Genomic DNA, 230686 nt, shown 5'->3' with positions numbered 1-230686 from the left:
CAACGCCGTTCCATCTGCAACACTATGTTTACTTTTTACACCCAATAGGTTCAAACCATAAAATGCAATTCCGGGACTATATTGCAGATAGTTGTCCAGGTGCATTGCAAAGCGGGGATGATCCTCCTGCAACTCCGCTCTTGTACTATAATCAAGGCTGCGGATGGGATTGTTCCCCAGCGATAGCAAGCCATATCCAATTAAAACCCCCGGAACAATAAATGATTTAAATGCGGGGAGATTTTGACTACGCAAGATCATTGATCCACTTTTAGTAGCGGTATCCGTATTTAAAGGTTTTACCTCCTGTGCAAAAACTACTGCGGGAAGGCATAGTGCTAAAAAAAAACTAAAACGTTTCATAATTGATCCAAAACAATAAAGACAAATGCTTAATAGGATCAAAGAAAAAGGGCAATCTTGTAGAAAATTTGAATTGAGCAGCAGACATGAAATTTGTATTGCTGCTACTGATGCAAACCACCGCTTTTAAAAAGATCATAAGCCGTCTGGTAGTTGGCCATGGCTTGCTGAACCACCATTTTGGATAACTTATCTGGTTTTTCAGTATCCTTCAATTTATCATACAAAAAGGTTTCCACTTTCTGCTGAGGGCCCAGGATAACCAGGCTATCATTTTTAAGATAAGCAAGCTTTTGGTAGGTCCCTAAAATGGCCCTGGGCTCAAATGTTGGCTCAAGTACATTTTTACCGTACAAGTTGCTTTCATAACTCCAGCCCAGGAGGCCAAACAGCGTTGGATAAAGATCAATTTGGGAGCACATCTTCTCCACTCTTGCCTTGTTTTTTTGCGGCAGGTTTAAGACAATGCAGGGAATATGATATTTACTGATCTGGACTTCATTTTTACCCGCACTTTCAGCACAATGGTCGGCAACAATAATAACTACTGTATTTTTATACCATGGTTTCTGCTGAATTTCATGAATAAATTTTCCAATGGCATAGTCTGTATAACATACGGCAGCCTCCCGGCAACCCGGTTTCAAATCAATCTTGCCCTCCGGAAAAGTAAAAGGCCTGTGATTAGAGGTGGTCATCACAAAATCGTAAAAAGGCCTTCCGCTCCGGCTATCTTTGTCGGCTCCCTCTACCACCGCTTCAAACAAATCCCCGTCACTGATGCCCCAGGCATTTTCAAAATGTACCTTAGCGTCAGGGATAAGCGTCCTTTTGGTTAAGTAACTGTCATTGATCTTTAGGTTCCGGCCACGGTCTGTAATGTTAAAGCCATTGCTGCCAAAGTATTCATTCATATTGTCGAAATAACCATCTCCACCATAGTAAAATGATCTGGTATACCCTTCCTTCTCAAATAGATGTCCAACGGTAGTTAGATTCTGATTGTACTGTCGCCTTACAATACTGCTCCCCGGTGTAGGCGGAAGTGACAATGTCAGGGCTTCCATTCCCCTAACGGTACGGGTTCCAGTGGCATACATATTTGTAAACAGTAAGTTTTGGTCAGCTAATGAATCCAATACCGGCATTAAATGCTCCCTGTTACCAAAATGTGCCATAAAATCAGCACTCAAGCTTTCTACAGTAATCATGATCACATTAGGCTTATATAATTTCCCTTTACCTTTAATGCTTCTTCTAATTGACCTTCCTCCCTTAAGAAACTCGCTTTGCGGCTCTTTAAGTTCTGCTCTGATTAACCTATAGGCCTCTCCTTCGGGCAGCAAGGCATAGAAATCATTATAATTCAGTTCGTTGTTTTTAAAAGCAGCAAAGAAGGCGTAAATACCGGCTTTGGAAAGTTCGTTTTGATAACGGTTGGTGCTTGATTCTGCATAAGAATTTGGAAGCATAACTGAGTAAGAAATTGTTGCAAAGAACAAAAGCCCGGAAATCAAAGCCCTGATTTTAAAAGGGGCCGGAGAACTAAAGGATTTTTGAAATATTCCGGTTTTACTAAACAGCCACATCACCAGCAACACCAGCACTATAACACCACCAATAAGTAAGGGTAATGGATAAGACTCATTGATGTTGTTTACAACTTCATAAGTATAAATGAGGTAATCGACCGCAATGAAATTAAACCTGCTCTCAAATTCCTGCCAAAAGGTAAGCTCGGCAAAAAAGGAAAAGAAAGAAATCAGTAAAACGAGAACCAATCCGGAATAGGTTATCAACTTATTGGCAGTGGAATTTATCCAGCTATTCGGCATAAACAGCAGGTACAAATTGTATAAAGAAGTTAAAAACAAAGCCACTCCGATATCATAATCTAACCCCAGGAAAAAGATCCTGAGTATGCCGCTTGCCGTAAAATCAGTTTTTGATAAAGAAAATACTAATAACGCCGTTCTGATCAGGAACGACGTTAAAATAAAAAATATAATAAATGAAACCAGGACGTAATACCTGCCAGTAAAGGTACGCTTGAGCATGTTTAATCTTTGCGCTCAAACGTCGGATTGAATTCTGTAGAAATTTTGAATTGCGCCCCATCAGGTTCTCAAACCATTTAAGGTAAGCCTCCTAAATTCACCACAAACTAATCTATTATACTTCGAGGATTAGTATAGCAAATCAAAAATCATTCCTCCGGGCTACAATCTTAGTTCAACAATAGGTCTGTAATGTTATCAATTAACGAAACCAATAGTTCTACCTTTTTATCGTCTTTATCAAATTGCTTTTGAAATTCATCATACTTACATCCAAAGTAATCATTCAGAAAATCGTGCCCTCTTTTATCATTTACAAAGTCATAACCGCCCTCCATCACTACAATTGCCACCACATACCACAAGTTTATGGTGCATGGCACCAGAAAATAAACGTCCTCCATCGATTCTTCCCCTATTTCCTCCGAAGGCATAAATTCACTGAGCAGTTTACTCGCCAAATCGATAGCTTCATCATCCACATAAGCTGCTTCCCTGTCTACAGCATACAGCAACAACAAAGTTTCCAGATATTCATGCGTAATATAAATAATGTCTAAAAGCATATTTACATGGTCGTCCTCCAGCTCATCCAAAATGTCCAGCTCATCATAAGTGATGTTATGCATAGTAACCGGACTGGTATAAGCCTTTAAATAAGCCAATTCCTTTTTTAAGGCTAAGCTCCAGGCACATGCTGCATAAGTTGCCGTCATCCAGTCTACAAGATTTACAATGGCGTAGTTAATGGTTTTGGTAGTATATTTACAGGTTGGGTTCATCGTATTATTTTAAAAATTCTATAAACAACAAACATTACAATCAGCAATAAAGCCGCAAGCACGTACCATTTCAAATTTGCACTGCGCTTTACCTCCAAAGTCTTATCCAGCTGCTTATCTACAGTAACCCGCTCGGAAGTAGCTTTCAACTCCATTTTTTCTTTAGCCTCTGCGCTACTTTCCATCTTCTGATTCAAAAAGGTATTGGAAAGCTGCGAAGCCCTGCCGCGATAAGTGATTTTTTGTGCCGTCCCTGCAAAACCTTTTTGAGGCGAAAAATCAAAAGAACCAATTGGCCAAATTTCCACTGTAAAGGCCATGTCTGCTGAATCCTGTTTTAAAAACAAGCTTTTTACAGTCTTGCTTTCCTGCCATTTTTTATCAGTTTTACTTTCAGTAGCATATTTCGCAGCGTTCCTCGATTCCGTTTCTGACCTGGTTTTATTTTTCAGGGAACTACAGGCCGCCATCAGGACGATCGTACCATACATCATCAAGCTCCAATATCTTTTCCTCATTTTATCATGTTATCAACTGTCCAATCTGCAATTTTTCTAATGCCTCTTTTATGCCTTGTTCTCCGGTATACGCCATCTCCTTCCCGGCTTCCGGCCGGGTTTGTATTGCCCTCGATCGAAAAAACCCAATCGTTGTGTAGCTTTTCAATCAGGCCACAATGCGCTATCCTCCCCAATGACGAAAAGTAAATGCCAATCACATCTCCGGGCTTTCCTTCTTTTTTACAGCGTTTAGCGGGGAAGAGGTCTGGCGACCAGCCCGTTCGTGGTGCCTCATAACCAGCTTGTTTAAATAGCCAGGTGATCCAGGCCGCACACCAGGGATTTCCTCTTTTTAAAGCTACCGCGCGTAGGTATTCCTCCACACGTTTCCCGTCATTATGGCCAGTCAATTCACGTACGCCAACCTCTTTTTGGGCAATGCTGATCAACAAATTGCGATCAGGCACCCTACGGCTGCCAGCAACAGCAAGGCAAAGGACAAAAAATAGAAGCTTAACTGTACCCATATTTCCATAGTTTTAAAATTTACCACTAAACTTTTCAGTGTCGGTAATCCAAAAGCAGCCCAAAAGCAAGCCAATAACCACCAGCACAATCCCAACAAACCAAAAAAGCAAATTACACTTAGTAAAATACACAGATAAATATTAGGATCTAAACCTCCCGCCATGTCATCATCTCCTAAAACTATTCTTTGTGCCAATGGCCAAATCAATACCAGCAAACCCAAAACCAACCATACTTCCGGCAGCTTCGGCATCCGCCACACCGTCAAAAACGGTCTTTTTAAATTCAATATCTTCATCTCTATAAATTTTAAATTATGTTTAATTGGTACCGGAATCGGCACCATATCGGCTCTTTTTCTAAAGTTGCAACCTATGCGCTATGCCTGGTTCAACATCAAGAAAAAGTAGCGTCTCAGTTGAGGCCTGGCGTTGTCTGCCGAAGGCCTGACAAATGCAGACTCAAATGAGATCGCTACTTTTTCAAACTTAAATCACCGTCACTACACCCAAATACTCACTGTCACTCACGTTCTTCTTATCCGCACTGGCAAAGAAGATGTAACAATGCACTATTTTACCAATAAAGGCAGAAGGCAAGTGAAACTCAAACGACAGGGCGGTTCGTGCTGCCGCATTCAGCCCCACTACAAAGCGCTCCAACTGCTCGTTGTACACAATGAGGGTGGCATTGTCTGTTGGCGCGTCCCCAGAAGCTTCCGGGCTAGCCCAAGTGAATTTCACCACGTGACCAGTCAAGGCCTCTACAGAAGTACCAGTAGATGGGTTCAAAATACCCCGACTAAAGATCGCCATTTCAGGATCAATCGCTAAGTCAGGGTATGAGCCTGTCACTAAATTTTTAAGGTGATAAGACATCGCTTCATTGTAAGCGCTTCTTTTCTGTTTATGGCTCTGGTAACCCAGGCGCATTACCGCAGTCACTTTTCTAACAAAAGACTGCACCAACTTAAACACCATTTGCTGTTCCAGCTGTGAAGGTGTAAAAGGCACATTTGAAGGGTTGTGCAAACCCGTAATCACGTTTTGGCCATTGATTTTCATTCCAATCAATTTGGCGGTTTTGTTCCTGAAACCGTCAAAGGCACCTTTGTCTTGTATACCCAAATAGATAAGGTTGAAGGGTTAAGGCTGGCACCATTACCAGCCCTTGTTCAACACTACAAACATACAGCGCAAAAACATAACTAACTATAGTACAGATCATTATGTCGGTAATTTGTCAGTTTCAGGCTTGTTTCTGTCAGTTTCAGGATCAAATTTGTCAGTTTCAAAAACCGCTTACAAAGAAGATTGAAGATAATACCAGGTATGTCCCTCTTTTTTACGCTTCCATTTTTCTTTATTCGCTTTTTGTTCGCGGTAAAACTTACGTTCTGTCCAAAATTTAGCGGCGATGACTTCTTCTCTATTCAGCCATGCTTGATTAATTAAAGTAATGTCCAGCAAAGGCAGATGCCCTGCTATGGCGGCCATCATCATTTGCAGTTCCTGCTGCATAGCCAGCATTTCATTCAGTTTACTTAGAAATTCATTTTCATTGTTTTGGTTCATTTTAGTTGATTTTATTAGTCTAAAACCAAAATCGGGATTAAAAAAATTCCCACCAATACGTAAAATGTTTAGATGCCCCTACAATACAATTGCGTCCTGATTTAAAACATAAATCATTTCTACCCTATTATGCACATTTAGTTTTTCGTAAATATTTCTGATGTGCGTTCTCAATGTATCATCAGCCACGCCAAGTTGTTTCGCTATTTGTTTATCCGTTTTTCTATGCCCTATGTGCAAGGCAATTTCAGCTTCCCTGGGCGTCAAAGCGTAAATACCCGAATTTCGCTTAAACACAGCCTTATTGATTTCTAAAGAAAGGAATTGCTTTTCTGTTGGACTTCTTCTCGCAGCAAGGTTGTTCAGTTCCGTTGTAATCTTTCTCAGTAGTTTTTCTTTAATCGAGGGGCGATGCTCTTGTGCAGAACAAACATCCATTTGTTCTACAGCATTCTTATGCTGCATTAAACATCTTTCTTTTTCTGTCAAATCAGGGATTTCCTGTACATCGTTGTAGATGTATGCCCAGCAATGCTCTACAAATCCCCTGCAATTGTAATTCATGTAAAACATAGCAAGAGCCAGGTCCATGTTCCAGTTACCAACGTCCAATAAATTTCTTTTTATGGCGGCATCCCCAAAAACAGCTATTAAACTTGTCAACAACTTTTCCCTGTATGCCAGCTCTTCATAACTACAAGAGGCGGCTGAACAAAAGGCGTTCATATCCCGTAAAATCAATTGCTGTAAAGGCTGCTCTATACCCTGCTTAGCCATGCAGCCTGCTAAATATAATACCTGTTGCTGTAACTGACATATATATCTTTTAGCATAAACACGAGGCACCGGTAGCGTGGTGTCAAAATACTTAGATCGGGTAGATTTTATAAATTTATAGACCTGGCCAAGTTCTTCTATCAATACCCTGCAAACCCTAATTATCCTTTTCTCCGGGAGTTTCTCTCCCTGGCTTTCCAAATAGCATTCAATTTTATCCAGAAGCAGCCTGGCAACCTGCTGATGGGTGTGGGTATGTTCCTTCATTTGCAAATTAGAGGAACTTACACTTGCCATATGGGCCAGCGCATCATTAACGCGGGCACATTCATTGACAATTAAGTCGTGGTATTGGGTAACAGATTTTTTTTCGAAAAAAGCATCAGCTTGTTCTGGGGTCACTTTCAACAAATCACAAACTAAATGCCGGGAAATCCGGAGTTCGCAAGTAGTTTTTTCGGGCATGAATTATGAGTTAAGTCAATTTTTTGGGATTAAATATAGTCGTAAAAATTCTTTTAAGGAAATTTAGGAGTAAGATAAAGCTAATCACGATACCATAAAAGCTGATCGTATTCATCAGATTTGGAAGCACCGACCATAGAATAGAAATAATTGGAGGGGAAATTTAAAACACCAAACCACTTCTATCGAAACCCAGCAATTGCTTGATTTTATTAGCTTATTGTTTGAATAGCTTAATATTATAATCAAAATTAGTGCGACTTTTACTATATTCAACCATCTGGTATAATTGTAAAGTGAAAAAAATTAAAGGTGAAAAATTCAAAGACGTCGAAACCGTACTCTCAGCAGGATATTTTTGGAAACAGACTGCCTAATGTGGGAAGCCAGTTTAACATTTATGAATGTGACGATTTCAGGGCTAAGCCTGTCCCGTATAACAGAAGAGATTTTTATAAAATCACTCTTTTGTTTGGCAGCAGTAAATTGGAATACGCAAACAAAGCCATTATGATCGATAAACCTGCACTCCTTTTCACCACTCCACTTATTCCATATTCATGGGAGCCTATCTCAGAAGAGCAGAAAGGATACTTTGTGCTGTTCACGGAAGATTTCCTGCAGGTTACCAATTCAGACCATGCGCTAGAGCATTCACCTCTTTTTCGACTAGGGGCAGATCCGGTGTATTATATTGATCCTGATCAGGTGCATTATATTCTACAAATATTTAAGAACATGCATAAGGAATTTCATTCCGAATACGTCCACAAATATGACTTGCTGCGCAATCACTTAAACGTACTGATGCACGAGGCGCTGAAAATGCAGCCAATGACCGACCACTTCGAACCACACAATGCTTCTATGAGGATTGCTTCACTTTTCATGGAACTTTTAGACCGGCAATTCCCCGTGGATATGCAAAGGCCACTGGAACTTAGGAGCCCAAATCAATATGCCGACAGACTTTCCGTTCACGTAAATCATTTGAACCGTGCGGTTCGTGAGTCGACCGGAAAAACAACCACAGAACATTTGAACGAGCGCATCATAGGTGAAGCAAAAGCTTTGATCATGAACACAGACTGGAATGTTTCCGAAATTTCCCACAGCCTGGGCTATGAATACCCTACTTATTTTAACAACTTCTTTAAAAAACAAACTGGCAAAACGCCTACTGCGTTACGAGGGGAAATTGCGTAATGCTGTAAGCGACGTTGGCCAACAAGGCATGATTTATATACCTTAACAAAAATCGAAGTATCGCTCAAATACAACAACATACTGTTTGAATACATTAACAATATGTTTGAAAGTCTTTAACATTGCGCCCCGTTTCTACCATAATTTTGTATTGCAATTAATTACTTACGCAATACAGATTAACATGGAAAATCAAAAAAATAAACCCACATCATCTGGTATTAAAAATCCTGATGTAAGCCGGCGGGCCTTCGTGACTAAAACATTCCTGGCAGGTGCCGCACTAACAATTGCCCCCCTGGCCTTTGTTCATGCTGGAGAACCTATTGCTAATCTCAAAAATCAAGCTAACAACTTCGTTTACAACAGAAACGATGAAACAAAAACTGTACTCATTATCAATACCCACCTTACTTATCCTGGCTGGTCTGAAGGAAAACTTAATAAATCATTTGTTGACCTGGCTAGAAAATTTTTTATTGAACAGGGATACAAGGTCATTGAGACTAAAGTAGAAGCAGGTTATGATGCAGCTGAAGAAGTTGAAAAGCATTTACAGGCAGACCTGGTTATTTTGCAAACACCGGTCAATTGGATCAGTACACCATGGATCTATAAAAAATATGTTGACGAGGTTTTTAATAGCGGCCTTCAAAGCAAAAAGTTACTTTCTGGAGATGGACGTGTTGCCGGCGACCCCAGCAAACAATACGGTACAGGCGGAAACATGAAAGGAAAAAAGTTTATGATATGTGCAACCTGGAACGCAGCAGAAAAAGATTTCAATGATCCTTCACAATACCTCTACCAGGGTAAGGGTCCGGCAGATGTATTTTACAACATCACAACCAATTACCGGTTTTCAGGGTACGAAATTCTGGAAGGTTACAATTGTTTCGACATCTTTCACAACACGCAGATCAAGGAAGATTTGGAAAAATACCCTGCGCACCTAAAGAAAATCATCAAATAAACTGATAAATACCACACACCAGCGTTAATGAACGAGGTGAATGAGAAATTTATAGCAACATTAATAAAAATGGAAAACAATAAAAAAGTCCTCTTAATCAATACACATCTTAAGTATCCCAATTGGTCAGAAGGCACACTAAATGATGCATTTCATCAAATTGCGAAGGACTTCTTCACTAACAAGGGGTACCATGTGCTCGAAACTAAGGTAGAGGAGGGATACAAGGCAGAAGAGGAAGTAGAAAAACATTTACAAGCAGAGATTATCATATTGCAGACACCAATTAATTGGTTTGGCGCACCCTGGATCTATAAAAAATATGTAGACGAAGTATTTAACAGTGGGCTACAAAGCAAAAAATTCCTCACAGACGACGGAAGGACCAAATCCGATCCATCGCGGCAATACGGAACCGGTGGCCATTTACAAGGCAAAAAGTTCATGGTATGCGCAACATGGAATGCTCCTGAAGCCGCATTTGCTGATGCCTCCCAGATCTTATTCCGTGGCCTTAGCACAGCTGACTTTTTTGTTCAGATTACCAGCAATTATCGTTTTTGCGGAGTGGAAGTTGTTACAGACTATAACAGTTTCGACATTTTTAAGAATGGCGACCCTGACAAAGATCTAAAAAACTATCCTATACACTTGAGCAATGTATTCCTGAACCACCCATAATTTGGCAGCAGTTTACACTGCCGCCAAATCTAAATAAGGAATTAATACTACTTAAGTATCTCTGCCAGTTTCGCTTGCAGATCTTCACCTCGTAAATCTTTTCCGATAATTTTTCCTGTTGGGTCTAGCAGAAAGTTGGCAGGAATAGCCTTTACATGATAAAGCTGGGCAACGTAGCTCCCCCAACCACGAAGATCAGAAACATGCGCCCAGGCCAAGCCATCTTTTGCTATGGCATTTACCCAATTCTTTTTGCCATCTTCCCCACCATCCAGAGATACACCAAGTACGGTAAATTTCTTGTCTTTGAACTTTTCAAAAGCTTTAACCACATTGGGGTTTTCCTGCCTGCATGGAACACACCAGCTGGCCCAAAAATCGATCAGCACATATTTACCTTTAAAAGAAGCCAGACTCACATCTTCCCCTTTTACATTCTTTAAGGTGAAATCAGGAGCCTGATCTCCTATAGCAAACGCCCTGGCCTTACCGATTAAAGACATAAAAGACTGCCCCGCTTTGGAAGCTTTAAGTTCAGGATTTAAGCTACTAAACAATGTATTGGCCTTTTCCGCATCCCTTTCCTTTGTAAATAAGCCACGTAAAACATCCAGGCTGACCAGTGACTTTGGATGATTTTTTATAAACATTTCCTCAGTCGTATTTTTTGAGGCCATCATGCTCAGCATTTCTTGCTGATCCTTATTTAATGGCGTACCACCAATTTTCCCCTTCAACATCGAACCATCCGGAGAAGAAAAAGATATTGTGCCCTCTTCTAAATAAACACCGATCTGATCAGCACTTGGCCTGGAAAACAACCGTTCTCCGTTTCGGGCAACCATCATATATCCTTTCATCGGTACAGATACCTTACCTTTGATGCTGAACTTACCATTAGCCTGCACAGTAGCAGAGTCAAATTGCATCTTCCCGGATTCCTGATAAACCACATAAGCCGTAGCAGGCAATTTCACGTTACCCATTGTGCCATTAATGGTGTATTGTTGTTGAGCTAAAGCCGCAAAAGGTAATGCAGCCAGCAGCATGATCATTGCATTTTTCATCATCATCTTTAGTTTTTAGTCACTAATAATTCCTTAAGTTTTTTGTCCAGCAGTATGCCCCTTAAATCCCTGGCCACAATATTTCCATTCGGGTCAATCAATAAAGAACTTGGAATACCTTTCAATCCGTAATAAACCGGTAATTCTCCCTTCCAGGCTTTTAAATCGCACACTTGTGCCCAGGGCATTTTCATATCTACTATAGCTTCTTTCCACCTGGCATCACTATCATCCAATGAAATACTCAACACTTTGAAATTATAGTTTTTGTACTCGTTATAGGCCCTGATGATATTAGGGATTTCGGTACGGCAGGGTGCGCACCAACTGGCCCAGAAATCAATCAATACATACTTACCCTTAAAATCCGAAAGACTTATAGGCTTACCTTTGTCGTCGTTTTGCGTAAAAGCCAACATCTTTTCACCTATAGCACTGCGCTTCAGAATCAGCAGCCGTTCAGCAATACGTTTACCTTCTGAAGTTGATTTCATCTTTTTACTCAACAGTTCAAACATCCTGTTTACCTCTTCAAAGGTGCCCAATCTTGAATATTCACTAACTAAGCTTAAACTGAACGCACTTTGCCTGTGACTGGCAACATGACTACAGGCCAGCTCATATTTTCTCCTGATGAGGTCAGCAACTTTCGCTTCTAACTCCAATTCAGCAGCTCCTTCTAACTTACCATATTTTGGGAAAAGTGGTTTTTCTTCTTCCGCCAAAGGTTTCAATAGTTGTGCGTAGACCAAGGCCTCATCATTTGTTTTAGAACCTGTAACCCTAAGCGTTTCCAGAGAATCCCTGCTCCCGGTTATGGTCATCCTGCCTGGCTCTACAAAGATCCAGGTGGCCCTTCCCGGAAAAATCATCATGACCTTCTGCGCTTCAGTTACCGGTGCTTCCCAGATAAATTTCCCTTCCTTAACTTTTACAGTAACAGTTTTGGAAACTTCCCCTTCATAGTATTGGATAATTACCTGCGAATTGCCGAGTTTCTTTAGATCCCCGCTAACATGGACCTGGCCAAAAGAAACGCCTGTAAAGCAAATCAATGAAATTAGTACCAAAGCTAAAAAATGTCTCATATACGTTTGTGTTTAAAATAATTGTCAGTACCTTATTGAAGCTGGATTAAACTGCGAATTGACCGCACGGGTATAGTTGTTTTTATGACCATCTGTAAATTACCCTGTGGTTGGTTTTGGGCATAAATAGAATGCGTGGTAGATACCATTCCAACCATATTTCCCCGGTCGTCCAGGATAGGTCCTCCGCTAGAACCCTTTGCATAGTCAGCCGTAATTTCCATCCGGTCGCCCATCGGCCCTATTTTATGATCAGCAGTATTCCGTGCCACAACACCTTTGCTGTAATAATATAGATAATTCTCGGGATTGGTAATCGTATGAACACTTTCACCTACCTCAAGATCCGATCCCAGGGGAATGGGTTTTAATTCATCATTTCCCGTGTTTATTTTAAATACGGCAGCATCAGCATTTTGATTGTAGGCCAAAATCTTTTCAATCGGATAAATATCACCTTTTAAATTCACCACAAAAGTAAGACTGTCAGCAGGTGGCAAATTTGCCTTAAAGCTGATAAAATTCATAAAAACATGCCAGTTAGACACACATACGCCATCTGCAGTGATAGCCGTAGCGGTAGCATATAGCTGAATTCTTTCTGGTTTCCCTTCCTCAGCCTTGAAATATTTACAAATCATTAATACCCCGTCTTTTCTGGCTTTAAAAAGCTGTGACCCTTTAAGCTCTTTTTTACCAGGCTTCGGCAATGATTTTATAGCAGCCTTCGAATCAGGGGCTAGAGCGAGTGTTTGGTTCCTCAATTCTGCAGATCCAACAAAAGCTTTTTCTGATTGCGTTTTCTTGAGATTTATCAACACACGATCAAGCAGTTCGTTGTAATCAACATAAGTATCCTCCTTCACCGTTTGTGCAGAAACGGCGAATTGTAAAGAAAAGAGCACTGCCAGAAGCAGATAAACGTATTTCATCATCCCTTATTTAAGTATAGCGGCAAGTTTTGCATTAAGCTCGTCGCCACGTAAATTCTTTCCGATAATTTTTCCGGTCGGATCCAACAGAAAGTTAGTCGGCACTGCATTAACATGATAGAGTTGCGCGGCAACGTTCCCCCAGCCTTTCAAATCACAAACTTGTTCCCAGGTAAGGCCATCTTTTGCAATCGCATCCATCCAGTTCTTTTTACCATTTTCTCCGCTATCTAATGAAACACCGAGGATAGTAAACTTGCTGGCTTTATATTTTTCGTATGCCTTAACTACAGTTGGGTTCTCTTGCCTGCAGGGACCGCACCAGCTCGCCCAAAAATCAAGGAGTACATATTTTCCTTTAAAGGAGGCTAAACTTACATCCTCGCCTTTTACATTCTTCATCACAAAATCCGGCCCAATATTCCCTATCATTAAAGCACCTGCCTTTTCTATTGCAGACAAGTAAGATTTACCCTCTTTAGAATCCTTAAGTTCAGCACTTAAACCATTAAATAAACTCTTGGCCTTTTCAGAGTCCTGCTCTGGATTAAAAGACATTCGTAACAAACCAAGACTAACTATAGAACCGGTATGGCTTCTAATAAACTGTTCCTGAATCCCTTTCTGAGAAGCAGCAACACTTTCGTACAATTTCTGAATCTTTGCCTTTTCTTCAACATGACCTTCGGCTTTCTTTGAGGCAAGCTCAAGTTCCTTTCCTCTTTTGGTAAAAGGTGCTAGCATATCCCTCAGTTCCTGCTGATCGTTATTCAGGGGAGTCCCTCCAATCTTTGCTTTGAACATTGAATCTGGAGTTGCAAATTCAATTGTCCCCTTCTCAAGGTAAATGCCAATCTGATCAGGTGCCGGCTTTGAAAATAATTTCTCGCCGCTTTGGGCAACCATTACAAATGCTTTAGTAGGCACCTTAACAGTGCCTTTAATATTAAACCGGCCATCATGTTGTACTGTGGCAGAATCATAGTGCATCTTTGCAGATTGCTGATAAACTACATAGGCTGTGGCCGGAAGTTTCACGTTACCGATGCTTCCGCTAATGGTAAATTCTTGTTGTGCCAGGGCCGCAAAAGGAAGTCCTGCAATTATTGTAAAAATAATTTTTTTCATTGTATTTGGTTTAACTAAGCATTCTTATAAAAGTATCGCCTCAAGTTTGGCTTCAAGTTCCTTACCGTATAAGTTTTTGCCTATAATGTTTCCTGTAGGATCTAACAAAAAATTTGCAGGGATCGCTTCAATATGGTAAAGCCTTGCAGCATAATTATCCCAACCTCTTAGGTCAGATACTTGTTCCCAAACCAGGCCATCTTTATTAATCGCTTCCATCCATTTTTCTTTTGCATCATCACCTGTATCTAATGAGACACCAAGGATAGTAAAGTTTTTAGCTTTATATTTTTCATATGCTTTTACCACATTCGGATTTTCTCTCCTGCAAGGGCCACACCAGCTGGCCCAAAAATCAACCAGAACATATCTGCCCCTGAACGAAGTCAGGCTGACATCCTCATCTTTGGTATTTTTCAGCGTAAAATCAGGTGCAATATGCCCAACAGTCAAAGCGTTCGCCTTATCGATCAAGCCCGAATAAATTTTTCCTTCTGCAGTAGCACGAAGCGTTGGACTTAGACTATTAAACAAAGCCGCTGCTTTTTCAGAATCCTGATCTGGATTGAAGGAAGATTGTAGTAGGTTAATACTTACCAAAGAAGTAGAATGACTCTTGATAAAGTCTTCCTGAACCTTTATCCGGGATTTTCGCATAGTCTGAAATTGATCTTCCAGCCGCAACTGTTCCTCCATATTGCCTTGCGCTTTTTTAAAATCCGCAAATAATTGCAGCTCTGTTTTCTTAAAAGGAGCTAATAATGAGACCAATTCCTGCTGAATCTTGTTTAAAGGTGTACCATCCAATTTTGCCCTGAACAACGAATCGGGTGTAGATATTATGGTGTTTCCGCTTTCAAGATAAACATCCATTTTGTCCTGAGAAGGCCCTGTATTTACATGTTTACCATTTTGTCCAAGCATAACCACTGCTTTCATCGGCCTGGACACAGTGCCTTTTAGCACAAATTTTCCGTTTGGCTGCACCACCGCGGAGTCAAACTGCATTTTATCATTCTCCTTATAAGCAACAAAAGCGATAGCCGGTAACTTTACATTTGCAACTGTACCGTTAATGGTGTATTGTTGTTGCGCCGCAGCAAAACAAGGTATTGTCGCCATCAATGCAATTATTGCTTTTTTCATATTCATCATGATCTGTTTCTATTTGTATGTATCAGTAAAAATGCCTCCCTATGCAAGAATATAAGCAGGCATATGTTATTACAAAATGTCCTTCAATTGCTCTGTAAGCGCATCGCCATCTATGTCGCGTGCAATGATTTTACCTGTAGGGTCAATTAAAAAATTAGCGGGGATGGCATTGACTTTATAAAGCCGGGCCACCGCACTCTGCCAGGCTTGCAATTCAGAAACCTGCTCCCATTTCAGGCCATCTTTAGCAATCGCTTCCATCCATTGTTTTTTACCATCCTTCCCTCCATCAAGAGATACGCCCAAAATGGTAAAGTTCTTGTCCTTAAAAGTTTCAAAACATGCCACCAAACCAGGATTTAGTTTTCGGCAGGGAATGCACCAGCTTGCCCAAAAGTCTACAAGGACATATTTCCCTCTGTAGGAAGCCAGTGAAATGTTCTCGTCCCTGGTATTTTTCAATGTGAAGTCTGGGGCCAGGCTACCTAATTCAATAGATTTGGCTTCTGTAAGCGCATCCTTGTAAACCAGCCCATTTTTAGAATTCTGTAATTCTGCGGTTAAACTAGCAAAAAGGCTCCGCGCGTTAACCATATCCTTTATAGGATCAACTGCTGTAAGCAGCAGGTTCAAGCTCACTAAGGAATTAGAATGGCTTTTAACAAAAAAAACAATCGCTTCCTTGTTCTTCTTTTCCAGCGCTAAATATTCAGTTTTGATTTTTGTCTGCTCACTTGGATTGCCCTTAGCATTGTCATAATCAGCTACCATTAATTTAGTTGAGACTTTAAAAGGCTCCAAAAGATTGACAAGCTGCTGCTGCTCATCATTAAGTTTCGTCCCTCCTACAGTAGCATGCGTCAATGAATCTGTCCCCTTAACGGTTACCGTTCCATTTTCAAGGTAAACCGCTACCTTATCCTGCCCATCCAGACTTTTAATTGGTGCACCAGTGGGGCTCAACAATACATAGGCCTTCATCTGCTCCGCCTGGGTACCTTTAAAAGTAAATGTTTTACCAACCAAAGTTGCCGAATCCTGTCTGATCTCCTTATTTAGCATATAATTTAGATAGGCTTTAGCTTGTGGACTAACGTTTTTCAGGTAGACTTTAATTGTATAATTTTGCTGTGCTATCCCTAAAAATGGCAATGCTGCCAGCATACACGTTATAATTTTTTTCATGCTTTCATCGTGTTCTATTTGTATTTAAAAAGATAAAATCTGTCAGGATCCTACCAGCCTCCAACTTCATAAAATCCAGGTCATCCGTTTTAGTCCGGATTTCCCCTGCCTTTAAAACTGGCAGTCCAATGGCCGTCCGAAGTTTGTTGCTTTGCGCTAATGTTGCCGCAGCATTCTGATCACGCATCAATTTAAATTCCTTCACATTTAGTGGCACAGTGGTTATAAATTCGTGTTCCTGGTAAAAGCCGATCATCTCACCATACGCCTTGTAAGCCTGGCTTCGCTGGTTACGTGTCTTATACATATTGGTTAGTACAGGCATAATCATATCCAATGAACCCAATTTAACATATTCACTTTTTCTGATGGTATCCCAGGGCAGGGCTGATGGTTCATTGTCTTCACCATATTTTGAAGTTGCAATAAATGACTGCATTTCTATATCCGGACTAACGCCCTTATGTTGGGTTGAACTACCGGTAATGCGGTAGAACTTGCCCGTTGTAACATTAAGCTGGCCAAGTTTGTCCTGTGTTTTTGCCACACCGGGAGCACTAACCCGTAATCCTGTTAATCCCGGTAAATCACGGTCCAGGTTTACCTGCGCCTGCACAGTGCCTTTACCATACGTTTGCGAACCTAAAATAAGCCCACGTCCATAATCTTGTATTGCAGCCGCAAAAATCTCCGATGCCGATGCGCTCCTTCGGTCTACCAACACCGCCAAAGGGCCATTGTAATAAACTGAAGTGTCTCTGTCTTCATAAACCTGAATTTTCTGGCTCAAATCCTTTACCTGTACCACCGGGCCTGAATGGATAAAAAGTCCTGTCAGGGAAATCACTTCATTCAATGATCCGCCGCCATTGCCGCGCAAGTCTATCATAATTCCGTCCACCATTTTCTGTTTTAAAGTATCCAATAATAGCTTTACATCTCTTGTAGTGCTTTTATAATTACTTTCCCTCCTTTGCGCAGCGGCATAATCCATATAAAAACCTGGTATACTGATCACGCCAATTTTAAGGTCCCTGCCATTTACTTTATAGCTGCGGACCTCTTGCTTAGCCGACTGGTCTTCTAATATGATCTTATCTCTCAGCACCTCAACAATCTGCGCTGCATCAGCAGTGGTTTTCCCTTTCGCCAGCAGCTTCAACTTTACAGTGGTTCCTTTAGGCCCGCGGATCAAGGCAATCGCATCATCTAATCTCCATCCAAAAATGTCCTGGAATTCACCATCCTTTCCCTGTGCAATCGCAAGTATCCGATCGTCAGGATTGATCATCCTTGTTTTATAAGCTGGCCCACCCGCAGTAATGGTCTTAATGGTTACAAATTCATTCTCCAATGCCAGTGCTGCACCAATTCCCTCTAAAGCCCTGGATGCCTCAATACTAAATTGAGCACTGTTAAAGGGTGTAAAATAGGCCACATGCGGATCAACAGAGGCGGTAAAGGCAGTCATAAATAACTGGAAAACATCCTGGCTTGAGGTTCTAGCAGATTGATTTAAGAGGGCTTGGTATCTTTTTCTAAGGATTTCTTTATTCTTCAGCAAATCCGGTTTCGCCAGCTGAAGCTCCAACAGGTCATATTTAACCCGCTGGCGCCAAAGCTTGTCCATTTCAGCCTGTGTCCGTATAAAAGGCAGTTTCCTGTGGTCAGGTGTATAAATCTCCCTCACACTAAAATTGAAATTGTTCAACAATTGTTTTATGGCATACTGAAACCTTTCTTCATACCGTATCTTATAAGTATTGTACATCGCAAATGCAGCACTGAGATTACCATCCCTAAGGTCTTCATCAAAATGGGTTTTGTACGGAATGAAACCGGCAACATCACTTGCCATCAGATAACTCCGATTCTGATCCATGCCTTTCAGGTATCTTTCAAAAACCAACACAGATAAAGAGTCATCCAATGCAACTTTTTTATAGTTATCGGTGCCTAGCATTTTCACCACCAATCTGCAAGCGGCCTGTTCACTCTCCGTTGGATGGAGCTCAGCCGTTTTATCATTCGGCTTACTAACTGCCCGCGCTGGAACATACACCACAGTAGCAAAAGCAACAGCGGTCATCAGGGCTTTTATTTGGGAAACTAATGTCATATGTTATATGCCCTTTAATTTATTGAGTTGTACTTCCAACTGGGGATCCTGAGGCTTAACTAATCTCAAATCAACAATACGGCTCTGTTTGTCCAGCAAAATATACCTTGGAATTCCTCTGACATCAAATCTGTAGTTAAATACCAGATCTTTCAATATCCATTGGTGTCCTTTCATCTTTGCCCCTTGCATGGCACCTTTCCATCTAAAATCATAGGTATCGGTTGAAATGCCGACAAAGGTGATCGCCTTGCCCTTCATTTTTTCTTCCAGGGCGGCCAGATAAGGCTGCTGCGCCCGACACGGGGCACACCAGGATGCCCATACATCAATAAAAACATATTTGCCTTTTAAATCGGTCAGACGGACATCCTTTCCACTGGTATCCCTAAAAACAAGATCATCCGGACATTTGTCACCTACCTTTAGCAAACTGCTGTCTCTTCTATTTTCAACTGCATGCGATACATTTGAAACAACCGGCTGCGCACAGCTGCCAAGCCAAAATGCTCCGGCGATCATACACCCAGTTAACAGATTAGTTGTCATCATCATTTTATTTATCGTAACTATTGAACCAAAATCCTCACCAATACCTTAGCCGTATCTGCTGCCAAAGGCGCTACACCATAATCGGAACCAGTGTGTTGTATCAGCTTAAGCCCCATAAAATTATACGAACCACTTACGAGCAGCGCTTTATTAGGATACGAGACCACCAAACTATCCCTACTCAACATAGAGGTTACAGGAACCTTAACCAGGTTTTTTGTTAATGCGTAAACCTGTCGTGACATTCGCACACCAAAATATCTATTGGCAGTCATTATCGCATCAACTTCTGCGTCCGTCATCAGCGCTGCCTCAACATCCGTTTCATGAACAGGGAAAATCGTATTTAAGCTCACGCGGAATTTCAATTGATCCGGGCAAGTATTGGTACAAAATACATTCATCATCCCTCCCGGAACTACACCAATGGTCATATAAGGAAAGCGCGAAATACCCTGAATGCGGGCATTGAGTTGCGCAATTGTAAAGAAGTATTTTATATAAACTACCTCAGAGCTTAGCTTAGCATTTCCTTTGGTGGATAAACGTACCGGAACCAGGTAAACGGTCCTGTCCACCAATACAGTACCATTTACTAAGGTAACATGCAGGGAATCCTTTAACTGGCTTTCGCCCGCAGCAACAGGAAATTTACCATTGTTTGATACCGTAAAAGCACCCACAGGGACAACGGGATTGCGCTCGTTATGCAAACTATTGTAGGTAGCAACCAGCGAAGGATCTATCGTTGCGGTTACAGTATCCTGCGAACCGGCAGACTGACTTAACATAATGGGCATTCCCATGAAATTCCGGTCCAAACTGTATCCATTACCATTCAGGTAAACCAGGTTGCCGGTTTGAACGAAAGATGTAGTGCCGCCACCATTTAACGACAGTAAATCACGGTCCAGCTGCTTCTCTTTTGAACAAGAGCAGACAAACAATACCAAAAGGCTAAAAAGAATATTTTTGTGCAAACCTGCCGCAATAGCATTGCCGGTTAACAGGTTTTTATCATACCAGTTGTTTACTGCTGATCTCATAATACTTTATTTATAATTATAATTGACTACCTCGGATTTTGAACAATATTGGGATTGGCTGCCAGCACAGCGCTTGAAAAAGGTACTAAATAGCGAGGTGAACCTACAGGCAGGGTGGCAAGGGTTGCCCCTGCAGCATTTAACCTCACCAGAACCTTGCTACGTGAGGGTTCCTTATTTAATCGCTTCAGGTCAAACAAACGCAGTCCACCTTTAAAACACAATTCCCTTCTTCGCTCTCCAAGTACATAACTCAGGATATTCGATGCCGTATAGTTACGTGAAGTAGTTGAAAAACCACTAATTCTGTTGGTCCTGATTTGGTTGATTAGCAATCCAGCTGCCTGAAAGTTGCCACTGCGGGCTAAACATTCAGCTTTGATCAACATCATCTCCGGAACACTGATACTGGCATCAAATGCCATAACCTGTGGGTTCTGTGTATTCCCATTATAATTCCTGGTCGAATACCTTCCGGCACTAAACCTGGTGTTGAAACGCCGGTCTGCAGTTAAAGTACCGCCCAGACTATCCAGTAATGACTGTCCAATAATAAAGGTGGTGGCAAATGAGGAAACAAAACCTACATCAGTACTGATCCTGCCCAGTAAAACTTCCGGATTTAGGCTGAGGTCCTGGATCTGAACCGGGAAGAAAGTCTGGGTGGTCAAATTCAATAACCTGCTTTCCAGGATCAGTGAAGAATCTGCGTAAAGCAAAGCGTTTGTATAGTCATTGCGATACAAATATGCCCTGGCCAGCAAGCCATAACCTGCCGCCTTACCCGGATGGATCACATCTCTTCCTTTTGCAGGCAGAGCAGTATTAGCCACTGCCCTCTTTAAATCACCGATGATATTCTGATAAATATCTTCCACCCTGGCCCTTTCGGGACTTGCATATGAGTCGGGAGTAAGTACCAGCGGTACCCCAAGATCAGTAGCCGCGGTATTGGCATCGTAAGCAGGCCCGTAGGCATTTACCAATTGCAAGTAATAGGAGGCCCGGTTAATCAATGCCTGTGAGATGACTGTATTTTTTGCTTCAAGGGTATTCTGCCCATCAATAACCGCACTTTCTACACGGCTCAGGATCACATTCATTTGCAAAATCCTGGAATACGTATAATTGTACATCACGTCCAGTTGCGCGGGATACCACATCTCCGGCCCCCACAAATAGGTACGGCGGTAAAAGTTCTCCGCTACCAACAGTTGTGGAGCCGAGAAATCCACATCATCCGTCATAAGGTCCAGTGTAAAAAACTGGCTCCTGCTTAGGGAATCACTGTTCAAAACCTCCTGAAAATCTCTGATGGTAGTTGGGTTCACTGTTTGACTTGAAGGGAGCACATCCAGAAACTTTTTGCAGGAAATAAAGCTGCTTGTCACGATCAACATCAGTAAACCATAGGTAATATTTTTCATGCTATTGGTATTAAAAATTGACATTTATATTTAGTGAATATTGTTTTGGGATGGGTAAACCTAAAACACCCCTTCCGTCTACAACCGTAGGATCTATGTGATACTTGTTCATGTTCCAGGAAGTCAGGTTTTGGCCCGAGAGCGCAATGGTACAACCTTCTATGCCCAACCTTTTTACAAGGGTAGCTGGCAGGTTACAACCTATCATCAGTTCCTGCAGGCGCATGCTGTTTGCTGAAAGAATACTGTTCGTTCCATTTTGGGTAACTAAAGATCTGAAACCTAAATTACTACCATTACCTCCATCCATTCGCGGCACATCGGTGAAGTTTTCATCTCCAGGTTTACGCCATCTGTCTTTGATTAAGATGCTGGTTTCTGCAGCACCATTGGTAGGGTATGGAATATAGGTACGCATCACCGCACCAAAGTTAAACGTGATGGCTGTACGCATAAAGAAAGCTTTATACCTTAAATCATGGATAAAACCACCCGTCCAGGGTGCCCTGGCTTTTCCACTGTATACCATTGCACCAGCCACTGTGGCGGTATCCAGGACTGCTGTAGCCACGCCATTGGCGTTATAAATCTGCGGATTACCCTGGTTATTTAAGCCCGCCCAGTTCACACTCCAGATATTGGAGATGTCATAACCACTTCTGTACATTGTTGTAAATCCTGAAGATCCGTCGAAAACCGGATCTGGCACATTTTTGGCAATATTTTCATTGTAAGCTCCGTTCAGCGTAACCTGGTACGTTACATCCTTTGTATTTACTACCCTCACCCTAAAAAAAGCTTCCACACCTTTATTTGAAATTGTACTGTAGGTTGTCCTGCTGTTTAAGCCGGTAGATGGGTCTACAAGGGATGGTGTATTGTTATTAAGACCAGAGGTAATGCGGTTATAATAACGGAGGTCTATGGTATAAGTATCATTAACCATGGCCATTGTGGTATACAGTTCGTAACTTTTATTTCTTGGGGGTAGTAGCGAATAATTGCTGTTAACGGCCTGACTGTAGGAGCCATTTGATGCGACATTCGTGTTCATCACAATATTTAGGCCCTGATATGAACTGATGTCGTCCATTTTAAAACCAACATTGAACAGGTTGATCGATTTTGAACGAAAATACCTTTCGTGTGCAATGTCATATGTAAATCCACCATTCAACTGGGATTGACCCTCAGGAGACCTTGAATAGTTCAACTGCATGCGCAATAACGATTTACGCAACAAAGCGTTCAACCCGGCAGATAAATAACGTACGGTTACGATATTTGCGCCCGCAGCACTCAACGCACTCGGTGTTGTACTAAGTGTTTGCAGATTGCCGTTCCTGCGTTGGGTGTTGTAAGCAACATTAGCAGTTAAAGCACTATCCAGCAAACCAAAAGTCAGTTTTTGATAAATTGTAGTAGAAGACTGTCCTTGCTGTTGCAGGGGCTGAGCGCCATTGATCCAGATCGCATAGTTACCCCATACAGGCTGCTGGCTCCTGGTGTTGTTATAAACCGCAGGTGCATCGGGCATCTTTACACGGCTTAAACCTACAGAAAGCGATACATTTTTTACATATCTGGTGATTTTTTTAAAGATCAAACCTGTAACATCAGCAGTCTGGTTGGTTAATTGCGAGTAGTCTGCCGTTGGGCTTGCCAGCGAATTTAAAATAGTATTATAAGTTCCACTAATAGTTAAGCGGTCTGTAAACTTGTATATCAGCCCTGCGTTTCCATTAAGGTTGCGGCTCTGTGTAGTGTCGCCATTCAATGGTATAGTTAGGTTGTATGGATACACGGTTGGCGAGGAAACCGCTGACAAAAGTGAATAATAGTTTTGTATCGGCCCTCTATTATTTGGGGTAGGTAAAAATATTGGGCTTCCAACCCCAGTTTCCTCATTGTAGCCATAAATAGTGGCGTTATTTGGCCGTGAATTATCCAAACTCGATGCTGCCCCTCCCACAGTCATACTGATTTGATGTTTACCAAATTTTTTCTCATACGAAAATCCTGAACGAATATTCAACTGTGTAGCTGACCTATCATTCATTTGCAGTACATCCCCATAAGGAACGTAGAAATTTACACCCGTAGGAAAATACTGCCCATAAGAATTCACCAATTGTCTGGTGAAACTGGATTCCTTTCCATTTACCTGGTTGGTTTTGTTACTTAAGCCGTCATAAAAAACGGAAGAAGACCAGGTTAAACCAGGTAAAAAGTTCCAGTTGGAGGTAAAGTTGGTTTTCTTTCTGTTCATCCTTGAAAGATTTCTGTTTACTCTTGCATCTTCCAGGATATTAACCCCATGATTGAAATATCCATTTCTTAAGAGAATATCATTATAGGCGGGAGAAAAGTTATCCGTGTAGTCATATACATAATTACCTGCATCATTGGTCAACATCTGGTAAGGCTCTATACGCGGATTTGCCGGCAAACTGGTCCCAGTTCTTGCCAGTTCATTAGAATAATTGATTAACCAGCTTATATTGAGCTTATTCTTGAAAAGACTGAATTCATTGTTTAAATTAACGTTTAAGGTTTTACTGTATGCCTTTACATCATGAGATTGCTCTGTAATATAGTTGCCAAGGAGGTTGAAGCGATAAATACTACCCCCTCCAGAGAGCCCAAGCGTGTGGTTTTGACCCCAGCGATCTTGCTGCATAGACTGGAGCTGGGCCTCATTGTCTAAACCTTTAAGCGAATCCAGGGTTTTTTCATATTGTGCCGGAGTAATCAATCCCTGCCTTCTTTGGGCGAAAAGCCGCTGTGCCGGTGTGAATCCCACACTGGTAGGGGTGTAAGGGACTTGAAAAACAGAATCCGCCTCCTTCAGATAGTCCAGATATTCGGGCGTAGAGGCGAGGCGAAGCTTTTGCCGGTCAAATTTTTGAGCGGGTTCGTAATTGAAATTGCCACTGTAGTTCACGGTGATCTTACCTTTTTTTGCAACCTTCGTTTTGATCAGGATCAAGCCGGCAGTAGCCCTTGTTCCCCATTTGATCAATTCCCGGGGATCTTTAATGACTTCCACAGACTCTACATTGCTCATGGGATAATTGGCCGGAAAACCTTCCTGCGGAAAACCGTCAATCACCACCAGCATTCCATCAGTTGAACCGGTAAAGCCATTGGCACCCCTTACCTGAGGTATAAGTACGGTAGAAGTCCTTGTAGTGGTATTGAGAATATAGCCGTCTAGTCGCCGGCCAGCCAGGAGTTGGTTGATGATGCGTTGCGCCTCTTCGGCACCTCTAAGGGCTGTAAACTCAGCCAAAGACATTCTAACAAACCGTTGGTATACCTGATTGTTTAATCTGGTAAAAAAAACATCAACACTGGTTACTACCCTGTTTGTTGAGGTTGCGGTTTGCAAAGTCAAGCCCGGCACTGTACCCTGCAAAACCTGCGAAAGGTTCATGTAACTCCTGTTGGTCAGGTCTACAAATTTATTGGGATTGGTAATCGCATTGTTAGCAGACTGGATGCTCACTTCTGCCAATTGATTGACACCTCCTTCCTTATCCCTCTTTAAGGATACCCTTAAAGCAGTAGAGTCCGTAAAACGGACAGACTGGTCAAAAAAACCAGGTTTAGATACGGTTACTGTTCCTGGCAGTGTTATGCCCAGAAATTCAAAATCTCCATTTTTATTGGTATAGGTCGTTCTGGCAGTAGTATCCAATGCCACGAAGGCATCCTCCATCGGCAGCTGATTTTCATCCAAAACCTGACCCCGAATGTTTCCAGTTCCTGTAATGATTACCTTTTTTCCTTTTTCCGTGGTGCCATTTTTAGCAGTGGGAATTTTTTTAATCCCTATGGTCTTCCCAAATATGGTAGATTCCAACCCCTTTCCGGCCAATAATATATTTAAAGCCTTTGCCAAGGAAACATTCGTCAGGTCAACAGTTACCTTTATATTTTCAATATCGGGCTTGTTGTTAAAAAATACGTATTTGGTTTGACGTTCAATTTCTGTAAAAACAGTTTGAAGTGGTGCATTTTCGTATTTCAGCGTAACCTCTTGTGCTTTTACAGAAGAGATCCCAAAAAAAAGGATAAAAAAAGCAAGGATTCGCCATGAATTATTCATAGTAGTATTTATTCGCCTCAATTTGAAGACGCGATTCAAATATAAAATCATTAATTTTGTCTGGTTTAGGTGTACATTGACATTGTTAGGTTCTTTGTAAGGTACTTAGATCATATCAGACCGGGGCGGTGCAGCGAACACTGGCCCGGTTATGATGAAGCCCTTTTGTGTTTAGTTGAGTAGTTGTTTAGGTCATAGGATAATTAGCTTAAGTTTTCCATTTTTATTTTTAAGTACTTGTGCCTGGATGCCGGTATAGTTGAGAATGTTGAGCAGTTCTCCCAGGCTTACCTCAGTCGGGATTTTTCCAATATACTCTACTAAGTTTCCGTTATGCTCATTCTCCACTTCCAGGTTATACCAGGAACCAATCTGGCCCAATACCTCCAGGGTGTTCTTTCCATTGAAAACAAAATAGCCGTCCTTCCAGCTCATTACTGCTGGTGCGTCCACTTTTAATACCTGCGTACCATCTCCTTTTAGTACAAGTTGCTGATTGGGCTTTATAATCACTTCCTTAAAGGCCTTATCTTTTGGTGTTACACTTACAGAACCCTCCACCAGTGTCGTCTTGGTGATCGGCGAAGCACCAATCGCACTTACATTGAATTTTGTGCCCAGTACTTTGATGGTTTGGTCTTTTGTTTTTACATAAAACCTGGAATGCTGCGCTGTCTTAAATACCTCAAAATACGCTTCGCCTTTCAAGGCTACAACACGATCATCCTTACCAAATGCCGCAGGGAAGGTGAAGCGGGAATTTGCGTTCACGTATACTTCTGTTCCATCTGAAAGTACCACCCCAAAATGCGTAGCTCCCGAAGTTTGAATGGTACTGCTCACTTGCCTTCCAGAATAGTTGGCTTGAGCAATGAATTGTATTTTTCCTGATTTTGTTTTCTGCATCTCCAGGCCTTTTTCAATCGGGAAAAATTTGCCTTCAACTATTGTATCCGGATTTACAATTTTACCGTTGGAAAACCTGATGAGCACATGTTGAGGCGAAGGCATCAAGGCCACCAATTCCGATTTTTCCAAAGGATGATAGGCAACCTCTATTATATAATAGGTATAAGAAAGTACACCTAAGAATAAGGCAGCTGCCGCAGCACCAAAATATTGGAACAACCGTCTTCTCTTAAATTGAATCCGGTTTTTCTTAATGGATTGCATTAAGCGGTTTTCCATTCTGGCCTTTACCTTTTCCAGTTCTGCCGGATTAAAATCTGTGGTCCCTGAGTCCAACAGTTTTTTATACCACTGTGCAATTACCAGCTCCTCCTGGGGGCTGCTTTGATCATTTAAATATTTCTTAAGAAGCCGCTTCGCCTTTTCTGTACTCATTTGTTTCCCTGCCAGCATTTTTCTGCCGGATTTATATACATGTCCGGTAACTGCGGGCAAGGGGGTAAATAAAATTGTTATTTTTTAAATAAAATTGAAATCAGCACTGCCGTTAGTGGCACATTTGCACCAACAATGGCCTCACGGAGTTGCTGGAGCGCATGTTGAATGTGTTTTTTTACTGTTTCTGTAGAAATACCAAGCTGATCTGCGATTTCTTTGTGTGTTAAATGCTCATCACGACTTAAAGTATACACTTTGTGCATTTTTGCCGGCATATTCTTAAGTGTTTTATCTATTAAAGCCTGCAATTCCTTCACATATATATTAGTTTCTGCCACTGCAGGGCTACTTGCCGTTAAAACATCCGTCAAAAGTTCCAGATAATCTCTTCTGGTAATATTCTTTTCAATGTAATGAATTGACTTGTATTTTACACTCGTCATCAGATAAGCCTTTAAAGATGTTGAAATTTTCACTTCTTTTCTTCGGTTCCAAAAAGAAAGAAATACATCCTGAACCACATCTTCTGCTTCTTCCTGAGAACGCAACACCTTAGCCGCTGTCAAGTAAAGCGGCTGCCAATAAATCGCATACAGCCTTGCAAAAGACTTTTCGTCGTCATTTGCAATTGCTTTTAGTAATCTATTGTCATCCTCTTCAGATTGATTCTGCATGAAAAAAGGGCCTGATTAAGAATTTTTATGAATTAATACTTGGCTAATATAATGATTAAATCGAATTAAGATAGCTAAGCAATAAGCAAAACGAACTGGTCTATATTTTATTACCGCCCTTCACTTCCCCATCGATCCACCCAGCCATCAAGTGATCAGGAAAAATCATAACGAAACAAGCCGCAGATGTTCTGCGGCTTGTAATCAATATGAATGATCTTTCTGTTAAAATGTATAATCAATCGAACTCATGTGCGCTTCACCCATGCGATCTCCGTAGACAGGGTATTTAGAAAAGCAGGTTTCTATTTCCTGAACATCTTCTTTGCTAAGCTGAATATTTTGCGCAGCCAGGTTTTCCATTAGATGTGTTTGATAACGGGTGCCCGGTATCGGAACGATGCTTGGGCTTTTTGCTAATAACCATGCAAGTGCGATTTGTGAAGGTGTAGCATTCTTTTTAATAGCATAACCTTTGAGCCATTCGATGATAGGCATATTTAATGGAAGGAATTCTTTGGAATACCGTGGGAACCCAGCTCTAAAATCCGATTTTTCGTCAAATTTAGTTTTAGTATCATACTTACCTGTTAAAAATCCTGCCCCTAAAGGCGACCAAGGTACAAATCCGACACCCAACTCTTCACAAGTGTCCAATACTCCATTCAATTCGACATTCCGTGTCCATAACGAATACTCAGACTGTACCGCTGTAAGGGGTTGTACAGCATGCGCACGACGAATAGTTTTAGCGCTCGCTTCAGAAAGTCCAAAATGTAGCAATTTACCTTGCTGGATCAGTTCCTTTATGGCACCAGCTACCTCTTCAACAGGAACATTAGGATCAACACGATGTTGATAGTAAAGATCGATATGGTCTGTGCGAAGACGCTTTAAAGATTCTTCCACAACTTTTTTGATTCGTTCCGGACGGCTGTCCAAACCCACCGTTCCGTCAATGGCAAAGCCGAATTTAGTAGCTATTTTGACCTGGTTACGAAAAGGCTCCAGCGCTTCGCCGACAAGTTTTTCATCTATATAGGGTCCGTATACCTCTGCTGTATCAAAAAATGTTACGCCACTTTCAAATGCTTTACGGATGGTCTGTATAGACTCCTGATGATTAGCCGGCGGGTTATAATTCCCAGTCATGTTCATGCACCCGAGTCCGATTTCAGAAACTTCCAGGTTTCCCAGTTTTCTTGTATTCATTTTGTTTTCTCCTTTTTTAGGTTTTTCAGATCTTGCGGGCGCTCCCATAGATAACAATGGCGCAGCCATTAAACTTACACCTGCCATAGTAGTGAGTGATAAAAAGTCGCGACGGTTTATCCCCTGCGGCGCCCCGGAGCCTTCTTGACTGACTACAACTTTGCTCTTAATGTTTGCCATACCCCAATAATTTAAATACAAAGTTCAGGTAAAACAAAAACTAAAAATTAAGCTTTTCAAATGAAAAAGTACAACATTCAAATAGCGTGGCATTAAAGAAACATCTTTCTTCAAATAAAGCAAACTGCGGGGAAACCTGAATGGCTGGAACCTGTGGATGACGAAATCTATTCAACTTTGTAGATACAGCTGACGCGCCTCAGTTAACTGCTTATTTAAATATATTCAGGAGTTGCTGCCTAATTCCAGGAAGCTTGTTGTAATCAAACAGGTATAGAACTCGTATAGACCTCGTGTAAAGCTCGTATAAGACAGCTAAACTTTACCTGTTTTACACGTTTTTTATACGGCTCAGTTTCGGCCTTTAAAACCGTTTTGTGCGAAGAACCTCCCTGTAAACCCTATATTTTTGACATTTAAACAACTAAACACAAAGCACTTACAACATAAATATTTTATAACTTGGCCTAAAACCAGCGCAAAACAAGCTTTAGAAACTGGTTAAAACGAGATATGGGTAAATTAAATAATGGTCTTTTTGGTCCCTTCACAGGGAAGATTGGGAAACTGGTAGGCAGCTCAAGAAATGGCTTATTTTATGTAAAATCAGCTCCGGTTAGAACCAAACCATTCACCGCAGGAGAACTTGCCAATCAGCATAGGTTTAGGGTTGCCGAAGCCTGGCTTAAACCACTTTTATCTTTTGTAAAAGTTGGGTTTAATAATGACAGTCCTAAGCGTGGAAGATCTGCGGCAAAATCTTACTTTCTTAAAAATGCCATAAAAAGTGAAGGGATGGCAGTTACGGTCTTTCCTGAACTCATGAAGGTGAGCATGGGCAACTTGTCCTTATCTGAAAACATGCACGTAGCTATTGAGGAAGAATTAAATTTGCGTTTTAGCTGGGATAAAAACTATGTGGCCAATGGTAAAGTGCGCGACCAGATCATGATGCTGGCATACGATGTAACTGCCAACAGAGCTTATTCCATTACCGCCGGTGCTTTTAGGTATATGGGAACAGACCTGCTTGCTATAGATCCAAAATCACGGGGTAATACTTTGCATATTTATGCAGCCTTCAATGCAGAGAACAGAAAGGATCAATCGGAAAGTGTTTACCTGGGTAGCTTAGTAATATAACGAACCTTAGCCTTAACCCGCAGTGGTGCTAGAAAAAATAAGCTTGCCGGATGTAGTAATATAACATTATATTAAAAGGTTAAATTTGGCCGCATATATCTATATTTAGCGATGAATAAACCTTCTTATAAAATTAACGGCAGGGTGTGGATTGAATTTTCGGATGAGAAGATTTTCGGGCCTGGACGGGTGGAACTGCTGGAACGGATTCAGGCCTCAGGTTCTATACGACAAGCCGCATTACAAATGAAAATGTCTTACAAACAGGCCTGGGACATGATTAATCACATGAATACCCACTTTAGTTCAGCCGTGGTCATCACTAGCCGAGGGGGTAAAGGTGGTGGTAACGCAGAAGTTACCGAACATGCCCTCAATGCAATAAAACAGTTTTATGAGCTGCAAACAAGGTTTAAAGATTTTTTAAAAAGCCTTGATCAAATTGTTTTATAGCACCCCAGGTTAAAACTATAGTTCAAAGAACATTTTTTCAATACCTTCGTTATATATTCAAAAATATAACGAATTCATCTATGCGAATAGCTTTACAATCTACGCTCGTCTTTTGCTCCCTTTTTCTCTCGATAAACCTTCATGCACAACAATCCGACACCTCTAAAAGGATATTTCAATTGGGGCAGGTCAATATCAATGGCATTCGTGACAGCAGAAAACCCCTAAAACCAGGTGCTTTCAACCTTACCAGTATTAAAGCCAACCTGATGCTTCCAAAAGGATTCACTGTTGAGGCTGGAGCAAATAACCTTTTTGACAGGAATTATACCCTGGCACAGGGCTATCCAGAACAAGGCAGGAACTTCTTTGCCAACCTGATTTTTAATTACTAATTAACTAATGGGCAAGCCGGAATGCGAGAGTAAAAAGCATACCTATCCTTTTAGGGGAATGGGGCTTTTACTCCTGTTTTCTTTCTTCATCTTCGCACTCTCTTCCTGGAATGCAGCGCAAAAGTTTCAGCAAACACCCTATGTACTCAAATATCCCCTATACTTTGGAAACCGAATCCACATCCCTGAAGACAACCCCTTAACGGAAGAAGGTGTAGCGCTTGGAAGAAAGCTTTTTTACGAAACCCGGCTTTCTGCCAACAATTCACTCTCTTGTGGAAGCTGCCACATGCAGGAAAAGGCCTTTACGGATGGAAAGAAATTAAGCAAAGGTGTTGACGGCGCATTTTCCGAACGCAATGCTATGTCGCTGGCCAACTTGCTCTGGGCACGGAAATTTTTCTGGGACGGACGCTCTGCTTCCCTGGAAGAGCAGGCGAGCGTTCCAATGATCAATCCCCATGAAATGGGCCAGTCGCTGGTTATTTCTGTTCGAAAGTTACAGAACACAACTGCCTACCCGAAGCTTTTTAAAAATGTATTTGGGGACGGGCAAGTCACGGAAAAAAGAATAGTTATGGCGCTTGCACAGTTTGAACGTACATTGATTTCCGCAAACTCAAGGTACGACAAATATCTCCAGCATACAGCCCAGCTATCAACTGAAGAGATGCTAGGCCTCAACTTATTTAACACCGCACCAAATCCCGAAAAAGGAATCCGGGGTGCCAATTGCGCGCGCTGTCATGGCGGGCCCAAAAATTACCAGGAACTGTTTCATAATAACGGGCTTGACCTGGTTTCTGCAGACCCCGGAATTGAAAGGATTAGCGGGCAAAAAACTGACCACGGCAGGTTTAAAGTTCCTACACTCCGTAACATTGCTTTAACGGCACCCTACATGCACGATGGACGCTTTAACACCCTGGAGGAAGTAATTGAACATTACAGTGAGCATATTCAGCAATCTGAATCTTTAAGCGCATTTTTACAACATGAATCCAATGTTAAAGAAGGAACTGCGCTAAAATTAGTTCCTAAAGAAAAAAAAGCTTTACTTGCATTTTTAAATACCCTAACTGATTCTACTTTTATTACTGATCCCAAATTTTCAAATCCATTTTTAAGCCAAAACCATAAAATCAGATGAAACTAATCCTATTTTCAATTTTTGCAGCCTTGCTCCTCAGTTCCTTTAACCCGGCAATGCTTCATGCTCAAACACCAGGAGAAGCAGGCATAAAGATAAGCGGTGAAGTAAGCCACCCTTTTGTTTTTAAGGCTTCAGATCTGCAGCAGTTGAACAGGACCGAGGTAACGAGAAAAGACAAGGACAATAAAGACCATATATATTCAGGAGTAAGCCTATCCACCCTGCTCGCCAAAGCGGGTGTTACCCTGGGGGCGGCACTCCGCGGAGAAAACCTCACAAAATATGTATTGGCAGAAGCAAGTGATGGCTATCAGGTGGCTTTTTCACTGGCAGAACTGGATCCTGAATTTACAGAAAGACTGGTTATTGTAGCCGATAAAATGGACGGCAAAGCCTTAGCAGCTGCAGACGGCCCTTTCCGGATTATTGTACAGGACGAAAAAAAGCCTGCCCGTTGCATGAAACAAGTTATTTCCATTATAATTGCGTTTGCAAAATAATCTTCAGGCTGCTGATAAATTAATAAAATTGACGATTGCCAGGGTCTATGAATAAATACAGTGCATATAGTGATCAGGAACTTGCCGAATTACTGTGGCAAGGTGATGCGGCTTCCTTCAAAACTGCATATAATAAATACTGACCTTAATCAGCAGTTCCATTTTAGCTTATCCAAAAAAAATTCTGATATTGCCCATGGTTATAAAAATTAAATGGAGCCTAAAGGCAAAGAAAATGAACAATATTGGTTAAATGAATTTATAGCTGGTAATAACCAGGCCTTAGGGTATTTCTATAAACTACATTATAAACCTATATGTTACTTTGCCACCCGTTTAACCCAGCATGAACCAGAAGCGAAGGATATTGTTACAGACACCTTTGTAAAGCTTTGGGAAAAACATGCGGAGTTTGAAACCGCAGCGAATATAAAATCGTTTCTATACCTCAGTGTGAGGGGAGCTTGTTTAAACTACCTGAGAGACCTGAAGAAAAGAACTGCTGCACAGCAACTATATTTTGAGCAGATTGATCAAAACGGAAACTCAGTTTTACACGAAATTATAGAGGCTGAATTCTTAAAAATCCTTGACAGGGAAATTAACTTATTGCCGGAAAAATGCAAAGAGGTTTTTACCATGCTTTATTTTGAAGGTAAAAAAACGGATGAAATTGCAGCTGAGCTTGAAATTTCTGTGCAGACTGTCAGAAACCATAAAACCAGGGCCGTAGAATTACTCAAATCATCTTTTCTGAAAAAGGGAGTTTCAGGACCATTTTTCGCCGCTTTTTTGATTATTATTCAAAAACTGTAAAAATAATCCATTTTCTTTTGGTTGTTTTTAACTTGTTATGGTTTATATACACAGCTACGCAAGATTACCTTAAAATACGTACTATGTTTGAAGAAGAATTCCATATTTCTCACCTAATTGCAGAACATTTGAATGATCAGCTTGATGAAAATCAGGAAGAGGAGTTGAAGCGCTGGGTAGCCTCATCGCCGGACAACATGGCGTATTTTGAGCGATTGAATCAAGACAATACTGTTCATTCAAAACTTAAAAATTACAGGAAAGTTGCCGGATCTGAATTAGAGGTATGGAATACCATTGCGAAACAACTGGAATTACCTATTGACTTACCAAACTATGATCTGGTACCTCAAACAAAAGTAAAGGCACTTTGGTACCGCATAACCGCAGCGGCCGCCATACTCATAACCATTAGTACTATTCTTGTTTTCCAAAATCTCAGAACTGACCCTGTAAGCGTTATAGCTCATAACGATATCCCAGCTGGTGTCAATAAAGCCTATATTACTTTATCAAACGGAAAAACCATCCCCTTAAGCAGTTCAAAAACTGGTGTCATAGTAAGCGACTCCAAACTAACTTACAATGATGGCTCTACAGTTGAAGCTGAACGCAGCCCCGAAGGGCTAGCCATTACCACTCCACGTGGCGGCCAATATCAAATAACCCTAAGCGATGGAACGATAGTATATTTGAATGCAGAATCCTCTTTGCAGTACCCAATGGCATTTAAGGGCGGCAACCGTACCGTGGTTTTAAAAGGCGAAGCGTACTTTGAGGTTACCAAAGACAAAACCCATCCGTTTATTGTAAAAACCAGTAGCCAAAATATCCAGGTACTCGGAACACATTTTAATGTAAATGCTTATGAGGATGAGCCAAATACTAAAACTACTTTATTAGAAGGCAGCGTTAAGGTTAGCCCCTTCAACCAGTCTTCAGATAAAGCCAACGTATTTTTAATTCCCGGGCAGCAAGCCATAAGCACGCCAGCTGTTAATACCACCAGGGTTATACAAGCCAATCTTCAGGAAGCAGTTGCCTGGAAAGAAGGTTATTTCAGGTTCAATGAAGAACCATTGGAAAGTATCATGAGAAAAATATCCAGGTGGTATAATGTTAAAATCATCTATGCCGCCGATGCTCCGCGGGACATCACGTTTGCAGGGGTAATTTCCAGAGCTAAAAACATTTCAGCTGTACTTGAGATGATGACCTTGACAGAAAATGTTAGCTTTAAAATTGAGGGTGCACGAATCACAGTAATGAAGTACAACAAATAATCAACAACCAACCTAAAAAACCAACCTAAAAATGAAGAAACAGCTACGACAGAAAAGTTAACTTAACAGCAGGCTGCTGGATAAACAGTACTTTCTGTTATTTGAAACAGAGAATGACTAAGAAAAGCGCAGAAGTGTTTGCACCACAACTGCGCCAAAAGTCTAAAGCCAGCCCAATCCATTTGTGTAAAATCACTTCTGGATCACAATGTCAATCGTATAAAGTGTTAACTCTAAACCAAACCAAAAGTATGAAATTAAATACTTTAAATTGCGGTATGCCAAAATTATGGCTGCCATCTAAACTATTATTGATTATGAAACTCATCATAATTATACTTTTCACCTGTTTTATGCAGGTAAGCGCCAATTCTTTTGCGCAGCGTATTACGCTGGTAGAAAAACACGCATCTTTAGAAACCTTACTCAATAAAATCAGCCTTCAAACCGGATATGATTTTTTCACCAATGCAAAACTAATTAAGGCTGCCCGTCGTGTTGATGTGAACCTAAACAATGCCACACTTGAAGAGGCCCTTGAAATGTGCTTTAGAGGACAGGATTTGGAATATACCATCAATAACAAATCTGTAATTGTTAAAAAGAAAACAGCCTCTTTTCTGGATAAAGTACTATCTACCTTTGCTAATATTGATGTGCGCGGGCGTGTGGTGGATGAAAATGGCCGGCCGTTGGCAGGTGCAAATATTTTGGTGCTTAAAGGTGAAACCACTTTAACAGGTGCTTCAACAAACGCCAACGGAGAATTCTTCATTCGCGGCATTGATGATCAGTCCAGAATATCGATCTCCTTTATCGGCTACAGGACCCGGATTCTTAGTCCTGCAACAGATATGGGCACCATAAGCCTGGTCTCCGGAGCAGAAGACCTGCAGACGGTAACCATTGTAAACACAGGTTACCAAACGTTGTCTAAAGAGAGAAGTGCGGGGTCTTTTGGTAAGCCAGACATGAAGGTTATTGCAAACAGGACCACAAGCCAAAATCTTTTACAACGACTGGAAGGTCAGGTACCTGGTCTGGCAATTAATAATACAATTGTTGACGGACGGCCTTCTACACGGGTGCTGATAAGAGGTCTGACCTCTGTTAACAGCGCCTCAAGCCCTCTATATGTAGTTGATGGTATCCCTATTGCCGATTTTTCAACTATCAATCCGCAGGATATAGCTGATGTTAGCGTATTGAAGGACGCAACGGCTGCTTCGATCTGGGGTGCCAGGGCAGCTAATGGCGTAATCGTAGTAACGACCAAAAAAGGAGAGCGAAATTCAAAAGTTAATGTTACTTACAACGGCTATGTAAATTTTATGGGTAAGCCAGATCTAGGTTATTCGCCATATCTAAGTAGTCGTGAGTACATTCAAACTGCTGAAGAGCTATTTAACTCTCCCGGTTACCAGACCCTATATTCATACGCGCAGGCTACAAATGCAACTGCTGGAGGAATGGCACCACACGATGTGATCCTGTACAATCAAGCCAATCTTACCGCCGCTCAACAAAGAGCGGCTTTAGAGAATTTAGCCAATACTGATAATAGGGAACATATCCTGGACACCTGGTATCGAAATGCTGCGACTATAAATAATACCTTTTCTTTGCAGGGAGGGGCAGAGCGCTATGCTTTTTACGCTTCCGGCGCTTATACTAAAACAATCAGCAGCATCCCCGGTGAAAAAAACAGCGCTTACCAATTGACGCTCAATCAAGACTTTAAAGTGAACAATTTTATTGACTTAAGTTTGCGTTCCAATGTGAATTATAATGTTACCAGCGCAAAGAACCCATTATCCGTAAACTTCAGCTTTTTACCATATCAGTATTTTAGGGATGCATCAGGCAATGGCCTTTCCTTGCCCTGGATGGCCTCCCCCTCCTATCCTGAGGCCCGTAGGTTAGATTTTCAAAACCGGAGTAGGATCAATTTGGATTATAATCCAATTGATGAATTTGAGCGTTCAAACAGAACCGGGAACGACCTGGTAACCAGAAACCAATTTATAGCCAGGGTAAAACTTTTCAAAGGATTAAGGTTTGAAGGAACGTACGGTTTTACCCGGGGCTCAAACAGATCAAGTATTTTTGAAGACCAGGCCAACTACGCTGTTCGTGCTGAACTTTTGGGAGCTACCCAGGATCTCGCCTCATCTGGATTACCTTTCCGCTCTTATTTTCCAACTTCAGGAGGCAGGTTGACCTCTACGAATGGCTATACACAGAACTGGACCATTAGAAATGTACTGAATTACGAAAATAGCTGGAAAAATGGGTTACATATGCTTAACCTTTTAGCGGGGCAAGAAGCTCAGGAACAAAAATTTAAAACCTATAGAACACGGGTAAGGGGATGGAATCCACAATTGCTAACAACCAGCTCTCCTATAGACTGGTACACCGTATCTACTTCGGGGGTCTATAGCATCAATGGTATCGGCGGGTATTTATTTGATGACTCTTATTATGAAGATCCGGCATCTTTAAGTCGATTCACTTCTTATTTTGGAAATTTTGCTTACACTTTTAAGAGAAATTACAGCCTTAATGGAAGCATACGTAATGATCAAAGCAATCTATTCGGCTTAGACAAGGGGGCACAAAATAAACCTTCCTGGAGTATCGGTGCAAGGTGGGCTGTAAGTAACGAAAAGTTCATGGATCAGGCAGATTGGTTATCTACACTTGCTTTAAGACTGACTTATGGTATTGGTGGTAATTCTCCCGGACCCGGACTTGCGGCGTCTGACGATATTTTACAATCGATAACGACTACCTTTGCACCGGGACAACAATCCTTACAGATAGCCACACCTGCTAATCGTAGGTTAACCTGGGAAAGAACCTCAACAGCGAATTTAGGAGCTGATTTCGGAATTTTAAAAAATAGAATTACCGGCTCAATAGATGCTTACCACCGGATAACTACTGATATGCTTGGCGATGTTACAACCAACATACTTACTGGGGTGAATACCTTATATGGCAATAGTGGTAAATTAGACAATAAGGGGATAGAAATAAGCTTAAATACACTTAACCTTGAATCCGGCAATTTTACCTGGAGTAGTAATTTAAGTTTTGCCTACAACAAAAATAAAATTGTCTCGCTAACCCCTTTTCAGCCAATTACCTCAGCCGCGGGCAGGATAGGTCAGCAATTTGTGGAGGGATACGGTGCCTATGCATTGTGGGCTTATGATTTTATTGGGCTTGACAATGTAGGTGATCCACAAATAAGAAAGGCCGATGGCTCTACTACTAAAGCATCAAGTGGAAATAGTATCCCCTTGGCAAATGATGTTTTGTACATGGGAACAACGCAACCAAAATGGACGGGTGGCTTTGGTAATACATTTACTTACAAACAGTTCACTTTAAGCGCCCAGACTATCTTTAATTTTGGCCATGTAATGCGCAATGACGTGAACACCTTTTACGCTGGAAGATTATATGGTCAGGGCTCCGGAGCTTTTGGAAACATACATCCTGACTTTCTACTGCGCTGGAGACAGCCGGGAGATGAAGCACGGACAAACATTCCGTCTTATATCGTGAACAGTGCAACAAGTGCCAGCCAGAGAAACACGGACTATTATACACAAGGCAATCTTAATGTACTCGATGCTTCATACATCAAACTGAGGGATATCAGCTTACAGTATAGCTTGCCTAATGCTCTAGTTAAACGATTAAGTGTACAACAGATTACATTGCGTTCAAACCTGAATAATATTTTGCTGTGGGCAGCCAATGATGAAGGGATTGATCCGGATTATTATGGCTTAAGCAACAGCCCGCTTACCCGCCCGATCAGACCAAATCAGGCAACAATATCATTTGGATTGGATGTTAGATTTTAAAAAATAATGGATATGAAATTATTAGAAAAAAAATATACCGTATTACTTTGCCTGCTGCTAATCTTAACCTGTTTGTCTTCATGCAAAAAGTCATTCTTAGAGGTTGTGCCTGAAGGGAGGCTCATCGCTCAAAAAACTAGCGAGTATTCTGCTTTATTAAACTCCTCTGTAATAATTTTAAGTGCCAATGGTTACGAAGCTCCTATTGTGATGGGCGATGACGTATCTGCCATTGAGCCTTATTTTGCAGGAACTACCTTAAAATCACAGCGGATGTTTAGATGGGATGCAACGATTTATCAACCGGATGAAAACCCCAGCGAGCTTACAGTTTATAGTGAGGCAGCCAGAACAACAACAGGCTTACTTCGGTCAATTTACACCTATAATAGTGTAATTAATGAAACACCACAATCTATTGGTGGAACAGAAGCTGAAAAAGCATCTATCATTGCCGAAGCAAGGGCAATGCGCGCGCTGATGAATTTCCTGATCATCCAGATCTATGCTAAGCCTTATAACCGGGCAACTGCGGCTACAGATCCAGGCTTCCCTATTATAACCTTAGCAGATGCCACACAAACCACATTCAGCAGAGCAACTGTGCAGGAATTTTATGACTTCATCCTGGCTGACCTTAATGCTGCAATTCCGAACCTTCCAACTACCATTCCATTTAATGGAAGAATGTCCAGGGCTGCCGCACAAGGACTTCTTGGTAAAGTGCGTGTGTTTATGCGGGATTTTGATTTGGCATTGCCGTTATTAAACTCATGCATTAGCGATATTGGCACAGTGGGTACGTCTGTATCGCTTTACGATTACAATACAACCTTTGGCGGGACTCCTCCAAGCTGGACAGTTGGGATCTTTGGGGTGAGTTATCCTATTCTTCCAAACAATAGGGAATTACTCATCAGCCGTGTTGGCGTTAACCCGTATGCGAGTTATCTTGGACCTCTTTTTGGCAGTGGCCCGGGCGCTGAGCTGATCATTAGTAAAAAAGCCATGGACCTTTATCAATCAACAGATTATCGTTTGCGCTTCTTTTCCGACAGCTTTTATGGCGGAACACCCTATCCAAACGGCTTTAAAAGGAGGAACTCTCCTCAACATACGTTTTGGTTAAATTTGCCAGACATGTATCTTTTACGTGCTGAATGTAAAGCCCGGGCAAATGACCTGGCCGGAGCCCGTCAGGATGTTGTGTTTTTAAGGTCAAGAAGAATGCCTGATGGTGCCATTCCTGCAAGTGTGAACGGAGCTGACCAAAATCAGCTGATCAGGTTTATTGTTGATGAACGCATCCGTGAATTTGCCGGAATGGGCCATCGATGGTTAGACATGAGAAGGCTGTCAATAGATCCGATTTTTGAGAACGATGCGTACACACATATTTTGTATCCTGCAACTGGATTAACCACGGGAGCTACGACCTTTACACTAACTAAAACCCGTTTAACACTACGTATACCACCAAAAATTTTAGGTCAAAATCCAGAAATGTCTGACAATCCTTAGAATCAGATTTTCAACTATTGTGAAAGTACATGGCTAACAATTTTACCCATGTACTTTGCATAGTTACACGGTTTAAAAAGGAATAAACATAAATCATCAATATCCTAAAACAAGTCATTGACACATATGAAAAGGTTAATAATTATTGCACTCCTACTATTTTCCTGCGGAGTGTACGCACAAGACGGTATTCAATTTTACCAAGGTACCTGGAAGGAAACACTTGCAAAGGCCAAAGCTGAGAAGAAATTAATTTTTATCGACATCTACACCAGCTGGTGCGGCCCGTGTAAGATGATGGCAAAAGACATATTTCCATTGAAATCAATTGGTGATAAGTTTAACACCAATTTCATCAACTATAAAATAGACGCAGAGAAAGGCGAAGGCATAACCATCGCCAAAACTTATAAGGTAAACGCCTATCCTACTTACCTTTTTGTGAATGGTGATGGAACCCTGTATTATACCACTTTAGGTGCAATGCCGGAACAGGCATTTATTAAAGAAGCAGAAAACGCAATTATTGAATTTGGAGATCCTAAGCCTTTGCCTGTATGGCAAGCCGAATATTCTACAAAAAAAAATGATAAGGAGTTTTTGATGGCATACATGAAAAAACGAGCAAAATTACGCCTGGCAGATGATTACCTTATCGACCAGTACGTCTCCCTGGCTTCAAAAGAGGAACTATTATCAAAGGAAACATTGACCTTCCTGCTGCAGCAGCAGGGCGCAACCGTAGATGGCCCCTTCTTCAGCTTTTTAACTGCGAATAAAGCTGAGGTTGCCAAATTAATGGGCCAGCCAGAAACCTCCGTAAACAGAATGCTTTCTCAGTATGCCGCTGGAGATCTGAAGAGAGCAGTTGCAGGAAAAGACACTAAACTACTGGAAAAAATTATTGCAGTAAGGACAACCCTATCTCCTGGAAGCAATGCTGCTATAGATGCAGATGAAACCAGGATGAGCTATTATGCACAAACCAGAAATGAGCCGGAACTCATTAAAGCGCTCTACAAATACAGCAAGTCACTACTTGCCTTTGATAAAAATAGCATTAAAGAAGCAGATGCCCAACAGTTAAAAAGTTTTAACGAAAGCGTAGCTGCCGGACAAATGAAAGATGCCAGCCCGGAACAAATTGAAATGTCGAGAAAGTATGTTGGTAGTATTGCAGCAACCAATTACGCTTACAGGGTTCGTGATATGGCTACTGCGGCATACAAAAGGGTAAATGATAAAGCTGTTTTGAACGAAGCACTAAGCTGGATGAGCGTAGCAGCAGCATATAGCGATAATTTTACCATCCCGGAAGTAACGGCTGGCCTTCTTTACAAACTCGGTAGAAAGGACGAAGCATTGAAAAGTCAACAGAAAGCCATAGACGATTTTGCCGCTATAAAAATGGACAATGAAATTATTACCATGAGGCTGAAAAACCGCCTTCGGGATATGTTAGATAATAAACCAGTATGGATAGATAATGAAGCTGCAACAGTAGCAGCGAAATAAAATAATACGCAAACACTACATCATGAAATTGAAATTACTGCTGATTGCGGCATCTTCCGGACTTTTCCTACAGACCACAGCACAACACGTAAAGTTTACAGAATATGACCTTGACAACGGCTTACATGTGATACTCCATCAGGATAAAACAGCACCTGTTGTAGCGATATCGGTCATGTACCATGTAGGATCTAAAGATGAAATCCCTGGCCGTACGGGCTTTGCCCATTTCTTTGAACACCTCTTGTTTGAAGGTACTGAAAATATGAAACGGGGAGATTTCATGAAGATCGTGAGCAGTAACGGCGGAAATAACAATGCCAACACCACACAAGACCGTACCTTTTACTATGAGACCTTCCCCTCAAACCAGTTAGAACTGGGCTTGTGGCTGGAAAGCGAACGCATGTTACACCCTAAAATTGAAGAAGCAGGAGTAAGAACTCAAAATGAGGTGGTAAAAGAAGAGAAACGAATGCGGGTAGACAATAGCCCATATTCGAGATACATTGAGGCCATTTCCGCTCATCTGTTTGAAGGACATCCTTACCGCTGGCAGCCTATTGGTGCAATGGCTGACTTAGATGCCGCAAAACTTGAAGAGTTCCAGGCTTTTTTTAAAAAGTATTACGTCCCCTCAAATGCGGTACTCACGATAGCTGGTGATATCAACATTGAAAACACTAAAGAATTGGTCAGCAAATATTTTTCAGAAGTTCCGAAAGGTACCCCGATTGTGAAACCCAACTATTTTTTAAAACCAATTTCGGGAGAGATCATTGATACTGCTTATGATGCAAATATCCAAATCCCCGCAATCTTCGCCGCTTATCGTGCACCGGGCATGAAAAGCCGGGATAATAAGGTATTGGGCATGTTAAGTACACTCTTGTCTGGAAGCGGAAGTTCCCGCCTAAGTATAAGGATGGTTGATGCCCAAAAAACTGCGTTGCAAGTAAGTGCTTTTAACTTTACACTAGAGGATTATGGCATGTACATTACACTGGCACTGCCCGCAAATAACACCCCGTTAAAGGATCTACTTGCAGATATTGACGAAGAAGTAACCAGGGTGCAAAATGAACTCATTACCGAAAAGGAATTTAAAAAGCTGCAAAATCAGTTTGAAAATGCGTTTGTAAGCACAAACAGTTCCATGATTGGACTGGCTGAAAACCTGGCCAACGGTTATACTTTTGAAAACAAAAACACCAATGCCGTAAATGAACAGCTCAAAGAAATTCAATCGATAACACGGGAGGAAATTCGTGAGGTAGCCCGTAAATACCTCCAAAAAGATAGTCGTGTTGTGCTGTATTACCTACCCAAGAAATAAACATGAATAAGCTTTATATCATCGCCTTAACTGGATTACTAATCCAGTCTGCAAGTGCACAAAAACTTGACAGAAGCAAACTACCAAAAGCCGGCCCGGCCCCTGTTCTGGCCTTTGAAGATCCGCTTTCTTTTAAATTACCCAATGGTATAACTGTATTTGTTGTTGAAAACCATAAGTTGCCAAAGGTTAGTGCTACGCTCAGCATTGATGCAGGTCCACGGACTGAGGGACCAAAGGCGGGTACCCTGGATATATTAGGAAGCATGCTGCTGGAAGGCACCACTACGAAAACGAAAGTTCAGTTTGATGAGGCGGTAGACCAAATGGGAGCTGTTGTTAAAGTAGCATCTTCAGGTGGATCCGTAGCTGCCTTGACGCGCTATTTTGAACCTGCTTTTTTGCTGATGGCGGATGCTTTGCGTAACCCGTCTTTTCCGCAGGCATCTTTTGATAAAATAAAATCTCAGGCACTGTCAAATCTCAAGTCAAATGAAGTTAACCCATCGGCTGTTTCGCGCAAAATGGTAACGGCGCTTTCTTATGGATTGTCTCACCCAATGGGTGAATTTGCAACAGAAAAAACGATCAACTCCATCACATTAACAGACGTTAAAAATGCATACAAAGCCAACATCACACCCTCCAGGACATTCATAACATTTGTGGGTGACATCAAACCTGATGCCGCAAAAGCCATAACAATGAAAGCATTCAGCGATTGGACTGGCATTGAACTTGAATTTCCCAAAATTGCTAAGGTTAGCAACCCTTTAAAAACTGAAATTGACATAGTAGATATGCCCAACGCGGTGCAGTCTGAAATCAACATTACAAATTTAATGGATTTGCCGCTGAGCAATCCAGATTACCACGCAGTATTACTTGCAAATGAAATTTTAGGTGGTGGTGCCGACTCAAAATTGTTTAGAAATTTAAGGGAGAAGCACGGTTTTACTTATGGCGCTTATTCAACAGTGGGATCTGGCCGCTTCCAGTCAGCATTTTCGGCAAATGCAGCGGTACGGAATGAAAAGGTAGATAGTGCGATCGTTGAATTTCTCCGCGAGATCAGGATCATGCGTACGGAAATCGTAAACACTGAAGTACTTCAAGGTGCGAAAAACTTGTATAACGGCAGTTTCGCTTTGAGTTTAGAAGACCCGGCCCGTACAGCTGGTTTTGCACGCAGCATTGTACTGAACAATTTACCCAAAGATTTTTACCGAAACTACCTCAAGAAAATAAATGCCGTTACCCCTTCCGATATTCTGAGGGTAAGTCAGAAATATTTTAGCGCAGAAAATACGCGGATTGTTGTGGTTGGTAAAAAGGACATTTTTATTTCTGGCTTAAGTAAATTAGGCTATAGTATAAAAATATTTGATACCAATGGCCAGCCAGTAGGAGCTAAATAATAGCTCTTGACCAAAACAAATGAATTAAAATTACTTAACCAAAATGAAAATGAAAAAATATGTGTTCTGCTTCGGACTGTTGTTGGTTTTTTCCAGTGCCTTTTCACAAACTGGATTTACCCTTAAGGTAAGCCTTAAAGATTTTGACAATTATGTCCCTTTTTTATATTATCAAAATGAAAACCATCAACCCGTTATTGAGCGTACCTATAAAGTAGAAAATGGTCAAATGGTTTTCCAGGGTAAGGTGGATGCCGTTTCGTTTGCCTCCTTTGGTTTGAGGTTTAAGGACCAGTCTTTAGCAACGAATGCAAATAATGGTATGCCTTCAGCTCCGCGCAGCCTCATTTTAACAAACACCGATATTACGTTAACTACTGATGGTGCAGACAAAGTTAATGCAGCCAAAGTGAACGGAGGAAGTTTAAACCTGGAATACGACATTGCCCAGGCAAAAATGGATCAGTACGCTAAGGAAGAAAATGCAAAAGCAGCGGCTTCTTCTGCGCCAGTTAACCAGATGAGTGTGATGATGAATGAACCGGCAAAATTGCGGTTTATTAAAGAGCATCCAGAATCAATTGCAAGTGTTTATTATTTATCGACATTAAGAACCATGTTGAGCTTGGATATGCTGAAGGCGGCTTATGCTAAACTTAATCAGCAATATAAAAATATACCCGATGGCAAAGCTGTAGGAGATTTGATTGCAAATTTGGAGGCAACGTCTACAGGAAAAACAGCTATAGAAATCAACAAAAAGGACATCAATGGAAATCCCGTGAATTTAAATACGCTTAAAGGTAGGTATGTATTACTTGACTTTTGGGGAAGCTGGTGTGGTCCTTGCAGGGCAAGTCACCCACATTTAAAGGCAATATACAGTAAGTATAAAAGTAAAGGGCTTGAAATTCTGGGTATCGCAGAAGAGCATGGAAAAACACTAGAGGACAATAAAAAAAGCTGGAAGAAAGCTGTAGAAGAAGATGGAATGAACTGGCTTCAGGTGTTGAATAACGAAGATCAGCAGGTTTTTGATGCCGTGAAATCGTATGGAGTTAGCGTGTTTCCTACTAAGGTTCTTTTAGACAAAGAAGGTAAAGTTTTGGCAAGATATACCGGAGATTCAAAGGAGATAGACACAAAGCTAGCAGAGATCTTTGGCCTATAAATTTTAAATATTGCAACCCTTCCCTATTGTAGCGATCAAAATTGCTGTAATTTTAGTTACCTTTAGGGACGGGATAATGAAAGAGTTGAACACATATACCGATTCGGAATTGGTTGCCATGATAAGTGAAGGCAATGAGCTTGCATTTCGTGAAGTTTATAATCGCTATAACGGACTTCTGTATGCATATGCTTTTAGGCGGTTACAAGTCAAAGAGGAAGCTAAGGATGTTGTACAGGAGGTGTTCATCTCTTTATGGGAAAAACGCTCAGGTTTTATACTTAAAACCTATTTATCAGGATTTTTGTACAAATCAGTACTCAATAAAATTCTGGACATCTGGAAGCACAATAAGATAGTGAGAAAACATGTGTTAAGTCAACCGTTTCAAATAGCAGCAGACTCGGTAGAGACAGACTTTCTGATCCGGGAAAAAGATGTAACAGCAATGATTGAGCGTGAAATTGCGGCTATGCCAGCCAGAATGCGGGAGGTTTATGAGCTTAGGTTCAAACAACATTATAGCGTGAAACAGATTGCCTCAGAAATGGAAATTTCCGAAAATACAGTGGCTACCCAGCTTCAGCGAGCTTCGGCACACCTAAAAAACAAGCTGGGACTGGTGGTATTTATCATGCACCTGCTCAATAGATAATCCAGCATTATATTTTTTTCCTGCTTTGTGGTTGATTCGGCATTCTGAATCGTCTTTGCCATATAATTAGGATAAAAATCATTCAAATATGATCATGGATAATAAACAGGTCGACATATTATTGGATAAATTAGCCTCCGGGCAATTTACTGCCAGAGAAGAGCAGCAGGTTCGTCTATTTATCCATCACTACAGGGAAAACGGAGATTCCGGATTGACCGGGAATGATTTTTTAGCGGCCGAGAATGAGATGTGGGAAGTTATACAGGGCCGTTTGCCGAAAAAAAGAAATTATACCGTCTGGAACATTTCTATAGCAGCAGCTTTAGCTATTATGATGTTTGGCGCAGGCCTGTTTTATTTTAAAAACCCTCTCGTACAGCCAAAGCAAAACATTGTTTATAACCATGACATCCCGGCCGGCGGCAGCAAAGCAACATTAAAATTGAGTAATGGCAAAACTATCCAGCTAAGCAGTAACAAAACGGCAATAGTAATTGATGTTTCCAGCCTAAAGTATAGTGACGGCAGTGTTGTTTCTACAGGAGCAGCCAGAGAGAAACCCAGCGGCACCCAGACAGATACTTATAACACCATAACTACCCCGCGTGGGGGTAGTTATCAAGTAATTTTACCTGATCATTCTAAAATATGGCTTAATGCAGCCTCCAGTATAACTTTCCCCACAACATTTGCTGGTTCGGACAAAAGGAAAATTGAACTTTCAGGAGAAGCCTATTTTGAAATTAAAAAAGACAGAGCACATCCTTTTATCGTAAAAACTCAGAACCAAACTGTTACCGTATTGGGCACGCACTTCAACATCAACTGCTACCCCGATGAGCCAGTTACAAAAACAACGCTCCTGGAAGGAAGTGTAATGGTATCTGTATTGCAGAACGGACGTTCAAAGTTGCCATTGCAAACTGCAATCTTAAAACCTGGACAACAATCGGAAATGCAAAATAACAGCATCGACATTTCTCTGGCAAGTGAAGATGCAACGGCATGGAAAGATGGGAAATTTAGATTTAACCATACCAGTCTTGAATCTTCTTTAAGACAGTTGTCGCGATGGTATAATATGGACATTAAATACGTTGGCGGCATCCCTGACCGTAAATTTACAGGTGGGATAAATAGGAATATATCACTGGTGGAAGCCTTAGAGATCTTCAATTACATGGATGTAAAATTTAAAATTGATAAGAACACCATCATCGTATCACATTAATAATTAACCCGGATATTTTACTTAAACCAAAATACTATGATAAAAAGCTAACCAATAATTACTTCAGCTAATTCAATAAAAAACCGGAAAGTGGGTCGAAGCACAATCCGGCAGTTTGATGAGTTAAGCCTGCTTTTCAGACGAGTCTGAAAAGCAAAATAATTGAACAACTATTTACTTTCAACTCAACCAAACCAAAAGTATGAAATATAATACTTTAAAACTAGGTATGCCGAATTTACGGCTTCCTCAGAACATATTGTTAATTATGAAATTAACCACTTTCATATTAATTGTGGCCTTAGCGCAAGTAAGCGCGAAAGGTTACGCACAAAAAATTACTTTAAACGGGCGCAATATACCCCTGGAAAACATCCTGAAATCCATTCGCCAGCAATCGGGATATGAGTTTATTTATGATGTAAATGAGCTCAAAAATCAGCGGATTACTGTTGTGCTATCTGGTGTATCTGTGGAAGAAGCAATAAAGGAAGCCATTAAGGATTTGCCCCTTTCTTATAAAATCATTAACAAAAATATTGTACTCACTAAAAACAAACCATCGTTAATTGAAAAGATTGTAAATGTGATGTCTGCGATAAATATCCATGGTATAGTAGTAGATGATAAAGGCCGGCCATTGAGTGGTGCCACCATTGTGGTTAACTTGGGTGAAAATATTCTTGCCAGATCAATTACTGATGCTAAAGGAGAATTTTATGCACGTAGCGTGCAAGAGGAATCTAAAGTCAGTATTTCCTATATCGGCTATAAAACGCAAGTTTTAGATGCTAAAACAGAGATGGGCAGAATCACCCTCCAGCCAGGGCAGGAAACATTAAATGAAGTAAGTGTAGTTTTAAATAATGGATATGTTACACTTTCCAAAGAACGAAGTGCCGGTTCTTTTGCCAAAGCCGACATGAAAATTGTAGCAGACCGTACGACAAGTACAAATCTTTTACAACGTTTAGAAGGTCAACTCCCTGGTTTGGTAATCAACAATTCTGGTGGCGGTGCACCGGTATTGGTAAGAGGCCTAACTACGATTCCCACAGGCGCACGCACCAATACAGCGCCGTTATATATTGTAGATAATGTGCCTGTCGCCGACCTCTCGAACATTAATCCGGAAGATGTCGCCGACGTTACGTTGTTGAGAGACGCTACCGCAGCTTCAATCTGGGGCGCCAGGGCGGCTAATGGGGTAATTGTAGTTACTACTAAACGGGGGGAACGGAACAATAGAGTTACAGCGAGTTATAGAGGATCTGTGAACTTCCCCAACAAACCTGATTTTGGTTATGTACCTTATTTAAACAGTCGCCAATACGTGCAGGTTGCTGAAGAATTATATAACATACCTCAAACGGCTTATTCTCCTTCCTATCTCAGTGTTTATCCACTCAATACGGTTTCCACAACAAATGCCGGAGGCATGGCCCCACATGATGCGATCTTATACAGTTCTATGACTGTAGCTCAAAAGAGAGCCGCACTAGATAGTTTGGGCAGTGTTAACAACAGGGATCAAATTCTGGACCTTTGGTACAGGGATCAAATGAACCTAAGCCATACGGTAAATATTCAGGGTGGTGGTAACAGGTATAATTTTTACGCATCGGGTGCTTTTACCAATAATATAAGTTCAGTAATAGGCACTAAGGACAACATGTACCAAACCACGATAAATCAAGACTTTACTGTAAACAACTTTATTAGTTTGAGTTTAAATTCCAGAATAAATTATGGGTTAACGAGTTCCAAACGTGCTCCTGCATCGATCGGGGCAGCCTTTCTACCATATCAAATATTTAGAGACGCATCTGGAAATAACATTAATATGCCCTGGATACAATCGTATCCTGAAGCTATTAGGTTAGACTTTCAAAACCGAAGCCGGATTGATTTAAACTACAATCCCCTTGATGAAATTGAACGTGGATCAACTAGTGGTAATAATCTTTCTGTTAGCAACCAGCTTGGAACGAGGATCAATCTTTTTAAAGGCCTGAGATTTGATGGAACATATAGTTTTGCAAGGACAACAGTCAAAAGCGAAAGCTTTGATGCCCAAAACAGCTATAGAACCAGAACCGATCTGCTTTCGACTACCCAGAATCCAGCTACTCCGGGCGGTGTGCCGGTGTATAATTATCCAACTTTAGGCGGGATCTACGAAACTGGCAATAATTACGTACAAAACTGGACCATTAGAAATTCACTCAGCTATGAAAACAGCTGGACCAATGGATTACACAGGCTGAATGCATTAGCAGGGCAGGAAGCCAATGAAACAAAATCAAATGGCCTTTCTACCAGGGTTAGAGGCTGGGATAGAGACCTCTTACGATCAACTCAGGCGATAGACTGGTATAGGCTGGGCAATGCGGGTATTGGAAACCGGATAGTCTCTAACACAACTACAATAATTTCTGATGGTTCCTTTAACGATACAGGTTTAGCAATAACGCGTTTCACCTCCTATTTCGGTAATCTGGCTTATACTTTTAACAATAAATACAGCCTAAATGCAAGTATCCGTGCCGATCAAAGTAATTTGTTTGGACTGGACAAATCAGCACAAAACAGGCCAGTATGGAGCATTGGTGGTAGATGGACGGTAAGCGACGAGAAATTTATGGCACAAGCTGAGTGGTTGTCATCGTTAGCCTTGCGCCTTACCTACGGTATTGCGGGTAATGCTCCTTCGCCGGGGACGGCTGCTTCCGACGATATCCTTGCCAGGTCAACCAGCAATTTCTCACCCGGATCAACGGCTTTAGAGATTGCTACCCCAGCCAACCGTACACTTACATGGGAAAGAACAGCTACAAAAAATTTGGGCCTTGATTTTGGATTTTTAAGGGGTAGAATTACAGGAACCATAGATGCCTACTACAGAAAAACCGAAGATTTACTTGGGAGTGTAATTACACATTCGCTTACTGGATATCCTAGTGTAACAGGTAATATAGGCACGCTGGAAAACAAAGGGGTAGAATTCAGTTTGAGTACGCGCAACGTTGAAAGCGCTGCATTTAGATGGGGTACAAACTTTAATTTTGCATTTAATAAGAATCAGATTACTTCTGTCAATCCAGCAACACCAGTAACTTCGGCATCTGGCAGAATCGCTCAGCAATTTGTTAATGGCTATGAGGCCTTTGCAATGTGGGCTTACAGGTTTGCCGGACTTGATCATGATTTCGGAGATCCCCTGGTCAGAAAAGCAGATGGAACCATTATCAAAGCACCGAGTGGAAATACCATACCCCGAGCAGAAGATGTAATGTTTATGGGAACAACGCAACCCAAATGGAGTGGAGGTTTGACTAACACATTTAATTATAAACAATTTAGCTTGTCTGCAAATGCCATCTTTAATTTTGGGCATGTGATGCGGAATGACATCAATACATTTTACAGTGGAAGATTATATGCAGGAAGTGCCTCCAATTTTGCAGGAAATATACATCCTGATTTTCTGCAGCGCTGGAAACAACCCGGTGACGAAGCTTTCACAAATATCCCCTCCTATGTGCCGGGAACAACAAGTCTTTCGCGGAGAAATACCGATTATTACACACAGGGAGACATCAATGTACTGGATGCTTCTTATGTGAAGTTAAGAGACATTTCGATTGCATATAGCTTACCAACTTCGATAATTAGAAGATTGGCTCTTCAACAGGTAACAATTCGGTCAAACATTAATAATCTCCCGGTAATTTGGGCAGCAAACCATGAAGGCATAGATCCAGACTATGGTGGTGGCTTTACCCGATCTTCAAGACCCAAGCAAGGAACACTATCATTTGGCTTAGATGTTAGATTTTAATTATAAACATATGAAACTAGTAGAAAAAAAATATGCTTTAGGACTTTGCCTGTTGTTGGTTCTTATGTCCTTATTTTCATGTAAAAAGTCTTTTTTGGAAATTATCCCGCCCGGAAGATTGATTGCCAAAAATACAAGTGACTATGCAGCCTTATTAATTGCGGGTAGGCAAATGGCTTTAATGAGCGGATACGATGCCCCTATGACAATGGGCGATGATGTATCGGCCATTGAACCTAACTTTGGAGGCGCCTCTTTGAGAATTCAACGGTTATTTAGATGGGATGCAAATATTTATCAACCTGATGAAGCCCCATCTGATCTATCCGGGCTATTATCTTCATTGTATGTAATCAACAAAGTGATCTCCGAAACCCCGAGTTCTATTGGAACGGATGCAGAAAAGGCTCAAGTTATGGCAGAGGCTCGTGCTATGCGTTCATTTGCCTTTTTCATGGCAATCCAATTATATGGCAAACCCTACGATGCTGCAACGGCGGCTACAGATCCGGGCTTTCCGTTGGTGACCCAGGCAGACGCTACACAAACAGCGTTTACGAGGGCATCTGTTAAGGAAGTATATGATTTTATTATTGCTGATCTGACTGCTGCGATTCCAAACTTGCCAACTACTATTCCCTACGGGACAAGGATGTGCAAGCCAACGGGACAAGGGCTTCTCGCAAAAGTGTATATCGCCATGCGTGAGTACAGTTTAGCCCTGCCTCTTCTAAACTCCTGCATCACTGATATCGGCTCTGTTGGTACTTCTGTAACACTCTATGATTACAACCAAACTTTAGGTACTAATGGCATCTGGACACCTATAGGCCCCTCGGGAATTAATTTTCCTTTAATTCAGAACAACAGAGAGGCATTATTCAGCAGGGTCACCATTAATCCTTTCACTGCAGGAAGCGCTTATGACATTATCCTTAGCGATAAAGCCCGTGCCTTATACCAGGCTTCTGACCTTCGTTTGTTATTTTTTGAAAACTCTTATCCGGGCGGACCCGTAGCCGGATTTCCGGGGAATCATATAAGGAGAAATTCACCAGCCCATACAACATGGCTAACCTTAGCAGACATGTATCTTTTACGTGCCGAATGTAAAGCCCGAGCCAATGATTTTGCTGGTGCCATTGCTGATGTTGTATACCTTAGGGCGAGAAGAATGCCTAACGGGGCCATTCCCCCCAGCGTTAATACAAATGACAAAGATCAATTGATCAGATTTATTGTAGAGGAGCGTATAAGGGAATTTGCGATGATGGGATTTAGGTGGTTTGACATGAGGAGACTCTCTTTAGATCCACTTTTTCAAAATGACACCTATACGCATGTTGTATTTCCGGCATCGGGAAATGCTCTTGATGGGGTGACAACTTTTACGCTTAACCCTACACGGTTAACCATGAGCATGCCTCCCCTAATCCTGACCCAAAGCCCCGATATGCCTGATAACCCATAACACAACTAAACAACTAAAAAGTCCTTCCAAAAATTATTGGAAGGCTTTTAATTATTTATCATAAGACAATCTAACCATGTTAAAATCATTTATTTTCACGCTGAGCTGTTTAATAGCGGCTTATGCGAGCGCACAAAACAATTTTAAGATTATTGGAAAAATCAGTCCCAGATACAGCGAAAGCAGCGTATCCCTGAGCTACCTTGATGAAAATGGCTTTAAAAGAGATACCGTTAAAGTTAAGAATGGCATGTTTTTAATTCAGGGCCATATTAAATCCCCCTCAAAAGCCAAACTTGCGATGGTAAATAATTCTACAGCCCAATCGCAGTCCCTGGCCGCCCAAATCAGGACACGCAATGAGCAGGATTTTTATCTGGAAAATGCAGAATTTAATGTATTGGGCGACTCCCTTGAAAATGCAATGATAAAAGGCGGGGCTTTACAGGAAGATTACTTAAAACTCCAGTCAAGTACAAGCACATATAGAAAAGAGATGAGCGCTATCCAAAGTCTCTTGCTAAAAGATTTGGAAGCAGGCAATACAAATATTAATCCTGAAACCACCGCTAAGCTTCGGCAACTTCGCAGAAAAATACAGGATACCAGTATGGATTTCGCAGCGGCAAACCCTGATTCTTACGTAAGTGTTAATATCATCTCTGAAATAGGTGGAGCAAGCAACCTGATGTATATAGCTGCGCATTATGAGGGACTTACTGAAAAGATGAAAAATACGGCTATGGCCAAAGAATTAAGGGGGCGTTTGGAAATTGCCAAAAAATCTTCTACAGGTAAAAAAGCTATTGATTTTATACAAAATGACGTAGATGGCATGCCTTTTAAGTTAAGCTCGATGCAAGGAAAATATGTACTTATAGACTTCTGGGCAAGTTGGTGCGGGCCATGCAGAGCTGAAAATCCGAACGTATTAAAAGCGTACCAAAAATTTAAAGACAAAAATTTCGAAGTATTGGGTGTATCTCTTGACAGTGATAAGGCAGCATGGTTAAAAGCAATTAAAGAAGATGGCATGCCCTGGAAACAGGTAAGTGATTTAAAAGCTCAGGAAAATGCAGCCGCTTTATTATATGGTGTTCGCGCTATTCCACAGAATTTTCTGCTCAACCCGGCAGGAATCATTGTTGCCACCAATCTTCGTGGTGAAGAATTAGAGAAAAAACTAGTGGATATAATCAAGTAAAACGATCAATTAAAATAACAACAAATTTATGCAGCTAAAAAACCTATCATTTGTAATCCTGCTGTTTAGTACCTTGCATAGCCTGGCTCAGCAACAAATTAATCCCCTTCTGGATTCTTTGCAAAAAGAAAAAGACCCCAGCGCATTTAATAAACTCGTCAAACAGCTTGAAGCAGGGACTGAAGATCAAATGGAAGTCCTTGTTCGGTTCTATGGTCGAAATGAAACAAAAGCAGACTCTTTACAAGCGGTGTTGATCAAACGTTTTCCACGAGGAAGAAATGCATCTAATGCCGCTCAGAATCAAATTGTTGAGGCAGCTCCAGAAAAACAGGAAGCCTTGTTTGCAAGGTATGTTAAAGATTTCCCTAACGCAAATGCAGATAACCTCAGTTTTAATGTTGCAAACAATATTGTAAATATTAACAGGGATATCCCCAAAGCACTAACATATACCAAGTATATGAAAGACATTATTAATAAAATAACGTTGGGCGAATCAATCCTTAAATACGATCCAACGGCAGCGGAACAATTTATTAAGCCTGAATTGGAATTGGCAAAACAAGCATTAATCAAATCTGATGCTAAGTTTGAGTATTATGCAGTGGCCTACACCTACAGTAAAATCTTAGCAGTGATGGGCAAAAACAAAGAAGCATTAAGCTATGCAAAAGAGGTATACGCTAATTTACCAAGAAAAAACAATGCACTTATCTCGCATTATGCGAATCTTTTAAGCTTAAACGGCGGATATCAAGAAGCATTTCCATTATTGGAGAAATTAGTTCTGGACGGAAAGAGTGACGACGAAACCAGGAAGCAACTGGAAGTGTCCTATAAGAAACTTAATCCTGGAACAGAAACTGCAAGCTATTTTGCCGCTTTGGATGAGAAACTTAAGGCGAGTACGATGGAGAGAGTAGCGCGCAGCAGAATAAACCGGGCTTCACCAAATTTCCGCTTACAGGATGAAACCGGAAAAATGGTTTCTCTGGCGGATTTTAAAGGTAAAACCATTGTTCTGGATTTTTGGGCCACCTGGTGCGGGCCATGTGTAAAATCTTTTCCTGCGATGCAAATGGCTGTGGATAAATACAAAGACGACCCAAATGTAAAGTTTCTATTTGTCCATACACTGGAGCGTGTTGCGGATCCGATAGCCGATGCGAAAAGGTTTCTTACGAACAACAATTACAACTTCAATTTGTATATGGATATAAAAAATCCTGTTACAAAGAAAAACGACACTGCAAATTCGTTTGGAATTGCCGGAATCCCTACCAAAATAATAGTGGACGGGGATGGGATGATCAGATTTACAACCTCCGGCTTTTCGGGCGGGAACGATGTTGTCGTTGCAGAGTTATCTGCTATGATTGACCAGGCTAAATCACCAATCTCAAACAACCGAAATATAAAACCATGATAAGAACACTAATCACCGCCATGCTGGGTATGTTTGCATTCACCGCAAGCGCCCAAGATGGATTTGTAGTCCAGGGAAAATTATATGAGGCCCAGGAGGGACAGAAAGTATTGCTGAACTACACACTTGAACGAAAATTGGTTCGGGACACGGCAGTACTGAAAAACGGGACATTTCAGTTTACAGGTAAGGTAGACTATCCGACAAGGGCGAACATCATAATGCCCCTAACCAGTATGGGTATCACTACGGGATCATTGAACAGCAAGGAATTTATGCTCGAAAATACGAGAATTACGATTACAGGAAAAGATTTGCAAAACGCTACGGTCACCGGTGGAAAAACACAATCCGATTACTTAAAACTGAGGGCTATGTTAAAACCAGTCCAGGAAGAGATGAACCCAATATCTGCAAAGCTAAGGGAGCTTTATAAGGCCGGGGATATAAAAGCTGCAGACCCTTTTGCCGCTCAGATGGAAGCTTTGCGAAAAAAAGCTACGGCTATAGAAGAAGAATTTGTGCTGAAAAACCCAGACTCTTATATCTCATTAAACCTCGTCTTAAGCCGTATGACTAATATAGACGAAACAAAACTAGGCCCATTGTATGAGGCTTTAAGCCCTGGGATGAAAGCCAGCCCAAATGGAAAATACATCGGAGAACGATTAGCATTGGCCAATAATGTAGGAATTGGCAAGACTGCCCTTGATTTTGTCCAAAAAGACCTGAATGGTAAAAGCATTTCACTTTCATCATTTAAGGGGAAATACGTGCTGATTGATTTTTGGGCAAGCTGGTGCGGACCTTGCAGACAGGAAAATCCTAACCTGCTTAAAGCATACGATAAATTCAAGGATAAAAAGTTCGAAATTTTAAGTATATCGATGGACAACAACAAGGAGGCCTGGGCAAAAGCAATTAAAGAAGATGGCTTACCATGGATCCATTTGTGTGACTTTAAGGGACCAACCAATGCTGTAGCAGTTTTATATGATGTAAAAGTTATACCGCAGAATTTCCTTGTTGGACCTGATGGTAAGATCCTGGCGAAAGACCTTCACGGTAAGGATTTGGATAAAATGCTGACAGAACTTATCCGGTAGAACTTCTTAAGACCATTAGCGGGCCGGTTATTCAAAAAAGTTAGGGGTCATTTAAAACCCGGCCCCTAAAATTATCCATCAGTAATAATGGTAGTAAATACCGTAATCTGTATCCTATTTACCTGAAAGTATGGACAGATATTTGTAGATATTATTGCATATGTATACTACGTGATATGCAAAAATTGAAAAAATAATGATACAGAAATGCAAACAGTTAAATTAAATAATGGTATTGAAATGCCGGTTCTGGGATTCGGTGTATTTCAGGTAACAGACCTGGCAGAATGTGAAAGAAGTGTGGTGGATGCGATTGAAACTGGATACAGGTTAATTGACACAGCGCAATCTTACATGAATGAAGAAGCAGTAGGAACAGCGATTAAAAAAAGCGGAGTAGCCCGGGAGGAACTTTTTGTAACCACGAAGCTTTGGATAAAAGCGCAAGGATACGAAGGTACAAAGAAGGCATTTGAAGCCTCCCTTAAGAAACTACAGCTTGAGTATTTGGACTTGTATCTGATCCATCAACCTTTTGGAGACGTTTATGGTGAGTGGCGGGCAATGGAGGAATTGTACAAAGCCGGGAAGGTTAGGGCAATTGGTGTGAGCAATTTTCAGCCGGACAGACTAATTGACCTGATCGTAAATAATGAGATAGTTCCGGCAGTGAACCAGGTTGAAACACATCCCTTTCACCAGCAACTGGAAGCACAGCAGTTTATGCTGGACAATAATGTTCAAATAGAATCCTGGGGACCGTTTGCAGAGGGCAAAAATGATTTGTTCAGCAATGCTCTTCTTAAATCTATTGGGGATAAATACAATAAATCAATTGCCCAGATAGTGTTACGCTGGCTAACTCAAAGAGGTGTTGTAGCCATACCAAAGTCGGTACGTAAAGAGCGCATGGCAGAAAACCTGAATATTTTTGATTTTGAACTTACGGAACAGGATATACTTGACATTAAAACCCTGGACACAAATACCAGCAGCTTTTTTGATCACCGCGACCCGGCAATGGTGAAATGGCTTGGAGAGCGAAAACTTTAAGTGTTAAAGTACACCTCAGACAAAAAGAAGGTGGCTATTGGTTCACTGATAAATAACAATCATGGAAAACTTAGAAAATAAAAATGCTGCTTCCAGCTTTAACCGTCGCAGTTTGCTCAAAGGCGGGCTTGCGCTTGCAGGCGCATCGCTATTACCTGACATCAGTACTGCTGCTCCCGGGCAATTGACAACAGCACCGGAAAAAGATTTAAAAGGACGCCGGAAACTTGGCCATTTGGAGGTTTCCAGTATTGGACTTGGTGTACAGAATATGCACAGAACCTATCAAACAACGATCCCATCCCGACCCGAAATGATCAACATCATCCGAAAGGCCTACGAGAAAGGTGTTACCTTGTTTGATACTGCAGAAGCCTACGGGCCTTTTGAATGTGAAAAGATTCTTGGAGAAGCGACTGCATCATTTAGAAATAAGATTGTAATTGAAACAAAATTTGGTTGGAACATTGATCAAAACACGGGGCAACGACTTCCAGGCTTAAACAGCAGGCCGGCGCATATAAAGGAAGTGGTTGAAGGTATGCTTAAACGTTTGCGCACAGACCGGATTGACCTGTTATACCAACATAGGGTAGATCCGGCGGTGCCCATTGAAGACGTGGCAGGGGCTATAAAAGACCTCATTACCGAGGGTAAAGTATTACACTACGGGTTATCGGAACCGGGGCCACAAACGGTAAGGCGGGCACATGCAGTTCATCCGGTAACAGCTATTCAAAATGAATATTCGCTTTTATGGCGTGGCCCGGAGGAGACCATCATTCCATTGTGTGAAGAACTCGGTATTGGTTTTGTTTGCTGGAGCCCGCTTGGCGTAGGCTTTACCACTGGGGCCATTGACGAAAATACACGCTTTGCTGCTGGCGACATCCGTGGTGGAGAGTCAAGGTTTTCGCCGGAGAACCTGGGCAATAATATGGCGCTGGTTAAATTATTAAAAAACTGGGGCGTAAAGAAAGGGGCCACGCCTGGTCAAATCTCGCTTGCCTGGCTTCTGGCACAAAAACCATGGATTGTACCAATTCCCGGTACAACACAAATGCAACACATGCTGGAGAATATTGGAGCAGATGAGGTAAAATTTACTACAGAAGATTTAAAACAGTTTAATCTGGACTTAGCGGCCATCTCCATTAAGGGTATGCGATTGCCTCAGGCTGTTTTAAACTTTTCAAATGTTGAGGCGCCTGCCAAAGGATAGTAGCCTGGCAGCTTAAAATAAGTACAAACAAATGAACAAGAACATTAAATCTATTGCGTTGATGACGGCGCTGCTTTTGAACATTCTTTGTGGTTGTTCAAAAGCACAAAGTACCGCATCTGAAAAGGGGGAAATGTTGAAAGATAAAAATGTATTGATCGTTTACTTGTCCCGTACTAAAAATACGAAGGCGATAGCAGAGATGATCCATAAAAATGTTGGTGGAACTTTGGCCTCTTTGGAGCTTAAAACCCCCTATCCTGAAGATTATAAAGCTATTGTAGACCAAGTGGCCAAAGAAAATGAAACCGGCTACTTGCCACCGCTTGCAACACAGATTGACAATATGGAGAAATATGACATTATATTTCTTGGCTTTCCGACCTGGGGAATGCAATTGCCGCCACCTGTTAAAAGCTTCCTGAAGCAATATAATTTTAAAGGAAAAACCCTGGTTCCTTTTAACACCAATGCTGGCTACGGAATTGGAAGCTCTTTTGATACGGTAAGGGATTTAAGCCCCGGAGGTCATATACTGGAAGGCTATACTACAAAAGGGGGTATAGAAAGGGATGGCGTATTATTTGTGATACAGGGAACAAAAGAAAAACAGGTACAGGTGGAAATAACGACCTGGTTAAAGAAACTAAAAATGATTATTTAAAAGTGTTTTATGAAACTAACTCAAAAAGCAGCCGTGCTGCTGATATTATGTATGATGGCATTGAGTGTAAAATCACAACAACATAAACCAATGAACACTACTTTAACCTCAAAGGAAAAGGGACTGGTTACCCTGGCTTCTTATGCTGCAAAAGGGGATTTGCTTAAATTGAAAGTTGCCTGCATTACCGCACTTGATTCGGGAATTACGGTTAATGAAATTAGGGAAGGCTTGGTGCATATTTATGCTTACTGCGGTTTTCCACGAAGTTTAAGGGGCTTAATGACCTTTATGGATGTTTTAAAAGAACGCAAAGCTAAAGGCATTAATGACACACAAGGCCGCGAAGCATCACCAGTTAAAGATTCCAGAAGTAAATATGAACGCGGAAAGGAAACATTGGAGAAGCTTTCCGGAGTTAAGGAAGGTGGTACAAAGACCGGTTACGCTGCTTTTGCACCTGAAATAGAGGCATTCCTTAAGGAGCATTTGTTTGCGGATATTTTTGACCGAGACATTTTAACGTATCAGGAACGGGAATTGGTAACGGTAGCTGTGCTTAGCAGTATAGGGGGTGTTGAGCCCATGCTGCGATCACATTTAGGCCTTTGTTTAAATGTTGGTATAAAGCCTGGACAGTTACGAGAGTTTATGTCAATTATAAAAAACACCGTTGCCCCGGCTGACGCTGCATCAGCGGAAGCTGTTTTAAATGAAGTCCTAAAAGAAAAAGCATAAGAAACTTTATCCTTATTTTTACCTGTATAACATAAACTAACTTACATCCACACAGAACGAGATTTATAAATATTTCTCTGGAACAAAGGACTTCTTTTTGAGTTGAAGCTAAGCTTTGAAAATTATTTGGCTTCATTGGCTAGAAGAGGAAATAAATAACAATACCAAACCTACCGGAAAAATGTAAGCTGGTATGTATAAAACCACTAGAATTTAAAGTATGAAAACAACAATCCTTATCGTATTATTGGTATTATTCGGTTTAAAATGGTCGTTTGCACAGAGTACAACGCAAACACCCTCATCAAATACTACAATTCCTACAAAAGCTGAGCAGGAAATCCTTGATCTTTCCAGGGCAAAATGGCTGTGGATGGCAGACAAAAAATTAGATACCTTAGATGACCTCTTTGTTGAGCGCGCGGTCTTTGTTCACATGAGCGGAAGCTCAAATAAAGCCAGGGAAATGGAAGTGATTAAAAGCGGTATGATTTGGTATAAGAAAGCCGAAATTTACAGTGCTACGGTAAATATTTTCGGAAACACCGCAATACTCCTGAACGATATTGACTTGCAGGCCGTTGTTGGCGGAAATGAAGTGGTTAACCCCTTTATGGTAACCGAAGTATATCTGAAAGAAAAAGGAAAGTGGAGAATGGGGTCATTGACCTTCTCGCATTTGAGAAGACCTGTTAAAATGGTTATCAATAAATAGCATGATACGTATTACTGATATGCCTACCATTTTTACTGATTTTTAAACATATTGTCAGTTCAATGTATTTAAATAGTAAATTTGAGTAACCACTAGATCATCTACATATGATTACATTAAAAATTAATCAGCAGCCGCATACCATAGATGCAGATCCTGAGATGCCTTTATTATGGGCGATCCGTGATCTTGTTGGCCTAACGGGCACTAAGTTTGGCTGCGGCGTTGCACAATGCGGCGCTTGCGTTGTACACCTTAACGGTGAAGCCGTAAGATCTTGCGTAACCAAAGTAAAGCGGGCTGTTGGGCAGGAAATTACAACAATTGAAGGTTTATCAGCAAACAATGACCATCCTTTACAGCGGGCCTGGAATGAAGCGGATGTTCCGCAATGCGGTTATTGCCATTCTGGTCAGCTGATGTCTGCCGCAGTTTTGTTGAAAGAAAAACCCAACCCAACTGATCAGGAGATTGATGATGCCATGGCCGGCAACATCTGCAGGTGCGGCACCTATCTGCGTATCCGCAAAGCCATACATTTAGCTGCAGAAATGCAAAAGAAGGAAGGTGGTGTAAGATGAAAGCGGTAATTGTAATGGCCATTGTGCTTTCCATGATTGCGATCATGGCTTTTGGATTGAATGGCGATAGCGAGCCAAAAACTGCCGCCCCTGCCCCACTAAAGATTAAAAAAGACAGTATTGCCTCTGTAGCTGCATTTAAACAAGTATATCGGGTATTGATGAGTCCGCGCTGCATGAACTGCCACCCCTCAGGTGACGTTCCTTTGCAGGGAGATGACAGTCATTTACATACCATGTTGCCTAAAAGAGGCCTGGACGGCAAAGGTGTATTGGCGATGAAATGTGCCAATTGTCACCAGCCAGAAAATACGCCTGGTTTGCATACCCCCCCGGGCAATCCAAACTGGCATTTGCCACCTGCCGACATGAAAATGGTATTTCAGGGCAGAACTCCCCGTCAGCTGGCCAAACAAATGGTAGACCCAAAACAGAATGGCCATAAAAACATGCAGCAGTTAATTGAACACGCAGACGATGGTTTAGTATTGGCTGGCTGGAATATGGGCGAAGGCCGCACTAAACCGCCAATGAGCCATGCTGCATTTAAAAAAGCATGGATTACCTGGATTACCACAGGCGCTTATGCCCCGAAAAAATAAATTGACTCTTTAATCTTAGCATATGTCAGTATCAGAAGAAGTTGAGCACCTGTCCAGAAGGAATTTCCTTAAGATTGCAGGTATAGGAAGTACGGCCCTTTGCCTTGGACTATATATGTCTGGCGAGGCTGAAGCAAAAGTAATCAATGCAGTGCCAAATCCTCTTGGCAATGCAGGTGTAGAATTGGCCGCCTGGATCATCATTAATACCAATGGTAAGGTGACGCTGATTTGTCACCGGGCAGAAATGGGCCAGGGTGTTTACCATTCCATTGCCCAGATTATTGCGGAAGAACTGGAAGTTGATTTGTATGGGGTAGATATTCAGCTTACGCAGGGCGATGAGAAAAAATACGGCAGCCAGCTAACGGGCGGCAGCTCTACTGTACGAGGAAGTTACAAAAACCTCCTCAAGTTGAGTGCAACTGCACGTGAAGTACTAATTATGGCCGCGGCATCCCGCTGGAAAGTACCTGCTGAGGATTGCTATGCTGAATTGGGGCATGTAATCCATAGGTCTTCAGGCAAAAAATTCCATTATGGTGAACTGGTAGAAGAAGCCAGCAAACTAAGCGCACCCGCAACAGTAAAATTAAAGGAAAGAAAAGACTATAAGGTGATCGGCAAAGCATCGCACCGCCGTGACTCACCCATGAAAACCAATGGTGAAGCCATTTTTGGAATTGACAAAAGAATTCCGGGTTTAAAATTTGCTGCCGTTGAACGGAACCCGCGTATGCGGGGAAAAGTGAAAAGCTTTGATGCTTCTGCTGCGTTAAAGGTTCCCGGCGTAAGCCATGTATTTAAAGTAGTGATGGGTGTATGGGACACGGATCGCGAGGGCGTAGCTGTGGTAGCCAACTCTACCTGGGCGGCCATGCAAGGCAAAAAAGCGCTACGAATAGAATGGGATGACACTGGCTTTGAACACGTTAGTACACCAGAAATCTACAAACGCCATCGCGAATTGCTACAAAGCAGCGAAGGCTTGCCTTTAAAGACGCAGGGCGACCCAACAGGAGTTATTGCCCAGGCAAAAGACAAGCTGGATGTAGTTTATGAAACACCTTACCAGTCTCACAGTTGCATGGAACCGGTAAACTGCATTGCTCATTTTCAGGGCGATAAAGTAGAAATTTGGGGACCTGTACAGGCACCCAACTGGATCCAGGATTATGTGAGTAAAAAATTGGGCCTGGCAAGGGAGAAGGTTATTGTGAACATGACCTTTTTGGGTGGAGGATTTGGAAGAAAGGCAATGCCGGACTATCCATATGAAGCGGTTATGGTTTCAAAAGAGATTGGAGCACCGGTACAGGTGGTTTGGACCAGGGAAGATGATGCCACACAGGGGCCTTACCGTCCGGGGGTCTCTTACCGTTGCGAAGGGGCTGTGGAGAAAGGTGAAATTACTGCGCTCAAATTCCGGATGGCGGGTCAAAATAACGACCACTGGCGGGGTGGTGACAATGGAAAGCCAAACAGAAGTACCTCAGAGGGATTTTTAAAACCTTATTATGACAGTATAAAAAACATCAGTTTTGCGGATGTACCTTTTAAAACACCGATACCCACCAGTTTCTGGCGTTCGGTATACGCATCTACCAACGGCTTTGCCTATGAAAGCTTTTTAGACGAAATTGCCCAAAAAGCCATGCAAGATCCGCTTGAACTGAGAAGGAAATACCTGAAGGATGAAAGAAGCCAGCTCCTGATCGATAAAATGGAAGCGGTTTCGGGTTGGAAAAGCAGAAAAAAGAACGAGGGCTATGGCGTAGCCATTACGGAATGTTTTGCCAGTACCGTTGGCCATATAGTTAAGGTGTCTAAAGCGAAAACCGGCGGCATCCACATTGACAAAGTTTGGGTAGTGGTGGACTGCGGCTGGTACGTGAACCCTGACATCATCAAAGCCCAGGTGGAAGGTAGTGTGGTGATGGCTATAGGCGCGGCAACTACTCATGAGATTACCTTTAAGGATGGTATGGTAGAGCAACGAAATTTCTATGATTACAAAATGCCGAGGATCACGGACATTCCGCCGACCGAAGTATACATTATGGAAAACGATGCTGATGCGGGCGGTATGGGCGAACCTGGATTCCCCCCCTTTGCCCCTGCCTTAACGAATGCCATTTTCGACTTAACAGGCAAAAGGATCAGAAAACTTCCGTTTGACCTGGCAGCAGTTTAAATAAAAAATTAAGGCAGCACCTCTTCCAGATGCTGCCATAATCGTTAAAAACCAGTTGAAGTTGTCAATTCCTTCCAGTTTTCCAGATCTGCTTTCACCAGTTCCATTTTCTGATAAGCAAGGTCATAAGCATCCTGGCCAAGAAACAAATGAAGCGGGGGATGTTCAGCTTCTGCTGCCGCAATAATTACAGCTACACCTTTTTCCGGATCTCCTGGCTGGTTGCCGTTGATGCTGTTTTGATGGGCATCCTGTGAGTCGCGTACTTCTTTATAAGCTTCAATAGGATTTTTGGGGACATTTAAAGATTCGGCGGTAAGGAAATTAGTCCTGAAATAACCTGGAGACACGATACTGGCATGAATTCCAAAAGCCTTTACTTCTGTAGCCAGTGATTCTGTGAAGCCCTGCATCGCAAATTTAGTGGCGCAATAGATGCCAAAGCCTGGAAACATTCCTGTAAAACCGCCTATAGACGAAACGTTAATGATGTGACCCGATTGTTGTTTCCTTAGATGAGGCAAGACCTGGCGAATAACGTTCAAAGCACCAAATACATTGACGTCAAAGTTTTCACGCGCTTCTTCATCACTCAATTCTTCTAGTCCACCACTTAAGCCATAGCCAGCATTGTTTACCACCACATCAATTTTGCCAAAAGTGCTGATGGATTTTTCGATGGCTTGCTGTACGCTGGCTTCAGATTTTAAATTCATCTCCAGGGGTAGGAAGCTGTCAGCAGCTTCCGTTACAGCAGCCCTTAAATCTTCGATACTTCTGGAGGTCGCCACTACTTTGTAGCCATCTTTTAATAATTTTTTAACAAGGGTTAAGCCCAGTCCTTTGGAGGCACCGGTAACAAACCAAATTTTTTCTGTGTTCATAATTGTCGTTTTGATGTTTCAAAGGTACAGCGCTTTGGGAGCTGCCGTTTGCGTAAATCAAGCCGATTGTTACGAAATTCAAACCGCTATTTAGGCCATCCTGTAGCGGCTAGGTGTAAGTTGTGTTTGCTTCTTAAAAAAATTATTAAAATGTGCAGGTTCCTCAAACCCCAGACTGTAACCAATTTCAGATACATTCCAGTCTGTATGCTTCAGCAGGGATTTCGCCTCGCTCAGCAACCTTTCCGCAATTAAATCTGTCGTTGTCCTGCCGGTAGTTTCTTTAATTGCCCTGTTCAGATGGTTCACATGTACAGAAAGTTGTTCAGCAAAATTCTTGGCAGAACGCATACTAAACCTTTGTGATGGGCTTTCGATAGGAAATTGTCTTTCCAGCAATTCAGTAAAAATAGAGGTAATGCGCGATTTCGCATCAGGATGCCGGTATAAGCTTTCCGAAGGCCTGGATTTCAGGGCAATGTGTGTCAGTTCCGTAATGTAATTCCTGATCAGGTCATACTTAAAAGTATAGTCAGATGCAATCTCTTCAAACATTCTTTTAAAAATTCCGGCAATCTGCTCATCTTCCTGCTCGCTAAGGATATAGGCAGGCTTCCCGTCTGTGCGGTACATGGGCAGGTCATTTAAGCCAAGACCTATGTTTTCAGTAAAAAAGGATTTTGTGAAGATACAGAAAAAGCCCGTGGTTTCGCTGGTTAAAGGCTCCCAGGTATAAGGTACATGCGGATTAAAAAATACCAGGGTACTGCCGTCAATTTCAATGCTCTTGTCGGCATAGTGGTACCTGTTTTTACCGCGGATTAAGGTAATCTTAAAAAAATCCCTGCGGTTATAGGTAATCGGTTTGGCATTAACACCCGTGCAATCTTCCAGTCTAAAAACATTAAAATGCCCGAGGTCCTTATGCAGGTCAACGGGCAGATAATTTAATTTGTGCTTGTAAAAGTCTTCCAGTGATTCAGCTTTTGTCATGATAAACAGGTTTAATCGTTACTCCTTCCCCAGACAAAGATAGGGGTATGATGGGCTGGATAGATTATATCAATCAAATCATTTATTGCAAAATTCAAACACTACTTACTTAGCCCTCAAGGTTTTTCTGTAGCAAAGGCAGCACTACGTATTTAACAATCGTGTGCGCTACCAGTGATAATGCCATTGTAAATACAAGGATCATCGCCTTCTTTGTTGGGGTATCAAAATAATCCAGGAAGTTAGATTGCCCGGTACCACTGTAAAGCAAGGCCAATATAAAAATAAAAAGGCCGGTAAACCATAAGGTCAGGTGCGAGTAGAAATACCTTTTTCCGGCAAGTTTGGACTGCGGAAAGGCAGTCAACAAAAGAATTAGGTGCGCTAAAAAAAAGATGATAGCGGCTGAGATTAAAGCGTAGAACATAAATTAAAATTTTCACTAATATACTATTATACTAGAAAGATACAAATTTTACACCCAGGCTTAACCAGCGTGAAGGAAGCGGAATGGCTCCAATCTCAAAATATTGCGTGTCAAAAATATTCTGCGCATCAGCATATAGTGTAAGTTTTTTAATGGTCTGACTGATCCTGAAATCGTTGATCCAGTAAGACGGGCCCATAATTCTTTGGTTAAGGCGTGTAGCAAACAACACAGAGAAATTGGCATATTTATAATCAATGGTGTTGGTTACCTGGTGTTTTAAGGAAGAAAGCTGGTACTTGTAGGCAAGACCTTGATCCATGTCTTCAAAATCTGAGTTTAGATAAGAATAGGCCATTTCAAAGTTGAATTTTGAAACTCCGCTAAGCTCCAGGCCATAGCCAGAACGTACGTTAAAGCCTTTGGTAACCATAGTTCCCACGTTATTGGCCTGCCATGGATCTGTGACTACTGCACGTGTCCAGTCTATAAACCGATTGATTTTCCTATATAAAACATTAGCATTGAAAGTAAAATTCCCTTTCAGCGCCTTTAACCCTCCTTCGGTTTGGAAGGCACTTTCCGGGCTCACATCAGGGTTTCCGATATTTCCAGGACGTTGGTTTAAATACAAATCTGTAAAGGAAGGCAAACGCTGACTTGTTCCAATATTTCCAACAATTTTAAAAATATCGTTCAGCGCATAACTGGCATCAAGTCCCGGGTATACCTGCCACTTGTAGGCCGAATTATAATTGATGTAAGTGCCCAGGTTCACATTCAGGTTTTTCAGCAAGTCAGTTCGGTATTGGGTGTAAATGCCCACGTTTTCACGGTTGTGTTTGCCAATATTTGAAGAGTTGATGTTTTCGCTTCTAAGCTCGGCACCAAAGCCCAATTCTCCGCGCTCCAATTTGTACGAGCTGGTTAATTCTGCGGCAAAGGAATTTGTATTGTGTTTACTTACACCTGCATTTGGATTTACCTTGCCAAAATAACGATAATCATCAAAATTATACCGGTAACTCAGTCTGGGTATCAGCACCCAGCGGTCTGATAAGGTATGTTTTGATTGCAGCGCTGCAATTGTAGTTTGTACCGTCTCCGTAGAATTCCTATCTGCCGGAGCGGCGTAAAAGCCATTAGCACCGAAGGTATTTTTTGTGTAACCAAAAGAAGTCATGATCTCATTTGCACTGTCAATTTGAATGTGCCCCTGGTACATCAATCTGGTATTTTCAAACTGCGTATTGAACCTGTAACCATTGCTTTTATCGTGCGATCCAAAAACCGAATGCTGATGCTTTTGTTTGCTGAGTACTGCACCAAGTTGTAGTCCCTGGTTATAAAATGTTTTTCCAGTACCTTCTGTATCTTTTTCAAAATTCGAACCTCCATGGGCATCTACGAGAAAGCCAGATTTGCTGGGCTTTTTAGTAATGATGTTAATTGCCCCTGTTAAGCTGTTGATGCCATAAATCCTAGCAGCAGGTCCTCTGACCACTTCAATTCTTTCGATAGCTTCTACCGGGATGGGCAGGTTCAGCATGTTGTGGGCAGTGTGAGCATCTATAATCTTGGTGCCGTTTAAAAGTACTACTGTCTGTTCAAAACTTCCCCCATCAATACTCACATCAGCCTGACCACCCATTGGTCCCCTTTGTCTCAGGTCTACCCCGTTGGCATATTGTAAGACCTCTTGTAGCGTACGCGCCGGTAATTTAGCAATCATGGCCTTGTCAATGACGTATACGTTCCTGTTCTGTTTAGATATTGGGGTATTGAACCCATTTTCAGTAATCACTACTTCGTTAATGGTAATTACGGTGTCTTTTTTGGGGCGCTGTGCGTATAAGTTTGCACTCCATAATAACATCGCAACAAAATAAATTGGTTTCATTTGATTTATAATTTTTGCCAAATGTAAGCGCTACCCGGACTATTGTCTGGTGCCGGTTTTGAGAAATTAGCTAGTCCGGATGAGGGCTGTTGGCAAACATTTATGAATGATGCTGATGCAGGTTTCCATTTCTTCCTTGCTTAAGTTGCCAAAACCCAGCCTCATGGCCGATGTGTGTTTATCCTGGTAAAGTAAAGTCTTAGGGATAAAGAGGTTGTTTTTTTCGCAGCTTTTACTCAACTGGAACAAATTGATCTGCTTTTTCCATTTCAGCCAAACTGCGAGTCCGCCGCTGGGGAGCTCAAATTCCACTTCATCAGCCAGGTATTGGGATAGCAAAGCAGCCAAATGATCGCGTCTTTCCTGGTAAACTTTTAAAGATTTGCGCATATAGCGGTGAATTTCTCCATCCTCAATCATCTCGCCCAGCACCTGTTCCATCAAAATATCACCCTGCCGGTCTATAATGCCGAGGTATTTGCGCATTTCGGCCATCAGGTTTTCAGGCGCCACAATAAAGCCCGTGCGGAATCCCGGTGCCAGAGATTTTCCGAGTGCGCCAATGTAAACGACCATCCCTTTGTGATCTGCACTGCAGAGGGGAAGAACAGGACTTTTATTGTAATGGAAATCGTAATCATAATCGTCTTCCAAAATCACAAAGCCGTATTCAGCGGCCAAATTCAGGAGCTGCATTCTCCGCTGCGGACTCAGAGTTACCGTGGTAGGATAATGGTGGTGCGGCGTAATGTATACCATTCTTACCTGCTGTTTTTCGCAAATGCGTTGGATATAATCCACATCAATACCATCATTGTCAATGGGAACCGTCTGGATCCTGGCGCCATTTTTTTGCAAAATCATGTTTACAGAGAAATATCCAAGCGTTCCAACAAGTACCAGATCGCCTTGGGCAAGCAGGATCCTGGAGGTGATGTATACACTCATTTCTGTGCTGCGGGTAATCAGCAGGTTCTTGCCGGAAATGTGCAATCCCCTGGAAAGATTGAGGTAGTTACAAAGGTTGGCTTTAAAATATTCACTTCCTTCCTGGTTATAGCCGCTCAGCTTTTTACGGTTCGATTTTCTTTTGAGGTTTGCGCTATAACGTTGTGACAGGTCACTGATTTGGATCAGGCGAATATCGGGGCTGCCATCATTTAAAACATAGTCGCAGTCAGACAGCTCAAAAGGATTGTCGAGGATATTAGTTTGGCTAAAAGTAAAACCCGCGGCATTGGGGTAGGATGCAGTTGAAGTAGCCTTATCGGTACGTATTTTGACCGGGCTTTTGTGCATGCCATGCAGCAGTACTGTCCCTTTATTTGGAATGGTTTCTACCCATTCCTGTTTTTCCAGTTCTTCATAAGCCGCCACAATGGTATTGCGGTGCAGGCCTAGTATTTTGGCCAAAATGCGTGTGCCCGGGAGCCGGAGGCCGGCACTCAAATAACCACGCTGTACCGAATCAATAATCCTTTCTGCAATTTGTCTGTAAACCGGCAAAGTTGAATTGTTATTGATTTGAATAAGGCTCCTGTAAGGGATTTCAGCTGGGCTACTCATGATCTTAAAACTGACTCAGTATCTTGGCCCGCTAAGCTACAGATTTTGCAGGTTAATTGTTTAAGCCCTGTCTTAGCTTTTATTAACTTATCCAGATGAGCCTGATTTAAATGAAGAGAAGTTGCTTTTATATAACAACAATTCTGCTAATGCTTACCGAAGTATTCTTCATCTGTAACAGGCTTTAGCCATACAGCCCCTCCGATATTGGTGTTAGTACCGATAGCTACATGGGTCATTGCTTCTGTAGGTGAGGCACCATGCCAATGCGCTATATTAGGGGGACACTTCAGTACATCACCCTTTTTGATAACCTCTACAGGTTTTCCTTTTTCCTGATAAAGGCCCTTACCTTCTGATACCAACAGGATTTGGCCACCTTTGTGAAAATGCCAGTTGGTTCTGGCTCCGGGTTCAAAAGTCACAGAACCGATGTTTACATTATGAACGGTATCGGTTTGCAGCAGATAATTGAGCCAAACCCTTCCGGTAAAATTATCATTTGCAACTTTCTCTCCCTTAGGAAATATTGCTTTGCTTGTACTGCATGAATACAATCCCATTATTGCAATGGCAAAAACCATATGCATACGTTTGAATAATTTTGCTTCTTTCATTGTATTACAGATTTTTATTAAAGAAAGTATTCAATTTGGCCAGGGCAACATTGACGTACTCTGGCTTCCAATAGCTTTGTATATGGGTAGCACCATCAATGATAAAAAGCTCTTTACTTTTGGCATTAGTAGCTTTTGGGAAGGCTTCGTCAGTCATATATTTCGTATCGGCTTTACTTCCAGCCATCATAAGGAGCGGCTGGTTGATTAGATCCATTCGCTCAGCGGCGTCCCAGGTCATCAAATCGAGCATACTGCTCATGGTATACAGAAAGGTAGAATTTGGATGTGCGTGGCTTCTGTAATAATACTGGTATCCTTCACGGTATAAATCAGTAGGGATTTTTTCAATTTCTTCATCGGTGATGCTGGCCACGCCTGCATAGGTAATTTTACCACCAGCGGCTTCCTGAGCCCGGGCATCTGAAGCTTTTTTTAAACGTTCCTGGATGGTAGACATTTGAGCATTTTGAAAGCCATTACGCCTTACCTCACCTGAATTGAACATACTTAGGGTGGCCACAGCTTTGAACCGCTTATCCGATTGGGCCGCTTTCAAAGTATAACCACCGCCGCCACAAATACCTAACACACCGAGACGGCCAGCATCAACTCCTGCATATTGGCTTATAAAGTCGGCCATGCCACGTATATCTTCAGTTCTGTAAAAGGGTTTATCTGTATGGCGCGGCTCGCCCCCACTTGCACCCTGATATGCAGCATCTGCAACTATAGTGATATATCCCAAACCTGCCAGGCCCTGTGCATATAGTCCGGCAGTCTGCTCTTTAATACCCCCATTAGGGTGGGCAACCACTACCGCCGGATATTTTTGAGCAGCATTATAACCTGCAGGTGTATAAACATTGGCTGCAATATTAATCCCGTTTAATTTATATGTTACAGGATAAATATTCACTTTTCCCGTTATATTTTCTGTAATGGCATTACCATACACCAGACCAAAGGGATTTTTTAACTTTGTTTGAGCGCCAGACAGGCCACTTGCAGCCATCAATATTACGATTAGAACCAATTTTATCTTCTTCATTTCTTGTTTTATTTCATGTACACCTTAATCAAGCTTCTTCTCTTTCAGCCAATTGGACATCATATCGGCTATTTGAATATTATTTAAATCTGAAAAAGGGAAATGCGTATTCCCTTTGAGTCCTGTTTCAGGAAGGTGAATCACTGTAACATCCCCTCCCTTTTTATTTACGGCATCCCGCCATAATTTTGCCATCTCCAAACGTGCCCGCCAACCGTCTGCACCTGAGTTTTTTGATGGCTTATCCGGAATATTATCTCCGTAATAAATTACAATGGGAATTTTAGTTAATAGCAGAAAATCCTTTAAAGGCACACTTGCAGCCTCCAGTGCTCCTGCTGAACTTAGTATTGGCGAAGGAACCTCGCCTTCAGGAAACAAAAACCCACTTCCTGGCTCATAACACACAATTGCTTTTATATTTTGATTTTTAATTGCGGTAACCCAACCCATACCTCCAGAATGGGAATGCGTAACAAGAATTGCAGGACCAATTTTATTAACAAGTGCAGCAGCGGCATCAGTAGTAACTTTTACATCAATTGTTCCTAAATTTGGCGTCATGGAACGAAAGTATTGATTAAGTGTTTCCTTATCGCGTGCAAATTGGACACCATCAAAATAGTTGGGCCATATTCCCACACGAAAAACACCAAACCATTGCTGTTCATCTGGAACTGGTTTAATTGAAGCTGTATCCATACTTCTACCTGCATTGCCCCTCCTTGGCTGATCTATCAAATAAACGGGAAATCTTCTGCGCAAAAAGATGTTTTGAAAACCCTCTCGTCCGTCAGGAGTAGTCTCCCAGGTTTTAGAAAATTGACCAATACCATGCCACATGACTAGGGGATATTTACGGGCATTAGCAGGTACCTGATAAAAAACATAAGCATGATCTCCGCTAAATGTCTGTCCTGCCGGAGAAATATTAAAGGGATCGAACGTACCAGCGTTTGTAGTGATGGTCCCTCCTATTGCAAAACTACCCTGTTCTTCAATGACCATAGGTGATTGCTTTTTAGAACGCTGTGCATGTGTAAACGTAATATTGGAAAGAAAAACTGAAACCAATAAGAATTTTGCTATCTTCATATACTTCAATCTAATGTTACAAATCTCTGGTTTGATTGCTAGTGCATCGGTATACCAATTACGGATATTTCTACCAATATCACTTATTGGTAACACCGCCTCATCACTAGTAAGCTATAATGTCTATTTTTGTATAAGATAACAAGCGGATAATGGAACAGTTATATAATTTTGATACAATTAGTGAGTACAATGCTTTCAATAATCATGAAACATTACATCCTCTGGTTAGTATTGTAGATTTCTCAAAGGCCAATAGGAGAACTGGTTCCCGAATGACATTTGGGCTGTACTGTATTTTCCTAAAAGAAGTGCATTGTGGCGATTTGAAGTATGGATGCAATTATTACGACTATGAAAAAGGCACGCTGGTTTTTATTTCTCCCGGACAGGTTATTGATGTAGAAAATAAGGTGGATTATTATCAGCCGATGGGGCATGGCCTGGTTTTTCATCCAGACTTAATAAAGGGTACCCCACTGGCGAAACTGCTAAACGAATATAGCTTTTTTAGTTACAACACCAATGAAGCGTTGCATTTATCTCCGAAAGAGAGAAAGATCGTATTCGATTGTTTTTCTAAGATTAAAGAAGAGATAAGCCAGTCTGTAGATAAGCATAGCAAAAAACTGATTGCTTCCAATATTGAACTATTCCTCAATTATTGTGAGCGGTTCTATGACCGCCAGTTTATTACACGTGAGCACGTAAACAAGGGAATATTGGAAAAATTTGAAGAACAGCTCAACGATTATTTTTATTCAGAAAAACCCTATAATATTGGTTTGCCTTCAGTTGCTTATTTTGCTGAAGTATTGCATCTGTCTCCAAATTATTTTGGGGACCTCATCAAGAAAGAAACCGGAAAATCTGCGCAAGATTACATTCAGAACAAAATAATAGACATTGCCAAGAATAAAATTTATGGTGGAGAGAAGACTATAAATGAGATTGCCTATGAACTTGGATTTAAATATCCGCAGCACTTTACCCGTCTGTTTAAAAATCGTGTAGGCTTTACACCTAATGAGTACAGGCATTTGAATTAAAACACACTAAAGCAGCCAGTATGTTATACTGGCTGCCCGTTATAACTATTGTTTTATTTACCTACCCTATTCATCAAATGTTCCGGATACCTGGCACCAACAATTTCGATCGTATCTAATGACTGCTTGATTTCATTAAGATCATTTGCAGACAGTTCAAGGGATGCACCTCCTATATTCTCCTGCAAACGATGCAATTTGGTTGTTCCTGGAATAGGAGCGATAAAAGGTTTTTGGTACAGCAACCATGCCAGTGCAATTTGAGCTGGTGTAGCGCCCTTTTCAGCGGCAATAGCTTGCAATAAATCAACCAATGCCTGATTGGCTTTTCTATTTTCTTCTGAAAACCTGGGCACGATATTCCTGAAATCTGTTGGGTCGAATTTGGTTTGCTCGTTAATTGCTCCGGTTAAAAAACCTTTACCTAAGGGACTAAAAGGTACAAAACCAATCTCCAGTTCTTCCAACAATGGAATAATTTCCTTTTCAGCATCACGGAAAAACATGGAATACTCACTTTGCAATGCGGCAACAGGTGTTACGGCATGGGCCCTACGGATGGTATCTGCCCCGGCTTCTGATAGTCCCCAGTGTTTGATTTTTCCTTCATTGATCAAATCCTGAATGGTTCCGGCAACCTCTTCAATAGGCACATTTGTATCTACTCGGTGCTGATAAAAAAGATCGATATAATCGGTACCCAAAAATCTTAATGAATTTTCTGCAACCTGGCGAATTCTTTCCGGGCGACTGTCCTGACCTTTAGAAGCATCGCCATCTGTAAAACCAAATTTTGTTGCAATAACTACTTTATCTCTAAAAGGCTTAACTGCTTTTCCAAGGAGAACTTCATTACCACCCTGGCTATAGGCCTCGGCAGTATCAAAAAAAGTAATGCCAGATTCGTATGCTGTTCTGATTAATGTTATGGCTTCATTTTCAGGCGTTGCAGTTCCGTAACCAAAGGTTAAACCCATGCAACCTAAACCCAGGGCGGATACTTCCAAACCGCCGCTGCCTAATTTCCTTGTTTTCATCTGTTTAAATTTGTTTTTTAGCTGTTATGAAGCTATCAGATTTATTCATCCCAAGTGTGGTTGATAAATCATGATGGTTTCATAGTTGTTCTTTAACAAGACAAATATCGGTTCTGTTTACCTTCCAATTGTTATACCAATTACTGGATTACATACCATTATTACTGATTGCTAAACCATGGTAAGGCAAATACTACAAATGTATCCTCTTAAAGACGAGAAAGGAAACAGGAGACGGAAAATGTACTCATGATCGATTCTGTTGTAAATTATAGTATTTTGAACAACAATGAAAAGCTGCATCCCCTGGCAAATTAATGTAAAAATATGTTAAAGATCCTGTGACGTTTGCCTATTGAGGCAGTAAATGAATATATTAGCCCTTTATTGGAACCAATATATTTTCATGAAGTACTTAAAATTTGTATCTACCCTTTTCCTGCTTTCTATATGCCTTAGTTTTAGCGCATTTTCTCAGCAAGACACTACGATTTTAAACAACATCATTACCAAGACTAAACGATTGGCAGAGTTATACCCAATTGAAAAAGTATATCTTCATTTTGATAAACCGTATTATACTGTAGCAGACACCATTTGGTTTAAGGCCTACCTTACCGCCGAGCAAAACCTGCCATCTAATGTAAGTAAGGTAGTTTATGTTGATGTGATCAACAGCAAAGACTCTTTGGTGCAATCGCTAAAATTCCCGGTAAAAAACAGCGTTGCCTATGGTAATTTACCCATAGACCCTGTAAACTTTAAACAGGGAAACTATTACATTAAAGCCTACACACTTTGGATGCTGAACTTTAACCAGGATTACTTTTTTACCAAAACCATTCCGATTGGCCAGGCGATAGATAAAGAGCTGTTTACCCATTATACATACACCACTACCATGACTGAAAAGGGCCAGGTGATTAATGCCCGCATCCAGTACAAAAACATAGACAAAAAACCTTATGCCAATAAAACCGTAAACTGGAGAATAGAATCGGGATACGACATTATAGGCAAAGGAAGAGGAACTACAGATGCTAACGGGGTATTGAATGTTACTTTTAGTCCTAAAAAGAACGAGCAAATTACCTCGGGTAACCTGATCACGGATATTAATACCGCAGATAAGAATATAGCCTCGGCAAGTTTTGCCATTAAGCCTAAAGCAGGCGACAATGACTTTCAGTTTTTCCCGGAGGGGGGCGAACTGCTGAAAGGCATTCCTACACAAATTGCATTTAAGGCGCTAACACCTAAAGGCCTTGGTATAGACCTGACGGGAACGGTTACGGATGGAGAGGGCAATCAAATTACCACATTTACCTCCAGCCACCTGGGCATGGGTGCCTTTTTCCTGAATGCGGAAAACGGAAAAAGCTACAAAGCCAATGTAAAATTTAAGGATGGTACCAGTAAAACTTTTGATTTACCGAAAGCAGCCGAGAGCGGCATCAGTGTGCAGGTAAACAACACCAGCGCAGAAGACATTGGCCTTAAAATAGTAGCCAACGACGCTTATTTTGCTGCCAATAAAAGTAAAACGCATTTTATCGTTGCACAGAGTGGCAACATTATCTATTACGCCGCTCAGACTGCTTTGCAGAACCAGGTAACAGCGACAAAAATTCCAAAGAATAAATTCCCCTCAGGAATTGTACAAATTACCCTTTTTAACACCGCAGGTGAGCCGGTAAGTGAGCGCCTGGCGTTTGTGTTACAACCGCAAGCCATGAATGTTAACATTCAAACTGATTTACCAAGCTATAAGCCGCGTCAGAAAGTTAAAATGACGGTTTCGGCAATAGCCGGGGCGCAGAAAATAGCCGGAGATTTTTCGGTGGCTGTAACGGATGACCAGAAAGTGCCCATAGCTGAAGATGCTGAAACTACAATTGTGAGCTCATTATTACTGAGTTCTGATTTGCAGGGCTACCTGGAAAAACCGAATTACTACTTCAATAAAACCAATGATAAAAAACTGGCCGACCTGGACATCTTGATGCTGACACAGGGATACCGCCGTTTTACTTATAAAGAGGTACTTGCCGGGCAATATCCTAAAGTGAGTTACATGCCGGAACAAGGCATGAATATTACAGGGACATTGCGCGACCGCACAGGAATGCCGGTTAGAAAGGCACCGCTGCGCCTGACCATCCCTGGTAGAACCTACTCTGCGGAAGCCCTAACCAGTCCGTCAGGGATTTTCAATTTCCAAAACTTAAATTTTCCTGACTCTTCTCAGGTGGTGATTAGCGCTAAATATGGTTCTAACGGGAGCAACTTGATGATTATGGTGGATCCTGAGCCTGCACCTGTTATTTCTGGAAATGTGAACGTACCGGACGAGGTGCAAAACATAGACAGTGCGATGTCGAGCTACCTCAACAATAGCGCTAAACAATACAGCTACCTGCGCCAATTGAAAGAGGTGGTCATTAAAGCCGCCCCTGTAAAAAAAGTAAGCCACTCTGATTATTCGGCCCTATCTGGTTTAAGTATGATTGCAGACCGTACCATTGATGGCACACAGCTAACAGGTTATAACGATTTGTTAACGGCCTTAAAAATGATGGCAACAGGCTTGACCTATGATGAGAATGAACGCCAGTTTTATGTTACCCGCGATTACAATGCAGGGAAGAAAATACCTGTAGGTATATTTTTAGCCGGCTCGCCAGTTGACCTTTTTTCTATTTCTGGTGTAAACATGAATGAAATTGAATCTATTGAGGTGTTTTTAAAAGATGACCTTGGTACTGTAAACCGCATGTACAATACCAATGGGGTAATCTCCATTAACATGAAAGTAGTTAAGAAGGTAAAAATGAGTATAGAAGACCTGAAAAAACTACTGCCACAAAATAATATTGTAACCATTAATCCGAAAGGGTACAGCAAGCAACGCGAATTTTATTCGCCACGGTACGTAAATGCACCTGCTACTTACACCAACAAAGATTTACGGACCACCATTTTCTGGAACCCAAGGGTAACTACTGATTTGCTTACCGGAACGACAAGCTTTGAGTTTTACAATGCCGCAGACAGGGGCACTTTCAGAGCAGTTGTTGAAGGCTTAGACAAAAATGGAAATCCTGCACGTTTTGTTTATAAGTACACTGTTAAATAGCAGGATACCCTACAGCCAGCGTTGTATAAACTGTACAATGTAAATTTCAAAATCCCCTAAAAGAAACAATTTAAAAGTTTTTTCAGGGGATTTTGCATTTATAACTAACAACAAAGAGAAAGTTATTAACATTTCAACAGTGATTCAAGGGTTTGGCGCAAGCTTTGTATATGTTTTAGTACATCTACTTATTAAAAACATCTACCTATGTTAATTAAATTAAGCCCATTTTTCCCAGCTTATGCAAGGCATAAAGAAGAAAGAATAGAGAAAGCAATAACCAAAGCACAATGGATTGCTGCTGACCGTCTGGTGATGATGATCTTATTGATCACTGTGATTGTTGCCACGGCATTATTTTCGTAGGGCTTAATTGCGATTAATTAATTTTTTTATCCTGGTGTACACCTTACACTGGGATTTTTTATGCCCTTTAATTTGCCGGTTACAACAAAAGTGTATCGATACGGTGTGCCTGAATTCTATTTTGTAATTCAGACCAGGTATAAATGGTAAAATGACCATCCTGAGAAGCTACCAATGCAATGGCATCCCTTTGATCACTGATAAACTGTGCGGCAGACAAATGCCGGGTACCACCAACTTTAGCGGCATGCATAATTACAGCCTCGCCACCTAAAATAGGTTCGCTGAAAGCCAGTTCTTCTACCATATCTTTTCCTTTGGCCCGTCCAATTTTAGCGCCGAAGGCCATCAACTCATATTTATCGCTCACAATGGTTGCACCATCTACTGCTGTTAAGCCAGCCAAATGATCCACTTCGCGCCTCAATGCCGTCTGCCAGAAAATCTGACTAGCCTCCTTCCTATCCTGACTCAGTAACTTAGCCAATCCATTGAAGGAAGGCTGTACACTGTACTGAATGGGTTTTATGATAGATTGTAACCATGAACTTTTACCGCTTTCGCAAGGGACTACCAATAATGTACCTCCCCGCTGATGTGCACGCATGGAAACCGCAAGTTGAATGAGTACATTTATAGAGTCATTCCAATAAGAAGGAGCAGTAAGGTCTAGCAGGGACAATAAAATTGGTGGCACATCGGGTTGGTTGATGGTGGCTACATCTACAATTTTAATCTGTTCGCCTTTGAGGACAGCGATATTGGTAAACTTACCGAAACCATAAATCCGCCTGTGTTTGATCACCAGCAGACCGGGCTCTGAAACATCCAGTACGAAACAAAAATTAGGGATGCTTAGGGTAGTACCCCAAATGTACAGCTGATCATCTTCATGCCAGATGCCAATATGGATGCCGGCGCGTTCTACCCCCGGTGCAATTTTGGTTAAGGTTGCCGGGTTTAATGGCATACGCTGCTTAAACAACAAAGGATTACCAGCTTGTTGCGGAGGCAAAAAGGCCAGGGAAATTTTAGGTGAATGCCCCTCCTCTTTGCGTAAACTGGCCCAAAAAGTAGCGTCAATAATGTTTTCAACCAATTTAGCAACAGGTAAAGGAGCCAGATCTTCTTCACCGCTTTCCTGTGCCGCAGCCAGGTGCCGGGCAAAAATTGCTTCTACTTGAGGGGCCACAATGCGGGCAGCCTGATAGGTTGATTGGTAAAACATGGTTAAAGTTAAGGTATTGGATTTATTTTATGGTAAACCTAATGCCAAAAAAACCACGGATATTTTGATTTGGCCCATACACATAGTTGGGATCAAATGTTAGCGCATAAGGATTATCTTCTGTAGCGGCAACTTGCATCTCAGTACTGCCCGCTGGCCTCCCTGCTTTAGGCTCGTATACCACATTTTTATCAAAAGGGTCATTAGCGCGGGCAATGATAAAAGGATTTCCTTTATTTGGCGTCCAGTTGAGCAGGTTTTTAACTCCCCCGTATATTTCTATATTTTTAAATCCATCATAGGTAAACTGGATGTTCTGGATGCTCCAGGTACTGGAATAAGGCTGCCTTGGGTCTTTATCGCCTAAGAGGGGCAGGCGCATGGGGCCGTAAATATTTCCGGTATAGTCAATTCCTAAATGTGCCTTTTTAATTTTATAGGAAACGGCCCAGGTGCCAGAAATTTTCTCTGTAAGGATTTGCTGCGCTTTAATACCCTCCTCAACCGTAGCCACATCCTGATAGGTAAAACCGCCAATAAGTTTTAGTCCACTGGCAAAAGTAAGGTCTACATTGGCACTTAGACCTTTGGAAACGGCATAACCATCCAGGTTGCTGTAAATGATTTTATTTGGGTCCTGATCAAAATCACCAATGATCCGGTTGTTGAAATGGGTGTAGAAAGCTGAAGCTTCTATGCCGATAAAAGTATGGTTTGGGGTATAAATCTTTGTCAGGAAATTGAGGTTTACGTTATAGGTTTTCTCCGGCTTTAATTCGTCCGTAATTACGACATCCCTGGCACCTGTTAGGGCAGCATGATCTTCAGTAAAGATGTTGACCACCCTAAAGCCAGTACCCGCATTTAAGCGAATGATATTTTGATCGTTGAGGTTCCATTTGTAAGCAAAGCGGGGCGTAACAATATTGCCGTGTACAGAATTGTAATCGTACCGGAAGCCGGCAAGCAGTTTATGTTTTGGAGCCAGTTTAATTTCATCCTGAACAAATATGCCGGGCAAAAAAACTTTATCGGCCAATGCGGTAGCAGGTGTATTGTCGTCATAATAAGTATATCTGGCTGCAGTACCGAGCAAAAGATCATGGTTCTTGAGCTGTTTATCCCAAAAAAGCTGCACAAAGCCGATCCGTTGTTGTGCGATATAGGAGGTAGTGCCATAACGGCTGTCCTGGTCATGATCTGTATAGGAAAAGGAAAGCATTACCTTTTCTTTGGTGGTTAGCCATTCCGGGAGCTGGTAATTGCCCAACAGCTCCCAACGGCGGGTATAAATGCTTTCGCCATACACCTGATCGCCTCCGCGGTAAGATTTATTCCAGTTGGTTTCCCCGCCCCAGCGGTCTTCGTACATATACCTTGCAGCCAGACTAAAAGCCTTCCCCTCTTTACGCTGGAAAGCATACTTCTGGAATACAGAAATGCGGTCTTGTAGGGTTACATCTGTAAAGTTATCATGGTTGTGGTCTACAACGTTCCAGAATTTGAAGTAATTGACACCGCTGAGTAAGGTTGTTTTGCTGCCAAGCCGCTGCTTTAGGGAGAGGTCGGCATTGAGCTCTTTATAACTTGTGCTCATGACATCGGCACTGACTAACGGAGCTGAAGCGGGCTTTTTGGTGATGATGTTGATGAGTCCGCCAACCGCCTCACTCCCATATATGGAGGAAGCAGGCCCTTTAACAATTTCTACCTGTTCTATTAAAGACATCGGAATTCCTGACAGACCGTAAACGGTAGAGAGGCTGCTTACAATGGGCATTCCGTCTATCAAGACCATGGTATAAGGCCCTTCCAGGCCATTAATGTGAATGTCTCCGGTATTACAAATATTGCAGTTGAGCTGTGGACGTACGCCATTGACATTCTGCAGCGCATCAAAAATAGATGGACTGGGATTTTTCTTAAAATAAGCTGGCGTATATACCTCTACAGGCACAGGGCTTTCCAGACGTTTTACAGGCTTTAATGTGCCGCTAACCACCACTTCATTTAAGTCGCTTTCTGTTTGTGCCATTGAAGGCAAGCATATGATTAACAATGGGAGTAATGGTAGTAAAAAATATAGTTTCATATCATCTAATTAAAATAAAAACAATGCAAAACTATAAAAGTTAGGTTCATCTAACAAATATAATTTGAGATATATTATTTACCTTTGAATATGTTATCCTATACTGAAGAAAACTACCTGAAGGGCTTGCTTAAACTTTGCCACCAAAACGGAGAAAAGAATGAAGCAGGAACGAATGAAATAGCCGCTTATTTGGGTGTTAAACCCGCCACAGCCACGGATATGTTTAAAAAGCTGAAAGAAAAAAAGCTGGTAGATTATGAGCGTTATGGCAAGATTTCACTTACAGAAATGGGTACACAAAAAGCAATGGTTGTAGTACGCAAACACCGTTTGTGGGAAACATTTTTGTACGAAAAGCTGGATTTTAGCTGGGATGAAGTACATGAAGTAGCCGAACAATTGGAGCATATCCAATCGGCCAAACTGGTGGACAAGCTGGATGCTTTTTTAAATTTCCCTGAATTTGACCCACATGGCGACCCGATTCCTACGGCAAACGGGGAAATGCCGGAGTTGTTTACCACAACGCTGGCTGAACTTAATACCGGGGAGTCTGGCCTGGTGATGGCGGTTAAAGATACCTCTACGTCTTTTCTGCAATACCTCCAAAAACTGGGTGTAAACATAGGCACCAGGATAAATGTATTGGAAATTATTGACTTTGACGGTTCATTAAGTATCCGCATTGAAGATGGCGATGCAAGATCGGTATCTACTAAGTTTGCGGAGAGCTTATTTGTCCGCAAATAACCTTAAATTTGTGTATGTCTACTGAAATTAAGTGCCCAAACTGCTCGCATACCTTCCCGATTGAAGAAGTAATGGCGGAGGAATATAAAAAAGACCTCCGCGACAAAATGGTGTCTTTTACCAGGCAAAAGGAGGAAGAATTCAGCAAAAAACTTAGCGAGTTTTCGCAGCAGCAAAAGCAGCAGGAGCAGGTTTTTGAACTGCAGAAGAAAAAACAGGCTGAACTTTTTGAGCAGAAATTGCTGGCGGAGAAAAAGGAATTACAATTGGTTTTAGAGCAAAACCTGCGCAAAAGCATCTCCTCTGACTATGAACATAAAATGCAGCTGCTGGATAATGCCAATAAAGAAGGTGAAGAGAAGCTGAAACTTGCCCGAGCCAAGGAACTGGACTTTATGAAAAAAGAACAGGCCATGAAGGAAAAGGAAGCGGAAATGGAGCTGCAAATTGCACGTAAACTACAGGAACAGCGGGCAGAAATGATAGAGCTGGTCCGCAAGCAGGAAGCAGAAAAAAGTAATTTAAAGGACACCGAACACCAGTTGCGGGTAAAGGAGCTGGAAAAACAACTGGACGACCAGAAAAAGCTGGCGGAAGAAATGAAGCGTAAAGCGGAACAGGGCTCTATGCAATTGCAGGGTGAAGTTCAGGAGCTGATTTTAGAGGAACTATTGCGCAATACTTTTCCATTTGACCTGATTACCGAAGTTGGCAAGGGTGTTAGGGGTGCAGATTGTGTACACCATGTACGTAACCAGTTTGGGCAGGAATGCGGCAAAATTATTTATGAGAGCAAGCGCACCAAAGATTTTTCGATGGAGTGGATTGAGAAGCTCAAAAAAGACATGCGCAGTATGGGCGTGGATGTAGCGGTGATTGTGACCCAGAGTTATCCTAAGGGTATGGATTGTTTTGGCGAAAGGGATGGGGTATGGATTTGCTCTTTTGATGAGGTTAAGGCAGTTGCGTACATTTTGAGGGATGGAATTGTTAAGTTGTCTGGTGCGATAAAATCACAGGAAAACCGTGGCGACAAAATGCATATGTTGTACGATTACCTGACCAGTACGGAGTTTTCTGAACAATGGAAAGCGATAAGGGAAGGCTTTATGAGCATGAAATTATCTATCCAGCGGGAACGTGATGCCATGGAAAAGCTATGGAAAGCCAGGGAAAAGCAATTGGAAAAGGTGATGTTGAACGCAGCACACATTAGGGGATCGATAGAGGGTATTGCAGGTACGGACTCCATACAGCTGAGCTTAACGGATGATGAGGATGACCCTTTGTTACTGGGCTAACATTTAAAAAACAATGATCTGTCGCAGTCTGGCATTTATTAGGCGCTAATCGCGCAAATAACGCCCAGGCCTGCTCGTAGATCATTATTTTTTTGAAAGGGAACAACTGTTGTTACACCTCAAATGCCCAGGCCACAAACCTGCTGATCTTTTGGCCTTGTGCCATCTCCACTGTTTTTACACGTGTTGCCCCGGCTTTTTCCAATGCACGATAGATCATAGGCAGATTTGAACTTTTGGAAACGAGTGTGCTAAAGCATTTACATTGCGCTGCGTAATGAGTGCTTTCCTGGATCATTTTATAGATGAAAGACAGTTCCCCACCTTCGCACCAGAGTTCTACATGTTGCCCGCCAAAATTGAGCACATCTTTTTGCTTACCAAGATTTTTAAGCTTGCGCTGTGAACCCGCGGCAGCTTCTGCAGCGGAAGCATGAAAGGGAGGATTGCATAAACTCAGGTCAAACACTTCTCCTTTTCTGATGATGTCTTTAAAAAATTGCTGAGGATTGGGCTGCAGGCGGATTTGCACTGCGCCTTTAAGCTCAGGATTGGCTTCTATGATATTTTTAGCCGACGCTACAGCTTTTTGATCTACATCTGAACCAACAAAACTCCATCCATATTCCTGATGCCCTACAATGGGATAAATGCAGTTTGCACCCACACCAATATCCAGTACTTTAATTGTTTTGCCAGTAGGGATTTTTCCGTTGTGAAAAGTGGTCAGGATATCTGCCAGGTAGTGGATATAGTCTGCACGCCCTGGAATTGGCGGACAAAGGTAACCCGCTGGAATATCCCAGTTGGTAATTTTATAAAAATGCTTAAGCAATGATTTATTGAGCATTTTAACGGCGTCAGGATTGGAAAAATCTACAGACTCCTCGCCATAAGGTGTTAAAATGATAAAATCCCGGAGTTCAGGAGAGCTCTTGAGCAGTTCTGGGAAGTTGTACCGGGAACGGTGCTTATTTCGGGGATGGAGGATTTGTTTTTCAACGGACATACAATAACGCTTACCTCAAAGGTAAGCGTTAAATATTCTTTGGGCAATTATTGTGCTAAATAACCGCCGTCTGCGGCATAATACGCGCCGGTTACAAAAGATGCTTTTTCAGATGCAAGCCATAAAACAAGTTCAGCAATCTCCTGCGATTCGCCCAACCTGCCCATTGGATGTAGGCTAACCAGTCCTTCCATTTGTTCTGCAGTAAGGTGCTCTTCTAATAATGGCGTTTTGATGTAACCAGGGCCTACGGAATTGATCCTGATCTTTTGATCTGCATATTCCAATGCTGCAGCTTTGGTTAAACCTACCACACCATGCTTTGCCGCTACGTATGCAGGTGAAAGCTTTGTTCCTGCCTGACCTAGAATAGAAGCCATATTGATGATGCTACCACCCCCACTGCTTAAGATGGCTGGGATTTGATAGCGCAGACCATAAAATACACCAGACAAATTGATGCCAATTACCTTATCCCAGCTTTCAATTTCATACGCGCCTGTTGGCGCTGCAGGACCACCAATACCCGCATTGTTTACGGTGATGTGTAATGCACCATATTGTGCTATGGTATCAGCAACCAATTTTTCGTTATCTGCTGCACTGGCGGTATCTGCTTTGATAAAAAAAGCATCACCACCTTTTTCCTTAATTTCGCTTACCACCGCATTACCATGTTCTACATTAATATCAGAAACAATTACTTTAGCACCTTCTGTTGCAAAAGTAAGGGCAACGGCTTTACCTATGCCTGATCCGGCACCTGTAACAATGGCAACTTTATCTTTAAGACTACTCATTTTATAAAATTTACATGTTTAAACATTAATAACGCCATAATTGCACCTAATGTTTACTTCGCCCGTCATAATTATGCCATTAATGGCTAAGGAATACATTGGTTAAATTTGTTAGATTTGAGTGTTAATGAATTATGCGTAGATTGATAAAAAGTTTTGGTTATGCTTTTAAAGGCATAACATGGGCCTTTAAAACTCAGCCCAACTTTAAATTTCATTGTGCCGCAGCGGCATTGGTATTGCTTGCGGGCTATGGTCTTAAACTGAGCAGTTCGGAATGGATTTGGATTGCCACGGCCATTGGCATGGTATTGAGTGCTGAATTGTTAAATACCGCCATAGAGGTACTGGTAGATTTGGTTTCTCCGCAATACAATATTAAAGCGGGTCAGGTTAAAGATTTGGCTGCAGCGGCGGTATTGCTTGTGGCCCTGATTGCAGCAACAATTGGACTGATTATTTTTATTCCCAAACTACTGCCCTATGTTGCATAAAACGAGGGGGATTGTTTTAAAGACTACATTGTATGGTGAAAGTAGCGTAGTGGTACAGATTTTTACAGAAAAATTTGGCATCCAAAGCTACATGATCAATGGGGTAAAGAAACCCAGGGCAAAAATAAGGATGAATATGCTGCAGCCTTTGCACTTGGTAGACATGATTGTTTATCATAAAGCCAACAGCAGCATCCAGCGTGTTTCTGAATTGAGGCCCTCCCCTGTTTTTAAAAGCATCCCTTATGATATTATTAAAAGTACCATAGTGATGTTCTTAAACGAAGTGCTGTATAAAAGTATTCGCCAGCAGCATACAGATGAAAATATTTTTGACTTTATTTTTAATGCCATCTGCTGGTTTGATGAATGCGGAGAGACTACCGTTAGCTTTCATTTGGCATTTTTATTAAAACTATCCCGCTTTTTAGGTTTTGCACCCAACACAGAAAGTAAATCGGATCAAAATTACTTCGATTTACAGGAGGGGGAATTTAAATCCCGCATCCCTGTTCATCCGCATTATATAGAAAAAACAGAGGCTGCGCTTTTTATTTCTTTATTTTCTACTCCATTTGAAAAAATATTTGAAATAAAAATGAGCAATCGCAACAGAAGAGAAATTCTGGATAAAATACTGATTTTCTACACCTTGCACACCGCGTCTTTTGGAGAAATTAAGTCTCACCAGATCCTTGAAGATGTTTTATCTTAAAAAAAGTAAAAAAACTTTTGCAAAACTGATTAATGGGTGTATATTTGCACTCCCAACAACGAAGAAAGCTTCTTAAAAAAGCCAAAACGTTTAAAGGAAACCAAAAGGGAAATTAGCTCAGCTGGTTCAGAGCACCTCGTTTACACCGAGGGGGTCGGGGGTTCGAACCCCTCATTTCCCACCAAACAAAGCCTTTCAGTTCACACTGGAAGGCTTTGTTGTTTTTACAGCAAAATTTATTTACACACTCATTTCGTTTATTTCGTTTATTTCGTTTATTTCGTTTATTTCGTTTATTTTTGTGTAAACTTAATTGACATGGAAATATTAGATCAAATACGGAGACCATCAAAATTAGAGCAGAAAGTAGCTATTAAGTCCTATCCTGCACTATTCTCGGTACTTTCGCATATCACTTCTGAGGAAACTGAAATTGAGATTGAAGAAACTAAGGAGCGGATCAAAATCCCATTCAGGGCTTTGGAACTTTTAACAGATATTCTCAAGGCAATGAGCGAAGGAAAGCCAATTTCAATTGTTCCGATAGCTACCGAAGTAACTACACAGAAAGCAGCAGAAATACTTGGATGCTCAAGACCTTACCTGGTAAAGCTTTTAGAAGATGGTAAGATCGATTTTGTAAAAATTGGTAAGCATCGAAGGATTAAGTTTGAGGATGTAGTGGCCTATAAACAGCAAATGAAAAAGGATCAAAAAAGAGATATCATTGACATCATGGGCTTTGATGAAGAAATAGGATTGTATGATTCATAGTGTTACGTTCAAAGCTGTTTTGGACACCAATGTGATTTTCCCTGTAGTTATCCGTGATCTACTTTTCTGGTTTGCCTATTACGAGCTCTATACGCCGAAATGGAGCAAGAACATTTTTGAAGAGTGGAAAATCGTAATGATCAGAAAAGGAGTAGCTGAAGCCGAGGCAGAAAAACGCGTACAAAAAGCTAATATTGCTTTCCCAGATGCACTGGTAAAGAACTACGAAGGCCTAATTGCGGATTTGAAACTACCCGATGAAGATGACCGTCATGTACTTGCAGCAGCTATAAGGACAAATGCAAACGTGATCGTGACCAATAACTTGAGGGACTTCCCTGGCGAATACTTGGATTCGTTTGGATTGAAGGCAAAAAGTGCCGATGATTTTTTAACAGACATTATAGATCTGAACCAGGAAAATGCAATTGAGGCATTCAAAGAGATGGTGCTTAACAGGAAAAATCCAGCGATGGACGAGTATCAGGTTCTTGAAAGTCTTCGGAAAAATGGGCTCAAGGATACTGCAGACTATCTACATGCGCTTTTGTAATATTACAAAGCAGGCAAAAATTAGTGCTAGTACCCGCTAGCACTATTAACTCAAACATCTAAAGGCACAACTGAAAGGATACATGTACCCGCAACTGACCTATCCTGAACTTTGCTGAAAATCAGCACCGCCAATACGGCTCCGATTAATGCGGTAAGCATATCAGATTGTGTGTCCCATATATCGCCTTGCGTACCTAAAAAAGCATCCCCGGATTCGCCTGTGTTAATGGATACAAACCATTCTATCAATTCATAAAAAGCACTTATGGCAAGTGCGATGCTGATAATGATAAATGAAAGCCAGCGCTTGCCATTTACGACTTGTTTACGAACGAAGATTTCTCTAACAATTAATGCAGGAACAAAACCCTGAGCAAAATGCCCAACTTTATCGTAGTTATTCCGGGACTGATGGAAGACTGTTTTAACCCAATCAAACAAAGGAACTTCTGCATAAGTATAATGCCCACCTACAATTAATATGATGCAGTGGATAAAGATCATGAAATAAGTAAAATTACTGAACCTGAATTTCTTGTAAGTAAGCAACAACACCAAAACGCCTAAAAAAGCGGGAATACACTCCAGAAACCAGGTAAAGACTTCTTTACAGCCAATAAAAGAAAAAACAGAACTGAGCAGAAAAAGCAGGAGCAACAAAAAAGGAATTCTCATATACTTGGTTTGAAGGCCAAGATAGAGAATTCCTTTGATTTTAAGTAGTTATAAGGGGAAAGCCTCTATTAGTTGGCTTTTAATTCTACCCTTCTGTTTAAGGCTCTTCCGGCCTCGTTATCATTTGTAGCAATTGGTACGGTAGCACCATAGCCTTTAATGGCAAGATTGGCTGCAGGGATCCCGGCATTTACAAGATAAGATTTAACAGCATTTGCACGGTCTACAGATAAAGACATATTGTGCGCTGCACTACCTTCAATTGAAGAGTGCCCATTTAATGTAAATTTAGCTGAAGGGTCTTTTTTCAATTCTCTTACCGCTTCGTCTAAAATGGAGAAGGAAGCTGTTTTCAACACATCAGAGTTAAATTCAAACTGTACGTTGCTAAAATTAAAATCAGGCTTTTCTACTACCGGAGCTGGTTTTTCTTCAGCAGGAGCTGGAGGTGGCACAGGCGCTTTCTCCTCTACTGGTGCTGGGGTAACAACAGCAGTTGCCGGCTTGGTAGCAACTTTTTTAGTCTTACACGCTTGCAATGAAACGGCAAATAATACAATAGTAACGAGCAGTAAATTGGTTTCTAAAATTTTCATATCCATTTGTTTGTGTGCTGCAATATCCGATTTTAAATTAAAATGGCGGAAGCAAACTGTAAAATAATAAAACGCAACATTTGTATAAATAGTGTTACAACAGTCGTTAAGATGGATTAGCCTGATCATTCTCCTGCAAATCAGTTTCTATTGTCGGAGGGATAAGTTCATAAATAATTGGTGTTACGATCCTTGATAATAGTGTGGAACTGATCAATCCACCAATCAACACAATTGCCAGTGGCGAGATCAGGGGATTGGTAGATATGGCAATTGGAATTAATCCCCCGATGGCTGTTAGCGATGTTAATACGATAGGCAGGAACCGAACTTCGCCCGCTTCGCGGATGGCCTGCTGTAAGCCCATTCCTTTTATTCTGAGCTGGTTGGTAAAATCTACCAGTAAAATGGTGTTTTTGACTTCAATACCTGCTAAAGCAATCAGCCCTATTATGGCAATAAAAGAGAGTGAGTTGCCAGTAATCCAAAGCGCTACCGCAGCGCCTACAATACCCAGCGGTATAACCGACAGTATGATCAAGGTACTTTTAAATGTTTTAAACAATAAAATCAGCACCGCAATAAATAGAAATACCGTAACCAAAATAATGCTCATAAAGCCTCCAAAAGAATTGTTCCGGGATTCTACCTCCCCACCCAACTCATAGCTATAACCGGCAGGGAGTTTTAATTTGCTCATCCTGAGCTCTACATCCTCAATTACCCGGCTTACCAGAAAGCTTTTTTGCACATTGGCCTGTACCGATACCACCCTTTTCTTTTCCTGATGGTTGATGACTGCTGGCGAAGCTTCAAGTTTAAGCGTGGCTACCTGATTAAGTGGCAGGGCATTTCCCTCTGCGTTGTTTACATATAAATTTCTAAAAGCATCCAGGTTAGGGCGACCGTCTTTTAGGCGCGTAAGCAATACCTGGTAACCATATTTATTATCGTTGTTATAATAGGTACCCATATTTAAACCCGTTACAGCCAACCTGGCGATCTGGTCTACATTAACTGTTGATACCCCCAGCTGCTGTGCTTTTTCTTTATCCAATGCTACCCTGATATCGCTTTTTAGCAAGCTCACTGGATTGTTGATATACATGGTACCAGGTATTTGATGCAAAAGCTGCTCTACTTTTACGGAAAGGGCACGAATGGTGTCGAGGTTATCGCCAAATATACGCACCTCTACAGGCGCAATTACAGGTGGCCCCTGTTCAAAGTTTTTTACTTCTACCTTTGCACCGGGATACTGTGCCCAGCGCCGCTGTAATTTCTGTATCAGTGCCAATTTGGTATCTGGCCGTGTATCTTCCTGCAGCTGTATAAACAATTGTGCATAGTCACCACGGCTATTTTCTGGAATTACATTATAATAAATACGTGGATTTCCCTTGCCCACATTGGTAGCATAATACTTAATTAGCGGCTCCTTTTTTAACTGTTTTTCTATTTCCCGTGTAACCGTATCGGTATAGGGCAAATTGGACTGATTAGGCGTGGTAATATTAATCAGGAATTGTGGCTTTTCGGAATCTGGGAACAGGCTAAAACCGATCTGTCCAAACAGATAAATGGATGCTCCAAAAAGCAGGGCTGCCACACCTATGGTTAACCAGGGCTTTTGCAAAGCTTTGTCCAGCAAACGCGCATAGCTGCCATGGATTAATTTTTTTAGGCCTCTCATCAGGAAATTCCCTTCAGGATTACCGACATGATTTTTTAACAAGCGACTGGATAAAAATGGAATAATGGTGAGCGACACCAACATAGAAGCCAGTACACAGAAAATAACCGCTAAAGGCAAACTACGGATAAAATCGCCGGAACCTTCAGGTAAAAATACCAGCGGCATAAACGCAATGATTAACACCACGGTACATCCCACTACTGCCATACCAATTTGTCCGGTAGCTTTTAGGGTGGCTTCCATCCTGCTATGGCCTTCCAGCATCCAGCGTTCTATATTTTCTACCACCACAATACTATCGTCAACCAGTAAACCCAGGGCTACAACCAACCCCACAATGCTCAATTGGTTAAGGTTAAAACCAAACAGCTGCAACAATACAATGCCTATGGCCAGCGAAAGCGGGATGGAGATCATTACAATTACCGCAGGTCTTAAACCCAAGGGCAGCAAGGTTACTGCCACCAATAAAATTGCGATAATAAAATCATGCCCCAAACTTGTTAAACGACGGTTTACATTATCTGCCTGATCAAAATTTTGTACCAGGTCTATGTTAGCCGGCAGTGTTTTTTTGAATTGAGCTATTGCCTCCAGGTATTGCATTTGCGTTTTACTGATATTTTCTCCTTCCTTTTGCGCAGCTACTACAAATACGCTGCGGTGCCCGTTTAGCCTGGTAATGTGTTGCTCTTCTGCATAGCCGTAATAAACCCTGGCAATGTTCTTTAGCAGAATGTTTTTTCCGCCGGCGCCCGAAACAATGGTATTGCTTACTGCATCCAAAGTACGGTAGTCGTTGGTTTTGATGTTAAAAGTTTGATGAGCAGCGTCTACACTACCACCGGGAATACTGGTCATTTCGCTCTTCAGACTATTGGAAACCGCAGTTAACGGAAGGTGCATCTGTGCCATTTTTTCCAGGTCCAGCTCTATGCGGACCTGCTGCGCAGGTAACCCGGCAATGGTTACTTGTTTTAAAGCCTGTAGTTTCTCCAGCTCATCTTGTAGTTTTTCTGCATAATACTGCATCTTGCTTTTAGCAGCATTTTCTGATACCAGCGCTACCTGCAAAACATTTACATCAGAAGGCTGCACTTTCTGGATCTCAATGCCGGCAATATCAGCAGGCAGTTCTGCACGTTTGCTGTTTACCTCCCGCACAATCTCCTGGTATTTGGAGTCTATATTACTATTGTATTTATATTCTACACGCAGCACAGCTACCCCATTGGCAATACTGGTACGTAAACGTTTGATGTCATCAAGTCCTGAAATTGTTTTTTCCAGGGGCGTAACTACACGATCTTCTATATCCCTGGGACTTGTTCCCGGATAATTTACAATCACCGTGTAAAATGGTGCGTGCATTTCAGGATCTTCTGACCGCGACATGTTAAGCATAGTCGTTAAACCCAGCACAATGATCATCAGAAAGATCACGAGGGTAAACTGACCATTTTTTACAGCATATTCAGAGATTTTCATAAGTATGTATTTTTAAGGCTACGACACTTGCATCGGCATGATTGCAATTGATAACAGGCAATCTGATGCAGGTTTCATTTAGCAGGGTTTACAGTTGATTGAATGGTAATGGCACTGTTGTGGGTTAGATATGCAGAGCCGGAAATGACTAATGCCTTGGCCTTTTCCAGTCCCTGAGTTACCGTAACGGCATTTTTATCTATTCTACCAAGGGTAACTTTTACTTTTTGGGCCGTTTTATTGTCGTTGGTAATAAACACGTAACCACTGCTGCCATCACCATCTAATAAAGCCTCATAAGGAATTTGCCAGTTAGCGGCAGTCTGTGTGTTTTGCTGAGGGCTAATCGTAGCTTTACCAAACATTCCTGCGGCAATAGCTTTTGGTCTTGGTCCGGTTAAGGTTATATCAGCCGTAAATGTTCCTGTGGCAGGATCTACCCCTTCTGCTTTCCTGCTCAGTATTCCATTAAACTGTTGGCCGGGTAAGGCGGTGGTTTCAATGACAGCTTCGTCTTTTAAGCGCAACATTGACCACTCATTATCACTCAAACTTACCCTTAGCATCCAATGATCTGCCTGGGCACCGTTAGCTTGTAAGGCTGGTGTGCCCGCAGCGATTTGCTGACCTGCATTGGCCATCTTTTTTAAAATATACCCATTTTTTGGCGCACGGATCTCTGCATATTGACGGTTAAAACTGGCCATACTCAATTGCTGTTGCGCCTGTTGTAAAGCTGTTTTACCGTTCTGCAATTGTTCTAGCGTAGCTACACTATCTTTGTACAAATTCTGCGTACGTTGGTAATCACGCCTGGCTTTCTCTACAGAAAGCTTTGCCTGTTGTACCTGTGCATTGATCTCTACAGGGTTTAAGGTGGCCAGCAGCTGGCCCTTTTTTACGGCATCTCCTTCTTTCACGAAAAGACCGTTGATAATGCCTCCTATTTTAAAAGAAAGCATTACTTCATCATCTGTAGTAAACTGACCGGACACTGCTACAGTGAACTTGCTGTTTTCTTTTCGCAGCGACATCACCTTTACAGGAATGGTATCTGTACTGATCTGGCTGGTAACTGCAGGCTTAGAAGAGCAAGCCGCTAAAATTGACATGTACAGTAAAAGACTAAAGTAGTGGATAGGTTTCATATGGATATGAGTTTAAATTAATGCTGAGGATAATAAGGATTGGTTTGATCTATTGGATAGCTAGCCTGTTCACGCTCCAGCTCTGCCAGGGCAATTTGTAAACCTGCCTGTGCTGCTGCCAGTTGCAAGCCTGCGCCGGTGAGTTCATTCTGGGCATCTACCAACTCCAGAAACAAGAGCTGCCCCGCCCGGTAGGCCTTTAGCTGATCTTTATAGTATTTTTTGGCCAAAGCCAATTGTGCAACTGTACTTTTAAAATCTGCTTTGGCAGATTCATAATTATTATAAGATTGGTTCAACTGTAGCTGTAGTGATTGCTGAGTTTGATCAAGCTGTGCGGTGGTTGCATTTAAACTGGCGCGTGATTGGGCTGCCTTGTATTTACGCTGTCCTCCGGTAAAAATATCCCACTGCAGGTTTAGGCCAAAGAGATAATACCTCGTTTTGTCGTTCACATTGAAATCGAAACCCTGCGAACCCAAATCTACAAACGTATTTAGCTTTGGAATGATGCCTGCTTTTTGCATTTTATAATCCAGCGTATGTACTTTTTTTAAGGTTTGCAGTTGTTGGAGCTCTTCTCTTCTGCTTGTTCCTGCGTCTGTATTGGGCAGGGCTACTACTGTTGTTATGCTGGTGCTATCTAAAAGAATGGAATCTTTTAGCGGACGGTTTAGCAGAAAGTTGAAATAATCTCTGGCATTATAACTGGTATGCCTTGCCTGTACCAATAGTGAAGTTGTCTTCTGCTGCTCTGTCCTGGCACGCAGCAAAGCCGTACCATTACGAACTCCATTGCGTAAAAGGCTCTCGTTCTCTCTAATGTTCTCCGCAATCAGCAGTAACGCACTTTGATAAACTTCAATACTTTTCAAGGCCTGGAAGTAACGATAATAAGCAGTTTTAATATCCTTTACCAAGGTACGCTTGTATACATTTACCGCAGCCTGCTGGCTACTGATCAACTGCTGTTTGATCAACTTGTTATAATGGATTTCCGCATTTACCAGCGACAGGGAGGTACGCATTTTTACATCGTAAAAGTTATCAGGGTTTAGCAGAACGGATTGGTTTTGCAGCTGCGGATATCTGGTAGATGAGGTCAGCTCATTCAGTGCGGTGTAAATTGGATTGACCAAATCGCCCACCGGAACATCTATTGTACGGCCACCCCCGGCTTTTGTGTAAGCGCCGATCATACTTACCGTAGGAAGGAACATGGATTGTGCTTCCTTTAATGCGTATAAGGATTTATCCAGGTTAAATTGCTGCTGCTTTAAACCCTCGTTTTGTGCAAAAGCAGTAGCAATATAGTGTTCCAGTGTTGGAGACTGATGCTGTGCCCACACATTATTACCGAGAACCAGTAAGGCCCCGAACCACAATAGCTTTTTTCTTTTAAATAGTGTATACATAATAAACAGTGTTTAGTAATGATGCTAAAAAAACATATTCTCCTGAATATGCCGGTATTGTTATTTGTCATAGCGCACTCTTTAAATGATACCTGTATTTATTATAAACAGCGTTCATCAACAGAGCAAATTTTTTTAAACTTTTATGGACTGGATATAATCCTCTACTGCTGCATATAAAATATCATTTACATTACCCCCCTGATGCGATAGCACTTTTAATCTGCAACGGAGATCAAGAGAAACCAAGCCATGAACCATTGACCAAAGTTCTAAACTGGCAAGCTCTACGTTCGTCATACGGATTAGCTTGTTTTCGATACAATCTCTTAAACAATCTACGAGGTAATTAAAACATGAATCCCCATTGTCTTTATGCGTTTCTTCATCCACATTTGTAGGAGCACGAATGATAAACATCAGGTCATATAACTCTGGGTTTTCCAATCCAAATTTGATATAGGTTTTACCCAGCTGCTCCAACCTTTTTAAAGGATCTTTGCTATTTACCTTGGCCTTAAAAGTATTGAACAATTGCTGAAAAGCATGAGCCTGAACTTCATACAACAACTCATCCTTATCTTTATAGTATAAATAAATGGTGCCTGGACTGTATTCTATCGCATCAGCTATGTTACGAATAGAGGTTTTTGCATAACCATCTTCCAAAAACATTTTCAATGCAGCAGCCCTGATCAGATCTTTCTTTTCAGCCTTTTCTCTTTCTTTCCGCTCAGATACGCCCATTATTCAAATTAATTACACTGCAAATTTACTGAACACCATTCAGTAAAACAAATATATTTTAACTTTTCACCATTTCCTGTTCAAAAATCCCTTCGATCAGCTCAATTTGAGCGCTATAAACAGATCCTTTCCTTTTTCCAAAAAACAAGGTATTCTCGATACGCTTGTTCCCTTCCCATAGCACATGGATGTTTCCCGCATCAAGTTCCTTTTTAGACAAGAAATCCGGGATCACGGCTACGCCTTTTCCACTACTGATACATCTTAAGATAGAACTCATATTGGGTACTATAAAATTAGGTTTAAAATCGGGCCGCTTGCCAAAATTAAGATGCCAAAATTTTCTAAGATGCTCCATATCGCCAGCTGTGCCGTACCAGGTTTGCTGTTTAAGCCAATCTTGTGCAGCCATAAGGTCATGATCTTTTACGAGTGTTTTAAATTCTGCGGCTGGCAACTGCGAACCGGCTACAATAACAATTTTTTCCTTAAAAAATGGTTTAAACACCAGCCCTTTATAATCTCCTTTTTGTGGAGTAATGATGAGGTCCAGTATGCCGTTATCGAGATCACTAAGCATTTGCGGATAATCTCCAAACTTGATGATTACGTTAAAAGGTAGCGTAGGCAGGTAAGATTCCAGGGTGAACTGAAAGGTTTCAAAACACATACCTATACTAATGGTGGGCACGTCCTTCTCTGTACTCTTATGAAAATGCCGTTCTGCTTCTTCTAGTTTACCTATTGATTCCTGGATGTAATTGTAAAGTACCTGGCCCCTTTCTGTAGACACCATTTTACGCGAAGTACGGTCAAAGAGTTTATAGCCTACATAGGCTTCAAGCGAACCAAGATGCAAACTTACGCCAGGTTGCGAAATGAAAAGTAACTCTGCTGCGCCCGTGAGCGATCCCGTTTCATATATCGCCTTAAAAGTCCTGAACCATTCTAAATTTACCATAACACATCATCATAATTCTGATACAAAGTTATGATTTATATTATTTTAATGAGAGAAATGCAGGACTTAGTTTTGTGCTATACAATTACATAAACACAGACATGAAGAATATATTTGTAATTAACGGTGGGCAAACCTTTGGGCACTCTGGTGGACGTTTTAATAAATCTGTTACCGATACCACGCTAAAGTTTTTTAAAGACAATGCCGGTTTTGAAGTACGCGCTACCGACATCAATAGCATTTATGACCCGAAGCAGGAGGTGGAAAACTATAAATGGGCCGACATTGTAATTTATCATACACCGGTATGGTGGTTTCAATTGCCACATGACTTTAAAAAATACATTGACGTTGTATTTACGGAAGGGCATCAAAATGGCATTTACCATAGTGATGGCCGTTCTTCTGCCAATCCAAAAATAAACTATGGTACCGGCGGTTTAATGCAGGGAAAACAGTATATGTTAACTACTTCGTGGAATGCCCCTGAAGAGGCCTTTACCTTACCGGGAGAATTTTTCAATGAAAAAAGTGTAGATGAAGGGCCTATGTTTGGATTTCACAGGATGAATGCCTTTACAGGTATGAAGCCATTAAAAGGCATGCATTTTCATGATGTGGAGAAAAACGCGGATATTGTTAGAGACCTTGAACGTTATGAGCAACATTTGAAAGAGACCTTTGTAGAAGCAGGACATAATACTGCCAGTTGCAGGCAGTATTAATAGACTTAAATATCGCTTAGGCTTCAGGATTTAAAATTAATTTTGGAAGCAATATCGAGGCTACTTGTACTAGCCGCAGGGTGAGGTTATGAAAACACTCACTGAGTACTTTTTAAAAGTGCATACAACAATATCAGGAAACAAAAAATACAGGAGGGAAAAGGATTTACACTACAAATCCTTTTTGCCCTGAATTAAGCCGCGCAAAAATTCAATCTCTTTGTCTTTATCTGCGATCACTTTATTGAACAATTCACGTTCTGATTCAGAAACATTTTGATGTATCGTAACCTCCTTATTATAGATGTTGTCATTATTGACGATTTCCTGATGTACATACATGCCTTCTTCTGAATTGATAAAATCAATCACTGAGGTTTCCAGAATTTCAGCGATTTGGTTCAAACGATCCAAATCAATTTTTGTGATCCCGTTTTCAATATTTTGCCATGCTTTTACAGATAAATGGATCCTTTCGGCCATTTGTTCTTGAGTTAAACCAATATTTGACCGTAAACGCTTGATTTTTAATGCAACAGGACTCATATTTTTAAAATTTAAAGTAGCAATTCTACCTGTAAAGGTAGCAAAACTAACTACATCACAACAACGCGTCTGTTTATATTTGGAAGAATGGTTTTGCACCGCAAGTTTGAATACCATTTAGATCAAATAATGAACGCAACTCATTTAAACCCTAAACAAGCAAAATATTTCCTGAAACGGCTCAATGATGGAGAACAACAGGGGCTTTCTTATTTTTACAAAATCTTATACCCGAGGCTCTCCTCCATGGCCTACAAAAGGCTTGGAGACGATGTTGCAGCAAATAGCATTGCACAAGAAGCATTTTTAAGACTGTGGCTGCTGCACGAAAAAATAGATGACCCTGTTAAGCTCAAAGACTTTTTACTGAACCAGATGAAACTGGGATGTGAAAGCTTCCGCCAAAAATCATCGCTCAGCTTTCACCGCAACCTGATCAAACTAGACGATATAGAGAATTACCTTGAGTTTACTGCCGGATACTGGCCAGAAGAGCAGCTTGATTTACCGAACCCTGCCGTACTGCGGGAAAAGGAACAGCAATGGAATGAGGTAAATGCCATCTTGCCGGGATTGCCTTTAAACCAGCAATTATTCATTAAACTATGTTTGCAATATTCATTTAGTTATGAGCAGATTGCAGACCATCTGGGAAACATCTCTGACCGGGAAGTGGCAAGAAAAGTTAAACAGAGCATAGAAAATTTGAGAGAAAAGGTTAGGAACATCAGGAAACTAACCTTGATTACAAATGCCAATTAGGTTTTTCGACAAATCATGAAACCAAAAAAAATCATCTTAACCCGTAAAATACAGCTTTTGATTGACACCGATGAACTGGAGATAAAGAACGGAGCATTTAAAAAGTTATATCAATGGCAGTGGATTTGTTTTAGAGCTGCCAATTACATTTTCTCACATCAATACATACAGGAACAACTTAAGGAACTGATTTATCTTACAGATGATTTAAAAATAAAACTGGCCAATATCAAAAAAGATAAAGACGGGATCCTCACTACTTCCAGGGAAAACACCACCTATCAGCTATTATCTAAACATTTTAAGGGAGAAATCCCTATGGAAATCATTGCTGCGTTAAACCATACGCTTGTAGCACATTTTAACAGCGACAGGCAGGCTTATTGGAAAGGCGAAAAATCACTGCGTAACTACAAGAATAATATCCCCGTTCCTTTTTATGCGCAAAGTTTACAACTAAAACAGAAAGACATTAGCAGAGACTTCTACTTTAACTGGTTTAACATTCCATTTAAAACCTATCTTGGTAAAGACAGGTCTGACAAAGCGGTACTCCTGAAAAAAGCAATGGAGGGGAAACTAAAAATATGCAATTGTGCAATGCAACCAGAAAAAGGCAAAATCTTTTTGCTTGCATCTTTTGAAGTGGAAAAGGAGCACAATTTTCTTGATGATACCATTGTTGCGGAAATATCCTTATCCATGGAATATCCAATTACTCTAAAAGTAGGAAAAGCAGTGTACCAGATTGGCAATAGGGAAGAGTTTTTATACCGTAGAATTGCAATACAGCATGCCAGAAGCAGATTGCAGTCTGGCACTGTACACAATAAAGGGGGGCACGGACGAAAGAGAAAGTTAAAAAGTGTAGAAGCGTATAAAGACAAAGAGAAAAGTTACGTAGACCATAAACTTCATGTTTACAGCAAAAAAGTGATTGACCTTTGTATTAAACATAACGCTGCCACCCTACTGCTAACTAACCAGCAACAAAAAGAGGAACTGGCAAAAAATGAAGGTTTTTTGTTAAGAAACTGGAGTTATTTTGGATTGAAAGAAAAATTAGCTTATAAAGCAGAGAAAGTGGGGATTATGATGATTGTGGAATAATTAGGTGAACAAACAAATCAGGATATATTTTTGTATGTTTAAATGATTGTAATTAATATACCATTATGGACAAGAAAAATGAGTCTTTCTTTGAAAAGGCCGCAACCGCAATAACCTGTTGGACGGGAAGCTTAACTGCTTTTATCCTCGCATTTTCAGTTATTGCCGTTTGGGCCATTACCGGACCAATATTTAATTATTCAAACACCTGGCAGCTGGTCATTAATACCGGAACTACAATTGTGACTTTTTTGATGGTATTTCTAATTCAGAAGTCACAAAATAAAGACTCTAAGGCCATTCAATTGAAGCTAAACGAACTGATTGCGGCAAGTCGTCATGCCAGCAACCGTATGGTAGATATAGAAGATTTAACAGAAAAAGAGCTTGATGTATTACATCAGTATTACCAAACATTATCTGATAAAGCAGAGGAAGATGACGACATACACCGATCTCACTCTATTGATAAAGCTAAGCGTTCTGCTGACAAAAAAAGTCATCAGATCCTTCCTGAAGATGAGTAGGGAGACTACAAACGGGCATCTACCAGTTCCCTATCTATAAAAGATTTGATGTCAAAGATTACTGAGCCCTGTGCCTTGAATTTTTTATAGTCAATTGTTAAAAATTCCTGGTGCGCTACAGCTACGATGATTGCTTTGTAATTTTTATCCTCAAATTGTGTTTCCAGCTGAATATTGTATTCCCTTGCTACCTCATCTGCATTTGCCCATGGATCATAAATATCAAGCTCCAACCCGAATTGTTCCAGCTCCCGGTAGATGTCAATTACCCTGGTATTTCTGATATCCGGACAGTTTTCCTTAAATGCAAAACCCAAAATCAGCGCCCGCTCTCCTTTTACTTTTCCTCCATTTGCCAAAATCAGCTTAACCACTTTATTGGCGATAAAGATGCCCATGTTCTCATTTACCTGCCTACCAGATAAAATAACTTGCGGGTGATAACCTAAGGCATTGGATTTGTAAGCAAGATAATAAGGATCTACCCCGATGCAATGTCCACCTACCAGTCCTGGTTTATATTTCAGGAAATTCCATTTCGTTGCCGCAGCTTCCAATACATCATTGGTGTCAATTCCCATACGGTCAAAAATCAGGGCCAACTCATTAATGAAGGAGATATTTACATCGCGTTGTGCATTTTCGATTGCTTTTGAAGCTTCTGCAACTTTAATACTGGGTGCAAGGTATGTCCCTGCAGTAATAATTTCGGCATAAAGCGCATTTACTTCTTCTGCAATTAGAGGCGTGGAACCTGAGGTTACCTTTTTGATTTTTGTAAGGGTATTTACCTTATCGCCAGGGTTGATCCTTTCTGGTGAGTAGCCGCAATAGAAATCAACATTGTAAGTTAAACCCGAGTACTTTTCAAGCACAGGTACACAATCTTCTTCGGTACAGCCTGGATATACAGTAGACTCGTATATCACGAGGTCTCCCTTGGTCAATACTTTTGCCAGCATTTCTGTAGCCATTAACAAGGGTTGCAAATCAGGAGACTTAAATCCATCTATGGGTGTAGGCACTGTTACAATGTAAATGTTACAGGCTTTTAACGTCTCTATATCCCCAGACAACCTTAAGCCAGTTTTTGCACCAACCTGAGCGCCATTTAAGACCTGTTTTAAAGCAGCCAGATCTGCCTCTTTTGTTTTATCCGTACATTCTTTTAGTTCTGCTACCCTAAGTTCATTGGTATCAAAACCAAGTACATCGTACTTTTTCGCAAATTCTATTGCCAATGGCAAGCCCACGTAACCTAGTCCAATAATGGCAATTTTCTTTTGTTCTGATGCTGGCATGTAAAAAAATAAAGTTTTTAAAAAGCGACCGTAAAGCTACCTTATTTCTGATAGTAAAAACATATTTAGACGCAAACCGTTATAAAAACAGGAAATCACCATCATCATTTAGTATTGCAAGACAAGAAATCACAACCAACAGACACCTGCAACATGGCTCAAAAAGTCATCTTTTTTTTAGCAATAACATTTGCCTGTAATACCTTTTGTTTTGCCCAATATACCGACAGCACACAACATTTTACAAGTTATACTTCATCTGGTTCTCTCAATAGAACCAATGGCAACAAAGCTTATTTGCTTAACAATGCCGTTAAACTTGGCCTAAAGAAAAAAAGCATTAGTTTAAATTTCAATAACAACTGGATATACGGCAAACAGAACCAAGGCATTACCAATAACGATTTTTCCTCTACACTTGATTTTAACTTGTATAAAACCCTTCCTCATTTTTTTTACTGGGGACTGGCTAATTACAACACCAGTTATTCTTTAAAAATAAACCATCAGTTGCTAACTGGCGCGGGAATAGCCTACAGCATTGTGGACAGGCCTAATGCTTACCTTAATTTAAGTAATGGAATTTTATACGATTACAGTGACCTGACGTTAAATGGAATGTCTGATAAATACAGTTCATCCAGGAACTCCTTCCGTTTAAGTTATCGATTTGTAATAGGAAAAGTTGTTGAAATCAGCGGCACCAATTTTTCTCAGAATTCCTTAAATGACAAGCATGACTACATCATCAAAACCAACAATAAAGTTTCTTTTAAAGTGAACAAATGGATAAGCCTGCTTACGCAGCTTGATTACAATAAATTGAGCCGCACAAATAGCGAGAACCTCTTGCTAAGTTATGGGCTCAATTTTGAAAGATATTTTTAGAGATTACCAGATTTTTGCACGTTCTGTTTCAGGACGGTACAATTTATCTCCAGGCTTGATGTCAAACGCCTTATACCAGGCATCGGTATTAGACAATGAACCGTTGACACGGAAAATTGCAGGGGAATGCGGATCTGTATTTACCTGCATCCTTAACTTTTCGTCCCTAAGTTTTATGCGCCATACCTGCGCAAAACCCAGAAAGAAACGCTGATCTGGTGTAAAGCCATCAATTTTTGTATTGCCTTTACCTTGTGCTGTATTTTTAAAGGCCTGGTAGGCAATAGCCACCCCACCAATATCTGCAAGGTTCTCTCCCAGGGTAAGTTTTCCGTTTACATGCTGATTGTCCAGCACCGTAAATTTATCATATTGTGCAGCCACGGCACTTGTTTTGGTTTTAAATTTAGCGGCATCTGCACTTGTCCACCATACTTTAAGATTCCCGTCTTTATCATACTGACTTCCTTGATCATCAAATCCGTGGGTCATTTCATGCCCGATTACAGCGCCGATAGCCCCATAATTCACAGCATCATCTGCATCTTTATCAAAGAAAGGGAATTGTAATATTCCGGCAGGAAATACAATTTCATTAAAACTTGGATTATAGTATGCATTAACGGTTGGAGGTGTCATCCCCCATTCTGTTTTATCTACCGGCTTGCCTACTTTATCAACCATTTCTTTATAATTGTGCCTGGCCACTGACTGCAGGTTTTTGTAGTATGCATCTCTGGAGATGGACACATCATTGTATTTTTTCCACTTGTCGGGATAGCCTATTTTTTTGGTAAATGCAGCAAGCTTGGCCAATGCCTTCTGCTTAGTCTCTGCACTCATCCAGTCCAGTTTTTCAATGCGATCTTTATATACATTTTGGAGGTTGTCTACCAAATCTTTCATTCGCTTTTTAGCATCCGGCGTAAAATATTTCTCTACGTAAAACTGTCCAAGCAATTCCCCTAAACCGCCATCAACTTTACTTAACATGGTTTTCCATCTTTCCTTTTGCTGTTTTTGTCCGTTTAGCACTTTGCCATAAAACTCAAAATTGGCATCTCTGAAGGCTTTGCTTAAGGCAGGTGCTGCGTCATTAATGGATTCAAAACTAAGTTTGGTTTTCCAGGCTTCCAGGGGCTGTGTTGTAAGTAAGGTATTTAACGCTTTATAATATTTAGGCTGACCAACCAATACGGTATCGGCATTGATTTCCATTCGTTTAAAGACATCTTTTAAATCTACGTCGGGCATTTGTTCCTGAAGCGTTGCAAAAGCAAACTTATTGTAATTCTTTACCGGATCACGCAATTCTACTGGTGTAGAGTGAGATTTTGCTAACGCTGTTTCCAGGCTTAAAATCCCTGCTGCGTTTTTAGCCGCTGTTACTGCATCTACACCTGTAAGTGTAAATAATCTAGTAATATAAGCTACATAAGCAGCCCTGATATTTTTTGTTGCCTCATCAGTTTTAAAATAATAATCACGATTTGGCAAGCCCAAACCACTCTGGCTAAATTGCGCCATATTCCTGGTGCTATTTTTATCGTCTGGCCCCACATAAAAACCAAATAAAAAGCCATCACCTTCTTTAAAACCATCTGCCGCAATCTTTACCAGTTCTTTATGATCTTTTATCGCACTGATCTTGGCCAGCAAAGGTTTAATTGGTTCGTAACCCAGTTTCTCTATGGCCAGCGTATCCATGCCGCTCAGGTATAGATCAGCTATCTTTTGCTCGTTGCTACCTTTATCATGCTCCTTTTTAGTCATATCTTCTAAAATGCTATGAAGGCTTTGTTGATTATCGTTAAACAAGGTATAAAACGAACCCCATCCTGTTTCTGAGGCGGGGATTTCTGCTTTTTTTAACCATGCACCACTGGCATAGCCGAAAAAATCATCTCCCGGCCGTACAGTAGTATCCATGGCCGACTTGTCAAAAAAGACAGTCCGCCGGGAAGCATCACCTGTTACTTTCTCTGTTTTGTTATTGCAGGACGAGGTTGCCGTCGCCACAACTGCAATCATCAATAAATAGTTAAATTTCATACACAGTTTTTTTATGACATTTTTTTAAAGGTGCGAAATCAATCTCAATTTTTCTTACTTTAGCCAGTAATTTCATACACGGGGTGCCTTACTATCAGGCTGAGATCACACCCGCAGAACCTTGACCAGATAATGCTGGTTAGGAAATTAGTAAAATTAAGAAGTATAATGAGCATTAAAGAGTGGTACGAGTTATTCAGCTCGCAGATTGGACAAACAGGGCTAATAGAATGGCTTGCTGTAGGCTTTGGCGTTTCTGAAGTGATACTGGCAAAGAAAAATAACATCTGGCTTTACCCTACAGGAATTATTTCTGTAACCCTTTCTATGTTTATTTTGCTGGATGTGAAACTTTACGCAGAAACGTTATTAAATGGCTACTACCTGGTGATGAGTGCATATGGTTGGATAGTCTGGAAAAAGCGAAAAGGCGAGCCTCCATTGGCCATTTCCAGGAGCAACGGGAAGGAACTGGGCCTTGCTTTTTTAATCTGTATGGTGGGATTTGCGGTATTGTATACCGTATTAAGGCTTTATACAGATTCTGACGTAATTGTATGGGATGCCTTCGTATCGGCTACTGCATGGGCGGGAATGTGGTTGTTGGCAAGGCGTAAAATTGAAAACTGGATTTTCCTGAATGTCTCTAACCTGTTTGCTATTCCTCTTCTGGTTCATAAAAATCTACCCATGTACGCCCTGCTAACTGTTATTTTATTTATAGTTGCCATATTTGGATTTTTTGAATGGAAAATGATACTGAACAAACGGCAGCTAAAGCCTGTCGGTTAGGCAATCTTACTGCATGTTCAGCTTGTTCTTAATTCATGCTATTGAATAATGAGCGCTATTTTGCTTAGATTTGAGTGCTGAATACCGTATTTTGCATACAATTGAACTGGTACAAACATTAACTCAATATCATTGAACAATCTTCTGAACCCTCTTTTTAAAGCACTGTATATTTGTCTAGGCATAACTGTACTATACGCCTGTGGTTCTCAGAAAGACACGGCTATGAGCCGCGGCATGCAAAATCTCACCGCACGTTACAACTACATTTACAATTCAAGGGTTATTTTAAATGATTATGAAGCCCAGCTGCTTGATGTTTATGCAGATAATTACAACCAGGTGTTACAGCTTTATGTTACGCCCGAAAAATTTAACGCCGCTGCCAAGGAACCTGTTAATCCGCCTGTTGACAGCAAAGAGCTTGATCTTGTGATTACAAAAGCACAAGCCATTATTGCAGATAAGAGCTACAGCAATTATATTGATGATGCTTATTTATTGTTAGGAAAGGCGCAGTTTTTTAAGGGTAATTACTTTATTGCTACGGAGTATTTTGATTACATTATTAAGAACTTTAAAAAAGGAACGCCCAATTTTATCGAGGCACTGGACTGGAAAGCCCGAAGTTTAATGCAACGTAACGACCTCAAAAGTGCTTCTGTGGTTTTGGACACTTTAAATCTTGAACTGGAAGTTGCAAAGAAAGTCCCTGCCGAACCATTGGCTACTTTTGCCCAAATGGACATCAATCTGCATCAGGATAAAGAGGCCATTGCTTATCTGGAAGAAGCTGTTAAAAAGGCCGGTGGCAACAAATATAAAATGCGCTGGACGTATATCCTGGCACAGCTTTATGAAGATCAAAAAAACTATGAACAAGCTTTAAAGAATTATAGAAAAGTCCAGAACAGCAACGCGAGCTTTGAGCTGTATTTTAATGCCAACCTAAACAGGATAAAAATAAACGCCTTATTGAACGGCGAGAAAATTAACCGCAAACAGCAACTGGCGGCTTTATTAAAGGACGATAAAAATGACGATTATACGGATCAGATTTATTACCAGATAGCCGAAAGTTACCTGGATGACAACGATTACCCCAACGCAGAAAAATACTATCAGCTCTCGGTTAGCAACAGTACTAAAAATCAATACCAAAAGGGCTTATCTTACCTTAAGATTGCCGATTTAAACTTTAAGTATTTACGTAAATACCTGAAAGCAAAGGCATATTACGACAGCACAGTTAACACCCTGCCTTTGAATTATCCGGGATATGACCTGATTTTAAAAAAAGGACAAAACTTAGAATATTTAACCACGCGCTACGAAACTATAGCCACACAGGATACCATGCAAATGCTGGTTAAACTGCCGGAAACTGAGCGCAACCGCAGAATTGAACTGATGTTTACCCCGGCTGTTCAACCCGTGGCAACTGTAAATACAATACCTGTCAGGGAAGCTGTTAACAATCCTTTCTTAAATAACAATACAGATAAAAATACCAGTCAAACTTCCGGGACTTTCTATTTTAGCAATACAACGGCCATTAGCAAAGGGTATACAGACTTCAAGAAGAAATGGGGAAATCGCAAGTTGGAGGACAACTGGAGACAAAGCATCCGCAAATCCGGTCAAACCAATACGCAAAATGTTGCGGCATTAAATAGTGATGGCCTGCCAGCAGTTTCGGGTGATAGCGCATCGACTGCGGACAACCTTAATTTAATTAAAAAGTATAATGAGGCGCTTCCTCTTACGCCAGAATTGCTTTCTGCCTCTAATGACAAAATCATCGATGCTTATTTTGAGATCGCAAATTTTTACCAGCAAGAGTTAAATGAAACAGCCGAAGCCATCCGGATTTATCAATTGATCCTGGAACGCTATCCTGATAATAAATACCTGGCCGCCATAAACTATACACTCTACCTTGACTATAAAGATAAAGACGCGGCAAAAGCCAATGGGTATAAAGAAGTAGTTTTATCCCGCTTTCCTGGCAGTATTTATGCCAGTACGATTACTGACCCATCTTTTTCATTAAAGCAATCTGCTTTGGATGCGGCTGCCATTAAAAAATATAATGAGGTATTTGCTGATTATGAGAAAAGGGATTACCAGAAGGTTGTTGCTTCTGCAAATGAAGTTTTGAGTACCAGCGCAGACAATACGCTTTCGCCACAGTTTGCCTACCTAAAGGCCATTGCCATTGGCCGAACGAGTTATATAGACAGCTTGCTTATTGCATTTAAAAGTATTACCACGCGCTTTGCAAATGACCAGCTGATTGTGCCCCTGGTTAAAGAACACCTTAGCTATATTGAGGCCCATTTGCAGGAATTTAAAAGCCGTCGTATAGCGCTCATGGATTTTGATGGGAATGAACCACGCTTTGTAACCAAGCCACCTGCAGCCCTAACACTGCCTAAAGCACCTGTTACCGCTGTTGTTGCACCAGTAGCACCGGTTGTTAAAACAGTAACTCCGGTTGTGGTTGATAAAGTGCCTGTTGTTGCAGTTAAGGAACCTATAGCAGCAGAGAAACCAGTAAAAGCCCATAGTATATTTAGTACCGCAGCATCTGGAACCTGGTATTTTGTGGTTGATGTAGCTGATGCTAGTTTAACATTAAGCTCATCTCGTTTTGGTATTGGACAATTTAACCGCGGTAATTTCCCTGAGGCTGACCTGAGACATCAATTGACAGAATTTGACGACGATCAGTTAATTTACGTAGGAAACTTTAGTAATTTTGAAGACGCAAAAGCGTATGCATATGGGATCACTCCCCGGTTAAAACAAATTATGAAGGTTCCTGAAAACATTTACAAGAGTTTTATCATTAGCAAAGAGAACTTTGACAAACTGAACAGCAGAATGCTGATAGATCAGTATATAGAATTTTACAAAAACAATTATTAATAATGAGCCAGCCACTTTTACCAGCCGATATAAAACGATACAACCTACTACTCTGGAAGGTATTGATTGGAGGCATTGTATGTTTTGCCCTCTTTATAATTGCCGTAGGCTTTGGTCTTTTTGGTCAACTGCCATCTTTTCATTATATAGAGCATCCTAAAAGTAATCAGGCTACCGAAATTCTTTGTGAAGACGGACGACCATTAGGAACCTATTTTATCCAAAACAGATCTAACGTTACCTATCCGCAGATTTCAAAAAATGTAATTGATGCCTTAATCTCTACTGAAGATGCCAGATTTATGGATCATTCTGGTATAGACTTTAGAAGAACTTTTACCATTTTATTCTATAACCTTATTGGCAAAAAGCAAGGTGGGAGTACCATTACCCAACAGCTGGCATTGAACATGTTTTCTGAAGAAGGCAGACAAAAGAATTTTTTAAAACGCTTGTTACAAAAATTTCAGGAATGGATTATTGCGGTAAAACTGGAGCGTAACTATACAAAGGAAGAGATTATCACCATGTACCTGAATACGGTAGATTTTGGAAACCAGGCTTATGGTATTAAATCTGCTGCAAGGGTTTATTTTAATACCACACCAGATCGTTTAAACCTAACGCAAGCGGCCACTTTGGTTGGTTTGCAGAAAGGGATTACCCGTTACTCTCCTACCCGAAACCCAGAGCGTTCTTTAACACGGAGAAATACCGTAATGGCCATGATGGTAAAGTCTGAAGCCATTACACAAGAGCAATTTGACCAGGAGCAAGGAAAACCCCTGGGGTTAAAGTTTAATGCCGCGACTGTTAATGAAGGAATTGCGCCTTATTTCAGGACAGTTTTGAAGGCTGACATTAAGCATATTTTTCAGGAGCACTCTATTCTAAAAGCTGATGGGACACCTTATGACCTGGACAGAGATGGGCTAAGAGTAATTACAACTATTGACTACGACATGCAGGTATATGCTGAAGCTGCACAAAAGGAATATATGAAAACCCTGCAACAGCAGTTTAATGCCAGCTGGAAAGGCCGGAATCCTTACAAAGGAAAAGAACTACAGATTGCGCAAGGTGTAAAACGGTCTGACCGCTATAAGGAACTTGAAGCACAGGGTAAATCTGAAGAGGAAATTAAAGCTGATTTTAATACCCCTACCGAGATGTCTATTTTTACCTGGAAGGGTAACGTAGATACGCTAATGAAACCTATTGACTCGGTAAAATATTACAAAATGTTATTGCGTAACGCAATGATGGCAATGGATCCGCAAACTGGTTTCATTAAAGCCTGGGTTGGTGGTATTAACTTTGAACATTTTAAATATGACCAGGTTAAAATGGGAAAACGTCAGGTAGGATCAACAGCTAAACCTTTTACCTATGCTGTAGCTATTGAGAATGATTATTCTCCTTGTTTTACAGTGGCTAATGAACCGGTTACCATTGAAGTGCCGGGCAGTCCGCCATACACACCTGCTTCATCAGGAACCATTCCGGGGCCTATTACTTTACAAAAAGCCCTGGCCTATTCGCAAAACTATGTGGTAGCCTATTTAATGAAACAAGTAGGCCCTACTGCTGTAGCAACCCTCGCAAAGAAGATGGGCATTACATCAGAAGTACCCGCCTACCCTTCCATTTGTCTGGGCTCTTTTGATGCCAGTATTTTTGATATGGTTGGAGCTTATGGCGTATTTGCCAATAAAGGAATTTGGACAGAGCCAACTTATATTATGCGCATTGAGGACAAAAACGGGGTGGTTTTGTATGATAAGAAGCCAAGAGTGGTATCGGCCATGAGTGAAGATGTTGCGTACATCATGACCAGAATGCTGGAAGGTGTAGTAAAAAATGGTACGGCTTCCCGCTTAAGTTATAAATATGGAATCCGCACCCCGGTTGGCGGAAAAACAGGAACTACCCAGAATAACTCTGATGGTTGGTTTATGGGCATAACCCCTCAGTTGGTTGCTGGTGTTTGGACCGGTTGCGAAGACCGTGCATTCCACTTTTTAAGTACCGGTGAAGGAGCAGGTGCCAATATGGCCCTTCCAATATTTGCTGGTTTTATGAAAAGGGTCTATGCCAATCCGAAAATTAAGATCAGCAAAGGCGATTTTGAAGCACCTAAAAACGGAACTTCTATTGTTTACGATTGTGACAAGTACCAACAGCAGCAACAGGATACTACAGAACTGGACCAGAAGTTAGGGTTTTAATCCCAGGTTTAAATGAGTGCGTTCGACTATAAAAAGGCATTGGCCGATGTTCCGCAGAATCCTGGTGTATACCAGTTCTGGGACGCCGATGATACGCTGATTTATATTGGTAAGGCAAAAAGCCTTCGTAATCGGGTTGGATCTTATTTTAACCAGGACAATCAGATGAATGGCAAAACCAGGGTACTGGTTTCTAAAATCAGGAAAATCACCTTTACCATTGTTGATACCGAGATTGATGCCTGGCTATTGGAAAACAGCCTGATTAAAAAACATCAGCCACGTTACAACATCATGCTCAAGGATGATAAAACTTATCCCTGGATTATCATTAAAAAAGAACCTTTTCCACGTCTATACTGGACACGTAAACTGGTTAAAGACGGTTCAACTTATTTTGGGCCCTATGCTTCTGTAGGCATGATGCACACCATTCTGGACCTCATTAAGGAAACTTATCCATTGCGTACCTGTAACCTACCTCTTTTACCGAAAAATATTGCGGAAGGTAAATTTAAGGTATGCCTGGAATACCAGATTGGTAATTGCAAGGGACCATGTCAGGCTTATCAGAGTTTGAATGATTACGATCATAATATTGAAGAAATTAAAGATATCCTAAACGGCAAAATCGGTAATGTGATCCGGGAGGTAAAACAGGTAATTAAAACTGCTGCCGAGGAGCTTAATTTTGAACATGCCCACCAGTATCAGCGCAAGTTACTTGTACTGGAAAAATACCAAAGTAAATCTACCGTTGTAAACAGCTCTATTACCAATGTAGATGTGGTAAGTATTGCCTCTGATGACCGCTATGCCTTTGTGAATTACTTGAAAATCATGAACGGAAGCATCATCCAAACGCAAACTATAGAAATCAAAAAACGGCTGGACGAAACTGATGAGGAACTGTTAACGATAGCCATTACTGAATTCAGGACCAGATTTAACAGTACTTCTAAAGAGATCATTGTTCCATTTGAAATTACCCTGACCGATCCTACACTAAAATTTACCGTACCTAAATTAGGTGAAAAAAAGAGCCTCCTTGATTTATCGCAAAAAAACGTCTTGTTTTTTAGAAAGGAAAAGCTAAACCAATACGAAAAGCTCAATCCTGATTTGCGTTCTGAACGTATCCTTACTCAAATGCAAAAGGACTTACGCTTAACCAAACTGCCGCAGCATATTGAGTGTTTTGACAACTCTAACTTTCAGGGAAAATACCCTGTATCGGCTATTGTGGTTTTTAAGGACGCCAAACCTTCTAAAAAAGACTACCGGCATTTTAACGTTAAAACTGTTGAAGGGCCAAATGATTTTGCCACCATGGAGGAAGCTGTTTACCGTCGTTATAAGCGTATGCTGGAAGAGGACCAGCCATTACCTCAACTTGTGATCATTGATGGTGGCAAAGGGCAGCTTTCTTCTGCTATGAAGAGCTTAAAATTATTGGGGATTGACAAACAGCTTACAGTGATTGGGATTGCAAAAAGGCTGGAAGAATTGTTTTACCCTGGGGATAGTTATCCTTTGTATCTGGATAAGAAGTCAGAAACGCTGAAGGTAATTCAGCAATTGCGTGATGAAGCACACAGGTTTGGAATTACCTTCCACAGGAAGAAACGGGATCAAGGGACGCTTAAAACGGAATTGGAAGACATTGCTGGCATTGGCAAAACTACGGCAGATAAATTACTGCGCCATTTCAAATCGGTTAAGAAAATTAAAGAAGCTACAGAACAAGAGCTGATGCAAATATTAAATAAGGCGCAGGTAAAAACACTGCTAGCACATTTTAGTGCTCACGATCTTCAATAAGAAACAACTCTGAAGCGATGTGATCTGCAAAAAGCTTCCCTTCCTGGGTTAGGGTAAGTTTATCATTTTGGCAAATTAACCAATTGCGTTCAATAAAGGTTTTACTGTTGTACAAAGTTTCTTCCAGATAAGTTTTGCCATAAGTTTCTGCAATTTTGTAGAGGTCTGTACCCCACATGGTGCGCAACGAAGTCATAATATATTCGTTGAAACGATCCAGATTACTCAACTCTTCCACCGTCTCTGCCAGTTTACCATTATCCAATTGTTGCAAATAAAGTGCATTATTTGCAACATTATGATAGCGGTTTGTTCCATCAAAACCATGTGCTGATGGACCTATCCCAAGATAAGGTATACCTCTCCAATAGTTGGTATTGTGCACAGCATATTTTCCTGGCAGGCTTAAGTTAGAGATTTCATAATGTTCGAAGCCGGCTCCTGTAAGTTTTGCAATCAGCGTTTGAAACTGATCTGCACTTTGCTCATCGTTAATGGGGATGTCTTTTCCTCTTTTAATGTTACTGGCCAGTATGGTTTTTGGCTCTACCGTTAGGGAGTAAGCAGAAATATGCGGGGTTTGCAGTTCTATGGCTTTTTGAATGTTCTTTAACCATTTTTCATTGGTCAGTAAGGAGTAGCCATAAATCAAATCTATACTCAGGTTTTCAAAACCGGCATCCTGGCTCCTTTTAATACAGTCTTCTGCCTCATTAGAATTGTGCGCGCGGTTCATCCATCGCAGATCTTCATCAAAAAAGGATTGCGTACCGATGCTAAACCTGTTGACAGGCATCTGTCGCAACTCTCCTATTTTCTTTGCGTCCAGATCATCAGGATTAGTTTCTATGGTAATCTCCGCATCAGAGGCAATGGAAAAATGTTGGGTAAGGGTATCAAATATTTTATTCAGATATGGCGATGGCAATACAGATGGTGTTCCACCACCGAAGTAAATTGTGCCCACCTGATCTGTAATTCTATCCTTTTTTAAGATAAGCTCTTTACAAATGGCATCCGTCATCTCCGCAGCATACTTTAGTGAGGTACTAAAGTGAAAATCGCAATAGGTACATGCTTTTTTACAAAAAGGGATGTGGATATAGATGCCAGACATTTGGCAAAGGTAAGGTTTAAGTCTTGATGAACGATAATAACTAAGTCCTTAGCATAAAAACGAGTGTATCAAATCTTTTTTAGTGTACCAAAAAAGCCGATCATTCCAATTCTTTTATTCTTTACCATGCAAAATACAGATCTTCCTTTAACAATAAAAATAAGCACATAATTATTGAGAACCAAGTCTTTTGTTTGAACAGTTATCTTATAGTTGTCTTCGCTTTCTGAAAGCAAATCAAAGCTGTATATTCTGGAGCTGAAATTAATTCCCGGGTGCTCCCGGTTTACTGAGCGGGAAAAAGATGCATTGGCATAAGGTAAAGAAACTGCGATGCTATCTTTGGTTACGCGACAATAAAACGAAGCATATTTTGGTGGAACCCCAGTGCTTCATCCAGATCATAAAATGCAGTATCCTTTGCACCCGCCTTGATAATCACTCCTGATACTGGCTTAAATTCGAAGTAAATTTTATTGGATGTCGTTTCCTTGGCAGGAAGCTCATCTTGTGCAAGGCAGACGTTGATGAGCAATGCTAAAAAAACAGTGAATTGGAAAGATCGTAAAAGCATATGCCCAAAAGTACAAGCTAAAGGCTCCGCTGCCAATCTGAAGACAACTATTTAACAAACCTTAACCTTTTATGCCTAAACCACATCCATAACTGAGACAAGTTATTACGGCTCCACTTCGCAAATTCAGTAATGGATATCGGTTTTAGAATGAAGCTGAATCTCGTATATTTGAAACTGCATCTATCTTATTTAATGTCTGATTATATTATCCACGAGTTTAAAGCTTCTTTACTGAACGGTATTTTTATCTTAAAACACTGTGCGGATGCTGTGGATACGGGAGTTAAGGGCTTTTATGATTTGAAGCCCGAATCAATTGAGCTTAATAAAGCATTATTTCCGGTACCTTCTGCCGGGGCAAAAGTTTTTGACGTTGCGGTAGTGCTTGCAGGGCAAACATTGGTAATGAGCTGTACTTGCGGACAGGAAAGCAAGAAACTTTGTGACCACAGTGCGCAGGCGCTATTTAACATCATGAACCGTGATGAGCTGAGGGTATTTTTTGATGCAAAGCTTAGGCGGGATAAAATGAAGCAAGTTGCTAAAGATTATGGCCTGGAAGTGGAGCCGGATCTGGATTTGCATTTTGAGTTGAAATATAATAAAAGTGATACCTTGATTAGTCCGAAGGTTAAAGAGCTTTTTGCGATAAACAGGCACACAAAAGAAGAAGCGGGACAAGCCCTGTTTACTAACAGCGATGGTTTGCTGCCTATAAATGGCCTGCTTAAAAAAGGCGTAAAAACGATTGTTGTGTTTAGTCAGCACCGATATTATAGTCATCTAACAATCGGTTTGTACCAGGCGGTAGAAACTAAGGATGGCAAGGTTAAAAATCCTTTAACTGCAGTGGATCCTTCAGACCTGATTTGGAAAGCAGAGAATACTTCGGAACTGAAGTTTCTAAGTGGCGTGCTAAAATTTCAAAACAACTATAATGCAGAAGCCTCAAGTTCTGACCTGGAGGGCTTAAAAGCCTTGGCAAAGAACCCTTTGGGCTTGGACATATATACACATGATGCAGAGATATCAGCCAACATTAACGCAAATTCCATTGTACCCATTAAGCTTAAGATTCTTGGAATAGATTTAATCCTATCGGTAAACCAACGGGGGGAATTTTACGAAGTTTCTGGAAAACTGTTACTGGAGGGGGAATCTTATCCTCTGGAAGATTTGCAGGTAAAACATCATTATTTTATTCAGCTGGACCGCAACTGGCATCTGATAGACAATCCTGATTTTTTAAGGGCAATAGATTTTTTTAAAAAGCATTACGACAAAATGCTCGTTCATCAGTCTAAGTTCGATGAATTTTACACCACCATACTTTCTAACCTGGAAGAAAAGATAAAGATCAATTATGCTTATTTAAAACCGGCTACCAAAACGCAAAAAGAAGAGCAAGGATTTGACCTGGAGAATGAACAACTCATTTACCTTTCCGAATCAGAAGATTTTGTGCTTTTAACACCGGTGATACGGTACAGCAATACAGAAATCCCTATACTTTCTAAAAAGCAAATCATTGCAAAAGATAAGTACGGAACAACGTTTACCCTGCGCCGTAATGAGGAGGAGGAATTGCATTTTATAGGTAATATTGCCAAACAGCACCCTTATTTTGAGGAACAACTAGCAGATGGTATTACGGCTGACTACTTTTATATGCACCGAAATCATTTTTTAGAACCCGAATGGTTTTTAAATGCCTTTGAGGCATGGAGGAGCAAGGGAATTATCGTAATGGGCTTTAACAAGCTCAACAATAATAATCTGAGCCAGCATAAACCCACTATTTCTATTAAGGTGATCAGTGGCATAGACTGGTTTGAAACTTCGGTTAAAGTAGCCTACAATGGAGAAGCGATTTCTTTAAAACACCTGCACAAATCTATTCGTAATAAAAGCAAATTTATAAAGCTCGACGATGGTACTATGGGCATTTTGCCTGACGAATGGATGAGAAAATTTACGGATTATTTTAATGCTGCTGAATTGGTGGAAGACAGTTTGCATACCCATAAAATAAATTACAACAGTATTGCCGAGTTGTATGATGAGCATTTGCTGGACGAATCTGTAAAAGATCAACTGGCTATTTACCAGGGTAAGCTTTCTGGGCCCGAACAAATTTTACCCGTTCCAGTACCTGAAGGATTGAATGCAGAATTGAGAGGGTACCAGCAAGAGGGGTTGAACTGGCTTAATTTCCTGGATGGGTTTAACTTTGGCGCCTGTTTAGCTGATGATATGGGCTTGGGGAAAACCATCCAGATTATCGCTTTTATTTTGAGCCAGCGAAATAAGGGGCACCAAAATACAAACCTGATTGTAGTTCCTGCTTCGCTTATTTTTAACTGGCAGGCAGAAGTTGCTAAGTTTGCACCTTCCATTAGCATCCATACCATTTATGGTGCAGACAGGATTAAGAATGTCCAGGACTTTGACGCCTATGAAATTGTGCTTACTTCTTATGGAACTTTACTGGCAGATATTCGCTTTCTAAAATTATACCGTTTTAACTACGTGTTTTTAGACGAATCACAGACCATTAAAAACCCCGATTCACAGCGCTATAAATCGGTTCGTCTATTGCAATCGCGCAACAGGGTGGTACTTACCGGGACCCCTATAGAGAACAGTACTTACGATTTATATGGCCAGCTTTCTTTTGCTTGTCCGGGTTTATTGGGCAGCAGGCAACAGTTTAAAGAATTATATGCCGTACCCATTGATCAGTTTAAAGAGAGCAGGCCTGCCAAGGAACTTCAAAAAAAGATCAGTCCTTTTATCTTACGTCGCACCAAAGAACAGGTGGCAAAAGAACTTCCGGATAAGACAGAGATGGTTATTTATTGCGAAATGGGAACGGAACAGCGCGAGGTTTATGAAGCCGAAGTGCAGGACATAAAAGACTATATTGAGGGCACTTTAGAAGATGAGTTGAAAAAGAGCAGCATGCACATCTTACAGGGCATAACCCGGCTGCGGCAAATATGTAATTCTGCCGAGCTGTTGAAAGATGATCGTTTTTATGGCAATGCCTCGTCAAAAATGGAGGTACTCCTGGAGCAAATTGAAAGCAAATCACCAAACCACAAAATCCTTATTTTCTCGCAATTTGTAGGTATGCTGGATCTAATAAGGGTACAACTACGACACCGTGGAATTGCTTTTGAGTACCTGACCGGGCAAACGCAAAACAGGGCACGGGTAGTAAACTCCTTCCAGGACGATGCTGGTATACGGGTCTTTTTAATCAGCTTGAAAGCCGGGGGAATGGGGCTTAACCTTACAGAGGCAGATTACGTTTACCTGGTTGATCCGTGGTGGAACCCCGCAGTAGAGAACCAGGCCATAGACAGGAGTTACCGGATTGGGCAACAGAAAAATGTGGTTGCTGTACGTCTGATTTGTCCTGATACAATTGAAGAAAAAATCATGAAACTGCAGGAGACCAAAAAAGAACTGGTGAACGATTTAATTAAAACAGATACGGATATCCTGAAGCGCCTTTCCAAAAAGGATTTACTGGAATTGTTCAATTAATACCTTAGTTTTGCAGAATGAGGTATGTGCTCACCTTTTTACTCCTATTCACAAATATATTACTCCATGCCCAGGAACTTACGGTACCTGTGGATACAGTAGTGAAAACGCCTTACAGTTATAGGAAGGCTCGTGACTCTGCTTTTAAAGCAAGGCAAAAGATTGTAACAGATTCCATTATTGCGCATACCTGGATTATTCCTGATTCGCTATTAAGCAGCACCATGATTATGGATAGCATTATGAAGGCGAAAGTATACAGCCGACCTTCAGGCGAACCCTGGTATACCATCTACAACAAAAAGAAAAAAGAAAGTTTATATAAAACCGGCACACCTATAGCAAAAGGGCAAGTTTGGGTGCTTGCCTTTGTGGGCGTATTGCTTCTGCTGTTTGCCATACTAAAAAACTCCTTCTCCAGGCAATTACAAACCATTGTACAGGCATTTTTTAGTGATAGAATTCTGAACAACCTGAACAAGGAGGATAATTTATTTACATCCTGGCCTTTTTTATTGCTGTTTATACAGTTTGGCTTTACCATAGGAATGTTCATTTATCTCACTTCGCAATATTATGGAATAGGCTACTTAGATAATGGCTTTCGTTTGCTGTTTAGTATGTCTGTTATTATCATTGTTTTATATGCCTTCAAAATCTTATTGCTTAGAATGCTTGGCTACATTTTTAACATACAAAAACCGGTACACGAGTATATTTCAATATTATATTTGAGTTATTTTAACATTTCGCTCTTATTTATTCCGTTGGTGGTCGCTTTTGCCTTATCTCCTTTAAAATATGGCATATACTATATCGCTATCTCCGTTGTGGTATTGGCCATAATATTTGCTTTTCAATTTATTAGAGCGGGTGTAAACATTTTATCTCACCACAGGTTTTCAAAAGTCTATTTATTTTTATACTTTTGTGCCCTCGAAATATGCCCTATTTTGATATTAATCAAGGTAATAGGACTATAAAGCGGAAAAATTAGGTAATGCAAGAAAACACAGAAAATCGGTTAAACAAGGTAAAAAGCATTTTAATCACGTTGCCAAAACCTGAAACAGAGAAGTCGCCTTATTTTGATTTGGCCAAAAAGTACAATGTAAAAATAGATTTCCGGTCTTTTATTCATGTAGAAGGGGTGCCTGCAAGGGACTTTAGAAAAGACAAAGTAAATTTATCTGAATTTACAGCTGTAGTTTTCACTAGCAGAAATGCAGTAGATCATTTTTTCAGGATTAGTGAAGAAATGAGGTATGAAGTTCCTGCAGATCTAAAATATTTTTGCATCTCTGAATCTACTGCACTATACCTACAAAAGTATATTCAGTATAGAAAACGTAAAATCTTCTTTGGAAAGCAAACCGCAGCCGACCTCGCTGAGGTATTAAAAAAACATGCGGGCGAGAAATTTATTTATCCTTGTTCTGATGTTGCGACAGAAGACACGATGAATTTCCTTCAAAAAAATGGCTATAATGTTACCCCTGCTGTACTGTTTAAAACCGTTGTAAGTGACCTTTCTGATCTTGCTGAGGTATTTTATGATATCATTGGCTTTTTCAGTCCCTCTAGTATTCAATCACTTTACACCAATTTCCCTGACTTTGCTCAAAACAAAACACGGATTGCAGCGTTTGGATTAAATACACATAAGGCTGTTACAGACAAAGGTTTAATCGTAGACATTGCAGCACCTTCGCCTGAGGCACCCTCAATGATTATGGCTATCGAAAACTACATTAAGAAATCCAACAAATAACGGAAACAACAAAGGTTTTTATTCTTTTTGTTCAAATTTATCCGGCTATTGATTATTGTGATAAATTAATTGTTTTTATCGATCTTATTTGATAAAATTGTCTCAATAGATATGAGAAGAATATACTTATTTGGTTTTGTCATTTTAACAGCACTGTTTTCCAGTTGTGGGAAAGGCGGGCAGGGAGAATTGGTTGGCGTATACAGTAAGAAATTTAAAAGCAACCGAATACCTTTAGGCATGGTTTATATTCCACCAGGCCGTACCCTTATCGGTATGTCTGATGAGGATATTGAAAATGGCCAGAGTGCTCCTTCTGCAATGAAGTCTTTTACTTCATTTTACATGGATCAAACAGAAATTTCAAATGCCGAGTACCGTCAATTTGTACAATGGGTGAAAGATTCTATCGCTGTAACCATGCTTGGCCCAACCGGGGCGCCTGGTTTATATACAAAAGCCCCTACTACCGCAGGTGGAGCAACTTTAACTTCCAACAGAAATATAGACTGGCGCAAAGTGGGCAACGGCTCTGTACTTTGGAGCAATAAAAAAGGTGGATATGCTGCTAAACTGGCCGATATGTATTACACCGGCGATGATGCATTACCAGGAAGGAAAGAAATAGATGTAAGGAAGCTTAGATACTCCTATAGCATTGTAAGTCTTGACCTGGCAGCTGCTGGCAGAAAAGACCCCACTAAAAACCGCAAGGATTTTATTGAAAGCTATGTAGATTCTCCAGACCCAACTAAACCGAACGAATTTCCTTCTGTAAGTGTATACCCGGATACCATGGTCTGGAAAGTAGATTATTCTTATTCGCAAAACGACCCTATGGTTAAAACTTATTTTAACCACCCTTCTTATGATAATTATCCCGTTGTTGGCGTAAGCTGGGATCAGGCAAAGGCTTTTTGTGTATGGCGTACCCGTTTTTACGAGTCTGTAGCAGCTTCCAGAAAATTACCAATAAATTCTAGACCAGAATACGATTTACCAACAGAAGCACAGTTTGAATATGCTGCCAGAGGCGGAAACGTAAAAACAAAATATCCTTGGGGCGGTCCTTACGTACGTAACACAAAGGGTTGTATGCAGGCCAACTTTAAAGTAGGCAGAGGTAATTATTCTGACGATGGCGGTTTATATACGGTTAACGTACGTTCTTATTTCCCGAACGACTATGGATTATACAATATGGCAGGTAACGTAGCTGAATGGACTGTTACCGCTTACAACCAGTCAGCAGCCCCCCTATTGCTTGACTTTAATCCTAACTTTACTTATGTTGCCAAAACCTCAGACAGCAAATACCTGAAGCGTAAAGTAGTAAGAGGTGGCTCTTGGAAAGACATTGGCTTTTTCCTTCAAAATTCTGTTGGTACTTATGAATACCAGGATCAATCCAGATCTTACATCGGTTTCCGATGCGTATCTGCTTACCCGGGCACAGACATCAACTACAGAAACTAATAAAATTAACAACCTTACCCTTAAACATCTTTGAATATCATGGCAGCTAAAAAAAAAATTGACTCTTTACACTTAGCCATATCTCTTGGCGCAAGTATTGTAATCTTGGGCGCATTATTTAAAATCCTACACCTTGGTGGTATTTGGGGTAACTATATGATCGGAGCCGGATTGGGCGTAGAAGCGTTTTTATTCGCTTTGACAGGCTTTTTCCCACCTGCACCAGATCCAGCCTGGGAACGTGTATACCCAGAATTAAGAGAAGATTTTGATGGTGAATTACCTAAAGCTTCTGCAAGACCTGTAGTTGCAGCTGCATCCTCAACCGGATCTCTTGATAAAATGTTAACAGACGCTAAAATTGGTCCTGAACTTATTGAAAGCCTTGGTAGCGGACTTCGTACTTTTAGCGATAAAGTGGCTGCTATTTCTGAAGTTGCAGATGTATCTACTGCAACATCAGAATTTACAGGTAAAATAAAGACTGCCTCTACAAGTTTTGACAACCTGAACGTAGCATTTGGAAAAGCTACTGCACAGCTGGCTGAAATGGGAAATACCAATATTGATTCTGAAGCTTACCATACCCAGGTTACTGCTTTGGCTAGAAATCTATCGGCATTAAACGCAGTATATGAATTGGAATTACAGGATTCAAGTGCGCACCTTAAATCAATGAATAAATTTTACCAGAACTTATCTTTAACCATGAACAACTTTAATGAATCTATGGAAGATTCTAAACAGTTTAAGGAAGAGGTAGGCAAACTGGCTAAAAACTTATCTTCATTAAATGCTATTTATGGCAATATGTTATCAGCCATGAATCAGCCACGTGTATAATTTGTCTAGTATAAATTTATAAATTAACGAACTAGCACAATGGCCGGAGGAAAAGAAACAACTAGGCAGAAGATGATCAATATCATGTATTTGGTATTGCTGGCTATGCTTGCATTAAACGTTTCAGATACCATTTTAAATGCTTTCAAAAATATCAATGATACTTTTGAAACTTCTAAAACAAACGTAAATACAAGTATTGACCAATTATTTTCTGCATTTCAAAATACAAAACTAAAAGAAGAACCTGCAAGGGCACAGCCGATATGGGAAAGTGCCAACAAAGCAAAAAGCTATGCAGATGAGTTAACCACTTATATCGACGGACTTAAAGCAAAGTTTTCTACCGCTGGAAATGGAATTGATCCTGAAACTGGTGATTTGGTAGAGCGTGCCAACCAGGATATTGCTCAGGGCATCATGATCAATCAGAAAGAAGGTGAAAAACTAAAGTCTAAGATCAACGAAACCCGCGAGAAGCTAATTTCGTTACTACCTGCAGAAGATCGTAAATCTGTTACCTTCTCGCTTGAAGCTAAAGACGCAGAAAAATCTTTAGATGGAAAGAAAAAATGGGAGGATATTAACTTTGGTGAAGGCACCCCTTTAACTGCGGCTAATACCATTCTAACCCGGATTCAGGCAGACACTAAGAATGCCGAAGCCGAAATTGTAAAAAAACTTTTCGGGAACATGGATAAGGCGATGGTAAACCTTGATAAATTTGATGCTGTTGCCGTTGCACCTTCATCTTATGTTATTCAAGGTCAGCCATACACTGCACAGGTTTTTTTAACTGCAAGTGATTCCAGGTCTACACCTGAAATATTTGTAGGTGGAAGCCCGTTATCAGTAAAAGACGGAAAAGGTGTTTATACAGGAAGTACTGGAAGCGTAGGCGTGTTTAAATGGAAAGGGATGATCCGCGTTAAGCAGACGGATGGACAGGTTAAAGAATATTCTACCCCTGAGCAATCTTATCAGGTAGCTAAGCCATCTGCAACGGTATCTCCAGACAAAATGAATGTAATTTATGCAGGCATTCCTAACCCATTCTCCGTTTCTGCAGCTGGCTTTCCTTTAGAAAGTGTAAACGCCGGCATCAGTGGTGGTTCTATTAAAAAAGTTGGTAGCGGACAATATTCAGTTGTAGTTGGCGGAGACCAGATAGGCAAAACATTAAACGTAAGCGTATCTGCTAACAGCGCCGGAAAAACATTAAATCTAGGCAGTCAGCAATTCAGGGTAAAAGCCTTGCCTACACCAAAAGCTTTTGTTAAAGGAAAATCTGGCGGTAATATTCCATTGGAAACATTGGAAAGTGCCAGTCAGATGGAAACTGAACTTGAAGATTTTGTATTTGACATTAAGTATAGGGTAATCAGATTCTCCGTAACCTTCATCAATCCGAGGTCAGATGCGGTAACCATTCCCAATACCGGAGGAAGCTTTGGTGCACAGGTTAAAGGTGCGTTAAACTCGCTAAAACCAGGCGCCACTGTAATATTTAAAGACATTGTGGTAGAAGGACCGGATGGAAGGTCCAAGGTTTTGGATGGGATAACGTTTTCAGCAAAATAGGCTGAAGAAAACATTGAGCGCTTAAATAATAAGAATAGAGAGAGATGAAAAAGGTTTTATATACATTGGTTGTGGTACTGCTATGCAGTGCTTCATTTGCTCAGGTTAAAAAGACCACCCGCAAAAGGACGACAGCGCCAGCCAAAGCTGTTCAAAAACAGCCTGCTGCAGCCGTACCTTCAGTTACAGCAGATGCACCATCAAAAGAGATGGCCCTTGATGCTGCAGCTACATCAATAAAAAAACCAAAAATAAAAACTCCTCCAAAAGACGGTTATTCTGTGCGCAAAGATATAGACAGTAATGTGTTGGTTCCTTTAGCAGATGTACGAGAAGAAGATGTGTATTATGCAAAACGCGTTTGGCGTGAAATTGATTTGCGGGACACCATCAATTCCGTTTTGAATGCTGAAAATTCAAAGCTGATTCAGGTACTAATTGACGCAATTAGAAACGAAGAGCTCACAGTTTATTCTCCTAAAGATACCGTTCAGGGAAGGCTACTGGAAGACAACGATTCCTTCCGCATTGCTTATACTAAAGATCAGGCACTGCAAAGTGCCCAAGGCACTACGGAAGGGGCACCTGATGCTGATGGCAAAATTGCGGCACCGACACTTAGAAGATTCAGGCCAGATGAATTTATGAAATATAGAATCAAGGAAGACTGGATTTTGGATATCAAACGCTCTATTTTTGAGCCCAGAATAGTTGGAATTGCGCCTATGAAAATGGTTGAAGGTAACTGGCAACCTGTATTTTGGGTATATTTTGAGGATGCAAGAGAATTACTAAATAAGTTCCGTATTGTTAATCCTGGCAATGATGCTTCTACACTAACTTTCGATGATTTTTTCATCAGACGTTTGTTTGCCAGCAATGTGATCAAAGAGACCAACCCTTCAAATAAAACAATTGTTGAAATTTTAGGCCAAACAGACCCAAAGGATCCTAGAAAGCTTTTTGAATCTGAAAAGATCAAAAAATCAATCTCTGACTACGAACAAAGTTTGTGGGAATATTAAGAAGAATGTAAAAAAGAAAAGGCCTGGAGAGATTCAGGCCTTTTCTTTTTTTTAATGGTATAAGGTATAAACGCTATTGTCATACTCAGGGTTAGCGCCCTGCTGCGACGCAACAAAGGCACCAACAGTACAAGCTCTATCTAGGCTAGCTTCAACAGTATATCCTTTTAATATGCTGCTAATGTAGGTGGCAAGGAAAGAATCTCCGGCACCAACAGTATCTCCGACCTGAACTTTATATCCCTCATGCCTAAAAATTTGACCCTCTTGCCATACCATAGCACCTTTATCACCGAGCGTTATGCAAATGGTTTCAATAGCAAATATGGTACTAAGTTCAAGACAGGCCTGTTTTAAATCAGTTGCATTAAGCGCAAGCTCTGCACAAAGATAAGCCAGCTCATCCTCATTAATTTTTAGTACATCTGCCGCTGCCAGCAGCAACCTCAAAGTCCCTATTTCATAAAAAGGGGGTCTAAGGTTAATATCAAAAACTTTAAACTTAGCATGCTTAAGTAATTCAAGAATGGTGGTTCTGCTCTCTTCATTCCTGCAGGTTAAGCTACAATAAACAAAAGCATCTGCACTTTTCACCTCCAATATTGCCTGCTCTGCAAGCGCTATTGCATCCCATGCCACGGGCGCTACAATGGTATAAGTTGCCTGATTCTGATCATCCAGATGGACCTCTACCGTACTGGTGGGTAATGTTGGATGAGTTTGGATTAATCTTAGACTATGCTGCTGGCTTTCAAGAAAACCAAGTAGTTCCTTTCCGTAGGCGTCATCCCCTACTGCGCTGATAAATTCAGTGTCAACACCTTGCTTATGCAAATGAAGAGATACGTTCATTGAAGATCCACCAGGCTTTTTCTCACCTTTAAAAACATCCCACAACATCTCTCCAACGGCTACAACTTTATATTTCATGCTGCAAAATACACCTATTTTAACAAAGGAAGATTAAAAAGGAAGATTTCTTGACAGTGCCTTATTGGCATTTTTATAGGCAAGCTTTTCTTTCCAGCTCATATATGCTTCCCTAAAATTACCTTTCATAAAATCATCAAATTTGCGCTGCAATGTAAGGTTGTACAAACTTTTTGCTTTTACAGCCCAGGACTTATCCCAGGCACGCAGGCTAATGGAGAAAGAGCCATCAAGGTATTTCATCCAGTGCCAATATCCTGTAGGCATAAAAAGTGTATCACCGTGCTCCAAAAAAACCTCCGTACCCTTCACACCTGCCAGTCCGGGGAAACGATCAAAATCCGGTTGCTCCACATCATAATCTTCCAGCGCATAGGTTGCAAAGGGAATTTGATATAACCTTTCCTTCCATTTATTCTCAAACAAAATAACATGCTTACGTCCATTAAAATGCGTATGAAAAATGTGCGCAAGATCAATGTCGTAATGTAAAAATGTAACAGAACCCTTACCTCCAAAAAACATGTTAGGATAGCTATCCAAAAAGCCTCCCATTAGGTTTTTAGGCGCTATATAATCATCAAGTAACTTAGGTGCATGCTTAATCGGATCAAACAAAAAGATCCTCAAATCTGTGGGTGTTTCCTTAATCAGGTCTATATAATCTCCAAACTTCATTTCTGCCGCAGAAGCATTAATAGGCTTAGATGGATCTGCTTTAGAACTATCATATAAAGGTACGGCTTGATCGCCTATTACCTCCTTCATATAATCTAAGGTCCATTTCTTATAAGCAGGCCAATTTTTAGCCATATTCTTGATCACTAGCGGCTTCCTGGCGTTTAAATAATACTTTTCAAAGTCAGCTTTAGAAATATCATCTACAACGGTTATTGGAGAAAGATCAAACTTCATGTTAATATAAGGTTAAGACTATACAAACTTAAAAAAAGAGGTAAGGTTTGGAAATAGTTGATTGAAAAATTAGCCTTTACTGACAATACTACAGGCCCAAACTTTTAGCTTTGATTATTCGTTAATACTATTTCTATGAGAGGTTTCCAATTTTCTAACTTTTTGCCCGATGATAAGCCAATTGGTGGGTTTGATGACCTGCTTAAGCTTTTCATGCAATTGCTAAACTATACTGCAGGCGATGCAGGCGAAGCACTGAACTGGATGACGCAGCTTGACAAACAGCATCACCTCACAACGAATGAATATGGCATGGGAGATTTCATCAATGACCTTAAAGAAAAAGGATACATTAAGGAAGACCCACGGGATGGAAGTACCAGCATTACTTCAAAGACCGAACAGACCATCCGAAAATCTGCTCTGGAAGAAATTTTTGGCCAGTTAAAAAAAGCAGGCAAGGGAAACCACAACAGTAATAAGTCTGGTATTGGCGAGGAGAAAAATGCAGACCGCAGGGAATATTCTTTTGGTGACAGTCTGGATCAAATAGACATGACGGCCTCTATACAAAATGCGCAGGTAAATCATGGCATTGGAAATTTCACCTTAACCGAGCGTGACCTGGAAGTTGAAGAAAAGGATTATAAAACCCTTACTTCTACCGTACTCATGATAGATATTTCCCATTCTATGATTCTTTACGGAGAGGATCGTATTACCCCCGCTAAAAAGGTAGCCATGGCGCTGGCAGAACTGATTAAAACACGTTATCCAAAAGACACACTGGATATTGTTGTTTTTGGAAACGATGCCTGGACCATAACGGTAAAAGACCTTCCCTATTTACAGGTTGGCCCTTACCATACCAATACACTGGCCGGATTGGAACTGGCTACTGATCTTTTACGTCGCCGTAAAACCCATAACAAGCAAATTTTTATGATTACCGATGGTAAACCTACCTGTTTAAAAGAAAACGGCAGGTATTACAAAAACAGTATTGGATTAGACCGCAAAGTAATTTCCAAAACACTGAATATGGCTGGTCAATGTAAAAGGTTAAAAATCCCGATTACTACATTTATGATTGCTAAAGACCCTTACCTGCAGCAATTTGTAAGGGATTTTACAGAAGTAAATGGTGGCCGTGCTTTTTACAGTTCACTTACCGGCTTAGGTGAATACATTTTTGAAGATTATATTAAAAACAGAAGAAAAACAGTTCGTTAAGCGAAGAAAACATGGATTACAACTCAATAAAAACGCTCGGCGAATTAAAAGCCGCAAATTATACCTCATTATCTGTTAAGGACGAACTTCGAAAAAACCTCATTAAACAACTTCAAAATAAAGAAGAGGGTTTTGAAGGTATTCTTGGTTACGATGAAACTGTGATCCCCGAACTGCAAACCGCTATCCTATCCCGCCACAATGTATTGTTGCTGGGATTGAGGGGACAGGCAAAAACAAGAATTGCAAGGTTAATGGTAAACCTGCTTGATGAATACATCCCTTATGTTACTGGTAGTGAAATTTTTGATGATCCTTTGAATCCTATTTCCTGGTACGCACAGCATGAGATTATGATTCATGCAGATCAAACGCCGATTAGCTGGCAACACCGCTCAGAAAGGTACACTGAAAAACTGGCTACTCCCGATGTAACAGTTGCCGATTTAATTGGAGATGTAGATCCCATTAAAGCGGCTACATTGAAGCTTACTTACAACGATGAGCGTGTGATCCACTTTGGACTTATACCTAGGGCACACCGCAGCATTTTTGTGATTAATGAGTTACCAGATTTACAAGCAAGGATCCAGGTGGCATTATTTAATATGCTACAGGAAAAAGACATCCAGATCAGAGGCTTTAAACTACGTCTGCCTTTGGACATCCAGTTTGTATTTACTGCAAATCCGGAAGATTATACCAATAGAGGGTCTATTGTTACACCTTTAAAGGACCGCATAGAAAGCCAGATCCTGACCCACTATCCTAAAACCATTGCCATTTCCCGGAAAATCACTTTTCAGGAAGCAAAAATTACAGAGGATCAAAAAGCGAATATTGAGGTGGATGGTCTACTAAAAGATCTGGTAGAACAGGTAGCATTTGAAGCTCGTCAAAGCGAATTTATAGATCAAAAATCGGGTGTTTCTGCAAGGCTTACCATTTCGGCTTATGAAAATCTGGTAAGTACAGCTGAGCGCCGTATGCTGATTAGTAAAGAGAAAACTACCTTTGTGAGACTTTCTGACCTGGTTGGGATAATTCCTGCCGTTACCGGCAAAATAGAGCTGGTTTACGAAGGCGAGCTGGAAGGCCCTGCAAAGGTAGCCAACAAGTTGATGGGCAAAGCCATCAAAAGCCTTTTCCCAAGATATTTTCCAGACCCGGAGCTGGCCAGAAAAAACAAAAAATCTAATCCATATGCTACAATTACCAATTGGTTTGCAGACGCAAATGTGATTGATTTGTCTGATGCACTCAGCGCTGATGCATACAAAGAACAATTGATGCAGGTAGAAGGACTTTATGACCTTGTAAAAAAATTCCATCCTAAGCTAAGTGAAAATCAAACTTTACTAATGATGGAGCTTATTCTACACGGGCTTGCTGAATATTCACAGTTGAGCAAAAATTACATCACCGGAGGTTTTGGATTCTCCGATATGTTCAGCAGCTTGTTTAGTGAAGAAGATAATCTGGATGATGAAGATGACGATATAAATTTCAGATAAACGATGGGCAGACTTCCAATTTTACTTACCATCGGCATCCTGTTGCTGGTACTGGATTACTATTGCTACAAAGCCATCCTTTCTGTGTTTAAAAAATGGACGGCAAAAGGCAAAAAAACATTTGCTATACTCTGGTGGGGCTATACCGCAGCTTTGCTGCTTGGCGTATTTGCTGGCATTTATTTAAACCTGTTTCTATCTCTAAGGGCTGTCATTTTAGTGGCTTTCTTTTTAAGCACAATTTGCAAAATAGTATTACTACCCTTCTTATTAATTGATGATCTGCGACGCGGCCTATTGCTCCTTTACAGGAAAAAATCAGATCAACCCAAAGAAGATAAAACAAGCAGCCAAAACGTAACGCCAATTAGCCGTTCTGAGTTCCTGGTAAAAGCAGGATTGGTTACGGCAGCAATTCCTTTAACTTCCTTAACTTGGGGCATTGTTTCTGGTGCCTATGATTATAAAGTGATACGCAAAACACTTGTACTCCCCAATTTGCCAAAGGCTTTTGACGGTATCACTATGGGCCAGATTTCTGACGTTCACTCTGGAAGTTTCTACAATAAAAAGGCAGTTAATGGAGGTATTGATTTGTTGCTTGCAGAGAAACCTGATTTTATTTTCTTTACCGGGGATCTTGTAAATGACATGGCGACAGAGATGCGGGACTATCAGGATATCTTTTCACGTGTAAAGGCTCCTTTGGGTGTTTATTCTTCTCTTGGCAACCACGATTATGGTGACTATCATTTCGGTAAAGAGTCCTCTCCCGCAAAAGTTAAGAACCTTCAGGACGTAATTAAAACCCACAAACTGATGGGCTGGGACCTACTAATGAATACCCACCGCCGCTTAAAAGTAGATGGAGAAGAAATCGGAATTCTTGGGATAGAAAACTGGGGTATGGGCCGTTTTCCTAAATACGGCAAAATGGAGCTTGCCGTACAAAACACAGATGATTTGCCTGTAAAACTTTTGCTCTCCCACGATCCTTCTCACTGGAGGGGAGAAGTACTGCAAAAGTATCCACAAATAGACGCCATGTTCAGCGGTCATACACATGGTATGCAGTTTGGTGTGCGCACAAAAGATTACCAATGGAGCCCTATAGAATATATCTATAAAGAATGGGCAGGATTATACCAAGAGAACAATCAGCAGCTTTACGTAAATGTAGGCTACGGATTTTTAGGATACCCCGGCAGGGTGGGTATTCTGCCGGAGATCACATTATTTACTTTAAAAAGGGCTTAGATGTTAAACCGATAACCAATACCCCTTACTGTTTGTAACAGTTGGGGGTTATCTGGATTAGATTCTATCTTTTTACGCAGCCGTACAATATGCATATCCAGTGTACGCGTATTTACGTCCGCATTATAGCCCCAAACTTCCATCATCAAATCTTCCCTGTTAATTACCTTACCTGGATTACGCAGAAAATACAACAGAATCCTGTTTTCTAAAATGGTAAGTTCTATTTTTTTACCGTCATTAAAAAGGGAATGGATATTTGGATGATGCTCCATATCTCCAAAACGATGAATCTCAGATCGGTCGGCATTCATTAAAAACTTCACTTTACTTTCCAGCAAGGCCACCAGCACATCCATGTTAAAAGGCTTGGTTACATAATCAGAAACACCAAAATTATACGCATCAATCTTATCAATATCTTGTGCCTTTGCAGTCATCATGATAATCAGGTTCTCAAAACCTTCCTTACGCACCTCATCACACACGGCATCGCCCTGTTTACCTGGCAGCATCCAGTCCAGCAATACAATATCAGGCTTTCCTGCCAGGATGGACTGCACAGCCGTTTCTCCATCTCCTACCTCAGTAACATCATACCCTTCGGCCTTTAAACGATGAACCACTAAAAACCGTAAATTCTCGTCGTCTTCAACTATTAATATTTTAATTCCTTTAGCCATATGCTTAATCATTAAATGGTAATACTATTTTAAATTCCGTCCCTTTATCCAGCCGGCTTTTCACTGAAATTTCGCCGCCCATAAAATTAACAAGTTCCTTACAAAAAGCAAGCCCAAGACCCACGCTTCCATTTTGGTTATACCGGTTTTGTATCCTGTAGAACTTCTTAAAGATATGATTAATTTCAGGAGAGGGGATACCGATACCCTGATCGGCGAACCTAAAAACCATAACTTTGCCTTTTATTAAACGAGCAGAAATATGCAGTTTTTTCCTTTGAGGAGGAGAATATTTGTACGCATTCTCTGCAAGGTTATCAAAAAGACTCCCCAATAAAACAGGATCAGACGTAAACCTACTCAATCCCGAAATCTCATAGGTAATTTCAAAATCAGGATGTTTTAGCTGATGAGAAGCTATTGTTCCCTCAATAAACTCCTCTATATTCACCTCCTCATGGTTTAGTTGTATAGCCCGGTTTTCAATTTGGGTAAAAGCCAGCAGCTTATTCATGAGGCCGTTTAACTTATCCGCTTCCTCATCCAAAATTTTACCATACAATTTCAGTTCTTTATCAGATAGTGCTGTAGAACTTTTAATGTTATTTCCGGCAATCTTAATCACGCTTACAGGAGTTTTAAATTCATGTGTAAGGTTATTCACAAAATCATACTGCAGCTTAAACATCTTGTGGTTGATGTTAAGGTTACGGTAAATTAAAAAAGCAACCAGCATCAGCATACCATAAAAAAACAGCAGCACAAAGGCAATTGGTAAAAAGTAATTTAGGATCTCTTTATTTAAAAACGACCTGGCAGAACTGAAATACAATTTATAATCCGAGAAAGCTCCCGGCAAAGTGATCTCTGTAGTAAAGTAATCTGATGATATATTCAGCGGATCGTATGTTAAAGGCTCTATCCGGATAGTTTGATAGAGGTGTGGCTGCAAATTCAAGATCCTGATTTTATACGGATCAAGATAAAAAGACAACATATCCTGCTGATAAACCGGCGAAGTACTTAACTTCCTTCTAAGCATTTGCTTATAAACTTTTAAATCCTGCATCTGCGGGATATTGAGGTAAGTGATCTTATTAGACCTAACGATACTGAAATTGCTAAAAAGCTCTTCGGCCGAAGGCGTACGCGTAGTATCCAGGCTTTCTATGTAAGAAATCAATTTGATCCCCTGCGCATTAAAATCGTCACCACGTCTAAACTTGCGCGTATCATCCCTTGAAAACAATTTCACAGAATCCATTGGAACAAAACTTCCAAACTGGTAGATGTACTTGGGACCGAATGAAAAATGGCCGGTATTTAGTCCATCTATAACAGCTGTATTGGTAACTTCGGCATCATAAAAAATAACTTTAGATACAAAGGGATATTTAAGCAGCACAGTATCTACAAATCTTGCCGTAGTGGCCGAATCCAGGTAGCCAGTATAATAAGAAATTTCGGGTAGTTTATTTTGAAAAAACTCTGTGTAAGGCTTTATACTTGCCTCCAGGATTTTAACCTTTTCAGAAGAAAACTGATTTTCAATAAACTTTTTGCTAAAGTTGTAGGCTAAAAACAAAGACAAGATGAACAACACCGAGATCATCACATTAAAGGTCATGATCAGGAAAAAATTCTTACGGTAGCCGCTCTTTTTGTCTGAGGTCATGAGAAGCTTATTTTTTAGCAAGGTTTACGCTCAGAAACTGCTCTAGTGCCAGATAAAGTTTTTCCCGCCCCTCTTCGCTATGCTGCGAGGTCATATTATCCTTTTCCAGATAGGTAACGTTTACATTTCTCTTTTTCAATTCTTTTACAAACTGGATAACCTCGCCAGAATTGATCCTTTGATCTTTGGCATTTTGCGCAATAAACAAAGGAACGTTAAACTTATCTGCATGAAAAATCGGAGAAACCGTCCTCATATGCTCCATCTCCGTATCAGGATTTCCAATAATTTCGTAAACCATTTGAAGATTGGACTTAAAAAATGGAGGTACGGTTTTCAAATAACTAAACAAATTAATGATGCCGGAATTGGATGCAGCACAAGAATAAATTCCCGGACTAGAGTAAGCCGCATTTAAAGCGATATAACCTCCAAAACCATTTCCATATATTGCTATGCGTTTAGGGTTGGCAATTTTAGTACTGATCAGCCATTTTACGCCATCATTCATATCTTCTCTGATTTTGCCTCCCCATTCCTTAAAACCAGCCGCCATAAATGCCTTACCATATCCAGAAGAACCCCGATAGTTGACTTGGAAAACCGCATAACCCCTGTTGGCCAAAAACTGTACCTCCGCATTGTAGGTCCAGCCATTTCTGCCCTCAGGCTTGTTGTGAGGCAAAACCACAACGGGTAAATTTTCAGGGTCCTGATTCAGTGGAAGTGTTAAATACCCATGAATATCTAAACCATCCTGCGCCTTAAAAGTAACAGGTTTCATGGCACACATTTCCTCCTTTTTAATTGCCGGATTAAAATCACTCAGCTTTTTAAGCCGACCAGTATTGGCCACATACAAGTAGTAAGATCCCGGACTGCGGTCAGTAAATGTCCTGATGATAAAAATATTCTCTGCCCTATCCATATCCGTTATTTTGTACTCCGTACCGGGCAACAATTTATCCAGCTTATGATAAAAAGCTTTTACAGAAGGGTCGAGGTAATACTTCTCCTTTTTCCAATTTTCGCACTCCACATGGGTCATACGTGCTTTACTCTTTGAATACTGAGCATCCACCACATTCAGTGTATCATTACTAAACAATACTTTATCTTCCTTCCCGCTTTTGCAATCCAGCTGTACTAGCGCATTTTTGTCGCGGTTAATGTTTGAAATTGCATAAATATGGTCAGGCTTATCCTTTGCAAATACCAGTGGCACAAAAGAATTTTTAAAATTCTTCGTCAAGATTGGTTTAAACGGCATGTATTCGCTATCCCTGTACAGTAAAATCTCGTTTACACCATCACTGGAAATTGCCAATCGCAATTTACCTTCTGCATCTGTTATCCAGTTGGTAATATTACCAGGATTACGGGCTGCCATCTCCATTTTTCCATTGCGTACATTCATCCGATAAATATCGAATACAGTAGAGTCTCTTTTATTACTCGAAACCAACAGATACTTACCCTCTAATATCTGATCTTTCAACACTTTCATCTTAATATTTTCGCTCCTGGCATGGTGCTGATCTGGCTCTTCGCAACCATTTAACTTACGTTCCAGGCTACCTTCTTTATTCACAATAAAAATATCAGATTGCTTACGCGTGCCTGCTTTATCTTTATAATAAATGAGCTCATCATCACTTACCCAAAAATAACTGCTGATGTTAGTTCCATTGTTAATGGTAATCTGGGTAGACTTTCCTGTAGCCATATCATCTACAAATAAATTCTGCTCTTTACCTTTCACTTTAAGGTAGGCAAGACTTTTACCATTGGGAGATATAGAATAATAAGCCTTTTCTGGCAACCTGAAAAAGTCATTTACAGGGATGAGCCTAACCTTCTGTTTTTGCGTGCAAGCAAAAGACAGGCAGATTAGCATCAACAGGTAAAATATTTTTCTTTGGTTCATTCAGTTTTTTCTTTCTTAACAAAAGTACAAAACACCCTTTTGCAAAAGACAAAATACACCAATATTGTTACGCCAGTACACTAACATTGTTACGCATCAAAGTTTTTGAATAAGGGGTGCTACACGCTATTTGCGGAGAATGTATATTTGTATATGGCAAGATTCATCCTCCTTATATTATTCCTATCGGTAAATGTAAACCTTTGCGCGCAAAGCAACACTGCCGATATTGATAAGGTTGTATTACTTCGCCGCGCAGGAAAAGAGCCTGATGCAAAAAAAGCCACTGCTGTCTTTCTAAACAACCTGCCTAAAGACGAATTTCAAATTCGTGAACTTGCAGGCTACTGTTTCCAGTCACAATCTGTAGATCTTGCTATTTCTATATTTTTAGAGGGCCGCAAAATATTGCAAAACAACCAGGCCTTTGCCTATGAACTGTTACGGATTTACCAGCTCAAAAAAGATAAAAACATGCTGGCAGAAGAGTTCATAAATGCGCTGGAAACCATGCCTGAAATGCTGATAGAAACACCAACCATCCTTGGCAGCACCTTTGAGACCAAGACCGACTACCAGATTCTTGAACCTGCGCTTTTAAAAAAGATTAAGAAAAAACCTAATGATGAAACCTACTACAAGCTGCTCATTTGGAATTACCTGCAACAGCAAAATTACGAATCGGCACTCACACAGCTTATAGCACAAGATAAAAGAATACATGGAGAGGGCGCCCCGCTGTATAATGCCATTTCTTCTTTTGTAGCAGGGCAGGCTTATGCCACAGCCACAAAAGCCTACCAGTATTTACTAAGTAAAGGAAAAGAAAACGAGTATTATCTTAACGCAAAAGTAGAGCTGATTAACCTACGTTTTAAGCAATTAGAAAGCAGTACTTCCAATGCAGCGATAAGGGATCTGGCTACCCAATATGAATCCATCTTCAACGAATATGGCAAAAACCTGCAAACCCTTTTTGCCATAAAAAAATGGGCTTACTTACAGGGTTGGTATCTAAATAACGCAGGGCTGGCACAAAAAGCTATTGAAGAAGCCTTGTTAATTCCAGGCATATCTGGCTCAGAAAACGCATCCCTAAAACTTGATCTTGGAGATATTTATATCTTAAATGAGCAGCCATGGGAAGCCTTTCTTGTATATGAACAGGTAGCTACCAAACACGAGACTGAACCTATTGGCAGCGAAGCACGCTTTAAAGCAACAAAACTATCTTTTTACCAGGGAAATTTCGTCTACTCAAAATCGCAGGCCGATGTATTGAAAGCTTCAACATCACAGCTTATTGCCAATGATGCCTTAAACTTGAGTCTGCTAATCTCGGATAACCTACAGACTGCTACAGATAGTCTGGCCTTAAAAATGTATGCCAGTGCAGAATTACTGGTCTTTGAGCGTAAAACAGCGCAAGCTATAATTAAGTTAGACAGCATTTCTACCGCTTATCCGGGCAATAGTTTGCTGGATGATATATTAATGCTCAAATCCAAAATCTACATCAATGCTTCAGAATTCCGAAAAGCAGAACTACTACTTAAAGAGCTAATCGCTAACCAGTCTAACAGCATATGGGTAGACGATGCCATATTTACTCTGGCTGGCTTGTATGAACAGAAACTGAATAACCCCGAAGAGGCTAAAGCTTTATATCAAAAGCTCATTAACGACTTTCCGGGAAGCATGTTTACCGCCGAAGCACGTAAGCTTTTTAGAAAACTTCGTGGAGATAATATTGGCACATAATCCTATCTTTGCAGCATGTTATTATACAACGTAACCCTTATTGTGGAGGATGCAGTAGCAGAATCCTGGCTAACCTGGATGAAAGAAGAACACATCCCAAAAGTAATGGATACTGGAAAATTCGTATCTAACCGACTGCTTAAAGTGGTAGATTCTCCAAATGAAGGCGTAACCTTTTGCGCGCAGTATATCGCAGAAAACATGGCAGAATATCAGGAATACCAGGATAAGTACGCTCCTGCCCTGCAACATGAGCTTAACGAAAAATTTAAGGAGAAGCTTGTTGCCTTTCGTACCCTTATGGAATATGTAGATTAATTTTAATATGAACCTGATAACCACTCCAATTGCCGATTTATTAATTGTAGAACCAAAAGTATGGAAAGATACGCGCGGTTATTTTTACGAAAGTTACAGTGCCCGTGCTTTTAGTGCAGCAGGTATAGATATTAATTTTGTACAAGATAACCAGTCCTTTTCTCAGCGTGGTACACTAAGGGGCCTGCACGCACAAGCAAATCCATTTGCACAAGGCAAGCTGGTAAGGGTTATACAAGGTAGCGTACTTGATATTGCAGTAGACATCAGAACAGATTCTGCAACCTATGGACAACATTACAGCATAGAACTTACTGGCGAAAACCACAAGCAACTTTGGATTCCACCAGGCTTTTTACATGGCTTTCTTACCCTGGAGGATAATACCATATTCACTTATAAAGTGAGTAATTATTATGATAAAGATTCAGAAATTGGGGTAATGTGGAATGATGCAGACCTGAACATCAACTGGAGTGCCGATGTATCGTCCGAAAGCTTTTTACTGTCTGATAAGGATTTGGTTTTACCTCTATTTAAAGACTTTAAAAGCCCTTTTTAAACAAATTATAAAATTAAAATATACAAAAAGAGCCGGATTGAAATTTCAATCCGGCTCTTTTTGTATATGAGGTTCCTATTGCTTAATTAAGTCGTAAAGCTCATCCAATTTTGGAGAAAGCACAATCTCAATACGGCGGTTTTTGCTTCTGCTTTCTGCACTTGTATTCGGAGCCAGGGGCTGGAACTCTCCTTTACCCGTAGCGGTCATCCTCACACTTTCAACCTTTTCTATCTCTGTTAAAAAGCGTACTACAGATGTAGACCTTAGCACGCTCAGGTCCCAGTTGTCTTTAATTTGTCCAAGGTTATTGATCTTTTGAGAATCTGTATGCCCCTCAACAGCAATATTAATTTCCGGCTGCTCCTTTAAAACTTTTGCCAACTGAGCAAGCGCCTGTTTTCCTTTTTCATCAATAACAATGCTTCCAGATGGGAACAACAACTTATCCATCAGGGATACATATACCTTTCCGTTTTTGATCTCTACCGTTAAGCCGTTTTTAGTAAAGCCCAGCAAAGCCTGCTGTAATTTCTCTTTAAGCTGGTTGGTGGCTTCATCACGCTTACGCAAAATTTCTTCCACCTCTTTTAAACGCTGTTCACGTTTCTTTAAATCTTCTGATAATTTATTGATTGCAGAAGAACTGTTGCTACGCAATTTAGCATAGTTACCGTCCATTTCTGTATAACGAGCGTGCAAATCTGCCAGCTGGCCATTTAAGTCGGCAGTATCCCTTTTCAGTTTAGCAATTGTATTGTTCAAGTTTTCAGCCGTAAGTTGCGACTCTGTCCAGCCCGTGTTCAAAGAATCTTGTTTAGCCAATAGCGCTTTATATTTTTTAGGTGATAAGACTACGCAGGAACTTATGGTAGCTGCAAGAAGGAAAAAGGCAAAAGCAAGAATTGGAGTAGAGAAAGTAAGTTTCATATTGTATTGGTTTATTGGTCTATGGCATTTCTTAAAAAGGTAACAAGCGGATGTATCGTTTTATAGTAGCCTGCTAACCGGGCAGCAAGATTGGCACTGCAAACCTCTTTATCCGTTAGCTTTTTAAGTACTTCAAAGCTTTTAAGTTTCAAGTATTGAATATTAGGATCTGCCGGATCGTAACCTTTCGGCGCATTTTTGAGTGCGTTGCTGGTGCTTAGCTTAAAATCGGCAGCAAAAGTTTTATCTTCAATAATCTCCAGGAAATCACCAATATTATAATCTATTTCCTGACGGATCAGTTTTAGATGGGGGGCTTCAGGCATCCAGTAACCACCCGCTACAAAGCTATTGCCCGGTTGCAGGTGCAGGTAGTATCCAGGTTCATTACCACCCTTACTTTTAGCAGAGAACCACATTCCAAAATTAGTCTTATATGGATCTTTGTTTTTGCTAAACCTAACATCCCTGTAAATGCGCATAATTGCCTTTTTAGGATCGGTATCGCCAGAAATTAAAGGATCTATTTTAGCCAATTGAGGGATCAGGTCCTTTACCAAATCTAATACATTTTCACGTGCAGTTTCATATTCATCTTTATGCAGCGCAAACCATTCCCGGTTATTATTCTGCGCTACTTTGGTTAAAAAATCAAGTGTTTCCTGTTTAATCATGGCTGATCATAAATAGTATTGTACTTTAATTTTGGTGTAAGCCAATGTAGTAAAATTACACGGGAGTAGCGATAATTGAAAGGCGCCAAAAGCAGGCAACCCGTAAAAATGGTGGTAATGTATAACCAGAAAGAGTCAAATTCCAGATAGCCGCCTGATAGTATATAAGTTAATACCCCTACAGTAATCATCTCCATTACATTCATGGCGTAACTAACGTACATAGCTGCATAAAAATAACCTGGTTCTATTTCAAAGCGCATACCGCAATGGCTGCAATACTCGTTGGTCCGCTGCAAATCAAAACCATATAAACTTCCGGTAAAAATATCCCCTCTTCGGCACTGTGGGCATTTACAGTGTACTATTGCGGAGAATTTGGATGTACTGCTCATTTTTACAATGTAGTACCTGTTATGGATGGTCTTTTACGGAACTTAAAATACCAAAGCAGTCCTAATCCGCCGATGAACAAATAAGGCATCACCATAAGGTAAAGTACACCACTATTAATTCCTTTAGCTTGTGTATTTCCATTTTTTACGCCTTGTTCTGCGTTGATGGTACACATAGCACATTGAGCACTGGCTGGAGTATTGATAGCGGCGGCAGTTGCCAGGATAAAGAGAAAGATGATAATTATCCGTTTCATGATGCAAATATAAGTAAACAACAGATCAATCCCTAAAGCTACGCCCCCATTTGCCCAGCATAGCGTAATTAGAAAAACAGAAAAAAGTGATTCCGCAAAAAATAGTAAGCCAGCAATAGAGCAGTTTAACCCCACTTACATCATTAGCAACAATTTTCAATACCACTGTAGGAACAATTGCAACCAGTAAACACAAAAATAGAGAAAGGGTTAAAGGCCCAATAAAGTGCTCATTAATAATTTTGAAGCCAAGTTTGCCAAAAATAAAACCGATGAAAGTTAGTGCCAGCATTCCAAATATAATGAATGCAAAACCATAAATCAGCACCAGGTCAGGGTTTTTATTGATGATATTTTCGTAACCAAAAAAATGATTAAAATTGAATCCCATTGTATGCCTTTTCTTCTGGTAAAACAATAAATAAATTCCGTTGATGGTATCCCAATAATTTTGCTAATAACACATTGGGGAACTCTTCTATGCCAATGTTGTACAAATTAACGCTGTCATTAAAAAACTCTCTGCGGTCTGCAATCTTGTCTTCCATCTGCGACACCCTCTTTTGAAGTTCTACAAAATTGTTATTTGAAGAAAGCTGAGGATAATTTTCGGAAACAGCAAATAGTGATTTTGTAAGCTTAGACAACTCGGCAGAATTTTCTATTTTTTCATCAATAGACTTCGCATTTAAAAAATCAGTTCTCAACTGGGTTAGCCTCATCAACATAGAGTTTTCATGCTCCATAAATTTAGAAGCTACCTTTACCAATTCCGGAACTTCCTCGGCACGCTGCATTAAAATGACATCTATATTCATGAAGGCCTTTTCGATGTTGTTTTTTAACATCACCAGTTTATTATAAATGCCAATAAAGTAGCTTAATGCTATTGAAATGAGAAGCAGACCAATAATCAAAGCAATATTTTGTGCAGTCATAAATTTTAGGTTATAATGATGTAGACAATAATTAAAGTAATAAAGAACAAAGTAGCTAAAAACGATTTATAGAGCGGTGCAAATTTATTACGGATAGCTACTTCATGCGGAAGCGCGGCACCAAAAACTTTATGATAATCGTCTTTTACAATTAGCGTTTCACCATTGTTGCTAGTGGCTTTACCTATTAAGAATATGTAGTCATCATGTTTTAAATAAGTCTCGTAGTAACGCTTGTCTCCACTTTGTCCGTCCCTATCTACCCGCTCCACATAGTATTCAAGTCCTTCGCCATCTACTGTTATCGCTCCGGTATCATCCTTTATCTTAAATGTGCCGGTTTTACTTTCTCTAAAAATGGTTGTCCATGTTGTTTTACCGTCGCTATCTTTCCCTTTTTGCTCAATGCGGATGGAATAACCGATGCATGGCGTATTAAAATGAGGCGAAATAATAGGATTTGTTTGCACAAGATCTCCAACAACCTCAACCAACCCCATGGCCACACTATTCATCTTTGAGGTAGGTAAAACTGCCTGGAGCTTGTAAAACTTAGTGATTTTTGAAGGTAAAAAGATGGCATCTATAACAATGAGCAAGGGAATAATTAATAGCAGAAGCTTCAATTTACCCTCAGCATGCAACCAGATACCCAGTGCTATTAAGGCAAAAAAGCCTAATGTTCCAACCAGCCTTTTCCAGCTCGCGGTTTTAGGAATGTTATATTTAGCATTAAAACTTGTTTGCACCTTCTTGTCTTCCTTCGCTTTGGCGATACCTGAAAAAATCATCCCAACAAATGCCAATAAAAAGATAGAAGCTGCAAGCAGAGCAAGAGCCAACATAGCAAAACCTGGCAGGTAAAGGTAAGCAAGGCCCACAATTAATGGATTCAGAACAAAGAAGAGCCATTTGGGCCGAATGCTTAGGCTATACAACCCAGTAAATATTATGGTATGGAATATTGCGATGCCACAGCTAAATACCATTAAGAAAACAAGTACTGGTATAGGTACATCAAAGCTGGCAAAGAAATTCATCAATTCATTCATTTTTCTTCACGATTTTTTATGTACGAAAAATTAGTTCAGTTTCTGGCGGAAATAACTTTCTAATCTTACTCCTTTGTGCATCATCAATGGGATTTCCAGACAGCTTAATAGATGCCAGATATTTTAACTTTAGGATGTCTGCAGGCAATTCATTGATTTCATTATTACTAAGGTCAAGATTAACCAGATTAGTGAAATTTAATATTTCTGGAGGGAATTTTTGGTAGCCTTTTCCAGAAAGACTTAAAGTTTGCACCGCTTCTGGGCTCAGCTTTGCCTTATCAAGGTTATCGAAGTCAGTTTCTCCATCTTTACCTAGTTTTTTAGTATTGAAGAGTTGCCCAATTACAGCCAAAACTATTACAGCTACAAAAAATATGCAGAGGAATACCGCCCATACTGGAGCATCATCTTTTTCATGGGTAAACATGCGGAGGTACACGAAGTACGCCATACCGGCTATCATTATGGCAAATAATACAGCCCCTACGGCAAAGAATGCATACATAGCAATAGACCAACCCAGATTGGCCTTTTTAGATCTCTTAATGGCAATGAGTACACCCAATAAAACCAACCAGCAACAAACAATGCCGATTCGAATTGGTGTATTACCAGTTTCAAAAAGCTGAATACTAATTGTAGCGGGAGCCATGAGTAATACCCAGGCTATTATTGCGCCCAAGCCAACAGCTACGCATCCGGGTTTCTCCTTTTTACCTGAATTGAAATAATAAGGAAGCGCAATAGCCAATAACGTAACGAGAAGAAATATGTATCCACCCGAAGTTAGAGCCATTAGAGTTGTCATCATAGATTGATGAACAGTTTTAGGGTTAAGATTGTTCGGGTAAAATGAAAAAGGCTGGTTGCGAATATGCAACCAGCCTTGAATTATAGAGTGTATAGCTATATTAGTAATGCCAGCTCACCCATGCCTTGGCATCTGATACACTTACCATATCATAAGTAATAGTCTGTGTAGTACCACCGTTGGTTTGTATCAGGTAATATCCCTGCGGCTGCGTATATTGAGCAAGGTATTTCGCATAAATAGTGGCAGCTGCAGCAGGAATTGTCCCAAATTGAAAACCACTATTTGGAAAAATTGCTATTCCACCAGCTGTAATAGTTGGCAATATAGCAGGGCCATAGCTTGCTGCCGCTCTAATCCTCGCACCATCATATGGCGCACTAAGATTTGGTTGATAATCAATTCTAACATAACCTGCAAGTGACCGCAAATTAAGCGCATCGTCTACGCCATTGATATGAAAGCCTAATTCCGACGAAACATATGTACTTGCAGCAGCCCATGCCCTCCAACTACTAGCACCATTTATATCATATTTTAACGGGGCTATTGCTTCTCTAATCTGTATAGCAGAGCCTCCAGAAATTTTTGTATTAATAACATTCGCACCAGCGTCAAAACTAACATCCTCCAATGCTGAAATAACAGTATTACCAATAGTTATTGGATTAAACAAATTTATCTTATTTCCTGAAACATAATAATTGCTGCTAGCTGTTTTGAGCACGCCACCATCAAGATAGTTGAAGCCAAAAACGTTATTGGCAGGATCTACCCTTAATTCGCATTCTATTCCACCAATGGTACTTCTTTTAAAATAGGTTAGTAATCGTGATAATATATCTGCAATTTGCTCGCCTGCAGTAAATGCAGAAGCATTGTCCGCATCAGATTTAGACCTTACTAAAACTAATTTACTTTTATTAAAGGTTCCCTCAAGCTTTATCGTATCAGGACTTGCCGAAACAAAAGCAAATTCGAAATCTGAAAAATAACCGTCCCCGGTTTCTCCCCCAAATTTTGATGGCGTTGGGTCTGCAAGCAAATGAAGTGTAGAATAAGTATCAAACAGTAACATTGGCCTTTGTAATGCTTTTAGGCGATACGAACTTTCCTTTGGAGTTGTTAGATAATCTGCAGACATGGTTGTTCTGTTACTACTTGTAAACTTCATTAAGAAAGTAGCCGAAATCTTAGAGTCAGTTAACAGGTAACCTTTCCAACCATATTGAGCACCTGTCAACTCAGTCTGATACGCAGTTAAAGCAGCAGATAAACGATCGTCAACATTAGCTGTCTCTGTTTCGTTTTTTTTACAAGAGCCGAGTGCCAGTGTAAATAAAAACATGTATAATATATATTTTTTCATCTCTCTATTTTTTAATGATTTACAGTGTACCAAATAAGTATGAAGTAGGATCTGTTGTTTTTACAAAACCACCAAAAATACTTTTGGATTGTGGAACGATATCCTCAACCCAACGTACATTGAATGACTGGTTATTAAAATAGGCTAAAAGTGCCGGCAAATAAGCCTCGATAGCTCTGGCGTTTGCATTTGTTGGTTGCGGAGAAGTATAAGTTAAAGTAATAGCCCCATTATCATTTGCAATTGTATAATTAAAATCTGCGTTAGAACCATTTCCTACAGTCGCTGCGGGGTTTAAATAGTTTACCCTCAAAGTCATTCTGTTTGCAGTGTTAAAAATTAAAGAAATATTGTCTATATATAATGGCGTGGGTGCCGCAAGCATTGCTGTATTTGCGGTATTAAAAGCAGTTAAAAACTTAGCAGACAGTCCCGATAATTTTTGTGGATTAATTGTTACAGTAGTATATGTCTTTCCTGGCCCCAATAGCGTGTTAAATTCCGGAGTTGGAGAATTTAATTCAATTGCAGCTTGAGTTTTAGCTTGTAAATCTGCCAAATTAATTCCCCAGCTATCCTTTAGGTAGGCCACTACAATCGCTCTCTTTCTTAAAAGCTTCGACCTTGCATCAGTATTTTGTTCGTATATACCTTTGCCATTTCTTTTAATATAAAGTCCATCATAAATAAAAAGGTTATTTATAATATTATCAAAATTGGCCTGGCCACCTTCAAGCAGAGTTGCCAGTACTTCAACAAAGTCGTCATCTTTATTGGATCTGGAGTATGGTGTAATAAATCCTTTGCCCCAAAAATCTGCCTCGTAAAGAATCTTATCCAAAGCATCTGTAGCAGAATACGCACCTCTAAAAATATTAAACCATGTAGCTGTATAGTCCGATGGGGTTATTCTCTGATAATCGGGAGTTACAGCTATATTTTGATTAAGTATGTGGCCGAACTCATGATGCATAGTATGCAAAATTTGCTTCACTGCTGCCTTATTAGCAGGATTGAAAGTATTTAGATCAAGCAGTACAATTTTTCTTCCAGCCTCAGCAGTACCTAGCGTTATCGATCCATTACTATTATAGGACGGACTACCTGCAAGATAGAATTGTTTTTGACTATATACTTTCATGAAGTCTGCACCTTTAACCGCAACATATGGGTCAATCCATGTTTTCTTGATAATATCCATTACCGGGATTACAAGATCCTCATCAATAGGGACTACATTTTTATAGATCTCCCCAAGTTCAGACCTATCCCATTTATATTTCACCTCTATATTATAAGGAGTGGTAAAATTTGTGCTAATCCAGGCATCAACCGGGCCTTTCGCCCACGTATCTCCACCTAATCCAACAATATTGGCGCTTAAATCATCTTTTTTACTACATGCGGCCAAAAAGACTGTTGCCAAGGCAACCAACGATATTTTTAATAAATTCTTTTTCATAATAAGATTATCTTATAATTAACGAGGATTTGGGGCTAAACCAGCTGCAACGGCATCTTGAGGAATCTGAACTAATCTGCGAGGATCATCCACGCCTAAACTAATCTTAGTTTTACCATCCAAACTATTATGTTCAATTGGAATTTTCAATCTTATAACATCAAACCATCTTAAACCTTCATGCATAAATTCCATACGTTTAAAATTTAATATGGTACCAACTAGTGCATCTTTAACCGAAAGCGTTGGGAAAAATGTCGTTGCCTTTACTTCAGTAAACTTATCTGCTGTTGCTGAATAACTCACTATTCTTCTTGAAAGATAAATATCCAGATCAGCAATTGTTTGTGCATTATTACCCAACATCGCATTGGCTTCCGCCCTGTTAAACAATACTTCTTCGCTTGTTAATAAGGGTATCATATTGTAAGAAGTACCAAAATTAGCACTTACCGTTTCCTTCACGAAATGTTCCCTAAATTTGGGAATATTATACACTGCGTCTGTACCACCAAATATTTTATTGATTATCGCAAATGACTTCTTACTAGGGTTATTTGCAGCATAAAAGATTGGCAAAACAGAGGAACTTAGGCCGTAATTATAACCTGCGAAACTACTTCCCCATATTGAATTTGCTTCCTGTAACAATAAATTAGCGGGCTCTGTGGAGTTGGTGTATAACGCCTGTAGTTCATAATAGCCTAACACATTGTAGGTGGTGTTCCATGCTCTTAGATTTTCAGAGATTGTTGTACCAGGGAAAATTATATCAGCATGATCTACTACTTTCTGAAATTCCTTTTTAAATAAATAAAAACGAGTAGCAAAAGCATGAGCGGCCTGTGTGGTAAAGTGATATTTGGGTACTTTATAAGAATTATTCTTTATTAAAGGCAAGCCTTCCACTAAATCCTTTTCTATATTGGCGTAAACTGAAGCAACGGTTCCTCGTTGGTAATCCCCTTCAACTACCTTTTGTGGCAGCGTAACATAAGGAATTCCTGGATCTGTAGCAGCAGTTGCAGGGTCATAAGCCTTGGCAAAAAAAGTAACCAGCATGAAGTGCGCATAAGCTCTGGCAACCAAAGCCTCCCCTCTGCTTGCCGAATACTCTGCAGTATTGCCAGCCTTGTCTATTGCTTCCAATGCATAGTTAGAAGCAGCAATTGCTTTATAACAAGAATTCCAATAATAGGGAGGAGTATCTTCAGAGTTTGCGTCAATTTGATCCTCATAATTCCAGGCCTTAGCATTTGGCAGATCTCTGCTGGCTGTACCTTTGTCTCCTGCGTTATCACTCATTGATTCGGCCATAGTTAAATAACTGCCGTGAGGATAGGCATTCGCCAACAACTCAGCTACGTTAACAGGGTTTTTTAGTTCAGTACGATCATCCGGTTGATGTTCGAGAAATTTCTTACAACCAGTTGATTGAAGTAGGCAAAAAACCGCAAGATATATGAATATTTTATTTTGTTTCATGATTGTTTCATTTTAAGTTAAAACCCAATTTTTAACGACAAGGTATATTGCTTTGGAATAGGCAAGGCTACACCACCTGATGCAAAAAATTCTGGATCTTGACCTTTAAGCTTCTTATCTGAATAGATAAGCCAGAAATTATTTGCTACCGCACTTATAGAGGCATTACCGGCACCTATATACTTAAGAATCTTTGCAGGTAATGCATACGAAAGAGACAATTGCTTCAAGCGTATAAAACCTCCATCGGCCACTCTTACTGACGAATAATTGTAGGTATTATACGGATAAACCCCTTCCAGATCGTCCGATGCTTCTACGTCAGGAATGGAAGGAATATTGGTAGTCAATTCGTCGCCAGGAAGTGTCCATCTCTCTTTAAATTCATTTGGCATAGCATCCAAATCGGAGTATGAAGTAGCAAACATTGGATTTAACCTAATTTTATTACCCGCTGAAAAGGTAAATAAGGAACTAAAGGTAAATCCCTTATAACTAACTGTATTGAAAAAACCACCAGTCAGTTTAGGATCAGTAGGCCCTTCATATTTTAAATACTTGGTTTCGAAACTTTGCATGTAAACATCCTGGCTCCGCTCTCCCTTTTCATTGATGAATTCAGGTACTCCGGTTTCATGATTTAAACCAGTAAACTCAACAGAATATAAACCACGATATGGGAAGCCCTGTTGGGGTCCACCATCAGCAGTCACTAGATTGAATATACTTTGAGGACTAGAAAGCTTAGTTACTTTGTTTTTATTATATCCAAAATTGAAATTACTTCTCCAGCTCCATTCGTCAGTTTTAATAATCGGGCCGCTGATTGTAACCTCAATACCTTTTGTATTCATATCTGCATAGTTGGCTGTAGTCAAATACTGACCGCCAATTCCGGAAGTTCTTAACGGACTAATTAAATCAAACCCATTTCTGTTGTACAAGTCAACAGTTAAGTTCAGTCTATTCCTGAATAAACCCAGGTCTACACCAAGGTTAGTTTCGTATTGCTTTTCCCAGGTTAAGTCACCATTTTCTATGTAATCAATGTTCATTACTGACTCTACCTCGTTGGTGTAAGGCCTTAGCGCACTTGAATTTCTAAGTACTAAAGCAGAATTGGTTGCACTACCTAAACTAGCTGTCAATCCATAGGTTGCCCTTAGCGTAAGTTTACTGATAATTTGCTGCCTTTTCATAAAATCCTCTTCGTCAACATTCCATGCGCCAGAAATGTTCCAGGTTGGCAACCAGCGTGCAGTAGCTGAACTACCTAACTGATTTGAACCATCATACCTTCCTGTTGCATTAAATGAGTATCTTCCGTCGTAAGAATAAGCAGCTCTCGCCATAAACGCCGAAAACCGGTCGTATCTATTGCTCATTGAAAAATAATTGAGGTTATTTAGTGTTGCTTGCTTAATAATATTTGGATCTATAAAAGCCACGCCCCCTTTATCATACTGGTATCCATATCCAATCATACTTCTAGTCTGGCGATCTGCCATCCTGGTTTCCTGAAAGGCATAAACGTTTATTAAATGTTTGTCGTTAATAGTTTTGTCATATTCAATGGAATTTCTAACCATATATGACTTCAAGAAATCATCAGTAGTATTATAGAACCCACCATAAGGCAACACAACCACTGGCTGTAATTCTAAATGTTCAGGGTCTCTGTATAAAAACCGGTTATTCTCTTGAATATAAGAATCTCCATCAGCTCTGTATGCATTGGCCATGTTTGAATTTTCTCTAACCTTATGCTCATTTCCACTTTTAACGTATCTCATTGACGCCAGGAAATCATACTTAAAATTCTTAACAAATTTATAAGTCAATCCACCTTGAAGTTTAAAATCCAGCATACTCAAATCCAATGAATTATTATCTAGCTCATTCAGGATATTGAAATCGGCAAAGTTTCTTGTAAAGCTTTCTCTTGCACCATTGGTATCGTAAGCAGTCATTGTACGACTGGTATTTAAAGCATAACTAAATGGATTAATGTCAAAATCCCTCGAGTATTTTCCTTCTACCGGATTACTTACTCTTCCAACAGTTCCTGGTGCTTTTTGATTACGAATAGACCCAGTAGTAATAAAATTAATCGTTAGCTTATCAGTTAAGTTAAATACTGCATTTACGTTCGCAGTGTAACGTTCTACGTCATTTCCTGCAGCCCATCCATTATCATTTAAATAACTTGTAGAAAAATAAAGCTGTGATTTTTCAGTTCCAGATGACACGCTTACTGCGTGTTCCTGCATTAGGGAATTTTTGAATAACACATCAAACCAATCCGTATTGGCGACTGCATAACGCGATAAAAAAGTATTTCTAGCCTCAGGAGTATTTGCCAATCCAAACTGTCCTGAAGAAGCATCATATGTATTAATAAGCTGGTACATTTTGGTGAATACACCCCCATCGGCAGCTCTCGAAGCCGTTGAGTGGTTTAACCATCCTTTACGTGCCAACTCAGAGTAAACCGACATTTGATCAGAGGAATTCATGATATTGTAATCGTCGTATGTTGGCTTTAAATAGGTTGAGAAATTCCCTGTATAAGATATCAGGGGTTTTCCGATCCGTCCTTTCTTAGTTGTAATTACAACTACGCCATTCATCGCACGTGCTCCATATTGTGCCGTCGCAGCAGCATCTTTTAAAATATTAAAGCTCTCTATATCATCCGCATTTATTCCAGCGACTGAGGATCCAATAAGTGTACTCACATCTCCTGATGACAATTGCTCATTGGAAATGTTAACAACATCTTCTAGAATTACCCCATCCACAACCCAAAGAGGTTTATTGTCGCCAGTAATTGAAGTTGCGCCACGAACACGAATCTTCGGTGCAGCACCAAAAGTACCAGAAACATTTTGCACTGATACGCCGGCCACACGACCTTCTAACATTCTACTTACATCAGTAATACCATCTTGTTTTACATCTGATCCTTTAATAGTTGTAGCCGCGCCTGTAAATAATTTCTTATTAATATTTTGATAACCTGTTGAAATTGTTACTTCTTTTAATTGGCTCACATCTTCATCCAGTGAAACATCAATAGTTGTTCTACCACTCACAGTTACTTCCTGTTGCTTGTAACCAATTGCTGAGAAAATCAGTACTGCTCCTTCTTTTACTCGGATTTGATACTCACCAGCGCCATTTGTCGAGACTCCGTTAGAAACTCCCTTCTCGCGAACACTTACACCTGGTAATAAATCTCCATCTTTTTTCCCACGAACTTTACCTTTTACAATAAGATCCTTAAAAGACGCTGTTATCTGCACTTTCTTTAAAACCACCTGCTTACCAACAATACTGTAATTGATACCTTTTGTTTTCAAAGGCTCTAAATCTGAATTTATAGATACCAGTTTTACTGGCGCCTCAATAATCATTGCCTTATTGATTTGCGTGGCATCGTAAACAAAACTTACCTGGTAAGCAAGCTCTATTTTGTGCAGATATACATCAAGTCGCTCCATTGCCATACGCGAACGCTGTATGCTTTCGGCGTTGGCTAGCGACACACAAAATAGTGCACAGAAAAACATACCTGATAAGGTACATTTTAATCTCCGCATGTTCTTTTTGTAGTTTTTCTCCATAATGAATGATTAATTTAGGTTTGATTAAGTTGATTATTTATTCTTTATTGTGATTGCGTTATCTCTTTTTATAACTTCTATTTGATAAGTCTCTTCAAGTACAGACAATACCTCATCCAAACTGCTGTTTTTAAAGGTCGCATTGAACTTTTTAGCACTGTGCTTAGTATCATGAAAATCTATATCCACCTTATAATACGCTTCCAGTTCTAAGCAAACATCCTCCAAAGGCATGTCCACAAAATGCAGTTCTTTGGTAAACCAGGAGTTCGCGTTTGCTGCCTCCTGCAAAACAAGGTTACTCTTCAAATAATTGTAGCTGATGGCCTGACCGGCAGTGAGGATTGCAGGACTACTCACCTCATTTGGACTAAAGGCAACCTTTCCTGTAGTAACAGACACATTGATTTCCGATGCTGAATATTCAATATTGAAGGAAGTGCCTAACACAGTTACTTTAGATTTAGCAATATCAATGACAAAAGGATGCTCGTTATCGTGCTTAACATTAAAGAAAGCTTGACCTTTTACAAGACTGATTTCACGCACTTTACCTTTAAAATTTTCAGGATAACTGATAGAGGAATTTTGGGCCATGATAATCCTGGTCCCATCACTCAAAAACACCGAATCAATTTGATTCCCTGTGTGCTTAACCAAATATTTAACAGCTGTTTTCTCGGTATAAAACCAAAAAGAGAAAACAACCACCGCAAATAGCGCTGCAGCATTTATAAGCCATTTGTAACTAAAAGAAGTGGAAACCGTAACGTGCTGGCTAATTCTGCTCCGTAATTTTTTTACTGAAGATTGTTCATCCAGTTCAAATAGAACCTTGGTACGTACAGAACTCTCCCATATTTTGGATATTTCCTGAAAATAAGCCTCATGTTCGGGAGAAAGGCTTCTCATTTCGTTAACCTTTTGAGTTAACAAATCATCTTCTGGTGCGTTTAGGTGTTTTAGGATAAAATCCTGAAAAATTTGATCTTGCAAAGTGTTTGTTTTGTATGATGACAAACAGAATGCAAAAAACCCCTAGTCTAAATTGGAAAAAATTAAATATTTATTCACTTCAGCCTAAATAATGCTCAATTAATACAAAAACAAGCTCAACAATGAAAAATATTTAGGGTTTACACCACCATCACGACCCGAAGATTTCAATAAAACTTCCTTCCTAAGAATCCTTAAAGCATTCCCCATGTGGTTTTCAACTGTTTTCTCTGAAATCTGAAGCAGAACAGCAATATCTTTATACTTTTTTCCTTCCAGCCTGCTTAAAACAAAAACACGCTGACATTTTTCTGGAAGTTTAGCTATTTCCTGATGTAGCAATACAATCAACTCATTTTGCTCATTTAATAACTCTACATCTTCTTCCGTTAAATGTTCCGCAATTTTGAGGTGGTGCTTCTCAAGATTCTTCTCCCGATTAATATGGTTAATGGAAGCATTCGCCACACTGCGGTATAAATAAGATTGAATGGAATTGATGCCCGAAAGCTGAGTTTTATCTTCCCAAATCTTTACAAAAACATCCTGTACAATCTCCTCAGCTATATGTACACTTCTCACATATCTGTCTGCAACAAGAATCAGTTTTTTAAAAGTGTCCGAATAAAATTCTGTAAAAGCCTCCGCGTCTCCACCTTCTATAAGTGACAGCAAATCCTGTCCGGTAAGAATTGAGGCGGTAGATTTACGCATTAGGCATGATAATTAATAAATGAAGCGTTTGCAATTATAACAAGAACAACTCAAAATATAAATAAGTTAACTTATTTTTTCAAGCAATTCTCAATAACTATCAAAGAATCAAAATATTTTAACAATAAACAGGCCAATGTCTGTTAGTAAACCTAGAAACTGTAGTAAGGAGAGATCATTAGGTAAACAATTACGCCAGTAACGGCCACATAAAGCCAAAGTGGAAAGGTTATCCTTGCAATCTTTCTGTGACGGTCAAATCGCTCCGCCAATGCCCTAACGTAGGTAACCAATACAAAAGGGATGGTAGCAATAGACAATAGAATATGGGTAATCAAAATGAAATAGTAAACATATTTAACAGCACCCTCACCTCCAAATTTGGTAGATGGTGTTGTCATATGATAGGCAATATACATCACCAAAAAAAGCAATGAACAACCGATGGCGCATTTCATTAAAAGCTGGTGCAACTGTACTTTACCATTCTTAATCGCATTCACGGCTATGACCAGCAAAACAGCTGTAATACCATTGATGGTGGCATATATTGGTGGTAAAAATGGAAGAGGGCTCACATCAAAGCCCAGGTCTTTCAATTTTACCATAAACAGTACCGCTACGGCAACAGGTATTACCACAGACAGCAAGATAATCCATTTATTATATTTTTTCTCTATTGGAGTTTGGTCATTCATAATCATGTTAACGGTTATCTCCCGTCTTTAGCAGTTATCTTTCTTAATTCTTCAGTGATGAGTACTTTAATTTCATCATCTAATTGTGAGAGGTTTTCCTGACGGGTTACATCATAGTAACCACGGATATGATGCTGTGGATCCAGCAAAACAAGTAAATTACTGTTAGGATCAAGGCGAAGTTCTTTCTTCATCAAACTATAAACTTCAATACTATCGCCCGTTAAAAAGTCCCACTTGCCCGGTTCTGCATTCAATTTTGCAGCATAAGTAGTCAGTACTTCGGGTGTATCATGAGCAGGATCGCTGGTCAGGCTCACAAAACTGATCATCCTGTTTTTACCATAGGTAGTTTCAAACGCTTTTACCGCCTTGCTGATAAATTCAGATCCCGTTTTTGCACTAAAAAGATTTAGTACAATTATTTTCCCCTGATAAGCTTCAAAACCAACCGTATCCGCGTGCTGATTAATCAATTTAAAGTTGGCTACCTGATGATAAATGGTATCCTGAATTTTCTCGCCGTGAAAGGTATGAAAAGTCTTTGCTGGTACTTTAGGTCCAAAATAAGGAAGTGGTTTATACCTGTTTTTTCCCTTTTCCTGAAGTAAATAATATAAAAATCCTGGTACCGCTAAAATGGTGACCAGGATTAATATCTTTTTTAAAGAAGTAGAATTCATTATTGGAACGGCATATGTAAATGAAGGTAGCCACCCTCAATTAACATCAGCGTAATAAAGTACAAAATGAAAATAAAAGAAACACTCAATGAAAGTTGAAGTCCAAGTTTCTCATATTTTAAGTGCATAAAATAAGCAACAATGTAAAATGCCTTTAAAAGTGTTAAAGCGATATAAACAATGTTACCAGCATGCTGAAGTTGCGGTTTACCAGGTAGTATAACCAAGGCAATGATAAACTCCACTACGGTTATTGCTAAAAGAATAGCAAACACCTGCCATATTTTTTTCTTGCTTAAGCCAGCATGCTCATCGTGTGCATGCTCCTCTGTATGTATGTGCTCTGACATAATATTTTGATTTTAAAAATTAAACTAAATAGAAGAAGGTAAATACGAATACCCAAACCAAATCAACAAAGTGCCAGTATAAACCAACTTTCTCCACCATAAGGTAATGTCCGCGTTTCTCAAAAACACCATTAATGGTCATAATCAAAATGATGATATTGATCAACACACCACTAAATACGTGGAAACCGTGAAAACCAGTGATGGTAAAAAACAAGTTAGCAAATTGCAAAGCAGCAATTTCCGATACCGGACCATCAAAGAAATGTTTCAATTCTTCCGGACCCGGAATAGAACCCCACCAGAATCCTTCATGGTGTAAATGCGTCCATTCTAAAGCCTGGCAGCCAAGAAACATAAATCCACCTATTACAGTAGCTACCATCCACCAAACCACTTCGCTTTTAGCGCGTCTGTGACCAGCTTCAACAGCCAATACCATCGTTACAGAGCTCATGATCAAAATAAAGGTCATTATACCAACAAATACCAAGGGTGCTCCATGGTCCATAATACCTGGAATAGACTGAAAAACCAAATCAGGATCAGGCCATGTAAATTTTGTAAAACGCTGAGCGCCGTAGTAAACCAATAGAGAGGAAAACGTAAAGGCATCTGATAGTAAGAAAAACCACATCATGATTTTACCATACTCTACTGACCATGGTGAGCGACCACCGCTCCATGGAGTAGTTTTTACCTGATCTAATTGTGATAATGAATCCATTTTAAATTGTAATAGGTTGTTAAAATTCTAACTGTTCAAAAGTAAAAAAACATAAAGATATATCCACAATATATCTATAAAATGCCAGAAAATTGCAGCAATATCCATCCTGTACTGGCGTTTTTCGATGGAAATATTTTGATAAGTACCAAATAAGTTTGAGCCAACAAGACAAAGACCTGCTAAAATGTGCAGCAAGTGCATTCCTGATACGATATAAATCAATGAAATAGCAGCGTTATTGTTGATGAGCACAGCACCAGAATTAACCATTGACGACCATGCATCTACCTGCAAATAACCAAAAGCAATTCCCAACCCTAAAGTAAGCCATAAAAACATCCTTTGTCTGGCTATATTTCCAATCCTCAACTGCCTTGCAGCAAGAAATAAGAAAATACTACTCAATACCAATACCACAGTGCTGTATATGAAGAGATCAGGAAGAACTAATCCATGACCTTTACCCTTAGAAGCGGCAAATACAATATAATAACTTGTAAAACCACCAAACATGATGGTTGAACTCACTACAAATAACCAGATGATAAACTTCTGAGGTCTGTAATCCAATTTAATATCTTCTTCTTTTAAAGTATGTACCATAATTAAAACTGTTTAGGAAAAAAATCAAATAATAACACCAGTTGCACTGCCGGCAAGTAAAAAAATGAGCAAAACATTACCTTACGTGCACTAGATAAATCCATATCTATGACCAGCTTCAAAGAAAGCCAGGCAAATATTACGCCTCCAATGATAGATACCCCGGCAATATAGTAGCCCCCAAATCCGTAAAAAGTAGGAAGCAAACTCACCGGAATTAAAATTAACGCCGTTACAAAAACAACTATTGCGCTAATCTTATCTCGTTTGGTAGTAGGCAATAGTCTAAAACCAGCTAATTTATAATCATCATCCAATACCCAGGCAATAGACCAAAAATGAGGAAACTGCCAGGCAAACTGTACCAAAAATAAAATTACAGCAATTTGATCGATCTTGCCATGTGCCGCAACATATCCAATTAAAGGAGGCAAGGCACCTGGAATTGCACCTACAAATACCGCAATGGGTGATTTTCTCTTCAACGGGGTATAGGCAAATGCATACAGCAGAATAGAAAATACAGACAATAAGCCTGTTTCTATATTTAGCTTGCCCAACAAAAAAGTACCAAGCATCCCCATCACCAAACCAGAAACCAATCCCTGACCAGTAGTCATACGTCCAGCTGGCATTGGGCGTTCTTTAGTCCGGGTCATTAACCTGTCCAGATCAACCTCAATAACTTCATTAAAACAATTGGCTGCTGCTGTTACCAGAAATCCGCCGGCAATCAGAATAAGCCAGTTTAACCAGTTGATCTCTGTTTCAACCCCATTTGCAATCTGGACCTTGGAGCCAATTAAAAAAGAAATAGACGCAGAAAACACGACCAGAAAAGTAAGCCGGAATTTGATAAGTTTAGAGAAGTCTGCTAAAAAGTTTTTCAAATTATATGTCTTTTAATGCTGTCTGTAACTATTTGCATTATATACCAGCAAATACAAATAGTACTGCAAGGTAAATAACACGGTAGAAAATAAAATATGTAAGGCCTGCGCATAAGGCGGAAGTGCAAAGTTAGCTAATATTACACCAGTAACAATTTGAATTAACAAAACTAATAGTACTGCATTACCTACCCTAAGTTCTGTAGCCCTACCACCAAATTTATCCATGACAACCTTATAAACCATCACATTTAATATCGCGACCAAAATCGCCATATCGCGATGAAAAATAAAAACACTGCCAACTTTATCAACCCAGTCTGCCCTAACAGACAATGCCGCTTTAGCAATCACATCAATCGTTTCCCGAACCTCAGTTCCAAGAATAACCTGCAATACTCCCGCAAGGATTGTCACTACAATCAGCACTCTTAGCCAAACGAGACGTGAAATCACCACAACATCTTCCCTGCCCAGTGTTTTCGCATAATTATACGTATAAACCAGAATGGCCAGCATAACCAATGCAAGCAGCATATGTACCGTTACAATCCAGGCCAATAAATTAGTTGATACTACAATTGAGCCCAGCCAGGCCTGAAAACCAACAACAATAATGTTCAGAAAACTCAAGGTAATAATACGACTTGCCTTTTTACGATAAGCAAAAGAAAGAACTGTTAATGCGAGCAGCAAAAAACCGGTTAATGCACCAGTAAGCCTGTTCACATATTCAGTCCATGTTTTTGCAACATTAAACTCTTCCGGAACAGTGATACTTTCATCATGACGGATCCTTTCTGCCAGATCATTTTTACCCATTTTATCCAAGAGTTTAGCAAACTTAGCATTCTTTGCCAGTCTGCCAGCTACATACTTCTCCTTATATCCCTCAGGCAATTGACTGATGTCTGTTGGAGGAATATATTGGTCAAAACATTTAGGCCAATCAGGACAACCCATACCAGAACCAGTGCTACGTACAATTCCACCCGCAAGGATAAGTACTAAAGTAGCAATGATGGTAATAAGGTTAAGCTTGATAAACCGATGCTCAGCTGTAGAAACCATTAGTTAATAGGATTACAAAAAAATGAGGCATCTGCAGGCTACATAAACCGGGCAGATAACCTCATTATATATTTTAGACGAATACGTCAATTATTATTTGTTCTTTTCAGCCGCTGCGATAGCTGCAGCTTCTCTGTCGGACCACTCTTTCTGGATACGCTCAGATTCAGCATTTCCTTCAAAATCATGTGGCATATTAGAGCTCATTGTTTCTGAAAAAGGAATGGTTTGAGGAATAAAATCTTCAGTAGCACCTGGCTTACTGTAGTCATATGGCCAACGATATACTGTAGGAATTTCACCCGGCCAGTTACCGTGTAAATGCTCAACAGGAGTAGTCCATTCTAAAGTATTAGCTTCCCAAGGATTCTGAGGTGCTTTTTTACCTTTAAATATTGAATAAAAGAAATTCCAAAGGAAAGCAACTTGTGCCAGGGCAGCAACAACAGCAGCCCAGGTTACCAATACGTTTACAGTCATCCATTTTTGCATAAACTCAAATTCAGTAAATGCATAATAACGACGTGGAACCCCATCAAGACCCAAAAAGTGAAGTGGGAAGAATACCAGATATGCACAAATAAAAGTCAACCAAAAATGCAGGTAACCTAATTTCGCATTCATCATACGACCAAACATTTTAGGATACCAGTGGTAAACACCAGCAAGCATACCAAAAATCGCAGCAGATCCCATTACAAGGTGGAAGTGAGCTACTACAAAGTAAGTATCATGTAAGTTAATATCCAGGGATGCGTTACCTAAAAATATACCGGTTAAACCACCAGAGATAAAGAAAGATACCAAACCGATAGCAAAAAGCATCGCTGGTGTAAACCTGATGTTACCTCTCCACAAAGTAGCAAGATAATTGAAAGTCTTAACCGCAGAAGGTACAGCAATAATCAACGTTGTAATCATAAATACACCACCCAATAATGGGTTCATACCAGTTACAAACATATGGTGACCCCATACAATAAACGACAGTACAGTAATACCAATTAATGAATAAATCATGGCATGGTAACCAAAGATCGGTTTACGTGCATTTACCGAAATTACCTCAGATGAAATACCCAAAGCAGGCATAATTACAATATAAACCTCCGGGTGACCAAGGAACCAGAATAAATGTTGCCATAAAATTGGAGATCCACCTTCGTTAGGCATTACCTGAGTACCAATAACAATATCAGACAAGTAGAAACTTGTACCGAAACTTCTGTCAAATATCAACAATACCACACCTGCAACCAATACAGGGAAAGATAAAATACCTAAAATAGCAGTTAAAAACAGTGCCCAAATAGTCAATGGCATTTTCCAAAGGTCCATTCCTTTAGTACGCATGTTTAAAATGGTACTCACATAGTTGATACCACCCATTAAAGATGACGCAACAAAACAAACCATACTCACCAACCATAAAGTCATACCCAGTCCAGAACCCGGAATGGCAGTTGGCAAGGCTGATAGTGGAGGATAAATGGTCCATCCAGCACTGGCAGGGCCAGTTTGAATGAAGAAAGAGCTCATCATAATTACACAGGCTGTAAGGAAAAACCAGTAAGACAGCATGTTTAAAAATGGCGAGGCCATATCTCTGGCACCAATTTGAAGTGGAATCAGTAAATTACTAAATGTACCACTCAATCCTGCGGTTAGTACAAAGAATACCATGATGGTACCGTGAATGGTTACCAGGGCAAGGTAGAAATCCGGTTTTATACGACCGCCCTCAGCCCATTTACCAAGCAGACTTTCCAACAAAGGAAAGCTTTTGTCAGGCCATGCAAGCTGAATACGGAACAGGATAGATAATCCCATTGCTATTACAGCCATGATGATACCAGTGATCAAAAATTGCTTCGCAATCATCTTGTGATCCTGGCTAAATACATATTTAGTTAGAAAAGTTTCCTTGTGATGCCCATGTGAATGATCATCATGGCCATCGTGGTGAAGTGTATCGTGTAATGTTATAGTTGACATAATGCGCTTATTCCAGTATAATTATTTTTTTAGAGCCGGTGTATTCATTGCAATATCCGAAGTAGCTGCAGCAGGTTTAGCAGTAGTATCTGCCGGAGCCGCAGTTTCAGTTGCAGCAGCAGGATCTGCTACCAATGGAAGATTGAAAGCTTTCCTCAAATCATTATTGATAAAAGGAACTTGCTTGGCAATCCAGGCATTGTATTCTTCCTGAGTTACAATTCTAACAGTTTTTTGCATGTTATAGTGACCAGATCCACAGATCTTAGAGCAATAAAACAAATACTTAAATGCCGGGTCGTTAGTTTTAACCTGCATATCAGCAGTAGTTACTGTAGGCGTAAATTCAAAGTTAGAAAACATACCAGGAACAGTATTCAACTGAACCCTGAAGTGTGGCATGTAAAAACTGTGAATAACATCCTTACTGTTCAAGATCAATCTTACAGGTTTACCCACGGGCAATACCAATTCATCAGCCTGTAAATCGTCCAGCGTGTTTTTATCTTTAAAATCTATACCTAAAGTATTGATACCAGTAATCAGTTTATAGTTCTTTTTACCAACTACCCCATCAGCACCAGCGTAACGGATTGTCCATGCAAATTGCTGCGAAGTAATCTCCACACTCAAAGGTTTATTGTTAGGATCTTCAATTTTGAAGAAAATTGATCTCCAGGTTAAGAAACCCATTAATACCAATACGGTAAGTACTAAAGCCGGAACAATTGTCCAGATTCGCTCTAAAGCATTGTTATGCGGATAGTAGTATGCTTTTCTTACACCATTGCTTTTATAAAAGAAGCTAAATAAGAAGAGTACAATGTGCGTAGCAATAAAAACAATAGTGGTCAAAATCAACGTGATGTTAAACATCTGGTCAATTTTAACACCATGCTCAGATGCCGCATCAGGAAGGATCATTTTACCATGAACCGTATATTCCCAATACACACCATATAAACCTACAATAAGGAACAGTGCGAATAAAGTACCATTCACCGCATTCCAATTGATGCCCATCGGTTTATCCTGCGCCTCACGTGTCAGTTCATATACCCTTAGTGCTTTACCAACAATTGCTATAAACAAGCAAAGTGTTAAAAAAAGCAGGGCATAAAATATAGCCGATTTATAGATCGCTGCCATATCTACAACTGGTTTAGCAGTGGCAGCGGCCCCTGCAGCAGCCTCCTGAGCAAATGCACTGGTGCCTGCGAAAGCAGTCATTAGCACTGCCAGGGCAGCCATGGTCTTATTACTTATAAATTTTCTTAAACTCATCTTCTTAAAAGTAGTACTCTGTACTTCTACTATCCTGTTAACTTATATACTTAAACCACCTGTTATAGGTGATGATTTAAACTTTCCTGTAATAACGGGTGGTTTTTGGCCACCAGTGGTTTCTTACTCAATGCACTTAACACAGTAAAGGTAAACAAACCTACAAAACCTAAGGCAGTTCCAACCTCAATAATTCCAAAACCATTGTGTTCCTCTACAGTTCCAGGCATAATCATCTGGTAATAATCCACCCAGTGACCGCATAAAAGAATGATACAAACTACCATCAGTTTATTCTCACTTCTCTTATTGTCCCTGTCCATCAATAATAACAATGGCGTTAAGAAGTTCAATACAAGGTTCAAATAGAACCAGAATTTATAATAATCAAAACGTTTGTAAAAGTATACGGTCTCTTCCGGCATGTTTGCATAGTAAATCAATAAAAACTGACAGAACCATACATAAGTCCAGAAAATTGAAAATCCGAAGATAAACTGACCAAGATTGTGGAAATGGCTTTTGTTTACCCATGGCATATAACCTGATTTCTTCAAGAGAATTAAGATCAAAGCAATAATAGATAAACTGCTTACCCACATGGCAGCAAAATTATACCAACCAAACATGGTAGAGAACCAGTGCGCCTCTAAAGACATCACGGTATCAAAGGCAAAGATTGGCGTAGTAAAACCGTAGATCACTAAAAATATACATGAATATTTAAAGCTCTTTCTGTAAGAGTTCAAACCACCTTCTAAATCTTCATTGTTAGACAATTTGCCTAATAATAAAGCGAAGAAACTATAGATGGCTAAAAATACAACCTGTCTGCCCATAAAAAATGGCACATTCAAGAATGCAGATTTACCATCAATGATCTTATCATAGTTAGCACTAGCAGGATTAGTTAACCCTTCCTCATTCCAGTGGTGGTATAAATTGTGTGTATACAGACCTAAGCCCATTACAACAATCAGGATAATAACAGCAACCGGTAAGGCTTTAGCCATTGCTTGCGGCACACGTAAAATAGAGGCCGACCAACCAGCCTGAGCTACAAACTGAACAGCCAGGAAAAAAGCACCAGACATGCACACACAGGCAAAGTAATATGCCATCAGTAACAAGTTAGCGAAAGTCCGCTCATGCGTTTCATGAACAGAAAAACCATAAGCAATAGCGGCGATACCAATAACGATACCGATTACACTCAAAGTTTTCGCTTTTCCTGTAAACTCAAACTGCTCACTTAAATTATAATTATGAGTTCCCATTTATATCTGCTTTTCTATTGTGTTTTTTGTAATTGTTGAACGTACATCACTACTTTCCATCTCTCCTCTGGAGAAAGTTGTGAAGCATGTGAGCCCATGTTATTTAAACCATACATAATGGTATGGTAAATTTTACCTGCAGTTAAGTCTTTCATCATTCCACCACGTGAAGACGCTGCGTCTCCATGGTAAGAAGGTACTCCAGAATACTTCTCAATTTGCACCAGGTGCCCTTTACCATCGCCTTTTTCACCATGACATGGTGAGCAGAATACAGTAAAGTAGTGTTTACCTGAAGCCAGGTTTTTTGCATTTACAGGCAATGGATTAATTAATCCTGCGCTTGCTGCTTCATAACCTTCTTTAGTATTTGCATATTCATATTTAACAAAACCTACAGGATCTGTATTTGGCGGCGGGGTTTGGGCCGTTTGTCCGTTTGCAAAATTCTTATTCGCCTGATCCGGGTTGTAACCCAATGGATCATACATATTTCTGGCGTATTCCAATCCGGTGCTTCTATTGTCACTGCATGCAGAAAGCGATGCAACAAAAGCGATGGCAAAAAACGCAGCGTAAACTAATCTATTCTTATTCATAGCTAATATACTTCCTTTCATTGTGCTTAACTTCAATCGCACCTGCTTCTTTTAATAATTCATCAATTTTGCCGTGATCAGCATTTTCCTTCGCATCAACAGCAATAATAAATCTGTCATCTGTAGCCCTTAAGTCCATTACCCTCGGCGCCCTTCCAGGAAACAAGTGTGTAGAAGCATAATAAGAACCCACCAATCCAAATGCTGTAAACAGGATGGTCAACTCAAAGCTGATTGGAATAAAATCCGGCAAGGCAAAGTGTGGCTTACCACCAATGTTAACCGGCCAGTCTACAACTGTTGCCAGGTATACACCCGTAAGCATCGTAATTGTACCAGTGATACCGAAAAAGAATGCGGCCCGGTCAAGTCTTGAACGTTTTACACCCAATTTATCCTCTATACCATGTATAGGCATTGGTGTATATACGTCATGAATTTTAATATTGTTCTCCTGCAACTTTTCGATGCCGTGCATCATTTCGTCAGGATCACCAAAACTGCCTAATATATATTTGATATTACCCATTATATTTTTGCGTATTGATCTTGTTTAACACTGTCAAATTTCTCCAGGGACTCTACATATTCTGCAACCTGAACTTTATCCAAATGACCTTCTTTTATCAACTTCATTTTTGACTGCTCACTTGCAGTTTTAAGCAATAGTTTCACCTCCGCGATTGCAATAGATGGAAGTACCCTTAAGAACAACAGGAACAAGGTAAAGAACACCCCAATTGAACCCACAAACACACCCACGTCAACCCATGATGGATAGAACATGGTCCAGCTTGACGGCAGGTAATCCCTGTGTAATGAAGTAACGATAATTACGAAACGCTCAAACCACATCCCGATGTTTACTACGATAGATAAAATCCAGGTAGCGGTAATGCTCAAACGGATTTTCTTAAACCATAACAATTGCGGTGAAATCACGTTACAAGTCATCATCATCCAGTAAGCCCACCAGTATGGTCCGGTAGAACGGTTAACGAATGCATACGTTTCATATTCCGAACCTGAATACCAGGCAATAAAAAACTCTGTAAGATAAGCCACACCCACAATTGATCCTGTTAAGATGATGATTTTATTCATCGACTCGATATGGAACATGGTGATGTAGTTCTCAAGACCCAATACTTTACGTGCAACCAATAATAAAGTCAATACCATCGCAAATCCAGAGAAGATCGCCCCGGCAACAAAGTACGGAGGGAAAATGGTCGTATGCCATCCCGGAATAACCGAGGTTGCAAAGTCCATAGATACAATAGTGTGTACAGAAAGTACAAGTGGCGTAGAAATACCCGCAAGAATTAGAGACACCGCCTCAAATCGTTGCCAGGTTTTAACGTTACCAGCCCATCCAAAAGAGAAGATGGAATAAATTTTACGTCTCATACCAGTTGCACGGTCACGAATGGTTGCAATATCAGGAAGCAAACCAGTGTACCAGAACAACAGGGAAACAGAGAAGTAGGTAGAGATCGCAAACATATCCCAAACCAGTGGTGAGTTAAAGTTAACCCACAATGATCCGAATTGATTTGGTAATGGCAACACCCAATACGCTAACCATGGACGGCCCATGTGAGAGACTACATACGTAGCCGCGCAAATAACCGCAAAGATGGTCATCGCCTCAGCCGACCTGTTAATGGAGTTCCTCCAGTTTTGGCGGAAAAGCAACAGTACAGCAGAGATTAGTGTTCCGGCGTGACCGATACCTACCCACCACACGAAACCGGTGATGTCCCAGGCCCAGCCTACGGTTTTATTTAATCCCCATGATCCGATCCCGTTCCAGAAAGTATAACTTACAGATACCACCCATAAGGTAGCTCCCAACAAGGAAACTATAAATCCTATCCACCAGGCCCGGTTGGGCTTGTTTTCCACCGGCATTAAAATATCATCCGTAATTTTTGCATACGTGATATCACTGCCGGTGATTAATGGTTCTCTTAATATTGACTCGTTATGTCCTGACATAATTCTTTTTCTTAAATATCAGCTTTGCGCTTACGCTTGTACTGTTGTTTCTGTATTCCTAATTTTTGTCATATAACCTATACCAGGTTGTACGTTTAACTCCTCTAAAACGTAATAGATGCGTTCGCTGCGTAATGCTTTAGAAACTTCTGATTCCGGATCGTTTCCATCTCCAAAAATAATTGCATTTGCAGAACAAGCTTCCTGACAAGCCATTTTGATATCACCATCTTTTAAAGGACGTTTTTCAATTTTAGCCTGTAATTTACCAGCTTGAATTCTTTGGATACACATTGAACATTTTTCCATTACCCCTCTTGAACGTGAAGTAACATCAGGGTTTAATACCAACTGAGTAAATTCGTTGTTCAGGTAGTTATCAAAACGTGAATCATTCCAGTAGTTAAACCAGTTGAAACGACGTACTTTATATGGACAGTTGTTTGCACAATAACGTGTACCCACACAACGGTTATAAGCCATATGGTTTAAGCCGTCAGACGAGTGAACTGTTGCCAATACCGGACAAACTGTTTCACAAGGCGCATGGTCGCAATGCTGACAAAGCATTGGTTGATGCACCACAGACACATTATCAAGGTTCTCTAAATGCGCAATTTCTTTTTCTTTCGTTACCGAGTTGATACCAGTGTCATGTCCACCATGTCCAGCATGAGCTTCATGTCCCGCATGTGCATCCGCTTCTACATTGTAGCTGTAGTAACGGTCAATACGGATCCAGTGCATCTCCCTGCGTTTACGTACTTCCTCTTTACCTACAACAGGAATGTTATTTTCCACGTTACAAGCAACGATACAAGATCCGCAACCAGTACAAGCATTCAAATCGATTGCCATTACCCAGTTGTTTCCTGGTTTCTCAAATTTATCCCACAAATCGTAAGTTTTGTGTTTCTCACCGTGGTTACCAGAACCTGCAGCAGCGTCCTTTTTGTAAGCCGCAAAAGTTGCTTCTCTGATTACATTTCTTCCCTCAAAAGAGTGGTGGGTTTGAGTTTGGGCCAACTCCTCAGTTCTTCCGGTTCCCGAAAGTTCTACTGTGTTGGCATATTTTAATGTGCCGTTGATTAAAGACACAAATGGGTATGCATTTTTACCTACGTTATCACCTGCTTTACCAACTTTAGTTCTTCCGTAACCTAAAGCAATAGAAGCAGTACCCTGTGCTTGTCCAGGCTGGATTAAAAGCGGCAAGTCTACAGTATAACCATTAGCTCCTTTTACAGCAACCACATCAAATTCTTTGTAACCTAATTTCTCAGCAGTTTTAGGCGCTACAGCTATGTAGTTGTCCCAGGTAACTTTAGTAACCGGATCAGGAAGTTCTAATAAGAAGGCATTGTTTGCATTCTTACCATCGCGCATTGGCAAACTTTCATAAACCTGTAATTCTAAAGCGTTTCCACCTTTTGCTAAGGCCTTACTATTGTTAATAGCTGCTGAAGCTACTGCATCAACTGAAAGGCTAAAAGCATAAGCAGTAACCGGTTTTGCAGGAGCTGAAAATACACCGGTCTGAAGCAAATCATTCCAGGTTTTACCTACTGCAGGCAAAATATTTTTCTCCCAGTTGTTACGCACATACTGGTAGTAATCTTTAATAGCGTTATCACTCCAGATCAATAAGCTTTGCTCAGCCTGACGGGAGTCAAATATTGGATTGATGGTTGGCTGCACAACAGAATAAGTTCCGGCATACATACTTGCATCACCCCATTGTTCCAAATAATTCTGGCCAGTTGCAATCACATCACATAAAGTAGATGTTTCATCTTCACGATCAGAGAACGAAACTTTCAAAGGTACTTTAGCCAAAGCCTCAGTAAATGCCTTTGCATTGAACGAATCGTATGCAGGGTTGGTATTCAATAAGAATACAGCTGCTACTTCACCTCTGTTCATTTCATTGATCAACTCTGCAAATTCAGCATCGTTACCAACGTATTTCTGACATGGGTTATCAAGGTCAATTGTAGTACCATAACTACCGATAGCAGCGTTGATCGCATTTACCAGAATTTGTGAGGATACATCATTAGAACCAGAAACTACCAATGATTTGCCTTTATTCTGAAGCAATTCCTTGGCAACCAATTTCAATGCCTTTTCAGCAGTTACATTATTTGGCAATACTCCACCAGGCAAGTTAGCACCAGTAACTGCATTATATAAGGTAACCAAAGCAGGGCCTTCTTCTGATAATTTAACAGGAACACGGGTATCAGCATTGGTACCGGTCAAACTCATGCCAGCCTCAAACTGGAAGTGGCGTGACATTTTACCTTTAGCCAATGATTTGTAATCCCTGTTCGCAATATATTGAGAAGTAAATTCTTCACCACTAATCCAGGTACCTAAAAAGTCAGCCGCAAAACTTACAATCAGGTCAGCCTTATCAAAGTTATATTTTGGAATTACCGCTTTTCCAAAGCTATTTTCGTTCGCCTTTACAATACCTGTATAAGATACCGCATCGTACTGAACGTGTTTAGTAGCTGGATAAGCAACAGTAAAATCAGCAATTACGGCTGTAGTAGAAGGGCTGTAAACAGAAGATGAAATGACACGGATCTTTTTACCGGAAGCTTTCGCTTTGTTCAGTTCAGCCTTTACAAAAGTATCGACCTCAGACCATGTGGTTGCTTCTTTCTTTAAAACCGGGGTTTTTAGTTTAGAAACATCGTACAAGTCTAAAACAGAAGCCTGCGACTGGGCATCAGTTCCACAGTTAAATTCACCTGCTTTAGGGTTCGGTTCAATTTTAATTGGCCTACCTTCTCTGGTTTTCACCAAAATACTCTGTCCGTTGTAACTAGACACATAGTAATTCGGGATCCCAGGAGTTACCTCCTCAGGTTTAATTAAATAAGGAATTGATTTGTGCACTGGTGCAGGCTGACAAGCAGCAAGTGAAACTGCACCCAACCCAAAGCCTAGCGCTTTTAAAAAGTCACGGCGCGGAGTTACGGTACTTAACCCTGCTTCATTTAAAACATCTTCTATTGGAAGCGGCTCAGCAAATTCATTTTTGTTGTTTTCAACAAAATCGGGAGTGTTTTTAAACTCCTCTAAGCCTTTCCAGTATCTTTTATTGCTTTCCATTTAAGCTATATTACTGTTTATCGAACGTTCTTACTACTAACTCTATTAATAATGACATTTACCACATTCCAAACCGCCTAAAGCTGCAGGAGTGATTTTTTCACCTTTTTTAATCTTCTCATGCGCTTCGATGATCTTATCATAAAATGCATTGCCTTTAACGTCCATTTGAGTGGCTTTATGGCAATTGATACACCATTTCATCGTTAGCGGAGAATACTGATAGATTTCTTCCATCGTATCTACCGGACCATGACAAGCAAAACAAACCGGCTCATTAGGTTTTAAACCTTTTTCTTTACGAATAGCTGTTTCAGCAACTACAACGTGTTGTGAGTGGTTAAAGTAGGCGAAATCAGGCAGGTTGTGTACACGTACCCATTCTACTGGTTTTTCTTTAGACTTGTCGTAAGTCATTTTATCCGCATCGTAACCCAATGCATTGTAGATTTTCTGAATCTCAGGAGAAATGTTTCCATCATGGCTGTCCCTGGCCTGAACCGCTTTGTGACAGTTCATACAAACATTCAACGATGGAATTGATGCATTTTTAGACTTAAACGCACCAGAGTGACAATACTGACAATCAATCTGGTTTACACCAGCGTGCAACTCATGCGAGAACTTGATTGGCTGTACAGGTTGGTATCCTGTATGAACACCGGTCTCCCACATACCCATCCATCCAAAGGTTGACAAAGCAGCCACGATGCACAGAATAAAGAAGAAGATAAATTTCTTGTTTTTAAACAGGCCTTTAATACCTGTTGCCAATGAAACACCACCTTGCTCGTCTTCAACAATATCAAAGCCTTGTTTCTGAAGAATCAGACGCTCCAGCATTTTAATTGCACGGCCTAACACCACCAATACCACAATCGAGATCAGGATAATGGCGATTACCCCGGCTAAAGAGAAGTTTGAAACTTCTTCCTGAGCGGCAGGGCCAGCAGTTTCTCCTGCTTTCTTAGGCTCACCTGCTTTAATATAAGCAAGTACGTTTTTAATGTCATCCGGTTTTAAAGACGGAAAGGCAGTCATCTCCGCATTTGGATTAAACTTTGAAGCCTCTACAGCCTCTTTATCACCCGAAGCGATGAATGCAGGAGCATTGTTAATCCATTTCAACAGAAATTCTTCGCTTTTAGTCGGAACCAATGGCTGTAAGGCGGGCCCGGTCATGTCGCGGTCCAACGCGTGACAAGAAGTACACTTTTCCTTGAAGATTACTCGTCCAGCTGCTGCGTCTTGTGCCTGTGTTCCAGAAGTAATTAAAACAGATAGAGCCGATATCATAAATGCCGACTTCCAAACTCTTCTAATGATCAATGAGATATTCCTCATAATGAGTATTTTATGCTTTATTTTTAATAAACTGGTATTTGTAATTGATGTTTAAACAGATGTCTAGGATCAAAACGTGAACAAAAGTAAAGTTTATTAGGTTACCAATGACAAATTAGTGACAGTAAATACAATTTATAACCATTCTAAACTATGCCTTTAAATGGTCTTAAAGCACGAAAACCAGCAAATTTTAAAGATTGCTGGTTTTCGTTTCTTATAAGTTTATCTAAAATGATTTTCATCATTTTGGAAATTAGAATTACATTTTTAATATCCAGGCAAACATCAGCGGTGCAACTATAGTTGCGTCAGATTCTACAATAAATTTAGGGGTGTTGATGTCAAGTTTACCCCAGGTAATCTTCTCATTAGGCACTGCTCCTGAGTAAGAACCGTAAGAGGTTGTAGAATCAGAAATCTGGCAGAAATAGCTCCAGAAAGGAATATTTTCCATCTCCATATCCTGATACAACATCGGCACTACGCAAATCGGGAAATCGCCCGCAATACCACCGCCAATCTGAAAAAAGCCGATGCCTTTACCTTCACTGTTGGCAATATACCAGTTGGCCAACCAGCCCATATATTCAATTCCGCTTTTCATGGTTGTTGCTTTCAATTCCTCTTTCATCACGTAAGAAGCGAAAATATTTCCCATAGTACTGTCTTCCCATCCCGGAACCACAATTGGCAAATTCTTCTCCGCAGCAGCCAGCATCCAGGAGTTTTTAGGATCAATTTCATAATATTGCTCCAGATCACCGCTCAAAAGCATTTTGTACATAAATTCATGTGGAAAATAACGTTCTCCGGCGGTATCCGCATCTTTCCAGATTTTATGGATGTGTTTCTGCAACCTGCGAAAAGCTTCCTCTTCAGGAATACAAGTATCCGTAACACGGTTATAGTGGTTTTCCAGCAAATCCCATTCATCCTGCGGACTCAAATCGCGGTAATTAGGTACACGTTTGTAATGTGAATGTGCTACAAGGTTCATGATGTCTTCTTCAAGATTAGCTCCGGTACAAGAAATAATCGAAACTTTATCCTGACGGATCATCTCGGCCAAAGAAATACCCAGCTCTGCTGTACTCATGGCGCCAGCAAGCGTAATCATCATCTTGCCGCCTTCATCTAAATGTGTTTCATATCCTTTAGCAGCATCCATCATTGCTGCTGCGTTAAAATGAAGGTAATGTCCCTCCATAAACTGCGATATTGGTCCCCTTGTAATGCTCATTTAACTGTTTTTTTTGATAAAGCGCAAAAATAGATATTTTTATCCGATTAAATCTCCATAAACTTGCAGCCGCAAAACAAACCATTCCATGAAGATAAAGCTTATTCTAGCTTTCCTGATGTGCGCCGTCCTAAATGGGAATGCACAAATTAAACTGATCAAAAAGATGCTGTCTAACGAGCTGGACACCACAAGAAAAGCCAGTTTCATGCCTATTCCGGTATTTAGGTACAGCCAGGAAACGGGATTGGAATTCGGTGCCGGAACACTTTTCTCTATGTACATAGATAGAAAAGACACTACAAACCGCAGTTCTAATTTTTCGGCCCTAACTTCATACTCCACTCAAAAGCAATACAACATTACCCTGAGGGGAAGCGTGTGGACAAAAGCGAATAAATATCATTTGATCGGTGAATTTAAGTTTAAAAGAACACCCTTTAATTTCTATGGAATAGGTAACAACACTATCGGCCTAAACCAGGATAGGTTGGTACAAGACCTATTTAAAGTGTTTTTTGAAACGGAAAAGAATATCCTGCCTTTTACTTATATCGGACTTTCACTGGGCTACGAAAATTATAGCTTCGTTGACAAAATAAATGGGGGCATTTTTAGCGCAGATCCTTCAATTATTGGCAAATCCGGGGGCTCAGCCGCTTTTGTAGGTATTTCACAAAGTTTCGACAACCGCAACTCCAACAACTATCCAAGCAAAGGCTTATACGCAAAAGTAGCCTACCAATATGCGCCAAAACTATTTTCAACAGCAGAATTTAGTGGTAGTCAGTTTAAAGCAGTAGTCAGCAATTTCTGGCCATTGGCCAAAAAATTTGTACTCGGTGTAAATGCCTTATATTATACCATACAAAGCAGCAACACCCCTTTTTACCTCTTGCCTCAAATGGGTAATGATGAAATGATGCGGGGTTATTATGCTGGCCGCTACCGTGCAGAAAACCTATTGGCGGCACAAACGGAACTACGTTACCGCTACAGCAACAGGTTTGGTCTGGTCGCGTTTGCCGGTGCAGGTAGAGTGTTTAACAATGGCGAATTTTCATTTAAAGGCTTCAAACCCTCCTACGGAGCTGGTGGACGCTATTTCTTCGATCCTGCCAAAGGCTTAAGTGTGCGCCTGGATTATGGCATCGGAGAAAAGCTACCCAACGAAAAACGCCAAAGTGGTTTCTACATCAGTTTAGCAGAAGCTTTTTAAAAGATAAGCCCTGACGACACCTAAATCTCGGTGTTCACTAAAATCTCCTGCAGCTCCTCTAATTCAGCAGCTTTTTCCGGGGCACCGGATTTTCGATAAGAAGAAATTAAATTTCGGAGAATGCGCCTGATGATCTCCACATTACTACAGGGCGCATAAAAACCCGGTTGAGGTTCCAGGTTTAACTGGCGTAAAAACTGGTCTACATCATGCTTACCAAAAATAGAACCTTTATTAAAGGCGTTAATATAAAACAATACGCCAAATTCCTGCTCATCACGTTTAGTTTCATCAATGTAGCCAAGGATAAAATGCTGGGGAAGGTTAACACCATACACGGGGATATCCAGTTTTTGGGCTACAGTAGCATAAATGATAGCCAGCGAAATCTGGTTTCCCTTTTTGCTCTCCAACACCTGGCTCAGGTAAGAATTTTGTGGATCCTGGTGGTTTTTAGTGTTCCCTCCAAAACCATACACGTTATAAAAAACATGGTTAATGAGTTTTATCTTTTCAATCGAACTCATTTCATGCTGCAGGCCAAGCCAAACTTCTCTTTTAATCTCTTCAATCTGGTTAATGATCTTTTGATCGTCAAGATCCGGATATTGGTACCTGTTAATCACCAATGCACCCTGGAGCAGATCAAACGCGCCACTTTGGTACCACAATTTCAAGTCCTCCTTAACCGTAGCAAATTGAATTTTGTGTACTATATTTTCTATACGTTCTTGCAGTACGGTATCCAGGGATTTTTCCCAAACATCTTCCAGATGATGAATTACGCCATTTCCGTAACCCAAAAGTTTCTTTTCTACATGCTCATAAACTTCTCTGTCCGGATCATCCAGAAGTTTAACCAATGCATTTATTTCTGTACTATTTTCCATTAAATATGCCAATTAGAAAGGTGTGATTCCTATTTTTGTAACCATGGTTTTTAATTTCATTGCCGATTACCTGAAACATCGCTTTACTGCAAACAGCAGACACGGCACCCATTCCCCTTTTGTCTATAAATTGGTTGATGAGGTAATTTACGACTTTAAGTCTAATATTGAATACAATGTTATTGAGCAGCATAGAAAAAAACTTTTAAATGACGATCGGTTTATTACTGTAACCGATCTGGGTGCCGGTTCACACTTAAACAAAAACCGTACAAAAAAAGTAAAGGAGATTGCAAAAAACGCATTAAAATCTCCCCGGCTGGCACAATTAATTTACCGGCTGGCTAAAGATAGCCAACCTAAAAACAGTATAGAATTAGGTACCTGTCTGGGTTTAACCACGGCCTACTTAGCCAAAGCAGCACCCGAAGCAGCTGTTCTAACCATAGAAGGATGCCCGGAAACAGCTGCTATAGCCAATGAAAATTTCAAGACCTTAAACCTGGCCAATGTTGAACTGTTGGTTGGAAATTTTGATGAATTACTGCCAAAAGAAATTGAAAAACGAAGCAAGCTTGATTTTGTATACATAGATGGCAACCACAGAAAAGAGGCAACACTTAATTATTTTAAATGGTGTCTCCCTAAAGTACATCAAAGTTCCATACTCATCTTTGACGATATTTACTGGAGCAAAGGCATGAAAGAAGCCTGGAAAGAGATCAAACAACATCCGCAGGTAACCGTTACCATAGATCTTTTTTGGATTGGATTGGTGTTTTTTAAAACCGATCAGGCCAAAGAACACTTTAAAATTAAGTTTTAAGCTTAACAGTTTAAATATAAGCAACAGGCATCTTAGACATCACCGCTCAATTCTCTATGAATGAAAGTTCTGCGTTTTTATATTTAGGCTTCTGCACCTGAATTTTTAGCTTTTCAAAAATCTGCATCGGTCCTTCTGCTGCAAACAAATTGATGAGCCATGCAGGTAAGTCCCCTCCCGGATCTACATGCAGGGTGTACACCACTTTCACTCGATCAGTGCCCAAAGCAGTAATCAGCCACCTTCCCTTCGAGTTGTTTACCCGTACTATCCCTTGTTTAAGCGCCACCATTCCAGTAGCAGCAGGACCATCTACGGTAACCTGTTTGCTTACTGGATTTTGTGTTACGGTTAAATGTGCTACAAAATCCCTGTTTTGCAACGGCCAGGGGAGTTTCACTTCAGAGTAATAATACAATTCAGAAGGGGAAACCTGCTTAATCAGTTTTGCGGATTTGGTTTCGTACACCCATTCCGCAGCTGCATTTACGTCCAAAAGCAAGGCAACAAGCTGTGAAGGTTTAGCATTAATTTCACATTCTACCTTCACAGCTTTGATCTCAGAACCAGCAATGCTGCTGGTATAAATTTTAATATCGTGTTTATCTTTCTGCAGTTTCCAGGTATTCTGCCCAAAAACTACCATACATTGAACAAGGAGCAAAATGCCGCTTAAAATTCCTTTCCTGCTCATGGCTTAGAATTCCATTAAATAGGCCTTTAAAAAGTCGTTCAAATCTCCATCCAATACGGCCTGAGGGTTAGAAGACTGAAAATTGGTCCGGTGATCTTTGACCCTGCGGTCATCCAGCACGTAACTTCTAATCTGCGAGCCCCATTCAATTTTCTTTTTATTACCCTCTATCAGCGCCGTTGCCTCCATGCGTTTACGCATTTCCGCTTCATACAGTTGCGATTTCAATAAACGGATGGCATTTTCCTTATTTTGCAGTTGTGAGCGTGACTCCTGATTTTTAATCACAATGCCTGAAGGCTTGTGGTATAACCTTACAGCCGTTTCCACCTTATTTACATTCTGCCCGCCTGCACCACCAGAACGGAAAGTTTCAAACTCAATCTCCGAATCCTTAACTTCTATCTCAATGGTATCGTCTACCAAAGGATAAACATACACAGAAGCAAAAGAAGTATGTCTGCGCGCATTGGAATCAAAAGGTGAAATCCGGACCAATCTATGCACCCCATTTTCTCCTTTAAGGTACCCATAGGCAAACTCGCCTACAAACTGGATCGTAACAGATTTTACCCCGGCAATCTCTCCTTCCTGATAATCCTGCTCCGAGATTTTATAACCGTTTTTTTCGCCCCACATCATATACATACGCATCAACATGTAGGCCCAGTCACAACTTTCCGTACCACCAGCACCAGCGGTAATCTGCATTACTGCGGGCAACTGATCCTCCTTATTCTTAAGCATATTCTTAAGCTCCAGGTTTTCTATCGCAGTCAGGCACAAATCATATTGTTCCTGCATTTCTTCTTCCGTGGCATCGCCACTTTGTAAAAAATCAAAAAGTACCTGGGTATCTTCCAGCAAAGCATTGGCTTGCTGCCAGGCATCCGTCCATATTTTTTTTGAATTGATTTCAGCGATGTGCTTTTCTGCCTTTTTAGGATCGTCCCAAAAATTTGGCTGCAGGGTCAGTTCCTGCTCTATGCGGATATCTTCCAGTCGGTTTTCGACGTCAAAGATACCTCCTCAGCGACGTTACTCTGTCCCTTAAATCCTGAATTTGTTCTTTTGTCATAAGCTACAAATATAGTAATCTTTAAAGTTACCATTGCATTTTATAACCAAACAGGGGGTCGAAATAAATCTCCCCCCTATTCCAACATCCCCATGTTGAGTAATATACCGTATATATTAAACTGCACAAATATAAAAATTTAAACAATGCTTTTATATGCTGTTAATTTATCATCTTGCATTTACATTAACCAAATACCTCTAGTACATGAACAAGATCTTCTTACTCGCTGGCATGCTGCTTGTAATGGCTTTCAAACCTGCCTTCCAGGATCCATGGTCATCTGCTTTTGTCAAAATAGATGCAAAGGGACGGCTTCAATATATTAAAGATAGAGAAGGCAATACCATTCCCGATTTTAGCCGGGTAGGCTACCATCAGGGCGATCTTAAAATCCCAAACGTTCCCACAGTAAAAACAATAAGTCCTGCTGGAAACAATAGTCAGCAGCTCATTCAAAATGCGATTGATGAAGTTGCTAAAATGCCAGTTGGTAAAAACGGCATTCGCGGTGCTATCCTACTTAAAAAAGGCAGTTATCCAATTGCAGGGATGCTAAAAATCAGTGCCGGAGGAATCATTTTAAGAGGCGAGGGCAGCGATGCAGAGGGCACAAAACTCATCGCTAAAGGGAAAACACAGCGATCGCTTTTGTCTATCTCAGGCACCGGTGCTTTAACAGAACAAAAAAACAGTCGCATAAAAATTAAAGAAAACTTTGTGCCTGTGGGCAGCTTTACTTTTAGCATTATGGATGCAAGGGGGTATCAACCTGGAGATAACATTGTAATCTTCAGACCAGGCACAGACTCCTGGATATCAGACCTTAAGATGGATAAAATTGAAGCGAGGGAAGGCACACTACAGTGGGAGGCAAAAGAGTATGATCTTCATTTTGAACGGAAAATCCTAAAAATTGAGGGAAATAAAATAACCATTGACAATCCTGTAGTGATGCAAATGGACAATAAGTATGGTGGCGGCTATATCTACAAATCTTCCTTTAGCGGTCGCATCGCAGAAATTGGCCTGGAAAACATCTATTTTGAATCGGAGTACGCCAATGAAGCAGATGAGGACCACGGCTGGATAGCGGTTAGTATCAATAAAGCTGAGAACTGCTGGGTTCGCAACATTACCTCCCGGTATTTTGGCTATTCCTGTGTAAGCCTTGGTTATGCCGCAAAACAAGTAACGGTACAAGACTCCAAATGTTTCGATGCTAAATCCATCATTACAGGGGGCAGAAGATATTCTTTTAACAACGATGGGCAGCAAAACTTGTTCATGAACCTGGAAAGCACTGAAGGCAGGCACGATTATGTTACAGGTGCAAAGACGCTTGGGCCAAATGTATTTTACAACTGCAGGGCAACCGGAACACATGCAGACATTGGTCCGCACCACAGGTGGGCCGTGGGCACCCTGTACGACAACATCAGCACTGATGGCGAGATCAATGTTCAGGACCGTGGAAACTATGGCACTGGTCATGGTTGGGCCGGGGTAACGCAGGTACTATGGAATTGTAATGTCAAACGCGCGGCGGTACAAAACCCATGGGTTTCGGGCAACAATTACAGCATTGGTACGCAAGGTGAAAAAGGTACGGGCAGGTTTAAAGATAGAATGGACGGTGCCTGGGAGAATCAGAACAGAAAAGGATTAACACCTGCATCTTTATATTTAGCGCAACTAAACGCGAGGCAGATAAAATAATAAAAGCTTGTAAGCTGTCGTTGACTGCATTTACATGTCCGGAATTCCTACTCCGAAAGGAGTATTTTGGAAGTCCATGCAACGCTAGGTCAACGCTCAGCTCACAAGCTTTCTACGCCGTATAGCTAGTGTGGATAGCAAGGCTTATAGTAAATAGATTAATACTGGGTGATCTTCAATAGTCATTTTATCCAGTACCATATTACCTTCTTTTAAAGTAAAGGGACCATCATTGCTGATCCCGGTCATTAAATCAAGTGCAGTGATTTTTTTGAAGGCTTTGCCGGCAACATCTATTTTAAGGGTAGCAATTCGGGAAGAAAAGTCTCCGTCGGTGCGTTCTGCCGACCACATTGCCAGTACCGGCTTGTTCTTTTCATCCTTAAATCCATAAACAGGAATGGTACCGGGAGCGGCCATTGTAACCTCATCCCATTTTATGGGATAGTCATCGGGACGATCTGCAACGTGATAAACTTCCGTTTTTAATTCTGCAGAAAGGGTTAAACCAGCTGTGGCCTCTGCAAGGCGCTGTACGGCATAAAACGCTGGTTTGGCCTTGAGTTCTGGATCTACCAAACCAAAATGGTGTTCAAGCTGATATATATATTCTAGTAGTGGTACCTACATTGCAATATAATTACAGCATCACCCTCAACTCTATAAATAATTCTATGCTCTAAATTTATTCTCCTTGACCACCATCCCACAAGTGAATGTTTCAATTGTTCAGGCTTTCCTTGTCCTTCATCCGGAGTTCTTTCAATCTCTTTATGATCGTATTTAGCTTTTTTAGAATTGCTTTATCATTTTGCTGCCAATGTAAATAATCTTGCCAGGCAACATCCTGAAATATAATCCTCATTCTTCGATCAGAGATCTTTCCTTACCCAACCCATTATTGTACTGTTCGATCCCCTCCATCAATCTCGCTGCATTCGCTGGGCTCTTAAGCAAATAAAACGTCTCCATCATGGCTTCATAGTCAGATTTTGACAAGACAACAACATCTTCACCATTATTTCTACTAATATAAAGTGGAGATTGGCTTATAAACACTTTATCTAAAAAGCTTTTTAAATGGGATCTGAAATTAGAGTAAGTAGTTATCTCCATTGTTTTAAGTATTGACTATTCAAAGTTAAGGAATTTAACAAGTTGTACAAGTTTTTGTACAAGTAAAGCTACATTGATAAATGACATTTTTCTAGAAAATGGGTTTACTGATTTCAGATAAATTACAAAAATAAATCGCTGCTCAGGTATCTGTCCCCACGGTCACAAGCAATAAAAACTATGGTACCAGAAGTCAGTTCACTCGCAAGTTTAAGGGCACAAGACAAAGCCCCTCCGCTGCTCATTCCGGCAAAAATCCCTTCTAAACGTGCCATTTGCCTTGCACATACCGAAGCCTCTTCCTGAGAAACATCCATTACTCTGTCTACTCTAGACGCATCAAATATTTTAGGAAGATAAGCTTCCGGCCATCTTCTGATGCCGGGGATTGAAGATTCTTCTGTAGGCTGGCAACCCACAATCTGTATATCAGGATTTTGTTCCTTCAAAAACATAGAATTACCCATAATACTACCAGTGGTTCCCATGGAACTTACAAAATGCGTAATCTCATGTTTGGTATCCCTCCATATCTCCGGCCCGGTAGTTTTGTAATGGGCAAGGTAATTGTCCGGATTTGCAAACTGGTCCAGTAAAAAGTATCCACCCTGGTTGCCTTTATCTTCTGCATAATCCCTGCAAATCTCTATAGAATCCAGCAAAGTCACTTTTGCGCCAAATGCTTCCATCGTTAAAGTACGCTCCCTGGTAGAATTTGATGGCATAACTAATTCAATTTCCAGCCCATAGATCCCAGCAATCATAGCCAGTGCTATCCCTGTATTTCCGCTTGTAGCTTCTATCAGTTTGGTGCCCCGCTGAATGTCGCCACGCTCCATCGCACTGCGGATCATATTTAGTGCCGCACGGTCTTTTACGCTTCCGCCAGGGTTGTTCCCCTCCAGCTTGGCAAAAATCCTGACATCAGGGTTTGGATTTAATTTTTGGATCTCCGCTAAGGGCGTATTTCCTATGCAATCTATAATACTTCCCATCTAAATTTTATTCTTTGTTTCTATCACTTTTACGGCAGATTGATGGTACACTGTAGAATTGGGCATCACACTTTTAGTAAGCCACACATTTCCCCCAATAATACTGTCATGACCAATAAACGTATCTCCACCCAAAATTGTTGCGCCAGAATAAATGATCACATGATCGCCAATGGTAGGATGCCTTTTGGTATTGGCCATGTATTTCTCTACGCTTAGTGCACCTAATGTTACGCCCTGATAAAGTTTTACGTAATCTCCAATTACTGTGGTTTCACCAATTACAATTCCGGTTCCATGGTCAATAAACAAATGCTCTCCTATTTGTGCTGCAGGATGAATGTCTATCCCGGTAATGGAATGGGCATATTCGGTAAGGATTCTTGGTATAATTGGAATTTCTGCTTTTAACAACGCATGTGCAATCCTGTATAATGCGATGGCAAGGAAGCCTGGATAACTCCTGATCACCTCAAATTCACTGGTCGCAGCGGGATCACCTTTTAAAATCGCCGCAATATCTGTGTTCATTTTCCGGTAAAGCTCTTGCAAATGGCTAAAAAATTCGGCGGCAATCAATTCATTATCACAACCCTCGCAAGCCTTGGTCCCATTGAGTAACCTCAATAACTCCTTCTCCAGTTTTACAAACAGCCGCTTAATCTCGTTTACAGAATAATCTGGTGTAGTTAAGCGCTCCGGATACAGCAAATTTAGCAGGTTTACAGCCCATTGTGCAACTTCCTGATTGGAGGGCACAGGTTCAATTAGATTCTGTTTAGCGTATAAATGATGGTAAAATTCTTCGTTCATAATCCAGCAGCGTTAGGTCTTGCTAAAGGTAAAGATAATTATAATGGATGAATTTTGCTGCGGGTTTAATTTACGTTTGGGTTACCTAATCCGGGTTATGGTATTAAAGTTCAACAATGTGATTTCAAAAAGCATTGTTAAACTTCATGGCCATTGAAGATAATATGAACAGTATGATTGCAGATTTTAAACCATTAAATCATGAAAAGGAATATTATTGCTATGGCTATGCTCATCGCATTATTTGGCTGTAACAGCGAAAAAAAATCAGACTATGCAAGTGCTGATACCATTGCCAGTTCATCAGAAACATCCGACAGTACTTTCGTCGAAAAAATCATCAAAACTGCCGATATGCGTTTTAGGGTCAAGGATGCCCGGAAAACTAAAATCAAGCTGAGCAAATTACTCAAAGACTTTGGTGGCAAACTGACCTCTTCCAATATCGAAAGCACCATTGCCCAACAGGAAACAGTTAAATATAGTCTGGATTCTTTACAGGAAATTGTCGGCTACCATACAGAAGGAAAGATGGAACTCAGGGTACCGTCTGACAAGCTGGATGAATTTACAGATGTTGTTGGCTCGCTGGCTATTTTCATAGACCACCAGTCTCTGGATTTTAATGACAAAGGACTAAACTATCTCTCCAATGAGCTTAAAGCCCAAAACCGTGTTGAAGCAATTGAAAACCTAAACAAAAAGGCCGTAAAGAAAAGCAACAACGTAGAGAGCGCCATGTATATCAAAGATGATTACATTGACAAAAAGGTAGAGAATCTGCAAATTGATGACCGTGTAAAACTGAGCACCATTACGTTGAGTTTTTACCAGGAAAACACGGTTACAAAAATGATTGTGAGCAACGACCGGCTATCCGATTTTCGCCCACCGTTCTTTAGAAGACTGGGCTTAAATTTATTGGAAGGCTGGTCTGTGTTTACCGAGGTAGTTTTAGCTTTAGCTTATGTGTGGGTATTTATTGTCCTTGCTCTGGCTATTTACTTTGGCGTCAAATATTACCGGAATAAGCGTCAGGTTGTAAAGCTGTAAATAAATTGTCCAACCGTTGTGCAGGTTCGCGACGCTGTTACCAAACCTTTGCATCGCCGTCATTCCGAACCGGCGCACCCTCAACTCAAACCGGCGCACCGTCATCTCGAACCGCAGGGAGAGATCTGTATAATGCATGTATGGATCTCTCTTTGCATTAAAATTTATCTACCTGATAATCGTCGCTATCAATTAAAAGAACTTTTAAACATAATCTAACGCTATAGCATTTAGATATCGCAATATAAGATTAGTAGCATATTAAAACAATAGGCCAAAATAGTTGGATCTCTCATTCCTGAAAGAGAAGCCGTAGGATATTGTCTAATAAATTAAGAAACAGATAAATAGAAGATACCGGTATTCTTCACGTTGTAGCGAGATGGAGGTGTAATATGCACCAGCAGGATATATACCTGCCGCATTCTGATACAAATTGAGAAGACATACTTTAATTACTCGCATGGTATTTGTTAAAATAAATTGTAAATTTGATTTATACTCTAATAAGATGACAACTTTAACAATCAATATTGAAGATCAATCTGCTGAAAAATCAGTAAAAGCCTTTTTAGATAAATTGGGACTAAAATATTCTATTGACAAGCAGTCATCTTCTAACCCATGGTGGGAAGATCAGGCCATAATTGAGAAGCTAGATGATCGTTCAAATGCGCTGAAATCTGGAACTGATAAAGGTTTTTCTTTCTCAGAAATTAAGCAAGATTTACTAGGCCGTTAATTTGTGCATAGATGTACTATCGTGTTATTATCGCTTCCCTTGCAAAAGATGAATTACAAAATTCTTACGATTGGTACGAAAAACAAAAGTTCGGTTTAGGCGAGAGATTTCTGCTTGTAATCGAGCAAGCAATTTCTTCAATATCTAATAACCCTGAATTCTATCCGGTTAAAGTGAATGCTTACCGTCAGTATGTGGTATCCAAGTTCCCTTACGTTCTAGTTTACGAACTCCTGCCCAAGGATAATTTAATTTACATACTTCATATCTTCAATACAAACCAAGAACCTGAAAAGAAAATCAAAATTTAGATAAGGTCATCTATTATCAACGATGATCGTCAGACAAGCAGGCTTCTTTAAAATCTAAGACCCCTTCTACTCTCTTTTGATCCAAATATTTCCTAGCGTCTACATAGACAACAATTTTGGGTATATCAACAGATATATATTCTCTCACATGACTACCTTCCCAATCACAATTAAACTTCATCAGATCATTGGTCACCCGATCAACAAAATCAGGCTTAAAAAAAATAATTTGAAGCGTAGAATGTCCAGAAGCCTCAATCAAGCTATCAAAAAACAATTCTCCCTCATCATCTTCATCTACCCACCTCACCATAATAAAAGCGCGCTCCGTAATCGTAGGTTGCTGATCCCAGCCCATCCTGCAATTCCTTGCCATCGTAAAGATAGTTGTTCCTATTGCCAGATACAAAACTAATAAACGCTTTTCCAAATGGTTGATAGTCATCAGTCTGTACAACTTTACCGCTCTGATTGAATGTTATTCTACTGTTACCTGACTTAAATTACCTGGTATGCCCCACAATTGGTTTGCGATATTTCCATTATACTGAGGTGTAGTACCATCATTATACTCGACAAAGCCCGATCGACTACTACGCATCCTTTAATCGATACTCTAATAATCGTTCGGCAATAGCTTGATCTGTCAATCCCTTATTCATCAATTGTAAATCTGAATTTATTAACTCTAATGCATAATCTAATGGAAAAAACTGGATAAATTTTATTCCATTTTTTTCATAAACAAGATCATCATCCGTTTCTTCTATTGGATATATATATATTTCAGATTCCATACTTAAAGATTCTTTCATGAAAATAATCAATGCCTCTGAATCCATGTCCAGTTCCTGCTCAACATAAAACTCTTCAAGTTTTACCGGGACTATTATAAATCCTATTAAAGTTATTAAATTCATATTATATATTTATTTCCTAAAAGCTACACCAATCCGAAGCATAGTCTTATCCTTATTATTCACATGGTTGTTCTCACCGTCTCATTTCCCCCATATACGTCGAACACCTGGACATAATTACCGCAACTCTCCATATACAATAAATCTTCAAGGTCGATTCCAAAATCCCGTTGTTTATTGCCATCCCTTAATGTAAAATACCCCCCTGCTGAAGGGTCTTTCATTTTGAGAAGTGACGCTACCCATCCGGTCAGTAAATTAAATGAACACATCTTAAACTTATCGAAATCAAATGGCTTAAGAAGCACATCTTCAAACAACCAGCTATAGGTGTTATAGTCTTCCAAATCATCGCAAAGCAAAATAAAACGCTCTCTGGATTTGAGGTGGCTAAGCTCCATATGGTGCTTTTTTACAAAGCTCACATCAATATAAACCATGTCTGGCTTTTGAGTTTTAAGAATGGCTACCCCACTTTTATAAGTCGTAGCAATTTCAGGAATAGCATAATGTGTACAGCTGAGAAATTTTGAAAGCACGGCAACAGATGCACTTTCAGCGAAAATTAAGGAAGTAATCATATTTTAAGAGCATAAAAGAACAGTTAAACATGGTCTAACGCTATAGCATTTAGATATGGCAATATAAGCGTTATCAAATATTAAAACAATAGGCAAAATAATTAATCAAACCACAATGAGGTTTTATAATGCCCTACATCAAACAATTTCTAACCTTAGACAAAATCCTAAGACAAAGATGCAAGTTGCAGGGAGGTTGTTGTAAACAAACAGGCATAGAACTCGTATAGAACCCGTATAGAACAGGGATAAACCTCGAATAGACCTCGATAAATTATCGTGCTTGATGCGTTTATTATCCGGCTCAGTTATGGTGTTTAAACCCTTTTTGTACGAAGAACCTCCCTGCAGGCCCCATATTTATGACATCTGAACCATTACTAGCAAAACCGTTTGCTGTAAATGTTCCTTTAAAATTGGTTGGAAACCAGTAAAAGTCACCTTGTAAAAACTGATTAAATAAGAAAAAGGAAACTTACATGATCGGCAATTCAACCAATGTAAACAATAATCTAATTGAAATTAATTCATTAAACAGTATAGCCTATTTAGGATAAGACACAACCTCTCCTGTTACTCAGCTTCCTCCACATCAGCTGCATGTTAAGTCCACGTTTACTCCATGTTTTTAGGATAAAACATGGACTTATTACGTTTTTAATAAAAATTTAGAATAGACTTACTTCGGGATCAGTTCACAATCATTTACGATTAATGACATCACATTATCGCTGTATCGTGTTCGCTAGAGCATCAAGTCCAAAGCAAAGGTTAATGGTACATCTAACTTGTTTTGCATCATTTGCCTTTAAACACATTCAGTTTATATTGATAGGTTAGCAAAAAATACCTTTTTAAGATTGCTGATGAATAAGTCACTATACTGTTCTCATTCGCTGATCTGTAGTTAGAAATGTTTTGATCAAACAAATCGTATACGGAAAGCTTTAATTGTCCCCGGTCTTTTTTAAACATAAGCAAGGCTAAAGACATGTTTAAGGTATGCGTACTTTTTTGGAAGCCCGCACCAAACTGAGGATTGTACACGTAGCTGTATTTAGTATCTAAAACTATTTTCTTTGGCCACTTTAAAGTAGCAGAAGTGCTTAATGAATGCGTATAGTTATCCCTTGAAATGTAGTCTACATTCTTGTATGATGTAATCGATTTCGAAAAACTATAGCTGCTTGCTAAGTCAAGCAATTCTTTGTAATTAAATGTCGCATCTTGTCCAATCCGAAACTGATATTGATATTGAACCCCCTCATCTGCATTTAAGAAAAAAGCATTTTTATCTATCCGGCTGCTTAAGCTTGTGTTTAAGCCGATCTGCCAGTTTTGAGATTTTTTAAATTGCTTTCCTAAATAAACATACAGATATCCGCTCATGCCACCATCCCTATTGAGTGGAGTAGAGGATGATACGCCATTCGCACTAATCATATTTCTACGAACTACGTTGTTCTGCGATAACGTTAAATCTGTACCTGCATTAATGTTGATCTGTTTTGCACTAATATACTTGTAATAGCTTCCAGAGATGTTCCTGTTGTATTTGGGTTTGAGCTCCGGATTACCGGTAAAAGTAGAAATGGTGCTATATTGCCTAACGATAGGCTGAATATCACTTATAGACGGTTGTTCTATATGCTCATAGTAGTTGATTGAATATCCTGCGCCCTCTAGTGATATGGAAGGAAAAAGATTAAAGTAGCTATTTTTAATGTCGCCAATATTACTGCTAAAATGATTATTTACGTCTTGCAACGATGCATTAAATCCAATCTTAAGTTTAAATTCATCTGTAAATTTAAAGCCTAATTTCGGTTGAATATTATGTGTGAATTGATCCCGCTTTAGTTCATTGCTTTGATCCGTTAAAAGCTGGTCATATGCATTGGTTTGACTATTTTTGTCATATGTTAAAACCCCCTCTTTCGTAGATAAATAGTTGGTTCCGGAACTTATTTCTGTGAATAGCTGCTTTGTGATGGGATAACTAAATTCAATTGAGAGCATCCCAGAACTGGATTTTGATCCATTGTCAATATAACGGTCCTGCAAAACGGACGGAAGCGAAGTAGTATAGGAGGTTAAATTATTTACACTGTAATTGTCTGATGTTCTCGTATTCAAAGACAAAGAATGAGAAATGCTGATGCTTGCTTCTTTCTTTTTTAACCTTCGGTTATACGAAAAGCTATGGTTAAAACTTGTATTTCTTGAAAGATCCTGCCCTTTTTGATTGGTTTCAGTAAGTCTGGGCTCAATCGTGTTAAATGTATTTCCTGTATTTTCGTCAAAGCCTTTATCACTATTTATTTCCAGCTTAGGTTCATACCGGTAGCGGTTAAGGGTATCAGGGTTCCATTCTACTAATCCACTTAGCGCGTTTTTTAGCGATTGCTGATCTGACCGATAGTTGTAAGCGCTTGTCAATTTGGTTTCTGGCAAAAACTGTTCTGATAACACGTCACCATTGGTGGCTGTTTTAGTGTTGGTGTGAAAATAAACCAGGTTTATTTTCAGTTTTTTGCCATAGTCATTATTGATGTTAAAGCCACCTGCAGCTACTTTCTCTATGCCGCCCCAGCCCCTTCCTCCAAGCGTGCCATCCCATATCTGGCTTCCTCCTGAACGACCGAAACCGCCCATATTGTATAGGTCGTCATTTGAGAAACCCGTTTTGCTTAAGTTGTTTGCCAGGCCAATCAGGCTTACTTGCAAAGTATCTCTAAAGCTGCTGAGGATCGCTCCGGTTTCATACCTGCTGCGAGAACCCCCACCTGCATAAATTTTACCGATTGTGCTTTTTTTGATCTTACTTTTTAGCTTTAAATTGATGATCTTGTTGACTTTCGCTGCACTTATTTTATGATTCGGGTCATTTTCTCTGTCATCGTATACCTGGATTTTGTCAATCATATCTGCATCCAGATTTCGGGTGGCCACCTTCGGGTCATTACCAAAAAATTCTTTTCCATCAATAAGTAGCTTACTGATGGATTTGCCATTTACCTGGATTGTGCCGTCCGCATTTACCTGTACACCTGGCAGCTTCTTTAATAAATCCTCTACTACCGCATTTGGCCTCGTTTTAAAGGCCTCTGTATTGAACTCTATTGTGTCTTTTTTAACAACAATAGGGGATCGTTCGCCTTTTATGATCACCTCGTTCAAACTTTCAGTAGCCAAAATAATCGTTCCAAGATCCTGCATTTCTCCTTTTAATATATTAAGAGCCTGGCGATGTGTTTTGTAACCCACGTAAGAGATGATTACTCTAGTCGGTCTTTCAAGAGAAATACCATTTAGCTTAAAAACTCCATTTTTATCACTTAGGGTGTAAGAGATTAAGGAGGTATCTTTTGCATTAACTACAGCTACAGTAGCAAATTCAAGAGGTGATTTACTAACAGAATCAATTAGCAGTCCTTTAATGGAGGCCTTATTTTGTGCCAGCAAGCAATTTGACGCTAACAGCATGATTGAGAGAACGATAATTTTATGCATGGTTAATTTTTCTTACTAAGGTAGACGAATCAATGTGCTAAAAAAACAACCATTATGTTAAACTTTGTTAATCATCATCTAAACCACCAAACAAAAAAGCCGGACTGTTTTTTTCAAACAATCCGGCTTTTCAACACTATAGATTAACCTTACTTAGAACCTAACTCAGCTTTTACGGCACCGCAGTCCAGCATGTTTTTAGGGTAGTAAGGATTTTTAATTTCCTTTTCATCACTAATCCATACCTTACTCGTCATGGGACATTCTTGCAGGTACAATACCGTTTTCTCAGGCACAAACCTTTCCATGATGCTCCACATCCCTTCAGAAAGTTCCATAAAGTAACCCCGCTGCTTGTTTATAGAATAGGTGTCGGCAATACTTTTAGCAAGTCCTTTTATTTTACCACGCATAGTAGTGGCAGCATTCATTTGCTCAAGATCCAGTTTTTTAAATTTAAACCTATCTAATGCAGTTACAAGATCAGCAGCATGTTTAGCGGCTTGTACAGAATCTGATGCAACCAGGCAGGACTTAAGGCCCAGATAATTGGTTATAATGCCTTTTTTGAGCGCCTCTCTTTGTTTTGCCAATTCTGGCGTCGCTACTTCCTGGGCAGAGGTTTTTAAGATCGCCTGCGCATTTACACTTCCAAAAGTAAAGGCCAAAAATATAGCCAGGATCAAATTCTTCATAATTATGGATTTACACTTGCCTTTTTAATAATTTTATCTATTTGCACTATTACATCTTCCAGGTGCAGTTTATTAATGCCTTCACTTTGAGGAAGAAGCTGCTGAACTTTTTCACGAATGTTGTTAAGATGGCGTTTCGCTTCCAACCTTACATCACTGCGCTGAGCATTGTTCATCGCTTTACCCTCTTCAACATCTTTAGGGTTTACCAACATGCCTATCTTTTCGAGGTAAGAACGCTGTAAGCTTCTCACATATGCTTGCTCTTCTGCCGTTCCTGAGGGTAATCTCCAGATCATGGGCAAAAGCGTAGCCAAGTACTCATTCACCGGATAAGGATCTGCCGAACTCAATGCTTTCTGTCCAAGGTTAAACAACATACCAGGACTTAACAGCATATTGAGCACCTGAGTTTGGTTATCCGAAATGTCTTCCATCGCTTTGCTATCAATGAGTTGGGTAATATTTTTTGGATATAACCACAGTGGTGGGGTAAAAAGCTGACGATTGATATAATCAACTGCTTTCTTTACCTGTAGCTTAGACATGTCAGTATATACTATACCTCCTTCATCAACGCTCCTTTTGGTGATCTTTCGGTTTCCGATGTTTTTAACTACATGATATAAATACCTGCCGTATTGTCTTACCACCTCTTTATGCAATTCCGAAAGGTTATCATAATGATCGCCCGGTTCATAAGACCATTGGATCAGGTTTGAAACAACCCTTTTCAGGTTTTTGATTCCGTAATCACTTGCGGCAACGGCATCGTCACCCAAATCTTCCGACTGACTTCTTGGATCTTCATCTTTACCTTCTCCGCCAAACCACAACTGTGGATGTGCTTTTAAGGTATCAGTAACCATTTTGCTTAAGATCTTTTCTTCAGCATAAGCATCTCCTTTTCTATTGAAATAACGATAACCGAAATTGATTGCCCATTTGTCATAAGCACCTATCCGCGGATAAATTCCTTTTGAAGATATGTGATCTTCTGGTTGGGCAACATAGTTAAAGCGGGCATAATCCATAATAGAAACGGTATGCCCGTTCTTTTCCACCCATTTCTTATCCCTCAGTTTTTCAACAGGAGTCTGGCTGCTTGCACCCATGTTATGCCTTAAACCTAAAGTGTGCCCAATTTCATGTGAAGATACAAATCTAATCAGGTCGCCCATTAGTTCATCATCAAACTCCATTTTCCTGGCCCTGGGATCCAATGGCCCGGCCTGAATCATATACCAATTGTGCACCAGTTTCATCACATTGTGGTACCAGCCAACGTGGCTCTCAATAATCTCACCACTTCTTGGGTCACTAATCCTTGGGCCATAGGCATTCGCTTTCTCCGAGGCAAAATACCTGAGGACAGAAAAACGCGCATCTTCCAAACTCATGGTGGTATCAGCCTCCGGCCATTCTTTTCCAACAATGGCATTTTTAAAACCAGCTTCTTCAAAAGCCTTCTGCCAATCATTAATCCCTTTAATTAAATAAGGTCTCCATTTCTTTGGTGTTGCCGGATCAATATAATATACGATCTGCTTTTTAGGCTCTACCAAAATCCCCTTTTTATATTTTTCAATGTCCTGATCCTTTGGTTCCAGTCGGTAACGCTGAATAAAAAACTTGTCCGAAGTCCGCTGTTTGTCCTCATCAAAGAGCACATACTTATTGGCAAAATAACCTACCCGCTCATCAGCAATACGTTTCTGCATGGGCAGTTTTGGCAATAATACCAAAGAAGTATTCAACCTTAAGGTAACAAAGCCTGTTTGTGCTCCGGCAGGTGCAGAGCCCGCACTGGTACTGTAGGTTTTAGTGGTTTTCACTTCAATATTTATTGGATAGGCATTTACACGTTCAATAAAAGAACGGTCATCCAGCAGCCCACTTAGCTTTTTCGAGCCCTTCTCTTCTGTAGTAAAAGAGATGGCCGAAACATCCTTTTTAAATAGATCCGTAACCTCAATAACATAATTTCCCGTTTTAGGATTAATTGTCTTGATGTCAAAAGCTGCAATGATAGGGTTTTCCTGCGATTGCATCACCGCTTTAGAAAAAGGGCCGTTGGCATCCATCACCTCCTGGCGATATACCAGTCCTTTAAGAAAAAGGTTGTTGTTGTTTCCCTTTTCAAAATAAATGGTTTGCTCATTGATCTTTTCGCCACCATAGCTATCCATGCCTTGTGCCGTGCTTACATAGCGGGTTACGGTCAATAAATAACGACCAAGCAAGCTATCAGGAACCTCAAAAAACCATTTCTGATCTACCTGTTTTACATCAAACAAGCCACGCTGACCTTTGGCATTCTCAGGAATAATCTTTTTATATTCTACAGGCTTTTTAGCGGTGCTATCGGTTTTCGGAACCGCTGGTTTTTGTGCAAATCCCGAAAGGGATATTGCACAAATTGCCAGTGTAAGTTTAAATTTCATTGGTGTGTTTTAGCGATTTAAAAAGGAAGGGTTTCATCCGTGTTTAAAGTCAAGCCACGATTAATCAGCAAAACATCTTTCGGGAAAGGAATCACATACAATCTTGAATCTGGCTTAAGCGTATAAGTTTGTTTTGGGACAGTTGTATTTACGATCGGGAATACACGAACTATTGTTTTGGCATAGTCAGGTTCAGTATTAAGCCTCTTAAGGTCAAAAAACCTGTTAAAACCAAACAACAGTTCCTTACGGCGTTCGCTGATCACAATATCCATCGTTTCTTTAACTGTTGCAGGCACTGCATAATCTACAGTCCCGGAAACAATTCTTTTTGCACGCAATTTATTAATGATGGCAATTGCATCTGCCCTGTTACCTTCTCTTGCATATGTCTCTGCAAGCATAAGATATACTTCTGTGGTTTTTAATCCTACAGTTGAATAAAAGAATCTAGTATAAGCTACACTCCAGTAAGCTGTACCTGCGCCAATATCAAGAAAACTGGCATTTACACTATTAAAAAACAGGTTATATCTGGCGTCATTGGTACCAAATAAAGTCTTCAGCTCCGGACTGATCACATAATTGTAACCAAAACTCATTTCATTGTATCCGGTCATGTATTGATAACTCAACACTTCAGGGTTGTTAGCAGCAGGAACCAGTACAGATGTAGGTCCGCCTTGTCTACTGTAAGCTACCAGATCAAAAATCTGATCGTTGTAAGTTAACGATTTCAATGCTGCATCTTTTGCCTGCGCAAATTCCTTTTTGAACAAGTGTACTTTCGCTTTTAATGCCCAGGCAAACGCAAGAGAAGGATGGTACACATCTTTAGGAGTTTGTTGCAAAAATGGGATAGCCTCATCCAAATCCTTTTGGATAAGGTCATAGGCGTCTTTTACCGTAGACTTAACTGGCTGGGCTTCCAAATCGTATTTCTCCATCAAACAAATCCCACCATCAGTAGCAGCTGTTGCAGGATTGTATGCTTTTGCATAAACATTGATCAATAGAAAATAATCAAATGCACGCAAGGCTTTAGCTTCTGCTTTAGCAAGAACTTTAATATTTTCATCTCCATGAGAATCATCAACCAGCGAAATAATAGTATTCCAGCGGTTGATATAGACGTAGCTTCTGCTGTAAAAGTTGGAACTACTAATCAGGTTCACCCTATTTTGTGTCTCATCAAAAGTGAAGTTAACCGTATTAAGATTTGTTTTGCCGATTACATCCGATTCTTTCATCCACTGGTCATCCACTAGGTATTGAAAGTTGGTGATTACATATGCACGGTTTGGGTAAGAAACCAGATTGTAATAGTCTTGAGCCGACTCAACTATCTTAGAACCAGCCGGAACCAGATCAAGGTATTTTTTGCAGGACCCACAAAATAAGATTACTGCACATGATAAAAGTTTTATATAAGTTTTCATGATAATGCGATTAAAAATTAACGTTTAAACCAATCAGAAAAGATTTTGGAGTTTGTAGGCTACGAGTTCCCGAATTAAGCGAGTAGGTTTCAGGATCAATGTCATCTCCTGCTTTACTCCAGTACCACAGGTTATTTACTTGCGCTGTAATTCTTGCAGAACTTACTTTAATAAGGTTATTGACACTTTTTGGCAAGCTGTAAGAAAGAGAAACGTTTCTTAATTTTATATAGGTTGCATCCAAGACTTGTTTATCAGAATATTGCCATAGAGATGCCAATGTACTTGCAGAAGTAGATAAGTTTTGCGGATAGTCTATTAACAATCTCGGCAAATCTGTTTCTAAGCCAGACTTCCATCGGCGAGTTAAGTCTTCATCAGTTACAGTTGTTGCCCCAATGTTAGTCACATCCTTACGTAGTTTATTGCCTCCAGAAAACACCAACATGGCACCCAGTGAAAATTCCTTATAGCTTACACGCTGATTAAACGATCCAGTATAAGTTGGTGTTAAAGTTCCGAGATTAACGAGTGCATCAGGATTGGTAATCGATTTGATTGACGTAGGCGTACCAGTTGCGTCAAAGACCACGTTAGATTCTCCTTTTTCATCAAGAAAATAAGGATAACCATTAACCATTCCTCCATACTTGTAGGCATACATAGTATTTAGTGGTGTGTTGAGGAAAAAATAGGAAGTTGGCGAAGTAATAGCAGAATATGCATCGGTTACTGTCCTTGTTACTTTAACAATTTCACTTTTATTAAATGCGATGACAAAATTTGATGTTAATGTAAGATCTTTTCTTTTTAGCCAGTCTCCACCAATAGCAATTTCTACTCCCCTATTGGTAATAGCACCATTATTTATATCAATGCTTGCAACGCCAACAGTCGGATCGAGACTACTCGGCACCAATAAATCTGTACTCTTCTTCGTATACATGTCTATACTTCCTCTAAGCCTATTGTTAAGTAAAGCATAGTCCATACCGAAATTTAGTGTTGCTGACTTTTCCCACCGCAATTTTGGATTCGGATAAGATACTATATCCGTATATTGTAAGGCAGGATATAAATTGTCATTTCTAATTCTGGACACCAAATAAGTAGAAGAGGCAAGTTCTGCATTACCGTTTATACCATAGGTGGCCCTGAACTTTAACATACTTAGCCAATCATATTTCTTCAAAAAATCCTCGCTGCTGGCATTCCAGGCTAATCCGGCCGACCACAGTGGGCGATATTGATATTTCGGATCCAAACCAAACAGATCTGCCTGATCTACCCGAATACTTCCGGTAGCTACATATTTACCCCTAAAGGTATAACTCAAATTGCTATATGCTGAAACAAACCTATGTTTTAGAGATGATTGCGAATTTGCCAAAGCACCAAGCGTCTTATTAGCACTATAGATGTAACTTACTACTCCTGTTTGGCTCATAGTATAAGCATCATAAGCAGCCGAAGTAAGGGTTTGCGGATCGTATCCGTATCTCATTTGTTCAATAGATCTCGGAGTCGTGGTTTCACGTAATTCAAAACCTGCAATTGCCGCAATAGAATGCTCATTTCCTGTATTGCCAAAAAGACGGTCAAAACTTAATTGTTGACGGAAAGTGTAATTCCAGCTTTGCTGACTTAGCTGTCTAAATCTTCCACCATCAATAATTGGGTGTGTATATTTTGCTGTCGAGGTATTATAAACAGTTAGAACATTATAAGCATAACGCATCTTATAACTATCAGCTTCGTTGTAAGTTTCTACATCTCTGCGTGAATTTTCGTATTGAATTTTTGCATCATAACTCAATCCTTTGAATAGGTCAACCTTAATATCTGCAAAGCCTCTTAATTTCAGGTTCTTTTGGGTAGTAAGTCCTTTTTCTAATTCATCCAGTATATTAAAAGTTACAGGTTTAAAATCGGGAATTGCTTTTAATTTTAAGGCTGCAACGGCATTCATCTCTCCCGATGAGGTAAATCCGTCTTTTAGGTTTATATAGTCTGCAACTACGCGGTTTCCATTGGCATCAACAATTTGAGCGTAACGTGGCTGCAAATTGTAATCTGAATACTCTAATTCCGTAGATTGATCTTGAGTATATGTTCCGTTAAATCCAAACGTTGCTGTAAGCCATTTCTTTAAGTTATAAGTAGATTTGAAATACAGATTTAAACTTTTTCCCTGATTATTCTTTACCCTTTCCTGGCTCTCATCATAATTTAAGCTCATATAGGTATTGTTCGTTTTAGTAGCAGAACTCAAAGAAAGATTGTATCTTTTTCTCAATTCATTTTGCCATACATTATCCCTATAATCACGCAAATAATCATTATTTCTCCATTGGGAAAGCGTATTATTTACTTGTGTAGCGCTTAAGGTCCCTGCCTCTTGCTGACGATAGAGCTGATAAAGTGGCGAATAATATTTGATGGTAGAGCCACCAATATCTCCATATGAATTGAACAACGCTGTAGCTGAGCCAGCTCTGCTTTTTTCATAATTGTATAAGTCAGTCTCATAGTCAATCAAGTCGCTAGTACTTGCATAGTGCATTTTGCTGAAATCCGGCTTTGCAGTAAGAAAAAAGTCAGCGTTAGCACTAATTTTTACCCCACTACCTTTTGCCTGTTTTGTTGTCAATACGATAACTCCAAAAGCAGATCTCGAACCATAAATTGAAGATGCGGCACCGTCCCTTAACACGCTAATGGACTCAATATCATAAGGATTTACTTGATCCATTGTAAATTCAGTTGGCAGTCCGTCAATTACAATCAGTGGACTACTAGTTGTTGTAGGCTGATAACTTGCAATTCCACGCAGGACTGGTCTATCAGCTGATGAACCTGTTGGATTCTTTATATATAACAATCCGGGAACCTGGCCTTCCAATGCAGAAAGCAAGTCAACGTTGATCTGCTTATTCAACTGTTCATTATTAATTTGCGTAATAGCAGAAGTAGACCGCTCACGGCTTACATTTTGAAAACCGTTAACTACCACATCATTTAAGCCATAACTTTCCATCTGTAGCTTTATGTTTAAGTTCTCGCTACCGTTTGCAGTAACTTCCTGACTTCTGTAACCCATATATCTAACGATTACGGTTTTATTCGCCCCGGTATTCCTCAACAAGAAATGTCCGGTTGCATCGGTTTGCCCTGCAATTGATGTTCCTTTAAGTAACACACTTACACCCGGCAATCCAGCGCCCAAACTGTCGGTCACCATACCATGAATAATCTCATCTTCGGTTACATTCCGGCTGCTTACTTTCTGTGTAAGGATAATGGACTTGCCAGTAATCTTGTAATTGAAGGGCTGACCGGCAAAAATCAAGGGGAGTACCTTCTGTACAGACATGCGGTCTGCATCAATGGTTACAGGATTTGCTTTCTTAAGAAATTCAGCATCAAACAGGAAATTAAATTTGCTCTGTTTAGAAACTGCATCGATCACTTTCTGCAGCGGAGCCGCTTTAAAGTGTAAAGTAACGTCTTGTGCACTGGCACTTATTGCAAAGCACAGGCACAATATGCTCAGCCCTAGCGATAGGGTTTTTTTGTATAAATTTTTCAAATTTTTTGGTTTAGTTGAATGATGATTTCGGTTATTTACTATTGATGATGATTATTGGTATCCCGCCGTGACCCTCCTTCCTGCTATTTGGAATTTTAAATTACTGGTGGCCTCCAGCATATCTAAAACTTCGGATAAGGGCACATCACGTGATATTCTTCCATAAAACCGTTTATCCGGCAGACCTGAATAATTGATATCCACGTCATACCAGCGCTCTAATTGGCGCATAAGGGTTTTAATGTCTGTATTTTCAAAAATAAATAAGCCTTCTTTCCAGGCTATTGCCGCTTCCGTATCTACGGTTTTAATGGCTACCGTCGCTGCTAAACTGGCTTGCTGACCTGGTTTTAGCAGATAAGATTTACCCGTAGCACTTTGCTGCAAAGAAATACTTCCTTGTAAAAGGGTGGTTTTTACAGGCTCCTGCTCAGGGTAACTGTTAATGTTAAAATGCGTTCCCAATACTTTTACCAGCTGTCCGGAAGATCTTACACTGAAAGGCTTATTCTGATCATGCGCAATTTGAAAGTACGCCTCTCCCATAAGCTCTACTTCTCTTTTGTTTCCTGCAAATACCGAAGGGTATTTTAAAGATGAATGTGCATTCATCCAAACCTCACTTCCATCTGGAAGAATCAGGTGGTATTGACCGCCTTTAGGTATGCTAATGGTGTTATAAGCTGGAACTATATTTTTATCTGCTGTATGTTCATAAGCAATGGTACCGTCTGCTTTCTTGATGATCTTTGCACCCGACTGACTCGCAAGCAGTCCGCTGTTTTTATCGTTCAGGTCTATTTTAGTTCCATCAGCAAGCGTAAGGAATGCCCTGTTTTTTCCCGGAGCTACGTCGTTTTGATATTTTTTAACCTTGCTGATTGCCGGCGCAACACTACGATTGGATTTATACATCATTAAACCAGCAGTCAGTACCATCAACACCGCTGCCGCAGCAGCATAGGGTTGCCAGTTCCATTTCCATACAGATTTTTTAATCCGGGAGTCCAGGTCTTTCATCAAGCGCGCTTCAACCGCAGATTTTTCAGCTGCATTTAAGGCAGCCGTAAAATCCTGGTCAAGTTCAAAGCTTGCATACCAATAATCCAGTTCCTCCTGCTCTGCGGCAGAAGCCTCCAGATTTTGGCAGGCAGTGATTAAATATTCCAGACGTTCTTTACTGATCATAGTTCAAGGTAATGCGGAAAATAACCCCGCTCTATAAACCATATCGTTTGTGAAATGAAAAACCCTTGCTGAAAAATGAAAAAAATGAAATTAGCGCAATAAGGAGAGAAAAATCAGTGCAGAAAGGAAATCCGCACGGTAATCTTTCAGCAATACTTTCAAGGTTTTACGAGCTACACTGATATGTCCCTCAACTGTCTTTTCCGAAATCTGTAATTGCTCGGCAATCATTTTAATGCTCAATTGCTCTTTATACCGCAGCAAAAACACTTCCTTACATTTAGGCGCAAGCTGATCGGCCATATTTAGCATCAGCGTAGAAAGCTCCTTATGTTCCAGCATGGTATGCACATCATCTGATACCACCTCCGGCCTGTTTAACCATTCCTCCCGGTAATTGTTGCGCACCAATTGTGCCCTAACCTCATCCAGCACTTTATATTTGAGCACCGTATGCAGGTAGGCGGCAATGGATGTAGTGATGACCAGGGTTTTTCTTTTCAGGTACAAATTTAAAAAAGCCTCTTGTACCAGTTCTTCCGCAACATCAGCAGATTTTAATCTTTTATAGGCAACATTGAGCATTTTTTCCCAATGCCTCCTGTACAACTCATTGAACGCAAAATGCTTATCCTGACGAATTAAATCCATCAGCATATCATCTCTATAATTTGCTAATTCATGAGCATCCATAAATTTAAAAAAACAATTATAGGCATTTAGGTTAATATATCCACTTCTTTAACCATTCGTTAAAAGCCTCACGGTACTGCTCGCCTACGGTAACACTCAGGGTTCCAATATTCAGGGAGTTTTTAGCAACGCTACTGATCTTATCCAGCGCTACAATGTAAGACCGGTGCACACGCAAAAAGTTTTTTACCGGAAGCCGCTCTTCCATGGCCTTTAAAGTAGTTAAAGTTAATACGGGCTTTGATTGTCCCTCCAGGTAAACCTTCACATAGTCTTTAAGTCCTTCTATATACAGAATGTCTTTTACCGCTACCTTAAGCAATTGGTATTCTACTTTTAGAAAAATGAATTCCTCATCATGGCTTTCCAGTATAGTCGCTGCCGGATTGTTAACACTACTTAGCAATTCTGCGTAGGCCCTGCCTTTATGAGCGGCTTTCAAAAACTCTTCGTAATCAAAAGGCTTAAGCAGGTAGTCCAAAGCATCCACCTTATAGCCCTCCAAGGCATAATTGTTAAAAGCAGTGGTAAAAATTACCCTTGGTGCATTGCCGCTTGTGGGTTTCTCCAGCAAACGTGCCATCTGCATCCCGGTAAGGTCTGGCATCTGGATGTCCAGAAAAATCAGATCAACTGACTGTTCATGTAAAAACAATAAAGCCGTAATGCCACTGGAAAAACGACCAACAAGTTTCAGGAAGGGAGTTTGTTCTATAAAGCTGCACACCAGGCCTAATGCCAGGGGCTCATCATCTACCGCTATGCAATTGAGTACCATCGGTTACAAGTTTTAAGTGAACAATAAATTCATTGCTATCTTCCAGTTTTTGTGCCAGAAAAGTATGTCTGCCAGGATATAAGAGTTCCAGGCGACGTTTGGTATTGCTGAGGCCTATGCCCCCATATTCATCGGCAGTAAGTGCATTTTCATTAAAGATGGTATTGCTAACTTTAAAATCCAGCTCATTGCCGGCAACAGTAAGTTGTATCAAAATTTGCGAAGGCTGCGTTGTGCTTACACCATGCTTAAAAGCATTTTCTACACAAGGTAGAAAAAGCATTGGCGCAATAGAAAGTTCCTCAACAATTTCCGGCGCTTCAAAACGCACTTGCATGGTATCGTTCAACCTCAGTTTCATGAGTTCTATGTAATCATTGATAAAGGAAATCTCTTTAGCCAGTGGCGCATTGCCGGATTGCGTTTCGTACAACAGGTAGCGCATCATTCTGGACAGCTTATGCAAAGCCCTTCTGGAATTTTCTACATCTACATGGGTAAGGGCATAAATGTTATTCAGTGTGTTAAAAAAGAAATGCGGGTTAATCTGCGCTTTTAGAAAAGACAATTCAGAGCCTATGCGCTCTTTTTCTTCCGCTTCACGCGCCTGCTTGTCCAGCTGCCGCTTCTGGATCAGGCTAAAACTGGTACTAATCCCCGCAATCAGCAAAACCATCATCACCAGGAAAAGATCAATCGCATCCCGTTTTTTAGGAGGCCCGGCAACGCCCATCTTGTTAAATGCCTGCTGCATTAAATTGGGAAGGTCAAGCACATTGTCCAACACCCTTGCCAGCGGACCAGCCAACAGCGCTACGGCCAGGATAACCATTGCAAACCACATGTTCTTGTTCTTGAGCAGCAATTGAGGCACCAAAACATAACTATTGAGGTAAAAGATGGCAATCAGTAATAGCAAAATGCCAGATTGTTTTATCCAAAATTGCAGGGGCAGTTCAATACCCCAGGTTAGGGGATGGTAAAAAAGAAGCGAAAAGGCAAACAGTACCCATACCAAAACATGGAGTAGAATACTAATGTATGCACGGTTTTTTATCTGGGTCATCTCTTTTTTTACTTAATGGTTTAATGTGGTACAAGGTACTCAACCCAATGGCAAAGGTGCAAATGTTTCCGTCGGTTTAAACCCGCGCTTCATCGGTGTGTTTCTGCCCCCGGTCTATCCGGTTTTTTAAAACCCCTAAAGAAGCGTTGATTTGAGCTATTACAACAGATTTGAACGCAGCATTATGTCACCATTCACCTTAAAATACCTGCTCCTTAGTTTCCTTTGCTTTTCATTTTTATATGGAACGGCACAGGACACGACCAGCAAAGCTCTGCCCCCGGTTTGGGACCTGGCCGCTTGCCTTGAGTATGCAAAGGCACACAACATTACCCTTAAAAACCTAAGGCTGGACACCAAAAATGCCGAGCAGGACCAGCTCCTGGCCAAAGCCGCGGTACTGCCAGACCTATACGGATCAGGTTCTTTATCTTATAACCACTACAATCAAAGCCTAAACGGCAGTACTTATGCCATCAATTCTTCTGGTTCCCTGGGTCTAAGTTCAGCCTGGACCTTATACCAGGGCGGTTACTTAAAAACAGACATCAAACAGAAAAGCCTCTCTGTACAAGCTGCAAACTATAGCGTACTGGAAAGCGAAAACGACATTACCCTGCAAATTACGCAGGCCTACCTCAACATTCTGGTAGATAAGGAAAGCATCATTTACAATCAGGACCTGGTAAAAACTTCTAAAGCACAGCTTTCACAAGCACAACGAAGGTTTGCTGCCGGCGCTGTGGCCAAAAAAGAAGTGGTACAGTTTGAAGCCCAACTGGCAGCAGATGTGTACAACCTTACCTCGGCAGAAAATGCCGAACGCCAGGATAAAATTACCTTAAAGCAATTGCTGCAATTGCCACAACTCAACAACTTTGATGTGCTAAAGCCAGATACAGTACTTACCGGTGGGGCCATCCCTATGCTTGCTACCGTACAGGACTACGCTTTGCAAAACCGCCCGGAGGTTAAAAACGCAGAGCTGGCGGTGCAAATTGCAGACCTTAACTTAACCAAAGCCAAATCCGGTTACCTGCCAAGCCTTACATTGGGCGCTGGCCTGGGCACCAGTTATGCCAGGGACCCTACCTACAATGCCTTTAGGCAGTTCGATAATAATTTTTATCAGCAGGCGGGCATTACGCTTTCCATCCCCATTTTTACCAAAAGACAAAACAAAACCAATGTGGCTAAAGCAAGAATTGCGATAGACCAAAATAAAAACACTTTGGAAAATACCAAAACCACCCTGGCGCTAACTACTGAACAGGCTTATATTACGGTTCAAAACGCGCAAAACCAATACACCTCTGCCTCAGAGCAATTGAAATACAACCAGGAACTGTACCGGATCTCTAACGAGGAACTCAGAATTGGATCTGCCAACATCTACGACTTTTACCAACAGCGCAACTTATATGTACAGGCCATGCAAAGCTATATCCAGGCAAAATACAATGCTGTACTGGCCGCAAAAATCTATTCATTTTATCTCGGAACACCCATTAATCTCTAAGTCATGAAGCCTAAAAAAATAATTACCATCCTCCTTTCCGTAGCTGTTCTGGCAGGACTCATCTGGTATTTTTTCCTCAGAAACACAGCCGCGCCCATCAACATCAGCACGGTTAAACCCACACATGGGGCCATTTCTACCAGTGTTACGGCAACCGGAAAAGTACAACCGGTAGACACCGTAACGGTGGGCACGCAAGTATCTGGTACCGTATCTGCCATGTATGCCGATTTCAACTCTACGGTTAAAAAAGGACAGTTGCTGGCAGAGCTGGATAAAACCTTGCTCCAGGCAACGGTAGATCAGTTTAAAGCAAGTCTTGCGCAGGTGCAAAGTACCGAGATTTACCAGTCGGCAAATTACAAACGTCAACAGCAATTGTATGCTACGGGCGCCATCAGCAAAGCCGATTACGATTTATCGCTCAATACCTATCAGGTGGCTAAAGCCAATGTAAACAGCATTAAGGCACAGCTTCGCTCGGCAGAACGGAACATGTCTTTTACGCAAATCTACTCGCCCATTGACGGCGTAGTGCTTAGCAGAAGTGTAAGCGTGGGGCAAACCGTAGCTGCAAGTTACAGTACGCCTACCATTTTTACCATTGCCAAAGACATCACCAAAATGCAGGTTGAAGCTAAGGTAGATGAGGCAGATATTGGCAATGTGGTTAAAGGACAGCGGGCTACTTTTACCGTAGATGCATTTATTGAAGATACTTTTAACGGTACCGTAAAGGAGATCAGGCTTAACCCCGCCATATCATCCAACGTGGTTACCTATACCACCCTGATCGATGCGCCTAATGATGATAAAAAATTGAAACCGGGAATGACGGCCAGCATTATCATTTATACCAAAGAAGTTAAGGATGCCTTGTTAATTCCTGTGCAAGCTTTGAAATTTAAACCCGATGCTACACTGGCGAAGAAATATACCCTGCAGCCTTTAAAAAATGCAGATGCAAAAGCGAATCTGGTATGGCTGCTCCAGGGCGATAAACTGATCCAGCAAAAAATAAATGTAGGCCTTAACGACAATACCCAGGCCGAGGTGCTGTCTGGCTTAACAGCAAATGACCAGGTAATTACCGGAATGGAAACCCTGGCCGAAGGATCGACAGCCGCTGCTTCGAGCCCTTTTATGCCACAAAGACCAGGGAGGAAAAAATAATGGGAAAGATCTTGGAAATCCGTGAGGTAAAGCGGGAGTTTACCATGGGTACAGAAACTGTAAGGGCTTTAAAGGGTGTTTCTTTCGATGTAAATGCGGGAGAGTTCGTCACCATTATGGGCAGTAGCGGCTCTGGAAAAACAACTTTATTGAACATGCTGGGCTGCCTGGACAAGCCTACTGAAGGCGTTTATATGCTAGACAATGTGAATGTAAAGGAATTGTCCAGAGATGAACTGGCCAAACTGCGCAATACCAAAATAGGTTTTGTGTTTCAGGCCTATAATTTGTTACCCAGAACCTCTGCATTGGAAAACGTGGAACTTCCACTCCTGTATAATCCTTTAATAGGTACCGCAGAACGAAGAGAACGTGCCATAGCGGCTTTACAGGCTGTTAAACTGGATGGACGTTTTGACCATACCCCAAACCAGCTTTCTGGTGGACAGCAGCAACGGGTAGCTATTGCCAGGGCATTGGTAAATGAGCCCGTGATGATTTTGGCCGATGAGGCTACAGGTAACCTCGATACCAGGACCTCTTATGAAATTATGGCTTTGATGCAGGAGCTGAATGAAAAAGGCAAAACCATTGTCTTTGTAACGCACGAGCCGGACATTGCTGGTTTTAGCTCCCGCACCGTGATGCTTAGGGATGGCAAGGTCCAGAAAGATACTGAAAATACCAACCGGCGTTCGGCAAAAGAGGCCCTTGCGGCTTTACCTGCCAGCGACGATTATTAATACTTATAGACATGAAGATTTTAAATTTAATAAGGCTGGCCATCCGCGCTTTGCAACGTAATAAGCTGCGTGCCCTGCTCACCATGCTCGGGATCATCATCGGCGTGGCTTCTGTAATTACCATGATGTCTATTGGCGAAGGCTCCAAACAGAGCATCAACGCTTCTTTATCCAGCATGGGCTCCAACATGATTACCATTATGCCCCAAAGTAACGAACCCGGAGGTGCAAGGATGATGGGCAGTAACCTCAAATCACTCACTTATGCTGATGTGGAGACGCTGGAAAAGGATGCACCAAATATTGCACTGATTTCTCCACTGGCTTCTTCCAGCGGACAGGTCATTAGCGGGGCCAACAACTGGCCTACAACAATACAGGGCGTAAGTCCGGAGTATCTTGACATCAGAAAGCTTACGGTAAAAGACGGCATTGTGTTTTCTGCCCAGGATGTTAAATCTTCGGCCAAAGTATGTTTGTTGGGTAAAACCGTAGTCGATAATCTATTTCCAAACGGAGAAAGTCCGCTGGGAAAAATCATCCGCTTTGGCAAAATTCCAATGCAGGTGATTGGCGTGCTGAGCCCAAAGGGGACCAGCAATTTTGGTCAGGACCAGGACGATATAATTCTTGCGCCATATACCACAGTGCAAAAGCGCGTACTTTCTTCTATCTATTTTAGCCAGATCTACGCTTCGGCAATCACCGAGGCTGCATCTGATGCAGCTGTAGACGAAGCCACCACAGTACTAAGGGTATCTCACCGCTTAAGGGCAACAGAACAGGATGATTTTCAAATCCGCACCCAGGCAGAGTTAATGACCATGCTCAATTCTACCAGCAGCATGATGACAGCACTTTTAACTGCCGTGGCCAGCATCTCTTTGGTTATTGGTGGAATCGGCATCATGAATATTATGTATGTTTCGGTAACGGAGCGCACCAGGGAAATTGGATTAAGGATGTCTATTGGGGCCCGGGGCATCGACATCTTATTGCAGTTTTTAATCGAGGCCATCATGATCAGTATTACCGGCGGGGTTATTGGTGTAGTACTTGGAATTACCGCAGCTTTTGCCATCCCAATGGCCTTAAACTGGCCAACAGTAATCTCCGAATCTTCTATTGTAATCTCCTTTTTGGTTTGCGCCATAACCGGAATATTCTTTGGGTATTACCCGGCGGTAAAAGCGTCAAATCTGGATCCTATAGAGGCATTGAGGTATGAGTAGGAATTAAACAGGGGCAAGGCAATGAGTCAATCATAGCTAAACTAATAGGCTTTGGGTAGCCTAAACCAAAACGAACTGCCATGACCAACCTTACTCTCCACCCCAATCTGGCCGCCGTGTTTGTAGATGATTTGCGAGCAGATGTACAGGCCCAGACCAAGTCCGGAATACTGTGTACCATCACTGTCTACACGATAGTACCTGTCAAAAATATAGGGCAATTTTGCTTCCGGAATTCCTACTCCCTGATCGCTAACTGAGAGTTTGGTCTCGTCGACAGTTTGTTCAATGGTAACTATAATTTCTTTGGATTCCGGGGCATATTTAGTGGCGTTGCTTACAAAGTTCACAATTACCTGCTCAATTTTATGCTCATCGGCATATACCATTACATCACCATCAGCCTGGATATTTAGGCTAAATGTACCATTTGCCAGGATATCATGACAACAATCCGCTACCAGCTCCTGCAAATTGAACACAGTTTTCTTGAGGTGCAACTGCCCTTCGGTCATTTTGGTGGCGTTCAATAAATCTTCAATGAGCGTACTCATTTTATTCATGCTCTTATTGGCCTGCGAAATTAATTTCGGCATCATGCCTACGGTATCAGATCGATCTACCAGACGATCCATCAATTGCAGGGAGGCTTTTAACGAAGTTACTGGTGTCCTGAGCTCATGGCTTGCTACACTGATAAAATCATCCTTTTGCTGAATGGCTTTCCGACGATTGGTAACGTCCATAAACGTTCCAATACCGGCAATAATATTACCTTCTGCATCCCTAAGTGGTGCGGCATTCAGAGAAATGTAAAACCGTTCACCTGCATCAGGCTGCACCGCAACCTCATAATCATGAATCGGAATTCCAGACTGCATGGCGGCTAAAATGGGATAATTAACCAACGGCAGGTCTTCTCCGTTGAGCCATAAAAATTTCCAGGCGGGATTAAAATAAATTTGCTGGTTATCATGAATAATGCTCAGTATTTTCCTCGCCATCGGATTAGCATAAGTAAGGTTTCCTGTCAGATCCTTAATTACCACGCCTTCCTCCATAGTTTCCAGGATCTTTGTTAAGCGTTCCTGATTGGTTCGCAGGTTCTGCTCTACCCTTTCCTTCTCGGCCAAAGAAACCGTTAATGCCAGCGTTCTTTCAGAAACTGTATGCTCCAGTGTTTCGTTCAGATGGCTCATCACTAACTGTGCTTCTTCCAACTGTTCGTTCTTTTGCTTTAAAACACGTTCATTTTCCTTTTGAAGCGTCAAATCAGAAATGATGATACTTAAAGCAAGCCCTTCATTCAATTCAAGCATTTTCAAAGAAAGCAAAACGGGTATTGTATTGTCTGTAGCCCCAATAATTTCAAGCTCAACCTTTGTTTGCTGGCTCCAGGCATTAAACAAGATGTCACTCCACCGTAATGCGTCTGCAGCTTGTATAAAACGATCAATGGAATGGCCAACTACTTTTTCTAGCGGAAGACCAACGATAGTAGCGAAACTGGAATTGGCGTATAAAATTATGCCTTCTTTGTTGAGGGTTATTGCTCCTTCAGACATTTGCTCGATAAAAATCCGAAAAGAATGGTCTGCTGTTTTAAGTGTAAAAATAGCATGGCCATCATCACCTTTCAAGATCAGCGCATCAATTTCCCCTAACCGGATGGCCTCCAGGGTATCATTTGCCTCCTCAAGTTTATATTCAGCCTCTTCTAATAACTTTAACAGCTCTTCTCTGGTCTTTTCCATTTTTAACATCCCTGATTATTGCGTCAGTCCAAGACTCTTTAAAACTTTAGCCGTATTAGACATATCGCCAATTAACCTTCTGCCCGAGGCCGGAGATTTTACAATGAGCATTGGAACTGCAGTTACATCCTCGCTTAAAGCAATCAAAGGCTGCTGGTGCACATCAATAACTTCAAGCTCGTACCTTCCTTCCAAATGCGTTGTCAATATCGTTTTGATATTGCTGATGGCACGTATAGAATGTGTAGAAGTCCCTACCACAAACAAGCGAAGCTGATAATGACCATCGCCTGCAACATCACCACCATTAAAATCCATTCCACCCTCGTTTGTCATAAAAGTTGTTATTGTGCACTTTTAGGACGAATATTCAATCCTACCAGAACCTTTTCTTCATTAGATAAATCTCCAATTATTTTACGTACTGGTTCCGGTACTTTTTTAACGAGTGTAGGTACAGCAAATATTTGATCGCCCTCAGCAAGCTGCGGGTTCTCTAAAAGATCGATCACCTCAATAACATACTGATCCACTAAATGTTCTTCACAATATTTTTTTAAATTATTTAAGGCCGTTATAGATTTAGTTGTTTTACCTGCCACGTAAAGCCGCAGCTCATATATGTCCTGTTTCATACTATTTATTTGCTCCCCTTATCTTCCGGGCCCGCTGGTCTGCTCCGTAAATTTGTCATCTCCTCACGGATCCTTAACACCACTTCATTTTTGATCTTTTCTTCGGTGTATATTTTGTTCAATTCCTCTTCTGTAGATTCAAATTCAGCCTTCAAACTGTCTATCTTACTTTCGAGCACCTTACGCTTACGTTCCAGTTCCCTGTCTTTTCTATTCAGTGCATTGGTGTGCAATACCTGTCCTGTTTGCTCTTCCAGGCGATGTGCTTCACGGGCAGATCCCGTTAATATGCCGTCTGGTCCTATGTAAACATCCAGTAAATTGATGCCATTTTCTGAAATTACAAACTCACGTACCTGGCTGGAATGTTTCATACCACGGGATTTCATCACATATAAACCTTTGTTCCGTTCCCCGTTCATTTCGATGTCTTTGATCAGGATCCAGGCATCAACCAGTGAAGATACCCCTTCATCAGTTTGCTCATTCACAATGTTATTTAGGGTTAATGCCGTAAACATCACCGTAATTTGCTCTTCCTGTAAAAAGTCAATTAAACGTACCAGCATGGCTTTTACCTCGCTCACGGAACCAATGGTAATTAAATTGGTAATAGGGTCTAGTACCACTACCTGTGGTTTAAATTTCTTAATGGCTTTATGAATGGCTACCAGGTGCATTTCCAAACCATACAAAGTTGGCCTTGAAGCATAAAACTTCAGTAATCCTGCATCAATATGGTTTTGCATGTCCATACCAATAGAGCGCATGTTTCTGATAATTTGCTGAGGTGACTCTTCAAAAGCAAAAAACAAACATCTTTCGCCATCCAGGCAAGCCTGATTCACAAAACTGGCGGCAACACTGGTTTTTCCTGTACCAGCGGTGCCCGATACCAGCACACTGCTGCCGCGGTAAAATCCACCTTCACTAAACATCCCATTTAAAGCAGGGATACCCGTAGGGATACTCTCTGAAGACACTGGTTTATCCAGTTGCAAAGAAGTTACCGGCAATACAGAAATGCCTTCCTCATCAATCAAAAATGGATATTCATTGGTACCGTGTAAGGTACCTCGATATTTAATGATCCTCAGGCGTCTGGTAGAAATCTGGTTGATGATGCGGTGGTCTAATAAGATCACACAATCTGATACATATTCTTCCAGGCCCTGACGGGTTAAGGTGTTCTCTCCCTGCTCACCTGTGATAATTGCCGTCACGCCTTTTTCTTTTAACCAGCCAAAAAGCCTGCGCAGTTCCGCACGCAAAATGCCCTCATCTGTTAAACCGGCAAAAAGGTTTTCAATGGTATCCAGTACCACCCGCTTGGCACCAATGGTATCAATAGCGTAGCCCAATCTAATGAAAAGTCCTTCCAGGTCATATTCACCTGTTTCTTCAATTTCGCTCCTGTCTATGTGAACGTAGTCTATTCTTATTTTTTTTTCTTCCTGAAGTTTGTTCAGGTCAAATCCCAGAGAGGCCACATTCATGGCCAGCTCGGATGGTTTCTCTTCAAAAGCCATAAAAACACCTGGCTCGTTGTATTCCTGGGCACCCCTGATTAAAAACTCGAGAGAAAACAGGGTTTTACCACAGCCGGTGCTGCCGCATATCAGTGTGGGCCGGCCGGTAGGCAAACCACCAAGAGTGATCTGATCAAGGCCCGAAATTCCGGTAGGTGTTTTTGGTAATGTTGTCAAATGATTGCTGGAATCATGGGGTGTCGTTGGTGTTGCTGACATAGGATATTAGGTAATGTAAATTAAAGATATAAAATTTAATTTAAACTGCTAATAATATTAAAGGGCTACCCATCCAGGTAGCCCCTAACCAAATATGTTGCCTCAAGTATGAAAAGAGGCAACAAGCTCTTTATAATCTATTTATCTCGAATTCTTTTTACGCTTTACACCGTATTGGTTTATTTCAGGATTCCAGTCCGCTAAAACTTTCTGCATGGTATAGTCTTTGGCTTCCTCGGCAGTCAAGGCCCTAAGTCCTGCCCAACTTGCTCTATGACTCATATCTGCTCCCTTACCACTGTTGTTGTACTCATAAAGATGAAGTTGATCACTGGTAGCGGCATACGTCATGTTCCAGGTGGTAGGCCAGCCCTCAGGATGCATCTCCTCACACAGCTCCGAGTTGAGGATGGTTACTTTGGGATAATTGTGCCATGGCCTGCCAATGGCAATTTTACGTCCATCGTCACCTTTCCTCGGACTGTTTGCGGCATAGGTGAATTTACATTGGTTAAATACGTAACCGTAAAACTGGCGCTCCGGGGTAGATGGCGCTGTTACCCAGCCCCCTCCATAACTGCGTACCTCGCAGGACTGAAAAAAACCAATTCCCCCACCATAAATATAGTCGGTGCGACCCAAAATTAAACAGTCTACAAAGTAATTGCGCATGCCATCTTTACCCAGCAATATGGTATCCTGGTAGCCTAAAATGTCGCAATTGTTAAAGGTAATCTTGTCATTGCGAAGCGTGAGTGCAAGGGCTTGTCCCACAGGGCCAGCTGTATTAGCTACCGTTAGGTTCTCTGCGATAAAGTTTTCTGCCAGCGCAGTTAAAGTTGCAGAGGTACGCACCAGCTCTTTATTATCTTTCCATAATGCCCAGGATTCTGCCGGGCATTTATTCTGCGATTCTGGACTACCACAATCGTATATATGATAACTAATTACTGTTTTTTCACGTGATTCGCCCCTTATGGTAAGGTTAATTTTGCTTGCTGGCACAATTAATTTTTCTGTGCTGTAAGCGCCGTTTTTAATCAGGATCACCGTACGTTTAGCACTATTGTCTGGTACTGCATTGATGGCTTGCTGAATAGATTTGAACTGTCCGCTTCCATCCAAAGCCACAATAATATCTGCCTTAGGAATTTCGGCAGCGAGCAAATTTGTGCCTGTAAAAAAGGCACAAGCAATAAAAAGATATGTTTTTAATCGTCTCATCTTTAAATGGTTTATTTTATATTTAATACTTTACTTACTACATTTCCACTGGTTTGGTTCGGTTCATCTGGCTGGCTCCCGCCAATGCTAAATTCCACACTACCTGTTAGCGCGGTACTTTTTCCCTCCGGACTGATATAGGATAGCTCTTCAGGGCTAAGCTTAAACTCAACAGTAGTGCTTTCCGCAGGCTTTAGACTTATTCTTTTAAATCCTTTCAGGGTTTTTAAAGCAGTTTTAATCGATGTATTTTTATTGAGCAGGTAAAGCTGAACAACTTCATCCCCACTCAGCTTTCCCGTGTTGGTAACCCGTACCGAGAGGTTTATACCTTTACCCGTCGCCACAGCTGCAGGCATCATTAGCTGATCATATTTAAAAGTAGTATAACTTAAGCCATAGCCAAAACCATACAATGGCTTACCTTTAAAATAACGGTAGGTCCTGTTGTCCATTCCATAGTCTTTAAAATCGGCAAGGTCATTATCGCCTTTATAGAAGGTTACCGGTAGCCGCCCCGAAGGATTGTAATCACCAAAAAGGATGTCTGCAATGGCTGTTCCGGCCGATTGACCTCCATACCAGGCATTCAATATAGCTGGCAAATTTGCACTTTCCCATGGCGTGGCGATGGCACTCCCGGTCATCATCACAAAAACAACCGGTTTGCCCGTAGCCTTAAGGACTTTCATCAGTTCAGTTTGCACAGAAGGCAGCAGAATTGAAGTCCTATCGCCACCTAGAAATCCCGGATCTTCTACCCGCATAGATTCACCTTCCAATTGCGGAGAAATCCCTCCCGCAAATATGAAGGCATCTGCATCCTTGTATTTTGCGGTTAGTGCAGAAAAATCTGTCTTTATGAACTTTCCGATGTTAAATTTTACGTAGGCTGTAGCATCCCCCTGCCAGCTTTCCAGCACAAAATTGTAAGTCTCACCTTTTTTAGCTGTTAGCTTATACTTCTTCACATCGTTCTTTTTAGATGCCCAGTTGTCGAGCACCAATTTTCCATTGATATACAGGCGACAGCCATTGTCAGCCTCCAGTTCCAGGGAAAGCGTTTGGTTCTCATTTGATTTGAAGGTGCTGGTGTAACGTGCAGAAAAGTCATTGGCCGTCACATTTCCGGCCACCGCTTCCCCTTCCTGCCAACTGTGGTTAAAACTCTTTTCAATTTGGGTTACAGCGGGCTGCCCTTCCAGCGCCGTATTTTTATAGTACTCGGCTTTAATCCCGGCCTTACCCTCGTAACTAAAATCGCCCTTAGCTGCCGTATAGTCCAAAAGTTGGTCGCTGGTATAGGTAACAGCCTTTTCATAAACTACTGCTGTATTGGCACCCAGCTTATCTTTTATGCCCTGAAGCACAGTGCTGAGTTTTGAGGGGTTGCCGTTATAATTTCCAAGTATCGCAATAGGGTTGTCGGCATTTGGACCAAGCACCACAATTTTCTTGATATTTTTAGACAAGGGAAGCAAATGGTCATTTTTTAGAAGTACCATAGATTGTCTCGCCATTTTTAAGGCCTGTGCCTGATGCGCTTCACTTTCAAGCACATTTGATGAGACCTGTGCAAAAGAAACCATATGCACAGGATCAAAAAGCCCTAACCTGAACCTGATCATGAACAAACGTTTTACAGAAATGTCAATCTGTGCTTCCGGAATCTTTTTGTCCTTTACCCCCTGTACCAGTGTTAAATATGCCCCGTGACCGCACTCTACATCCGTGCCATGAAACACCGCATCAACGGATGCACTTTGGGCATCAGGATGGGTTTTATGTTTCATAAAAAAATCTTCAATACCTGCACAATCCGAAGTTACATAACCTTTAAACTGCCACTGCTCTCTTAAAATGGTATTCATAAGCACATCACTTGCGCAACATGGCTGCGTCCTGAAAGCGTTGTAGGCGCACATCACTCCGGCAACTTTAGAATCTACCACCAGCTTTTTAAAGGCGGGCAAATAGGTATCCCAAAGATCGTAGGCAGAAACGTCAATATCAAAATTATGCCGCAATGGTTCCGGACCACTGTGCACGGCATAATGCTTGGCACAGGCAGCAGCCTTTAAGTACTTAGGATCATCTCCTTGCAGTCCCCTTACAAATGCATCGCCCAGGCTTGCAGTTAAAAAGGGGTCTTCACCATAAGTTTCCTGGCCGCGTCCCCAGCGCGGGTCACGAAAGATGTTGACATTGGGTGTCCAGTATGTAAGTCCTACGTATTTTCTTCCCGCCCTTCCGGAAGCCACAGCGAGGTTGTAAATTGCCCTACCCTCCATGGCAGAGTAATCAGCCATAGTAAACAGCGCAGCTGGATCAAAAGTAGCCGCCATGGCTATGGCCTGTGGAAATACCGTAGCCTTATAAGGTGTTCTGGCCACACCATGCAAGGTTTCGTTCCACCAGTCGTATGCCGGAATGTCCAACCGGGGAATAGCCGGCGCAGAGTTTAACATCTGCGCCACCTTTTCTTCGAGTGTTAAGCGGCCAACCAAATCGTCAACCCTTTGTTCAAAACTCAGGTTCGTATCCTGGTAAGGATATTTTAGTAAAGCCTGAGCCCTTGATTGCCCCTGGAATAACAGTGCGCAAACAGCCAATGTAAAGCATAATCTGAATTTCGTTCGTAGCATATCGTCTTCTTATTTTCTTTTTGGTATTAATAAGCCCAGCGCGGGTCGCCAATGGTATTTGCACTCTGGCTCGCCCTCATCAAAGGCTCCGCAGCCGGAATATTTTTTAAACTAAAATCTGTTGTCGCTGCTGTCCAACCCAAATCAATCTCCGTATTTGAAAACTGGTAGAGTCCGGTCAGCACCATTTTAAAACCTCCCTCATTAATTTTAGCGGTATTTAAGTTAAAGTAATTGTTGTTGGTAAAGTTTCCTATTGCATTTTGATTTTTTATCTGATGCGGCGTACCACTTACCGCCAATCCACCAACACCTAATGGCGTATTAGAAACTATACTATTTCTAAAATTGAACACTACATTGGTTGCGCTACCTGCGTCAATAAGCACATACCTTCCCTGAGAACCAAAATTATTGATGGTGCAATAATCAAAATTAATTGCCGGAACCGGAGTAGGCGCTAAGGCAGTGCTCACATTTACCAGGCCGGCACCAAAATTATAAAGGGTAGACCTGGTTATACTAAAAGTTTTGAACAGTAGCTTTTCAATAGAAAATGTATATGCATTGTTACTTCCTGTTTTATTGATATCGTAAACAATACAATTGTTCATACTAAAGGAAGGCAACTGGTGTACGTTTGCCGCGGAGCCATAATTACCCCTAAAAACATTGGTGGTAAAATCGTGAATGATACAGTTCTCCAGGCTTACCGCCCTAAATACCGTCGCCGCACCGTCGGTTCCCGCAGGTCCTTTTAGCTGGATAAATGTACCGCCGTAACTGGTACCATTGTAATTTGCATCGATTTCCAATCCCGATATGGAAATCCCTGCGCCATCTCCCCTTAAGTTCAATTCTCTAAACTTAAGCTTGGTATTTAAAGGATTATTGGATACAGAACGCAGTGTAATGTATTTGTTGGCCAGGTCTACTACAGAAGTTACCGAATAGGTACCCGGATTAAAACCTATCAGATCGCCATTTGCCGCAGTAGCCAGCGCCGTTGCCACATTATCTCCCGGAGACAGGATACGGGTAAAAATCAGCGACCTTCCGGTTGTAATATTCGCCAGCCCCTTGCTTTTCGTTTTCGCCACAATCTGCACGGTATAACGTGTGCCTGCTGTAAGTCCGGTAATGGTTTTATGCCCAGATGCTGCTTCGGCAGGAGTTAGGTCAAATGAAGTAACCACATTGTCCTCAGTTGTAGCTACCACTTTATCCAGATCAGCTGTGTTCGGTCCCACAAACCAATTCAGGCTTACACTGGTTTCCGTAATATCGCTACTGCGGATAATCCGTAGATACTGCTGTCCAATCAACCTGAAATTTGAACCTAAATACAACCACCTTGAGGGTTGGATATCTCCTACAGCATCTACCCTAAGCCTGCCAAAATAGAGTTTGTTAATGTTTACTTCAGGCTCCAGCAACCTGATGCCCAATGTATCCACAATTCTGGTGATATCTACCGTAGAAAAATTAGAATCCGCAGAAAGCTCTAACCTATATTTAAGCCGGATACCAGGAGACTGCGCCCCGGGACTCCATGAAAAAATTGCGGTATCCTGAGCGGTTCTTACTCTAAAGCTTGTTGGAATAAAAGACCTGTTAGCAGAAGGGTCTTCCACTAAACCCTCAAAGGTTTTGGTGCAGGCAGCTGTAATCAATAGCGTTAAGAGTACAACCAGCTGACTTAATTTAATCAATTTATTAATTTTCATCTTGTTATCATTTAATGATGAATAAATCCTGTTGTTTAATCCTGGTAACCAAAGTTCTGCACAATTGAACCCCTGCTTTCTAAAACCACACGTCCCGGATAAGGCAAAAGCTCCCTGCTGTTCGCCTTGAAAAATGTACCCCAGGCCTGTTGCGTATTGGTAAACAGGCCTGAGCCTAACACACCATTGGTATAAATGCCAACTTCACGTCTCCAGCCGGTGCGCACAAAAGTACCCCCCGGGTTTACCGTGTTCATAGAATACAGCACTACATCAATCGGCCCGCCATAAAGCTGCAAGCTTGCGGTCTCTTCGGGATACGTTTTATTAAGAAAGACAGTTGGTCTGTTGTAAATGTATTCCGAATAATTAGCATAAGGATTATTGGCAACAGGCGCTCCCCATGACAATAGCTTTAACTTCGCATCCACCTCTTTAATGGTTTGGTCCAAACGGTTCCAGCGGATCAGGTCGTAACGTCTGATGCCCTCGCCACCAAATTCCAGTAACCTTTCTTTCACAATGGCCTCAAAGAAATTTGCAGGTATTGCTGGAATCGGGTTTACACCATAAGCCCTTCGCTGCACGCGCTGTAAGGCTTCAAGAGGTGTAATAAAACCATCTGTACTGCCCAATTCATTTGCTGCTTCTGCATACATCAACAACACATCGGCATAACGGATTACCGGCCAGTTTACCCCGAATTGCAAACTTGGCGAGTTTGCATCAAATTGGGTCCAGGATTTCCTGAACTTGCCACACATGAGCTCATTCAGCCGCAGTTGTACTTTAGTATTGCTTATGGTGCTTACGCTAAAGCTTGGAAGCGTAACATCTCTCCTGCCGTCAGTTTTCTCAAACTCGTAAAAATAGGTAGGCACTGCCCTTGCACCCCCACCGCCATTACCCCAGGTGGTATTTGCAAAACCCAAACCGTAGGTACGCGCCAAATCACTATCATTTATCGTTCCCCACATCGCCACTTCAAACATGATCTCGTTGGCCTCGTCAAAACGAGCTGTTCCAGAATGCAAGGTTTTAAAGATGTTCTCAAACACAGGGTTAAGCTGGTGCTGGTTAGATTTAATGACATCATTACATTCCTCAAAAGCGATTTGATAATATTTTTGATAATCGTCGGTTCTTGCCATTGTCTGTGATTTTATACGAAGCGAATATCCACCTCTAAACAAGGCAATCCTTGCCCTCAGTGCTTTCACCGCACCTTTGGTAAACCTAAATGTCTTGTAGGAAGCCAAATCACTGCGCCAGGCCACCAATTCCGAAGCCAGTTTCAGGTCTGCTAAGATGTGGTCATAAGTCTCATCCCTGTCGGCATGTCCAAAAAATAAATCGGTACGGTCGGCAGCCGGCACAAAAGATGCCGGAACATCTCCCCAGTGCCTGATGAGCTCAAAATAGAAAAGTGCCCTTAAAGCCAATGCTTCACCGTAATAATTGCGCAGGCGAAATTTCTGCTCTGCCGATCCGGATTGGTAAAGGCCGGAAACAGGAAGATACTTACAGACAATGTTGGCCCTTTCTATGCCTTCATAAAGCTGACTAAAAGTACCGAGGAGGGCCGAATTGCCCGAAGCCGGGTTGTAGGTAGACACCGCAGACACATCATTTCTGTTGTAACTTGAACTGCCGCGAATCCAGAAATCATCGCCTCCGGTAGAAAACGCTGTAGGCAAATTACCGCCATACACATTACGCCCCGCAGCCTTGCTGTAAATACTGAGCACATTAGAGTTAACATAATCAGCACTTTCAAATAGTTTATCCAAATCTACACGGGAGGGCGATTCTACTTCCAGGTATTTTTTACAGGAATATAAAGTTGTAGTTACTGCTATAAAAGCAAGGAACAAATATTTTATGATAGGGGTTTTCATATCCGATAGGTATTAAAATGAAACATTAAGACCGGCAAGTATATACCGGTTGCGTGGGTATGCGCTGTAATCTACCCCTGGCGTAAGAGGACTATTCCTGGTACTTGCTTCAGGATCAAATCCTGTATACTTTGTAAAAGTATGCAGGTTGTTTACAGTGGCATAAATCCTTAACCTGGAGATGGCCCTTACCCTTTCCAGTAGTTTAGCGGGCAAAGTATAACCCAGTGTAATGTTGGTAATCCGTAAAAAGGAAGCGTCTTCTATCGCATCCGAAAGTGCCACAGGCTGCCCATAGGTAGGTGCATAACTGGTCACATTTGCATTGGCGGTAACAATATCGTCCCAGTTGGTCAGGATGTTGCCTTTATCATCAAAGTACTTCCAGCTGTTTGCAAACTTTTGCAGAAAGTTATTTCCATTTACCTGGTAACGAGAGCCCAGCACAGTTTTATTGGCATTATAGGTCTTTCCTCCATAAGAGAAATTGATGAATACGCTCATGTCAAACCCTTTGTAAGAAACCTGGTTGTTAAACCCGCCAAAAAATTTAGGCTGATAGGTTCCCAACACGGTTTTATCCTCGGCCGTAAGCACCCCGTCACCGTTCAAATCTTTAACTTTTAGTACCCCCGGTGCAGCATTCTGTCCAATAGCTGTTAAGGAGCCAGTGGGTACGCCCGGTTTTTCGCGAAAAGTCCTCCGGCCGGCAGCAAGTTCACTTTCGTAAAATGGTCTGTCAAAATCTTCCATGGTAAACCAGCCATCAACCACGTAGCCATAAAATTGCCCTAATGGCTTTCCAACCTGTACCAGAAAATCAAATTCCTCGCTTCTGATGCCCCATCCCGAGTTTACACCATATCCATAATCAGGATCGGTATTCCCGTTAAGTTCTACAATTTTATTTCTGTTAAAGGATAAATTGAAAGCGGTATTGTAGGTCCAGTTTTTTGATTTAACCACCACATAGGACAGTTGAAGTTCCAGCCCCTTATTTCTTGTTGCACCAATATTTTGAGTTTGAGAAGCATAACCATTTTGGGCAGGGATATTCGCATTTAAAAGTAAGTCACTTGTTTTATTGGAATATACGTCAACAGAAGCCGTTAACCTGTTATCAAAGAGGTCCAGGTCAAGTCCCAGGTTCTGAGACACGGTGGTTTCCCATTTCAAACCCGGATTTTGTAACTGAAGGCTGTAAAGGCCTGGTGTCTGCGAGTTATCAGACTCCGCATAACCCTGATTCTGGGCAGTTCCAAAAACGGTAGTATATAAGCGGTCAGAGCTGATTCTATTGTTTCCGGCCGTACCATAACTGGCCCTGAACTTGAACCCGTTGATCCAGTTTGCCTTTAAACTTTTGAAGAATTGCTCTTCTGACATCCTCCAGGCAAATTGGGCAGAGGGGAAAGATGACCACCTGTTGCCCGGACCAAATTTAGAGGAACCATCTGTTCTCAAAGCCAGGTTCAGGTTATACCTGGATTTATAAGAATATTGTGTTCTGCCGAAAAAAGATAAAAGCTTTTCCGGAGGCGGGATAAAAGAAGTGGGTGAAGGCTGCACAAATCCCTGAGGGGCGTTTGCCTGCTGCAGGTTGGCAAAGGCAGATTGCCAGGTAACATCATTTGGAAAATACCTGACTGTCTGTGAATAGTTATCCGAAGTTACGGTATTGGTTTCCTCTCCAACAACAATGTCCAGCTTGTGGTTCTTTTTAAAGGTATTGCCATAGCTTAAAGTATTGGTATTGGTGATGTTTACAGTCCTGCCTTTAATTAAATCTACATAAGGCTGATCTTTATATGTTCCGAAATTTGAAAAACTGGAAACTTCATACCGCACTACACCCCTAAAGGAATCATTTTTGTTTTCGCCCACCCGGTATCCTATGTTACTTCTAAAGGTGAGTTTTGGGGATATTTTTACATTCAAATATCCGGAAGTAATCAAATCGGCATTGCGGTTCAACCGTTGGTCTCTGGTTGCCGCATCTACCGGTGTACTTAAATCTATCCTGGATTCAGAAACGTCATCTTCATTTACCTGTTGCAGGTTTATGGTACCCAGATAGGGCTGAAACCGCACTGAGTTTTGCAAGCCCCCGTTAGAGCCTTTTATTGAAGTACCATTACCCGTAACCAGCTGGTTGCTGTACCTTACATTGACCCCAACCTTAAATGTTTTTGAAATGTCGTTATCATACCTGAAAGTTGCAAACGTACGGGCCAGGTTAGAGTTGAGCATAATCCCATCTTCATCTGTACGGTTCACACTAAAGTTGTAAGTACTGGTTTTGTTACCGCCGCTAAAGGTAAGTACCTGTGTGTTGGAGAAGGCCGAGCGGCCAAATACACGTTCGGTCCAGTTTACCGCAGGGTAACTTTTGTAAATGTCCCAGTCTTCTATATTACCATAACGCCTGTAAAATCCATTTATAACGGTACTGTCTGTGGTAATGCTACCGCTAAAATGCCCCCTGTTTCCAGCATATTGCATCAGCAGGTAATCATAGGGTTTCATCATGTCCAGGTAATTGGTGATCTTTCTTACCCCGGCATAGGTATCAAAGGATACAATTGTCCTTCCTGCCTTTCCGGTTTTTGTGGTAATGAGTACCACACCGTTAGCTCCCCGGGCTCCATAGATGGAGGTTGAAGCCAAATCTTTCAACACATCTATGGATGCTATTTCACTTGGGGAGATGATAGAGAGTGCATTGTCTAACGGGATGCCGTCTACAATGTATAGCGGTGAATTGTCCTGGGTAATGGAAGTACCACCACGGACTAAAATCTTTATTTCGGAGCCTGGGGCGCCTTCGGTTGCAACAACCGATACCCCGGCAAGTTTCCCGGCCAGCGCTTCTGCGGCGGTAGATACCGGAAAATCTGCAATGTCTTTTGCCTTTATACTGGAAACAGCACCGGCCAGCCGCTCCCTGTTCACCGTTCCGTAACCTACATTTACCTCAACTTCCTGTAATGAATTACTGGATGGTTTTAACTGTATTGAAATGGGCTTTGAACTGTTAACGGTCAGTTCTTCCGTTTCGTAGCCTATGTATTTAAACACAAGCACCTGAGGACCCGTTGGGGTGCTCAATTTAAAGTTTCCATTCTCATCGGTCATTCCGGCTGTCTTGGTTCCCTTTAGGGTAACGCTAACGCCAACCATGGTTTGCTTGCTCTCTTCATCAAGCACCCTTCCTGTAAGGAGCTGCTTTTGGTTTTGAGCATAAAGTGAGAGAAAGGGAGCACAAAGCAGTGCAATTAGGTAATATTTTCTCATAATCTATTTGGTTAGAATTCTTTCCAAATGTATTCCTGAGCAACGCCAAAGGGGTCTAAAAAATGACCAAAATGGTTTAAATTATGTGCAGCGGTGCTTATTTAGGGATTTCCTGCAGGTAAGCAGATGGCGAACAGTTGTATTTTTCCCGGAAACAAGTGCTGAAATATTTGGCATTGTTAAAGCCAACTTTATAAGCGATCACGGAAATATTAGTCTCGCCAGCATCCAGGTATTGCTTTCCACGCTGAAGCCGCATGTCCCGCACAAACTCTACCGGTGCCAGGTTGGTCAGGCTTTTAAATTTCCTGTAAAAAGTAGACCTGCCCATGCCTATAGTTTCTGCCACAGCATCAATATTAAAATCAGGATTTTCCATATTGTGCTCCACAATTTCAATCACCTTTTCAAGGAACATCTTATCCTTATCGGTGATCACAATGGCGGCGGGTTCCAGCGAAACGTAAGCTTTCTTTTCTACCATGGCATTAAAGAGCAATTTACGCTGCTTAAGGAGGCCCGCAATGGCGGCAAAAAGAAACTCATTGTTAAATGGCTTGGTGATGTAATAATCTGCACCATACTGTAGCCCTTCAATTTGATGCTCAATGGCATACTTAGCAGAGAGTAAGACCACCGGGATATGGCTGGTGCTTACTTCGGCCTTCAATTTCTCAAGCAGGGCTATGCCACTCATCCTAGGCATCATGATGTCACTCAAAATCAAATCCGGCATGAGCGCGGAGGCCTTCTCCCAACCTTCCTGGCCATCAACAGCTGTTTCCACCTGATAAATCCTGCCAAGCTGGGCACTTAAAAAATTCCTAAGGTCTGTATTGTCTTCCACCAGTAAAACCGTAGCATTTTTAACCAATTGCTCTTCTTCAGCAAGCACAGAAAGACCGGCATCTACAGCCAGAATACCTGATGGCCGCTTATCATCAAAATTCATTGCCCCGCAGTCTTCTGCTTTAAAATGATCTTTTCCAAGAGGCAGACATACCTGAACACTAAGGCCTTTATCGGCATTAACAAACGCCGAAATTCTTCCGCTATGCAAGGCAACGAGTTCTTTAGAGAGCGCAAGGCCAATCCCCGTTCCCTTTTGTTCCGTATCACTCTGCTCATTGGCCTGGTAATATAGCCCAAAAATCTCCTCCAGCTTCTCTTCCACTACGCCCTTACCCTGATCGTATACCTCCAGGCAGAGCTCATTTTGCGGGGAATTTACGCTAAGGATTATTTTAATGGTTTTGTTGTCAGGACTAAATTTAAAGGCATTTGCCAACAAGTTGTAAATTACAATATCCAGCTTTTCGGCATCTGCCCAAATTAAAAGTTCATCCTGATCACAAACCAGTTCCAGAATAATGTTCTTTTTTAAAGCCAGTTCATTAAAATATTCAAAAATATTGTGGAGAAAAGCGATCAGGTCAAAACGAGAGACTTTCAAAGTGGCCTTTCCACTCTCCAGTTTCCTTAAGTCCAGCAACTGGTTAATGAAGCGGATCATGCGGTTTGCATTTTTCTTAACGATGCTAACCTGTGCCGTACCCTGTGGGCTTAAAGGTTCATTTCTTCCTATCTCCTCAATCGGGTTTAATATTAAGGTTAACGGGGTCCGCAGTTCATGAGAAATATTGGTAAAAAAACCGGACTTCAGCTCTGCCAGTTTCTGCTCCACTGCAATCTTGTTCCTCAACCGCAGCATGGTAAGTGTTACTCTTCTCGCAACAGCAATCAGCACGGCAATAAGCAACAGGTAAATGAAGTAGGCCCACCAGGTTTTCCATGGCGGTGGCATAATGTTAATCTCTAAACTTTTATATGGCCTTTCTACATACATTTCGTCGTTTAGGCTCTTCACTTCAAATGTATATTTACCTGGTGGCAAATTGGTATAAGTTGCCCTTCGCTGTTCCCTGTTGTTGTTCCAGTTGCTTTCAAAGCCCTTTAACCGATAGGCATAAAACTGTTTTGGTCCGGACTTAGGATCCAAAATTGCATAATCAATACTGATGATGTTTTGATTGTATTTTAAATCAAGTTGTTCGGTATAATTGATATCTGCCCGGAGAACTCCATCTCTGGACAAACCCTGATCATGATTATTGATCTGCAGGTTGGTCAATACCATATTGGCCCTGGTCTTATAATTCTTAATGCTGTCTGCATGGAAAGAAAGGTAACCGCGGTTGGTTCCAAAAACCAAAGTGCCATCTGCTAATTGCTGCGCAGATGCTTCTGAGAAGGTGGCTTTAGGCAAGCCATCGTAAGAGTCGTAGTTTTTGAATTGTGCTGTTTGCGGATTAAACTTCGCCAAACCATTTTGAGTTGCTGCCCAGATGTAACCATGGCTGTCTTCAGCACAACTTAATACGTAGTCGTTCGGCAGTCCATCTAATGTAGTATAACTCCTGAAGCTCAAACCTTTTAAAGGATTGTTTCCAATTGCCCACTCCAAACCTCCTCCAGAGGTGGCAAGCCACATCCTATTTTTGCGATCACGGAAAACAAACTGAACATCGTTGTCTCCCAGACTATGCTTAGAACCGGGGATTTTACTGTAAGCGGCATAAGATTTTCCAGCCTGCTTGCCGTCTCCTACTTGCTTTACTACCAAACCATTCGTGGTACCTATCCATACATTACCCTTTTGGTCCAGGGCCATGTTCCTGATTTTCCTAAAGCCTTCTTTTGGATATCCCGCCAGACCACCATTCTCGCGGTTGGCAAACTTTACAGCATCATTTTCATAACTTGCAATGTTTAATCCTTCATCAAAGGTACCAACCCATATTTTTCCATACTGATCTTCCAACAAGGCATATACCTCATTGCTATTCATACCTGAACTGCCTTCCACAGCCTTACCATAATGGCTAAGCACATAGCTGTTTTTACCCTGCGGCGCGGGACTAGCCCTGTAAAGTCCGGTCGTTTTACTACCTATCCATATATTCCCTCTGCTGTCTCCAAGAATACAATAGATGCCACCAAAACCAGACTTCGGCGCGTTAAGAAATGTTACAGGAACCTTGTTCCCATTTTTAAAAACATAAATGTTTCCACTCTTCACACCCAACCACAACTGCTGTTTACCATCCGTCCAAATACTCCTTACCTCATTGTCGGAGGTATGATGAAGCAATGGGGCTAACAAATGCTGGTTGAAGTCGTTTTCCTGAAAAAGCACCTTATTGATGCCCTTATCAATGGTACAAAACCAAAGTACACCAGCATCATCATATAACAGTGAGGTAATAATATTAGAAAAGCGCTGGTCGGTAAAAGCTTCCATTCTTGCGCTCGCAGCATGATAATAAGAGAAACCACCACTCTTCATATTTACCCATACCCGCCCCTCTTTATCTTCAAAAACTTTATAGTGGTTACCAACATAAGAAGAGCCCTCATCGTTCTTTGCAGAGAAGCCCGAAAACTTTCTATCTGCAACACTATACCTGATTACTCCGGCTTTTTCAGGCTCGATCCAAAGATTTCCTGACCTGTCTTCATAGATAGACAGCAGTTTTTCGTTTTTATGGTAAGTAAGTGCTGACACCTGCTTGGCCTGATTAAAAATGGAAATCAGCTCCCCGGCAGACGAACTTGCATAAAAAAGCCCCTGCGTTTTTGAAGCAAGCAACATATTTAGCGCCGCATTTGAGATCTTTTTGCGGACGGCATACCTGCTAAGTTTTTCATAAACAAGCAGGTTCCCATCGTCTGTACCAAAGTAAATATGGGTTTTATCTTCCGCCCGGCAGTTAAAATTCTCCGCCTTAAAAATACCTGGATCCAGTTTTAAAGCGCTATACTTCCCATCAGGTTTTTTCAAAAGGCATGTTAATCCTTTTGTAGTAGCCACCCAGATCTTTCCGTCCCGGTCTTCATGTACAAATTTAACTGTATCAGAGGGTAAGGTAAGGCCGGTCTTCGCCTTGCTTTTTATATAAGTGTACCTTTCCTGGTGGTCTGCATCAGGAATAATCACCAAGCCATCCTTAAAGGTAAGCAACCACACTACCCCATCCCTGGAAACTTGTGTACGGTTAAACAACACCTTATAGCCCGGCTTGCTTTCTTTAAGCAAAAAAGGATAAAACTGCTCCTTTCGCTTGTCAAAACGGTAAATCTGATTGTCGTATGCCTTAATCCAAAGGTTTTTAGAAAGGTCTTCCGTAATCTGATCAATCCTGTCGTTCTTCAATTGAGACAAATCTCCCGGAAAAGACCGGTATGATTTAAAAGTGTGCCCATCAAACCTGTTGATTCCATTCCAGGTACCAATCCACAGAAAACCCTCCCGGTCTTTCATGATACTGGTTACCGCATCGTGAGATAGGCCATTTTCCGTTGAGTAATAGTCAAATTTAAACTTCAGTTGCGCCTGAAGGCGCAACGAGCACAGTAAAACAAGGATAACTAACTTAACTAAGGCACTCAACTTCATATTTGGTCTTTCTGCTTTAGCGTTTTCATTACTAAAGCAGAACTACGTAAAAGTACTTATTTAATGTATACGTTCAGCGGGCATTCTTTAATTATTTTCAGCCCCTCAACCACGCAGGCCGCATTCAATTCTGCGCCCTTTAGGTTGGTATGGGTACCATCTACAGGGAAAAAAGCTTTTATCTTTTCCGGACCCTGCTGCTCATAGCGCATCCTGATCAACTTGTTCAAATCAATATAATATGCTCCTTGTGTGCGGGCGGTTTCCTCAGCCCATTCCGGGAATTTAGCTTCTACAACTACCTTTCCGTCTTTCCATTTGTTCCTTGGCACCAAAGAGCACACAATTGGGATGGCGCCTTTTGCTTTCGCTTCTTTTATAAATTTACTCAGGTACCATCCATAGGTATGCACAATTTCCTTTTTATGGTCCCTGATGCTGATGATCTCTTTCGTTTCTTCGCCTGTGCCCAAAAGAGAGCCTTTCTGCTTGGTGGTATCTTCCACACCGCTATGGTCATTGTGCCCAAATTGCATCATTACAAAATCACCCTTTTTTAATACTGCCAGGATCTTATCCCAGCGGCCATCCAAAATAAAAGTCCGGGTGCTTGTGCCAGCTTTCGCATGGTTTTGAAGAGTGATTTTGTTGGTATCAAGGTAGGGTTTAATTAAGCTCCCCCAACCCCAATATTCATTGCGGCCATTGCCATCACTATTTTGAACTGTAGAATCGCCTATAATGTAAAGTACTGGTTTCTCCTTTGTTCTAAATGCTGTAATAGCGATTAAACAAACAATGGAAAATAGAAATATACGGAATACTTTGCTGTCTGTGCTGTGGCTTTTGCTGCTCATATTTTTTTAATTAAAGACCTGTTACTGTTGAATTATAAATGCGTGGTTTCTCTGTGGTTTTGATAGCCGAATTGACAAACTCGGCTTTTGAAACGTGATAAATTTGTGCGCCCTTGCTTGCGGAGATCTTTACATCCTCAAACCGGATATTTTGGATCGGTGATTCTGGAAGCCCCCAAAGGATCAATGCCTCCTGGCAGTTGCTGCAAGTAATATTTTTTAAGGAGATATTTTTGTAGATGGGATTGTATGCACCAATAGCAGTTGTGGTATCTTCCTGTGGGGTTTTTGGTTCATGTGGATAATACTGAGATATAAAAATCGGCCAGCGTGAATTCCTGATGGTAATGTTTTCGTAACTTACCTGATCAAGAATCCCCCCTCGCCCCCGGGCGGTTTTAATGCGGATGGCCGAAGTAGTACCGTCAAAGGAGCAGTTGCGCACCTTCAGATTGCGTAAACTTCCTGAGGTATAACTACCTATGGACAAACCATGACCAACGCCAAAGTTGCAATCACTGATGAGCATATTTTGTACTTCAGGATCATCTTCAGCTTGTTTCTTGTTGCCAAAATTGATGGCAATGTTATCGTCTCCGGTATTAATGGTACAACGTTCTATAGTGCAATTTTTAGCGGAAATGTTAATGCCATCTGTATTGCGTGATTTTGCAGGCGCTTCTATCCGTACATCATGAATGTAAACATCGCTACAGTTTTTTAGGGAAATATGTGTATTTGGGGGGTTTAAAAAAGTAACCCCGGTAATTTCTACCCTTTGCAGGCCTTCCATATACAACAGCTGTGGCCTTCGCATGGTCAACGTTTTTGCGGTAGTGGCTATCCACCAGGGCTCACCCTGACCATCAATAATACCCCCGCCAGATATTTTAACATCTGTCGCTTTTGAAATATTGATGAAATTAAGGTAACGGTTCTTTTCTGATGGAAAATCGTTGATAATGTTGGTCAAACGCAAAGTAGCTCCTTTAACAATTTCCAGATTTGTGCTACTGTACAAATTTAACGGTCCACAAAGGTATTCCCCTGCCGGGATCAAGACCTTCCCTCCGGTTGTTTTTGCCAGGTCCAGCGTTTTTTGAATGGCCTGGGTATTTACTGTTTTATTGTCGCCTACCGCGCCATAATCTTTTACGCTATAAATTTTTGATGAAATTTGAGGCAGACGGGTGTACTGCGCGTAAGCCAGGCTCGTACACAAGAGCATGGACATTAGTAAATAGGTTTTAGCTAGTTTCATTTCTACAGGATATTTGGTTTCTACAAATGTAATCCTACAGAAGTGTGCAAAGGTTTAAAATTTGATTAAAATGGTTCAAATTTTAGTAAATCATCTCAAAATGATAACAATACCTGATCAAATTGAACCGTAGTTTTTATATCCTGTAGTCCTGAAGCTACGCACATTCCGATGGAAACATTCTTTTCAAATGGTGTGGTAAATGTTCCAACTTTTGTCCAAATCTTACCATCTGCAGAAGAATAACCAGAAAAAGTATTTCCTTTGCGCTGCAAACGTAGCCAATAATAACCTGTTAGCCTACCAAAAGTAACGGCAGATGCTGGCAGATCACCTACACTCCCAATCAATTCTGCTTTAGCACCAGGAGACTTTCTTGTGAGTAACCTTGCCTGCCAATCAGGCGCTTCAATATGTTCGGCTTTCTTAGGAAAAAGTATCAGAGATACATGCGCGGCATTCTCGGACGTACCGCTCCTGATACTCAGTCCAAGCTGAGAAAATTGGGAACTCAACTGAGGCACATAGCGAACAGTCATTTCTCCATCTCCCTGTAAAGGTAAAGCGGTAAAACTGAATGCATCTTTCAAGCTATCAAGCCCTTTACCTGAACTGACCAATTCAAATTGTTCACCATCATAGCCAACATAACCTTTATAGGCAGATTGGCCAATTTCATGGAAACTCCAGGGCTTAGGCAAACCTGCCGAGATGCCCACCGCTAAAGCATTAGAACTTATTCCATTTTTATTTTTTGCGGTCACCGTATAAAAGTAGGTAACACCTGCTTTAACTTTACGGTCTGTATAGCCCTGTAATTTGATATTTTGAGCGATGGTGACATAAGGGCCGCCTACCTTCTCTGCTCTTTTAACCGAATAGGTAGTAGCTCCAATTGACTTGATCCATGTGAGTGCAATGGCCTTGGATGTTCCATCCACAATTAAACCACCTGGTGCTGAAGGTACCACAGGTATCTCTGATTTGATATTTTTACCTGTTGGAACGGTAAAATATAATGTGCCATAACCCGGATGGTCGGCACCAGGTTTTCCCGGACCTTCAGGTCGTACTTTTTCTGCGGCCAATGTTGTAAAAGGAGCAACCAATCCCATTTTCTTCACATAATGATTGTACACTTGCTCATATACGGCCCTTAAACTACCACTGTCTATTTTAGAAACTATCTTATGCCGGTACTTTCCAGTGTAGTCTATAGTTGGCTTAAAAGGAACTGGCTGTCCCAAATTATATTTAGCGGTATATTCAAAACCCTTCAACAAAAGATTATCATTATAACTGTATAAGTCCAAGCCCTGGTTCCATGCAATAGCAGAACATTCTGCAAGCATAGCAATTCCTAGCTGCGTATGTCCCTGGTCACGTCCGCTTTCCTGAACCTGTCCGTCATTATTAATTACATAATGAGATAGCCTGCCATTGCCTGCTCCATTAACGTAATATCTAAGGCCTCGTTCAAAAATGCTTCGATCATTACAAAATACACCAATAGCCATTACTGTTTTAAGTGCTGCGGCATCCCAGTTTCCATTGGCAAACAAAGCGAAATTTTGTAATACTGGATAGATTATCGTTTTAAAATGCAATTCTGCCTGTTTGATGTCCTTTTCTTTCCAGCCCGAATTTGTGTAACGAAGAAGTTCTGCTGCATTAACCATTTTAAAGGGGCCAAGTCCGGCCATCAACACAGCATCACGTCCTGTTATTGATTTTAAACTTGATGCCCATGCATTTACAATTTCTATTGCCTTTTCCGCATAGGCTTTTTCGCCTGTAATGGTCCACATCACGGCATTTTGATGCGCTGCATTTGCATCTGTATCGTAAATCACCTGCCCAACGGTAGGATTTCTTCCAATGGAAACTAAAGGTCCTTGCATTCTATAGTTGTAATGAGATACAGGATTTTCCAAAAATACTTTATATCCTGAAAAAATAGGCTCCTGCTTTGCTGCAACACCATGTTTTATGCGTGTAAGATCTTCCTTGCTGTGCAAAATACCAGGATGCTGAAACAGCTGAGCCTTTAATTTGGGCAAAAACACGATGAGCAAAAAGCTTAATAGGAAAGTCCGGAAGTACATTTGCATTATTTATAGAATTTTAATTTTTATGAATATAAAAGCTTAGCTCAACAGGTTCAGCACTCTTCACCATAGGTAAAACACTACGCCCATACTGCCATGCCACTACCGTAACCTTTAAAGGGAATTTGCTTCTTGGAGGAATTTCTGTGAACATGAGCTTATTTTCCCAAATTTCAGCAGGTCCTTCTTTTACATAGTAAAACACGGGCATACCTGAGCTTGACATAGCATTCAACATCATGGATTTTAAGCCCACTTCTTGCGCAGGAATTATAGGAAATGAAATATACTGCTCGCTTCCCTCAGTGTTTTTTAGCGGAATCCGCATATCTGCTTGCTGCACGGCCGATTTGTACTTTTCATCTCCGGCGCTTCTTGCCATCAGCCAAACATCATTTGAACGCTTTGGATTGTTGAAACCCATCCTGTAAAATGCAACTTTAAATGTAGTATCATCCACTTTTTCAATAGGGCCGCAAATTCTACTGATGTGAATTTTAGATTTTGAATACCCCTTTGCAGCCCTTTTTCCACCTACAGAATCAAGGTAAACTGCCGATATGTTAAATGAAATTCCATCAGCATGAGGCTTAAATTTAGGATTGAAGCCTGAGAAACCTGCAGGCGCTAATAATTTACCCTCCTGTATATAGCCAATGTATTGTGGCAATTTAGCCCTTGCCCTAACGTAATAACTTTCTGTAGCTCTGGCCATCCTTCCATCCAGGGCCCAGCCCGCTTCCTCTTTATTCCCTTTATACCGGTTATACCTCGCCGCTTCAGCCTCCAGGGGTTTATCCCTACGCCATTTGTCTACTAACCATCCTTCATCAGGATCAATCGGCTTTAACAATACAGGTTTGTTCAGCGGCATCTTTGACGGAAGTCTCACGTTAGCCACTTTAGTAATAAACATCCCCAAAAAATCTATCAATTCATCTGAATAATCAAAATGTCCATTTCCAGCATCAGCAAGATAGGAGATAACGGCTTTGGGATGTAATTTTTTATATTTCATTGCAGGGATAATCCGCTCCTCCCACCATTCATATTCTCCCATTACCATCAAGCCCGGAATGCCATCAATATTATGCGTTCCCCAATCCGGGTTTGGCTGTCCACTTCCAGTAAGGTTACTGACTGGGGCATCGCCATGAATGGACAACATTGCAAGCGTCCTCGATGGATTACATGCCCCAAAATTCCATGGATAACTTGCCGCTGCCGAATGCCCTATAGGAACGATAGGCGAAAATTCAAGTTCTGAATATCCTGATTTATGAGCAAGACTTTTCATCATGTCATTAAATACCGCTACATTTTGGAATTTAAAGATCATATCCATGCCCGGTGTGATCCAGATTTCTGCGAAGCCCAGCTTAGTCATTTTTTTGCGAAAGGCCGTATGTTCAAGTATCCCTTCTTCCAACATATTATGCTGTCCAACCACAATTCCCCGGACTTGTTTGCAATTTGGCGGGATCCACAAAAATGCCGTCGGATGTTCTTTTGTCTCAGCTGAAATTATGCCTTCAACAGGTACTGACCACTGCCATTCTGCAGCCCGGCTTTCATTAGAAAATAAAAGCAAACAGGTATTTGCGATAAGTATTGTTAAGATATAAGTTATGTATTTTGACATCTTATTTTGTTTCTCCAGTTTTCAGGTTTATTGTCCAGGGTTCTGGCTTAGGCAACCATAACTTCCCCTCTCCAATCTCTAATGGCATCCATAGATAACGGGAGTCCCATTGCGTTTTTGGTTTCCAGATATCCCCCATAAAGATTACTGCTGTCTTTTTACTCCCTGTTATTTTTAACATAAGTGTGGACTGCGAACCGTAGGTATTCGTTTCTGATGGGGCGATGTCTTTAAATTCGGACCAGGGACCTGAAAGACTAGTTGCTGTTGCATATAAATTAGGGTTAGGTCTCCAACCCGTCAAAGCAGAGCCGATAGCGTAATACAAGCCATTATAATGAACAATGGCGCCACCTTCCAAAGGAGCCTTGATCAAACAGACATCCTTTTCAACTGTAAGGTAATCGTCAGATAGCTTTGCGATGTGGAATCCCTTAGCAGGACGGTCCTCAAAGATTAAATAAGCAGTGCCGTCATCGTCTACAAACTGTCCAATGTCCCGGCTTTCATGCCCCAGGGGGCGGAAACATTTTAGATATTTAAATGGTCCGGCAGGCTTGTCACTTATTGCAACCCCAACACTGGCATAGGTATAATTATTCGTAACCGTAGAGGACGTAGTACCCCGTTTGTACTTACCGTCAATATGCATATACATAACGAATTTTTTAGTCTTTGGATTATAGAATACTTTTGGGCGTTCCAAAACCCACTTATGGCCTAATAATGTATCTAAGCCCCCCAGTTTTAAGGCATCCCCTTTAAATTCCCAATTTATCAAATCCTTTGATGCATAACAGCTCACATACCTGAAATTCGTATCTAGCCCCTGTCTACGCTGCTCACCATACCAGTAATAAGTATTTTTGATTTTTAAGATGCCGCCACCATGGGCCTGGATATGATTACCATCCCTATCGGGCCATATTTCACCGGGACTAATTTTACTTTGCTCTTGAGCAAAACATGTAGAGGCTGGCAATGTAAACAGGAAAGCCATTACACCTAAAATTTGTAAGTACAGTATGCTGTATTTCATAGTTAAACTAGGTTTTGTCTATTTATAGACACCGATATCAATTGTGGATACTCAAATCTGATACTTTATTGCAACCTAAACCAATCAAAATCTGCATAACCACCAGTACGCACTTCCGGACTACTGGTGCTAAATATGCCAATTTTCGCTCCAATCCATTTGTCTTGTACTGCCTTAAATATAACTCCTATAGGTTTAAAATTAACGCCGTCTTCACTGTAAGAAAACTGGCATTCTGCTAATGGTGCTTTTACCTGTACCCGCATATAAACAGTTGCGGTCTCTAAAGATCTGGTTTCTACTACCGTTTCCGTTTGTCCCTCCAATGCATTTTTGCAGACCACTTGATTGACCTGGTACCCCTTTTCGTTTTTAGTAACAGACAAATAAGCATAGTCATTTCCCATAATAAGTAAACCTGCCTTTTTTGTTTGCCAAACGTCCCATTCCGTCGTAAAGGTAACTTTTGTTGTCGCTGTAAAATCCGGAGCCGGGAACTTTTGAAGTAATAAATTTGGTACTGGCCAAAGATTTACGGCATCTTTTGGTGTAGAAAACGCAAAGAGTCTAAGGTGTCCCGAATTTCTGATCTGAGCACTCCATTGTAATCTAGAATTGGCATGCCATTGCCATTGCAGGCCTAACTTATCACCATTAAATTCATCATTTTCCGGAGGCGTTGAAACCGGATAAACCTTAGCCACATTTGGTTTTACATGTGAATGTACAGGTTCTCCTTTTCCATCCCCATCCAGGTCTTCACCAATAACAGGCCAGTTGTTTACCCATTTAACCGGCTGCAAATGCAGTACACGACCATATGGACCTTTATCCTGAAAATGCAGGAACCAGTCTTCTTTGGTTTGGGTTTGCAGCAAGGCACCCTGATGTGGTCCATTGATATTGGTCTTGCCTTGATCCATAACCACCTGCTCTTCATAAGGCCCATAAATATTTTTAGACCGCAGCACCAATTGCCAACCCGTAGCTACCCCTCCTGCCGGGGCAAACAAATAATAATAACCATTACGCTTGTAAAACTTAGGGCCTTCTACCGTATGGTGGTTTTTATGTCCGTCAAAAACATGAGTGCCTTCAGCAGTAACCTTAGTACCGTCGGCATTCATGGGAAAAACGGTCAGCAAACTATTTACACCTGCACGGCTTCCTGCCCAGGCAATGGCCAGATAAGCTTTCCCATCTTCATCCCAAAATGAACTTGGGTCAATAATCCCTTTGCCTGGCAGCACCAATACTGGCTTTTCCCAATCCCCTGCCGGGTCTTTTGCTTTCACCATAAATACACCAAAATCAGGGTCTGGATAATAAATGCGGTATTCCCCCTTGTAAAAGATGATACTGGGTGCCCATA

Annotated in this window: 192 protein-coding genes, 1 tRNA gene, 1 pseudogene and 1 riboswitch (2 of these 195 only partly in view); of the genes and pseudogenes, 74 read left to right on the top strand and 120 right to left on the bottom strand. The window is 40.8% G+C overall.

Translation table 11 applies throughout. The features are described from left to right. From LPB86_RS06260 to LPB86_RS06240, 5 genes are all read right to left on the bottom strand, one after another. On the bottom strand, nucleotides 1-363 hold the 5' end (the start) of the coding sequence (locus LPB86_RS06260) for a phosphatase PAP2 family protein (protein WP_230641883.1). It extends 411 nt beyond the left edge of the window; only the first 363 of its 774 coding nucleotides appear in the window; it begins with the start codon at nucleotides 361-363; its stop codon lies beyond the left edge, outside the window. 104 nt (nucleotides 364-467) lie between these two features. Further along, complete coding sequence (locus tag LPB86_RS06255; protein ID WP_230641882.1) at nucleotides 468-2420, bottom strand: LTA synthase family protein; 1953 nt, start codon at nucleotides 2418-2420, stop codon at nucleotides 468-470. 170 nt (nucleotides 2421-2590) lie between these two features. Then, nucleotides 2591-3202, bottom strand: a complete 612-nt coding sequence (locus LPB86_RS06250; RefSeq protein WP_230641881.1) for a hypothetical protein — start codon at nucleotides 3200-3202, stop codon at nucleotides 2591-2593. After that, nucleotides 3199-3720, bottom strand: a complete 522-nt coding sequence (locus tag LPB86_RS06245; protein WP_230641880.1) for a hypothetical protein — start codon at nucleotides 3718-3720, stop codon at nucleotides 3199-3201. Before LPB86_RS06245 ends, LPB86_RS06250 begins: the two co-directional genes overlap by 4 nt. Beyond that, nucleotides 3717-4229: a peptidoglycan-binding protein gene (locus LPB86_RS06240; protein ID WP_230641879.1), complete on the bottom strand. Its 513-nt coding sequence runs from the start codon at nucleotides 4227-4229 to the stop codon at nucleotides 3717-3719. The genes LPB86_RS06245 and LPB86_RS06240 overlap by 4 nt, the downstream gene beginning before the upstream one ends. 162 nt (nucleotides 4230-4391) lie before the next feature. Between LPB86_RS06240 and LPB86_RS06235 the strand changes: the two genes are divergently transcribed. After that, nucleotides 4392-4640 carry a hypothetical protein gene (locus LPB86_RS06235; RefSeq protein WP_230641878.1) on the top strand — a complete coding sequence of 83 codons (249 nt, stop codon included), beginning with the start codon at nucleotides 4392-4394 and terminating at the stop codon, nucleotides 4638-4640. 78 nt (nucleotides 4641-4718) lie between these two features. On the opposite strand, the gene LPB86_RS06230 is transcribed toward LPB86_RS06235, so the two are convergent. The 3 genes from LPB86_RS06230 to LPB86_RS06220 all read right to left on the bottom strand — a co-directional run bounded on the left by LPB86_RS06230 (nucleotide 4719) and on the right by LPB86_RS06220 (nucleotide 7046). Beyond that, complete coding sequence (locus LPB86_RS06230; RefSeq protein WP_230641877.1) at nucleotides 4719-5357, bottom strand: DUF6266 family protein; 639 nt, start codon at nucleotides 5355-5357, stop codon at nucleotides 4719-4721. 174 nt (nucleotides 5358-5531) lie between these two features. Continuing rightward, entirely contained in the window at nucleotides 5532-5804 is a 273-nt protein-coding gene (locus LPB86_RS06225; RefSeq protein WP_230641876.1) for a hypothetical protein, read from the bottom strand. A 78-nt stretch (nucleotides 5805-5882) separates the two neighbouring features. Beyond that, on the bottom strand, nucleotides 5883-7046 hold the full coding sequence (locus LPB86_RS06220; protein ID WP_230641875.1) for a response regulator transcription factor: 1164 nt from the start codon (nucleotides 7044-7046) through the stop codon (nucleotides 5883-5885). A gap of 312 nt (nucleotides 7047-7358) precedes the next feature. On the opposite strand from LPB86_RS06220, the gene LPB86_RS06215 reads away from it, so the two are divergent. From LPB86_RS06215 to LPB86_RS06205, 3 genes are all read left to right on the top strand, one after another. Continuing rightward, the gene (locus LPB86_RS06215; protein WP_230641874.1) at nucleotides 7359-8252 is read left to right on the top strand and encodes a helix-turn-helix domain-containing protein; all 894 of its coding nucleotides are present in this window, start codon (nucleotides 7359-7361) and stop codon (nucleotides 8250-8252) included. A 184-nt stretch (nucleotides 8253-8436) separates the two neighbouring features. Continuing rightward, complete coding sequence (locus tag LPB86_RS06210; RefSeq protein WP_230641873.1) at nucleotides 8437-9225, top strand: NAD(P)H-dependent oxidoreductase; 789 nt, start codon at nucleotides 8437-8439, stop codon at nucleotides 9223-9225. 69 nt (nucleotides 9226-9294) lie between these two features. Continuing rightward, on the top strand, nucleotides 9295-9906 hold the full coding sequence (locus tag LPB86_RS06205) for an NAD(P)H-dependent oxidoreductase (protein WP_230641872.1): 612 nt from the start codon (nucleotides 9295-9297) through the stop codon (nucleotides 9904-9906). Between the two features lie 47 nt (nucleotides 9907-9953). On the opposite strand, the gene LPB86_RS06200 is transcribed toward LPB86_RS06205, so the two are convergent. The 14 genes from LPB86_RS06200 to LPB86_RS06135 all read right to left on the bottom strand — a co-directional run bounded on the left by LPB86_RS06200 (nucleotide 9954) and on the right by LPB86_RS06135 (nucleotide 29129). Next, on the bottom strand, nucleotides 9954-10979 hold the full coding sequence (locus LPB86_RS06200; protein WP_230641871.1) for a TlpA disulfide reductase family protein: 1026 nt from the start codon (nucleotides 10977-10979) through the stop codon (nucleotides 9954-9956). Between the two features lie 2 nt (nucleotides 10980-10981). Next, entirely contained in the window at nucleotides 10982-12061 is a 1080-nt protein-coding gene (locus LPB86_RS06195; protein WP_230641870.1) for a TlpA disulfide reductase family protein, read from the bottom strand. Nucleotides 12062-12093: 32 nt separating this feature from the next. Then, the gene (locus LPB86_RS06190) at nucleotides 12094-12996 is read right to left on the bottom strand and encodes a serine protease (protein ID WP_230641869.1); all 903 of its coding nucleotides are present in this window, start codon (nucleotides 12994-12996) and stop codon (nucleotides 12094-12096) included. A gap of 3 nt (nucleotides 12997-12999) precedes the next feature. Beyond that, entirely contained in the window at nucleotides 13000-14121 is a 1122-nt protein-coding gene (locus tag LPB86_RS06185) for a TlpA disulfide reductase family protein (protein ID WP_230641868.1), read from the bottom strand. Between the two features lie 24 nt (nucleotides 14122-14145). After that, nucleotides 14146-15267, bottom strand: a complete 1122-nt coding sequence (locus LPB86_RS06180) for an AhpC/TSA family protein (RefSeq protein WP_230641867.1) — start codon at nucleotides 15265-15267, stop codon at nucleotides 14146-14148. 78 nt (nucleotides 15268-15345) lie between these two features. Next, entirely contained in the window at nucleotides 15346-16461 is a 1116-nt protein-coding gene (locus LPB86_RS06175) for a TlpA disulfide reductase family protein (protein ID WP_230641866.1), read from the bottom strand. A 4-nt stretch (nucleotides 16462-16465) separates the two neighbouring features. Beyond that, nucleotides 16466-18580: a carboxy terminal-processing peptidase gene (locus LPB86_RS06170; protein ID WP_230641865.1), complete on the bottom strand. Its 2115-nt coding sequence runs from the start codon at nucleotides 18578-18580 to the stop codon at nucleotides 16466-16468. 3 nt (nucleotides 18581-18583) lie between these two features. Beyond that, entirely contained in the window at nucleotides 18584-19135 is a 552-nt protein-coding gene (locus LPB86_RS06165) for a TlpA disulfide reductase family protein (RefSeq protein ID WP_230641864.1), read from the bottom strand. A gap of 14 nt (nucleotides 19136-19149) precedes the next feature. Then, nucleotides 19150-20178: a DUF1735 domain-containing protein gene (locus LPB86_RS06160; RefSeq protein WP_230641863.1), complete on the bottom strand. Its 1029-nt coding sequence runs from the start codon at nucleotides 20176-20178 to the stop codon at nucleotides 19150-19152. Between the two features lie 26 nt (nucleotides 20179-20204). Beyond that, the gene (locus LPB86_RS06155) at nucleotides 20205-21605 is read right to left on the bottom strand and encodes a RagB/SusD family nutrient uptake outer membrane protein (RefSeq protein ID WP_230641862.1); all 1401 of its coding nucleotides are present in this window, start codon (nucleotides 21603-21605) and stop codon (nucleotides 20205-20207) included. 10 nt (nucleotides 21606-21615) lie between these two features. Beyond that, complete coding sequence (locus LPB86_RS06150) at nucleotides 21616-25716, bottom strand: SusC/RagA family TonB-linked outer membrane protein (protein ID WP_230641861.1); 4101 nt, start codon at nucleotides 25714-25716, stop codon at nucleotides 21616-21618. 192 nt (nucleotides 25717-25908) lie between these two features. Then, nucleotides 25909-27060: a FecR family protein gene (locus LPB86_RS06145; RefSeq protein WP_230641860.1), complete on the bottom strand. Its 1152-nt coding sequence runs from the start codon at nucleotides 27058-27060 to the stop codon at nucleotides 25909-25911. A gap of 77 nt (nucleotides 27061-27137) precedes the next feature. Then, the gene (locus LPB86_RS06140; protein WP_230641859.1) at nucleotides 27138-27737 is read right to left on the bottom strand and encodes an RNA polymerase sigma-70 factor; all 600 of its coding nucleotides are present in this window, start codon (nucleotides 27735-27737) and stop codon (nucleotides 27138-27140) included. 225 nt (nucleotides 27738-27962) lie between these two features. Next, the gene (locus LPB86_RS06135; RefSeq protein WP_230641858.1) at nucleotides 27963-29129 is read right to left on the bottom strand and encodes an aldo/keto reductase; all 1167 of its coding nucleotides are present in this window, start codon (nucleotides 29127-29129) and stop codon (nucleotides 27963-27965) included. Between the two features lie 513 nt (nucleotides 29130-29642). On the opposite strand from LPB86_RS06135, the gene LPB86_RS06130 reads away from it, so the two are divergent. The 28 genes from LPB86_RS06130 (at nucleotide 29643) to LPB86_RS05995 (ending at nucleotide 64423) form a co-directional block, all read left to right on the top strand. Next, nucleotides 29643-30272 carry a DUF6266 family protein gene (locus tag LPB86_RS06130; protein WP_230641857.1) on the top strand — a complete coding sequence of 210 codons (630 nt, stop codon included), beginning with the start codon at nucleotides 29643-29645 and terminating at the stop codon, nucleotides 30270-30272. A 111-nt stretch (nucleotides 30273-30383) separates the two neighbouring features. After that, nucleotides 30384-30725 carry a winged helix-turn-helix domain-containing protein gene (locus LPB86_RS06125; protein ID WP_230641856.1) on the top strand — a complete coding sequence of 114 codons (342 nt, stop codon included), beginning with the start codon at nucleotides 30384-30386 and terminating at the stop codon, nucleotides 30723-30725. Nucleotides 30726-30805: 80 nt separating this feature from the next. Further along, nucleotides 30806-31120 (top strand): TonB-dependent receptor, encoded by a 315-nt coding sequence (locus tag LPB86_RS06120; protein ID WP_230641855.1) that lies wholly within the window; start codon nucleotides 30806-30808, stop codon nucleotides 31118-31120. A gap of 7 nt (nucleotides 31121-31127) precedes the next feature. Further along, the gene (locus tag LPB86_RS06115; protein ID WP_230641854.1) at nucleotides 31128-32270 is read left to right on the top strand and encodes a cytochrome-c peroxidase; all 1143 of its coding nucleotides are present in this window, start codon (nucleotides 31128-31130) and stop codon (nucleotides 32268-32270) included. Continuing rightward, complete coding sequence (locus LPB86_RS06110; RefSeq protein WP_230641853.1) at nucleotides 32267-32773, top strand: molybdopterin-dependent oxidoreductase; 507 nt, start codon at nucleotides 32267-32269, stop codon at nucleotides 32771-32773. The genes LPB86_RS06115 and LPB86_RS06110 overlap by 4 nt, the downstream gene beginning before the upstream one ends. Nucleotides 32774-32986: 213 nt before the next feature. Next, nucleotides 32987-33589 carry an RNA polymerase sigma factor gene (locus tag LPB86_RS06105; protein ID WP_230641852.1) on the top strand — a complete coding sequence of 201 codons (603 nt, stop codon included), beginning with the start codon at nucleotides 32987-32989 and terminating at the stop codon, nucleotides 33587-33589. Nucleotides 33590-33672: 83 nt separating this feature from the next. Then, nucleotides 33673-34872: a FecR family protein gene (locus tag LPB86_RS06100; protein ID WP_230641851.1), complete on the top strand. Its 1200-nt coding sequence runs from the start codon at nucleotides 33673-33675 to the stop codon at nucleotides 34870-34872. A 317-nt stretch (nucleotides 34873-35189) separates the two neighbouring features. Continuing rightward, nucleotides 35190-38753: a SusC/RagA family TonB-linked outer membrane protein gene (locus tag LPB86_RS06095; protein WP_230641850.1), complete on the top strand. Its 3564-nt coding sequence runs from the start codon at nucleotides 35190-35192 to the stop codon at nucleotides 38751-38753. A gap of 12 nt (nucleotides 38754-38765) precedes the next feature. Next, on the top strand, nucleotides 38766-40274 hold the full coding sequence (locus LPB86_RS06090; RefSeq protein ID WP_230641849.1) for a RagB/SusD family nutrient uptake outer membrane protein: 1509 nt from the start codon (nucleotides 38766-38768) through the stop codon (nucleotides 40272-40274). Between the two features lie 126 nt (nucleotides 40275-40400). After that, nucleotides 40401-41789: a thioredoxin family protein gene (locus LPB86_RS06085; protein WP_230641848.1), complete on the top strand. Its 1389-nt coding sequence runs from the start codon at nucleotides 40401-40403 to the stop codon at nucleotides 41787-41789. Nucleotides 41790-41811: 22 nt separating this feature from the next. Beyond that, a complete protein-coding gene (locus LPB86_RS06080) occupies nucleotides 41812-43125 on the top strand; it encodes a pitrilysin family protein (RefSeq protein WP_230641847.1) in 1314 nt (437 codons plus the stop codon). 2 nt (nucleotides 43126-43127) lie between these two features. Further along, the gene (locus tag LPB86_RS06075) at nucleotides 43128-44543 is read left to right on the top strand and encodes a pitrilysin family protein (protein WP_230641846.1); all 1416 of its coding nucleotides are present in this window, start codon (nucleotides 43128-43130) and stop codon (nucleotides 44541-44543) included. Nucleotides 44544-44586: 43 nt separating this feature from the next. Beyond that, a complete protein-coding gene (locus LPB86_RS06070) occupies nucleotides 44587-45714 on the top strand; it encodes a TlpA disulfide reductase family protein (RefSeq protein ID WP_230641845.1) in 1128 nt (375 codons plus the stop codon). 76 nt (nucleotides 45715-45790) lie between these two features. After that, nucleotides 45791-46369: an RNA polymerase sigma factor gene (locus tag LPB86_RS06065; protein ID WP_230641844.1), complete on the top strand. Its 579-nt coding sequence runs from the start codon at nucleotides 45791-45793 to the stop codon at nucleotides 46367-46369. Between the two features lie 94 nt (nucleotides 46370-46463). Then, nucleotides 46464-47603, top strand: a complete 1140-nt coding sequence (locus LPB86_RS06060; RefSeq protein WP_230641843.1) for a FecR family protein — start codon at nucleotides 46464-46466, stop codon at nucleotides 47601-47603. A gap of 268 nt (nucleotides 47604-47871) precedes the next feature. Then, nucleotides 47872-51444, top strand: coding sequence for a SusC/RagA family TonB-linked outer membrane protein (locus tag LPB86_RS06055; protein ID WP_230641842.1), 3573 nt, complete (start codon nucleotides 47872-47874; stop codon nucleotides 51442-51444). Nucleotides 51445-51454: 10 nt separating this feature from the next. Continuing rightward, nucleotides 51455-52915, top strand: coding sequence for a RagB/SusD family nutrient uptake outer membrane protein (locus LPB86_RS06050; RefSeq protein WP_230641841.1), 1461 nt, complete (start codon nucleotides 51455-51457; stop codon nucleotides 52913-52915). A gap of 76 nt (nucleotides 52916-52991) precedes the next feature. After that, a complete protein-coding gene (locus LPB86_RS06045) occupies nucleotides 52992-54119 on the top strand; it encodes a TlpA disulfide reductase family protein (RefSeq protein WP_230641840.1) in 1128 nt (375 codons plus the stop codon). 28 nt (nucleotides 54120-54147) lie between these two features. Then, entirely contained in the window at nucleotides 54148-55548 is a 1401-nt protein-coding gene (locus LPB86_RS06040) for a TlpA disulfide reductase family protein (protein ID WP_230641839.1), read from the top strand. After that, the gene (locus tag LPB86_RS06035) at nucleotides 55545-56654 is read left to right on the top strand and encodes a TlpA disulfide reductase family protein (RefSeq protein WP_230641838.1); all 1110 of its coding nucleotides are present in this window, start codon (nucleotides 55545-55547) and stop codon (nucleotides 56652-56654) included. The genes LPB86_RS06040 and LPB86_RS06035 overlap by 4 nt, the downstream gene beginning before the upstream one ends. Nucleotides 56655-56861: 207 nt before the next feature. Then, nucleotides 56862-57707 (top strand): aldo/keto reductase, encoded by an 846-nt coding sequence (locus LPB86_RS06030; protein WP_230641837.1) that lies wholly within the window; start codon nucleotides 56862-56864, stop codon nucleotides 57705-57707. A 61-nt stretch (nucleotides 57708-57768) separates the two neighbouring features. Continuing rightward, nucleotides 57769-58929: an aldo/keto reductase gene (locus LPB86_RS06025; protein WP_230641836.1), complete on the top strand. Its 1161-nt coding sequence runs from the start codon at nucleotides 57769-57771 to the stop codon at nucleotides 58927-58929. A gap of 31 nt (nucleotides 58930-58960) precedes the next feature. Then, nucleotides 58961-59593, top strand: a complete 633-nt coding sequence (locus LPB86_RS06020; RefSeq protein ID WP_230641835.1) for a flavodoxin — start codon at nucleotides 58961-58963, stop codon at nucleotides 59591-59593. A 9-nt stretch (nucleotides 59594-59602) separates the two neighbouring features. Beyond that, the gene (locus LPB86_RS06015; protein WP_230641834.1) at nucleotides 59603-60331 is read left to right on the top strand and encodes a carboxymuconolactone decarboxylase family protein; all 729 of its coding nucleotides are present in this window, start codon (nucleotides 59603-59605) and stop codon (nucleotides 60329-60331) included. Between the two features lie 220 nt (nucleotides 60332-60551). Beyond that, entirely contained in the window at nucleotides 60552-61046 is a 495-nt protein-coding gene (locus LPB86_RS06010) for a nuclear transport factor 2 family protein (protein WP_230641833.1), read from the top strand. Between the two features lie 107 nt (nucleotides 61047-61153). Continuing rightward, nucleotides 61154-61627 (top strand): (2Fe-2S)-binding protein, encoded by a 474-nt coding sequence (locus LPB86_RS06005; RefSeq protein WP_230641832.1) that lies wholly within the window; start codon nucleotides 61154-61156, stop codon nucleotides 61625-61627. Next, nucleotides 61624-62229, top strand: coding sequence for a hypothetical protein (locus tag LPB86_RS06000; protein WP_230641831.1), 606 nt, complete (start codon nucleotides 61624-61626; stop codon nucleotides 62227-62229). Before LPB86_RS06005 ends, LPB86_RS06000 begins: the two co-directional genes overlap by 4 nt. 22 nt (nucleotides 62230-62251) lie before the next feature. After that, a complete protein-coding gene (locus tag LPB86_RS05995; protein WP_230641830.1) occupies nucleotides 62252-64423 on the top strand; it encodes a molybdopterin cofactor-binding domain-containing protein in 2172 nt (723 codons plus the stop codon). 44 nt (nucleotides 64424-64467) lie between these two features. Here the strand turns inward: LPB86_RS05995 and LPB86_RS05990 are convergent, their stop codons facing one another. The 8 genes from LPB86_RS05990 to LPB86_RS05955 all read right to left on the bottom strand — a co-directional run bounded on the left by LPB86_RS05990 (nucleotide 64468) and on the right by LPB86_RS05955 (nucleotide 72956). Then, on the bottom strand, nucleotides 64468-65307 hold the full coding sequence (locus tag LPB86_RS05990; protein ID WP_230641829.1) for an oxidoreductase: 840 nt from the start codon (nucleotides 65305-65307) through the stop codon (nucleotides 64468-64470). Between the two features lie 90 nt (nucleotides 65308-65397). Continuing rightward, the gene (locus tag LPB86_RS05985; RefSeq protein WP_230641828.1) at nucleotides 65398-66300 is read right to left on the bottom strand and encodes an AraC family transcriptional regulator; all 903 of its coding nucleotides are present in this window, start codon (nucleotides 66298-66300) and stop codon (nucleotides 65398-65400) included. A 109-nt stretch (nucleotides 66301-66409) separates the two neighbouring features. Beyond that, nucleotides 66410-66727: a hypothetical protein gene (locus tag LPB86_RS05980; RefSeq protein ID WP_230641827.1), complete on the bottom strand. Its 318-nt coding sequence runs from the start codon at nucleotides 66725-66727 to the stop codon at nucleotides 66410-66412. A 31-nt stretch (nucleotides 66728-66758) separates the two neighbouring features. After that, a complete protein-coding gene (locus LPB86_RS05975) occupies nucleotides 66759-68627 on the bottom strand; it encodes a TonB-dependent siderophore receptor (RefSeq protein ID WP_230641826.1) in 1869 nt (622 codons plus the stop codon). A gap of 66 nt (nucleotides 68628-68693) precedes the next feature. Next, nucleotides 68694-70193 (bottom strand): PLP-dependent aminotransferase family protein, encoded by a 1500-nt coding sequence (locus LPB86_RS05970; protein ID WP_230641825.1) that lies wholly within the window; start codon nucleotides 70191-70193, stop codon nucleotides 68694-68696. 146 nt (nucleotides 70194-70339) lie between these two features. Continuing rightward, nucleotides 70340-70810 (bottom strand): cupin domain-containing protein, encoded by a 471-nt coding sequence (locus tag LPB86_RS05965; RefSeq protein ID WP_230641824.1) that lies wholly within the window; start codon nucleotides 70808-70810, stop codon nucleotides 70340-70342. Between the two features lie 4 nt (nucleotides 70811-70814). Further along, nucleotides 70815-71861, bottom strand: coding sequence for an alpha/beta hydrolase (locus LPB86_RS05960; protein ID WP_230641823.1), 1047 nt, complete (start codon nucleotides 71859-71861; stop codon nucleotides 70815-70817). Nucleotides 71862-71885: 24 nt separating this feature from the next. Next, the gene (locus LPB86_RS05955) at nucleotides 71886-72956 is read right to left on the bottom strand and encodes an alpha/beta fold hydrolase (protein ID WP_230641822.1); all 1071 of its coding nucleotides are present in this window, start codon (nucleotides 72954-72956) and stop codon (nucleotides 71886-71888) included. Nucleotides 72957-73108: 152 nt separating this feature from the next. Between LPB86_RS05955 and LPB86_RS05950 the strand changes: the two genes are divergently transcribed. Then, nucleotides 73109-74005: an AraC family transcriptional regulator gene (locus LPB86_RS05950; protein ID WP_230641821.1), complete on the top strand. Its 897-nt coding sequence runs from the start codon at nucleotides 73109-73111 to the stop codon at nucleotides 74003-74005. 53 nt (nucleotides 74006-74058) lie between these two features. On the opposite strand, the gene LPB86_RS05945 is transcribed toward LPB86_RS05950, so the two are convergent. Beyond that, entirely contained in the window at nucleotides 74059-75042 is a 984-nt protein-coding gene (locus LPB86_RS05945; protein WP_230641820.1) for an aldo/keto reductase, read from the bottom strand. Between the two features lie 406 nt (nucleotides 75043-75448). On the opposite strand from LPB86_RS05945, the gene LPB86_RS05940 reads away from it, so the two are divergent. Both LPB86_RS05940 and LPB86_RS05935 read left to right on the top strand, forming a co-directional pair. Beyond that, a complete protein-coding gene (locus LPB86_RS05940; RefSeq protein WP_230641819.1) occupies nucleotides 75449-78178 on the top strand; it encodes a carboxypeptidase regulatory-like domain-containing protein in 2730 nt (909 codons plus the stop codon). Nucleotides 78179-78385: 207 nt separating this feature from the next. Beyond that, complete coding sequence (locus LPB86_RS05935; protein ID WP_230641818.1) at nucleotides 78386-78544, top strand: hypothetical protein; 159 nt, start codon at nucleotides 78386-78388, stop codon at nucleotides 78542-78544. Nucleotides 78545-78623: 79 nt separating this feature from the next. Here the strand turns inward: LPB86_RS05935 and LPB86_RS05930 are convergent, their stop codons facing one another. Together LPB86_RS05930 and LPB86_RS05925 are read right to left on the bottom strand one after the other, a co-directional pair. After that, nucleotides 78624-79772 (bottom strand): putative sensor domain DACNV-containing protein, encoded by a 1149-nt coding sequence (locus tag LPB86_RS05930; RefSeq protein ID WP_230641817.1) that lies wholly within the window; start codon nucleotides 79770-79772, stop codon nucleotides 78624-78626. A gap of 22 nt (nucleotides 79773-79794) precedes the next feature. Beyond that, entirely contained in the window at nucleotides 79795-81807 is a 2013-nt protein-coding gene (locus LPB86_RS05925) for a TonB-dependent siderophore receptor (protein ID WP_304622680.1), read from the bottom strand. 147 nt (nucleotides 81808-81954) lie between these two features. On the opposite strand from LPB86_RS05925, the gene LPB86_RS05920 reads away from it, so the two are divergent. Together LPB86_RS05920 and LPB86_RS05915 are read left to right on the top strand one after the other, a co-directional pair. Beyond that, complete coding sequence (locus tag LPB86_RS05920) at nucleotides 81955-82617, top strand: metal-dependent transcriptional regulator (protein WP_230641816.1); 663 nt, start codon at nucleotides 81955-81957, stop codon at nucleotides 82615-82617. Nucleotides 82618-82631: 14 nt separating this feature from the next. Further along, nucleotides 82632-83918 carry a DUF2130 domain-containing protein gene (locus LPB86_RS05915; protein WP_230641815.1) on the top strand — a complete coding sequence of 429 codons (1287 nt, stop codon included), beginning with the start codon at nucleotides 82632-82634 and terminating at the stop codon, nucleotides 83916-83918. Nucleotides 83919-84030: 112 nt separating this feature from the next. On the opposite strand, the gene rlmF is transcribed toward LPB86_RS05915, so the two are convergent. Together rlmF and LPB86_RS05905 are read right to left on the bottom strand one after the other, a co-directional pair. Then, nucleotides 84031-84927: a 23S rRNA (adenine(1618)-N(6))-methyltransferase RlmF gene (rlmF, locus tag LPB86_RS05910; RefSeq protein ID WP_230641813.1), complete on the bottom strand. Its 897-nt coding sequence runs from the start codon at nucleotides 84925-84927 to the stop codon at nucleotides 84031-84033. Nucleotides 84928-84974: 47 nt separating this feature from the next. Beyond that, the gene (locus tag LPB86_RS05905; RefSeq protein ID WP_230641811.1) at nucleotides 84975-85727 is read right to left on the bottom strand and encodes an SDR family NAD(P)-dependent oxidoreductase; all 753 of its coding nucleotides are present in this window, start codon (nucleotides 85725-85727) and stop codon (nucleotides 84975-84977) included. 134 nt (nucleotides 85728-85861) lie between these two features. Here LPB86_RS05905 and LPB86_RS05900 point away from each other — a divergent pair, with 134 nt between their 5' ends. From LPB86_RS05900 to LPB86_RS05880, 5 genes are all read left to right on the top strand, one after another. Further along, nucleotides 85862-86221, top strand: a complete 360-nt coding sequence (locus LPB86_RS05900) for a diacylglycerol kinase family protein (protein ID WP_230641809.1) — start codon at nucleotides 85862-85864, stop codon at nucleotides 86219-86221. Further along, nucleotides 86211-86936, top strand: coding sequence for a DNA repair protein RecO (gene recO / locus LPB86_RS05895; RefSeq protein WP_230641807.1), 726 nt, complete (start codon nucleotides 86211-86213; stop codon nucleotides 86934-86936). The genes LPB86_RS05900 and recO overlap by 11 nt, the downstream gene beginning before the upstream one ends. A 106-nt stretch (nucleotides 86937-87042) precedes the next feature. Then, nucleotides 87043-87120 (top strand) — tRNA-Val (locus LPB86_RS05890). A 134-nt stretch (nucleotides 87121-87254) separates the two neighbouring features. Next, complete coding sequence (locus LPB86_RS05885; RefSeq protein ID WP_230641805.1) at nucleotides 87255-87710, top strand: helix-turn-helix domain-containing protein; 456 nt, start codon at nucleotides 87255-87257, stop codon at nucleotides 87708-87710. After that, nucleotides 87700-88263 carry a PIN domain-containing protein gene (locus LPB86_RS05880; RefSeq protein ID WP_230641803.1) on the top strand — a complete coding sequence of 188 codons (564 nt, stop codon included), beginning with the start codon at nucleotides 87700-87702 and terminating at the stop codon, nucleotides 88261-88263. Before LPB86_RS05885 ends, LPB86_RS05880 begins: the two co-directional genes overlap by 11 nt. 50 nt (nucleotides 88264-88313) lie before the next feature. On the opposite strand, the gene LPB86_RS05875 is transcribed toward LPB86_RS05880, so the two are convergent. The 7 genes from LPB86_RS05875 to LPB86_RS05845 all read right to left on the bottom strand — a co-directional run bounded on the left by LPB86_RS05875 (nucleotide 88314) and on the right by LPB86_RS05845 (nucleotide 96991). Continuing rightward, nucleotides 88314-88940, bottom strand: coding sequence for a DUF2238 domain-containing protein (locus tag LPB86_RS05875; protein ID WP_230641801.1), 627 nt, complete (start codon nucleotides 88938-88940; stop codon nucleotides 88314-88316). A 68-nt stretch (nucleotides 88941-89008) separates the two neighbouring features. Continuing rightward, on the bottom strand, nucleotides 89009-89536 hold the full coding sequence (locus LPB86_RS05870) for an OmpA family protein (protein WP_230641799.1): 528 nt from the start codon (nucleotides 89534-89536) through the stop codon (nucleotides 89009-89011). A 106-nt stretch (nucleotides 89537-89642) separates the two neighbouring features. After that, nucleotides 89643-92720, bottom strand: coding sequence for an efflux RND transporter permease subunit (locus LPB86_RS05865; protein WP_230641798.1), 3078 nt, complete (start codon nucleotides 92718-92720; stop codon nucleotides 89643-89645). Between the two features lie 74 nt (nucleotides 92721-92794). Next, nucleotides 92795-93868, bottom strand: a complete 1074-nt coding sequence (locus LPB86_RS05860; protein WP_230641796.1) for an efflux RND transporter periplasmic adaptor subunit — start codon at nucleotides 93866-93868, stop codon at nucleotides 92795-92797. A gap of 17 nt (nucleotides 93869-93885) precedes the next feature. Then, nucleotides 93886-95283, bottom strand: a complete 1398-nt coding sequence (locus tag LPB86_RS05855) for a TolC family protein (protein ID WP_230641795.1) — start codon at nucleotides 95281-95283, stop codon at nucleotides 93886-93888. Between the two features lie 135 nt (nucleotides 95284-95418). Continuing rightward, entirely contained in the window at nucleotides 95419-96030 is a 612-nt protein-coding gene (locus LPB86_RS05850; RefSeq protein WP_230641794.1) for a TetR/AcrR family transcriptional regulator, read from the bottom strand. 58 nt (nucleotides 96031-96088) lie between these two features. After that, nucleotides 96089-96991 carry a LysR family transcriptional regulator gene (locus tag LPB86_RS05845; RefSeq protein WP_230641792.1) on the bottom strand — a complete coding sequence of 301 codons (903 nt, stop codon included), beginning with the start codon at nucleotides 96989-96991 and terminating at the stop codon, nucleotides 96089-96091. 101 nt (nucleotides 96992-97092) lie between these two features. Here LPB86_RS05845 and LPB86_RS05840 point away from each other — a divergent pair, with 101 nt between their 5' ends. Further along, entirely contained in the window at nucleotides 97093-97719 is a 627-nt protein-coding gene (locus LPB86_RS05840; protein WP_230641791.1) for an NAD(P)H-dependent oxidoreductase, read from the top strand. A gap of 171 nt (nucleotides 97720-97890) precedes the next feature. Here the strand turns inward: LPB86_RS05840 and LPB86_RS05835 are convergent, their stop codons facing one another. Further along, on the bottom strand, nucleotides 97891-98382 hold the full coding sequence (locus tag LPB86_RS05835; RefSeq protein WP_230641790.1) for a helix-turn-helix domain-containing protein: 492 nt from the start codon (nucleotides 98380-98382) through the stop codon (nucleotides 97891-97893). Nucleotides 98383-98394: 12 nt separating this feature from the next. On the opposite strand from LPB86_RS05835, the gene LPB86_RS05830 reads away from it, so the two are divergent. From LPB86_RS05830 to LPB86_RS05820, 3 genes are all read left to right on the top strand, one after another. After that, nucleotides 98395-99027: an RNA polymerase sigma factor gene (locus LPB86_RS05830; RefSeq protein ID WP_230641788.1), complete on the top strand. Its 633-nt coding sequence runs from the start codon at nucleotides 98395-98397 to the stop codon at nucleotides 99025-99027. 15 nt (nucleotides 99028-99042) lie between these two features. Then, nucleotides 99043-100137, top strand: coding sequence for a hypothetical protein (locus LPB86_RS05825; RefSeq protein WP_230641787.1), 1095 nt, complete (start codon nucleotides 99043-99045; stop codon nucleotides 100135-100137). Nucleotides 100138-100202: 65 nt separating this feature from the next. Continuing rightward, nucleotides 100203-100664 carry a low affinity iron permease family protein gene (locus LPB86_RS05820; protein ID WP_230641785.1) on the top strand — a complete coding sequence of 154 codons (462 nt, stop codon included), beginning with the start codon at nucleotides 100203-100205 and terminating at the stop codon, nucleotides 100662-100664. A 5-nt stretch (nucleotides 100665-100669) separates the two neighbouring features. On the opposite strand, the gene LPB86_RS05815 is transcribed toward LPB86_RS05820, so the two are convergent. Then, the gene (locus LPB86_RS05815; RefSeq protein ID WP_230641784.1) at nucleotides 100670-101965 is read right to left on the bottom strand and encodes a nucleotide sugar dehydrogenase; all 1296 of its coding nucleotides are present in this window, start codon (nucleotides 101963-101965) and stop codon (nucleotides 100670-100672) included. Between the two features lie 153 nt (nucleotides 101966-102118). On the opposite strand from LPB86_RS05815, the gene LPB86_RS05810 reads away from it, so the two are divergent. Then, complete coding sequence (locus LPB86_RS05810) at nucleotides 102119-102853, top strand: DUF481 domain-containing protein (RefSeq protein WP_230641782.1); 735 nt, start codon at nucleotides 102119-102121, stop codon at nucleotides 102851-102853. A gap of 3 nt (nucleotides 102854-102856) precedes the next feature. Here LPB86_RS05810 and LPB86_RS05805 read toward each other — a convergent pair whose 3' ends face one another. Beyond that, complete coding sequence (locus tag LPB86_RS05805) at nucleotides 102857-104905, bottom strand: M13 family metallopeptidase (protein WP_230641780.1); 2049 nt, start codon at nucleotides 104903-104905, stop codon at nucleotides 102857-102859. A 69-nt stretch (nucleotides 104906-104974) separates the two neighbouring features. Continuing rightward, a riboswitch (TPP riboswitch) is annotated at nucleotides 104975-105069 on the top strand. A gap of 4 nt (nucleotides 105070-105073) precedes the next feature. On the opposite strand from LPB86_RS05805, the gene pnuC reads away from it, so the two are divergent. The 4 genes from pnuC (at nucleotide 105074) to uvrC (ending at nucleotide 112677) form a co-directional block, all read left to right on the top strand. After that, nucleotides 105074-105697, top strand: a complete 624-nt coding sequence (gene pnuC / locus LPB86_RS05800; RefSeq protein WP_230641778.1) for a nicotinamide riboside transporter PnuC — start codon at nucleotides 105074-105076, stop codon at nucleotides 105695-105697. Nucleotides 105698-105934: 237 nt separating this feature from the next. Next, complete coding sequence (locus LPB86_RS05795; RefSeq protein ID WP_230641776.1) at nucleotides 105935-108628, top strand: tetratricopeptide repeat protein; 2694 nt, start codon at nucleotides 105935-105937, stop codon at nucleotides 108626-108628. Nucleotides 108629-108630: 2 nt separating this feature from the next. Further along, the gene (locus tag LPB86_RS05790) at nucleotides 108631-110856 is read left to right on the top strand and encodes a transglycosylase domain-containing protein (RefSeq protein ID WP_230641774.1); all 2226 of its coding nucleotides are present in this window, start codon (nucleotides 108631-108633) and stop codon (nucleotides 110854-110856) included. Nucleotides 110857-110868: 12 nt separating this feature from the next. Beyond that, nucleotides 110869-112677, top strand: coding sequence for an excinuclease ABC subunit UvrC (uvrC, locus tag LPB86_RS05785; protein ID WP_230641772.1), 1809 nt, complete (start codon nucleotides 110869-110871; stop codon nucleotides 112675-112677). Here uvrC and hemW read toward each other — a convergent pair. The 3 genes from hemW to LPB86_RS05775 form a co-directional block, all read right to left on the bottom strand. Continuing rightward, nucleotides 112655-113794 carry a radical SAM family heme chaperone HemW gene (hemW, locus tag LPB86_RS05780; protein ID WP_230641770.1) on the bottom strand — a complete coding sequence of 380 codons (1140 nt, stop codon included), beginning with the start codon at nucleotides 113792-113794 and terminating at the stop codon, nucleotides 112655-112657. The two genes, uvrC and hemW, sit on opposite strands and share 23 nt — an antisense overlap. 68 nt (nucleotides 113795-113862) lie before the next feature. After that, on the bottom strand, nucleotides 113863-114129 hold the full coding sequence (locus tag LPB86_RS20945; protein ID WP_370632813.1) for a hypothetical protein: 267 nt from the start codon (nucleotides 114127-114129) through the stop codon (nucleotides 113863-113865). A gap of 11 nt (nucleotides 114130-114140) precedes the next feature. Further along, nucleotides 114141-114404, bottom strand: coding sequence for a hypothetical protein (locus LPB86_RS05775; RefSeq protein ID WP_230641769.1), 264 nt, complete (start codon nucleotides 114402-114404; stop codon nucleotides 114141-114143). A 159-nt stretch (nucleotides 114405-114563) separates the two neighbouring features. Here LPB86_RS05775 and LPB86_RS05770 point away from each other — a divergent pair, with 159 nt between their 5' ends. From LPB86_RS05770 to gldN, 7 genes are all read left to right on the top strand, one after another. Further along, nucleotides 114564-117923 (top strand): DEAD/DEAH box helicase, encoded by a 3360-nt coding sequence (locus tag LPB86_RS05770; RefSeq protein WP_230641767.1) that lies wholly within the window; start codon nucleotides 114564-114566, stop codon nucleotides 117921-117923. Between the two features lie 17 nt (nucleotides 117924-117940). Next, nucleotides 117941-118906, top strand: a complete 966-nt coding sequence (locus LPB86_RS05765) for a DUF4271 domain-containing protein (protein WP_230641765.1) — start codon at nucleotides 117941-117943, stop codon at nucleotides 118904-118906. Nucleotides 118907-118923: 17 nt separating this feature from the next. After that, nucleotides 118924-119694: a uroporphyrinogen-III synthase gene (locus LPB86_RS05760; protein ID WP_230641763.1), complete on the top strand. Its 771-nt coding sequence runs from the start codon at nucleotides 118924-118926 to the stop codon at nucleotides 119692-119694. Nucleotides 119695-119805: 111 nt separating this feature from the next. Then, the gene (locus LPB86_RS05755) at nucleotides 119806-121170 is read left to right on the top strand and encodes an SUMF1/EgtB/PvdO family nonheme iron enzyme (protein ID WP_230641761.1); all 1365 of its coding nucleotides are present in this window, start codon (nucleotides 119806-119808) and stop codon (nucleotides 121168-121170) included. Nucleotides 121171-121209: 39 nt separating this feature from the next. Then, on the top strand, nucleotides 121210-122013 hold the full coding sequence (gene gldL, locus LPB86_RS05750) for a gliding motility protein GldL (protein WP_230641760.1): 804 nt from the start codon (nucleotides 121210-121212) through the stop codon (nucleotides 122011-122013). A gap of 39 nt (nucleotides 122014-122052) precedes the next feature. Beyond that, nucleotides 122053-123594: a gliding motility protein GldM gene (gene gldM / locus LPB86_RS05745; protein ID WP_230641758.1), complete on the top strand. Its 1542-nt coding sequence runs from the start codon at nucleotides 122053-122055 to the stop codon at nucleotides 123592-123594. A gap of 44 nt (nucleotides 123595-123638) precedes the next feature. Then, a complete protein-coding gene (gene gldN, locus LPB86_RS05740) occupies nucleotides 123639-124619 on the top strand; it encodes a gliding motility protein GldN (protein ID WP_230641756.1) in 981 nt (326 codons plus the stop codon). A 51-nt stretch (nucleotides 124620-124670) separates the two neighbouring features. Here the strand turns inward: gldN and LPB86_RS05735 are convergent, their stop codons facing one another. Beyond that, nucleotides 124671-125549, bottom strand: a complete 879-nt coding sequence (locus tag LPB86_RS05735) for a carbohydrate kinase (RefSeq protein ID WP_230641754.1) — start codon at nucleotides 125547-125549, stop codon at nucleotides 124671-124673. Nucleotides 125550-125582: 33 nt separating this feature from the next. Further along, a complete protein-coding gene (locus LPB86_RS05730) occupies nucleotides 125583-126464 on the bottom strand; it encodes a cupin-like domain-containing protein (RefSeq protein ID WP_230641752.1) in 882 nt (293 codons plus the stop codon). Between the two features lie 135 nt (nucleotides 126465-126599). Here LPB86_RS05730 and LPB86_RS05725 point away from each other — a divergent pair, with 135 nt between their 5' ends. Genes LPB86_RS05725 through LPB86_RS05715 form a run of 3 tightly spaced genes read left to right on the top strand, consistent with a single transcriptional unit; the run spans nucleotide 126600 to nucleotide 130468 of the window. Then, nucleotides 126600-127697: a VWA domain-containing protein gene (locus tag LPB86_RS05725; protein WP_230641750.1), complete on the top strand. Its 1098-nt coding sequence runs from the start codon at nucleotides 126600-126602 to the stop codon at nucleotides 127695-127697. A gap of 11 nt (nucleotides 127698-127708) precedes the next feature. Further along, the gene (locus LPB86_RS05720) at nucleotides 127709-129211 is read left to right on the top strand and encodes a sigma 54-interacting transcriptional regulator (protein WP_230641748.1); all 1503 of its coding nucleotides are present in this window, start codon (nucleotides 127709-127711) and stop codon (nucleotides 129209-129211) included. Between the two features lie 3 nt (nucleotides 129212-129214). Beyond that, nucleotides 129215-130468 (top strand): metallophosphoesterase, encoded by a 1254-nt coding sequence (locus tag LPB86_RS05715; RefSeq protein WP_230641747.1) that lies wholly within the window; start codon nucleotides 129215-129217, stop codon nucleotides 130466-130468. Here LPB86_RS05715 and LPB86_RS05710 read toward each other — a convergent pair. From LPB86_RS05710 to LPB86_RS05700, 3 genes are read right to left on the bottom strand one after another with little or no spacing between them, the layout of a single operon-like run. Then, a complete protein-coding gene (locus LPB86_RS05710; RefSeq protein WP_230641745.1) occupies nucleotides 130465-131151 on the bottom strand; it encodes a response regulator transcription factor in 687 nt (228 codons plus the stop codon). The genes LPB86_RS05715 and LPB86_RS05710 overlap by 4 nt on opposite strands. Nucleotides 131152-131155: 4 nt before the next feature. After that, nucleotides 131156-132826: a sensor histidine kinase KdpD gene (locus tag LPB86_RS05705; RefSeq protein ID WP_230641743.1), complete on the bottom strand. Its 1671-nt coding sequence runs from the start codon at nucleotides 132824-132826 to the stop codon at nucleotides 131156-131158. A 7-nt stretch (nucleotides 132827-132833) separates the two neighbouring features. Beyond that, a complete protein-coding gene (locus tag LPB86_RS05700) occupies nucleotides 132834-134753 on the bottom strand; it encodes a prolyl oligopeptidase family serine peptidase (protein WP_230641741.1) in 1920 nt (639 codons plus the stop codon). 153 nt (nucleotides 134754-134906) lie between these two features. Here LPB86_RS05700 and LPB86_RS05695 point away from each other — a divergent pair, with 153 nt between their 5' ends. From LPB86_RS05695 to rfbC, 3 genes are read left to right on the top strand one after another with little or no spacing between them, the layout of a single operon-like run. After that, the gene (locus LPB86_RS05695) at nucleotides 134907-136514 is read left to right on the top strand and encodes a hypothetical protein (protein WP_230641739.1); all 1608 of its coding nucleotides are present in this window, start codon (nucleotides 134907-134909) and stop codon (nucleotides 136512-136514) included. A 15-nt stretch (nucleotides 136515-136529) separates the two neighbouring features. After that, the gene (locus LPB86_RS05690) at nucleotides 136530-136832 is read left to right on the top strand and encodes a DUF4286 family protein (RefSeq protein WP_230641737.1); all 303 of its coding nucleotides are present in this window, start codon (nucleotides 136530-136532) and stop codon (nucleotides 136830-136832) included. Between the two features lie 7 nt (nucleotides 136833-136839). Next, nucleotides 136840-137394 (top strand): dTDP-4-dehydrorhamnose 3,5-epimerase, encoded by a 555-nt coding sequence (rfbC, locus tag LPB86_RS05685; RefSeq protein ID WP_230641735.1) that lies wholly within the window; start codon nucleotides 136840-136842, stop codon nucleotides 137392-137394. 75 nt (nucleotides 137395-137469) lie between these two features. On the opposite strand, the gene LPB86_RS05680 is transcribed toward rfbC, so the two are convergent. The 30 genes from LPB86_RS05680 to LPB86_RS05535 all read right to left on the bottom strand — a co-directional run bounded on the left by LPB86_RS05680 (nucleotide 137470) and on the right by LPB86_RS05535 (nucleotide 169997). Continuing rightward, the gene (locus LPB86_RS05680; RefSeq protein ID WP_230641734.1) at nucleotides 137470-138324 is read right to left on the bottom strand and encodes an OmpA family protein; all 855 of its coding nucleotides are present in this window, start codon (nucleotides 138322-138324) and stop codon (nucleotides 137470-137472) included. An 11-nt stretch (nucleotides 138325-138335) separates the two neighbouring features. After that, nucleotides 138336-138998, bottom strand: a complete 663-nt coding sequence (locus tag LPB86_RS05675; protein WP_230641733.1) for a DUF2461 domain-containing protein — start codon at nucleotides 138996-138998, stop codon at nucleotides 138336-138338. Beyond that, nucleotides 138995-139393, bottom strand: coding sequence for a DUF983 domain-containing protein (locus tag LPB86_RS05670; protein WP_230641731.1), 399 nt, complete (start codon nucleotides 139391-139393; stop codon nucleotides 138995-138997). Before LPB86_RS05670 ends, LPB86_RS05675 begins: the two co-directional genes overlap by 4 nt. A gap of 2 nt (nucleotides 139394-139395) precedes the next feature. Continuing rightward, the gene (locus tag LPB86_RS05665; protein ID WP_230641729.1) at nucleotides 139396-139650 is read right to left on the bottom strand and encodes a hypothetical protein; all 255 of its coding nucleotides are present in this window, start codon (nucleotides 139648-139650) and stop codon (nucleotides 139396-139398) included. A 25-nt stretch (nucleotides 139651-139675) separates the two neighbouring features. After that, nucleotides 139676-140041 carry a hypothetical protein gene (locus LPB86_RS05660; protein ID WP_230641728.1) on the bottom strand — a complete coding sequence of 122 codons (366 nt, stop codon included), beginning with the start codon at nucleotides 140039-140041 and terminating at the stop codon, nucleotides 139676-139678. After that, nucleotides 140025-140588, bottom strand: a complete 564-nt coding sequence (locus LPB86_RS05655) for a LemA family protein (protein ID WP_230641726.1) — start codon at nucleotides 140586-140588, stop codon at nucleotides 140025-140027. The genes LPB86_RS05660 and LPB86_RS05655 overlap by 17 nt, the downstream gene beginning before the upstream one ends. 5 nt (nucleotides 140589-140593) lie before the next feature. Next, nucleotides 140594-141640 (bottom strand): hypothetical protein, encoded by a 1047-nt coding sequence (locus LPB86_RS05650; RefSeq protein ID WP_230641725.1) that lies wholly within the window; start codon nucleotides 141638-141640, stop codon nucleotides 140594-140596. A 16-nt stretch (nucleotides 141641-141656) separates the two neighbouring features. After that, nucleotides 141657-142454 (bottom strand): hypothetical protein, encoded by a 798-nt coding sequence (locus tag LPB86_RS05645; protein WP_230641724.1) that lies wholly within the window; start codon nucleotides 142452-142454, stop codon nucleotides 141657-141659. Nucleotides 142455-142554: 100 nt separating this feature from the next. Then, nucleotides 142555-143823: a DUF4302 domain-containing protein gene (locus tag LPB86_RS05640; protein WP_230641723.1), complete on the bottom strand. Its 1269-nt coding sequence runs from the start codon at nucleotides 143821-143823 to the stop codon at nucleotides 142555-142557. 19 nt (nucleotides 143824-143842) lie between these two features. Next, nucleotides 143843-145285 (bottom strand): substrate import-associated zinc metallohydrolase lipoprotein, encoded by a 1443-nt coding sequence (locus LPB86_RS05635; protein WP_230641722.1) that lies wholly within the window; start codon nucleotides 145283-145285, stop codon nucleotides 143843-143845. Between the two features lie 18 nt (nucleotides 145286-145303). Next, the gene (locus tag LPB86_RS05630; RefSeq protein WP_230641721.1) at nucleotides 145304-146770 is read right to left on the bottom strand and encodes a RagB/SusD family nutrient uptake outer membrane protein; all 1467 of its coding nucleotides are present in this window, start codon (nucleotides 146768-146770) and stop codon (nucleotides 145304-145306) included. Between the two features lie 17 nt (nucleotides 146771-146787). Further along, nucleotides 146788-150396: a SusC/RagA family TonB-linked outer membrane protein gene (locus LPB86_RS05625; protein WP_230641720.1), complete on the bottom strand. Its 3609-nt coding sequence runs from the start codon at nucleotides 150394-150396 to the stop codon at nucleotides 146788-146790. Between the two features lie 33 nt (nucleotides 150397-150429). Further along, nucleotides 150430-151392 carry a FecR family protein gene (locus tag LPB86_RS05620; protein ID WP_230641718.1) on the bottom strand — a complete coding sequence of 321 codons (963 nt, stop codon included), beginning with the start codon at nucleotides 151390-151392 and terminating at the stop codon, nucleotides 150430-150432. Between the two features lie 99 nt (nucleotides 151393-151491). Beyond that, on the bottom strand, nucleotides 151492-152106 hold the full coding sequence (locus tag LPB86_RS05615) for an RNA polymerase sigma-70 factor (RefSeq protein ID WP_230641717.1): 615 nt from the start codon (nucleotides 152104-152106) through the stop codon (nucleotides 151492-151494). A gap of 152 nt (nucleotides 152107-152258) precedes the next feature. Continuing rightward, nucleotides 152259-152804 (bottom strand): DUF420 domain-containing protein, encoded by a 546-nt coding sequence (locus LPB86_RS05610; RefSeq protein WP_230641716.1) that lies wholly within the window; start codon nucleotides 152802-152804, stop codon nucleotides 152259-152261. Nucleotides 152805-152818: 14 nt separating this feature from the next. Then, nucleotides 152819-153487: an SCO family protein gene (locus tag LPB86_RS05605; protein WP_230641715.1), complete on the bottom strand. Its 669-nt coding sequence runs from the start codon at nucleotides 153485-153487 to the stop codon at nucleotides 152819-152821. Further along, complete coding sequence (locus LPB86_RS05600; RefSeq protein WP_230641714.1) at nucleotides 153487-153837, bottom strand: cytochrome C oxidase subunit IV family protein; 351 nt, start codon at nucleotides 153835-153837, stop codon at nucleotides 153487-153489. Before LPB86_RS05600 ends, LPB86_RS05605 begins: the two co-directional genes overlap by 1 nt. A gap of 19 nt (nucleotides 153838-153856) precedes the next feature. Beyond that, nucleotides 153857-154564, bottom strand: coding sequence for a cytochrome c oxidase subunit 3 (locus tag LPB86_RS05595; protein WP_230641712.1), 708 nt, complete (start codon nucleotides 154562-154564; stop codon nucleotides 153857-153859). Nucleotides 154565-154591: 27 nt separating this feature from the next. Then, entirely contained in the window at nucleotides 154592-155170 is a 579-nt protein-coding gene (locus LPB86_RS05590; RefSeq protein ID WP_230641710.1) for a cytochrome c oxidase subunit 3, read from the bottom strand. Nucleotides 155171-155172: 2 nt separating this feature from the next. Then, the gene (cyoE, locus tag LPB86_RS05585; RefSeq protein WP_230641708.1) at nucleotides 155173-156060 is read right to left on the bottom strand and encodes a heme o synthase; all 888 of its coding nucleotides are present in this window, start codon (nucleotides 156058-156060) and stop codon (nucleotides 155173-155175) included. 12 nt (nucleotides 156061-156072) lie between these two features. Continuing rightward, a complete protein-coding gene (locus LPB86_RS05580) occupies nucleotides 156073-157131 on the bottom strand; it encodes a heme A synthase (RefSeq protein WP_230641707.1) in 1059 nt (352 codons plus the stop codon). Between the two features lie 93 nt (nucleotides 157132-157224). Next, the gene (locus LPB86_RS05575) at nucleotides 157225-159126 is read right to left on the bottom strand and encodes a cbb3-type cytochrome c oxidase subunit I (RefSeq protein ID WP_230641705.1); all 1902 of its coding nucleotides are present in this window, start codon (nucleotides 159124-159126) and stop codon (nucleotides 157225-157227) included. Between the two features lie 21 nt (nucleotides 159127-159147). Next, the gene (locus LPB86_RS05570; RefSeq protein WP_230641703.1) at nucleotides 159148-160410 is read right to left on the bottom strand and encodes a cytochrome c oxidase subunit II; all 1263 of its coding nucleotides are present in this window, start codon (nucleotides 160408-160410) and stop codon (nucleotides 159148-159150) included. Between the two features lie 62 nt (nucleotides 160411-160472). Then, entirely contained in the window at nucleotides 160473-161687 is a 1215-nt protein-coding gene (locus LPB86_RS05565) for a quinol:cytochrome C oxidoreductase (RefSeq protein ID WP_230641701.1), read from the bottom strand. 14 nt (nucleotides 161688-161701) lie between these two features. Further along, on the bottom strand, nucleotides 161702-162286 hold the full coding sequence (locus LPB86_RS05560) for a cytochrome c (RefSeq protein WP_230641699.1): 585 nt from the start codon (nucleotides 162284-162286) through the stop codon (nucleotides 161702-161704). After that, nucleotides 162279-162815 carry a DUF3341 domain-containing protein gene (locus LPB86_RS05555; RefSeq protein ID WP_230641698.1) on the bottom strand — a complete coding sequence of 179 codons (537 nt, stop codon included), beginning with the start codon at nucleotides 162813-162815 and terminating at the stop codon, nucleotides 162279-162281. Before LPB86_RS05555 ends, LPB86_RS05560 begins: the two co-directional genes overlap by 8 nt. Beyond that, complete coding sequence (nrfD, locus tag LPB86_RS05550; RefSeq protein WP_230641696.1) at nucleotides 162815-164287, bottom strand: NrfD/PsrC family molybdoenzyme membrane anchor subunit; 1473 nt, start codon at nucleotides 164285-164287, stop codon at nucleotides 162815-162817. The genes LPB86_RS05555 and nrfD overlap by 1 nt, the downstream gene beginning before the upstream one ends. A gap of 30 nt (nucleotides 164288-164317) precedes the next feature. Next, nucleotides 164318-167410: a TAT-variant-translocated molybdopterin oxidoreductase gene (locus tag LPB86_RS05545; protein WP_230641694.1), complete on the bottom strand. Its 3093-nt coding sequence runs from the start codon at nucleotides 167408-167410 to the stop codon at nucleotides 164318-164320. A gap of 45 nt (nucleotides 167411-167455) precedes the next feature. Continuing rightward, nucleotides 167456-168754, bottom strand: coding sequence for a c-type cytochrome (locus LPB86_RS05540; protein ID WP_230641692.1), 1299 nt, complete (start codon nucleotides 168752-168754; stop codon nucleotides 167456-167458). Nucleotides 168755-169016: 262 nt separating this feature from the next. After that, complete coding sequence (locus LPB86_RS05535; RefSeq protein WP_230641691.1) at nucleotides 169017-169997, bottom strand: deoxyhypusine synthase family protein; 981 nt, start codon at nucleotides 169995-169997, stop codon at nucleotides 169017-169019. 88 nt (nucleotides 169998-170085) lie between these two features. On the opposite strand from LPB86_RS05535, the gene LPB86_RS05530 reads away from it, so the two are divergent. Continuing rightward, the gene (locus tag LPB86_RS05530; protein ID WP_230641689.1) at nucleotides 170086-171216 is read left to right on the top strand and encodes an outer membrane protein assembly factor; all 1131 of its coding nucleotides are present in this window, start codon (nucleotides 170086-170088) and stop codon (nucleotides 171214-171216) included. A 20-nt stretch (nucleotides 171217-171236) separates the two neighbouring features. On the opposite strand, the gene LPB86_RS05525 is transcribed toward LPB86_RS05530, so the two are convergent. After that, the gene (locus tag LPB86_RS05525; RefSeq protein WP_230641687.1) at nucleotides 171237-172106 is read right to left on the bottom strand and encodes a transglutaminase-like domain-containing protein; all 870 of its coding nucleotides are present in this window, start codon (nucleotides 172104-172106) and stop codon (nucleotides 171237-171239) included. Between the two features lie 43 nt (nucleotides 172107-172149). Here LPB86_RS05525 and LPB86_RS05520 point away from each other — a divergent pair, with 43 nt between their 5' ends. Next, the gene (locus LPB86_RS05520) at nucleotides 172150-172932 is read left to right on the top strand and encodes an O-methyltransferase (RefSeq protein ID WP_230641686.1); all 783 of its coding nucleotides are present in this window, start codon (nucleotides 172150-172152) and stop codon (nucleotides 172930-172932) included. Nucleotides 172933-172978: 46 nt separating this feature from the next. Here the strand turns inward: LPB86_RS05520 and LPB86_RS05515 are convergent, their stop codons facing one another. Both LPB86_RS05515 and prfB read right to left on the bottom strand, forming a co-directional pair. Beyond that, the gene (locus LPB86_RS05515; RefSeq protein WP_230641684.1) at nucleotides 172979-173626 is read right to left on the bottom strand and encodes an START domain-containing protein; all 648 of its coding nucleotides are present in this window, start codon (nucleotides 173624-173626) and stop codon (nucleotides 172979-172981) included. Between the two features lie 3 nt (nucleotides 173627-173629). Then, nucleotides 173630-174704 (bottom strand): peptide chain release factor 2 gene (gene prfB, locus LPB86_RS05510; protein WP_230641682.1). Its coding sequence is split into 2 segments (ribosomal slippage): nucleotides 173630-174643 and nucleotides 174645-174704, totalling 1074 coding nucleotides; the frame shifts between segments, so codons are not numbered across the junction. A gap of 207 nt (nucleotides 174705-174911) precedes the next feature. On the opposite strand from prfB, the gene LPB86_RS05505 reads away from it, so the two are divergent. Beyond that, nucleotides 174912-176423, top strand: a complete 1512-nt coding sequence (locus tag LPB86_RS05505) for a hypothetical protein (protein WP_230641681.1) — start codon at nucleotides 174912-174914, stop codon at nucleotides 176421-176423. Nucleotides 176424-176567: 144 nt separating this feature from the next. Here LPB86_RS05505 and LPB86_RS05500 read toward each other — a convergent pair whose 3' ends face one another. The 5 genes and pseudogenes from LPB86_RS05500 to epsC all read right to left on the bottom strand — a co-directional run bounded on the left by LPB86_RS05500 (nucleotide 176568) and on the right by epsC (nucleotide 179347). Further along, nucleotides 176568-177002, bottom strand: a complete 435-nt coding sequence (locus tag LPB86_RS05500) for a hypothetical protein (RefSeq protein WP_230641679.1) — start codon at nucleotides 177000-177002, stop codon at nucleotides 176568-176570. Between the two features lie 32 nt (nucleotides 177003-177034). Continuing rightward, a pseudogene (locus tag LPB86_RS05495) lies at nucleotides 177035-177288 on the bottom strand (Txe/YoeB family addiction module toxin). Next, nucleotides 177285-177539: a type II toxin-antitoxin system Phd/YefM family antitoxin gene (locus LPB86_RS05490; protein ID WP_230641678.1), complete on the bottom strand. Its 255-nt coding sequence runs from the start codon at nucleotides 177537-177539 to the stop codon at nucleotides 177285-177287. Before LPB86_RS05490 ends, LPB86_RS05495 begins: the two are co-directional and overlap by 4 nt. Before the next feature lie 122 nt (nucleotides 177540-177661). Then, entirely contained in the window at nucleotides 177662-178534 is an 873-nt protein-coding gene (gene cysM / locus LPB86_RS05485) for a cysteine synthase CysM (RefSeq protein ID WP_230641677.1), read from the bottom strand. Further along, complete coding sequence (gene epsC / locus LPB86_RS05480) at nucleotides 178535-179347, bottom strand: serine O-acetyltransferase EpsC (RefSeq protein WP_230641675.1); 813 nt, start codon at nucleotides 179345-179347, stop codon at nucleotides 178535-178537. 201 nt (nucleotides 179348-179548) lie between these two features. Here epsC and LPB86_RS05475 point away from each other — a divergent pair, with 201 nt between their 5' ends. The 3 genes from LPB86_RS05475 to LPB86_RS05465 all read left to right on the top strand — a co-directional run bounded on the left by LPB86_RS05475 (nucleotide 179549) and on the right by LPB86_RS05465 (nucleotide 181453). Further along, nucleotides 179549-180400: a DUF4349 domain-containing protein gene (locus LPB86_RS05475; RefSeq protein ID WP_230641673.1), complete on the top strand. Its 852-nt coding sequence runs from the start codon at nucleotides 179549-179551 to the stop codon at nucleotides 180398-180400. A 511-nt stretch (nucleotides 180401-180911) separates the two neighbouring features. Beyond that, nucleotides 180912-181142, top strand: coding sequence for a hypothetical protein (locus LPB86_RS05470; protein WP_230641671.1), 231 nt, complete (start codon nucleotides 180912-180914; stop codon nucleotides 181140-181142). A gap of 11 nt (nucleotides 181143-181153) precedes the next feature. Beyond that, a complete protein-coding gene (locus LPB86_RS05465; protein WP_230641669.1) occupies nucleotides 181154-181453 on the top strand; it encodes a type II toxin-antitoxin system RelE/ParE family toxin in 300 nt (99 codons plus the stop codon). A gap of 16 nt (nucleotides 181454-181469) precedes the next feature. Here the strand turns inward: LPB86_RS05465 and LPB86_RS05460 are convergent, their stop codons facing one another. The 13 genes from LPB86_RS05460 to LPB86_RS05405 form a co-directional block, all read right to left on the bottom strand. Continuing rightward, nucleotides 181470-181883, bottom strand: coding sequence for a DUF4265 domain-containing protein (locus tag LPB86_RS05460; protein WP_230641667.1), 414 nt, complete (start codon nucleotides 181881-181883; stop codon nucleotides 181470-181472). 48 nt (nucleotides 181884-181931) lie between these two features. Then, nucleotides 181932-182054 carry a hypothetical protein gene (locus LPB86_RS20845; protein WP_255695484.1) on the bottom strand — a complete coding sequence of 41 codons (123 nt, stop codon included), beginning with the start codon at nucleotides 182052-182054 and terminating at the stop codon, nucleotides 181932-181934. Beyond that, nucleotides 182047-182373: a hypothetical protein gene (locus LPB86_RS05455; RefSeq protein ID WP_230641666.1), complete on the bottom strand. Its 327-nt coding sequence runs from the start codon at nucleotides 182371-182373 to the stop codon at nucleotides 182047-182049. The genes LPB86_RS20845 and LPB86_RS05455 overlap by 8 nt, the downstream gene beginning before the upstream one ends. Nucleotides 182374-182432: 59 nt before the next feature. Then, the gene (locus LPB86_RS05450; protein WP_230641664.1) at nucleotides 182433-182954 is read right to left on the bottom strand and encodes a hypothetical protein; all 522 of its coding nucleotides are present in this window, start codon (nucleotides 182952-182954) and stop codon (nucleotides 182433-182435) included. Between the two features lie 798 nt (nucleotides 182955-183752). After that, the gene (locus LPB86_RS05445) at nucleotides 183753-186467 is read right to left on the bottom strand and encodes an outer membrane beta-barrel protein (RefSeq protein ID WP_230641662.1); all 2715 of its coding nucleotides are present in this window, start codon (nucleotides 186465-186467) and stop codon (nucleotides 183753-183755) included. A 149-nt stretch (nucleotides 186468-186616) separates the two neighbouring features. After that, nucleotides 186617-187162: a DUF3347 domain-containing protein gene (locus tag LPB86_RS05440; RefSeq protein ID WP_230641660.1), complete on the bottom strand. Its 546-nt coding sequence runs from the start codon at nucleotides 187160-187162 to the stop codon at nucleotides 186617-186619. Nucleotides 187163-187164: 2 nt separating this feature from the next. After that, nucleotides 187165-189606, bottom strand: coding sequence for a zinc-dependent metalloprotease (locus LPB86_RS05435; RefSeq protein WP_230641658.1), 2442 nt, complete (start codon nucleotides 189604-189606; stop codon nucleotides 187165-187167). Nucleotides 189607-189623: 17 nt separating this feature from the next. Next, nucleotides 189624-191045, bottom strand: a complete 1422-nt coding sequence (locus tag LPB86_RS05430) for a RagB/SusD family nutrient uptake outer membrane protein (protein ID WP_230641656.1) — start codon at nucleotides 191043-191045, stop codon at nucleotides 189624-189626. A gap of 10 nt (nucleotides 191046-191055) precedes the next feature. Continuing rightward, nucleotides 191056-194634, bottom strand: a complete 3579-nt coding sequence (locus tag LPB86_RS05425; protein ID WP_230641651.1) for a SusC/RagA family TonB-linked outer membrane protein — start codon at nucleotides 194632-194634, stop codon at nucleotides 191056-191058. Nucleotides 194635-194685: 51 nt separating this feature from the next. Further along, entirely contained in the window at nucleotides 194686-195822 is a 1137-nt protein-coding gene (locus LPB86_RS05420) for a FecR family protein (protein WP_230641646.1), read from the bottom strand. Nucleotides 195823-195912: 90 nt separating this feature from the next. Further along, the gene (locus LPB86_RS05415; protein WP_230641644.1) at nucleotides 195913-196515 is read right to left on the bottom strand and encodes an RNA polymerase sigma factor; all 603 of its coding nucleotides are present in this window, start codon (nucleotides 196513-196515) and stop codon (nucleotides 195913-195915) included. Between the two features lie 31 nt (nucleotides 196516-196546). Then, nucleotides 196547-197293, bottom strand: coding sequence for a LytTR family DNA-binding domain-containing protein (locus LPB86_RS05410; RefSeq protein WP_230641642.1), 747 nt, complete (start codon nucleotides 197291-197293; stop codon nucleotides 196547-196549). Beyond that, nucleotides 197265-198359: a sensor histidine kinase gene (locus LPB86_RS05405; protein ID WP_230641640.1), complete on the bottom strand. Its 1095-nt coding sequence runs from the start codon at nucleotides 198357-198359 to the stop codon at nucleotides 197265-197267. Before LPB86_RS05405 ends, LPB86_RS05410 begins: the two co-directional genes overlap by 29 nt. Nucleotides 198360-198543: 184 nt before the next feature. On the opposite strand from LPB86_RS05405, the gene LPB86_RS05400 reads away from it, so the two are divergent. The 4 genes from LPB86_RS05400 to LPB86_RS05385 are packed head-to-tail and all read left to right on the top strand — an operon-like array spanning nucleotide 198544 to nucleotide 203026. After that, complete coding sequence (locus tag LPB86_RS05400; RefSeq protein ID WP_230641638.1) at nucleotides 198544-199878, top strand: TolC family protein; 1335 nt, start codon at nucleotides 198544-198546, stop codon at nucleotides 199876-199878. Nucleotides 199879-199881: 3 nt separating this feature from the next. Next, on the top strand, nucleotides 199882-201051 hold the full coding sequence (locus LPB86_RS05395) for an efflux RND transporter periplasmic adaptor subunit (protein ID WP_230641637.1): 1170 nt from the start codon (nucleotides 199882-199884) through the stop codon (nucleotides 201049-201051). Then, complete coding sequence (locus LPB86_RS05390) at nucleotides 201051-201794, top strand: ABC transporter ATP-binding protein (protein WP_255695483.1); 744 nt, start codon at nucleotides 201051-201053, stop codon at nucleotides 201792-201794. The genes LPB86_RS05395 and LPB86_RS05390 overlap by 1 nt, the downstream gene beginning before the upstream one ends. Before the next feature lie 11 nt (nucleotides 201795-201805). Then, nucleotides 201806-203026, top strand: coding sequence for an ABC transporter permease (locus LPB86_RS05385; protein ID WP_230641635.1), 1221 nt, complete (start codon nucleotides 201806-201808; stop codon nucleotides 203024-203026). A gap of 41 nt (nucleotides 203027-203067) precedes the next feature. Here LPB86_RS05385 and LPB86_RS05380 read toward each other — a convergent pair whose 3' ends face one another. The 16 genes from LPB86_RS05380 to LPB86_RS05305 form a co-directional block, all read right to left on the bottom strand. Then, nucleotides 203068-204780: an ATP-binding protein gene (locus LPB86_RS05380; protein ID WP_230641633.1), complete on the bottom strand. Its 1713-nt coding sequence runs from the start codon at nucleotides 204778-204780 to the stop codon at nucleotides 203068-203070. 15 nt (nucleotides 204781-204795) lie between these two features. Beyond that, nucleotides 204796-205116, bottom strand: a complete 321-nt coding sequence (locus tag LPB86_RS05375) for a circadian clock KaiB family protein (RefSeq protein ID WP_230641632.1) — start codon at nucleotides 205114-205116, stop codon at nucleotides 204796-204798. Nucleotides 205117-205124: 8 nt separating this feature from the next. Beyond that, nucleotides 205125-205415, bottom strand: coding sequence for a circadian clock KaiB family protein (locus tag LPB86_RS05370; RefSeq protein WP_230641631.1), 291 nt, complete (start codon nucleotides 205413-205415; stop codon nucleotides 205125-205127). A 5-nt stretch (nucleotides 205416-205420) separates the two neighbouring features. Beyond that, nucleotides 205421-207163 carry a circadian clock protein KaiC gene (kaiC, locus tag LPB86_RS05365; RefSeq protein ID WP_230641630.1) on the bottom strand — a complete coding sequence of 581 codons (1743 nt, stop codon included), beginning with the start codon at nucleotides 207161-207163 and terminating at the stop codon, nucleotides 205421-205423. Nucleotides 207164-207304: 141 nt separating this feature from the next. Continuing rightward, nucleotides 207305-208387: a pectinesterase family protein gene (locus LPB86_RS05360; protein WP_230641629.1), complete on the bottom strand. Its 1083-nt coding sequence runs from the start codon at nucleotides 208385-208387 to the stop codon at nucleotides 207305-207307. An 11-nt stretch (nucleotides 208388-208398) separates the two neighbouring features. Next, nucleotides 208399-211032 (bottom strand): glycoside hydrolase family 3 C-terminal domain-containing protein, encoded by a 2634-nt coding sequence (locus LPB86_RS05355; RefSeq protein WP_230641628.1) that lies wholly within the window; start codon nucleotides 211030-211032, stop codon nucleotides 208399-208401. 26 nt (nucleotides 211033-211058) lie between these two features. Then, a complete protein-coding gene (locus tag LPB86_RS05350) occupies nucleotides 211059-212759 on the bottom strand; it encodes a DUF4957 domain-containing protein (protein ID WP_230641627.1) in 1701 nt (566 codons plus the stop codon). Nucleotides 212760-212794: 35 nt separating this feature from the next. Further along, complete coding sequence (locus tag LPB86_RS05345) at nucleotides 212795-214657, bottom strand: RagB/SusD family nutrient uptake outer membrane protein (protein WP_230641626.1); 1863 nt, start codon at nucleotides 214655-214657, stop codon at nucleotides 212795-212797. Between the two features lie 12 nt (nucleotides 214658-214669). Beyond that, nucleotides 214670-217951, bottom strand: coding sequence for a TonB-dependent receptor (locus tag LPB86_RS05340; protein WP_230641625.1), 3282 nt, complete (start codon nucleotides 217949-217951; stop codon nucleotides 214670-214672). Nucleotides 217952-218048: 97 nt separating this feature from the next. Then, nucleotides 218049-222407, bottom strand: a complete 4359-nt coding sequence (locus tag LPB86_RS05335) for a hybrid sensor histidine kinase/response regulator transcription factor (protein ID WP_230641624.1) — start codon at nucleotides 222405-222407, stop codon at nucleotides 218049-218051. Between the two features lie 56 nt (nucleotides 222408-222463). Continuing rightward, nucleotides 222464-223264 carry a rhamnogalacturonan acetylesterase gene (locus LPB86_RS05330; protein WP_230641623.1) on the bottom strand — a complete coding sequence of 267 codons (801 nt, stop codon included), beginning with the start codon at nucleotides 223262-223264 and terminating at the stop codon, nucleotides 222464-222466. A 10-nt stretch (nucleotides 223265-223274) separates the two neighbouring features. Continuing rightward, nucleotides 223275-224525 carry a glycoside hydrolase family 28 protein gene (locus LPB86_RS05325; protein ID WP_230641622.1) on the bottom strand — a complete coding sequence of 417 codons (1251 nt, stop codon included), beginning with the start codon at nucleotides 224523-224525 and terminating at the stop codon, nucleotides 223275-223277. Between the two features lie 95 nt (nucleotides 224526-224620). Then, complete coding sequence (locus LPB86_RS05320; RefSeq protein WP_230641621.1) at nucleotides 224621-226636, bottom strand: alginate lyase family protein; 2016 nt, start codon at nucleotides 226634-226636, stop codon at nucleotides 224621-224623. A 13-nt stretch (nucleotides 226637-226649) separates the two neighbouring features. Next, nucleotides 226650-228275: a hypothetical protein gene (locus LPB86_RS05315; protein ID WP_230641620.1), complete on the bottom strand. Its 1626-nt coding sequence runs from the start codon at nucleotides 228273-228275 to the stop codon at nucleotides 226650-226652. 1 nt (nucleotide 228276) lies between these two features. Beyond that, nucleotides 228277-229314, bottom strand: coding sequence for a family 43 glycosylhydrolase (locus LPB86_RS05310; protein ID WP_230641619.1), 1038 nt, complete (start codon nucleotides 229312-229314; stop codon nucleotides 228277-228279). 65 nt (nucleotides 229315-229379) lie between these two features. Then, nucleotides 229380-230686: the 3' portion of a glycoside hydrolase 43 family protein gene (locus LPB86_RS05305; RefSeq protein ID WP_230641618.1), read on the bottom strand. 337 nt of this gene lie beyond the right edge of the window; the window shows 1307 of its 1644 coding nt (coding positions 338-1644); its start codon lies beyond the right edge, outside the window — the gene reads right to left on this strand; the stop codon is at nucleotides 229380-229382.

Origin of the sequence: Pedobacter sp. MC2016-14 (assembly GCF_020991475.1) — a bacterium.
Taxonomy (GTDB): domain Bacteria; phylum Bacteroidota; class Bacteroidia; order Sphingobacteriales; family Sphingobacteriaceae; genus Pedobacter.
Note: the sequence above shows the minus strand (reverse complement) of the source record. Positions and strands in the feature narration are given on the sequence as shown.

Excerpts from the sequence above, each read along its gene's own strand:
- LPB86_RS06255 (WP_230641882.1), bottom strand. The coding sequence starts at position 2,420 with ATGCTCAAGCGTACCTTTACTGGCAGGTATTACGTCCTGGTTTCATTT.
- LPB86_RS06250 (WP_230641881.1), bottom strand. The coding sequence starts at position 3,202 with ATGAACCCAACCTGTAAATATACTACCAAAACCATTAACTACGCCATT.
- LPB86_RS06245 (WP_230641880.1), bottom strand. The coding sequence starts at position 3,720 with ATGAGGAAAAGATATTGGAGCTTGATGATGTATGGTACGATCGTCCTG.
- LPB86_RS06240 (WP_230641879.1), bottom strand. The coding sequence starts at position 4,229 with ATGGGTACAGTTAAGCTTCTATTTTTTGTCCTTTGCCTTGCTGTTGCT.
- LPB86_RS06235 (WP_230641878.1), top strand. The coding sequence starts at position 4,392 with ATGTCATCATCTCCTAAAACTATTCTTTGTGCCAATGGCCAAATCAAT.
- LPB86_RS06225 (WP_230641876.1), bottom strand. The coding sequence starts at position 5,804 with ATGAACCAAAACAATGAAAATGAATTTCTAAGTAAACTGAATGAAATG.
- LPB86_RS06220 (WP_230641875.1), bottom strand. The coding sequence starts at position 7,046 with ATGCCCGAAAAAACTACTTGCGAACTCCGGATTTCCCGGCATTTAGTT.
- LPB86_RS06210 (WP_230641873.1), top strand. The coding sequence starts at position 8,437 with ATGGAAAATCAAAAAAATAAACCCACATCATCTGGTATTAAAAATCCT.
- LPB86_RS06205 (WP_230641872.1), top strand. The coding sequence starts at position 9,295 with ATGGAAAACAATAAAAAAGTCCTCTTAATCAATACACATCTTAAGTAT.
- LPB86_RS06200 (WP_230641871.1), bottom strand. The coding sequence starts at position 10,979 with ATGATGATGAAAAATGCAATGATCATGCTGCTGGCTGCATTACCTTTT.
- LPB86_RS06195 (WP_230641870.1), bottom strand. The coding sequence starts at position 12,061 with ATGAGACATTTTTTAGCTTTGGTACTAATTTCATTGATTTGCTTTACA.
- LPB86_RS06190 (WP_230641869.1), bottom strand. The coding sequence starts at position 12,996 with ATGATGAAATACGTTTATCTGCTTCTGGCAGTGCTCTTTTCTTTACAA.
- LPB86_RS06185 (WP_230641868.1), bottom strand. The coding sequence starts at position 14,121 with ATGAAAAAAATTATTTTTACAATAATTGCAGGACTTCCTTTTGCGGCC.
- LPB86_RS06180 (WP_230641867.1), bottom strand. The coding sequence starts at position 15,267 with ATGAAAAAAGCAATAATTGCATTGATGGCGACAATACCTTGTTTTGCT.
- LPB86_RS06175 (WP_230641866.1), bottom strand. The coding sequence starts at position 16,461 with ATGAAAAAAATTATAACGTGTATGCTGGCAGCATTGCCATTTTTAGGG.
- LPB86_RS06170 (WP_230641865.1), bottom strand. The coding sequence starts at position 18,580 with ATGACATTAGTTTCCCAAATAAAAGCCCTGATGACCGCTGTTGCTTTT.
- LPB86_RS06165 (WP_230641864.1), bottom strand. The coding sequence starts at position 19,135 with ATGATGATGACAACTAATCTGTTAACTGGGTGTATGATCGCCGGAGCA.
- LPB86_RS06160 (WP_230641863.1), bottom strand. The coding sequence starts at position 20,178 with ATGAGATCAGCAGTAAACAACTGGTATGATAAAAACCTGTTAACCGGC.
- LPB86_RS06155 (WP_230641862.1), bottom strand. The coding sequence starts at position 21,605 with ATGAAAAATATTACCTATGGTTTACTGATGTTGATCGTGACAAGCAGC.
- LPB86_RS06150 (WP_230641861.1), bottom strand. The coding sequence starts at position 25,716 with ATGAATAATTCATGGCGAATCCTTGCTTTTTTTATCCTTTTTTTTGGG.
- LPB86_RS06145 (WP_230641860.1), bottom strand. The coding sequence starts at position 27,060 with ATGAGTACAGAAAAGGCGAAGCGGCTTCTTAAGAAATATTTAAATGAT.
- LPB86_RS06140 (WP_230641859.1), bottom strand. The coding sequence starts at position 27,737 with ATGCAGAATCAATCTGAAGAGGATGACAATAGATTACTAAAAGCAATT.
- LPB86_RS06135 (WP_230641858.1), bottom strand. The coding sequence starts at position 29,129 with ATGGCAAACATTAAGAGCAAAGTTGTAGTCAGTCAAGAAGGCTCCGGG.
- LPB86_RS06130 (WP_230641857.1), top strand. The coding sequence starts at position 29,643 with ATGGGTAAATTAAATAATGGTCTTTTTGGTCCCTTCACAGGGAAGATT.
- LPB86_RS06125 (WP_230641856.1), top strand. The coding sequence starts at position 30,384 with ATGAATAAACCTTCTTATAAAATTAACGGCAGGGTGTGGATTGAATTT.
- LPB86_RS06120 (WP_230641855.1), top strand. The coding sequence starts at position 30,806 with ATGCGAATAGCTTTACAATCTACGCTCGTCTTTTGCTCCCTTTTTCTC.
- LPB86_RS06115 (WP_230641854.1), top strand. The coding sequence starts at position 31,128 with ATGGGCAAGCCGGAATGCGAGAGTAAAAAGCATACCTATCCTTTTAGG.
- LPB86_RS06110 (WP_230641853.1), top strand. The coding sequence starts at position 32,267 with ATGAAACTAATCCTATTTTCAATTTTTGCAGCCTTGCTCCTCAGTTCC.
- LPB86_RS06105 (WP_230641852.1), top strand. The coding sequence starts at position 32,987 with ATGGAGCCTAAAGGCAAAGAAAATGAACAATATTGGTTAAATGAATTT.
- LPB86_RS06100 (WP_230641851.1), top strand. The coding sequence starts at position 33,673 with ATGTTTGAAGAAGAATTCCATATTTCTCACCTAATTGCAGAACATTTG.
- LPB86_RS06095 (WP_230641850.1), top strand. The coding sequence starts at position 35,190 with ATGAAACTCATCATAATTATACTTTTCACCTGTTTTATGCAGGTAAGC.
- LPB86_RS06090 (WP_230641849.1), top strand. The coding sequence starts at position 38,766 with ATGAAATTATTAGAAAAAAAATATACCGTATTACTTTGCCTGCTGCTA.
- LPB86_RS06085 (WP_230641848.1), top strand. The coding sequence starts at position 40,401 with ATGAAAAGGTTAATAATTATTGCACTCCTACTATTTTCCTGCGGAGTG.
- LPB86_RS06080 (WP_230641847.1), top strand. The coding sequence starts at position 41,812 with ATGAAATTGAAATTACTGCTGATTGCGGCATCTTCCGGACTTTTCCTA.
- LPB86_RS06075 (WP_230641846.1), top strand. The coding sequence starts at position 43,128 with ATGAATAAGCTTTATATCATCGCCTTAACTGGATTACTAATCCAGTCT.
- LPB86_RS06070 (WP_230641845.1), top strand. The coding sequence starts at position 44,587 with ATGAAAATGAAAAAATATGTGTTCTGCTTCGGACTGTTGTTGGTTTTT.
- LPB86_RS06065 (WP_230641844.1), top strand. The coding sequence starts at position 45,791 with ATGAAAGAGTTGAACACATATACCGATTCGGAATTGGTTGCCATGATA.
- LPB86_RS06060 (WP_230641843.1), top strand. The coding sequence starts at position 46,464 with ATGGATAATAAACAGGTCGACATATTATTGGATAAATTAGCCTCCGGG.
- LPB86_RS06055 (WP_230641842.1), top strand. The coding sequence starts at position 47,872 with ATGAAATTAACCACTTTCATATTAATTGTGGCCTTAGCGCAAGTAAGC.
- LPB86_RS06050 (WP_230641841.1), top strand. The coding sequence starts at position 51,455 with ATGAAACTAGTAGAAAAAAAATATGCTTTAGGACTTTGCCTGTTGTTG.
- LPB86_RS06045 (WP_230641840.1), top strand. The coding sequence starts at position 52,992 with ATGTTAAAATCATTTATTTTCACGCTGAGCTGTTTAATAGCGGCTTAT.
- LPB86_RS06040 (WP_230641839.1), top strand. The coding sequence starts at position 54,148 with ATGCAGCTAAAAAACCTATCATTTGTAATCCTGCTGTTTAGTACCTTG.
- LPB86_RS06035 (WP_230641838.1), top strand. The coding sequence starts at position 55,545 with ATGATAAGAACACTAATCACCGCCATGCTGGGTATGTTTGCATTCACC.
- LPB86_RS06030 (WP_230641837.1), top strand. The coding sequence starts at position 56,862 with ATGCAAACAGTTAAATTAAATAATGGTATTGAAATGCCGGTTCTGGGA.
- LPB86_RS06025 (WP_230641836.1), top strand. The coding sequence starts at position 57,769 with ATGGAAAACTTAGAAAATAAAAATGCTGCTTCCAGCTTTAACCGTCGC.
- LPB86_RS06020 (WP_230641835.1), top strand. The coding sequence starts at position 58,961 with ATGAACAAGAACATTAAATCTATTGCGTTGATGACGGCGCTGCTTTTG.
- LPB86_RS06015 (WP_230641834.1), top strand. The coding sequence starts at position 59,603 with ATGAAACTAACTCAAAAAGCAGCCGTGCTGCTGATATTATGTATGATG.
- LPB86_RS06010 (WP_230641833.1), top strand. The coding sequence starts at position 60,552 with ATGAAAACAACAATCCTTATCGTATTATTGGTATTATTCGGTTTAAAA.
- LPB86_RS06005 (WP_230641832.1), top strand. The coding sequence starts at position 61,154 with ATGATTACATTAAAAATTAATCAGCAGCCGCATACCATAGATGCAGAT.
- LPB86_RS06000 (WP_230641831.1), top strand. The coding sequence starts at position 61,624 with ATGAAAGCGGTAATTGTAATGGCCATTGTGCTTTCCATGATTGCGATC.
- LPB86_RS05995 (WP_230641830.1), top strand. The coding sequence starts at position 62,252 with ATGTCAGTATCAGAAGAAGTTGAGCACCTGTCCAGAAGGAATTTCCTT.
- LPB86_RS05990 (WP_230641829.1), bottom strand. The coding sequence starts at position 65,307 with ATGAACACAGAAAAAATTTGGTTTGTTACCGGTGCCTCCAAAGGACTG.
- LPB86_RS05985 (WP_230641828.1), bottom strand. The coding sequence starts at position 66,300 with ATGACAAAAGCTGAATCACTGGAAGACTTTTACAAGCACAAATTAAAT.
- LPB86_RS05980 (WP_230641827.1), bottom strand. The coding sequence starts at position 66,727 with ATGTTCTACGCTTTAATCTCAGCCGCTATCATCTTTTTTTTAGCGCAC.
- LPB86_RS05975 (WP_230641826.1), bottom strand. The coding sequence starts at position 68,627 with ATGAAACCAATTTATTTTGTTGCGATGTTATTATGGAGTGCAAACTTA.
- LPB86_RS05970 (WP_230641825.1), bottom strand. The coding sequence starts at position 70,193 with ATGAGTAGCCCAGCTGAAATCCCTTACAGGAGCCTTATTCAAATCAAT.
- LPB86_RS05965 (WP_230641824.1), bottom strand. The coding sequence starts at position 70,810 with ATGAAAGAAGCAAAATTATTCAAACGTATGCATATGGTTTTTGCCATT.
- LPB86_RS05960 (WP_230641823.1), bottom strand. The coding sequence starts at position 71,861 with ATGAAGAAGATAAAATTGGTTCTAATCGTAATATTGATGGCTGCAAGT.
- LPB86_RS05955 (WP_230641822.1), bottom strand. The coding sequence starts at position 72,956 with ATGAAGATAGCAAAATTCTTATTGGTTTCAGTTTTTCTTTCCAATATT.
- LPB86_RS05950 (WP_230641821.1), top strand. The coding sequence starts at position 73,109 with ATGGAACAGTTATATAATTTTGATACAATTAGTGAGTACAATGCTTTC.
- LPB86_RS05945 (WP_230641820.1), bottom strand. The coding sequence starts at position 75,042 with ATGAAAACAAGGAAATTAGGCAGCGGCGGTTTGGAAGTATCCGCCCTG.
- LPB86_RS05940 (WP_230641819.1), top strand. The coding sequence starts at position 75,449 with ATGAAGTACTTAAAATTTGTATCTACCCTTTTCCTGCTTTCTATATGC.
- LPB86_RS05935 (WP_230641818.1), top strand. The coding sequence starts at position 78,386 with ATGTTAATTAAATTAAGCCCATTTTTCCCAGCTTATGCAAGGCATAAA.
- LPB86_RS05930 (WP_230641817.1), bottom strand. The coding sequence starts at position 79,772 with ATGTTTTACCAATCAACCTATCAGGCTGCCCGCATTGTGGCCCCTCAA.
- LPB86_RS05925 (WP_304622680.1), bottom strand. The coding sequence starts at position 81,807 with ATGGCACAAACAGAAAGCGACTTAAATGAAGTGGTGGTTAGCGGCACA.
- LPB86_RS05920 (WP_230641816.1), top strand. The coding sequence starts at position 81,955 with ATGTTATCCTATACTGAAGAAAACTACCTGAAGGGCTTGCTTAAACTT.
- LPB86_RS05915 (WP_230641815.1), top strand. The coding sequence starts at position 82,632 with ATGTCTACTGAAATTAAGTGCCCAAACTGCTCGCATACCTTCCCGATT.
- rlmF (WP_230641813.1), bottom strand. The coding sequence starts at position 84,927 with ATGTCCGTTGAAAAACAAATCCTCCATCCCCGAAATAAGCACCGTTCC.
- LPB86_RS05905 (WP_230641811.1), bottom strand. The coding sequence starts at position 85,727 with ATGAGTAGTCTTAAAGATAAAGTTGCCATTGTTACAGGTGCCGGATCA.
- LPB86_RS05900 (WP_230641809.1), top strand. The coding sequence starts at position 85,862 with ATGCGTAGATTGATAAAAAGTTTTGGTTATGCTTTTAAAGGCATAACA.
- recO (WP_230641807.1), top strand. The coding sequence starts at position 86,211 with ATGTTGCATAAAACGAGGGGGATTGTTTTAAAGACTACATTGTATGGT.
- LPB86_RS05885 (WP_230641805.1), top strand. The coding sequence starts at position 87,255 with ATGGAAATATTAGATCAAATACGGAGACCATCAAAATTAGAGCAGAAA.
- LPB86_RS05880 (WP_230641803.1), top strand. The coding sequence starts at position 87,700 with ATGATTCATAGTGTTACGTTCAAAGCTGTTTTGGACACCAATGTGATT.
- LPB86_RS05875 (WP_230641801.1), bottom strand. The coding sequence starts at position 88,940 with ATGAGAATTCCTTTTTTGTTGCTCCTGCTTTTTCTGCTCAGTTCTGTT.
- LPB86_RS05870 (WP_230641799.1), bottom strand. The coding sequence starts at position 89,536 with ATGAAAATTTTAGAAACCAATTTACTGCTCGTTACTATTGTATTATTT.
- LPB86_RS05865 (WP_230641798.1), bottom strand. The coding sequence starts at position 92,720 with ATGAAAATCTCTGAATATGCTGTAAAAAATGGTCAGTTTACCCTCGTG.
- LPB86_RS05860 (WP_230641796.1), bottom strand. The coding sequence starts at position 93,868 with ATGAAACCTATCCACTACTTTAGTCTTTTACTGTACATGTCAATTTTA.
- LPB86_RS05855 (WP_230641795.1), bottom strand. The coding sequence starts at position 95,283 with ATGTATACACTATTTAAAAGAAAAAAGCTATTGTGGTTCGGGGCCTTA.
- LPB86_RS05850 (WP_230641794.1), bottom strand. The coding sequence starts at position 96,030 with ATGGGCGTATCTGAGCGGAAAGAAAGAGAAAAGGCTGAAAAGAAAGAT.
- LPB86_RS05845 (WP_230641792.1), bottom strand. The coding sequence starts at position 96,991 with ATGGTAAATTTAGAATGGTTCAGGACTTTTAAGGCGATATATGAAACG.
- LPB86_RS05840 (WP_230641791.1), top strand. The coding sequence starts at position 97,093 with ATGAAGAATATATTTGTAATTAACGGTGGGCAAACCTTTGGGCACTCT.
- LPB86_RS05835 (WP_230641790.1), bottom strand. The coding sequence starts at position 98,382 with ATGGTATTCAAACTTGCGGTGCAAAACCATTCTTCCAAATATAAACAG.
- LPB86_RS05830 (WP_230641788.1), top strand. The coding sequence starts at position 98,395 with ATGAACGCAACTCATTTAAACCCTAAACAAGCAAAATATTTCCTGAAA.
- LPB86_RS05825 (WP_230641787.1), top strand. The coding sequence starts at position 99,043 with ATGAAACCAAAAAAAATCATCTTAACCCGTAAAATACAGCTTTTGATT.
- LPB86_RS05820 (WP_230641785.1), top strand. The coding sequence starts at position 100,203 with ATGGACAAGAAAAATGAGTCTTTCTTTGAAAAGGCCGCAACCGCAATA.
- LPB86_RS05815 (WP_230641784.1), bottom strand. The coding sequence starts at position 101,965 with ATGCCAGCATCAGAACAAAAGAAAATTGCCATTATTGGACTAGGTTAC.
- LPB86_RS05810 (WP_230641782.1), top strand. The coding sequence starts at position 102,119 with ATGGCTCAAAAAGTCATCTTTTTTTTAGCAATAACATTTGCCTGTAAT.
- LPB86_RS05805 (WP_230641780.1), bottom strand. The coding sequence starts at position 104,905 with ATGAAATTTAACTATTTATTGATGATTGCAGTTGTGGCGACGGCAACC.
- pnuC (WP_230641778.1), top strand. The coding sequence starts at position 105,074 with ATGAGCATTAAAGAGTGGTACGAGTTATTCAGCTCGCAGATTGGACAA.
- LPB86_RS05795 (WP_230641776.1), top strand. The coding sequence starts at position 105,935 with ATGCAAAATCTCACCGCACGTTACAACTACATTTACAATTCAAGGGTT.
- LPB86_RS05790 (WP_230641774.1), top strand. The coding sequence starts at position 108,631 with ATGAGCCAGCCACTTTTACCAGCCGATATAAAACGATACAACCTACTA.
- uvrC (WP_230641772.1), top strand. The coding sequence starts at position 110,869 with ATGAGTGCGTTCGACTATAAAAAGGCATTGGCCGATGTTCCGCAGAAT.
- hemW (WP_230641770.1), bottom strand. The coding sequence starts at position 113,794 with ATGTCTGGCATCTATATCCACATCCCTTTTTGTAAAAAAGCATGTACC.
- LPB86_RS05770 (WP_230641767.1), top strand. The coding sequence starts at position 114,564 with ATGTCTGATTATATTATCCACGAGTTTAAAGCTTCTTTACTGAACGGT.
- LPB86_RS05765 (WP_230641765.1), top strand. The coding sequence starts at position 117,941 with ATGAGGTATGTGCTCACCTTTTTACTCCTATTCACAAATATATTACTC.
- LPB86_RS05760 (WP_230641763.1), top strand. The coding sequence starts at position 118,924 with ATGCAAGAAAACACAGAAAATCGGTTAAACAAGGTAAAAAGCATTTTA.
- LPB86_RS05755 (WP_230641761.1), top strand. The coding sequence starts at position 119,806 with ATGAGAAGAATATACTTATTTGGTTTTGTCATTTTAACAGCACTGTTT.
- gldL (WP_230641760.1), top strand. The coding sequence starts at position 121,210 with ATGGCAGCTAAAAAAAAAATTGACTCTTTACACTTAGCCATATCTCTT.
- gldM (WP_230641758.1), top strand. The coding sequence starts at position 122,053 with ATGGCCGGAGGAAAAGAAACAACTAGGCAGAAGATGATCAATATCATG.
- gldN (WP_230641756.1), top strand. The coding sequence starts at position 123,639 with ATGAAAAAGGTTTTATATACATTGGTTGTGGTACTGCTATGCAGTGCT.
- LPB86_RS05735 (WP_230641754.1), bottom strand. The coding sequence starts at position 125,549 with ATGAAATATAAAGTTGTAGCCGTTGGAGAGATGTTGTGGGATGTTTTT.
- LPB86_RS05730 (WP_230641752.1), bottom strand. The coding sequence starts at position 126,464 with ATGAAGTTTGATCTTTCTCCAATAACCGTTGTAGATGATATTTCTAAA.
- LPB86_RS05725 (WP_230641750.1), top strand. The coding sequence starts at position 126,600 with ATGAGAGGTTTCCAATTTTCTAACTTTTTGCCCGATGATAAGCCAATT.
- LPB86_RS05720 (WP_230641748.1), top strand. The coding sequence starts at position 127,709 with ATGGATTACAACTCAATAAAAACGCTCGGCGAATTAAAAGCCGCAAAT.
- LPB86_RS05715 (WP_230641747.1), top strand. The coding sequence starts at position 129,215 with ATGGGCAGACTTCCAATTTTACTTACCATCGGCATCCTGTTGCTGGTA.
- LPB86_RS05710 (WP_230641745.1), bottom strand. The coding sequence starts at position 131,151 with ATGGCTAAAGGAATTAAAATATTAATAGTTGAAGACGACGAGAATTTA.
- LPB86_RS05705 (WP_230641743.1), bottom strand. The coding sequence starts at position 132,826 with ATGACCTCAGACAAAAAGAGCGGCTACCGTAAGAATTTTTTCCTGATC.
- LPB86_RS05700 (WP_230641741.1), bottom strand. The coding sequence starts at position 134,753 with ATGAACCAAAGAAAAATATTTTACCTGTTGATGCTAATCTGCCTGTCT.
- LPB86_RS05695 (WP_230641739.1), top strand. The coding sequence starts at position 134,907 with ATGGCAAGATTCATCCTCCTTATATTATTCCTATCGGTAAATGTAAAC.
- LPB86_RS05690 (WP_230641737.1), top strand. The coding sequence starts at position 136,530 with ATGTTATTATACAACGTAACCCTTATTGTGGAGGATGCAGTAGCAGAA.
- rfbC (WP_230641735.1), top strand. The coding sequence starts at position 136,840 with ATGAACCTGATAACCACTCCAATTGCCGATTTATTAATTGTAGAACCA.
- LPB86_RS05680 (WP_230641734.1), bottom strand. The coding sequence starts at position 138,324 with ATGAAACTTACTTTCTCTACTCCAATTCTTGCTTTTGCCTTTTTCCTT.
- LPB86_RS05675 (WP_230641733.1), bottom strand. The coding sequence starts at position 138,998 with ATGATTAAACAGGAAACACTTGATTTTTTAACCAAAGTAGCGCAGAAT.
- LPB86_RS05670 (WP_230641731.1), bottom strand. The coding sequence starts at position 139,393 with ATGAGCAGTACATCCAAATTCTCCGCAATAGTACACTGTAAATGCCCA.
- LPB86_RS05665 (WP_230641729.1), bottom strand. The coding sequence starts at position 139,650 with ATGAAACGGATAATTATCATCTTTCTCTTTATCCTGGCAACTGCCGCC.
- LPB86_RS05660 (WP_230641728.1), bottom strand. The coding sequence starts at position 140,041 with ATGGGATTCAATTTTAATCATTTTTTTGGTTACGAAAATATCATCAAT.
- LPB86_RS05655 (WP_230641726.1), bottom strand. The coding sequence starts at position 140,588 with ATGACTGCACAAAATATTGCTTTGATTATTGGTCTGCTTCTCATTTCA.
- LPB86_RS05650 (WP_230641725.1), bottom strand. The coding sequence starts at position 141,640 with ATGAATGAATTGATGAATTTCTTTGCCAGCTTTGATGTACCTATACCA.
- LPB86_RS05645 (WP_230641724.1), bottom strand. The coding sequence starts at position 142,454 with ATGATGACAACTCTAATGGCTCTAACTTCGGGTGGATACATATTTCTT.
- LPB86_RS05640 (WP_230641723.1), bottom strand. The coding sequence starts at position 143,823 with ATGAAAAAATATATATTATACATGTTTTTATTTACACTGGCACTCGGC.
- LPB86_RS05635 (WP_230641722.1), bottom strand. The coding sequence starts at position 145,285 with ATGAAAAAGAATTTATTAAAAATATCGTTGGTTGCCTTGGCAACAGTC.
- LPB86_RS05630 (WP_230641721.1), bottom strand. The coding sequence starts at position 146,770 with ATGAAACAAAATAAAATATTCATATATCTTGCGGTTTTTTGCCTACTT.
- LPB86_RS05625 (WP_230641720.1), bottom strand. The coding sequence starts at position 150,396 with ATGGAGAAAAACTACAAAAAGAACATGCGGAGATTAAAATGTACCTTA.
- LPB86_RS05615 (WP_230641717.1), bottom strand. The coding sequence starts at position 152,106 with ATGCGTAAATCTACCGCCTCAATTCTTACCGGACAGGATTTGCTGTCA.
- LPB86_RS05610 (WP_230641716.1), bottom strand. The coding sequence starts at position 152,804 with ATGAATGACCAAACTCCAATAGAGAAAAAATATAATAAATGGATTATC.
- LPB86_RS05605 (WP_230641715.1), bottom strand. The coding sequence starts at position 153,487 with ATGAATTCTACTTCTTTAAAAAAGATATTAATCCTGGTCACCATTTTA.
- LPB86_RS05600 (WP_230641714.1), bottom strand. The coding sequence starts at position 153,837 with ATGTCAGAGCACATACATACAGAGGAGCATGCACACGATGAGCATGCT.
- LPB86_RS05595 (WP_230641712.1), bottom strand. The coding sequence starts at position 154,564 with ATGGATTCATTATCACAATTAGATCAGGTAAAAACTACTCCATGGAGC.
- LPB86_RS05590 (WP_230641710.1), bottom strand. The coding sequence starts at position 155,170 with ATGGTACATACTTTAAAAGAAGAAGATATTAAATTGGATTACAGACCT.
- LPB86_RS05580 (WP_230641707.1), bottom strand. The coding sequence starts at position 157,131 with ATGGTTTCTACAGCTGAGCATCGGTTTATCAAGCTTAACCTTATTACC.
- LPB86_RS05575 (WP_230641705.1), bottom strand. The coding sequence starts at position 159,126 with ATGTCAACTATAACATTACACGATACACTTCACCACGATGGCCATGAT.
- LPB86_RS05570 (WP_230641703.1), bottom strand. The coding sequence starts at position 160,410 with ATGAGTTTAAGAAAATTTATAAGTAATAAGACCATGGCTGCCCTGGCA.
- LPB86_RS05565 (WP_230641701.1), bottom strand. The coding sequence starts at position 161,687 with ATGGGAACTCATAATTATAATTTAAGTGAGCAGTTTGAGTTTACAGGA.
- LPB86_RS05560 (WP_230641699.1), bottom strand. The coding sequence starts at position 162,286 with ATGAATAAGAATAGATTAGTTTACGCTGCGTTTTTTGCCATCGCTTTT.
- LPB86_RS05555 (WP_230641698.1), bottom strand. The coding sequence starts at position 162,815 with ATGGGTAATATCAAATATATATTAGGCAGTTTTGGTGATCCTGACGAA.
- nrfD (WP_230641696.1), bottom strand. The coding sequence starts at position 164,287 with ATGTCAGGACATAACGAGTCAATATTAAGAGAACCATTAATCACCGGC.
- LPB86_RS05545 (WP_230641694.1), bottom strand. The coding sequence starts at position 167,410 with ATGGAAAGCAATAAAAGATACTGGAAAGGCTTAGAGGAGTTTAAAAAC.
- LPB86_RS05540 (WP_230641692.1), bottom strand. The coding sequence starts at position 168,754 with ATGAGGAATATCTCATTGATCATTAGAAGAGTTTGGAAGTCGGCATTT.
- LPB86_RS05535 (WP_230641691.1), bottom strand. The coding sequence starts at position 169,997 with ATGAGCATTACAAGGGGACCAATATCGCAGTTTATGGAGGGACATTAC.
- LPB86_RS05530 (WP_230641689.1), top strand. The coding sequence starts at position 170,086 with ATGAAGATAAAGCTTATTCTAGCTTTCCTGATGTGCGCCGTCCTAAAT.
- LPB86_RS05525 (WP_230641687.1), bottom strand. The coding sequence starts at position 172,106 with ATGGAAAATAGTACAGAAATAAATGCATTGGTTAAACTTCTGGATGAT.
- LPB86_RS05520 (WP_230641686.1), top strand. The coding sequence starts at position 172,150 with ATGGTTTTTAATTTCATTGCCGATTACCTGAAACATCGCTTTACTGCA.
- LPB86_RS05515 (WP_230641684.1), bottom strand. The coding sequence starts at position 173,626 with ATGAGCAGGAAAGGAATTTTAAGCGGCATTTTGCTCCTTGTTCAATGT.
- LPB86_RS05505 (WP_230641681.1), top strand. The coding sequence starts at position 174,912 with ATGAACAAGATCTTCTTACTCGCTGGCATGCTGCTTGTAATGGCTTTC.
- LPB86_RS05490 (WP_230641678.1), bottom strand. The coding sequence starts at position 177,539 with ATGGAGATAACTACTTACTCTAATTTCAGATCCCATTTAAAAAGCTTT.
- cysM (WP_230641677.1), bottom strand. The coding sequence starts at position 178,534 with ATGGGAAGTATTATAGATTGCATAGGAAATACGCCCTTAGCGGAGATC.
- epsC (WP_230641675.1), bottom strand. The coding sequence starts at position 179,347 with ATGAACGAAGAATTTTACCATCATTTATACGCTAAACAGAATCTAATT.
- LPB86_RS05475 (WP_230641673.1), top strand. The coding sequence starts at position 179,549 with ATGAAAAGGAATATTATTGCTATGGCTATGCTCATCGCATTATTTGGC.
- LPB86_RS05470 (WP_230641671.1), top strand. The coding sequence starts at position 180,912 with ATGACAACTTTAACAATCAATATTGAAGATCAATCTGCTGAAAAATCA.
- LPB86_RS05465 (WP_230641669.1), top strand. The coding sequence starts at position 181,154 with ATGTACTATCGTGTTATTATCGCTTCCCTTGCAAAAGATGAATTACAA.
- LPB86_RS20845 (WP_255695484.1), bottom strand. The coding sequence starts at position 182,054 with ATGCGTAGTAGTCGATCGGGCTTTGTCGAGTATAATGATGGTACTACA.
- LPB86_RS05455 (WP_230641666.1), bottom strand. The coding sequence starts at position 182,373 with ATGAATTTAATAACTTTAATAGGATTTATAATAGTCCCGGTAAAACTT.
- LPB86_RS05450 (WP_230641664.1), bottom strand. The coding sequence starts at position 182,954 with ATGATTACTTCCTTAATTTTCGCTGAAAGTGCATCTGTTGCCGTGCTT.
- LPB86_RS05445 (WP_230641662.1), bottom strand. The coding sequence starts at position 186,467 with ATGCATAAAATTATCGTTCTCTCAATCATGCTGTTAGCGTCAAATTGC.
- LPB86_RS05440 (WP_230641660.1), bottom strand. The coding sequence starts at position 187,162 with ATGAAGAATTTGATCCTGGCTATATTTTTGGCCTTTACTTTTGGAAGT.
- LPB86_RS05435 (WP_230641658.1), bottom strand. The coding sequence starts at position 189,606 with ATGAAATTTAAACTTACACTGGCAATTTGTGCAATATCCCTTTCGGGA.
- LPB86_RS05430 (WP_230641656.1), bottom strand. The coding sequence starts at position 191,045 with ATGAAAACTTATATAAAACTTTTATCATGTGCAGTAATCTTATTTTGT.
- LPB86_RS05420 (WP_230641646.1), bottom strand. The coding sequence starts at position 195,822 with ATGATCAGTAAAGAACGTCTGGAATATTTAATCACTGCCTGCCAAAAT.
- LPB86_RS05415 (WP_230641644.1), bottom strand. The coding sequence starts at position 196,515 with ATGGATGCTCATGAATTAGCAAATTATAGAGATGATATGCTGATGGAT.
- LPB86_RS05410 (WP_230641642.1), bottom strand. The coding sequence starts at position 197,293 with ATGGTACTCAATTGCATAGCGGTAGATGATGAGCCCCTGGCATTAGGC.
- LPB86_RS05405 (WP_230641640.1), bottom strand. The coding sequence starts at position 198,359 with ATGACCCAGATAAAAAACCGTGCATACATTAGTATTCTACTCCATGTT.
- LPB86_RS05400 (WP_230641638.1), top strand. The coding sequence starts at position 198,544 with ATGTCACCATTCACCTTAAAATACCTGCTCCTTAGTTTCCTTTGCTTT.
- LPB86_RS05395 (WP_230641637.1), top strand. The coding sequence starts at position 199,882 with ATGAAGCCTAAAAAAATAATTACCATCCTCCTTTCCGTAGCTGTTCTG.
- LPB86_RS05390 (WP_255695483.1), top strand. The coding sequence starts at position 201,051 with ATGGGAAAGATCTTGGAAATCCGTGAGGTAAAGCGGGAGTTTACCATG.
- LPB86_RS05385 (WP_230641635.1), top strand. The coding sequence starts at position 201,806 with ATGAAGATTTTAAATTTAATAAGGCTGGCCATCCGCGCTTTGCAACGT.
- LPB86_RS05380 (WP_230641633.1), bottom strand. The coding sequence starts at position 204,780 with ATGGAAAAGACCAGAGAAGAGCTGTTAAAGTTATTAGAAGAGGCTGAA.
- LPB86_RS05375 (WP_230641632.1), bottom strand. The coding sequence starts at position 205,116 with ATGACAAACGAGGGTGGAATGGATTTTAATGGTGGTGATGTTGCAGGC.
- LPB86_RS05370 (WP_230641631.1), bottom strand. The coding sequence starts at position 205,415 with ATGAAACAGGACATATATGAGCTGCGGCTTTACGTGGCAGGTAAAACA.
- kaiC (WP_230641630.1), bottom strand. The coding sequence starts at position 207,163 with ATGTCAGCAACACCAACGACACCCCATGATTCCAGCAATCATTTGACA.
- LPB86_RS05360 (WP_230641629.1), bottom strand. The coding sequence starts at position 208,387 with ATGAGACGATTAAAAACATATCTTTTTATTGCTTGTGCCTTTTTTACA.
- LPB86_RS05355 (WP_230641628.1), bottom strand. The coding sequence starts at position 211,032 with ATGCTACGAACGAAATTCAGATTATGCTTTACATTGGCTGTTTGCGCA.
- LPB86_RS05350 (WP_230641627.1), bottom strand. The coding sequence starts at position 212,759 with ATGAAAATTAATAAATTGATTAAATTAAGTCAGCTGGTTGTACTCTTA.
- LPB86_RS05345 (WP_230641626.1), bottom strand. The coding sequence starts at position 214,657 with ATGAAAACCCCTATCATAAAATATTTGTTCCTTGCTTTTATAGCAGTA.
- LPB86_RS05340 (WP_230641625.1), bottom strand. The coding sequence starts at position 217,951 with ATGAGAAAATATTACCTAATTGCACTGCTTTGTGCTCCCTTTCTCTCA.
- LPB86_RS05335 (WP_230641624.1), bottom strand. The coding sequence starts at position 222,407 with ATGAAGTTGAGTGCCTTAGTTAAGTTAGTTATCCTTGTTTTACTGTGC.
- LPB86_RS05330 (WP_230641623.1), bottom strand. The coding sequence starts at position 223,264 with ATGAGCAGCAAAAGCCACAGCACAGACAGCAAAGTATTCCGTATATTT.
- LPB86_RS05325 (WP_230641622.1), bottom strand. The coding sequence starts at position 224,525 with ATGAAACTAGCTAAAACCTATTTACTAATGTCCATGCTCTTGTGTACG.
- LPB86_RS05320 (WP_230641621.1), bottom strand. The coding sequence starts at position 226,636 with ATGCAAATGTACTTCCGGACTTTCCTATTAAGCTTTTTGCTCATCGTG.
- LPB86_RS05315 (WP_230641620.1), bottom strand. The coding sequence starts at position 228,275 with ATGTCAAAATACATAACTTATATCTTAACAATACTTATCGCAAATACC.
- LPB86_RS05310 (WP_230641619.1), bottom strand. The coding sequence starts at position 229,314 with ATGAAATACAGCATACTGTACTTACAAATTTTAGGTGTAATGGCTTTC.